This window comes from Streptomyces sp. NPDC085900, from assembly GCF_044540925.1.
Classification (GTDB): Bacteria; Actinomycetota; Actinomycetes; order Streptomycetales; family Streptomycetaceae; genus Streptomyces; species Streptomyces gilvifuscus.
Map to the genome: position 1 here is coordinate 281,901 of NZ_JBITSP010000002.1, position 228,709 is coordinate 510,609.

The 228,709-nt window shown below is 72.3% G+C and carries 198 protein-coding genes, 2 pseudogenes and 1 riboswitch (2 of these 201 only partly in view); of the genes and pseudogenes, 102 read left to right on the plus strand and 98 right to left on the minus strand.

Annotated elements, in window-relative coordinates:
* Positions 1-845, minus strand: partial view of an EamA family transporter gene (locus ACIGDI_RS06040; protein WP_399891115.1) — the 5' portion only. The gene continues 91 nt to the left of window position 1, outside the view; only the first 845 of its 936 coding nucleotides appear in the window; the start codon lies at positions 843-845; the stop codon falls past the left edge of the window.
* Positions 846-913: 68 nt separating this feature from the next.
* Between ACIGDI_RS06040 and ACIGDI_RS06045 the strand changes: the two genes are divergently transcribed.
* Positions 914-1,771 (plus strand): LysR family transcriptional regulator, encoded by an 858-nt coding sequence (locus ACIGDI_RS06045; RefSeq protein ID WP_399891118.1) that lies wholly within the window; start codon positions 914-916, stop codon positions 1,769-1,771.
* A gap of 57 nt (positions 1,772-1,828) precedes the next feature.
* On the opposite strand, the gene ACIGDI_RS06050 is transcribed toward ACIGDI_RS06045, so the two are convergent.
* The 6 genes from ACIGDI_RS06050 to ACIGDI_RS06075 all read right to left on the minus strand — a co-directional run bounded on the left by ACIGDI_RS06050 (position 1,829) and on the right by ACIGDI_RS06075 (position 10,027).
* On the minus strand, positions 1,829-2,545 hold the full coding sequence (locus ACIGDI_RS06050; protein ID WP_399891121.1) for an alpha/beta fold hydrolase: 717 nt from the start codon (positions 2,543-2,545) through the stop codon (positions 1,829-1,831).
* A 17-nt stretch (positions 2,546-2,562) separates the two neighbouring features.
* Positions 2,563-3,537: an alpha/beta hydrolase gene (locus ACIGDI_RS06055; RefSeq protein ID WP_399891124.1), complete on the minus strand. Its 975-nt coding sequence runs from the start codon at positions 3,535-3,537 to the stop codon at positions 2,563-2,565.
* Between the two features lie 108 nt (positions 3,538-3,645).
* Positions 3,646-4,533, minus strand: a complete 888-nt coding sequence (locus ACIGDI_RS06060; protein ID WP_399891127.1) for a helix-turn-helix domain-containing protein — start codon at positions 4,531-4,533, stop codon at positions 3,646-3,648.
* 140 nt (positions 4,534-4,673) lie between these two features.
* Complete coding sequence (locus tag ACIGDI_RS06065) at positions 4,674-6,473, minus strand: BTAD domain-containing putative transcriptional regulator (protein WP_399891130.1); 1,800 nt, start codon at positions 6,471-6,473, stop codon at positions 4,674-4,676.
* A 40-nt stretch (positions 6,474-6,513) separates the two neighbouring features.
* A complete protein-coding gene (locus tag ACIGDI_RS06070) occupies positions 6,514-9,303 on the minus strand; it encodes a BTAD domain-containing putative transcriptional regulator (RefSeq protein ID WP_399891133.1) in 2,790 nt (929 codons plus the stop codon).
* Positions 9,304-9,379: 76 nt separating this feature from the next.
* A complete protein-coding gene (locus ACIGDI_RS06075; protein WP_399891136.1) occupies positions 9,380-10,027 on the minus strand; it encodes a TetR family transcriptional regulator in 648 nt (215 codons plus the stop codon).
* A gap of 58 nt (positions 10,028-10,085) precedes the next feature.
* On the opposite strand from ACIGDI_RS06075, the gene ACIGDI_RS06080 reads away from it, so the two are divergent.
* The 6 genes from ACIGDI_RS06080 (at position 10,086) to ACIGDI_RS06105 (ending at position 16,096) form a co-directional block, all read left to right on the plus strand.
* Entirely contained in the window at positions 10,086-10,772 is a 687-nt protein-coding gene (locus tag ACIGDI_RS06080) for a class II aldolase/adducin family protein (RefSeq protein WP_399891139.1), read from the plus strand.
* Positions 10,769-11,707, plus strand: a complete 939-nt coding sequence (locus ACIGDI_RS06085; protein ID WP_399891142.1) for a carbohydrate kinase family protein — start codon at positions 10,769-10,771, stop codon at positions 11,705-11,707. The genes ACIGDI_RS06080 and ACIGDI_RS06085 overlap by 4 nt, the downstream gene beginning before the upstream one ends.
* An 89-nt stretch (positions 11,708-11,796) precedes the next feature.
* Complete coding sequence (locus ACIGDI_RS06090) at positions 11,797-13,350, plus strand: MFS transporter (RefSeq protein WP_399891145.1); 1,554 nt, start codon at positions 11,797-11,799, stop codon at positions 13,348-13,350.
* Positions 13,351-13,381: 31 nt separating this feature from the next.
* Positions 13,382-14,122 (plus strand): VOC family protein, encoded by a 741-nt coding sequence (locus ACIGDI_RS06095; RefSeq protein ID WP_399891148.1) that lies wholly within the window; start codon positions 13,382-13,384, stop codon positions 14,120-14,122.
* 100 nt (positions 14,123-14,222) lie between these two features.
* Positions 14,223-15,164, plus strand: coding sequence for an NAD-dependent epimerase/dehydratase family protein (locus tag ACIGDI_RS06100; protein WP_399891151.1), 942 nt, complete (start codon positions 14,223-14,225; stop codon positions 15,162-15,164).
* Positions 15,161-16,096, plus strand: a complete 936-nt coding sequence (locus ACIGDI_RS06105; protein WP_399891154.1) for an RNA polymerase sigma-70 factor — start codon at positions 15,161-15,163, stop codon at positions 16,094-16,096. Before ACIGDI_RS06100 ends, ACIGDI_RS06105 begins: the two co-directional genes overlap by 4 nt.
* Positions 16,097-16,105: 9 nt before the next feature.
* On the opposite strand, the gene ACIGDI_RS06110 is transcribed toward ACIGDI_RS06105, so the two are convergent.
* The 4 genes from ACIGDI_RS06110 to ACIGDI_RS06125 all read right to left on the minus strand — a co-directional run bounded on the left by ACIGDI_RS06110 (position 16,106) and on the right by ACIGDI_RS06125 (position 20,576).
* Positions 16,106-16,531 (minus strand): VOC family protein, encoded by a 426-nt coding sequence (locus ACIGDI_RS06110; RefSeq protein WP_399891157.1) that lies wholly within the window; start codon positions 16,529-16,531, stop codon positions 16,106-16,108.
* A gap of 28 nt (positions 16,532-16,559) precedes the next feature.
* Positions 16,560-17,312, minus strand: coding sequence for a LuxR C-terminal-related transcriptional regulator (locus ACIGDI_RS06115; RefSeq protein ID WP_399892951.1), 753 nt, complete (start codon positions 17,310-17,312; stop codon positions 16,560-16,562).
* A gap of 468 nt (positions 17,313-17,780) precedes the next feature.
* Positions 17,781-19,781 (minus strand): NlpC/P60 family protein, encoded by a 2,001-nt coding sequence (locus tag ACIGDI_RS06120; RefSeq protein ID WP_399891160.1) that lies wholly within the window; start codon positions 19,779-19,781, stop codon positions 17,781-17,783.
* 8 nt (positions 19,782-19,789) lie between these two features.
* Positions 19,790-19,964, minus strand: a riboswitch (cyclic di-AMP (ydaO/yuaA leader).
* Between the two features lie 204 nt (positions 19,965-20,168).
* Positions 20,169-20,576 (minus strand): DUF5997 family protein, encoded by a 408-nt coding sequence (locus ACIGDI_RS06125; protein WP_200705511.1) that lies wholly within the window; start codon positions 20,574-20,576, stop codon positions 20,169-20,171.
* A 58-nt stretch (positions 20,577-20,634) separates the two neighbouring features.
* Here ACIGDI_RS06125 and ACIGDI_RS06130 point away from each other — a divergent pair, with 58 nt between their 5' ends.
* The 3 genes from ACIGDI_RS06130 (at position 20,635) to ACIGDI_RS06140 (ending at position 25,621) form a co-directional block, all read left to right on the plus strand.
* Complete coding sequence (locus ACIGDI_RS06130; protein ID WP_399891165.1) at positions 20,635-21,381, plus strand: LysR family substrate-binding domain-containing protein; 747 nt, start codon at positions 20,635-20,637, stop codon at positions 21,379-21,381.
* 144 nt (positions 21,382-21,525) lie between these two features.
* Entirely contained in the window at positions 21,526-24,126 is a 2,601-nt protein-coding gene (locus tag ACIGDI_RS06135; RefSeq protein WP_399891168.1) for an ATP-binding protein, read from the plus strand.
* Between the two features lie 106 nt (positions 24,127-24,232).
* Positions 24,233-25,621 carry an FAD-binding oxidoreductase gene (locus ACIGDI_RS06140; protein ID WP_399891171.1) on the plus strand — a complete coding sequence of 463 codons (1,389 nt, stop codon included), beginning with the start codon at positions 24,233-24,235 and terminating at the stop codon, positions 25,619-25,621.
* Between the two features lie 80 nt (positions 25,622-25,701).
* Here ACIGDI_RS06140 and ACIGDI_RS06145 read toward each other — a convergent pair whose 3' ends face one another.
* Both ACIGDI_RS06145 and ACIGDI_RS06150 read right to left on the minus strand, forming a co-directional pair.
* Positions 25,702-28,803 (minus strand): carboxyl transferase domain-containing protein, encoded by a 3,102-nt coding sequence (locus tag ACIGDI_RS06145; RefSeq protein WP_399891174.1) that lies wholly within the window; start codon positions 28,801-28,803, stop codon positions 25,702-25,704.
* An 83-nt stretch (positions 28,804-28,886) separates the two neighbouring features.
* A complete protein-coding gene (locus ACIGDI_RS06150) occupies positions 28,887-29,363 on the minus strand; it encodes an Lrp/AsnC family transcriptional regulator (RefSeq protein WP_399891177.1) in 477 nt (158 codons plus the stop codon).
* Positions 29,364-29,556: 193 nt separating this feature from the next.
* Here ACIGDI_RS06150 and ACIGDI_RS06155 point away from each other — a divergent pair, with 193 nt between their 5' ends.
* Both ACIGDI_RS06155 and ACIGDI_RS06160 read left to right on the plus strand, forming a co-directional pair.
* On the plus strand, positions 29,557-31,053 hold the full coding sequence (locus tag ACIGDI_RS06155; RefSeq protein WP_399891180.1) for an FUSC family protein: 1,497 nt from the start codon (positions 29,557-29,559) through the stop codon (positions 31,051-31,053).
* 109 nt (positions 31,054-31,162) lie between these two features.
* A complete protein-coding gene (locus ACIGDI_RS06160; protein WP_399891183.1) occupies positions 31,163-32,194 on the plus strand; it encodes a lactonase family protein in 1,032 nt (343 codons plus the stop codon).
* A gap of 88 nt (positions 32,195-32,282) precedes the next feature.
* On the opposite strand, the gene ACIGDI_RS06165 is transcribed toward ACIGDI_RS06160, so the two are convergent.
* The 4 genes from ACIGDI_RS06165 to ACIGDI_RS06180 all read right to left on the minus strand — a co-directional run bounded on the left by ACIGDI_RS06165 (position 32,283) and on the right by ACIGDI_RS06180 (position 36,223).
* Entirely contained in the window at positions 32,283-33,206 is a 924-nt protein-coding gene (locus ACIGDI_RS06165; RefSeq protein WP_200700996.1) for a sirohydrochlorin chelatase, read from the minus strand.
* 161 nt (positions 33,207-33,367) lie between these two features.
* Positions 33,368-34,390: an N-acetylglucosamine kinase gene (locus ACIGDI_RS06170; RefSeq protein ID WP_399891187.1), complete on the minus strand. Its 1,023-nt coding sequence runs from the start codon at positions 34,388-34,390 to the stop codon at positions 33,368-33,370.
* Positions 34,387-35,064: a uracil-DNA glycosylase gene (locus ACIGDI_RS06175; RefSeq protein WP_200700998.1), complete on the minus strand. Its 678-nt coding sequence runs from the start codon at positions 35,062-35,064 to the stop codon at positions 34,387-34,389. The genes ACIGDI_RS06170 and ACIGDI_RS06175 overlap by 4 nt, the downstream gene beginning before the upstream one ends.
* 76 nt (positions 35,065-35,140) lie before the next feature.
* Entirely contained in the window at positions 35,141-36,223 is a 1,083-nt protein-coding gene (locus ACIGDI_RS06180) for a WD40/YVTN/BNR-like repeat-containing protein (protein ID WP_399891190.1), read from the minus strand.
* 270 nt (positions 36,224-36,493) lie between these two features.
* Here ACIGDI_RS06180 and ACIGDI_RS06185 point away from each other — a divergent pair, with 270 nt between their 5' ends.
* A complete protein-coding gene (locus tag ACIGDI_RS06185) occupies positions 36,494-37,078 on the plus strand; it encodes a hypothetical protein (RefSeq protein ID WP_399891193.1) in 585 nt (194 codons plus the stop codon).
* 82 nt (positions 37,079-37,160) lie between these two features.
* Here ACIGDI_RS06185 and ACIGDI_RS06190 read toward each other — a convergent pair whose 3' ends face one another.
* Both ACIGDI_RS06190 and ACIGDI_RS06195 read right to left on the minus strand, forming a co-directional pair.
* Entirely contained in the window at positions 37,161-39,173 is a 2,013-nt protein-coding gene (locus tag ACIGDI_RS06190) for a HEAT repeat domain-containing protein (RefSeq protein WP_399891196.1), read from the minus strand.
* 96 nt (positions 39,174-39,269) lie between these two features.
* Complete coding sequence (locus tag ACIGDI_RS06195) at positions 39,270-40,949, minus strand: DNA alkylation response protein (RefSeq protein ID WP_399891200.1); 1,680 nt, start codon at positions 40,947-40,949, stop codon at positions 39,270-39,272.
* 71 nt (positions 40,950-41,020) lie between these two features.
* Between ACIGDI_RS06195 and ACIGDI_RS06200 the strand changes: the two genes are divergently transcribed.
* Complete coding sequence (locus ACIGDI_RS06200; protein ID WP_399891203.1) at positions 41,021-41,767, plus strand: PaaX family transcriptional regulator C-terminal domain-containing protein; 747 nt, start codon at positions 41,021-41,023, stop codon at positions 41,765-41,767.
* A 66-nt stretch (positions 41,768-41,833) separates the two neighbouring features.
* Here the strand turns inward: ACIGDI_RS06200 and ACIGDI_RS06205 are convergent, their stop codons facing one another.
* Together ACIGDI_RS06205 and ACIGDI_RS06210 are read right to left on the minus strand one after the other, a co-directional pair.
* A complete protein-coding gene (locus ACIGDI_RS06205) occupies positions 41,834-42,637 on the minus strand; it encodes a pectate lyase (protein ID WP_399891206.1) in 804 nt (267 codons plus the stop codon).
* A 36-nt stretch (positions 42,638-42,673) separates the two neighbouring features.
* On the minus strand, positions 42,674-43,651 hold the full coding sequence (locus ACIGDI_RS06210; RefSeq protein WP_399891209.1) for a polysaccharide lyase family 1 protein: 978 nt from the start codon (positions 43,649-43,651) through the stop codon (positions 42,674-42,676).
* Between the two features lie 506 nt (positions 43,652-44,157).
* On the opposite strand from ACIGDI_RS06210, the gene ACIGDI_RS06215 reads away from it, so the two are divergent.
* From ACIGDI_RS06215 to ACIGDI_RS06230, 4 genes are all read left to right on the plus strand, one after another.
* Positions 44,158-45,414, plus strand: a complete 1,257-nt coding sequence (locus ACIGDI_RS06215) for a PHB depolymerase family esterase (protein WP_399892954.1) — start codon at positions 44,158-44,160, stop codon at positions 45,412-45,414.
* A 181-nt stretch (positions 45,415-45,595) separates the two neighbouring features.
* A complete protein-coding gene (locus tag ACIGDI_RS06220) occupies positions 45,596-46,870 on the plus strand; it encodes a hypothetical protein (protein ID WP_399891212.1) in 1,275 nt (424 codons plus the stop codon).
* Entirely contained in the window at positions 46,870-51,162 is a 4,293-nt protein-coding gene (locus ACIGDI_RS06225; RefSeq protein WP_399891215.1) for an HAD-IC family P-type ATPase, read from the plus strand. Before ACIGDI_RS06220 ends, ACIGDI_RS06225 begins: the two co-directional genes overlap by 1 nt.
* A 112-nt stretch (positions 51,163-51,274) precedes the next feature.
* Positions 51,275-51,448: a hypothetical protein gene (locus ACIGDI_RS06230; protein WP_399891218.1), complete on the plus strand. Its 174-nt coding sequence runs from the start codon at positions 51,275-51,277 to the stop codon at positions 51,446-51,448.
* A 1-nt stretch (position 51,449) separates the two neighbouring features.
* On the opposite strand, the gene ACIGDI_RS06235 is transcribed toward ACIGDI_RS06230, so the two are convergent.
* Positions 51,450-52,529 (minus strand): NADH:flavin oxidoreductase/NADH oxidase, encoded by a 1,080-nt coding sequence (locus tag ACIGDI_RS06235; protein ID WP_399891221.1) that lies wholly within the window; start codon positions 52,527-52,529, stop codon positions 51,450-51,452.
* 99 nt (positions 52,530-52,628) lie between these two features.
* Here ACIGDI_RS06235 and ACIGDI_RS06240 point away from each other — a divergent pair, with 99 nt between their 5' ends.
* A complete protein-coding gene (locus ACIGDI_RS06240; protein WP_399891224.1) occupies positions 52,629-52,982 on the plus strand; it encodes an ArsR/SmtB family transcription factor in 354 nt (117 codons plus the stop codon).
* Here the strand turns inward: ACIGDI_RS06240 and ACIGDI_RS06245 are convergent.
* The gene (locus tag ACIGDI_RS06245; protein WP_399891227.1) at positions 52,905-54,290 is read right to left on the minus strand and encodes a nucleobase:cation symporter-2 family protein; all 1,386 of its coding nucleotides are present in this window, start codon (positions 54,288-54,290) and stop codon (positions 52,905-52,907) included. The genes ACIGDI_RS06240 and ACIGDI_RS06245 overlap by 78 nt on opposite strands.
* Before the next feature lie 120 nt (positions 54,291-54,410).
* Entirely contained in the window at positions 54,411-55,781 is a 1,371-nt protein-coding gene (locus tag ACIGDI_RS06250; RefSeq protein ID WP_399891230.1) for an FAD-dependent oxidoreductase, read from the minus strand.
* Between the two features lie 190 nt (positions 55,782-55,971).
* On the opposite strand from ACIGDI_RS06250, the gene ACIGDI_RS06255 reads away from it, so the two are divergent.
* On the plus strand, positions 55,972-56,439 hold the full coding sequence (locus tag ACIGDI_RS06255) for a DUF6214 family protein (RefSeq protein WP_399891233.1): 468 nt from the start codon (positions 55,972-55,974) through the stop codon (positions 56,437-56,439).
* 34 nt (positions 56,440-56,473) lie between these two features.
* Here ACIGDI_RS06255 and ACIGDI_RS06260 read toward each other — a convergent pair whose 3' ends face one another.
* Positions 56,474-57,169 (minus strand): TetR/AcrR family transcriptional regulator, encoded by a 696-nt coding sequence (locus ACIGDI_RS06260; RefSeq protein ID WP_399891236.1) that lies wholly within the window; start codon positions 57,167-57,169, stop codon positions 56,474-56,476.
* A gap of 267 nt (positions 57,170-57,436) precedes the next feature.
* Between ACIGDI_RS06260 and ACIGDI_RS06265 the strand changes: the two genes are divergently transcribed.
* Positions 57,437-57,685, plus strand: a complete 249-nt coding sequence (locus ACIGDI_RS06265; RefSeq protein WP_399891239.1) for a DUF2630 family protein — start codon at positions 57,437-57,439, stop codon at positions 57,683-57,685.
* Between the two features lie 16 nt (positions 57,686-57,701).
* Here ACIGDI_RS06265 and ACIGDI_RS06270 read toward each other — a convergent pair whose 3' ends face one another.
* From ACIGDI_RS06270 to ACIGDI_RS06280, 3 genes are all read right to left on the minus strand, one after another.
* On the minus strand, positions 57,702-58,391 hold the full coding sequence (locus ACIGDI_RS06270; RefSeq protein WP_399891242.1) for an HAD family hydrolase: 690 nt from the start codon (positions 58,389-58,391) through the stop codon (positions 57,702-57,704).
* 9 nt (positions 58,392-58,400) lie between these two features.
* Complete coding sequence (locus ACIGDI_RS06275) at positions 58,401-59,153, minus strand: phosphatase PAP2 family protein (RefSeq protein ID WP_399891245.1); 753 nt, start codon at positions 59,151-59,153, stop codon at positions 58,401-58,403.
* A 148-nt stretch (positions 59,154-59,301) separates the two neighbouring features.
* Positions 59,302-59,844 carry a DUF5134 domain-containing protein gene (locus tag ACIGDI_RS06280; protein WP_399891249.1) on the minus strand — a complete coding sequence of 181 codons (543 nt, stop codon included), beginning with the start codon at positions 59,842-59,844 and terminating at the stop codon, positions 59,302-59,304.
* A 164-nt stretch (positions 59,845-60,008) separates the two neighbouring features.
* On the opposite strand from ACIGDI_RS06280, the gene ACIGDI_RS06285 reads away from it, so the two are divergent.
* The 3 genes from ACIGDI_RS06285 (at position 60,009) to ACIGDI_RS06295 (ending at position 64,886) form a co-directional block, all read left to right on the plus strand.
* Positions 60,009-61,661, plus strand: coding sequence for an FUSC family protein (locus tag ACIGDI_RS06285; RefSeq protein ID WP_399891252.1), 1,653 nt, complete (start codon positions 60,009-60,011; stop codon positions 61,659-61,661).
* Complete coding sequence (locus ACIGDI_RS06290) at positions 61,658-62,197, plus strand: MarR family winged helix-turn-helix transcriptional regulator (protein WP_399891255.1); 540 nt, start codon at positions 61,658-61,660, stop codon at positions 62,195-62,197. Before ACIGDI_RS06285 ends, ACIGDI_RS06290 begins: the two co-directional genes overlap by 4 nt.
* A gap of 85 nt (positions 62,198-62,282) precedes the next feature.
* Positions 62,283-64,886 carry a cellulosome protein gene (locus tag ACIGDI_RS06295; RefSeq protein ID WP_399892957.1) on the plus strand — a complete coding sequence of 868 codons (2,604 nt, stop codon included), beginning with the start codon at positions 62,283-62,285 and terminating at the stop codon, positions 64,884-64,886.
* A 10-nt stretch (positions 64,887-64,896) separates the two neighbouring features.
* Here ACIGDI_RS06295 and ACIGDI_RS06300 read toward each other — a convergent pair whose 3' ends face one another.
* A complete protein-coding gene (locus ACIGDI_RS06300) occupies positions 64,897-65,661 on the minus strand; it encodes a VOC family protein (RefSeq protein ID WP_399891258.1) in 765 nt (254 codons plus the stop codon).
* A 93-nt stretch (positions 65,662-65,754) separates the two neighbouring features.
* A complete protein-coding gene (locus tag ACIGDI_RS06305; protein ID WP_399891261.1) occupies positions 65,755-66,147 on the minus strand; it encodes a VOC family protein in 393 nt (130 codons plus the stop codon).
* Positions 66,148-66,217: 70 nt separating this feature from the next.
* Between ACIGDI_RS06305 and ACIGDI_RS06310 the strand changes: the two genes are divergently transcribed.
* Entirely contained in the window at positions 66,218-66,754 is a 537-nt protein-coding gene (locus tag ACIGDI_RS06310; protein ID WP_399891264.1) for a GNAT family N-acetyltransferase, read from the plus strand.
* A 3-nt stretch (positions 66,755-66,757) separates the two neighbouring features.
* Here the strand turns inward: ACIGDI_RS06310 and ACIGDI_RS06315 are convergent, their stop codons facing one another.
* Positions 66,758-67,441 carry a glycerophosphodiester phosphodiesterase family protein gene (locus tag ACIGDI_RS06315; RefSeq protein WP_351576787.1) on the minus strand — a complete coding sequence of 228 codons (684 nt, stop codon included), beginning with the start codon at positions 67,439-67,441 and terminating at the stop codon, positions 66,758-66,760.
* A gap of 386 nt (positions 67,442-67,827) precedes the next feature.
* Here ACIGDI_RS06315 and ACIGDI_RS06320 point away from each other — a divergent pair, with 386 nt between their 5' ends.
* The 5 genes from ACIGDI_RS06320 (at position 67,828) to ACIGDI_RS06340 (ending at position 72,458) form a co-directional block, all read left to right on the plus strand.
* Positions 67,828-69,225: a DUF6421 family protein gene (locus ACIGDI_RS06320; RefSeq protein ID WP_399891268.1), complete on the plus strand. Its 1,398-nt coding sequence runs from the start codon at positions 67,828-67,830 to the stop codon at positions 69,223-69,225.
* 50 nt (positions 69,226-69,275) lie between these two features.
* Positions 69,276-70,025 carry an SDR family NAD(P)-dependent oxidoreductase gene (locus ACIGDI_RS06325; protein ID WP_399891270.1) on the plus strand — a complete coding sequence of 250 codons (750 nt, stop codon included), beginning with the start codon at positions 69,276-69,278 and terminating at the stop codon, positions 70,023-70,025.
* Positions 70,022-71,095, plus strand: a complete 1,074-nt coding sequence (locus ACIGDI_RS06330; RefSeq protein ID WP_200701027.1) for a low specificity L-threonine aldolase — start codon at positions 70,022-70,024, stop codon at positions 71,093-71,095. The genes ACIGDI_RS06325 and ACIGDI_RS06330 overlap by 4 nt, the downstream gene beginning before the upstream one ends.
* 80 nt (positions 71,096-71,175) lie before the next feature.
* Positions 71,176-71,748, plus strand: coding sequence for a transglutaminase domain-containing protein (locus tag ACIGDI_RS06335; RefSeq protein WP_399891275.1), 573 nt, complete (start codon positions 71,176-71,178; stop codon positions 71,746-71,748).
* A gap of 8 nt (positions 71,749-71,756) precedes the next feature.
* Positions 71,757-72,458 (plus strand): B3/4 domain-containing protein, encoded by a 702-nt coding sequence (locus ACIGDI_RS06340; RefSeq protein ID WP_399891278.1) that lies wholly within the window; start codon positions 71,757-71,759, stop codon positions 72,456-72,458.
* Between the two features lie 11 nt (positions 72,459-72,469).
* On the opposite strand, the gene ACIGDI_RS06345 is transcribed toward ACIGDI_RS06340, so the two are convergent.
* From ACIGDI_RS06345 to ACIGDI_RS06355, 3 genes are all read right to left on the minus strand, one after another.
* A complete protein-coding gene (locus ACIGDI_RS06345) occupies positions 72,470-73,198 on the minus strand; it encodes a class I SAM-dependent methyltransferase (protein WP_399891281.1) in 729 nt (242 codons plus the stop codon).
* Between the two features lie 242 nt (positions 73,199-73,440).
* Positions 73,441-74,169 carry a 1-acyl-sn-glycerol-3-phosphate acyltransferase gene (locus ACIGDI_RS06350; RefSeq protein WP_200701031.1) on the minus strand — a complete coding sequence of 243 codons (729 nt, stop codon included), beginning with the start codon at positions 74,167-74,169 and terminating at the stop codon, positions 73,441-73,443.
* A gap of 191 nt (positions 74,170-74,360) precedes the next feature.
* Entirely contained in the window at positions 74,361-74,768 is a 408-nt protein-coding gene (locus ACIGDI_RS06355; protein ID WP_399891285.1) for a DUF4395 domain-containing protein, read from the minus strand.
* A 75-nt stretch (positions 74,769-74,843) separates the two neighbouring features.
* On the opposite strand from ACIGDI_RS06355, the gene ACIGDI_RS06360 reads away from it, so the two are divergent.
* The 4 genes from ACIGDI_RS06360 to ACIGDI_RS06375 all read left to right on the plus strand — a co-directional run bounded on the left by ACIGDI_RS06360 (position 74,844) and on the right by ACIGDI_RS06375 (position 78,028).
* Positions 74,844-75,257, plus strand: a complete 414-nt coding sequence (locus tag ACIGDI_RS06360) for a TlpA family protein disulfide reductase (protein ID WP_399891288.1) — start codon at positions 74,844-74,846, stop codon at positions 75,255-75,257.
* A 207-nt stretch (positions 75,258-75,464) separates the two neighbouring features.
* Positions 75,465-75,980: a flavin reductase family protein gene (locus ACIGDI_RS06365; protein WP_399891291.1), complete on the plus strand. Its 516-nt coding sequence runs from the start codon at positions 75,465-75,467 to the stop codon at positions 75,978-75,980.
* 221 nt (positions 75,981-76,201) lie between these two features.
* Positions 76,202-76,990 (plus strand): electron transfer flavoprotein subunit beta/FixA family protein, encoded by a 789-nt coding sequence (locus tag ACIGDI_RS06370; protein ID WP_399891294.1) that lies wholly within the window; start codon positions 76,202-76,204, stop codon positions 76,988-76,990.
* 75 nt (positions 76,991-77,065) lie between these two features.
* On the plus strand, positions 77,066-78,028 hold the full coding sequence (locus tag ACIGDI_RS06375; RefSeq protein ID WP_200701035.1) for an electron transfer flavoprotein subunit alpha/FixB family protein: 963 nt from the start codon (positions 77,066-77,068) through the stop codon (positions 78,026-78,028).
* Between the two features lie 59 nt (positions 78,029-78,087).
* Here the strand turns inward: ACIGDI_RS06375 and ACIGDI_RS06380 are convergent, their stop codons facing one another.
* Positions 78,088-79,032 (minus strand): endonuclease/exonuclease/phosphatase family protein, encoded by a 945-nt coding sequence (locus tag ACIGDI_RS06380; RefSeq protein ID WP_399891297.1) that lies wholly within the window; start codon positions 79,030-79,032, stop codon positions 78,088-78,090.
* 212 nt (positions 79,033-79,244) lie between these two features.
* Here ACIGDI_RS06380 and ACIGDI_RS06385 point away from each other — a divergent pair, with 212 nt between their 5' ends.
* Both ACIGDI_RS06385 and ACIGDI_RS06390 read left to right on the plus strand, forming a co-directional pair.
* On the plus strand, positions 79,245-80,549 hold the full coding sequence (locus ACIGDI_RS06385; protein ID WP_399891300.1) for a DUF6986 family protein: 1,305 nt from the start codon (positions 79,245-79,247) through the stop codon (positions 80,547-80,549).
* Between the two features lie 96 nt (positions 80,550-80,645).
* Positions 80,646-82,583, plus strand: a complete 1,938-nt coding sequence (locus ACIGDI_RS06390) for a protein kinase (RefSeq protein ID WP_399891303.1) — start codon at positions 80,646-80,648, stop codon at positions 82,581-82,583.
* On the opposite strand, the gene ACIGDI_RS06395 is transcribed toward ACIGDI_RS06390, so the two are convergent.
* Together ACIGDI_RS06395 and ACIGDI_RS06400 are read right to left on the minus strand one after the other, a co-directional pair.
* The gene (locus ACIGDI_RS06395; protein ID WP_399891306.1) at positions 82,529-83,266 is read right to left on the minus strand and encodes a hypothetical protein; all 738 of its coding nucleotides are present in this window, start codon (positions 83,264-83,266) and stop codon (positions 82,529-82,531) included. The genes ACIGDI_RS06390 and ACIGDI_RS06395 overlap by 55 nt on opposite strands.
* Before the next feature lie 157 nt (positions 83,267-83,423).
* Positions 83,424-84,533: a LacI family DNA-binding transcriptional regulator gene (locus ACIGDI_RS06400; RefSeq protein ID WP_399891309.1), complete on the minus strand. Its 1,110-nt coding sequence runs from the start codon at positions 84,531-84,533 to the stop codon at positions 83,424-83,426.
* Between the two features lie 187 nt (positions 84,534-84,720).
* Here ACIGDI_RS06400 and ACIGDI_RS06405 point away from each other — a divergent pair, with 187 nt between their 5' ends.
* Positions 84,721-85,668 (plus strand): ROK family protein, encoded by a 948-nt coding sequence (locus tag ACIGDI_RS06405; RefSeq protein WP_399891312.1) that lies wholly within the window; start codon positions 84,721-84,723, stop codon positions 85,666-85,668.
* Between the two features lie 90 nt (positions 85,669-85,758).
* Here the strand turns inward: ACIGDI_RS06405 and ACIGDI_RS06410 are convergent, their stop codons facing one another.
* The gene (locus ACIGDI_RS06410) at positions 85,759-87,795 is read right to left on the minus strand and encodes an NPCBM/NEW2 domain-containing protein (protein WP_399891315.1); all 2,037 of its coding nucleotides are present in this window, start codon (positions 87,793-87,795) and stop codon (positions 85,759-85,761) included.
* 216 nt (positions 87,796-88,011) lie between these two features.
* Here ACIGDI_RS06410 and ACIGDI_RS06415 point away from each other — a divergent pair, with 216 nt between their 5' ends.
* Both ACIGDI_RS06415 and ACIGDI_RS06420 read left to right on the plus strand, forming a co-directional pair.
* Positions 88,012-88,215, plus strand: a complete 204-nt coding sequence (locus tag ACIGDI_RS06415; protein ID WP_399891318.1) for a hypothetical protein — start codon at positions 88,012-88,014, stop codon at positions 88,213-88,215.
* 135 nt (positions 88,216-88,350) lie between these two features.
* Complete coding sequence (locus ACIGDI_RS06420; RefSeq protein ID WP_399891321.1) at positions 88,351-89,394, plus strand: NUDIX domain-containing protein; 1,044 nt, start codon at positions 88,351-88,353, stop codon at positions 89,392-89,394.
* A gap of 53 nt (positions 89,395-89,447) precedes the next feature.
* On the opposite strand, the gene ACIGDI_RS06425 is transcribed toward ACIGDI_RS06420, so the two are convergent.
* The 3 genes from ACIGDI_RS06425 to ACIGDI_RS06435 all read right to left on the minus strand — a co-directional run bounded on the left by ACIGDI_RS06425 (position 89,448) and on the right by ACIGDI_RS06435 (position 92,637).
* On the minus strand, positions 89,448-90,503 hold the full coding sequence (locus ACIGDI_RS06425; protein ID WP_399891324.1) for a protein kinase family protein: 1,056 nt from the start codon (positions 90,501-90,503) through the stop codon (positions 89,448-89,450).
* Between the two features lie 11 nt (positions 90,504-90,514).
* Positions 90,515-91,219, minus strand: a complete 705-nt coding sequence (locus ACIGDI_RS06430) for an MBL fold metallo-hydrolase (protein WP_399891327.1) — start codon at positions 91,217-91,219, stop codon at positions 90,515-90,517.
* Between the two features lie 62 nt (positions 91,220-91,281).
* Positions 91,282-92,637, minus strand: coding sequence for a dipeptidase (locus ACIGDI_RS06435; protein WP_399891330.1), 1,356 nt, complete (start codon positions 92,635-92,637; stop codon positions 91,282-91,284).
* A 132-nt stretch (positions 92,638-92,769) separates the two neighbouring features.
* On the opposite strand from ACIGDI_RS06435, the gene ACIGDI_RS06440 reads away from it, so the two are divergent.
* Positions 92,770-94,035 (plus strand): geranylgeranyl reductase family protein, encoded by a 1,266-nt coding sequence (locus ACIGDI_RS06440; RefSeq protein ID WP_399891333.1) that lies wholly within the window; start codon positions 92,770-92,772, stop codon positions 94,033-94,035.
* Here ACIGDI_RS06440 and ACIGDI_RS06445 read toward each other — a convergent pair.
* Positions 94,025-94,474: a nitroreductase family deazaflavin-dependent oxidoreductase gene (locus ACIGDI_RS06445; RefSeq protein ID WP_200700560.1), complete on the minus strand. Its 450-nt coding sequence runs from the start codon at positions 94,472-94,474 to the stop codon at positions 94,025-94,027. The two genes, ACIGDI_RS06440 and ACIGDI_RS06445, sit on opposite strands and share 11 nt — an antisense overlap.
* Positions 94,475-94,650: 176 nt before the next feature.
* On the opposite strand from ACIGDI_RS06445, the gene ACIGDI_RS06450 reads away from it, so the two are divergent.
* The 3 genes from ACIGDI_RS06450 to ACIGDI_RS06460 all read left to right on the plus strand — a co-directional run bounded on the left by ACIGDI_RS06450 (position 94,651) and on the right by ACIGDI_RS06460 (position 97,466).
* A complete protein-coding gene (locus ACIGDI_RS06450; protein WP_399891337.1) occupies positions 94,651-95,358 on the plus strand; it encodes a TetR/AcrR family transcriptional regulator in 708 nt (235 codons plus the stop codon).
* Between the two features lie 207 nt (positions 95,359-95,565).
* Positions 95,566-96,804, plus strand: coding sequence for a sensor histidine kinase (locus ACIGDI_RS06455; protein WP_399891340.1), 1,239 nt, complete (start codon positions 95,566-95,568; stop codon positions 96,802-96,804).
* A complete protein-coding gene (locus ACIGDI_RS06460) occupies positions 96,801-97,466 on the plus strand; it encodes a response regulator (protein ID WP_399891343.1) in 666 nt (221 codons plus the stop codon). The genes ACIGDI_RS06455 and ACIGDI_RS06460 overlap by 4 nt, the downstream gene beginning before the upstream one ends.
* On the opposite strand, the gene ACIGDI_RS06465 is transcribed toward ACIGDI_RS06460, so the two are convergent.
* Positions 97,427-97,711, minus strand: a complete 285-nt coding sequence (locus ACIGDI_RS06465) for a DUF6332 family protein (protein ID WP_399891346.1) — start codon at positions 97,709-97,711, stop codon at positions 97,427-97,429. The genes ACIGDI_RS06460 and ACIGDI_RS06465 overlap by 40 nt on opposite strands.
* Positions 97,712-97,781: 70 nt before the next feature.
* Entirely contained in the window at positions 97,782-99,266 is a 1,485-nt protein-coding gene (locus tag ACIGDI_RS06470) for an MFS transporter (RefSeq protein WP_399891349.1), read from the minus strand.
* An 86-nt stretch (positions 99,267-99,352) separates the two neighbouring features.
* Between ACIGDI_RS06470 and ACIGDI_RS06475 the strand changes: the two genes are divergently transcribed.
* Positions 99,353-99,730, plus strand: coding sequence for a MarR family winged helix-turn-helix transcriptional regulator (locus ACIGDI_RS06475; protein WP_399891352.1), 378 nt, complete (start codon positions 99,353-99,355; stop codon positions 99,728-99,730).
* Between the two features lie 12 nt (positions 99,731-99,742).
* Here ACIGDI_RS06475 and ACIGDI_RS06480 read toward each other — a convergent pair whose 3' ends face one another.
* A complete protein-coding gene (locus ACIGDI_RS06480; RefSeq protein ID WP_399891355.1) occupies positions 99,743-100,474 on the minus strand; it encodes a maleylpyruvate isomerase family mycothiol-dependent enzyme in 732 nt (243 codons plus the stop codon).
* 45 nt (positions 100,475-100,519) lie between these two features.
* The gene (locus ACIGDI_RS06485) at positions 100,520-101,053 is read right to left on the minus strand and encodes a VOC family protein (protein WP_399891357.1); all 534 of its coding nucleotides are present in this window, start codon (positions 101,051-101,053) and stop codon (positions 100,520-100,522) included.
* A gap of 122 nt (positions 101,054-101,175) precedes the next feature.
* On the opposite strand from ACIGDI_RS06485, the gene ACIGDI_RS06490 reads away from it, so the two are divergent.
* Positions 101,176-101,637: a GNAT family N-acetyltransferase gene (locus tag ACIGDI_RS06490; RefSeq protein ID WP_399891360.1), complete on the plus strand. Its 462-nt coding sequence runs from the start codon at positions 101,176-101,178 to the stop codon at positions 101,635-101,637.
* A gap of 60 nt (positions 101,638-101,697) precedes the next feature.
* On the opposite strand, the gene pepN is transcribed toward ACIGDI_RS06490, so the two are convergent.
* Entirely contained in the window at positions 101,698-104,142 is a 2,445-nt protein-coding gene (gene pepN, locus ACIGDI_RS06495) for an aminopeptidase N (protein WP_399891364.1), read from the minus strand.
* A 153-nt stretch (positions 104,143-104,295) separates the two neighbouring features.
* Positions 104,296-105,756, minus strand: a complete 1,461-nt coding sequence (locus tag ACIGDI_RS06500) for a phenylacetate--CoA ligase family protein (RefSeq protein ID WP_399891367.1) — start codon at positions 105,754-105,756, stop codon at positions 104,296-104,298.
* A 157-nt stretch (positions 105,757-105,913) separates the two neighbouring features.
* Here ACIGDI_RS06500 and ACIGDI_RS06505 point away from each other — a divergent pair, with 157 nt between their 5' ends.
* Positions 105,914-106,678: a hypothetical protein gene (locus ACIGDI_RS06505; RefSeq protein ID WP_399891370.1), complete on the plus strand. Its 765-nt coding sequence runs from the start codon at positions 105,914-105,916 to the stop codon at positions 106,676-106,678.
* 25 nt (positions 106,679-106,703) lie between these two features.
* Here the strand turns inward: ACIGDI_RS06505 and ACIGDI_RS06510 are convergent, their stop codons facing one another.
* Positions 106,704-107,876, minus strand: a complete 1,173-nt coding sequence (locus ACIGDI_RS06510) for an MFS transporter (RefSeq protein WP_399891373.1) — start codon at positions 107,874-107,876, stop codon at positions 106,704-106,706.
* 185 nt (positions 107,877-108,061) lie between these two features.
* Between ACIGDI_RS06510 and ACIGDI_RS06515 the strand changes: the two genes are divergently transcribed.
* The 3 genes from ACIGDI_RS06515 to ACIGDI_RS06525 all read left to right on the plus strand — a co-directional run bounded on the left by ACIGDI_RS06515 (position 108,062) and on the right by ACIGDI_RS06525 (position 111,305).
* On the plus strand, positions 108,062-108,601 hold the full coding sequence (locus tag ACIGDI_RS06515; RefSeq protein WP_399891376.1) for a hypothetical protein: 540 nt from the start codon (positions 108,062-108,064) through the stop codon (positions 108,599-108,601).
* Between the two features lie 102 nt (positions 108,602-108,703).
* Complete coding sequence (locus ACIGDI_RS06520) at positions 108,704-110,245, plus strand: CHAD domain-containing protein (protein ID WP_399891380.1); 1,542 nt, start codon at positions 108,704-108,706, stop codon at positions 110,243-110,245.
* A 70-nt stretch (positions 110,246-110,315) separates the two neighbouring features.
* Positions 110,316-111,305 (plus strand): zinc-binding dehydrogenase, encoded by a 990-nt coding sequence (locus ACIGDI_RS06525; RefSeq protein ID WP_399891383.1) that lies wholly within the window; start codon positions 110,316-110,318, stop codon positions 111,303-111,305.
* 59 nt (positions 111,306-111,364) lie between these two features.
* Here ACIGDI_RS06525 and ACIGDI_RS06530 read toward each other — a convergent pair whose 3' ends face one another.
* The 3 genes from ACIGDI_RS06530 to ACIGDI_RS06540 all read right to left on the minus strand — a co-directional run bounded on the left by ACIGDI_RS06530 (position 111,365) and on the right by ACIGDI_RS06540 (position 114,532).
* Positions 111,365-112,375, minus strand: coding sequence for a zinc-binding dehydrogenase (locus ACIGDI_RS06530; RefSeq protein ID WP_399891386.1), 1,011 nt, complete (start codon positions 112,373-112,375; stop codon positions 111,365-111,367).
* A 240-nt stretch (positions 112,376-112,615) separates the two neighbouring features.
* Positions 112,616-113,770: a S1 family peptidase gene (locus ACIGDI_RS06535; RefSeq protein WP_399891389.1), complete on the minus strand. Its 1,155-nt coding sequence runs from the start codon at positions 113,768-113,770 to the stop codon at positions 112,616-112,618.
* Positions 113,771-113,932: 162 nt separating this feature from the next.
* Positions 113,933-114,532 (minus strand): gamma carbonic anhydrase family protein, encoded by a 600-nt coding sequence (locus ACIGDI_RS06540; protein ID WP_399891391.1) that lies wholly within the window; start codon positions 114,530-114,532, stop codon positions 113,933-113,935.
* Positions 114,533-114,686: 154 nt separating this feature from the next.
* On the opposite strand from ACIGDI_RS06540, the gene ACIGDI_RS06545 reads away from it, so the two are divergent.
* The 3 genes from ACIGDI_RS06545 to ACIGDI_RS06555 are packed head-to-tail and all read left to right on the plus strand — an operon-like array spanning position 114,687 to position 117,118.
* Positions 114,687-116,033: a sensor histidine kinase gene (locus ACIGDI_RS06545; protein ID WP_399891394.1), complete on the plus strand. Its 1,347-nt coding sequence runs from the start codon at positions 114,687-114,689 to the stop codon at positions 116,031-116,033.
* A 15-nt stretch (positions 116,034-116,048) separates the two neighbouring features.
* Complete coding sequence (locus ACIGDI_RS06550) at positions 116,049-116,486, plus strand: glutaredoxin domain-containing protein (RefSeq protein WP_399891396.1); 438 nt, start codon at positions 116,049-116,051, stop codon at positions 116,484-116,486.
* A complete protein-coding gene (locus ACIGDI_RS06555; RefSeq protein WP_399891399.1) occupies positions 116,483-117,118 on the plus strand; it encodes a hypothetical protein in 636 nt (211 codons plus the stop codon). Before ACIGDI_RS06550 ends, ACIGDI_RS06555 begins: the two co-directional genes overlap by 4 nt.
* 7 nt (positions 117,119-117,125) lie before the next feature.
* Here ACIGDI_RS06555 and ACIGDI_RS06560 read toward each other — a convergent pair whose 3' ends face one another.
* A complete protein-coding gene (locus ACIGDI_RS06560) occupies positions 117,126-118,346 on the minus strand; it encodes a GNAT family N-acetyltransferase (protein ID WP_399891402.1) in 1,221 nt (406 codons plus the stop codon).
* Between the two features lie 107 nt (positions 118,347-118,453).
* Here ACIGDI_RS06560 and ACIGDI_RS06565 point away from each other — a divergent pair, with 107 nt between their 5' ends.
* On the plus strand, positions 118,454-119,098 hold the full coding sequence (locus ACIGDI_RS06565; RefSeq protein ID WP_399891405.1) for a response regulator: 645 nt from the start codon (positions 118,454-118,456) through the stop codon (positions 119,096-119,098).
* Between the two features lie 51 nt (positions 119,099-119,149).
* Here the strand turns inward: ACIGDI_RS06565 and acs are convergent, their stop codons facing one another.
* The gene (acs, locus tag ACIGDI_RS06570) at positions 119,150-121,129 is read right to left on the minus strand and encodes an acetate--CoA ligase (protein ID WP_399891409.1); all 1,980 of its coding nucleotides are present in this window, start codon (positions 121,127-121,129) and stop codon (positions 119,150-119,152) included.
* Positions 121,126-121,770, minus strand: a complete 645-nt coding sequence (locus ACIGDI_RS06575) for an acetate uptake transporter (RefSeq protein ID WP_399891412.1) — start codon at positions 121,768-121,770, stop codon at positions 121,126-121,128. Before ACIGDI_RS06575 ends, acs begins: the two co-directional genes overlap by 4 nt.
* Positions 121,771-122,038: 268 nt before the next feature.
* Here ACIGDI_RS06575 and ACIGDI_RS06580 point away from each other — a divergent pair.
* From ACIGDI_RS06580 to ACIGDI_RS06595, 4 genes and pseudogenes are all read left to right on the plus strand, one after another.
* A pseudogene (locus ACIGDI_RS06580) lies at positions 122,039-122,493 on the plus strand (DUF6098 family protein).
* Positions 122,494-122,610: 117 nt separating this feature from the next.
* On the plus strand, positions 122,611-123,069 hold the full coding sequence (locus tag ACIGDI_RS06585; RefSeq protein ID WP_399891415.1) for an SRPBCC family protein: 459 nt from the start codon (positions 122,611-122,613) through the stop codon (positions 123,067-123,069).
* Positions 123,066-123,293 (plus strand): hypothetical protein, encoded by a 228-nt coding sequence (locus ACIGDI_RS06590; RefSeq protein ID WP_399891419.1) that lies wholly within the window; start codon positions 123,066-123,068, stop codon positions 123,291-123,293. The genes ACIGDI_RS06585 and ACIGDI_RS06590 overlap by 4 nt, the downstream gene beginning before the upstream one ends.
* Before the next feature lie 54 nt (positions 123,294-123,347).
* Positions 123,348-124,886 (plus strand): FAD-dependent oxidoreductase, encoded by a 1,539-nt coding sequence (locus tag ACIGDI_RS06595; RefSeq protein ID WP_399891422.1) that lies wholly within the window; start codon positions 123,348-123,350, stop codon positions 124,884-124,886.
* Between the two features lie 219 nt (positions 124,887-125,105).
* Here the strand turns inward: ACIGDI_RS06595 and ACIGDI_RS06600 are convergent, their stop codons facing one another.
* Together ACIGDI_RS06600 and ACIGDI_RS06605 are read right to left on the minus strand one after the other, a co-directional pair.
* Positions 125,106-126,572, minus strand: a complete 1,467-nt coding sequence (locus tag ACIGDI_RS06600) for an arabinose isomerase (RefSeq protein ID WP_399891425.1) — start codon at positions 126,570-126,572, stop codon at positions 125,106-125,108.
* A 51-nt stretch (positions 126,573-126,623) separates the two neighbouring features.
* Positions 126,624-127,925: an MFS transporter gene (locus ACIGDI_RS06605; RefSeq protein WP_399891428.1), complete on the minus strand. Its 1,302-nt coding sequence runs from the start codon at positions 127,923-127,925 to the stop codon at positions 126,624-126,626.
* A gap of 271 nt (positions 127,926-128,196) precedes the next feature.
* Here ACIGDI_RS06605 and ACIGDI_RS06610 point away from each other — a divergent pair, with 271 nt between their 5' ends.
* Positions 128,197-132,147, plus strand: a complete 3,951-nt coding sequence (locus ACIGDI_RS06610) for a glycosyl hydrolase (RefSeq protein ID WP_399891431.1) — start codon at positions 128,197-128,199, stop codon at positions 132,145-132,147.
* On the opposite strand, the gene ACIGDI_RS06615 is transcribed toward ACIGDI_RS06610, so the two are convergent.
* Positions 132,130-133,149 (minus strand): LacI family DNA-binding transcriptional regulator, encoded by a 1,020-nt coding sequence (locus ACIGDI_RS06615; RefSeq protein ID WP_399891434.1) that lies wholly within the window; start codon positions 133,147-133,149, stop codon positions 132,130-132,132. The two genes, ACIGDI_RS06610 and ACIGDI_RS06615, sit on opposite strands and share 18 nt — an antisense overlap.
* A 114-nt stretch (positions 133,150-133,263) precedes the next feature.
* Positions 133,264-135,558 carry an FdhF/YdeP family oxidoreductase gene (locus ACIGDI_RS06620; RefSeq protein ID WP_399891438.1) on the minus strand — a complete coding sequence of 765 codons (2,295 nt, stop codon included), beginning with the start codon at positions 135,556-135,558 and terminating at the stop codon, positions 133,264-133,266.
* Between the two features lie 161 nt (positions 135,559-135,719).
* On the opposite strand from ACIGDI_RS06620, the gene ACIGDI_RS06625 reads away from it, so the two are divergent.
* Positions 135,720-136,634, plus strand: a complete 915-nt coding sequence (locus ACIGDI_RS06625; protein WP_399891441.1) for a LysR family transcriptional regulator — start codon at positions 135,720-135,722, stop codon at positions 136,632-136,634.
* Between the two features lie 68 nt (positions 136,635-136,702).
* Here ACIGDI_RS06625 and ACIGDI_RS06630 read toward each other — a convergent pair whose 3' ends face one another.
* A complete protein-coding gene (locus ACIGDI_RS06630) occupies positions 136,703-137,467 on the minus strand; it encodes an alpha/beta hydrolase (protein ID WP_399891444.1) in 765 nt (254 codons plus the stop codon).
* Positions 137,468-137,660: 193 nt separating this feature from the next.
* A complete protein-coding gene (locus ACIGDI_RS06635) occupies positions 137,661-138,506 on the minus strand; it encodes an SDR family oxidoreductase (protein WP_399891447.1) in 846 nt (281 codons plus the stop codon).
* 80 nt (positions 138,507-138,586) lie between these two features.
* On the opposite strand from ACIGDI_RS06635, the gene ACIGDI_RS06640 reads away from it, so the two are divergent.
* The 6 genes from ACIGDI_RS06640 to ACIGDI_RS06665 all read left to right on the plus strand — a co-directional run bounded on the left by ACIGDI_RS06640 (position 138,587) and on the right by ACIGDI_RS06665 (position 144,053).
* Positions 138,587-139,192 carry a TetR/AcrR family transcriptional regulator gene (locus tag ACIGDI_RS06640; protein WP_399891450.1) on the plus strand — a complete coding sequence of 202 codons (606 nt, stop codon included), beginning with the start codon at positions 138,587-138,589 and terminating at the stop codon, positions 139,190-139,192.
* Between the two features lie 100 nt (positions 139,193-139,292).
* The gene (locus ACIGDI_RS06645; RefSeq protein ID WP_399891453.1) at positions 139,293-140,378 is read left to right on the plus strand and encodes an S-(hydroxymethyl)mycothiol dehydrogenase; all 1,086 of its coding nucleotides are present in this window, start codon (positions 139,293-139,295) and stop codon (positions 140,376-140,378) included.
* The gene (locus ACIGDI_RS06650; protein WP_399891456.1) at positions 140,378-141,007 is read left to right on the plus strand and encodes an MBL fold metallo-hydrolase; all 630 of its coding nucleotides are present in this window, start codon (positions 140,378-140,380) and stop codon (positions 141,005-141,007) included. Before ACIGDI_RS06645 ends, ACIGDI_RS06650 begins: the two co-directional genes overlap by 1 nt.
* Before the next feature lie 226 nt (positions 141,008-141,233).
* A complete protein-coding gene (locus ACIGDI_RS06655) occupies positions 141,234-141,596 on the plus strand; it encodes a bifunctional 3-phenylpropionate/cinnamic acid dioxygenase ferredoxin subunit (protein WP_142149591.1) in 363 nt (120 codons plus the stop codon).
* A complete protein-coding gene (locus tag ACIGDI_RS06660) occupies positions 141,593-142,753 on the plus strand; it encodes an NAD(P)/FAD-dependent oxidoreductase (RefSeq protein WP_399891460.1) in 1,161 nt (386 codons plus the stop codon). Before ACIGDI_RS06655 ends, ACIGDI_RS06660 begins: the two co-directional genes overlap by 4 nt.
* A 160-nt stretch (positions 142,754-142,913) precedes the next feature.
* Positions 142,914-144,053 (plus strand): aromatic ring-hydroxylating dioxygenase subunit alpha, encoded by a 1,140-nt coding sequence (locus tag ACIGDI_RS06665; protein ID WP_399891463.1) that lies wholly within the window; start codon positions 142,914-142,916, stop codon positions 144,051-144,053.
* On the opposite strand, the gene ACIGDI_RS06670 is transcribed toward ACIGDI_RS06665, so the two are convergent.
* Positions 144,041-144,787: an IclR family transcriptional regulator gene (locus tag ACIGDI_RS06670; protein WP_399891466.1), complete on the minus strand. Its 747-nt coding sequence runs from the start codon at positions 144,785-144,787 to the stop codon at positions 144,041-144,043. The genes ACIGDI_RS06665 and ACIGDI_RS06670 overlap by 13 nt on opposite strands.
* Positions 144,788-145,019: 232 nt before the next feature.
* Between ACIGDI_RS06670 and ACIGDI_RS06675 the strand changes: the two genes are divergently transcribed.
* Positions 145,020-145,472 (plus strand): Lrp/AsnC family transcriptional regulator, encoded by a 453-nt coding sequence (locus ACIGDI_RS06675; protein WP_399891469.1) that lies wholly within the window; start codon positions 145,020-145,022, stop codon positions 145,470-145,472.
* Positions 145,473-145,489: 17 nt separating this feature from the next.
* Here the strand turns inward: ACIGDI_RS06675 and ACIGDI_RS06680 are convergent, their stop codons facing one another.
* Complete coding sequence (locus tag ACIGDI_RS06680; RefSeq protein ID WP_399891474.1) at positions 145,490-146,467, minus strand: zinc-binding alcohol dehydrogenase family protein; 978 nt, start codon at positions 146,465-146,467, stop codon at positions 145,490-145,492.
* 135 nt (positions 146,468-146,602) lie between these two features.
* Here ACIGDI_RS06680 and ACIGDI_RS06685 point away from each other — a divergent pair, with 135 nt between their 5' ends.
* The 5 genes from ACIGDI_RS06685 (at position 146,603) to ACIGDI_RS06705 (ending at position 150,854) form a co-directional block, all read left to right on the plus strand.
* On the plus strand, positions 146,603-146,944 hold the full coding sequence (locus ACIGDI_RS06685) for an ArsR/SmtB family transcription factor (protein ID WP_399891477.1): 342 nt from the start codon (positions 146,603-146,605) through the stop codon (positions 146,942-146,944).
* A 146-nt stretch (positions 146,945-147,090) separates the two neighbouring features.
* Positions 147,091-148,029 (plus strand): ATP-binding cassette domain-containing protein, encoded by a 939-nt coding sequence (locus ACIGDI_RS06690; protein ID WP_399891480.1) that lies wholly within the window; start codon positions 147,091-147,093, stop codon positions 148,027-148,029.
* Positions 148,026-148,874 carry an ABC transporter permease gene (locus ACIGDI_RS06695; RefSeq protein ID WP_399891483.1) on the plus strand — a complete coding sequence of 283 codons (849 nt, stop codon included), beginning with the start codon at positions 148,026-148,028 and terminating at the stop codon, positions 148,872-148,874. Before ACIGDI_RS06690 ends, ACIGDI_RS06695 begins: the two co-directional genes overlap by 4 nt.
* Positions 148,875-148,893: 19 nt before the next feature.
* Positions 148,894-150,189 (plus strand): sensor histidine kinase, encoded by a 1,296-nt coding sequence (locus tag ACIGDI_RS06700; RefSeq protein ID WP_399891486.1) that lies wholly within the window; start codon positions 148,894-148,896, stop codon positions 150,187-150,189.
* Positions 150,186-150,854: a response regulator gene (locus ACIGDI_RS06705; protein WP_399891490.1), complete on the plus strand. Its 669-nt coding sequence runs from the start codon at positions 150,186-150,188 to the stop codon at positions 150,852-150,854. The genes ACIGDI_RS06700 and ACIGDI_RS06705 overlap by 4 nt, the downstream gene beginning before the upstream one ends.
* 7 nt (positions 150,855-150,861) lie before the next feature.
* Here the strand turns inward: ACIGDI_RS06705 and ACIGDI_RS06710 are convergent, their stop codons facing one another.
* Together ACIGDI_RS06710 and ACIGDI_RS06715 are read right to left on the minus strand one after the other, a co-directional pair.
* Entirely contained in the window at positions 150,862-151,569 is a 708-nt protein-coding gene (locus ACIGDI_RS06710) for a YoaK family protein (protein WP_399891493.1), read from the minus strand.
* A 22-nt stretch (positions 151,570-151,591) separates the two neighbouring features.
* Positions 151,592-153,295, minus strand: coding sequence for an NAD-dependent malic enzyme (locus ACIGDI_RS06715; RefSeq protein WP_399891496.1), 1,704 nt, complete (start codon positions 153,293-153,295; stop codon positions 151,592-151,594).
* Positions 153,296-153,421: 126 nt separating this feature from the next.
* Here ACIGDI_RS06715 and ACIGDI_RS06720 point away from each other — a divergent pair, with 126 nt between their 5' ends.
* Together ACIGDI_RS06720 and ACIGDI_RS06725 are read left to right on the plus strand one after the other, a co-directional pair.
* Positions 153,422-154,339 (plus strand): LysR substrate-binding domain-containing protein, encoded by a 918-nt coding sequence (locus ACIGDI_RS06720; protein WP_399891499.1) that lies wholly within the window; start codon positions 153,422-153,424, stop codon positions 154,337-154,339.
* A 49-nt stretch (positions 154,340-154,388) separates the two neighbouring features.
* A complete protein-coding gene (locus tag ACIGDI_RS06725) occupies positions 154,389-155,453 on the plus strand; it encodes a sodium:calcium antiporter (protein WP_399891502.1) in 1,065 nt (354 codons plus the stop codon).
* A 2-nt stretch (positions 155,454-155,455) separates the two neighbouring features.
* On the opposite strand, the gene ACIGDI_RS06730 is transcribed toward ACIGDI_RS06725, so the two are convergent.
* Positions 155,456-156,664, minus strand: a complete 1,209-nt coding sequence (locus ACIGDI_RS06730) for an erythromycin esterase family protein (RefSeq protein WP_399891506.1) — start codon at positions 156,662-156,664, stop codon at positions 155,456-155,458.
* A gap of 58 nt (positions 156,665-156,722) precedes the next feature.
* Here ACIGDI_RS06730 and ACIGDI_RS06735 point away from each other — a divergent pair, with 58 nt between their 5' ends.
* Positions 156,723-157,478 carry a TioE family transcriptional regulator gene (locus tag ACIGDI_RS06735; protein WP_399891509.1) on the plus strand — a complete coding sequence of 252 codons (756 nt, stop codon included), beginning with the start codon at positions 156,723-156,725 and terminating at the stop codon, positions 157,476-157,478.
* Between the two features lie 60 nt (positions 157,479-157,538).
* Positions 157,539-158,660, plus strand: a complete 1,122-nt coding sequence (locus ACIGDI_RS06740; RefSeq protein ID WP_399891512.1) for a diaminopropionate ammonia-lyase — start codon at positions 157,539-157,541, stop codon at positions 158,658-158,660.
* A gap of 56 nt (positions 158,661-158,716) precedes the next feature.
* On the opposite strand, the gene ACIGDI_RS06745 is transcribed toward ACIGDI_RS06740, so the two are convergent.
* The 6 genes and pseudogenes from ACIGDI_RS06745 to ACIGDI_RS06770 all read right to left on the minus strand — a co-directional run bounded on the left by ACIGDI_RS06745 (position 158,717) and on the right by ACIGDI_RS06770 (position 164,060).
* Positions 158,717-159,391 (minus strand): carbonic anhydrase, encoded by a 675-nt coding sequence (locus ACIGDI_RS06745; RefSeq protein ID WP_399891515.1) that lies wholly within the window; start codon positions 159,389-159,391, stop codon positions 158,717-158,719.
* Between the two features lie 97 nt (positions 159,392-159,488).
* On the minus strand, positions 159,489-160,214 hold the full coding sequence (locus ACIGDI_RS06750; protein ID WP_399891518.1) for a DUF6348 family protein: 726 nt from the start codon (positions 160,212-160,214) through the stop codon (positions 159,489-159,491).
* A gap of 10 nt (positions 160,215-160,224) precedes the next feature.
* Positions 160,225-161,010, minus strand: coding sequence for an arsenite methyltransferase (arsM, locus tag ACIGDI_RS06755; RefSeq protein WP_399891521.1), 786 nt, complete (start codon positions 161,008-161,010; stop codon positions 160,225-160,227).
* Between the two features lie 106 nt (positions 161,011-161,116).
* Positions 161,117-161,773, minus strand: a complete 657-nt coding sequence (locus ACIGDI_RS06760) for a lytic transglycosylase domain-containing protein (protein ID WP_272175066.1) — start codon at positions 161,771-161,773, stop codon at positions 161,117-161,119.
* A 203-nt stretch (positions 161,774-161,976) separates the two neighbouring features.
* Positions 161,977-163,041, minus strand: a pseudogene (locus ACIGDI_RS06765) (arabinofuranosidase catalytic domain-containing protein); the annotation flags it as partial.
* A gap of 296 nt (positions 163,042-163,337) precedes the next feature.
* Positions 163,338-164,060: a TetR/AcrR family transcriptional regulator gene (locus ACIGDI_RS06770; protein ID WP_399891525.1), complete on the minus strand. Its 723-nt coding sequence runs from the start codon at positions 164,058-164,060 to the stop codon at positions 163,338-163,340.
* A 50-nt stretch (positions 164,061-164,110) separates the two neighbouring features.
* Here ACIGDI_RS06770 and ACIGDI_RS06775 point away from each other — a divergent pair, with 50 nt between their 5' ends.
* Positions 164,111-165,670: an FAD-dependent monooxygenase gene (locus tag ACIGDI_RS06775; protein ID WP_399891529.1), complete on the plus strand. Its 1,560-nt coding sequence runs from the start codon at positions 164,111-164,113 to the stop codon at positions 165,668-165,670.
* Here the strand turns inward: ACIGDI_RS06775 and ACIGDI_RS06780 are convergent, their stop codons facing one another.
* The 7 genes from ACIGDI_RS06780 to ACIGDI_RS06810 form a co-directional block, all read right to left on the minus strand.
* Entirely contained in the window at positions 165,671-166,672 is a 1,002-nt protein-coding gene (locus ACIGDI_RS06780; protein WP_399891532.1) for a phosphotransferase enzyme family protein, read from the minus strand. It lies immediately after the preceding gene.
* A gap of 90 nt (positions 166,673-166,762) precedes the next feature.
* The gene (locus ACIGDI_RS06785; protein ID WP_399891535.1) at positions 166,763-169,630 is read right to left on the minus strand and encodes a glycoside hydrolase family 2 TIM barrel-domain containing protein; all 2,868 of its coding nucleotides are present in this window, start codon (positions 169,628-169,630) and stop codon (positions 166,763-166,765) included.
* 27 nt (positions 169,631-169,657) lie between these two features.
* Positions 169,658-170,527 carry a carbohydrate ABC transporter permease gene (locus ACIGDI_RS06790; RefSeq protein WP_200700505.1) on the minus strand — a complete coding sequence of 290 codons (870 nt, stop codon included), beginning with the start codon at positions 170,525-170,527 and terminating at the stop codon, positions 169,658-169,660.
* Entirely contained in the window at positions 170,524-171,492 is a 969-nt protein-coding gene (locus ACIGDI_RS06795; protein ID WP_200700504.1) for a carbohydrate ABC transporter permease, read from the minus strand. The genes ACIGDI_RS06790 and ACIGDI_RS06795 overlap by 4 nt, the downstream gene beginning before the upstream one ends.
* A gap of 20 nt (positions 171,493-171,512) precedes the next feature.
* Positions 171,513-172,778 (minus strand): ABC transporter substrate-binding protein, encoded by a 1,266-nt coding sequence (locus tag ACIGDI_RS06800; protein ID WP_399891540.1) that lies wholly within the window; start codon positions 172,776-172,778, stop codon positions 171,513-171,515.
* A gap of 245 nt (positions 172,779-173,023) precedes the next feature.
* Positions 173,024-174,868 carry a glycoside hydrolase gene (locus ACIGDI_RS06805; RefSeq protein WP_399891543.1) on the minus strand — a complete coding sequence of 615 codons (1,845 nt, stop codon included), beginning with the start codon at positions 174,866-174,868 and terminating at the stop codon, positions 173,024-173,026.
* Between the two features lie 11 nt (positions 174,869-174,879).
* Entirely contained in the window at positions 174,880-176,124 is a 1,245-nt protein-coding gene (locus tag ACIGDI_RS06810; protein ID WP_399892960.1) for an ROK family transcriptional regulator, read from the minus strand.
* 318 nt (positions 176,125-176,442) lie between these two features.
* Between ACIGDI_RS06810 and betA the strand changes: the two genes are divergently transcribed.
* The gene (gene betA / locus ACIGDI_RS06815) at positions 176,443-178,113 is read left to right on the plus strand and encodes a choline dehydrogenase (RefSeq protein WP_399891546.1); all 1,671 of its coding nucleotides are present in this window, start codon (positions 176,443-176,445) and stop codon (positions 178,111-178,113) included.
* 3 nt (positions 178,114-178,116) lie between these two features.
* Positions 178,117-178,953: a 5,10-methylenetetrahydrofolate reductase gene (locus ACIGDI_RS06820; protein ID WP_399891549.1), complete on the plus strand. Its 837-nt coding sequence runs from the start codon at positions 178,117-178,119 to the stop codon at positions 178,951-178,953.
* A gap of 84 nt (positions 178,954-179,037) precedes the next feature.
* Here ACIGDI_RS06820 and purU read toward each other — a convergent pair whose 3' ends face one another.
* Positions 179,038-179,919, minus strand: coding sequence for a formyltetrahydrofolate deformylase (gene purU / locus ACIGDI_RS06825; protein ID WP_200700398.1), 882 nt, complete (start codon positions 179,917-179,919; stop codon positions 179,038-179,040).
* 217 nt (positions 179,920-180,136) lie between these two features.
* On the opposite strand from purU, the gene ACIGDI_RS06830 reads away from it, so the two are divergent.
* The 10 genes from ACIGDI_RS06830 (at position 180,137) to ACIGDI_RS06875 (ending at position 195,620) form a co-directional block, all read left to right on the plus strand.
* Entirely contained in the window at positions 180,137-181,606 is a 1,470-nt protein-coding gene (locus ACIGDI_RS06830) for an aldehyde dehydrogenase family protein (protein ID WP_399891554.1), read from the plus strand.
* 20 nt (positions 181,607-181,626) lie between these two features.
* Complete coding sequence (locus tag ACIGDI_RS06835; protein ID WP_399891557.1) at positions 181,627-182,715, plus strand: glycine betaine/L-proline ABC transporter ATP-binding protein; 1,089 nt, start codon at positions 181,627-181,629, stop codon at positions 182,713-182,715.
* Positions 182,715-184,727 (plus strand): ABC transporter permease, encoded by a 2,013-nt coding sequence (locus ACIGDI_RS06840; protein ID WP_399892963.1) that lies wholly within the window; start codon positions 182,715-182,717, stop codon positions 184,725-184,727. The genes ACIGDI_RS06835 and ACIGDI_RS06840 overlap by 1 nt, the downstream gene beginning before the upstream one ends.
* Positions 184,728-184,741: 14 nt before the next feature.
* Entirely contained in the window at positions 184,742-185,710 is a 969-nt protein-coding gene (locus ACIGDI_RS06845; protein ID WP_399891560.1) for an ABC transporter substrate-binding protein, read from the plus strand.
* Positions 185,711-185,924: 214 nt separating this feature from the next.
* Complete coding sequence (locus tag ACIGDI_RS06850; RefSeq protein WP_399891563.1) at positions 185,925-188,363, plus strand: FAD-dependent oxidoreductase; 2,439 nt, start codon at positions 185,925-185,927, stop codon at positions 188,361-188,363.
* 117 nt (positions 188,364-188,480) lie between these two features.
* Positions 188,481-189,341, plus strand: coding sequence for a bifunctional methylenetetrahydrofolate dehydrogenase/methenyltetrahydrofolate cyclohydrolase (locus ACIGDI_RS06855; protein WP_399891566.1), 861 nt, complete (start codon positions 188,481-188,483; stop codon positions 189,339-189,341).
* Positions 189,338-190,624, plus strand: a complete 1,287-nt coding sequence (gene glyA / locus ACIGDI_RS06860; protein ID WP_399891569.1) for a serine hydroxymethyltransferase — start codon at positions 189,338-189,340, stop codon at positions 190,622-190,624. Before ACIGDI_RS06855 ends, glyA begins: the two co-directional genes overlap by 4 nt.
* Positions 190,621-191,853 (plus strand): sarcosine oxidase subunit beta family protein, encoded by a 1,233-nt coding sequence (locus ACIGDI_RS06865; protein WP_399891572.1) that lies wholly within the window; start codon positions 190,621-190,623, stop codon positions 191,851-191,853. Before glyA ends, ACIGDI_RS06865 begins: the two co-directional genes overlap by 4 nt.
* Before the next feature lie 19 nt (positions 191,854-191,872).
* A complete protein-coding gene (locus ACIGDI_RS06870; RefSeq protein ID WP_399891575.1) occupies positions 191,873-195,025 on the plus strand; it encodes a sarcosine oxidase subunit delta family protein in 3,153 nt (1,050 codons plus the stop codon).
* Positions 195,018-195,620, plus strand: a complete 603-nt coding sequence (locus ACIGDI_RS06875; protein WP_399891578.1) for a sarcosine oxidase subunit gamma — start codon at positions 195,018-195,020, stop codon at positions 195,618-195,620. The genes ACIGDI_RS06870 and ACIGDI_RS06875 overlap by 8 nt, the downstream gene beginning before the upstream one ends.
* Before the next feature lie 27 nt (positions 195,621-195,647).
* On the opposite strand, the gene ACIGDI_RS06880 is transcribed toward ACIGDI_RS06875, so the two are convergent.
* Positions 195,648-196,499 carry a methyltransferase domain-containing protein gene (locus ACIGDI_RS06880; RefSeq protein ID WP_399891581.1) on the minus strand — a complete coding sequence of 284 codons (852 nt, stop codon included), beginning with the start codon at positions 196,497-196,499 and terminating at the stop codon, positions 195,648-195,650.
* 74 nt (positions 196,500-196,573) lie between these two features.
* On the opposite strand from ACIGDI_RS06880, the gene ACIGDI_RS06885 reads away from it, so the two are divergent.
* Positions 196,574-197,041 (plus strand): helix-turn-helix domain-containing protein, encoded by a 468-nt coding sequence (locus ACIGDI_RS06885; protein ID WP_399891584.1) that lies wholly within the window; start codon positions 196,574-196,576, stop codon positions 197,039-197,041.
* Positions 197,042-197,149: 108 nt separating this feature from the next.
* A complete protein-coding gene (locus tag ACIGDI_RS06890) occupies positions 197,150-198,628 on the plus strand; it encodes a glutamate-cysteine ligase family protein (RefSeq protein WP_200700410.1) in 1,479 nt (492 codons plus the stop codon).
* A gap of 170 nt (positions 198,629-198,798) precedes the next feature.
* On the opposite strand, the gene ACIGDI_RS06895 is transcribed toward ACIGDI_RS06890, so the two are convergent.
* Positions 198,799-199,698 carry an aminoglycoside phosphotransferase family protein gene (locus ACIGDI_RS06895; RefSeq protein WP_399891588.1) on the minus strand — a complete coding sequence of 300 codons (900 nt, stop codon included), beginning with the start codon at positions 199,696-199,698 and terminating at the stop codon, positions 198,799-198,801.
* A 142-nt stretch (positions 199,699-199,840) separates the two neighbouring features.
* On the opposite strand from ACIGDI_RS06895, the gene ACIGDI_RS06900 reads away from it, so the two are divergent.
* The 5 genes from ACIGDI_RS06900 to ACIGDI_RS06920 all read left to right on the plus strand — a co-directional run bounded on the left by ACIGDI_RS06900 (position 199,841) and on the right by ACIGDI_RS06920 (position 206,238).
* Positions 199,841-201,064 (plus strand): aminotransferase class V-fold PLP-dependent enzyme, encoded by a 1,224-nt coding sequence (locus ACIGDI_RS06900; RefSeq protein WP_399891591.1) that lies wholly within the window; start codon positions 199,841-199,843, stop codon positions 201,062-201,064.
* Positions 201,065-201,305: 241 nt separating this feature from the next.
* On the plus strand, positions 201,306-203,318 hold the full coding sequence (locus tag ACIGDI_RS06905; protein WP_399891594.1) for a discoidin domain-containing protein: 2,013 nt from the start codon (positions 201,306-201,308) through the stop codon (positions 203,316-203,318).
* 27 nt (positions 203,319-203,345) lie between these two features.
* The gene (locus ACIGDI_RS06910; RefSeq protein WP_399891597.1) at positions 203,346-203,936 is read left to right on the plus strand and encodes a TetR/AcrR family transcriptional regulator; all 591 of its coding nucleotides are present in this window, start codon (positions 203,346-203,348) and stop codon (positions 203,934-203,936) included.
* Positions 203,937-204,119: 183 nt separating this feature from the next.
* Positions 204,120-205,733, plus strand: a complete 1,614-nt coding sequence (locus tag ACIGDI_RS06915) for a cellulase family glycosylhydrolase (RefSeq protein ID WP_399892966.1) — start codon at positions 204,120-204,122, stop codon at positions 205,731-205,733.
* A 130-nt stretch (positions 205,734-205,863) separates the two neighbouring features.
* Positions 205,864-206,238, plus strand: a complete 375-nt coding sequence (locus tag ACIGDI_RS06920; protein ID WP_399891600.1) for a PadR family transcriptional regulator — start codon at positions 205,864-205,866, stop codon at positions 206,236-206,238.
* Here ACIGDI_RS06920 and ACIGDI_RS06925 read toward each other — a convergent pair.
* Complete coding sequence (locus tag ACIGDI_RS06925; RefSeq protein ID WP_399891603.1) at positions 206,224-207,270, minus strand: LacI family DNA-binding transcriptional regulator; 1,047 nt, start codon at positions 207,268-207,270, stop codon at positions 206,224-206,226. The two genes, ACIGDI_RS06920 and ACIGDI_RS06925, sit on opposite strands and share 15 nt — an antisense overlap.
* A gap of 197 nt (positions 207,271-207,467) precedes the next feature.
* Here ACIGDI_RS06925 and ACIGDI_RS06930 point away from each other — a divergent pair, with 197 nt between their 5' ends.
* The gene (locus ACIGDI_RS06930) at positions 207,468-208,532 is read left to right on the plus strand and encodes a glycoside hydrolase family 5 protein (protein ID WP_399891606.1); all 1,065 of its coding nucleotides are present in this window, start codon (positions 207,468-207,470) and stop codon (positions 208,530-208,532) included.
* Between the two features lie 81 nt (positions 208,533-208,613).
* On the opposite strand, the gene ACIGDI_RS06935 is transcribed toward ACIGDI_RS06930, so the two are convergent.
* The 7 genes from ACIGDI_RS06935 to ACIGDI_RS06965 form a co-directional block, all read right to left on the minus strand.
* On the minus strand, positions 208,614-209,288 hold the full coding sequence (locus ACIGDI_RS06935; protein ID WP_399891609.1) for a LuxR C-terminal-related transcriptional regulator: 675 nt from the start codon (positions 209,286-209,288) through the stop codon (positions 208,614-208,616).
* Positions 209,289-209,392: 104 nt separating this feature from the next.
* Complete coding sequence (locus ACIGDI_RS06940; RefSeq protein WP_399891612.1) at positions 209,393-211,240, minus strand: protein kinase; 1,848 nt, start codon at positions 211,238-211,240, stop codon at positions 209,393-209,395.
* A gap of 119 nt (positions 211,241-211,359) precedes the next feature.
* Positions 211,360-212,931, minus strand: a complete 1,572-nt coding sequence (locus tag ACIGDI_RS06945) for an oleate hydratase (RefSeq protein ID WP_399891615.1) — start codon at positions 212,929-212,931, stop codon at positions 211,360-211,362.
* Between the two features lie 128 nt (positions 212,932-213,059).
* Positions 213,060-214,274 (minus strand): globin domain-containing protein, encoded by a 1,215-nt coding sequence (locus ACIGDI_RS06950; protein WP_399891619.1) that lies wholly within the window; start codon positions 214,272-214,274, stop codon positions 213,060-213,062.
* Between the two features lie 213 nt (positions 214,275-214,487).
* The gene (locus ACIGDI_RS06955; RefSeq protein ID WP_399891622.1) at positions 214,488-215,294 is read right to left on the minus strand and encodes an SAM-dependent methyltransferase; all 807 of its coding nucleotides are present in this window, start codon (positions 215,292-215,294) and stop codon (positions 214,488-214,490) included.
* Between the two features lie 84 nt (positions 215,295-215,378).
* Positions 215,379-215,630: a DUF397 domain-containing protein gene (locus tag ACIGDI_RS06960; protein WP_058926992.1), complete on the minus strand. Its 252-nt coding sequence runs from the start codon at positions 215,628-215,630 to the stop codon at positions 215,379-215,381.
* Complete coding sequence (locus tag ACIGDI_RS06965) at positions 215,627-216,502, minus strand: helix-turn-helix domain-containing protein (protein ID WP_384811254.1); 876 nt, start codon at positions 216,500-216,502, stop codon at positions 215,627-215,629. The genes ACIGDI_RS06960 and ACIGDI_RS06965 overlap by 4 nt, the downstream gene beginning before the upstream one ends.
* Positions 216,503-216,766: 264 nt before the next feature.
* Here ACIGDI_RS06965 and ACIGDI_RS06970 point away from each other — a divergent pair, with 264 nt between their 5' ends.
* Positions 216,767-217,207, plus strand: a complete 441-nt coding sequence (locus ACIGDI_RS06970; protein WP_399891626.1) for an ATP-binding protein — start codon at positions 216,767-216,769, stop codon at positions 217,205-217,207.
* Positions 217,208-217,222: 15 nt separating this feature from the next.
* On the opposite strand, the gene ACIGDI_RS06975 is transcribed toward ACIGDI_RS06970, so the two are convergent.
* Complete coding sequence (locus tag ACIGDI_RS06975; RefSeq protein ID WP_399892970.1) at positions 217,223-218,482, minus strand: PP2C family protein-serine/threonine phosphatase; 1,260 nt, start codon at positions 218,480-218,482, stop codon at positions 217,223-217,225.
* Positions 218,483-218,703: 221 nt separating this feature from the next.
* Here ACIGDI_RS06975 and ACIGDI_RS06980 point away from each other — a divergent pair, with 221 nt between their 5' ends.
* A complete protein-coding gene (locus ACIGDI_RS06980; protein ID WP_399891629.1) occupies positions 218,704-219,516 on the plus strand; it encodes an SAM-dependent methyltransferase in 813 nt (270 codons plus the stop codon).
* Positions 219,517-220,194: 678 nt separating this feature from the next.
* On the opposite strand, the gene ACIGDI_RS06985 is transcribed toward ACIGDI_RS06980, so the two are convergent.
* From ACIGDI_RS06985 to ACIGDI_RS06995, 3 genes are read right to left on the minus strand one after another with little or no spacing between them, the layout of a single operon-like run.
* On the minus strand, positions 220,195-220,656 hold the full coding sequence (locus ACIGDI_RS06985; RefSeq protein ID WP_399891632.1) for a hypothetical protein: 462 nt from the start codon (positions 220,654-220,656) through the stop codon (positions 220,195-220,197).
* Positions 220,653-221,123, minus strand: coding sequence for a nitroreductase family deazaflavin-dependent oxidoreductase (locus ACIGDI_RS06990; RefSeq protein WP_399891635.1), 471 nt, complete (start codon positions 221,121-221,123; stop codon positions 220,653-220,655). Before ACIGDI_RS06990 ends, ACIGDI_RS06985 begins: the two co-directional genes overlap by 4 nt.
* Positions 221,120-221,569, minus strand: coding sequence for an OsmC family protein (locus ACIGDI_RS06995; protein ID WP_399891638.1), 450 nt, complete (start codon positions 221,567-221,569; stop codon positions 221,120-221,122). Before ACIGDI_RS06995 ends, ACIGDI_RS06990 begins: the two co-directional genes overlap by 4 nt.
* Positions 221,570-221,815: 246 nt before the next feature.
* Here ACIGDI_RS06995 and ACIGDI_RS07000 point away from each other — a divergent pair, with 246 nt between their 5' ends.
* Genes ACIGDI_RS07000 through ACIGDI_RS07010 form a run of 3 tightly spaced genes read left to right on the plus strand, consistent with a single transcriptional unit; the run spans position 221,816 to position 223,906 of the window.
* Positions 221,816-223,057 (plus strand): NAD(P)/FAD-dependent oxidoreductase, encoded by a 1,242-nt coding sequence (locus ACIGDI_RS07000; RefSeq protein WP_399891642.1) that lies wholly within the window; start codon positions 221,816-221,818, stop codon positions 223,055-223,057.
* A 17-nt stretch (positions 223,058-223,074) separates the two neighbouring features.
* The gene (locus tag ACIGDI_RS07005; RefSeq protein WP_399891645.1) at positions 223,075-223,392 is read left to right on the plus strand and encodes a TusE/DsrC/DsvC family sulfur relay protein; all 318 of its coding nucleotides are present in this window, start codon (positions 223,075-223,077) and stop codon (positions 223,390-223,392) included.
* A 40-nt stretch (positions 223,393-223,432) separates the two neighbouring features.
* Positions 223,433-223,906 carry a DsrE/DsrF/DrsH-like family protein gene (locus ACIGDI_RS07010; RefSeq protein ID WP_399891648.1) on the plus strand — a complete coding sequence of 158 codons (474 nt, stop codon included), beginning with the start codon at positions 223,433-223,435 and terminating at the stop codon, positions 223,904-223,906.
* Here ACIGDI_RS07010 and ACIGDI_RS07015 read toward each other — a convergent pair.
* Entirely contained in the window at positions 223,899-224,174 is a 276-nt protein-coding gene (locus ACIGDI_RS07015; RefSeq protein WP_200701657.1) for a hypothetical protein, read from the minus strand. The two genes, ACIGDI_RS07010 and ACIGDI_RS07015, sit on opposite strands and share 8 nt — an antisense overlap.
* A gap of 164 nt (positions 224,175-224,338) precedes the next feature.
* On the opposite strand from ACIGDI_RS07015, the gene ACIGDI_RS07020 reads away from it, so the two are divergent.
* Positions 224,339-224,833, plus strand: a complete 495-nt coding sequence (locus tag ACIGDI_RS07020) for a hypothetical protein (protein WP_399891651.1) — start codon at positions 224,339-224,341, stop codon at positions 224,831-224,833.
* 27 nt (positions 224,834-224,860) lie between these two features.
* Here ACIGDI_RS07020 and ACIGDI_RS07025 read toward each other — a convergent pair whose 3' ends face one another.
* The 3 genes from ACIGDI_RS07025 to ACIGDI_RS07035 form a co-directional block, all read right to left on the minus strand.
* Entirely contained in the window at positions 224,861-226,033 is a 1,173-nt protein-coding gene (locus ACIGDI_RS07025) for an acyl-CoA dehydrogenase family protein (RefSeq protein ID WP_399891655.1), read from the minus strand.
* Positions 226,034-226,140: 107 nt separating this feature from the next.
* On the minus strand, positions 226,141-227,694 hold the full coding sequence (locus ACIGDI_RS07030) for an acetolactate synthase large subunit (RefSeq protein WP_399891658.1): 1,554 nt from the start codon (positions 227,692-227,694) through the stop codon (positions 226,141-226,143).
* A gap of 22 nt (positions 227,695-227,716) precedes the next feature.
* Positions 227,717-228,709 carry the 3' portion of an FAD-binding oxidoreductase gene (locus ACIGDI_RS07035; protein WP_399891661.1) on the minus strand. The gene runs 381 nt beyond the window's last position, so 993 of the gene's 1,374 nt are visible here — the last part of the coding sequence; the start codon falls outside the window, past its right edge — the gene reads right to left on this strand; the stop codon is at positions 227,717-227,719.

Sequence of the window (228,709 nt, forward strand, 5' to 3'; positions counted from 1 at the left end):
TCGGCCAAGCCCAGGCGCTGGCCGAGCCCCACCCGGCCGACGGCCGCCGCGAGGACCGGATTGACGCTCATGAACAGGCCGAACGCGGGCGCGGGGACCCTGCGCAGGGTGAAAAGGTCGGCGAGGTAGGGCACCGCCGAGGACAGCACGCCGGCCGCCGTGGCGCAGGCCAGCGCGGTGGCGGTCGGCGGATGCCGGAGCACTACGGCCACGCCGACCGGCAGGAACAGCAGGGCCGAGACACCGGCCGCGGCGGCCGAGCCCTGGGCGCCGGGCAGCCGTCGGCCCACGGTGCGGTTGAGGAGGATGTACGAGGCCCAGCAGGCGGCCGCCAGCATCCCCAGGCCCATGCCGACGTAGTCCGTGGACGGCCGCGGCCGCATCAGCGTGACGACACCCGCGGCGGCGATCACCGCGCAGCAGGCGTCCGCCCGGCGCCGGGCGGCGGCCAGGGCGATGCCGAGAGGGCCGAGGAACTCCAGGGTCACCGCGAGGCCGAGGCCGATACGGTCGACGGCGCTGTACAGGGACAGGTTCATCGTGCCGAGGACCACGGCCAGTGACAGCACGGGCCACCACTGCCGCCAGGTGAACGTCCGCAGCCGTGGCCGGCCGACCGCCAGCAGCACGATCGCGGCGACGTACTGGCGGACCGCCACGACCCCGACGGGCCCGAGCACGGGAAAGGCGAGGGAACCGATCGCGGCGCCGGTCTGGTTGGACAGGCCACTGCCGACCATCGCGATCACCCCGGCCGGCCGCGGCCGGGCGGGCCGCGCGGCCGGGGCAGCCGGCGCGGAGACCGGGGGCACGGGTGCGGGTGCGGGCGTACGGACGAGACGCATGCCGCGATCGTCGGACCCTGCCGACCATGCGCAAAATGCGCCCGGCCGCCGATCTATACGCTGGAGTCATGGATGTGGAGATACGACAGCTGCGCTGCCTCGTGGCCATCGTCGACGAGGGCACCTTCACGGACGCGGCCATCGCCCTCGGCGTCTCCCAGGCGGCCGTGTCCCGGACCCTGGCCTCGCTCGAACGAGCCCTGGGCGTACGGCTGTTGAGGCGGACTTCCCGAACGGTCACGCCGACCGCGGCCGGGCAGCGCGTGCTCCGGCACGCCCGGCGGGTCCTCGGAGAGGTGTCGGACCTGGTCCTCGCGGCGACCTCGGACCGTGCCGAACTGCGCGTCGGCTACGCCTGGTCGGCACTCGGCCGGCACACTCCCGCCTTCCAACGGCAGTGGGCCCGGGCCCACACGGAGACCGACCTGCACCTGATCCGCGTCAACTCCGCCACCGCCGGTCTCGCGGAGGGCGTCTGCGACCTCGCGGTGGTGCGCAGGCCGCTGGGGGAGGACCGCCGCTTCGACAGTGCCATCGTCGGCCTGGAACGCCGCCTGTGCGCCCTGTCCTCCGACGACCCGCTGGCCAGGCGCCGCTCGGTGCGCCTCGCGGACCTCGCCGACCGCACCCTCCTCGTCGACCGGCGCACCGGTACCACGACCACCGACCTGTGGCCGCCCGACGCCCGCCCGGCCACCGAGGAGACCCACGACGTCGACGACTGGCTCAACGTCATCGCCGGCGGCCGCCGCATCGGCATGACGGCGGAGTCGACCGCCCACCAGTACCCACGGCCCGGCGTGGTCTACCGGCCCGTCCGCGACGCCGAGCCCGTCGCCGTGCGCCTCGCCTGGTGGCGCGACGACCCGCACCCCGCCACCCCCGCGGCGATCGAACTCCTCACCACCCTGTATCGCGAGCCCTGACAAGCCCGGGTCGGGCCGCTTCGGATCCGCCGCGGGGGCCTCGACGCCCGGCGGGCGTCAGCTCGTCGCGCGGACCGCGTCGCGGATCAGGTCGGCGACCTCCTTGGGCCGGGAGACGGCGACGGCGTGCGAGGCGCCCTCCAGCTCCACGGTCGTCGCGCCCGCCCGCTTCGCGCCGAAGCGCTCCACCTCCGGGTTGATCGCCTCGTCCGCCCCGGCGACGAGCGCCCACGACGGTTTGGTCTGCCACGCGGCGGCCGCCGCCGTCTCGTCGAACACCGAGGTGGTCAGCGGCCGTTGGGACACCGCCAGGGCCTTGGTCACCGGGGCGGGCACGTCGGCGGCGAAGATGCCCGGGAACGCCTCGGCCTGGATGGTGACCTCGACGGCCGTCTGCCCGCCCTCGACCGGGTACGTCCACTCCTTGAGGTTGCTCACCAGTGGCGAGAGCGGGAAGCGGCCCTGCAACTCGCCGAGGCTCTCGCCCTCTTCGGGAACGTAGGCCGCGATGTAGACCAGGCCGACGACGTTCTCGGCGGTACCGGCCACGGTGATGACCGCGCCGCCGTAGGAGTGCCCGACGAGGACGACGGGGCCGTCGATCTGCGCGGCGAGGGAGGCGATGTACGCGGCGTCGGAGGCCAGCCCGCGCAGCGGGTTCGGCGGCGCGATCACGGGGATGCCGTGGTTCTGCAGCTCCGCGACGACACCGGCCCAGCTGCCGGCGTCGGCGAAGGCGCCGTGCACGAGAAGGGCGGTGGGGGTGGTGGTCATGTCCGCTGTCTCCGGGGTCAGTTGGTGTGGAGGGCCGCGCTCAGGGTGGCGACGGCCTGGTTGATGGCGGCTTCGGCGGCGTGCGTCTCGCGCAGGGCGTTGAGCATGACGAAGTCGTGGATGATGCCCTGGTAGCGCACGGCGGTGACGGGGACGCCGGCCTCGCGCAGCTTGTTGGCGTAGGCCTCGCCCTCGTCGCGCAGCACGTCGGCCTCGCCGGTGATGACCAGGGCCGGGGGCAGTCCGGCCAGCTGCTCGGTGGAGGCGCGCAGCGGGGAGGCGGTGATCTGCGCCCGTTCCGCCTCGTCGGTCGTGTACTGGTCCCAGAACCACTGCATTGCGTCGCGGCGCAGGAAGTAGCCGGTGGCGAACTGGTGGTAGGAGGCGGTGTCGAAGCTCGCGTCGGTCACCGGGTAGAACAGCACCTGCTGCACCAGCGGGACGTCCCCGCGCTCCTTGGCCATCAGCGTCAGCGCGGCGGTCATGTTGCCGCCGACCGAGTCACCGGCCACCGCGATGCGGCCTGCGTCCAGGTCCTTGGACGCGCCCTGCTCGACGACCCACTGCGCGACGGTGTAGTTCTGCTCGATGGCGACGGGGTAGCGCACCTCGGGCGAGAGGTCGTACTCGGGGAAGACCACCGCGGCGTTCGCTCCGACGGCGAGTTCGCGGACCAGGCGGTCGTGGGTGTGGGCGTTGCCGAACACCCAGCCGGCGCCGTGGATGTAGAGGATCACCGGAAGGGTGCCGGAGGTCCCGGCGGGCCTGACGACGCGGGCGCGGACGCTGCCCGTCGGGCCGCCGGAGACGGTGATCCACTCCTCGTCGACGGCGGGCTTGGCGATCTCGCCGGACTGCACCTCGTCGACCGCCTTGCGGCCCTCGGCGGGCGGCAGGTCGAACAGGTACGGCGGGTTGGCGGTGGCCTCGACGAAGGCCTGGGCGGCGGGTTCCAGAACCGGCTTCACCGGCTCCGGGGCGGTCTCGGACATGCGTCTCTCCTGAGGTGTCGCGGTGTTACGACCGGCACGCTAGAACCGCCGGAGCGGGCCGGGTTGCCTGCGGGCGCACGGCCGCTGGTCCCTCAGCGCACGGCCGTCCTACGAAAGCGCACGGCCGTCGTACGAAAGCGCACGGCCGCCCTGCGACCCGGAGCCGACGCCCGCCGAGTCCCGCCACTGACTCGGGGACATGCCGTACGCGGCCCGGAAGACGCGGCTGAAGTGCGGGGCGCTGAGGAAACCCCAGCGGCCGGCGACCGCGGCGATGGTCCGGCGGCCGCGGACGCGGTGCAGCAGGTCACGCCGGCACTCCTCCAGACGGCGGCGCTGGATCCACCGTCCCACGGTCGTCCCCTGCTCCTGCTGGAACAGCTTGTGCAGGTAGCGCACCGAGATGTGGTGGGCGCCGGCGATCATCTCGGGAGAGAGGTCCGGATCGGCCAGGTGCTCGTCGACGAACCGCAACAGCCTGGACAGCAGGGGTGATCGCTCGTCCCCCGGTGCGTCTGGACCGTCCTCGCCCGATTGCTCGGCCGCGACCGTGGCGAGCAGGTTGACGGCGTTCCAGGCCAGCATCTCGCCGGTCGCGGCCGGGGCGGACAGGACGGTGTCGGCGAGTTCGGACAGGAACGGCGACACCAGCCGGCCCAGCCGCGAGGACCGGCCGACGGGCGCCGGCAGAATCCGCCGCAGCGCACGGTCGTCCAGCCCGAGCGTCTCGCGCGGCACCCGGAACACCTTCAGCCGGGCGGCCGCCGGAACGTCCAGGGACGGCGGGCGGTCCACGTCGTAGAAGCAGATGTCGCCGGGGTCGAGCCGGACGGTCCGGGTCTCTTCCAGGGCGCCGGTGCCGCCCCGGATGCCGACGAAGAGGTACTCGCCGGGGCTCCCGGCGACGAGACGCAGTGCCCGGGGCCCGGGGTGGCGGTCGGCGGGCAGCCGCGCGGGCCCGGTGCCGGTGACGAGGATGTCGAGAGCCAGGGGCATCCGGCACACCGTGTTGATGTCAGATGTCAACTGTCGCCGCCTCCGAACACGACCGGACAGAACCTTTCACTGCTCGGAGCCTAGGGACGACGTGTGCAAAAAAAGTGACAGAGAAGTGAGGGCGGCTCTCCGGCCTGCGGTCATGCCTCGGCCGGGTCGACGGCGAACGTGCGGAGCAGGGGGCTCCGGGTGAAGCGGCCGGGGGCGGTCTCGGTGACGAGATGGACGTCGGCGAGTTCGTCGAGCAGTGCCCGGGCCCGACGCACGGTCGCCCCGGCGAGCTCACCGGCGGCCTCCGCGGTGACCGCCGGGCGGGGGTGACGGCCGAGCAGACGCAGCAGCCGGGCCGCGTCGGCCGACAGGTGCCGCCGGGAGGCGGCGAAAGCGGCGCGCACTCCGGCGAGGGCGTCGAAGTCGCCTTGCGGCAGGCGGAGTTCGGCGGCAAGGACGGTCAGCGGGAGGCCGGGGCGATCGGCGGCGCGGGCGGCCACGGCGGCCAGGGCCAGCGGCAGCCGCCCGCAGAGTCCGACGATCTCCTCGGCCGCCGCGGGCTCGGCCGCCAGGCGGTCCCGGCCGACATGTCCCGCCAGCAGTTCGAGCGCGTCGGCGGCGGACGGCACGTCCACCCGCAGCGGACGGGCGCCCGCGGTGACCAGGCCGGACAGCCCGCGCCGGGTGGTGACCAGCGTCAGGCAGCCGGGGGAGGCCGGGAGCAGCGGACGTACCTGCTCGGTGTCGAAGGCGTCGTCGAGCAGGACGAGCGCCCGCCGCCCCGACAGCGTGCTCCGGTACAGGCCGGCCAGACCGTCCAGTCCGCTCGGCAGGCGCCGTTGGGGCACCCCCAGCGCGCGGAGCATGCCCCGCAGGGCCACCGCCGGAGGCAGGGGCTCGGCGGAGGGATCGAACCCCCGCAGATCCACGTGGAGTTGACCGTCGGGGTACCGTTCGGCGATCTCGTGCCCCCAGCGGACGGCGAGAGCGGTCTTGCCGACGCCCGCCGTTCCCGTGAGGAGGACGGCAGCCGCTCCACCGTCGGTCTCCATGAGCGCCCGCAGGTCGCGAAGTTCCGCCTGTCGTCCCGTGAACGACGTGAGATCGGGCGGGAGTTGGGCGGGCCGCACGAGCGGCCCACTCGGGCTCTCGGGGCGGGGCGCCGCATCCGCCGGGCGTATGTCCTGGCGGAGCACCCGCGTGTGCGCCGCGGACAGTTCGGCGCCGGGAGTGACGCCCAGCTCCCGGGCCAGCGTCAGGCGTACCGACTCGTGGGCGGCCAGCGCCTCGGCCTGCCGGCCGGCGGCGGCCAGGGACAGGACGAGCCTGGCGTGCAGGGACTCGTTCAGGGGATCGAGCCCGAGTGCGCGCCGCAGGTGCGGCAGCACCTGTCGGGTGCGGCCGCACAGCAGTGCCGTGTCGGCGGCCATCACCGTCGTACGGACCAGTTCGCGCTCCACCTCGGTGAACACGGCGTGCTCCCGGACGGCCGGGGGAATCCCGGCGGCCACCGGGCCCCGCCACTCGCCCAGCGCGCCGAGGAAGTGCCGCAGGGCGACCTCCGGTCGTCCCGTGGCGGCCGCCCGCTTGGCCCGCCGGGCCAGGCCGCGGAACCTCAGCAGGTCGACCTCGTCCTCGTCGGCGGCCAGCAGATAGCCGTCGGCGCCGCGCACGATCCGGCGGCCCGTGGCCCGGGGCGGCAGACCCGGTTCCAGCAGCCGGCGCAGCGAACCCGCGTAACGGCGCACCACGTTCGGCGCGCTGGCGGGCGGCCGGCCGGGCCACAGCACGGCGATGATCTCGTCCGCCGGCACCGGCCGGCCGGCCCGCACCAGCAACAGGGCCAGCAGCGCGCGTTGTTGGGGGAAGCCGAGCTCGGGCTCCGCCTCTCCCAGCAGCACCCGTAGCGGCCCGAGCACCTCGAACCCGGTCGGCTCTCCGCGACCCATGACGCCCGACGCTCCGCGATGCATGTCCCGTCGGCCCTCCTCAGGCGAGATCGCGTGCGCCGGCGTTGCCGGACAGCCGTTCGCGGACCTCGTCGGCGTCCGGGTGGCCGAGGCCGGTGAAGAGCGCGAGGGCCTCGCGCCAGGCCTCCTCCGCCTCGTCCGGGGCGCCCGTCGCCAGGTGGGTGTCGCCGATCCGGACCAGGGTGCTCGCCTCCAGGTAGGGCACCCCCAACTCCCGGTACAGCGTGAGGGCGTTGTGATAGCCGAGCAGGGCGTGCGGATGGCGGCCAAGGCCGTGCTGCGCGTAGGCGATGCTGTCCCACGTGGACGCCTGGCCGTAGCGGTCGCCCAGGTCCTGGAGCAGGGTCAGTGCCTCGAAGCAGTGGGACAGCGCCTGCCGGTACTGGCCGAGCAGCGCGTGGTACCAGCCGACCGAGTTCAGCACGCTGGCCTGCGCGGCGGGCCGGTCCTGGGCGCGGAACAGCTCCAGTGCCAGCTGATTGTGTCTCAGGGCGCCCCGCAGATCGCCCTGTTGATCGCATTCCCAGCCGAGGCTGCGGTGGGTCTGGGCCTGTCCGGCGCCGTCGCCCAGAGCGGTGAACAGCTCGAGAGCCCTGCGCAGCCGGGGCAGGGAGTGGTCGTGCAGGCCGAGCCGCCCCTCGGCGCGGGCCAGCCCGAGCAGGCCGCGCGCCTCCCACCCGGGATCGGACAGCCGTACGGCCGACGCGAGCGCGGTGCGCTGGGCGGCCATCCCGTCGTGCCAGTGGCCCCGCCGGTCGAAGAACGGCTCCAGGGACCAGGCCAGCAGGCACACCAGACGGTCGCGACCCGAGCGGGCGGCCCCGTCGAGCACGGCGAGCAGCACGGGATACTCGGCGGTCAGCCAGGCCAGGGCCTCCCGGTCGTCGGCGAGAGGTTCGGCGGCGACCCCGGCCGGCGGCGGCCCCGGCGGCGGGGGGTCGGCGTGCGGGGCGAGGATGCGGTCGGCGGCGTGGGCGGTGTGCAGGAAGTACGCGTACAGCCGGTCCACGGCCGCCTCGCGCTCGTCCTCCGGCCGCTCGGCCTCGACCAGTTCGGCGGCGTGGGCGCGCAGCAGGTCGTGCAGGGAGTACCGGCCGGGAGCGTGCTCGCTCGCGAGATGTACGCCCGCCAGCTCGGCCAGCAGCCGACGCGCCTCCCGCACCGGCAGTCCCGCCAGAGCCGCCGCGGCCGGCGCGGAGACGTCCGGGCCGGGATGCAGGCCGAGCAGCCGGTACAGGCGGGCCGCGCCGGGCGACACGGCGGCCAGCGACCAGGAGAACACCGCGCCGACGTTCGCCGCGGTGTCGGTCCGGCTGAACGCGTCGAGGCTGCCGTGCGCCGCCCGCAGCTCGGCCGCCACGGCGGACAGCGGGAAGTGCGGGTGGGCCGCGGCGCGGGCGGCGACACACGCCAGGGCGAGCGGCAGACCGGCGCAGAGCTCGGTGATCTCGTCTATGGCCCGGTCCTCGCCCACGAGCCGCGCGGCACCCAGCCGGCGGGCCAGGAAAGCCCTGGCCCGGCCGGCGTCCAGCGGGCGCAGGGTCAGCGTCCGCGCCCCGTGCGCGGCGACCAGCGAGGGCAGCCGGCGGCGGCTGGTGACGATGGCCAGACAGCCGGGCGTGCCCGGCAGCAGGGGCCGTATCTGATCGGTGTCGCGGGCGTTGTCCAGCAGGACCAGCAGCCGCCGCCCGGACAGCGTGCTGCGGTACAGGGCCGCCTGCGCCTGCGTCCCGTGCGGCACCCGCTCGGGCGGTACGCCGAGTGCGTCCAGGAACAGCCGCACCGCCTCGCCCGCGCTCATCGCCGTGCCGGACGGATCGAAGCCCCGGAGGTCGACGTAGAGCTGCCCGTCGGGAAACCGGCCGGCGATCCGGTGCGCCCAGTGCACGGCGAGGGTGGTCTTGCCGATGCCGGCCATGCCGTCGATGGCGGTGATGAGCAGCGTCCCGGAGAGGTCGTCCTCCAAGGGGCCGAGCACCTCGCCCAGTTCGGCCTCGCGGCCGGTGAACGTGGGCAGGTCGTGCGGCAGTTGGGCGGGCACGGGCGGCACGGACACGGCGTCGAGGAGGACGGCGCGGTGGGCGTCGCGCAGTTCGGCGCCGGGGTCCATGCCCAGTTCGTCGGCGAGCCGGGCGGAGACCGCGCGGTATACGTCGACGGCCTCGGACCGGTGTCCCGCGGCCGCCAGCACGCGGACCAGCCGGGCCAGCAGCGGCTCGTCCAGCGGATGGGCGGCCGCGGCCCGACGGAGCCGGGGCAGTACGGCGTCCGGCACGCCCGCGTCGAGCGCGGCGTCGGCGGCCTCCCGCACCGCGGACAGGCGTTCACGGTCGACCGCGTCGAAGCCGGCCCGTTCCCGGACCTCCGCGGGAAGCCCGTCCGCCACCGGCCCCCGCCACAGATCCAGGGCCGCCGTGAGGAGTCCGACGGCCCGCGAGGGCGCGGCCCGTCCGGCCTCCTCGCGCAGCCGACGGAAGCGCAGCAGGTCCAGTGAGCCGGCGTCGGCCGCCCATCGGTACCCGCCCGCGTCCCGCGCCAGCCAGCGCCCGGCCGCCCGGGCGGGAAGACCCGGCTCCACGAGACGACGCAGCGAACCGACATGACGGCGGACCACGTTCACGGCGCTGTCCGGCGCCCGCGGGCCCCACAGCACCTCGACGATCTCGCTCACGGGCACCGGCTGTCCGGCCCGCACCAGCAGCAGTGCCAGCAGCGCCCGTTCCTGCGGCCCGCCGAGGACGGCCTCCGCCCCCGACCGCAGCACCCGGACCGGCCCCAGAACCGAGAACTCCACAGGCTCCAGCCCCACCCGGCCCGACCCCCTTGCCGCCACTCCCGTCCCGCCCGACTTTACGTGATCTTTCGGGCCGCCCGGAGCGGGACTCCTACGCGCGGTAGCGGGCCGTGACCGCGGCGAGGTAGCCGCGCAGCATCACCTTGGACTCCTCCAGCAGCGCCGCGTCCCCGAGCGGCTCGCGGCGGAAGGCCTCCTGGGCGAGGGCGTCGGCCGCCAGGACCGCGGAATGGCAGGCGCGAGCCAGGGCCTCGTCGTCCCGGGCGAGGCCGAGGGCCAGCAGGACACGGCGGATCCCGTCGGCCATCCGGCGCTTGTGGTCGCGGTCGGCGGCCCGGGTCCGCTCGGTCAGACCGCTGCCGAACCACAGCGCCCTGAAACCGTGTTCGCTGCGGTAGATCCCGGCGAAGGTGTCGACGAGCATGCCGACCGGATCCTCCCAGGGCTCGGCCGCCGCGGCCTCGACGAGACCGTCCATGGCGGTCTCCAGCTTGGCGAAGTAGCCGGCCGCGAGCGCGTCGATGATCGCGTCGCGATCGGGCAGGTACTGGTACAGCGAGCCGACCGAGACCCGCGCCGCCGCGGCCACCCGGGTCGTCGTCAGGGCCTCCACCCCGTCCCTGATCAGGATCTGCTCGGCGGTCTCCAGTACTCGCGCCAACCGGGCCCTGCTGCGCGCCTGTTGAGGGGTGCGCCGCAGGGGAGCGGCCCCGCCCGGACGCGTGGTCGGCTCACCCACGGAACAACCTCCGAACCTGAACGTGACTTTGTTTCACGTTTAGGCTACGGTCGCGCCCATGACCGACTCAAGCTCGGCACTTCAGCCGGAGCGGAGCGCCGTCGCGGACGCCTGCCGCCGCCTGGGCGCCGAGGGGCTGCTCATCGGCACCGCCGGGAACGTCAGCGTGCGCGTGGAGGACCGGGTCGCCATCACCGCGACCGGAGCCGTGCTCGCCGAACTCACCCCGGACCAGGTCACCGTGGTCGACCTCGACGGCAAGGTCGTGGCCGGCACCCTCCGGCCGACCTCCGAACTGGACCTGCACCTCGGCGTCTACGGGCGCTACGGCACCGGAGCGGTCGTCCACACCCACGCGCCCATGGCCACCGCGCTCTCCCTCGTCCTCGACGAACTGCCTTGCGTTCACTACCAGTTGCTCGCCCTCGGCGGCACCGTACGCGTCGCACCGTACGCCACCTTCGGCACCCCGGAACTCGCCGAGTCGGTCCTCGCCGCACTGGAGGGCCGCAGCGCCGCCCTCATGGCCAACCACGGCGCGCTCACCCACGCGCCCACCCTCGACAAGGCCGTCGAGCACGCCCTGCTGCTGGAGTGGGCGTGCGGCGTCTACCAGCGCGCCGCCGCCCTCGGCACCCCGCGCGTCCTCGACGAACAGCGGCAACTCGCGGTCATCGAGGCCGCGATCGCCCGCGACTACGGCACCACCCACCCCGTACCACCCGCGCAGGAGGGAACCCGATGAAGGCACAGCAGGTCGTCACGATGGGCGTGCACGTGCTGGACGTGCTGGTACGGCCGGTGGAGGAGATACCCGAGGGCCAGGGTGCCACCCTCGTCGACGACATCCGGATGACCGCCGCCGGTACGGCCGCCGGCACCGCGCTCACCCTCGCCAAGCTCGGCGCCGAGGTCCGCACCACCGGAGCGATCGGCACCGACCCGACCGGCGACATGCTCGTCCAGCTGCTGAACAAGGCGGGAATCGACACGGAGTTGCTGGTCCGCCGTATCGACACCTCCACCTCCGCCAGCGTCCTGCCGATCCGCCCCAACGGCGACAGGCCCTCCCTCCACCTGCTCGGCGCCAACATCACCTACGGCCTCGACGACGTCCCCTGGGAGGCCGTCGCCGAAGCCACCCATCTGCACCTGGGCGGCCCCGAACTGATCGGCGCCGACGTCGCGGCGCGCATCCTGCACTTCGCGCGGGAACACGACGTGGTCACCTCCGTCGACCTCCTGGCCCCCGGCGAACTGGGCACCTACGACCAGATCGAACCCCTCCTGCAGTACGTCGACTACCTGCTCCCCAACGACGACCAGGTCCTCGGCTTCAGCGAGGAGGAGGACCTGGTGACCGGCGCGAAGAAGTTCCTGTCCGCCGGGGCCGGGCTCGTCGCCGTCACCCGCGGCGGCGACGGCGCGCTCCTGGTCACTGCCGACGGCGCCGAATCGGTCCCCGCCTTCGAGGTGGACGTCGTCGACACCACCGGCTGCGGCGACGCGTTCTCGGCCGGGTTCCTGCGCGGGATCGGCCTGGGCCGCACCCCCCGCGAGGCCGCCGTGCTCGGCAGCGCCGCGGCGGCACTGGTCGCCCAGGGGCTCGGCAGCGACCACGGGGACTTCGACCTCCCCGAGGCCGACGAGTTCGCCATGACCCGCACACCACGCAACTGACGGCCGGCCCGCGAACCGAGTGGTGAGGCGTACGGCGGGGGCGTACGGTCGGACAGTGAACGCCGTCGTTCACCGAGAGCAAGCGCACTATGAGCAGCAGCCCGCAGCCGACCTCCGCAGCACAGGCCACCACCCGGGAACCGGGCGGTGGCGGAAACGGCATGGCGCTGCTGGTCATCGCGTCCTGCCAGCTGATGGTGGTGCTCGACATCACCATCGTGAACATCGCGCTGCCGCACATCCAGAGCGCCCTGGGCTTCTCCACCACCAGCCTGTCCTGGGTGGTCAACGCCTACACGCTCACCTTCGGCGGGCTGCTGCTGCTCGGCGGGCGCACCGGCGACATCCTCGGCAGGCGCCGCATGTTCATCTTCGGGGTGCTGCTGTTCGCGCTCGCCTCCCTGCTCGGCGGCCTCGCCCAGAGCTCCGGTGAACTCCTCGCCGCACGCGCCCTGCAGGGCGTCGGCGGGGCCATCGCCTCCCCGACCGCGCTCGCACTGATCAGCACCACCTTCCGGGAGGGCCCGGAGCGCAACCGCGCCTTCGGCGTCTTCGCCGCGGTCTCCTCCGGCGGCGGCGCGATCGGGCTGCTGGCGGGCGGAATGATCGTCGAGTGGCTCAACTGGCGGTGGGTGTTCTTTGTCAACGTCCCCATCGGGGTGCTGATCGCCCTCGCCGCACCCCGCTGGATCAAGGAGTCCGAACGCCATCCGGGTCACTTCGACGTCGCCGGCGCACTGACCTCCACGGTGGGCATGGTGCTGCTGGTGTACGGATTCATCAGGGCCGCGCAGGAAGGCTGGCGGGACCCCTTCACGCTGGCCTCGTTCGGAGCCGCAGTGGTCGTCCTGGTCGCCTTCGTCCTGATCGAGCGGCGCTCCGAGCAGCCGATCACCCCGCTGCACATGTTCGCCGACCGCAACCGCGCGGGCACCTACGGCATCATGCTGAGCCTCGCGGCCGCGATCTTCGGCATGTTCTTCTTCCTGACGCTCTTCGTCCAGGACGTGCTGGGCTTCAGCCCGTTGCAGGCCGGGCTCGCCTTCCTGCCGGTCAGCGCGGTGATCGCGGTCGGTGCGGCGCTCGCCTCGCGGTTCCTGCCGAGGTTCGGCCCCAAGCCGTTCATGGTGGTGGGGGCCGTGCTCGCGGCGGCCGGTCTGGCCTGGCTGACCCTGACCGACGTCGACTCGACGTACCTCGGCAGCATCCTCGGTCCGATCTGCGTCTTCGGTCTGGGCATGGGCATGGAGTTCGTCTCGCTCACCCTCATGGCGCTCTCCGACGTCTCCGTCCGGGAGACCGGTGCGGCGTCCGGCCTGCTCAACGCCACCCAGCAGGTGGGCGGTTCGCTCGGCCTGTCCATCCTGGTCACCATGTTCGGCACGGCCAGCACCAACGAGGCCCACAAGCAGGTCTCCCGCTTCCTGGCGCAGGCCACCCCCGCCGAGCGCCTGCGCTTCCGGCACACCGGCAAACTCCCGCCGCCCTGGTCCGACGAGGTCCTCACGGCCGGCATCTCCGCCGCCTTCGTCACGGCGGCGATCTTCACCGTCGTCGCCGCCCTGGTCGCCGTTCTCGCCATCCAGGTCCGCCCGTCCGACCTGGAACGCCTCAAGGGCGGCATGGGTCCCGGAGCGGTCTGAGTCCACGTGACCGGTGCATAGGATCACCGGCATGGCAGTACGACCGGTTCAGGTGAACATCAAGGCCCTCGACCCCGTGGCCGTCGGCCGGTTCTGGGCGCAGGCGCTCGGCTGGAACGCGTACCACCCCGGTGTGACCACCTACGTCGGGCCCGCCGGCGGGCTGGTCTGGCCGGACCCGGCCTTCGTGGGCATCGACGTCGTTCCCGTCCCCGAACCCGGGACGACGACGAAGAACCGGGTGCACCTCGATCTCGCCACCACCTCCGAGGCCCACCGGACGGAGCTGGTCGAGCGCGTGCGAGCCCTGGGTGCGACGCCCGTCGACGTGGGCCAGGGCAGCGTGCCGTGGACGGTCCTCGCCGACGTCGAGGGCAACGAGTTCTGTGTGCTGGAGCCCCGGGACGTCTACCGGGACACCGGCCCGATCGCCGCCATCGTGGTCGACTGCGCCGATCCCCGGGCCATGGCCCGCTTCTGGGGCGAGGCCTTGGACTGGACCCTGCACGAGGTGGCCGACGACCGCGCGGTCTGGCGCTCCGCCGAGGGCACCGGCCCGTACCTCGAGTTCCTTCGCACCCCGGGCGCGAAGACCGTGCCGGACCGCGTCCATCTCGACCTGCTGCCCCGCCCCGGTGACGACAAGGAGGCCGAGGTGGCCCGGCTGCGGGCCCTCGGCGCCACCGACCTCGACCTCGGCCAGGGCGACGTCCCCTGGACCTGCCTGGCCGATCCGGAGGACCACGAGTTCTGCGTGCTCGCCCCGTCCTGACGCACGTGCGCGGCCCGTGGTCCCGGAGACCGCCCTCCCATGTCACAGACACGGGTGGCTGTCTCGTCCTGACGGTGAGAACTGATTCGGGACCGGGAAGGTGATCATCGTGCGGGTGTTCGTGGCGGGCGGATCCGGGGTGCTCGGGCGGCGGCTGGTGCCGCAGCTCGTGGCCAGAGGACATCAGGTGACGGCTACGACGACCGGCGCGGCCAAGCTGGGGCTGCTGCAGCGGCTGGGCGCGCAGGGTGTCGTGATGGACGGCCTGGACGCGGCCTCGGTCGGCGAGGCGGTCGCACAGGCGCGGCCGGACGTGATCGTGCACCAGATGACCGCGATCTCCATGGCGCACGCCGGCAAACCGGATCTGAAGCACCCGGACCGCTGGTTCGCCAAGACCAACCGGCTGCGCACCGAGGGCACGGACCACCTGCTGGCCGCGGCTCAGGCGACCGGCGTCCATCACCTCGTCGCGCAGGGCTACGCCAGCTGGAACGGCGTCCGGCAAGGCGGCTGGGTGAAGACCGAGGAGGACCCCCTCGACCTCCTGGAGGGCACCGCCGCGCAGGCGGGCATGGAGGCGATGCGGCACGCCGAGGAGGCGGTCCTCGCGTACGGCGGCGCGGTGCTGCGCTACGGCGCCTTCTACGGGCCCGGTGCCATCGACGACCAGGTCGTGCTGGTGCGCAAGCGGCAGTACCCGCTGGTCGGCAGTGCCGCGGGGTACAGCTCCTGGATCCACCTCGACGACGCCGCGAGCGCCACCGTGCTGGCCGTGGAGCAGAAAGCGGCCGGCGTGTTCAACATCGTCGACGACGAACCGGCCCCGGCCAACGACTGGCTGCCCCACCTCGCCGAGTGCGCCGGAGCCAAGCCGCCGCGCCGGGTGCCCGTATGGCTGGCCCGGCTGCTGGCCGGCGACCAGGCGGTGATCATGATGACGCAGGGGCGCGGCTTCTCCAATGCCAAGGCCAAACGGGAGCTGGGCTGGCAGCTGCGCCACCCGTCCTGGCGCCAGGGCTTCAAGGAGGAGCTGGCGTGACCCGCACCGAGGAGTTCGAGGAGCTGCGGCCGCTGCTGTTCGCGATCGCCTACCGCATGCTCGGCAGCGTGAGCGAGGCCGAGGACGCGCTCCAGGAGGCCTGGCTGCGCTGGCAGGCCGCCCCGACCCGGCCCACCTCCACCAAGGCCTACCTCTCGGCGGTGGTCACCCGGATCTGCGTCGACGTCCTGCGCTCGGCCCGGGTACGGCGGGAGGAGTACGCCGGCCCATGGTTCCCCGAGCCGCTGCTCGCCGACCCCTACGAGGACCCGGAGCGCTCCGCCGAACTGTCCGACTCGCTGTCCATGGCCGCCCTGTTGCTGCTGGAACGGCTGACCCCGCTGGAGCGGGCGGTCTTCGTGCTGCGGGAGGTCTTCGGGTTCGGCTTCCCGGACATCGCCTCGGCCGTGGGCCGCTCGCAGGCGGCCTGCCGCCAGCTCGCCGTACGGGCCCGCCGGCACATGGACGCCGGCCTGCCTCGGTTCGAGGCCGGCCGCAAGGAGCGCGAGGAACTCGCCGGGCGGTTCTTCGACGCCTTCCGGGAGGGCGACGTCGACGCGCTGCGCGAACTCCTCGCCGCCGACGTGCACATGGCGGGCGACGGCGGCGGCAAGGCGCCGCAGCTGGCCAACGCGGTCATCGGCGCCGAGCACGTGGCCCGCGTGCTCGCCGAGTTCGCGCCGCAGATCGGCAGCGTCGGCGTCGTGGTGGAACCGCGGCAGGTCAACGGCCGACCCGGCGCGCTCTTCCGCGACCGGGACGGCAGGATCGTCAGCGTCATGGCTCTCGACGTCCTCGACGGACGGGTCCGGACGATCCGCTCGGTGATCAACCCCGACAAGCTGGGGCACCTGGGGGCGGTGGCGGACGCCTGGGCGCTCAGGCGGGAGGCGGAGCGGGCGCGCCGCCTCGCGACCGGCCGGACCGGCTGAGCGCGCGGGTCAGCCGACCGACGTGCCGCCCCACTCCTCCGGAGCGACGTCCGCGAGCGTCTGCGAGAACGTCCACTGGTGACCGGCCGGGTCCTCGGCCGTGTACTGGCGCTCGCCGTACTCGAAGTCGGTCGGCTCCATGAGGATGCGCGCGCCGTGCTCCCGGGCCCGCTGGCAGTGGGCCCGGGCGTCCGCCACACGGACGGTGACCGAGTGGGTGACCTCGCCGGGGCGCGGCGGCCGGCGGTCCTTGCGGACGTCCCCGACGATCACCGCGCCGTCCCCGTAGGCGAGTTGGGCCCGGTGGTCCTCGCCGATGCGCACCCGCTCGGCGAAGCCGAAGGCCGCGCCCAGCCAGTCGACCGCCGCGCGCACGTCCGGGTAGATCAGCACGGGGATGACCGTCGCGGCGGGGATGGAACGGTTCGGCTTCATGACGGACTCCGGAGGTCTGGCGGCATCCCTACCGCCGTGCGGACGGTGCGGGCACCAGGCCGAGTCGCTGGGCGCGCAGGACCGTGCTGACGCGGTCTCGTGTGCCCAGTTTGCGGTAGATCTTCTCGATGTGCTTGTGGACCGTACGGTCCGAGATGCCGAGTCGGCGGCCTATCGCGGACGCGGTCAGCGCGTCCGTGAGCAGCAGCAGGACGCTCGTCTCGCGGGGCGTCAGCCGCGTGTCGGCCGCCCGGTGGGCGGGGCCGGCCGACCGCCGCAGGCGCTCCAGCAGTTGCCGCTGCCGATCGACCGCGGCCAGCAGCGGCTGCAACTCACTCGCCACCCGGACGTGGTCGTCGGTGAAGTCCCGGCCCGAGCGGTAGACCATGCAGCCGGTGACCGGGCCGGCCGCCTTCGGCAGCGGGATCGCCAGCACGTGGTGCGCGTCCATGAGGCCGCCGATCAGCCGCGCCGTCGGGCTCGTGGACCAGGCGCGGCCGGCCGCCCGGCGGGCGGTGAGCGGCGTGCGGTCCCGGCCCGCCGTGTACAGGGGTGCGAAGGGATAACCCTCCCGCAGCAGGCTCACGGACTCCTCGCCGAGCCGGGCGAACCCGTCGGCGACGGCGGCGGGCATGCCGACCGTGCCCGAGGACGCGTTCCACTCGTCCAGCTTGTAGATCAGCGTCTCGCCGCCGCACAGGGCCGGCAGCGCCTCGGCCAGCAGCGGCCACAGCCGCTCCGGCTCGGGCTCGTTGAGGGCCGCCACGGCCACCGACAGCATGCGTTCATGGGCCCCGCCCAGCGCCTGTGCCACGTTCCGACTCCGCGTACGCAGTTGTACCCATACCGAACGGCGTCCACGGTGCCCGAGACTGCACACGGGCGCCGGTGACGCTCCCGGAAACACTCCAGCACATCGTCGCTCCGGCGGCCGCGGCGGGGGAGACCCGGCGGTTCACGTGGGGGACGGCCGGTTCAACCTGGCCCCGGATTCCGGGCGGGCCGCCGGAACGGGGGACCGGCGGCCCGCACCCGGCTCACCAGCGGGGCAACCCGAGCCGCAGGCGGTCGTTGCGAACGCGAGCCCCGCGGCGACGAGGGCGGCGGCCGGACGGCGACTTCGTCGACGATCACCCATGTCGACGGTGCACCGGAACGGGATGTCATGACGAAGGGCCCCGCGCAGCCTTGGCAGCGCGGGGCCCGGAAACGTTCTTCGGTTATGGAGATTCGATGGCGTGACGAACCGTCAGGCCGGTCGCACGGCGATGCGGATCGCCGCCTCCCCGGCGTTGTGGATCGACTCCTCACGGATGACCGAGCCCGGGCCGGGGGCGTGGATCATCAGACCGTTGCCCGTGTAGAGGCCCACATGGCTGAAGTTGTCGTGGAAGAAGATGAGGTCACCGGGGCGGCTCTCGGCGAGGGGGATCACCGTGCCGGCGCTCGACTGCTCGCTCGTACTGCGCGGCAGCGCGACCCCGGCGGCCTTCCAGGCGGCCTGGGTCAGCCCCGCGTTGTCGTACGACTCCGGGCCGACGGCACCCCACAGGCACGGCCTGCCGATCTGCGCGCGGGCGAACTCCACGGCCCGGTCGGCCTTCGTGCCGGTGGACGTCTCGACGGCCGGGACGCCCGTCTCCAGGACGGTCGGCTGCGGCGCCGGCCGCTCCTCGACCACCGGCACGCCGGTGTCCAGAACCGACGGCTCCCGCAACCGCCGAGCCACGTCGGCGGCCCGCCGGGCCTGCTCCTGCGCCACGGGGTCCCGCCAGTCGGCCTGCGGCGCCGCCGCCGCGATGATCTGCTGGGCGCCGGTGTCCCAGCCGGGCTGTGCGGGGGCGGACGGGGCCATGGTCTGGGCGACGAGCTGCTGTGCGCCGGTGTCCCAGCCGGGCTGTGCGGGGGCGGACGGGGCCATGGTCTGGGCGACAAGCTGCTGTGCGCCGGTGTCCCAGCCGGGTTGTGCGGGGGCGGACGGGGCCATGGTCTGGGCGACGAGCTGGTGGGCGCCCGTGTCCCAGCCCGGCTGCGCCGGCGCGGCTGTGGTGCTCGCGCGGTTGGTGGCTGTCTGCTGGGCGGGTATCGCCCAGCTCGGCTGCGCCGGTGCGGAGGGGGACATCGTCTGCGCGACGAGCTGTTGTGCGCCGGTGTCCCAACCGGGTTGTGCCGGGGCCGATGGGGCCATGGTCTGCGCGACGAGCTGTTGGGCGCCGGTGTCCCAGCCGGGCTGTGCGGGGGCGGACGGCGTCATCGACTGGGCGACGAGCTGCTGAGCGCCCGTGTCCCAGCCCGGCTGCGCCGGCGTGGCCGCCATGCTCGTGCCTGCGGTGGCGGCCTGCTGGGGTCGGGACGTCCAGTCGGGCTGGGCCGGTGCGGAGTCGTTCATCGTGCGGGCCGCGGCCGCCTGCTGGACCTGGGCCGCCCAGCTGGGCTGCGCCGGTGTGGCCTCGATCGCCGCGGGGGCCGCGCTCTGCGGGGCCGGGGCCGCCTGCCAGGTGCTCCGGTCCGGCTGCGGGGCGACGGCGGGACGCGGGGCGGAGGTCTGCCGGGCGACGTGCCGGTACAGCAGGTCGCTGGCCGCGGCGACCTTGCGCTGGTTCTCCTGCTTGGATCTGCGCAGCGAGGTCTGCCGCGACTCCGCGGGGGCCGGGGCGGCCGGGAGTGCAGCGGCCGCTTCCTGGCGGGGCTGGGGCACCGCGGGAAGCGCAGCCGTGGGGGCGGCGGGCAGCTCGGCCATCGGGCGACGGGGCCCGGCGGCGGGCAGCTCGGGTACGGCCCGGGCGGGGGCCTCCAGCTCACGAGCCGCACGAGCCTCCACCGCGCGAGCTTCCACCGGACGGGGGGGCCGGGTGGCGGCGGGACGCCTGGCCGGGGTGCGGTCGGACGGGAGGATCGCCGGGACGGTCGGTCCGATGGACGCCCGGGCCATGTCGAACCACTGCCGGGAGACGTTGTCCAGGTCGGGGTCCGAGCCCCCGCGCGGCTGACCGCCACGCTCGCCGGTGCCGCGCGCCTTCTGCACGCGGGTCAGGTTGAACTGCCCGGTGTCCTCCTCGGCACGGTCGTACAGGCTGCTCACACGCTGCCGGACGTCCTCCCGGCTGGGTGCTTCGTCGCCCGGCTGGGGCGAGGCGTCGGCCGTCTGCGAGAACAGGGCCACCGAGGTGAGGGCGGCCGTCGCGAGGGCGGAGTTGCGCATACCGGGGAGGCCGAAGCCTCCGGCACGCGACGATCGTTCCGGCGCCATGGGGGCCGTACTCCTTCCGTACTCCGCCTACCGAGTTAGCTGTCGGGTTCGGGCGGTCAATTCCGGAAGGCATGCCCTACGGCCCTTGCGCCGAAGCGCAGTCGGGCCGATTCACCCCATGAATCGGTTGGGTCCCCGGTTCCGGCCGCCGCGAAGGCGCACCGGATTCGGCGGAGGCCGCTCTTCCCGACGGGGTTCGCCGGAGTGACACGAGCGGCCTGAGGCCAAGCTAGCCAACTTGTGCGCCTCGTGTGAAGGTTGACGGCCGGAATGTCCGATACGCTTTTGTGACCTTCGTCGTGACGCACCGTCAGATCCCTTTTCGGTGGACGGAGGGCGTGCAGGTGGTGACGGAGAGTCACCGAACGCCTCTCCGGCCACGTGGCGTCAGGAACGCGGAGCCTGATCCTCGCCCGCCGCCCGCTCGGCGTTGCGCTTCTTGATCCGCGCGCCCTCCTTGCGGACCTCCGCCTGCGTCGCGCGCTCCTTGACCAGCCACTCGGGCTGCTCCTGCTTCAGGGTCTCGATCTCCTCGGTGGTGAGGGCCTCGGTGACCCCGCCGCGCGCGAGACCCGAGATGGAGACGCCCAGCTTCGCCGCGACCACCGGACGGGGGTGCGGGCCGTTGGCCCGCAGCTCGCGCAGCCACTCGGGCGGATTCGCCTGGAGCTCGTCGAGCTGGGCGCGCGAGACGACACCCTCACGGAACTCTGCGGGGGTGGCCTCGAGGTACACACCCAGCTTCTTCGCCGCGGTGGCGGGCTTCATCGTCTGGGCGGTCTGGTGCGACTTCATGGGGTCAAGGGTATCGAGCGCGTACGACGCCTCCGACCACGGCCGGTAACCTGGCGGGGTGACAGGCTCGGAAGCATCCCAGACGTTCCGGCTTGCGTACGTCCCGGGGACGACGCCCGCCAAGTGGGTGCGGATCTGGAACGAGCGCCTGCCCGACATCCCGCTGACCCTTCAGCCCGTAGCGGCCGCCGAGGCCCCCGACGTACTGCGGGCCGGCGAGGCCGACGCGGGGCTGGTGCGGCTCCCGGTGGACCGTGCGTACTTCAGCGCCATCCCCCTCTACACCGAGACGACCGTGGCCGTCGTACCCAAGGACCACGTGATCACGGCCGCGGAGGAGATCACCCTCGCCGACCTGGCCGACGAGGTGCTCTTCCACCCCCTCGACGACGTCCTCGACTGGGACGCCCCGCCCGGCGAGCCCGCCTTCGAGCGCCCGGCGACGACCGAGGACGCCGTGGAGCTCGTCGCGGCGGGCGTCGGCCTCCTGGTGGTGCCCCAGTCCCTGGCCCGCCTCCACCACCGCAAGGACCTCACCTACCGCCCGGTGACCGACGCGCCCCGGTCGAGCGTGGCCCTGTCCTGGCCGGAGGACGCCACCACCGACCTGGTGGAGGACTTCATCGGCATCGTCCGCGGCCGTACGGTCAACAGCTCCCGCGGCCGCAAGCCGCAGCCGGCGGAGAAGACCGCGGACAAGCCGGCGCCCCGCCGCAAGCCCGCGGCGGCGAAGACGCCCGCCCGCAGCCCCAGGACGGGCACGTCGAAGACCCCGAAGCGAGGAAAGCCCCGCCGCCGCTCCTAAGCCCCGTGGACCCGGCGTTTCGCACGGGCACTTCGCAGGGATGCGGGCACTTCGCAGGGATTCGGACGGTGGCCGTCCAGTACCTGCCCGGCCCCCGAACCGGACCGCGAAGACTTCACCCCGCCCCGGTGACACAATCGGTGAGTGGACCGGGGGATCCTCGAGCGTGAGCCCGAGCTGGAGCTGCTGGCCTCGGCCGCACAACAGGCGGCGGACGGCGCCGGTGCGGTGGCACTTGTCTTCGGCGAGGCGGGAATCGGCAAGTCGAGCCTGGTCGGAGCCCTGCCCGAGCGGTTGCCCGGGCAGGCGCGGGTGCTGGTCGGCCAGTGTGACGACCTCACCACCCGGCGCCCCCTCGGACCCTTCCGCGACCTCGTCGGCAGCGTCGGCGCCGACCTCGCCCGAGCCGTCACGGAGGGCGCCGATCGGCACCGCGTCTACGAGTCCCTGCACGCCGAGCTCGCCGTGACTCCGCATCCTGCGGTACTCGTCGTCGAGGACGTGCACTGGGCCGACGAGGCATCCCTGGACGCCCTGCGCTTCCTCGTCCGGCGCATGGACCGGCTGCCCGCCCTGCTCGTCCTCACCTACCGCGACGACGAACTGCACCGCGGCCACCCCCTGCGTCACCTCCTCGGCCAGGTCTCCCGCGCCCCCCGCGTGCACCGCCTGCCGCTGGCCCGGCTCTCCCTCGACGCGGTACGCGAGCTCAGCGCGGCCGGCCGGCTCGACCCGGCGCAGGTGTACCAGGTGACCTCCGGCAACCCCTTCTTCGTCACCGAGGTCCTGGCGGCCGGCGGCACCGGGGGAGTGCCGCCCACGGTCGTCGACGCCGTGCTCGCCCGGCTGCGCGGGCTGCGGCCGGACACCGTGGACGCCCTGGAACAGCTCGCCGTCGTTCCCTCGGCCGTCGAACGCCGACTGGTCGACGCGCTGCTCACCGACGGCGTGGCGGTCCTCGCCGAGGCCGAACAGCGCGGGCTGCTCACCGTCACCCCCGAGCGGATCGCCTTCCGGCACGAGCTGATCCGGCGGGCCGTCGCCGACTCCGTGCCCGCCGCCCGGCGCATCGAACTCGACCGCCACGTCCTCGCTGCGCTCGCCGCCCTGCCCGGCGCCGACGCCGCCCGCATCGTCCACCACGCCGCGCGGGCCGGCGACCTGGACGCCATCGCCCGCTACGGCCCGGACGCCGCCCGGGACGCCGCCGACGCCGGCGCCCACCGCGAGGCCGCGGCCCAGCTCAGGCTCGTCCTGCGCCAGCGCCACCGCTACGGCCCGGCCGAACTCGCCGAGCTGCTCGAACGTCACGCCGTGGAGAGCTACACCATCGCCGACACGGCCGCCGCCGTCACCGCCGAGCGCGAGGCGGTCGCCCTGCGCCGGTCGCTCGGCGACATCCTCGCGCTCGGCTCCGACCTGCGCTGGCTCTCCCGCATCCACTGGTGGGCCGGTGACGCCGACCAGGCCCAGGCCGCCGCCCGCGAGGCCGTCGCCGTCCTGGAACACGCGGGCGACGACCGGCTGCTCGCCCTGGCCGTCAGCAACATCGCCCAGCTGCGCATGCTGTCCGACCGCTACTCCGAGGCCGTCGAACACGCCGAGCGCGCCATCGTCCTGGCCCGCAAGGCCGACGACTCGGCGATCCTCTCGCACGCCCTCAACAACCTCGGCACGGCCCGCTGGCGGGGCGGCGACCCCGACGGGCGCAAGCAGCTGGAGGAGAGCCTGGAGGTCGCCCTCGGCGCCGGCGAGGTCGAGCACGCCTGCCGCTCCTACGCCAACCTGATCTGGAACCTCCTGGACAACCTGCAGTACGCCGACGCCGACCGCTTCCTGCCGCCGGCCCTCGACCTGGCCGACCGCGCCGAGCACCTCGGCTTCCTCACCTACCTCCACGTCGAACTGGCCCTGCGCCGCCTGGCCGCCGCCGACTGGGAGGACGCCGAACGGCACGCCGAGTTCGGCATCCACGACTTCCCGCCGGCCCGCTGCCCCGCCCTGACCGTGCTGGCGCGGGTGCGCGTCCGGTCCGGCAGGCCCGGGGCCGGCGAGCTCCTCGCCGAGGCCCGGGAGATCGCCGTACGGACCAGGGAGCTCCAGCGCACCGGCCCGGTGGCGGCCGCGCAGGCGGAGGCGGCCTGGCTGCGCGGCGACGCGGACGCCGTGGTGGCGGCCGCGGCCCCGGTCCACGCCCAGGCCCGCCATCTGTCCGGGATCCCCTACGGCGCCGAACTCGGCTACTGGCTCACCAAGGCCGGGCATCCGGTGCCGACGGACGACTCCGACCACCCCTACGCCCTGCAGGCGCGCGGCCACTGGCGGGAGGCCGCGGCCGTCTGGAAGGCCGCCGGCTGCCCCTACGAACACGCCGCCGCCTTCGCGGAGAGCCCGCACCCCGCCGACAAGCTCGAGGCCCTCGCCGAACTCGACGTCCTGGGCGCCGAACCGCTGGCCCGCCGAGTCCGCGCCGAACTGCGCCGCCTCGGGGTGCGGCACATCCCCCGCGGCCCGCTCGCCGCCACCCGCGGCAACCCCGGCCGGCTCACCGAACGCCAGCTCCAGGTGATGCGGCTGCTCGCCCAGGGCCTGACCAACGCGGAGATCGCCGCGCGCCTCGTCGTGTCCGTCCGTACCGTCGACAACCACGTCCGCGCCGTCCTCGGCAAACTGGACGCACCCACCCGTCGGCACGTCGCCGTCCGCGCCACGGAGCTCGGGTTGCTGCCGGAGCGCGAAACGTAGGTATCGCGGGCGGCCGAGGTAGGTGATGCCCACCGATGCCCGCACCCGCGCAACCCGAGTAGAACGTGCGTATCGACCCGACTCACGAAGAAACGGGGGATATCGCATGACCACCACAGAGGCCCAGGCGGCGCGACAGGAACTCGCGGACTTCACGGGGGAGCTCATCGGCCCCGAGGACTCCGGCTACGAGCAGGCCCGCGCCGTCTACAACGCGATGATCGACCGGCGCCCCGCCCTCGTCGCGCGCTGCGCCGACGCGGACGCCGTCGCCCGGGTGATCGGCTTCGCCCGCGCCCACGACCTGCCCCTCGCGGTCCGCGGCGGCGGCCACCACGGTGCCGGGATGGGCACCGTCGACGGGGGAGTGGTCGCCGACCTGTCCCCCATGAAGGAGATCCACGTCGACCCCGAGGCCCGCACGGTCCGCGTCGGCGGCGGCTGCGTGTGGGGCGAGGTGGACCGCGCCACCCACGCCCACGGCCTCGCCACCCCCAGCGGCATCGTCTCCACCACCGGCGTGGGCGGCCTCGCCACCGGCGGCGGCCTGGGGCACCTCACCCGCAGGTGCGGCCTGACCATCGACAACATCCTCTCCGCCGACGTCGTCCTGGCCGACGGCCGGCAGGTGCGCGCGAGCGCCGACGAGAACAGCGACCTGTTCTGGGCGCTGCGCGGAGGCGGCGGCAACTTCGGCGTCGTCACCTCCTTCTTGCTGCGGCTGCACGAGATCGACACCGTGGTGGCCGGACCCACCTTCTGGCCCGTCGAGATCAGCGCCGACGTCCTCACCGCCTACCGGGACTTCCTCCCGAACGCGCCCCGCGACCTCAACGCCTTCTTCCTCTACGGCACCGTGCCACCGGCCCCGCCGTTCCCCGAGGAGATCCAGCTCCGCAAGACCGCCGGCGTCGTCTGGTGCCACACCGGCGGCGACCCCGAGACCGCCGCGCGCGAGATGGCACCGCTGCTCGACGCCCTGCCGGAGCCGATGCTGCACGCCGTCGGACCGATGCCCCACCCCGACCTGCAGGGCATGTTCGACGGGCTCTACCCGCCCGGCCACCAGTGGTACTGGCGCGCCGACTTCGTCGAGGAGATCCCGGACGAGGCCGTCCAACTGCACGCCAAGTTCGGTGCCGAGGTGCCGACCGTCCAGTCGACGATGCACCTCTACCCGATCGACGGCGCCGCTCACGACGTCGGCCCCGACGAGACACCGTGGAGCTACCGGAGCGCTCGGTGGTCCACCGTCTACGCGGGCGTCGACCCCGATCCGGCCAACGCCGAACTGATCAAGCGCTGGGCGGTCGACTACTCCGACGCCCTGCACCCGTACTCGGCGGGCGGCGCCTACGTGAACATGATGATGGACGAGGGCCAGGACCGGGTCCGCGCCAGTTACGGCGGCAACTACGAACGGCTGGCCCGTATCAAGGCCGACCTCGACCCGGACAACGTCTTCCGCCTCAACCAGAACATCCGGCCCACCTGACCGCATCGGCCGACCGGACGGTGCCCCGGGCGGGGGACGGGGCACCGCCGGTCACCCGGGGGCGCATCTCCGCGCCCCGCTCACCACGTGTCCACGAACGGACGGTGACCGGGCTGCGGGACGGGGCACCTGTCCAGCGCCGCCAGGATCCACTCCCGCGACCCGGCCGGGTCGATGACCGCGTCGACCTCCAGCGCGGCCGCCGCGTTGACCGCCTTCCCGCGTTCGTACAGCTCGGCGACGCGCTCCTCGAAGGCGCGGGCCCGCTCGGCCGGGTCGGCGATCGCCGCCAGCTCCTTGCGGTAGCCGAGGCGGACCGCGCCTTCGAGGCCCATCCCGCCGAACTCCCCGCTCGGCCACGCCGCCGTCGCCAGCGGCGCCCGGGTGGAGCCGCCCATCATGGCCATCGCCCCGAGTCCGTACGCCTTGCGCAGCACCAGACTCACCAGCGGCACCCGCAGATTGGCCCCCGTCACGAACAGCCGGGCGAAGTGCCGTACGGTCGCGGTGCGTTCGGCGTCCGGGCCGACCATGAACCCCGGGGTGTCGCACAGCGAGACCACCGGCAGCCCGAACGCGTCGCACAACTGCAGGAAGCGCGCCGCCTTGTCGGCCGCGTCCCGGTCGATCGCCCCGCCCAGATGCGCCGGATTGCTGGCGATCATCCCCAGCGGCCGCCCCTCGATCCGCACCAGACAGGTCAGCACCCCGACCCCGAACCCCGCCCGCAGCTCCAGCACCGAGTCCCTGTCCGCGAGGCCCGCGACCGCCGTCCGCATGTCGTACGCCCGCCGCCGGTTCTCCGGCACGACGTGGCGCAGCAGCCGCCGGTCCGGCGCCTCCCAACTCGCCCGCGCGCCTTGGAAGTACGACAGATACCGGCGCGCGACCCGCACGGCCTCCGCCTCGTCGGCGACCGCGACGTCCACCACTCCGTTGGGCACCTGCACCGACAGCGGGCCCACCTCCTCCGGCCGGTACACGCCGAGCCCGCCGCCCTCGATCATCGCGGGCCCGCCCATCCCTATGGTCGCGTCGGGCGTGGCGATGACGACGTCGCAGCAGCCCAGCAGCGCCGCGTTGCCCGCGAAGCACCGGCCCGAGACGACGCCGACCAGCGGAACCGTCCCGCTCAGCCGCCCCATCCGCCCGAAGGTGGTCACGTCAAGTCCGGCGACGGCGGTGGTGTCCGTGTCCCCGGGCCGTCCCCCGCCGCCCTCCGCGAACAGCACCACGGGCAGCCGCCGTTGCTCGGCGAGCTCCAGCATCCGGTCGGTCTTGCGGTGGTTCTGCAGCCCCTGGGTACCGGCCAGGACCGTGTAGTCGTACGACATCACGACGCACGGCCGGCCGTCGACGCTCCCCGTGCCGGTCACCATGCCGTCGGCCGGCGTCGAGCGGATCAGGTCGTCCAGGGAACGGCGCCGCCGCTGGGCGGCGATCGCCAGCGCCCCGAACTCGGTGAAGGTGCCCGGGTCGCACAGGTCGGCGATGTTCTCGCGGGCGGTGCGGCGCCCGAGGGAGTGCCGCCCGGCCACCGCCTCGGGACGGTTCTCGTCCAGGCCGAAGGAGTGCCGGTGGACGACCTCGGCGAGGTCCGGTCGGATCGCGTCGGGGTCGGCTCGTTCGGCGGTGTCGGTGCCCTCGTGCGCGCCGGTGATCTCGTCGAGGGTGGCCAACAGGGCTCCCTCGCCGACCGTTTCGCCCACGCGCGCGTGCAGCAGCCGTACCGCGCCGGAGCCGGGCGCCCGTACCACGTGCTCCATCTTCATGGCCTCCAGCACCAGCAGCTGCTGTCCGGAGCGCACCCGTTCGCCCGGGGCGACGTCGACGGAGACGACGGTGCCGCCGAGCGGCGCGAGGACCGCGCCGTCCACGGCCTGCGTCTCCGGGTCGGCGAAGGTCTCCGCGAGCTCGGCCACCATGCCCGTGTGCGCCCAGAAGCGCGGCTCCGCGAGCACCTCCCGCAGCAGCGGAATCCCGGTCCGCACCCCCTCCACCCCGAACTCGCCCAGCGCCCGCCGCGCCCGCGCACAGGCCGCCTCCACCCCGCCGGACGGAACGTGCGCGACGACCTTCGCCAGCAGGGGGTCGTACCGCGTGCCGACCTCGGCCCCCGCCCGGACGGCCGTGTCCACCCGGATGCCCGGCCCGGCCGGCAGGTCGAAACGCGAGATCCGCCCGGCCTCCTCGGCGGCGACGCGCGCCTGCACGGCGAACCCGCGCGGCGCGGTCGGCGGCCCCGAGAGCCCCAGCTCCTCGAGCGTCGCCCCGCCGGCGATCCGCAGCTGCAGGGCGACCAGGTCGAGACCGGTCACCTCCTCGGTGACCGTGTGCTCCACCTGGAGGCGGGGATTGGCCTCGATGAAGGAGAACTCCTCGTCGCGCACCAGGAACTCGAAGGTCACCAGGCTGGAGCAGCGGGTGGCACGGGCCAGCCGCAGGGCCGCGCCGAGGATGTTCTCCCTTACGTCGTCGCGGAGTTCGGGAGCGGGCGCGATCTCGATCAGCTTCTGGTGGCGTCGCTGGGCGCTGCAGTCCCGGTCCCACAGGTGCGTGACGGCGCCGGTCGCGTCACCGACGATCTGCACCTCGATGTGCCGGGCGCCCTCCAGCAGCCGCTCCGCGTACAACTCGCCCCGCCCGAAGCCCTGTTCCGCCTCCGAACGGCACCTCTCCCACGCCTCCTCAAGCTCCTCGGCCCGGCGCACGACCCGCATCCCGCGCCCGCCGCCCCCGCCGGCCGCCTTCACCATCACGGGCCCGTCCGCCAGCAACTCCCGCGCCCCGTCGGGCCCGTCGGCCCCGGCGAGCACCGGAACCCCCAACCCGGCGGCGAGCTCCCGGGCCCGTCGCTTGTCCCCGAAGACGTCCAGGACCTCGGGCGAGGGCCCGACGAAGACGATCCCGGCCTCCCCGCAGCGGCGCGCGAACCCGGCGTCCTCGCTCAGGAAGCCGTAGCCGGGGTGGAGGAAGTCGCACCCGGTGGCGCGGGCGGCGGCGAGCAGCGCGGCACCGTCCAGGTAACCGGGCAACGGCACCGCCTCGTCGGCCGGCCGCGTGTGCGCGGCGTCGCCCTCCTCGTACACCGCGACCGTACGCAGCCCGGCTTCCGCCGCGGCGCGCAGGACGCGTACGGCGATCTCCCCGCGGTTGGCGACGAGCACGGCGGCAGCACCCATGGGAGCCCTCCTGGACACGGACCTCATCGACCGGCCCGGTCATGATCTCAGGCGCACCGGCCGAGCGGTCCTCGGGTGCGAGGTCATTTCCGTGCCGCGCGGCCGATCGACTCGACCAGCGGCAGCAGCCGCTGCGGGACCCGTTCCCGCAGGGCCACCTCGGTGCGGGTGCGGACCACGCCGGGCATGCTGATCAGCTTCTGGATCACGTCCTCAAGGTGGGCGTTGTCGCGCGCCACGACCCGGGTCAGCAGATCGCCGCCGCCCGTGATGGAGAAGGCCTCCACGATCTCCGGCACGGCCGCCAGCGCGTCGCCCACGTCGTCGAGGTGTCCCTGGGTGACCTCGATGTGCACGAACGCGAGGACGGGGTGGCCGAGCGCGGCGGGGGAGAGCGTGGGGCCCGTGCCCGTGATCACGCCGTCCCGCTCCAGCCGGTCGAGACGGGCCTGCAGGGTGCCGCGGGCGACCCCCAGGACGCGGGCGTACTCGCGCACGCTCGTACGGGGCTGCTCCAGCAGCAGCCGCAGGATGCGGGTGTCGAGCTCGTCGACCGCCATGTGCGGGTTCTCCTCGTGCATGGTCCGTTGGCCCGCCCGTGGCCGCCCTCGGACCCGTGGTGCTGTACCAATGGCCCAGCATAATCGGCGCCGCTTGAGCCAGCAGGACGAAGGATGCTGCAATGAGGATGTCGATGGCGCTGCGGACCCCGCGGCGCCTTTTTCGTGCCGGTGTCCAAGGGGGCGGGTAAGCGTGCTGAAGAGGGTGTTCGTGGCTCCGGATCCGGGGCGGCTGCGGCTGAGGTTCGCCGCGCGCGCCGTCGTCGGGATCGGGGCGGCCGTGGTCCTGTGCGCTCTGGCCGGACTCTCCCTCCCCGGTACGGTCACCGGCGGCCTGGCCGCGCTGCTGGCCCTGTTCACCGTCACCGACGACACCGTCCGCGGGCAGGCGGTCACCACCGCCCTGCTGCCGGCCGTCGGCCTGCCGGTGCTGACCGCCGCGGCCGAGCTGCACACCCACCCGGTGGCCCGCGACCTCGTCTTCCTGGCCGTCGTCGGCGCCGGCGTGTACGCCCGCCGCTTCGGCCCGCGCGGACACAGCCTCGGCGTGTTCGCGTTCATGACCTTCTTCATGGCGCAGTTCCTGCACGCGACGACCGGTCAGCTCCCCGAGTTGTACGTCGCCGTCGTCCTGTCCGTGCTCACCGCCGCGGCCGTCCGCTTCGGCCTGTGGTGCTACGAGGCCCAGCTGCCCCCGGCCCCCGCCCCCGCCCCGCCGCCGGGCACCGGCTTGGCCTGCGTGACCACCCGCCAGGCCGTCCAGGCCACCGCCGGCGCGGGCTTCGCGCTCCTCGTGGGCCACCTGGTGTCCGGACAGCGCTGGTACTGGGCCGTCGGCGCCACCTGGTGGGTCTTCGTCAACACCACCTCGCGCGGCGAGACCCTGGTCCGCGGCTTCCGCCGGGTCCTGGGCACCGTGATCGGCATCGGCCTGGGCGTCCTGATCGCCGTCCCGGTGGACGGAGCGGCCCTCCCCACCGCCGTACTCCTCGCCGCCTGCGTCTTCGGGATCTTCTACTCGGCCGCGGTCTCGTACACCTGGATGATGCTCTGCGTGACCCTCCTCGCCGAGCTCCTCTACGGGCTGCTGGGCGTGCTCACCCCCGGCCTGCTCGCCCTGCGTCTGGCCGAGACCGCCGTCGGCGCGCTGGGCGCCGCGCTGGCCGTGCTCCTCGTCCTCCCGGTCACCACCCACACCACCACCGACGCCTGGATCCAGCGCGCCCTGCGCTGCGTGCACACCTGCACCGCGGAGGCCGCCGCACGGCTGGCGGGCGTCCCCGACGCCGACCCGGCGCCGAAGGTGGCCGAACTGGAACAGCTGCTGGGCCGCGTACGGCTGTCCGTGGCGCCCCTCGTGCACCCGCTCAATCCGATGCTGGGCCGCAAGCGGCGCGCCCGCCGGGTGCTGGACCTGCTCGACGACTGCGCCCGCGAGATCCGCGGCCTGGTCACGGTCGCCGCCGACCCGGAGGCCTCCCACGACGCGCGGCTCGCCGCCGCCTGCTGGCGGGTCGAGGCCGCCGTCGAGGCCCTGACCGGCGACGGCCGAGGGCAGCCCGCCGCCCTCGTCGGCGAGCCCCCCGTGGCCGAACCCGCCCTGACCCATCTGCACGGGCTGGAGCGGGCCCTCGCGGAACTCGCGACACCGCTTCGGACGCCCTCGGGGTCCCGCCTGGTGGGCGCGTGACGCCCGTGGTGGGCGCGTGACTCCCCAACTTTCCACCCCTTTGGTCTAGACCTCGGTTGATCGACTGCTACGGTCGCCTCCGACGGCACAGAACCGAGAGGGGACTGCGGTGACAGACGGCGGCGGGCGGCGACGGCGGGCGTTCATCGGGTCGTTCACGGCGGCGGGAGGCCCCGGCATCGTGACGGCGGCCGTGGCGGAGGGCGGCGGCCTGAACCTGCTCGGCAGCGTCGACGGCCTGCCCGACCCGTCCTATCTGGCCCTGGCGCCCGACGCGGGCACCCTGTACGCGGTCAGCGAGACGGCCGAGGGAGCGGTGGCCGCGTACCGGGTCCGGGGGGACCGGCTGGAACGGGCCGGCGCTCCCGTGCCGGTCGGCGGCCAGGAGCCGACCCACCTGAGTGTCCTCGACGGACACGTCCTGACCGCCAACTACGGCTCCGGCAGCGTCTCCGCCGTACCCGTTCGCCCGGACGGCACCCTCTCCGACACCGTCTCCGGCGTCCTCCAGCACACCGGATCGGGCCCCCACGCCCGCCGCCAGCAGGGCCCGCACGCCCACCAGGTGCAGCCCGACCCCAGTGGCCGCTGGGCCGTCAGCGTGGACCTCGGCACGGACTCGGTCCGCGTGTGCGCCCTCGACGGCGGCACTCTGGACCTGCACCGGGAGTGCCCCCTGCGCCCCGGATCGGGCCCGCGCCACCTCGCCTTCCACCCGGACGGCACACGCGCGTACGTGGTCAACGAGCTCACCCCGACCGTCACCGTCTGCCACTGGGACGCGGACGCGGGCACGCTCAAGCCGCTCACCGAGGTGCAGGTGCTGCCTGGCGCCCCGGCGGGCGACGCCTATCCCTCGGGGGTCGTCGTCTCGCCCGACGGCCGTTTCGTGTGGACGGCCACCCGGGGTGAGGATGTCCTGTCCACCTTCGTCGTGGAGGGCGACGAACTGCGTCTGGTCGGCACGGTCCCGTGCGGCGGCGACTGGCCGCGGGCCCTCACCGAGTCCCACGGCTTCCTCTACGCCGCGAACGAGCGCTCCGGCGAGGTGACCTGGTTCGCCGTCGACCCGGCCACGGGACTGCCCCGCTACGAGGGCTCGGTCCAGGTCCCCGCCGCCTCGTGCGTCGTCTTCGCCTGAGCCCGGCACGGCACAACGCCGCAGGGCCCGCTTCCGACGTCCGGAGCGGGCCCTGCGGCTTTCCTACGGCGATGCCGTGCGCGTCGCGTCAGCGGACCGGCGCACCCTGCGGCTGCTGCGGGGCGATGCCCAGCGCCGTCGTGTACTTGGCGAGCGCGAGCTTGCCGATCGCCGGGTAGGGGCCGAGCGCCTCGGCGGCGGAGCAGCCCGCCTCCCTGGCCGCCTCCTCGATCAGACCCGGGTCGATCTCCGGCCCTATCAGGTACGGCGCCAGCGCCAGCTGCTGCGAGCCCGAGGAACGCAGCTGCTCGGCCACGGACGCGATCGCGCCCTCCTGGTCCAGGGCCGCCGCCATCACCGGCACGGCCAGGCGCGCGGCGAGCAGCATGCCGGTGATCCCCGCCGCCTGCACCGCCTCGTCACCGCCGACCGAGGCCAGGATGATGCCGTCCGCGGCGGTCGCCACGGTGAACAGGCGGGCCCGGTCGGCGCGGGCCAGACCGGCCTCCGACAGCCGCACGTGCAGCGCCTCGGCGAGCAGCGGGTGCGGGCCCAGCACATCGGTCAGGTCGGCCGCGACCCGGCTGTCCATGACGGCCTGGCGGATGACACGCAGCAGCGCGCTGTCCGGGCCGGCCAGCAGCGGCACGACGACGGCCACGGGGCCGTCCGGCTCCTTGACGTCGAGACCGGCGGCCTTGGCCTGCTCATAGCGGGCCGTGCGCTCCTCGGCGGCATGCGCGAGCACGGACTGGAGCGTGGGGAACTCCGCGTCGTCCCCGTCCAGGTAGCCGATCCGCGCGTCGAGGCCGGGGAGCTCGGAGCGGGCGATGCTCACGACCTCCTCGGCGAGACTGCGCGTGGGAGCGGCGGGAGTGCCCGGCACCGCGAGGACGAGCGCGGGCGCGCCCTCGGGAGCCGCCAGCGGCTCGGGTCGGCGGTGCCGCCCGGGCTGGCGAGGTCGCGGCATTCGTACTGGCAGGCCGGACGCGGGTCCAGTGGGGGAGCTCATGGCGACGCATGTTACTGGCTTCCTGGGCTCCCCTGTTCGGGGAGGGTGCAGGTGAGCGGTATCCGTCCGGTTTTGTCTGATGAGTAACGTACGGATCAGAAGTGATCGGAGTGCGAACCGGGCGCATCACCAAGCATGGGGAGAAGCCCGGGGTTGGTCGCTTATGTGGTCACCACGGACAACATCGCCGCGTCACCCGGCAGAGTGAGGCCGTCGGCCGCAAGATCGGCGGCGATGCGCGAAGCGCCGGTGAGCGGATCGCCGGCGGCCATCTCCCGCCGCGCCCACGGCAGCTTTTCGGCCAGTTCCTCCTCCAGCGGTACGAGGAGGGGCTCGCCCATCTTGAACAGACCGCCCGTGAAGGCGACCACGGGCTCGCCCCCGGCCGGGCACACCGCGGCGGCGGACTCGGCCATGTGCCGCGCGGCCGCGCGCAGGATGTCCGCCGCCACGGGATCACCCTCGGCACAGGCGGCGACCTCCGGGGCGAAGGAGGCCAGGACGGCGGGACGGTCCGGGCGGGGGTAGAGCCGGCCCGGCAGCCCCGGCAGGGGCCCGAACAGCCCCTCGGCGCGCGTCCGCAGGGCCGCGGACCCACCGGCCCGCCCGTCGTACGCGCGCAGCGCGGCCTCCAGTCCGGCCCGCCCGATCCAGGCGCCGCCGCCGCAGTCACCGAGGAGATGGCCCCAGCCGTCCGCACGGCGCCAGCCGGTCAGGTCGGTGCCGATGGCGATCAGCCCCGTGCCGGCCGCGATGACGGCACCGGCGCGCGGACCGAGCGCACCGACGTACGCGGTGACCGCGTCGGCCGCCAGGGCGACTCGACGCACCCCGAACTCCCGGCTCAGCGCGCCCGGAAGCTCGGCTCTCAGCCCGTCCCCCAGGGTGGCGAGCCCGGCGGCCCCGACTGCCGCCGCCCGCAGCCGGGTCACACCGCTCTCGGCGAGCAACGCCCGAACCATGGGCACCAGTTGCTCCATCAGATGCCCGGGGTCGATCCCCTGCGGCCCCGTCCGCACCGGCAGCGGCGACGACGCCTCGGCGAGTGTGGTCCGCCGCAGGCTCGCGACGGCGGCACGCAGCCCGGAGCCCCCGGAGTCGACGGCGAGGACGCCGACGGCACCCCCGCCCCGCCCGGAGTGGTCCGCGTCCGGCTCCGGTCCGTCCGGGCCCGGGCCGCTCACGGCAGACGCCAGTCCACCGGCTGCCCGCCCTGTCCGATCAGCAGGTCGTTGGCGCGGCTGAAGGGGCGGGAACCGAAGAAGCCGCGGTCGGCCGACATGGGGGAGGGATGGGCGGACTCGACGGAGGGGAGGCTGCCGAGAAGGGGCCGCAGATTGCGGGCGTCGCGGCCCCACAGGATGGACACCAGCGGTTTCCCGCGGGCGGCCAGGGCGCGTATCGCCTGCTCGGTGACCTCCTCCCAGCCCTTGCCGCGGTGCGCGCCGGGCTTGCGCGGGGAGGTGGTCAGCGCCCTGTTGAGCAACAGCACGCCCTGCCGGGTCCACGGCGTCAGATCGCCGTTGGACGGCTGGGGCAGCCCCAGGTCGGTGTTGAGCTCCCGGAAGATGTTGATGAGACTGCCCGGCAGCGGCCGCACCTCCGGTGCCACCGAGAAGGACAGTCCCACCGCGTGCCCCGGGGTCGGATACGGGTCCTGCCCGACGATCAGGACGCGTACCTCGTCGAAGGGCTGCTGGAAGGCGCGCAGGACGTTCGCTCCGGCCGGAAGGTAGGTGCGCCCCGCGGCGATCTCCGCACGCAGGAAGTCCCCCATCTCGGCGATCCGTCCGGCGACGGGTTCCAGGGCCTTCGCCCAGCCCGCTTCGACGATTTCATGCAACGGTCGTGGTGCCACGGGCGTCACCCTACTGCCGTACGGGCAGCGGAGATCAACCGGTGGCCAAGGCCGTACGATCCCCCCGCTCGACTCATCAGACCACCGCGGCCCGCACGCACAGCACGTCCGGCAGGTGCGACGCCAACTGCCGCCAGCTGTCGCCGTCGTCGGCCGACGCGAACACCTCGCCGTTGCGGTTGCCGAAGTACACGCCCGCCGGGTCGGCGTCGTCCGTGCACAGGGCGTCCCGCAGCACCGTTCCGTAGTGGTCCTCCGAGGGCAGGCCCGCCGACAGCGGCTCCCAGCTCTTGCCGGCGTCCGATGTGCGGAACACCCGGCAGCGGTGGTCGGCCGGCACCCGGTCGGCGTCGGCGTTGATCGGAAACACGTAGGCCGTGTCGCCGCGGTGGGGGTGGGCCGCCACCGCGAAGCCGAAGGTGGACGGCAGGCCTTCGCCGATGTCGGTCCAGTGCGCGCCCGCGTCGTCGCTCCGGTACACACCCCAGTGGTTCTGCAGGTACAGCCGGTCCGGGTCGGCCGCGTCCCGGGCGACCTTGTGCACGCACTGGCCGAACTCCGGGTTGGGGTCCGGCAGGAACACCGCGGAGACACCGGAGTTGGAGGGCGTCCAGCTCGCGCCGCCGTCCGTGGTCCTGAACACTCCGGCCGTCGACACGGCGACCGTCACGGCCTGTGGGTCGCGTTTGTCGGTGAGCACGGTGTGCAGCCCCTCACCGCCGCCGCCCGGCACCCACTTGGAACGGGTCGGGTGCTCCCACAGCGGGCGGACGAGTTCGAAGGTCTCGCCGCGGTCCTCCGAGCGGTACAGCGCGGCCGGCTCCGTGCCCGCGTACACCACGTCGTCCTCCGCGGCCGCCGGGTGCAGCTGCCACACACGCTCCAGCGACGCCCCCGTGTCCTTGGGGAACTTGACGGCCGGCCGGGCCGGTTCGGTCCAGCTGCGGCCCAGGTCGTCGGAGTGGAACACGGACGGGCCCCAGTGGGCGCTGTCACCGCCCGCAAGCAGCCGGGGACGCCCGCCCCGGGTGTCGATCGCGACCGAGTACACGGCCTGCGCGTTGAAGTACGGACTCTCGTCGAACTCCCATGTGCCACCCCGCCGACGCCCGATGAACAGGCCTTTGCGCGTGCCCACGGCCAGCAGTACCTCGGTCATGCCGATCACCTCCGCGACGTCTTTGTCCCAGACATCGGCCAGTCTGCACCCAGCCACTGACAGTCACCTCTGGAGACGGCATCGCCGCAGCTCAGCGCGGCCCTGGCGGCTCGGAACGGCGACCTTTCGGACTCTTTCGCGAAGTGGCCCGCGCGATTCGGGTGGCCGTGCGACCGTCGAGTCGGGGTACCCGCCTGAGCATCCGGGGATCTCGGCCCGTAAGGGAGGGAGATCGGGGATGGTCATGTGCTCATGAGGAGGCTGCCTTCTATGGCGTTCCGTGGTCCGAGGGTGTGGCTGTGGCGCTGGCGACGCAACCCGTTGAAGCGCCGCACCGACGCGGTGGAGGCCTGGATCGTGCTCGGCGCCTGGGTGATCACCGTGATCACCGGGGTGCTGGCCGGTCTGGCGGCCACCCAGTCCGTGGAGAACGGGTTGGCCCGCGAGCGGGCCGAATGGCACCGCGTCGACGCGCGGCTGACCGCGAAGGCTCCGGGAAAGGTCACCGCCAACTCCCAGACGGCGAGCGGCGACCAGGTGTGGGGGAACGTGAGCTGGACCGCGCCGGACGGCAGCCGGCACACCGGCCAGGTCCGGGTGGGTCCGGGCAGCCCGGCCGGCACCACGGTCCCGATCTGGTCGGACCGGCAGGGCCACCTGGTCACCCGGCCCGCGGGCGTTGCCCAGGCCCATGTACGGGCCTCCCTCATCGGTGTCCTGGTCGGTCTCAGCGCCGCGGCGGTCCCCTTGGTCTGCGGCCGGGTCCTGTGCGGTCGTCTGGAGCGCCGGCGCCTGGACATGTGGGACACCGAGTGGGCCCGGTTCGGACCCCTGTGGGGACGCAAGACGAGGTGACACCGACCCGGCCCGGCCGGCCGGGCGGCGGCACGCCGTGCCGCCGCCCGAGCCGTGCGCGGTCACCCGGTGCGGGAGTTCCCTAACCGGCGCTCAGCCCTTCCCGGCACAGCCGTAGCAGTCGCAGGTCGTCGGCGATGTCGTGGCTGCCGTAGCCGCCGAGGGACGCCTGATGGCGCCGTGGGGAGGCGAGTTCGGCGCGCAGCAGATCGTGGAGGGGCTCGGCGACGGGGCCCAGTGCGGCGACGCACTCGGCGACGGTGGGACGGGTGTGCGGGTTCGCCGTCCAGGCCGCCCGCAGGACGGGAGCGGCGATGTCCGTCTCCCCGTCCCCGCCGATCCGCCACAGGGCGCACGCCGCCGACGTCCGCTGCCACAGGTCGTCTGCCGCTGCCATCCGGCGCAGGTCGGCCAGTGCGGGACGGCCCGCGGGACCCAGCCGCCCCAGCGCGTCGGCCGCCGCCGACCGTCCGCGCCGCTCGCCCCTCAACTCCCCCAGCAGCACCGGCAGTACCGCGGCCGCGTCCTCCTCCACCGCCCACAGCGCCGCCGCGGCGGCGACCGCCGCCCCGGAGTCCAGCAGGCCCCGCAGCACGGGTGCCGCCTCACCGGCCGCCGGCCCGAACGCCCCCAGAGCGCGGACCGCCGACTCCACCACCGTCTCCCGGGACCGCAGCCCGTCCGGCATGCCCAGCAGCAGGCGCAGCACCTGCGGTACCGACTCGACGTCCCGGAGGGCGCCCAGGGCCCACAGCAGCGGTGCCGCCCGGTCGTAGGTGTCGGGGGAGTCGAGCGGGACCTCGCCGAGCCTTTGTCGCAGGGCCGGTGCCAAGGGGCGGGCCGCGGGCCCCAGATGGACGACCACGCGCCCCAGCTCGTTCGGTACGACCGGTCCGGCCAGCACCTCGGCCAGCACGGGCGTCGCCCGCGGATCCCCGCACAGGGCCAGGGCCTTGAGTCCGGTGCCCAGGGTAGGCGCCCCGTGCTCCCAGTGCCGGACCCACAGCTCCGGGCGGGAGGCGACCAGCGTGTGGAGGTGGTCAGCGGCCGGGGCGGCCAGGTCGAGGAGGCCTTCCAGGACGGCCAGGGCCGCGTCGCGCAACCGGTCCTCCTCCGCGCCCAGTTGGGCGCCGATCAGCGCGACCGGTTCGCCGTAGTCGGCGCGCCACTCGCGGAACAGCCCCATGGACATCCACACCGCGTTGCACCGGTCGGTCGCCTCCGGGCTGCTCAACTGCCCCACCAGCAGCGCGATCCGCTCCTCCACCCGGCCGTCGAGCGCGCTGTGCAGGGTCCGCATCAGCTGCGAGCCCTCCTCGTCCGAGGGGCGCAGCCGCCGCAGCCGGCCGATGAGCGTGTCCGTCTCCGGCCGGTCCGGTTCCCCGGCCCGGCACGGCCGCAGCGTCGAGCGCTCCCTGAGCAGCCGTACGACGGTGGGCACCAGGTCCTCGGGGAGCCGGTCGGGGGCGCAGCCCGCGAGTTGTCCGAGCGCCGCCAGCCGCAGTCCGGGCCCGAACGGCGGCGCGCTCTGGGCCGCCAGCAGCTCCACCGCCTCGGCCGCCTGCCCGGGGTGTCGGCGCGCGAACACCCCGAGGGCCTCGGCGAGGGCGAGCAGGACCCGGTCGTCCCGCTCCACGGTGAGCCGCTCCCGCACCAGGTCCAGTACGCGCGCCGGTGCGTCGAGGAACCTCACCAGCGCGCCCGCCGCCGCCCGCCGCACCTCGGGGTCGGGATCCCGGGTCAGCCGTACGAAGACCTCGGCGCCCGCGCGGACCGCCGCGCGGGCCATGGCGCGGGTGTCGTCGCCGACCCGCTCCTCCCCCTCCTGCCCGATGCTCACCAGCAGTTCCACGATGCCGCCCCGCTCGGGCACCGCCTCGCTCGCCACCAGGGCGAGCAGGAACGGCAGGCAGGCCAGCGTCGAGTCGTACACGTCTCCCTGGTGGTGCACCGCTCCGTACATGCCGTCGAGCGCGGTCTCCCGCTCGGCCGGGTCCGCGGAGGCCAGGCCCCTCAGCAGTCCGGGCACGTCCTCCGCGCTTCCGTACGCGTGCCTCAGCGAGGCCCAGTCGACCTCGTCGATCCCCGTGAACACGTTGTCCTCCCCAGGCGAAGCGCCAACTGACCGTGAGTCTGCACCACGCCACTGACAACGGTGAGAGAGCGGGAGGTCACTGTGCGCAAAACACGCCTATGGCCGGACCGGCCCGCCGTCCGGCAGGGACCGCTCCAGGATCGCGTCCAGGTCCGCGCCTTCGGGCAGCGTGCCGAAGGCATGTCCCCAGTCGCCGCTCAGCCGGGTCGCGCAGAAGGCGTCGGCCACTGCGGGCGGGGCGTGCCGGACCAGGAGGGACGCCTGCAGGACCAGCGCCATCAGCTCCACCAGGCGGCGCGCGCCGGCCTCGGAGCCGGTGGCCAGCAGCCCCTCCAGGCGGACCACGGCGGCATCCAGCCGGGCGTCCGCGCCCCGCGCCAGGGCCAGTTCGTCGAAGAGGGCCTGCGCGGTCGCGGGCTCCCGGTGGAGCGCCCGCAGCACGTCCAGGGCGTTGACGTTCCCCGAGCCCTCCCAGATCGACAGCAGCGGGGCCTCGCGGTAGTGGCGGGGCATGCCCGACTCCTCGACGTAGCCGTTGCCGCCCAGGCACTCCAGGGCCTCGGCGGTGAAGGCCGGACCCCGCTTGGTCACCCAGTACTTGCCCACGGCCGTGGCGATCCGCCGGAAGGCCGTCTCCCCGGCGTCCCCGCGGACCGCCCGGTCGGCCGCCCCGGCCAGCCGCAGCGTGAGCGTGGTGGCGGCCTCCGACTCCAGCGCGAGATCGGCCAGAACGTTGCGCATCAGCGGCTGGTCGACCAGCCGCGCCCCGAAGGCGCTGCGGTGGCGTGTGTGGTGGCCCGCCTCGACCAGCGTCTTGCGCATCAGCGTGGCCGACATCATCACGCAGTCCAGACGCGTGCAGTTGACCATCTCGATGATCGTCTTCACGCCCCGGCCCTCGGGCCCGACCAGCCAGGCGACCGTCCCGTCGAACTCGGGCTCGGAGGAGGCGTTGGAGCGGTTGCCCAGCTTGTCCTTGAGGCGCTGGATGCGGAAGGTGTTGCGGGTCCCGTCGGGCAGGATCCGCGGCACCAGGAAGCAGGAGAGCCCCTCCGGGGCCTGGGCCAGGACGAGGAACACGTCGCACATCGGCGCCGACGTGAACCACTTGTGCCCGCGCAACTGGTAGACGCCGGGCTCGGCGGTCGGCCAGGCCGTGGTCGTGTTCGTACGGACGTCGGAGCCGCCCTGCTTCTCGGTCATCCCCATGCCCGCGAGCAGTCCGGGCTTCTCGGTCAGCACCCTCAGCGTGGGGTCGTACTCGCGGCCGGTCAGCAGGGGTTCGTAGACCTTGGCCAGGTCCGGCTGCGCGCGCAGCGCGGGGACGGCCGCGTAGGTCATCGACGTCGGGCAGCCGTGTCCCGCGTCGGTGTGTCCCCACACCAGCCCGCCCGCGGTCCGGGCGACGTGCGCGCCGGGCCGCGCGTCCGCCCACGGCGCCCCCGCCAGTCCCTCGGCGACCGCGGCCCGCATCAGGTGGTGCCAGGCGGGGTGGAAGTCGACCTCGTCGATCCGGTTGCCGTACCGGTCGTGCGTCCGCAGCACCGGCTCGTGGACATTGGCCAGTTCCGCCCACTCCTGCGCCTCGGCGCTGCCGGCCCGCAGCCCCAGCCGCCGGACGCCCTCCTCGGCCCATCCGGCGCCCTCGCGCCGCAGACCTTCCAGCAGGGCGGTGTCCTCGGATGCGTCGTACGGGGTCAGGGGAGGCGGTTGGTTGGTGACGTCGTGCGTGGCGTACTGCGGCTGCGGCCGCGCGGGAACGGGTGTCGAGACCATGCCGACATGTTGCATCTTTTCTGCGCTCGCAGCAATGATGCAACAACGAGGCGCCCGTAAAGTACGTGCTCATGCGCATGAACGTCCCGGAGCGGTCCGTCGAGGTCGACCTGCGGCCGCTGTCCGCGAGATCGGTCGTGCTGAGCCTGCTGCTGGGCACGCACCCGCCGGAGCTCGCGGTGAAGGACCTCGTCCGGGCGATGGAGCCCTTCGGTGTCGGCGGCTCCACGCTGCGTGCCGCGCTCAGTCGCATGGTCGCCGCCGGCGACCTGCGGCGCTCGGACGACTCCGTCTACCGGCTCAGCGACCGTCTGCTGGCCCGCCAGCGCCGACAGGACGAGGCGGTGGAGGCACGCACGCGCGCGTGGAGCGGCGACTGGGAGATGGTGGTGGTCACGGCGACGGGCCGCGGCCCCGCCGAACGCGCCGAGCTGCGCGCCCGCCTCACCGCCCTGCGGCTGGCCGAACTGCGCGAGGGGGTCTGGCTGCGTCCCGCCAACCTCAGCCGCCCCCTGCCGGACGACCTGGCGGCGGTGGCCGAGACCTGCACCGCCCGCCCCGACCGCCCGGCGCGCGAACTGGCCGAACGGCTGTGGCCGTTGGACGCGTGGGCCGCCACCGCCCGTGCTCTGCTGGCCCACGTCGAGCGGGCGGACCGGCCCGCGGACGTCTTCGCCGCCTTCGCCGCGGTCGTACGCCATCTGCTGACGGACCCCGTGCTGCCCGCCGAGCTCCTCCCCGCCGACTGGCCGGGAGCGGCGCTACGCGCCGCGTACGCGGACTACCAGCGGCAGATCACCCGGGACATGGGCACATGACACGGCGGCCGTACGAAGCACCGTGCGGGTGTGCTTCGTACGGCCTGATCCACCGTGGGGGGAGGGCTACTTGTAGGTGATGTCGGAACTCGCGTACTTGCAGTACGTCCCGTCCGGGCCCGAGCCGTTCGTGGTCGGCTCCGCGCCCGTGTTGTTGCCGATGTACTTCTGGCAGGGCACGATCTTCTTGCCGCTGTCACCGATGATGGTGATCTTCTTCAGGGTCGCGCTGTCGCCGTAGTTGGTGTTGATGCCGACGAGCGCGCTGCCCTTGTAGGTCGCCTCGATGGTGTTGAGGTTGATGGTCCGCTTGTACTGCGTCTTGCAGTTGCCGCAACTGCGCACCAGCTTGCCGAAGTTCTGCACGGCGAAGTTCGAGATGTTGAGCGTGCCGGCGCCGTTGAACTGGAACACCTTGTCGCCGGCCTCCTTCGCGCCGCCGCCGGAGACGGTGTACACGTTGGACGACGAGGAGCCCCGGAACGTCGCCGCGTCCTCGCCGACGTCCTCCCACCACACGTTCTGCAGCGTGCAGCTGCCCTCGCAGTGGATGCCGTCCGCGGCGGGCGCGCCGATGATGACGTTCTTCAGGACGGCGCCGGCCGCCAGGTCCAGGATCGGGTCCTGGTCCTCGTTCTGCCCGCCGGTGCCGAGGTCGCCGCTGCCGTAGAGGCGCTTCATCCCGTAGTCCTTGGTGCCGGAGATCGAGATGGTGGCGGTGACGGCCTGGCTGCCGTTGGCGGTGGGCCAGGTGGCGGCGCTCGCCGGGGCGACCCCGTCCGTCATGATCATGACAGACGTGAGACCGAGCGCGGCCAGGGCGCCGGTCAGCGCGCGCCTGCGGGCGCGTAAGGAAGCTGGTGAAGTCATGTCCCGATGCCTTCTTCCGGATGGGGGGGGGTGGGGTCAGAGCTTTCCGGCGCCCGCGCCGCCGGTCACCGAGGCGACGACGGAGGAGGCCGGCTCGGCCGTGTAGCTGTACGGCGGGCTGGTGAAGGTCCCGACCTGGGAGATCTCGGTCGTGGCGCCGCCCAGGTCGTTGCCCTTGAGGTTGGCGTGGCCGTCCACGTCGCTGTCGCGGTTGGTCGTGACGGCGACCTGGGTGGAGCGGAACACGTTGTTCTCGACGAGCATCTGCGCGCCCATGCGGGAGTGCACGGCGGTCTCGGCGCCGACGACGTAGTTGTCGTAGAAGTGCCCGGTGCCGAAACGCAGGCTGGGGATGCGGGAGTTGACGTTGTCGAACCAGTTGTGGTGGTACGTCACCCGCAGATGCCCGGTGTCCTCGCTCGCGTTGTTGTCGCTGTGGCCGACCAGGGAGCCCTTGTAGTGGTCCTTGAAGGTGTTCCAGGAGACGGTCACGAAGTCGGACGCGTGGGTGATGTCGACCAGGCCGTCGTAGTAGTCCTTGCCGTGGTCGCGGTCGGAGGAGAGGGAGTTGTGGTCGATCCAGACCTTGGTCGACTTCTGGACCGTGATGGCGTCCGTGCCGACCGCCTTGCTGATGTTCAGGTTGCGGATGATCACGTTGGTGGCGTTCTTCAGCCGCAGTCCGCCGCCGGTGAACCCGGAGGACGAACCGACGCCGAGGACCGTGGTGTTGGAGCCGACGTCCACCTGGCCGCTCAGTGGGATCAGGCCACTGACCCTGACGACCTTCGCGGTGCTTCCGGTGACGGCCGACTTGAACGCCGACAGCGTCGAGACGGTCGTCGTCGTGGCGCTGCCGCCACCGGTGGTGCCGGCACCGAACCCGACCGGGGAGGACTCCGCCGCCGAGGCGGACTGGGGGAGGGCGAGGACGGTGACGGCGGCGAGGGCGGCCGCCGCGGCCGTCACCGCTGTGGATCTTTGCGCGTGTGTACGTGGGGGGCGAGTACGCATGCGGGTGCGTCCCTTCGACAGCGTGCCTGATCGTGTATGTGAACGATGTTCGCCATGTTGAGCACTGCGCGGGAGCTTCGTGGCCGTTTGGCTCCCTGGGGGCGCACATGGGTCACGTCGCTGAACGGACCGTAGGGGGTAAGCGCTTTCTGGTCAACGCTTCGCGCAAAACGACTTCGTCCGGTCGGAGGGGTGTCGGCGGGGTGCAAGGGCTTGTCCGGAACTGGAGTGGGGAAGTGGCGTGGGAGCGCTTCCATGGCGGTTGTGTCCATGTCACCATGCGGGACGCACGCCTCCCTTTTCCGGGAGATTCCCGAGAGGTTCCGAGACATTTCCGAAAGGGGCGGCTCGATATCCGGGGCGCCCAGGAGGGAGCACACGACGTGTCCAACCGCACCCGCACTCACGCCGGCACCCGAACCCGCGCCCACGTCCCCATCCGCGCCTGGACCCGCGCCCGCACCCGCGCGATCGTGAGAGGGCCGCTGCGGACGGTGCTGTCGGCGCTGGTCGCCGTACTGCTGCCGTTACTGGCCGCGGTGAGCCTCACCGCACCCCCGGCCGTCGCCGCCACGCGCGCCGCCGTCCCCACCGCCACCCTCACCGAGGTCACGAACTTCGGCGCCAACCCCAGCAACCTGCAGATGTACCTCTACGTGCCCGCCGGCGTCACCGCGCACCCCGCGGTCGTCGTGGCCGTGCACTACTGCACCGGCTCCGGGCCGGCCATGTACAACGGCACCGAGTGGGCGCAACTCGCAGACACCTACGGCTTCGTCGTGATCTACCCTTCGGTCACCCGGGCCAGCAGGTGCTTCGACGTCTCCTCGCCCCAGGCCCTCAAACGCGGCGGTGGCAGCGACCCCGTCGGCATCAAGTCCATGATCGACTGGGTCACCCGGACCTACAGCGCGGACACCGGCAAGATCTTCGCCACCGGCATCTCCTCCGGCGCGATGATGACGAACGTCCTGCTCGGCGACTATCCGGACGTGTTCGCGGCCGGCGCCGCCTTCTCCGGTGTGCCCTTCGGCTGCTTCGCCACCACCGACGGCTCCGAGTGGAACAGCGCCTGCGCGAACGGCACCGTCACCCACACCCCGCGGGAATGGGGCGACCTGGTGCGCGGCGCGTATCCCGGCTACACCGGGCGCCGACCGCGCATGCAGCTGTGGCACGGCACCGACGACGCGACGCTGCGCTACCCCAACTTCGGGGAGGAGATCAAGCAGTGGACCGACGTCCTCGGTGTCGGACAGACCCCGGCCGCCACGGACACCCCCGCCTCCGGCTGGACCCGCACCCGCTACGGCTCCACCGGTGACCAGGCGCCCGTCGAGGCGATCAGCCTCCAGGGCGTCGGTCACAACCTCTACACCTACGGCATGGCCTCCCGGGCGCTGACCTTCTTCGGCCTCGGCGCCTCGGGCCCCGTGCCCCAGCCGGGCGCTTGCAGGGTGACCGCCACCACCAGCGCCTGGAGCACGGGCCTGACCGCCTCGGTGACCGTCACCAACACCGGCACCACGACGATCAACGGCTGGCAGCTCGGCTTCACCCTGCCCGCCGGGCAGACCATCACCAACGGCTGGGGCGCCACGTACGCGCCGAGCAGCGGTGGGGTGACGGCCACCGACGCCTCGTACGACGGGACGATCGCCCCGAACGCGAGCGTGAGCATCGGCTATCAGGCGAACCACACCGGCAACAGCGCGGCGCCCGCCGCCTTCACGCTCAACGGGACCGCCTGTACGGCGAGTTGAATCCTTCCGAGTGCTGCGGTGGCCGGAGGTCGGGTGATCTCCGGCCACCGCAGCCTTCGCACCGCTCCCGGGCGTCGCTCCCTCGCGGCGGCGCTCTCTCTCCTTCGTGTCCGGATGACGTGGCGCTGAGCGGGAACCCGGCAAATCCGGCAAAGCGAACTCATACGGATCGAGGAGAGAGATGGCTCGGCAGGAGCAAAGGTCGTCGTCGACGACCCTTCCGGAGCCGCTGCGGACCGCGGCCTCGGTGCTGCGGCACGTGCCCGGCGCCGGGATGGTGAGCAGGGTGGCCGGGGGAGCGCTGGACAAGGTCGGAGCCGTGTCACCGCGGGGGCGGCGCCTGGCGGTGTACACGGGGGCGGGGGTGCTCGGTGTCGCGGGCGTCGTGGAGTGGCCCGTCGCCCTCACGGGCGCTGCGGTGGCCTGGCTGACACAGCCGCGGCCGGAGGAGCGGGAGCGTTCCGGGGACTCGGAGGAGCCCCTGGGCTCGGGGGCGTCCGGGGGCGCCGTGCCCGCGGGGGAGACCGGGGTGATCCCGCTGGACGAGGAGCCCGAGACGCCCGCGGACGAGATGGGGGAGATGCGCGCGGGCGACGTGCGTGAGACGCCGTCGGGACAGGGTTCTGCGACGTCCTCGGGGCAGAGGGCTGCGATGTCCTCGGGCCAGTGGGCCGAGACGTCCTTCGGTGAGGAGATCGAGACTTCGAGCCAGGACTCCGAGACGTCTTCGGGTCAGGGAGCTGATACCTCCTCGAGCCAGGTGTTCGACGAGCCCTCGGGTGATGTGGGAACGACGCCCGGCGCCGGTATGGGCGGAGCGCCCGGCGGCCTCCCGTTCGACGCGCAGCCGGTGATCACCGGCGACACCCAGCTGCCCACAGGTCCCAAGGCCCCGGCCCCCGGCGAGGCCGGGGCGATGACCGATGACGCGGAACGGCTCCTCGGCCCACAGGCGCCGGTCCTCGGCGCGATGGAGCCGGTGACCGGTGATGCGCGGCAGCCGTCCGGTGCGCAGGCGCCGAGCCCCGGCTCGACCGGCGAGGCGGAGGAGCTGCCTGGCCCGGAGGCTCCGGAGCCCGGTGCGATGGAGCCGATGTCCGGTGACGCGCGGCAGGTGTTCGGTGCTGAGGCGCCGGGTCCCGTGGTCGCCCGTGATGTGGAGGAGCTGCCTGGTCCGGAGGTGCCGGAGCCGGTGCCCGGTGATGCGCGGCAGATGTCCGGTACGGGGGCGCCGGGTCCCGTGGTCGCCCGTGATGTGGAGGAGCTGCCTGGTCCGGAGGCGCCGGAGCCGGTGCCCGGTGATGCGCGGCAGATGTCCGGTACGGGGGCGCCGGGTCCCGTGGCCGCCCGTGATGTGGAGGAGCTGCCCGGTCCCGAGGCGCCGGAGCCCGGGGCTGCCGAGGACGGGTCGGACGACGAGGGCGTCGGTGGGCGTGCTTCGGGTCGGGGGGTGTGATGGTTCTGGGACTGCTGACACGGCCCGCGGCCACCGCGGGCCGGCTCGCCGTGGCCGGGCCGCGGCTGCTGGTCCGCGGGACGGTTCCCGCGGTGGGTACGGCGGCCGGGGCGGTGGCGGGGGCGGCCCGGGCTGGGGTGCGTGGCGCGGACGGCGTCGCGCACGTCACGCGCGTCGCCCGGGCGGCGCTGCCGGGCCGCCGGGGACCCTGGCGGGCCGGCACCCGGGCGCATCTCGCGCTGCGCCCCGAGGAGCCGGACCGGGTGAGCCGGGAGGGCGGGAAGGAGCATCTGGCGCGGCGGGTCGCGGAGACGCTGGCCGAGCGGCCGGACGTGGCGTACGCGTACTGGGACGGCGGACTGCGCAGGCTGGTGGTGGTCGCCGCCGAGGAGGCGCTCGGCGACCGGGTCGTGGAGGCGGCGACCGAGGCCGCCGAACGGCACGGCCTGGTGCCGACCGACGAGGCGGTGGAGGAGTTCGCCCACCCCGCCGACCCGGCCGGGGTACGGGCCGCCGCGACGGCCCTCGCGGCCGACGGGCTGGGAGTCGTGTTCGCACTGGCCGGCTACGGCCTGCGTCTGCCGCCGACGCCCCGCCAGGTGACCGCGCTGGTGACGCTGCTGCGAGAGAACCCCAGGGTCCGCGGTTGGCTGCGGGACCGTCTCGGCCGTACCCGGATGGATCTGCTGCTGGCCGGCGTCAACGCGGCCGTGCACGGGGCCGGCCGGACCCCGACGGCCCTGGTGCTCGACGGGGCGCTGCGCTCCTGCCAACTGGTCGAGACGGTAGCCCGGGTGGCCGCCTTCGAGACGGCGCACGACGAGGTGTGCACCCCCGACCGGTGCGGCGTACCCGCGGATCATTCGCCGCGCCCGCCGCTGCGGACGTCCCCGGCGCAGGAGTACGCCGAGCACGCCTCCGTCGGCAGTCTGCTCGGTGCCGTGGCCGCCCTGCTGGTCAAGCGCGACACCACCGAGGCCGCCGAGGCGGTCCTCGCGGGCTCCCCAAAGGCGGCGCGCTACGGCCCCGCGGCCTTCCACGCCGTGCTGAGCACCGCGCTGTCCCGGACCGGCGTGCTGGTCCGCGACACCGAACGCCTGCGTGAGCTGGAGATGGCCGACACCGTCGTGCTGCACCCGAGTGCCCTGCGCACACCGGGCGAGGGAGCGGACAGGTGGGCGGAGCCGGTCCTGGACGCGGCTCGGCGGGCCGGGCTGCGCGTCGTGCTGGGGGACGATCCGGCACTCGCCGACTTCACCGGTCTCGCCGACACCGTGCTGCCCGCCGACGAGTCGCTGAGCGAGGCGGTACGCCGGCTGCGCGAGGAGGGCGCCACGGTGGTCACCGTCGCCCGGCCCCGGTCGGCGGACGACACGGACGTACTGGCAGGCCTGCACGCCGGTGACGTGGCGGTCGCGCTGACCGACCACGACGGTGCCGTCGTGTGGGGCGCGGACGTGCTGGCCCCGCACGGTCTCACCGACGCGTGGCGGCTGCTGGCGACCATCCCGGCGGCGCGTGCGGTGGGTCGCAGGTCGCAGACGCTCGCCCGCTCCGGGGCCACGCTGTCCGGGATCCTCGTGGCGGTCGGCGAGGCCCGCGGCCGGGGCCGGAGCCGCCCGCCGTGGCCCGGCCTGCGCCACACTCCGGTCGACGTGAGCGCGGCCGTGGCCCTGTTCTCCGGCGCCCGCGCGGCCCTGCGCGCGGCGGCGGCCCCCGCCCCGCACCCGCGCCCCCGGGTGGCCTGGCACGAACTGGACCCCAAGGGCGTACGAACGCACCTGAACCGTCTGGCCGAGGCGGAACCGGGCAAGGAACGGCGCGTGACGGCCCAGGCGGGCCGGGTCGTCCGCCGTGTGGGCCGGCACCCGGTGCTCGCCCCGGCGCGCTGGTCGGTGCAGCTGGGTCGGGCCGTGCGCGGGGAGCTGGACGACCCCCTCACCCCGGTGCTGGCGGTCGGCTCGGCCGCCGAGGCGATCCTCGGCTCCGTCGTGGACGCCCTGCTGGTCCTGGGCGCGCTCGACCTGAACGCGCTGGTCGGCGGGTTCCAGCGGCTGCGGGCCGAACGGGCCCTGTCCGGGCTGCTGGACGAGCACAAGCAGATGGCCCGCGTCGCGCCCCCGGACGCGGCCGAGCAGGGCGGCACACGCACCGTCGACGCCGCCCGGCTGCGGCCCGGCGACGTGATCGAACTCGGCGCCGACGACGTGGTCCCCGCGGACGCGCGGCTGCTGTGGCAGGACGGGCTGGAGGTCGACGAGTCCGCGCTGACCGGGGAGTCCCTGCCGGTGGAGAAGCAGACCGACCCGACACCGCACGCCGCGGTCGCCGAGCGCAGCTGCATGGTCTTCGAGCACACCACCGTCGTCGCAGGGCAGGCCCGTGCCGTCGTGGTGGACACCGGGGAGCGCACCGAGGCCGCCCGCGCCGTCCACCTCGCCTCCCGCACGTCCCCGGCCGCCGGAGTGCAGGGCAGGCTGCAGGAACTGACCGCGAAGGCGCTGCCGTTGACCCTGGCCGGGGGAGCGGCGGTGACCGGGCTCGCCCTGCTGCGCCGTACGCCCATCCGCGAGGCGGTCGCCGGTGGGGTGGCCGTCGCGGTGGCCGCCGTGCCCGAAGGGCTGCCGCTGGTGGCCACGGTGGCCCAGCTCGCCGCCGCCCGGCGGCTCAGCCGCCGCGGTGTCCTGGTCCGCACCCCGCGCACGCTCGAGGCGCTGGGCCGGATGGACATCATCTGCTTCGACAAGACCGGCACCCTCACCGAGAACGCGCTGCGCCTGACCCGGGTCTCGGACGCCGACGGCCGTGTCCACGCCGTCGACGACGACGCGGCCGCGCCCACGCTGCGGGCCGCGGCGCGCGCCTGCCCCCAGAACGGCGACACCGACCGGATCGCGCACGCCACCGACGAGGCGGTGCTCGACGCGGCCGGCCCCGACCCGGACTGGAGCCAGCTCGAAGGGCTGCCGTTCGAGGCCGCCCGCGGTTACGCCGCCGCCGTCGGCCGGGGCGCGGACGGCACGCGTGTGCTGGTGGTCAAGGGGGCGCCGGAGAACGTCCTGCCCGCCTGCGCCGGCCTGCCCTCGCACGTCTCCGACGCGGCGTCCGCGCTGGCCACCGACGGGCTGCGCGTGCTGGCCGTGGCCGAACGCCGGCCGGCGGACGGCGAGAGCGACGCGGACATACTCCAACCGCCCCTGCGAGAGCTGGAGTTCGTCGGTCTGCTGGCGCTGTCGGACCCCCCGCGGGAGACCTCCCCGGCTCTTCTGCGGGGCCTGAGCGAGGCGGGCGTGCGGCCGGTCATGCTCACCGGCGATCATCCGCAGACCGCGCGGTCCATCGCCACCGACCTCGGATGGCCCGAGGACACGGCCGTGGTCACCGGCGACGAGCTGACGGCCGCGGACCGCGCGGCCAGGGAGCGGATGCTGGAGCACGTGGGTGTGGTGGCCCGGGTCGCGCCCGAGCAGAAGCTGCAGGTCGTCGAGGCGCTGCGGGACGCGGGCCGGGTCGTCGCCATGGTCGGCGACGGCGCCAACGACGCCGCCGCGATCCGGGCCGCCGACGTCGGCGTCGGCATCAACGCCCGGGGTTCGGCGGCCGCCCGCAACGCCGCCGACCTGGTCCTCACCGAGGACGACCTGTCGGTCCTGATCGAGGCGATCCACGAGGGCCGTGCCCTGTGGCACAGCGTCGCAGACGCCATCGCGATCCTGATCGGCGGCAACGCCGGCGAGGTCGGCTTCGGCATCCTCGGCACGCTCCTGTCGGGGCGGGCGCCGCTGTCCACCCGGCAAATGCTGCTCGTGAACCTGTTCACCGACCTGTTCCCGGCGATGGCGGTGGCGGTGACGCCGGACGAGAAGGCGCAGGCGGCGGCGGCCGGATCGCCGGAGGACACCTCCGACGTGCTGGGCGCGCCGCTGATCCGGCAGATCCGGCACCGTGCCCTGACGACCAGCCTGGGGGCGACCGCGGCATGGCTGTTCGGCCGTTTCACGCCGGGCACCGCCCGCCGTTCCGGCACGATGGCCCTGTGCGGGGTGGTCGGCACCCAGCTGGCGCAGACCCTGCTGGACCGCCGCGACAGCCGGTTGGTGCGGATCACGTCGATCGGCTCCGCGGTGGCGCTGGTCCTCCTGATCCAGACCCCCGGCGTCAGTGGGCTGTTCGGCTGCACCCCGCTGGGGCCGGTCGCCTGGGCGGGCGTCGCCGTCGCCATCGCGCTGGCGCTGTCGGGGCAGCGGGCCGTGCCCCGGCTGGAGGAGGCGGTCCGGCGACTGGCTCGGTGACACAGGATGTTCGCACCATAGGCACAGAAAGCGTCCGTCTTCTCCGCGCTTAAGACCACCTGGCTCTGTTTTATTTGCTGGTCGGCCGTACCGCACCGAGAAGGATCAAGCCGTGACATCGAACGCGACGCACAACGATCACCTACCCGTCTACGAAAGCCTCGTCCGGGAACGCGGTGACGTCGTGGCGGAGACCCGCGAGGTGGCCGAGCTGGCCCAGCACCAGGCATGGCAGGGCCTGCACGGCCACGTCGTCGCGGCCAGCTCCGACTTCGACCCGCAGTGAGCTACACGGACCGGTGGTACTGGTCCGGCACGCGCACGTCCCCGCCCAGCTCCCGCGCCGCGTGCCGCGCCCAGGAGGGGTTACGCAGCAGCTCGCGGCCCAGCAGTACGGCGTCGGCCTCGTCGTTGGCCAGGATCTTCTCGGCCTGTTCGGCGTCGGTGATGAGGCCGACGGCGGCCACGGGCAGGGAGGTCTCGGCCTTCACCCGGGCCGCGAACGGCACCTGGTAGCCGGGCCGGACCGGGATGCGCACACCGGAGGCGTTGCCGCCGGTGGAGACGTCCAGCAGGTCGATGCCGTGGGCCTGGAGGTCCGCGGCGAACCGGACGGTGTCGTCGGCCGTCCAGCCGTCCTCCTCCAGCCAGTCGGTCGCCGAGATCCGGAAGAACAGCGGCTTGTCCTCGGGCCACACCCGCCGTACGGCGTCCACGACCTCGAGGGCGAAACGGGTGCGGTTCTCGTAGGAGCCGCCGTAGGCGTCGGTGCGGTGGTTGGAGTGCGGCGAGAGGAACTCGTTGATCAGGTAGCCGTGGGCGCCGTGGATCTCGGCGACCTCGAAACCGGCGGCGAGGGCGCGGCGGGCCGCGTCGGCGAACTGACCGACGATCTCCTTGATCTGATCCACCGTCAGCTCGGTCGGCACCGTGTGCCGCTCGTCGAAGGCGACCGCGCTCGGCGCGAGCGGCTGCCAGCCGTACGCCTCCGGCCCCACCGGTCCGCCACCCTTCCAGGTCCGGTCGGTCGAGGCCTTGCGGCCGGCGTGGGCGAGCTGGATGCCCGGCACCGTGCCCTGGGAGGCGAGGAAGCGGGTGATCCGCCGGAACGCCTCGACCTGCGCGTCGTTCCAGATGCCCAGGTCGTAGGGGGAGATCCGCCCCTCGGGCGACACGGCCGTGGCCTCGGTGAGGATCAGGCCCGTGCCCCCGGCCGCGCGGGCCGCGAGGTGCGTGAAGTGCCAGTCGTTCGGCGCGCCGGTCCCCGGGCCCTCGGGGTCGGCCGAGTACTGGCACATCGGGGCCATCCAGACCCGGTTCGGAATGGTCACGTCACGCAGGGTGAAGGGCTGGAAGAGGGCGCTCATGACGAGCTGCTCCGTTCTCGCGGGACCGAATGACGATCGTACGATAACCATCGTAGTACGCCGGGTGTCAAACTACGATGCCTCTCGTACAATGATCCCGTGAGTACCGCCCCCGCCACCAGCAACCGCGACCTGCCGCACCCCGCGAGCGAGGACATCCGGCTGGAAGCCGTGCTGCACGCGCTCTCCGACCCGATGCGGCTGCAGATCGTGCGTGAGCTCGCCGCCGACGACGACGAGCTCACGTGTTCGCAGTTCGCGCTGCCGGTGACCAAGTCCACGTCCACGCACCACTTCCGGGTGCTGCGCGAGGCCGGGGTGATCCGGCAGTGCTACCGGGGCACGGCCAAGATGAACGGCCTGCGCCGGGACGACCTAGACGACCTCTTCCCGGGACTGCTCGACGCCCTGCTCGCCGCCGCCGGCCGGCAGGCCGCCCGCCTCGGGGGCTGAAGCCGCCTTCGTGGGGAGGTGGTTGAACAGCAGGTTGAGCACGATCGCCGTCAGGCAGCCCGCGCTGATGCCGCTGTTCATCACGGTCTGGAACCAGTCGGGGAACTTCTCGTAGACCGTCGGCACGCCGACCGGGAGCATCCCCACGGCCACCGACACGGCCACGACCGTGAGGTTGTGGTTGTCCTTGAAGTCCACCTGGGCGAGGGTGCGCAGGCCGCTCGCGGCCACCGTCCCGAACATCACCAGCCCCGCGCCGCCCAGGACCGGCGCCGGTATCGCCGCGACCACCGCGCCCAGCTTGGGCAGCAGGCCGAGCAGGACGAGGATGCCGCCCGCGGCGGCCACCACCCAGCGGCTGCGCACCCGGGTCATGCCGACGAGGCCCACGTTCTGCGCGTACGCCGTGTACGGGAAGGTGTTGAAGACGCCGCCCAGCACGGTCGACAGGCCGTCGGCGCGCAGCCCGTCCGCCAGCGAGCGCGGCTCGACCCCGCGTCCGGTCAGCTCGCCGACGGCGATCAGGTCACCGGTCGTCTCGGTCATCGTCACCAGCGCCACCACCAGCATCGAGATGACCGCCGAGGCGTGGAAGGCGGGCGCGCCGAAGTGGAACGGCGTGCTGATGCCCACCCAGTCCGCGTCGCCGACTCCGCCGAAGTCCGTGAAGCCGAACGGGATCGCCACCGCCAGACCCACCGCGATGCCGATCAGCACCGCGATCCGGCTCAGGAACGCGGGCGCGAACCGCTGGACGCCGAGCACGACCAGCAGCACGAAGAGGGCCAGGCCCAGGTTCTTCGGCTCGCCGAAGTCCTTCGAACCGGCGCCGCCCGCGGCCCAGTTGCCCGCGACCGGCAGCAGCGACACCCCGATGATCAGGATCACCGTGCCGGTCACCAGCGGCGGGAAGAAACGCAGCAGCCTGCCGAACACCGGCGCGAGCAGCATGATCGCGAATCCCGCGACGATCACCGACCCGTAGATCGCGGGCAGACCGCCGCCGGTCGTCCCGATGAGCACCATCGGCGACACCGCGGCGAAGGTGCAGCCCTGCATGATCGGCAGCCGGACGCCGAACCGCCAGAACCCCACGCACTGGATGAGCGTGGCGATGCCGCACACCAGCAGGTCGGCGGTGATCAGATACGCCAGGTCCGCGGGCGACAGCTTCATCGCCCCGCCGACGATCAGCGGGACGGCCACCGCGCCCGCGTACATCGCGAGCACGTGCTGCAGCCCGAAGGCGGCCAACTGCCGTACGGGCGGGACCTCGTCGACGGGGTGGACGGGGGCGGGTGCGGTCATGGGGACTCCAGAGCGGCGGGGGCATCCGAACAGCACGAGACCGTACGAGGCTTGAACAGTTTGTTGATTTCTGCCGTGTTGCCGTTCTGTGTACTGCCCACCCACAAGCGCCGGACTCCGCTACGGGGCCGCCGTCCGTGCCGCCGCCAGCAGCGACTCCCAGTCGGCGAGCTTGACCACGCTCCGCCCCAGCGAGGCCCCGAGCGCCGCCTCGGCACGCTCGATCGCCTGCCAGCCGGTCCACGTCACCGGCTCGACACCGGCCGCGCGCAGCGCCGCGAGCGGGTCGCCGGGCACGTCCCTGCGCAGCAGCACGGGGGCGTCCTCCAGCAGGGAGGTCGCCGTTTCCTTGGCGTCCGGCCGGTTGGTGCCGATCACTCCGGTCGGGCCGCGCTTGATCCAGCCGGCCACGTACTCGCCGGGCCCGACTGCACCCTCGCGCAGCACGCGCCCGGCGAGATGCGGCACGGTGCCGCGCGCCGCGTCGAACGGCAGCCCCTCCAGCGGCAGCCCCCGATAGCCCACCGAGCGCAGCACCAACTGCGCCTCGATCTCCTCGTACCGCCCCGTGCCCGTGACGCCGCCGTCCCCGTCGCACACGGTGCGCTCGAAGCGCACCGCGCCCACCCGCCCTTTGTCGGCGAGCAGTTCGACGGGACGCAGGAAGAACCGCAGGGCGATGCTGCGGGACGCGGGCCGGGCGACCGAGCCGGCACCGGGGTGGGCGGACGCCTCGGCCGCCCACCCCCGCAGCACCTCCACGTTGCGGCGCCGTGCCGTCGGCAGCGCGGACGGATCGGCGTACGCCGGATCCAGCGCCAACTCCGCCGGATCGACGGTGACTTCGGTGTCCGGCAGACCGCTCAGCTCGCGCAGCTCCTTGGTCGTGAAACGGGCCTGCGAGGGTCCGCGTCGCCCCACCATGTGGATGTCGGTGATCCGGCTGGCGGCCAGCGCGCCGAGCGCCGCCTGCGGAATGTCGGTCGTGCTCAGCTCGGCCGCGCCCCGGGCGAGCATCCGGGTGACGTCCACCGCCACGTTGCCGACACCGATGACCACGGCGGAGCGGGCGTCGCGCACGAACCCGTCGTCGGCGGCGTCCGGGTGGGCGCTGTACCAGGCCACGAACTGCGTCGCCGACCAGCTGCCCGGCAGGTCCTCGCCCGGAATGCCCAGGTGCCGGTCGGTGGAAGCGCCCACGCAGTACACCACCGCGTGGTACAGCTCCCGCAGCCGCGAGGCCGGAACCCCGCCCGGGCCGACCCGGACGCCGCCGAGGAACCGCACCCGCTCGTGCTCCAGGACGGAACGGAGGTTGTTCTGCAGGGACTTGATCTTCTCGTGGTCCGGCGCCACCCCGTACCGCACCAGCCCGTACGGGCACGGCAGCCGGTCCAGGACGTCGACGAGGACCTCCGGGTCCGCCTGGACCAGGCTCTGGGCGGTGTAGCAACCGCTCGGCCCGGAGCCGATCACGGCGACATGCAGCACGGCGGAACTCCTCACGGCGGGAGATCGCGGACGGCTCAAGGATGGCACCACCGGTGCTCCGCTGACAGGGTGTCGGCGAGCCACCGGCGTGCGTGTCCGTTCTTATGGAAAGTGATCATGCGGTTACGTTGCGTGTGTGCTAGAAGCATCCTTTCTTAATCTTTCTGATCGTTGTCCGACGGATGGCGCCGTGTCCGTATGGCCCGCGTGGGAAGTGCGGGAGGGCGGGGACAGTACGGCGTGGTTCCAGGTCCGGCTGGCGTTCACCGACGGCGCCCGGGTCGACGCGCTCGCCGTGGTCGGCGGGGGGTGTGTCTCCCTGGAGGACGTCCGGGCCCAGCCCGCGCTGTCACTGGACGACCTCGCGGTGCTCGCCGAGTGGATCGAGGAGCCGCTCTTCGAGGCGTGCGGCGCCTCCGGGGAGCCGGGCGCGGAGGGCGAGGAGTCCGGGAGCGGGCGGCGGGCCCGGCCGTCCTGGCCGCGCGGGATCGAGGGGCGGTGGCTGGTGGCGCAGGAGTACCGCGCGGCCCAGGAGGAGGGCGTCGACCCGGTCCTCGCGGTGATGTGCGCGACCGGGCACAGCCGCCGCAAGTCGCTGCGGATGATCTCGCAGGCGCGGGACGCGGGCTTCCTGACACCCCGTCACGCCCGGCGCTGACCGGCCGGGTCGTCCCGCTCCCGGCGGTGCCGGGCTACTTCGACCCGACCGGCACCTCCGATCCCTCGTCCGGACCCTCGCCCGTGGCGAAGAACCGTGACAGGTCGGACTGTTGAGTCCCGCCGGACGCTTCCCCGGTGTCCGGCGGGACGCCCATCTCCCAGTCGAGCCGGTAACGCGCGAACAGCTCGGCCCGCAGGGTGGTCAGTTGCATCGGGACGTTCGGCAGCACCATCGCGTAGACGGCGCCCATCAACAGGGAGCGCAACATGGGGTAGTCGGCGGCCGCGTCCCGCGAACCGTGCCGGGCGACGGTGTCCCGCAGCAGTTCGGCGAGCCGCTGCTGCTCCGGGCACTGCATGAAGCCCTCGGCCTGCAGCAGCCCCGCCATGTGCTGGCGCATCAACACCGGCCGGTCCCGGGCCAGACCGAGGATCGCGTCGATGGCCCGCGCCATCCGCTCCCGCCCGTCCTCGGTGCGCGGCTCGCGCTCCAGCGCCTCCTCCAGCGTGCGGTGCATCAGCCGGTGCACCGCCGACTGCACCAACTGCCGCTTCCCGGGGAAGTAGTACGACACCAGACCGCGCGCCGAGCCGGCCCGGTCCGCGATGTCACCCAGCGTCGTCGCCTCGTAGCCGTGCTCGCCGACCATCTCGACAGCCGCCTGCAGGAGCCGCTCCCGAGAACGTCTCCGCAACTCTTCATTGACCGAGGCGCTGCGCGGGGACATGCTGTAACTCCTGCGTTGACTGGCTGCCAGCCAACTATACTCAACGCATCCGGGCCGCCACCTTCAAAGGGCGTGGTCAGGGCTGCCGTCCGTCTGGGGCGACGCGGGGGATCGTCTCAGGCGGGCGGTCATACCGCCCCGAAGGTGTCCTGAGGCTACTGTTTCGGCTCTCTCACGGCCTGACCTCCGGTTCTCCCGCTCCCGTCGCACAGCGGCCCCCGCGTCCCTACAGTGGTCATCGGTGTCGAGCCGAGGAGGCGTACGGGCATGGAACAGGACGAGCGGATCCTGGCCAGGATCTCGGAGATGGTCGAGGACGAGCGCAGGCTCCGCACATCCCTCGCCTCCGGGGAGATCGACGGCGAGACGGAACAGCAGAAGCTCGGCCGGCTGGAGCGTGAACTCGACCAGTGCTGGGACCTGTTGCGGCAGCGGCGCGCCAAGAAGGAGTTCGGGGAGAACCCGGACGAGGCGAGCGTGCGCCCCTCCTCGCAGGTGGAGGGATATCTGGAGTAGGGGGCGCGGAGCCGGCTCAGTCGACCAGGTCCAGCACCGGACGCAGGGCGTCCGGCCGCTGCGCGACGGGCAGATGGTCCACGAAGTGCACCCGGCATCCCAGAGCCGCCGCGCCGCCGTCCGCCTCCCGGCTGTCGCCGACCATCAACGCCTCGTGGGGTTCGACCTCCAGGGCCTCGCAGGCGAGGGCGAACAGCCGCGGGTCGGGCTTCTGGATGCCGTGCTCGTACGACAGCACGTACGTGTCCACGAACCGGTCCAGGCCGTGCGCCTCGAAGACGGGCCGCGGATCCCAGCCGATGTTGCTGACCACGCCGATGCCGAGCCCTCGCTCGCACAGCGCGTACAGGACCTCCGCGGCGTCGGGATACGGCGCCCACGCGGCCGGGGACATGTGCCGGTCGTACAGCGCGTCGTGCAGGGCCGGGTCGGGCAGCCGCACCTGGCGGGAGAGGCCGGTGTAGGCGGCCCGGTGCAGCTCGGCGCTCGCGTCCCGCACCCGCCACAGCTCGGCGAGGTCCGCGGGCACCTGCAGCGGAAACGCCCCGCCCGGCAGTGCGCCCGCCGCCTCCAGGGCCTTCGCCGCCTGCAGCAACTCCTGCTCCGCAAGCGCCGTCCCGGCTTCCTTCAGTACGGCGCGCAGCCAGGACTCGGTGGACTCGATGCGGAACAGGGTGCCGGAGAAGTCGAAGAGGACGGCGAGCATGGGTGGATCCTACGATGCGAGGTTCCGCCGGGCGGGAGGGCGTCCGCCGCGGCCGACACGGTCGGATTCCGCTCCGGCGCGCTCGGGGCCCCACCGCTGATGGACCCCGACGGCGACCGCGACCATCGCCGCCCCCAGCAGCCAGCCCCCCAGCACGTCCGAGGGCCAGTGCACGCCCAGCCACACACGGGTCAGGCCGACACCGGTCACCGAGACCACCGCCACCCACAGTGCCGTCCGCCGCAGGGCGGGGCCCACGCCGTAGTGGTGGGCCAGCCACAGCAGCAGCCCGCAGACGATCGTGGCGGTCATCGCGTGTCCCGAGGGGAAGGCCGCGTAGCGCGCCGAGTCCACGGGGTCGGGCCAGACGGGCCGCGGACGGCCGACCGCGGCCTTCAAGCCCTGCTGGACCACCGAGCCCAGCGTGACCGTGGCCACCAGCCAGTACGCGGTCCACCGCGCCGAGCGCCGCCGCACCAGCCACACCACGGTGAGCACGGTCGCCAGGCGCATCGTCCAGGGGTCCCAGACCCAGTCGGTCAGGATGCGGCAGACGTGGGTGAGGCCGGGGTCGTCCACGGCCCAGCGATGGGCGGTGCGGGCGACGTCGCCGTCGAGGGCCGTCAGCGGGTGCCACCCGGCCACGACCAGGGCGAGCAGGAGGGCCGAGCACACCGCCAGGACACCCGCGGCCCCCGCGGCGCGCGCCGCGAGGCGGTGGTCCGGCGGGCGGGGCGGGGAGACGACGGGCGGGTTGTGCATGGAGTGATCCTCGCCGACGCGGGAGGCCCGCCGCCAATACGCGGACGGTTGTGTCCTCCGCGGGTTCCCGCGCGGGCCTTCTCCACCCCGGCGCCGCGCACGAGGTGACGGCGGCGGCCACGCGGGGGGCCGGCCGCCACGGCGGCGCTCAGAGCGTGATCAGCATCGCCACCATCGCGATGCCCATCGACAGCCGGCACGCCCTCGCCAGCTCCGGCCGGTCGCCCCACCCCACGGCCCCGCCGCCCGCGGCAACGGGTATCAGCCGCACGCCGGACAGCAGGACGTAGCCCGTGAAGTAGAGCAGCAGCACACCGGTGAGCAGTGGCACCCCGGCCGGCCCGCCGTGCCCGGCGTGGTGGCCCGGAGCGGCGGCCATCACGACCGCCATGTAGACCATCGCCGAGGCGCCGACCAGGTGGTGCAGATGGTGCGGGTCCCGGCGCGCGGCCCACAGCGCGCGCAGCGCGGCCGACCCGAACAGGACCGCGTAACCGGGCCAGGCCCACGACGGCTGGCTGACCACCGCCGCCGGTACGGCCATCGCGGCCATCCCGAAGCCCATCAGCGCCTCGCCGCCCGCGGAGCGGCGCTGTTCCTCGACGGTGCTGCGCATCCGCAGCAGACAGTAGGCCCCGGTCGCCGTACACAGCGCGACCAGCAGCCAGCCGGGCGAAGCCGGTCCGTGCACGCGCACCTCCCCGCTCGACGGTCTCGACAGTGCGTCGATGCCCGGGCCGTCCGGTGCGCACGCGAGCGCAAGGATGTACACGGGGAGCATTCGAGGGAGCACGGCAGGTGAGCAGACCCGCACAGAAATGATTTACGAGTAAAACACCTGATAAGCTTGTGTCCATGAGCCGTGCGACCCCCGTCCCCACCACCCCCCGCGCCCGCCGACTCCCGCTGGCCGGCGCCCTGCGCCTCGGTCGCCCCTCGGCCATCTGGTTCAAGCCCGCGCTGAGCGTGGTCGCCTCGGTCGCCCCGCCCAACCTCCTCCTGCTGGCCCTCGGCCGGCTCGACCTGGCCATGTACACGATGGCCGGATCGCTGTGCGCCCTCTACGCCCACAACCGCCCCTACGCCGCCCGGGCCCGCGTCCTGGCCTGGGTCGTCCTGGGCATGGTCGGCGGCCTCGCCGTCGCCCTGACCACGGCCTCGCTCACCTCCAGCGCCGTCGTCCTGGTCACCGTGGGCGCGGTGCTCGCGGCGGTGCAGAAGGTGCTGTGCGACGCCACCCGGGTCGGCCCGCCCGGCAACGTCGTGCTCACCTTCATCAGCTCCGCCTCCCTCTTCGTCCCACAGACCCTCGCCCAGGTTCCCGGCCACCTCGCCCTGGCCCTCGCGACGGGCGCCTGGGCATGGCTGATCGGCATGGCGCCCGGCCTGCTGCGTCCGCACGGCCCGGAACGCCAGGCCACCGCCCAGGCCCTCGACGCGGCCGCCGCCTACGCCGCCACCCACGGCGCCGACGACGGACACCCCCGATCCCGCGCCGCCGCGGCCGCCGCGATCCAGGCCGCCTGGCAGGCGCTCCTGGCCTCCGGCGACCCTGCCGCCCGGCGTGCCCTGGAACACCTCGTGGTGCGCGCCGAGGTCGCCCTCGCCGCCCCCGCCGACACCGACCCCGAACTGCTGCGCACCTGGTCACGCGACCTGTGCGGCAGCGGCCCGATCCCCGAGTTCCACGAACCGCGGGACGCCGACGAACTCCTCGGCGTCGACGCCGAACTCGCCGTCCCGGCACGGCCGTTGTGGACCACGCTCGGCCCGCTCGCCCCCCACGCCATCCGCACCGCCCTGGGCTGCGCACTGGCCGGCTACGCCTCCCTCGCCCTCGGCGTCGGCCGCCCCTACTGGGCCCTGGTCACCGCGGCCTCCCTCTACCAGGCCAACCTCACCCTCACCTGGAGCCGGGGAGTCCAGCGTGTCGTCGGCAACATCCTCGGCGTGTTGCTCTTCGCCGCCGTCGCCCCGCTCGCCCATCTCGGGCAGCCGGCCCTGGTCCTGTGCTGCCTCGCCTTCAACTTCGGCGCCGAGGCCCTGATCGGCCGCAACTACTGGCTCGGCACCGTCTGCGTGACCCCGATGGCCCTGCTCATCACCGAGTTCAACCGCTACCAGGCGCCTGGGCGGCTGATCACCGAGCGAGTGGTCGACACCCTCGTCGGCGCCCTGGTCGGCTTCCTCGTCGCGGTGGCCGTCACCGACCGCCGCTCCGCGGACCGCGTCGAGCACGCGCTGGCCGCCGTCGAGCGCGCCCGCGAACGCACCGCCCGCCTGCTGGCCGGGCCCGCCGCCCCCGCCGCTCTGGAGCAAGCCCGGCGCGCGCTCGCCGCGGCCCTGGCCGACCTGCGCGCCACCGTGGACGCCGCGTCCGGGGAATGGTGGCAGCGCGCCCTGCCCCAGGAGCGGGTCGTGCGCGCCGAGCAGGCCGGACACCGTACGCTCGCGGCGACGGTACGGCAGCTGGGGCTGCGCGGCGCGAGGGAGGACGTACGGCCATGACGGCAGCGAACGGGCGGCGGCAGGGCGAGACCGGGGGCGACACCGTCTCCGCCGTCGTCCGGCAGTGGCAGGCCGTCCACCCCGGCCTCGACACCGGCCCCATGGAGATCATCGGCCGGATCAACCGCTGCGCCGCGCTGCTGCAGCAGGCCGAGGACGCCCCCTTGCGCCGGGCGGCCCTGAGCCGCCCCGAGTTCGACCTGCTCGGCGCGCTGCGGCGCACCGGCCACGAACTCACCCCCAGCGAACTGGCGCGCGAGACCTTCTCCTCCGGCGCCGCCGTCACCAAGCGACTGAAGGCGCTCACCGAGCGCGGTCTGGTGGAGCGACGCGGTGACACCCGTGACCGACGGGTCGCCCACGTCCGCCTCACCGACTCCGGCCAGGACCTCGTCGACTCGATCCTGCCGGAGCAACTCGCCTACGAGACCACCGTCCTCTCCGCCCTCGACCCGCGAGGGCAGGGCGAACTCGCCGACCTGCTGGGTGAGTTGCTCGGCCGGCTGGAGGGCACCCCGGGCATGCTGCGGGCCTGAGCGGCGGCCTTCGGAAGTTTTCGGAGACCGGACCCCCGTTGACGCGATCCCCGAGCGGTCCCTAGGTTCGACCACGCCGGTTCGGATCTTCGGCTGGCGTACGGGATCTCGAACGAAAGAGGGCGCCGTGACGGCCGAGACGCTCACTGTCGACCTGGGCACCGAGACTGGCCCCTTCCACGGCGGCGCGAGCGGCACGCTCTACGGCCTCTACGGCGACGGCGTGCCCAGCCGCGCGGTCGTCGAGGGCATGTACGTCCGCACGGTCACCACCAAGGCCCAGGACGGCGTCCAGCACCCCGGCGCCGACGCCCTGGAGATCCTGCCCTCCTTCGTCGCCTCGGGCGGCAAGGACGTCTACGTGTACACGACCGACTTCCACCGCGGCTTCCCCTACGAGTGGCCGGGCGCCACCGGCGAGGAGCGGCTCGCCGGCCACCTGGAGATCGTCCGCCGGCAGGTGCGGCAGGCGCGGACGCTCGGCGCGCTCACGTCCCACCTCGTGTGGGTGCCGTTCAACGAGCCCGAGGGCAACATGTTCGGCACGGGGGAGTGGAGTCACGACGGGGTCTCCTGGCGGACCGAGCCCGGTCCCTTCTTCTCGGCCTGGACGCGCGCCTACCGCCTCATCAAGGAGATCGACCCCGGCGCGCGTGTCGCCGGCCCCAACACGAGCATCCTCTACCCCGAGGTGCGGGGCTTCCTGGAGTTCGCGCGCGACCACGACGTACTGCCGGACGTGGTGACCTGGCACGAGCTGTCGTCCCCGGACGAGGTCCGCACGAAGGTCGCCGAGTACCGAGCCATGGAGAAGGAGCTGGGGATCGGCCCGCTCCCCGTCAACCTCAACGAGTACGCGCACAACTACCACCTCTCCGTCCCCGGCCAGATGATCCAGTGGATCGCCGCCGTCGAGGAGTCGAAGGTCGACGCCGACATGGCGTACTGGAATATCGCCGGCAACCTCAACGACTCGGCGGTGGAGACGAACAAGGCCAACGGGCAGTGGTGGCTGTTCAACGCCTACGGCCAGATGTCCGGCACCACCGTGCGCGTCACCGCGCCGCACCCCAACGTGCAGTACACGCTGCAGGGCGTCGCCACGCTCGACCGGGACAAACGCCAGGCGCGGGTGCTGTTCGGCGGGGCGGGCGGGGCGGCGGACCTGGTCGTCGAGGGCGTCGACGCGGAGGTCTTCGGCACCCGGGTGCACCTGCGGCTGCAGGAGATCCCCTGGACCGGCCAAGTCGGAGCTTCCGCCCAGCCGTTGCGGCTGCGCGACCTCGAACTGCCGGTCACGGCGGGCAGGGTGACGCTTGCGCTGACCGGCCTCGACGAGATGTCCGCCTACCAGGTGATCCTCTCCCCGGGCGGCAACGGCGCCGTACCGCTCGCGCCGTCGACCGGCTGGCGCGGGACGTACGAGGCGGAGGACGCGCTCTACACGGGCGGAGGCTACTCGAGGAACGGCCCCGAGGGGTCACCCTCCGCCGTCGACAGGTTCGCCACCTCCGGCGGCTACCACGTGGGCGGCCTGCGCACCGGCTCCGACGGCGTCCTCGCCTTCGACGTCGAGGTCCCCCAGGACGGGACGTACGACATCCGGGTCTTCGCCAACTCCTACAACCGGGCCGACCTGGTGCGCGAGTCGGGCCCCACCAACGTCTTCCTGCGCGTCGACGGCGAGGACCCGCGCGAACTGCTGCTGCCGCTCGGCTACAAGTGGGCCGTGTGGGGCCACGCCGACATCCGGGCCGAGCTGACCCGCGGCCCGCACCGCATCACCCTCGCCGCCCAGGACCCCGACCTCGGCGAGACCGAGGGCGACGCCGTCATCGACAGACTGGACCTCGCCCTGCGCGACGAACACCAAGTGGACCTCTACGAGGCCGAGTTCGCGGCGCTCGGCGCGGGAGCGCGAGTCGACTGCGCGTGTCGCGGGGCCTCTGGTCCCGGAGCCGTGGTCCTCCCGCGCGGCGGCACCGTCACCTTCTGGGTGCACGCCGCGGACGACGGCGAGGCGACGGTCACCGTCGACCTGCTCGGCCCCGGGGAGGGCCTGCTCACCGTCAACGGCGAGGAGATCGGGCCGGCGGCGCGCGGACCCGTCCCCCTCTTCCTGGCGGGGGGCGTCAACAAGGTGACGCTGACGGGGACTTCGGAGCGCCTGGTCGTGGACCGGCTGACCGTCGGCCCGTCGCGCGGTCTGCTGCCCACGACCGCGTACGCGGCACAGGAGGGCACCCTGACCGGTGCCGCCAAGGTGACCGCGTACTCCCGTGCCACCGGTGGCAAGGCGGTCGACGGCATCGGCGCCGGTCCCGCCAACGCGCTCACCCTCACGGTGACGGCGGCGCACGCCGGCCGGCACGCGCTGACCATCCGCTACTCCAACGGCGAACAGGCCGCCGCCACGCACTACAACCCCGACCCCATCTGCCGTCACGCGGACATCTCCGTCAACGGGGCGGCCCCGCACCGGGCGCTGTTCCCGACCACCTTCCACTTCAACGACTTCCGGCAGCTCACCGTCCCCGTCACCTTGGACGAGGGCACCAACACCGTCACCCTCACCGCCGACGAACTCCCCGACTTCGACGGCGACACACGGAACCCCCACGGCCAGCGCTCGCCCTACGCCCCGGTGATCGACCGGATCACGGTGACCCCTCTCGCGGCGCGCCCCTGATCCGGGGCGCTCAGCTCTCCCGTCCGGCCTCGTACACCCCGAACACCGCCGCCTGCGGATCGCGCAGCACCGCGATCCGCGGGCCGTCGGGCACGGTGGTGGGCTCCATCAGAACCGTGCCGCCCGCCGCGGTCGCCTCCGCCGCGGTCGCGTCCACGTCCGCCACGGCGAAGTACGGCAGCCAGTGCGGGGGCACCTCGTGCGGGAACTTGTCGTCCATGCGCACCATCCCGCCGAAGTCGGCGCCGTCCAGGCCCCACTGTGTGTAGTGCGCCGAGGCCTCGACGGTCCAGCCGAACACGGTCGTGTAGAAGTCCACGGCCCGCTCGGGGGCGCGGGTGAGCAGTTCGACCCAGCCCAGGGCGCCGGGCACGTTGAAGAGCCCGGCGCCCGGGAAGGACCGCGCCTGCCACAGCTGGAAGACGGCACCGGCCGGGTCGAACACCACGGTGAAACGGCCCGTGTCGAACACGTCCACCGGCCCGAGCAGCACCGTCCCACCGGCCTCGGTCACCTCTCGTGCCGCCCGGTCGGCGTCGGCGACCGCGAAGGACACGTTCCACGCCACGGGCTGCGTCGGCTGGTACAGCGGCGACAGCGCGGCCACCGCCGCGTCGCCCAGGTGCGCGACCGTGTACCCGCCCGCCGGCTGACGCGGATCCGTCTCGGCACGCCAGCCGAACAGCCGCCCGTAGAAGCGCTTGGCGCCGTCCAGGTCGTCGGTCCCCAGCTCGGTCCAGCAGGGCCCGCCGGTCACCGGTGTGTCGAGATCCATGGCGTTCCTTCCGCGGGATGTCCGGCCCGGACCCCCTTCAGCACGCTAAGCCCGCCCGGGGAGCCCGGCCATCCGGCGGCCGCCGCGGGCGGTTCAGATCCCGGGCCGGTACCGGAGGGGATGGTCCGCCGGCACCTCCACCAGCACGATCCGCGTCCCGTCCGGGTCTTCGATCCACATCTCGATCAGCCCCCAGGGCTCGCGCACCGGGGGCCGCACGATCCGGACCCCCTTGGCGCGCAGCTCCTCGTGCGCCGCGTCGGCGTCCTCGACCTGCAGCCACAGCCGTACGGCGGGGGAGGGCGGGGCCTCGGAGCGCCCCGACACCTCCAGGAAGCCACCGCCGAGGAAGTAGACGGTGCCGCGGTCCGGCCCGGTGCCGAACTCGCGGTGGACGGCGAGGCCCAGCTGCTCGCCGTAGAAGCGGCGGGAGCGCTCAGGGTCCGCGGGCCGGAGCAGGGTACGACTGCTGAGAACGTGCACCATGCACCCGAAGCCTAGTGGCGGCGTTACCCTCATCGATGCCCTGCCGTGTCAGAGATCGGAGAGCCGCACCATGGAAACCGCCGCCGGACTGACCTTCCGCGATGCCACCGACGCCGACGTCGACGCCCTGGTCGCGCTGATCGAGTCGGCGTACCGCGGAGACTCCAGCAGGGCCGGATGGACCACCGAGGCGGACATCCTGGAGGGACAGCGCACCGACCAGGAGGGCGTGCTCGCGGTCATCAAGTCACCCGACAGCCGTCTGCTCACGGTCGAGCGCGACGGCGTGGTCATCGCCTGCTGCCAGCTCGAACACCGCGGCGCCCACGCCTACTTCGGGATGTTCGCGGTCAGCCCGCGACTCCAGGGCGGCGGTCTGGGCAAGGTGATCATCGCGGAGGCGGAGCGCGCGGCGCGCGAGACCTGGGGCGTCCGCGAGATGCACATGACCGTGATCTCCGTACGCGACGACCTCATCGCCTGGTACGAGCGCCGCGGCTACCGCCGTACGGGAAGGATGACCCCCTTCCCGTACGGTGACGAGCGCTTCGGCATCCCGCAGCGCGACGACCTGCAGTTCGAGCTGCTGGTCAAGGAGCTCGGCTGAGCGTCACGCCGTGAAGCGGGCGGTGCGCTTGATCTCCGGGTAGTCGGTGGTCGCGCCGTCCAGCTGCAGTGCCCTCACGAGACGCAGATGGTCCTGGGTGTTGACCACCCAGCCGATGATCCGCAGGTCCGCCTTGCGGGCCCGCTCCACGATCTCCAGCGTCAGCCGGCGGATGTTGAGGCAGACGGTCGCCGCGCCGGCCTCGACGGCACGGTCGACGATGTCGGTGCCGAAGCGGCTGCCGATGAGCGCGGTGCGCACCCCGGGCACGAGGCGGGCGATCTCGGCGACCGCCTCGTCGTGGAAGGAGGACACTTCCACCCGGGCGACCAGGTCCCGCTTGAGCATCACCTCGGCCAGCGCCCGGGCGGCCTGCACGTCCTTGATCTCGGCCTGCAGCGGCGTGCGTACCGCCTCCAGGACCTCCTCGAAGACCGGCACGTGCTCGCCGCGGCCCGCGTCCAGGGCGCGCAGCTCGGCGAGGGTCTTCTCGGCGATGGGGCCGGTGCCGTCGGTCGTGCGGTCCACGTCGGTGTCGTGCATGACGACGAGCGCGCCGTCCTTGCTCAGATGCAGATCGAGTTCGATGACGTCGAGGCCGGCCTGCTGGGCGGCGACGAAGGAACGGAGGGTGTTCTCGGGCTCGACACCCATGACTCCGCGGTGACCGATGGTAAGGAAGTTCAAAGTTCAACTCGCTTCCGTCGACGGGCGGCTCGGACCGCGCGCGGACCGGAGCGGACGGCCGCGCGGGCAGAGCCGCAGCCTAACGGCCCGGCCGCGCGATGAACCCGTGCGTACACGAGGGATCGGCGTGGCGTACGGGGCCTGTCCGGCCCTTGCGGCCGCTGCCGCTCACCCGGGCGTGGGCGAGTCCCGCGGGCATTGACCGGTTGGCTGATACCCGTGCGGTGCCGTCGTATACCCGGCAGAGCCGCATTCACTGCGTCGGGCAGGAAAAAGTTCCGTGACGATGCGGTTGCGCAGGATAATTTCCGGAGGGCGCACTTGCTGGGAGAAAGCCCGTATGTATACGGTCTCCTTACGCAAGCTTCTCCCGTGGAGGATGGGACATGACGGAAATTCTTGTGCAGGCGGCTTCGGGGGAGCAGGTTCCTCCCGCGACCAGGGTGGTCGAGCACCCGGCGTGGCCGGTGCTCAAGGATGCCGTGGAGCGGATCCGGCCATGGCAGTCCAAGGACGGGTCGATCGACTTCGAGGCCGAGGGCGCACCCGACCGCGCCGACGCCGAGGCCGCCGTACGGCGTGTCGCGGAGGCCGTCGAGGAGCTCTCCCCGATGCTCCCGCACGACACCGCCTACCACGAGGCCCTGGTCAAGGACCTGGAGCGGTGGTCCGTCGACGGCTTCCAGGTGCCCGACTTCCTGGACTCGCTGCTGGCCTTCCAGCCCGCCGCCAACCGTGCGGACGGCCTGCAGCACCTGGTCGTCTTCCCGATGTACACCCAGAACGGCAACCCCGACCGCAACCTCGAGGCGGTCGTGCTGCGCATGGTCTGGCCCGACTGGCTGGCCGAGTTGGAGCGCACCCGCTACGACAACCCGCTGTTCTGCGGCATCAAGTTCGAGGACTTCACCGCCGGGTACGACACCAACTCCGCCGTCCTCTTCCCCGAGACCATCGCCGTCCGCGAGGCGCCGGAACGTTTCTCCTGGGGTGGCATCTTCTGCGACCGCGAGGCCGCCCGCTTCCGCCGGGTCACCGACGCCGCCGTCGACATCCTGGGCCTGGAACTGCCCGAGGACATCGCCGCGATGGTCCACGACCAGAAGCGCTGCGAGGAGGCCTTCGTCCTGTGGGACATGGTCCACGACCGCACCCACAGCCACGGCGACCTGCCCTTCGACCCGTTCATGATCAAGCAGCGCCAGCCGTTCTGGATGTACGGCCTGGAGGAGCTGCGCTGCGACCTCACCGCCTTCAAGGAGGCCGTCAAACTCCAGGCCGACGGCGTCCCGCAGGCCCGTGACGTGCAGTACGCGGTCCTCTTCGACCGCATGTTCCGCTTCCCGGTCACCGGCGAGCGGGTGCGCAACTACGACGGCCTCGGCGGCCAGCTGCTCTTCGCCTACCTGCACAAGCACGATGTCGTCCGCTGGACCGACAACAAGCTGCACATCGACTGGCAGCGCGCCCCGCAGGTCACCAACGAGCTGTGCGCCGAGATCGAGAAGCTCTACCGCGACGGCATCGACCGCCCCAAGCTCGTCCACTGGTTCGCCGGGTACGAGCTGGTCTCCACCTACCTCGCCCCGCACCCGGGCTCCAAGTGGGCCAAGGGCCCCGACGCCCTCGACCTGAGCCAGCCGCCCCGGAAACTCGTCGATGACGTGCTTCCGGACGAGTTTCCGCTGAGCATGTTCTATGAGGCCCTCTCCAAGAAGCTCAAGAACGTGATCGCCTCGACCCGGGGCATCACGGCGCAGAGCGCCGAGCGGGCCGCCGCGTGAGCGTGCGCGGCACCGGGAACACTGCTCAGCAAGCTCAGGAGGCGAAGAACATGGCGGGGAACGGAGCTCTCAGCGGTGCGGTGATCGCGGTGGCCGGCGCGGGCGGACCCGCCGGGCGGGCCGCGCTGCTGCGGCTGGCCGAGGCCGGGGCGACCGTCGTCGGCGCCGACAACGATCCCGAGCGGCTCGCGGAGGCGGTGGACGCGGCCCGGTACGCCTCGGGCGGCGCCACGGTCACCGGTGAATCCGTCGACCTGCTGGACCTCGAGTCCACCCGCGACTGGGCCATGCACATCGAGAAGGACTTCGGCCGCGTCGACGGCGTGGTCCACCTCGTCGGCGGCTGGCGCGGCAGCGAGACCTTCATCAAGACCAGCCTCGACGACTGGGACTTCCTGGAGCTGCTGCTCATCCGCACCGTGCAGCACACCTCGCTCGCCTTCTCCGAGGCGCTCCAGCGCAGTGACCGCGGCCGCTACGTCCTGATCAGCGCCGCCGGCGCCTCCAAGCCCACCGCCGGGAACGCGGCGTACGCCGCCGCCAAGGCCGCCGCCGAGGCGTGGACGCTGGCCATGGCCGACTACTTCCGCAAGGCCGGGGGTCCCGAGGGGCCGACGTCGGCGGCTGCGATCCTGGTGGTGAAGGCGTTGGTGCACGATGCCATGCGCGCCGAGCGCCCCAACGCGAAGTTCGCGGGCTTCACGGACGTCAAGGACCTCGCGGAGGCCATCGCCGACGTCTGGAGCAAGCCCGCCGCCGAAGTGAACGGAAAGCGTCTGTGGCTGACCGACAAGCCGTGAACCCCCCGAAGACCGACGCCCGTCGCCATCACGACCCGGACGTCCGCGGCTTCGCCAGCGACAACTACGCCGGGGCCCACCCGGAGGTGCTCGCCGCCCTGGCCCTGGCCAACGACGGGCACCAGGTCGCCTACGGCGAGGACGAGTACACCGAGAACCTGCAGCGGATCATCCGCAGCCACTTCGGGGCCACCGCGGAGGCCTTCCCGGTCTTCAACGGCACCGGCGCCAACGTCGTCGCGCTCCAGGCGGTCACCGACCGCTGGGGCGCGGTGATCTGCGCCGAGAGCGCCCACATCAACGTCGACGAGGGCGGCGCTCCGGAGCGCATGGGCGGCCTGAAGCTGCTCACCGTCCCGACGCCGGACGGCAAGCTGACCCCCGAGCTGATCGACAAGCAGGCCTGGGGCTGGGAGGACGAGCACCGCGCGATGCCGCAGGTCGTCTCGATCACCCAGAGCACGGAGCTCGGCACGCTCTACACGCCCGAGGAGATCCGCGCGATCTGCGAGCACGCCCACGCGCACGGCATGAAGGTGCACCTGGACGGCTCCCGCATAGCCAACGCGGCCGCGTCCCTGAACGTCCCGATGCGGACGTTCACCAACGCGGTCGGCGTCGACATCCTCTCCCTCGGCGGGACGAAGAACGGCGCGCTGTTCGGCGAGGCGGTCGTGGTGATCGACCAGGACGCCGTGAGCCACATGAAGCACCTGCGCAAGCTGTCCATGCAGCTCGCCTCCAAGATGCGCTTCGTGTCGGTGCAGCTGGAGGCCCTGCTCGCCAAGGACCTGTGGCTGCGCAACGCCCGCCACTCCAACGAGATGGCCCAGCGCCTGGCCGAGGGCGTGCGTGCCGTGCACGGCGTGGAGATCCTCTACCCGGTGCAGGCCAACGGCGTCTTCGCCAGGCTCCCGCACGACGTGAGCGAGCGGCTGCAGAAGCGCTTCCGGTTCTACTTCTGGGACGAGGCGGCCGGCGTCGTGCGCTGGATGTGCGCGTTCGACACGACCGAGGACGACGTGGACTCGTTCGTGGCGGCGCTGAAGGAGGAGATGGCGCGCCAGTAGACCCTCGGGCCATGCATAGATATGCGGTCACTCGTAAAGTCATTGACGGTCGAGTGATCGCGTTTCTATGCTCTGCGGGCATGGAGCTGATCCAGAAAACCCCCGACCTGTCCGCGTATCTGGCCGCCGACGAGGTCATCGACCATCACCATCCGCTCGTCAGGCGGACGGCTGCCCGGCTCGCGCGGGATGCCGAGGACTCCTATGCCTATGCGCGGCTGGCGTTCGAGTTCGTCCGCGACACCATCCCGCATTCCCAGGACTCCGGGGACCCGCGTGTCACCTGGCGGGCCTCCGACGTCCTGGAGCAGGGCACCGGCATCTGCTACGCGAAGTCCCACGCGCTGGCGGCCCTGCTGCGGGCGGAGGACATCCCGACCGCGCTCTGCTACCAGAAGTTCGACGTGGTCCACGGTCTGGTCGCCGTCCGCTTCAACGGCGCCTGGCACCGGCAGGACCCGCGCGGCAACAAACCCGGCGTGGACGCCCAGTTCTCCCTCGACGGGGAACGCCTGGCCTTCGCGCCGGACCCGGAGTTCAATGAGCTGGACTATCCGGTCCTGTATGCTGAACCGCATCCGGCCGTCCTCGACGCACTCAAGGCCGCCCCCGACCGGGCGTACCTGTGGAAGACGCTCCCCACCGCACTCTGAGGCAGACGATGACCCTCCCGCTGACCGTGTCCGACGAGGTGCGCGCCCTCGCGCCCGGCTTCACCCACCTGGCGATCGAGGCGCACGGCCTGGTCAACGGGCCCAGCACCGAAGGGAGTTCGGCCCTGCTGGACGACGCGGCCCGCCGTCTCGCCGCACGCCTGGACGGCCGCGCCCCGCACGAGGACCCGCACATGGCCGCCTGGCGCGAGGTGTACACCGCGTTCGGCTCCAAGCCCTCCCGCACCCGCAACTCGGCCGAGGCGCTGGCGAAGAGGGCCCTGTCGGACGCCGGCCTGCCCCGCGTCAACCTCCTGGTCGATCTCTACAACGCCGTCAGCGTCGCCCACCTGATCCCGGTCGGCGGAGAGGACATCGACCGCATCCGGGGCGGTATGCGGCTCGTACGGGCCGCGGGCGACGAGGACTTCGTGACGGTGGCCGGGGGCGAGGAGACCGTCGAACACCCCGGCGCGGGTGAGGTGGTGTGGCGCGACGACGCCGGTGTGACCTGCCGTCGCTGGAACTGGCGCCAGGGCCCGCGCACCCGGCTCACCGAGGAGACCGTCTCCGGCATCTTCCTGCTGGAGGGCATGGCCCCCCTGCCGGTCGCCGAGTTGGAGGCGGCGGGGGCCGAACTCGCCGAACTGCTGCAGAAGTTCAGCCCGGGCGCGCGGATCGACGTTCGTGAGGCGGAGACCGCCGACTGAGCGGGCGGGGCTCAGGAACTGCGGAACAGGCCCGTCCACAGGAAGGGTTCGCCGAAGCGGGCGGACCCGGGCGGCTCGTCCCGCATCCGCCGTATCTCGATCTCCGTCAGACCGGAGAAGATCCGGCGCAGGGACTCGGGGGTGTAGGCGAGACCGCCCTCCAGGCGACCGCGCCGGTAGAACTCCGCGTCCGGCAGCTCGGACCCCATGGCGCCGACGGCGAAGCACGTGAGCCCGAACAGCCCGCCGGGCGCGAGACATCGGTCGAGCAGCGCCAGGTAGCTGATGCGGCGGTGCGGCGGCAGGTGGTGGAGGCAGCCGGAGTCGTAGACCAGGTCGTAGTGGCCGTGAATCTCGTCGTCGAGCAGTGCGAAGGCGTCGCCGCACAGGAACCGGACCTCGGCGCCCGTCTCGCGGGCGCGTTCCCGCGCCCAGTCGACCGCCACCGGCGACAGATCCACGGCGTCGACCTCGAAGCCCAGCGAGGCGAGGTACAGCGCGTTGCGGCCGGGACCGCAGCCCAGGTCGAGGGCGCGGCCCGGGGCGACCAGGCCGCGGTCGACGTAGGAGACCAGGTTCTCGTCGGGCTTCGCGGCGAAGAACGGGACGGGTCTGGAACGGTCCGCGTAGAACTCGTCCCACCAGGAACCCGCGTTCCCGGTCCAGCGGTCGGCTCCCGAGGCGAACAGCCCGTCCAGAAGCCGTAGGACGTCCTCCACCGTGCGTATGTCCCGGTCCATCAGATCCCCTTCCGACCTCCGGGATCCTAGGCCTGAGCAGGACGGATGCCGAGTTCGGGCGGTCGACGCGGAAGCCGTGGCCGACGCCTGGAGGGGCTGAGGAGGCGACGGACGGGGGCTGTCATCAGGGGCGGGGCGAACCACCCTCACCGTCGGCGCGACGGGTCGTCAGGAGGCCGTTTACGGGGAAGCGCCGGTGACTTTTTCGCGTCGCCGGTCCGCGGACGGCCTCCGACGCCGTCTCAGCGTGCCTCGGACTCCCGTACCTGCTCCGGCGTGGGCGCCGTACCGCCCAGATGGGCCGGCATCCACCAGGTGTCCTCGGCGTCCTTGGGGCGGACGGGGTAGGCGCGCTGGGCGGCCTCGAGCAGTTCCTGCACCCGCTCGCGCAACTGACGGGTGATCGCGCCGGCGTACTTGTCCTTGGACGCCTCGATCGCCTCGCCGACCCGGATGGTGATCGGGGTGTGGCTGCGCTTGAAGTTGCGCGGATGGCCCTTGGTCCACAGTCGCTGCGTCCCCCACACCGCCATCGGGATCAGCGGGACGCCCGCCTCCTGGGCCAGGCGCGCGGCACCGGACTTGAAGGACTTCAGCGTGAAGGACTGGGAGATGGTCGCCTCGGGGAACACCCCGACGATCTCACCGGACTTCAGCGAGTCCAGCGCGTGCGCGTACGCCGCCTCGCCCTGCTCGCGGTCCACGGGGATGTGCTTCATGCCGCGCATCAGCGGGCCGGAGATCTTGTGCCGGAAGACCGACTCCTTCGCCATGAAGCGAACGAGCCGTTTCTGCGGCAGCGCCGCGAGGCCGTCGAAGATGAAGTCCAGATAGCTGATGTGGTTGCTCACCAGCACGGCACCGCCCGAGCGTGGGATGTTCTCCGACCCCTTGCAGTCGATCTTCAGGTCCCACGCCTTGAACAACGTGAGTGCGAGACCGATGACGGGGCGGTAGACAAGCTCTGCCATGGGACGGGGTGGACCCTTCCTTCTCAGCCTGGGAAGGAGCTCCCGGCGGGAAAGTTACGCAGCCGTAGGTTTTACGGCTCGTCGCAGATCGTGCCCCAAGAACGGCCCGGGAGCCAGCCCAAGTTCCGGTCGACGGCGGAGATCCTCGTCACGTCGGCCCCGGTGATCCACCTCGCCCTTTTAACCCTCCTTTACTCGGTGCGCGGTGTCACCCTCCGCACCAGCAGATACAACTCGCAGCCCAGGCAGTATCCGAACGCGGCGTTCAGGAAGGCGGCCGCCAGCGCGAGCCCCGTCGCGGCCATCCCCAGCCACGCGGGCCCGAGCCAGTACCCGAAGAGACCGAGAACGGCGAAAACAAGTCCCACCGCCTGGGCGAACCGCGGCGGCTGCGGCGACTCGAACTCGGTCGGCGGCCCGATCCGGGGCCGTACGACCCTGCGGAACAGCCAGCCGTAGGGCGAGCGTCCCGCCGCGCCCAGGGCGAAGACCAGCGTCTGCCAGGCCAGCAGCCAGGCGCTCCCGGTGACGAGCACGAGGACCAGCACCACGGTCGTCACGACCGCGCCGAAGCGCGGGCCCCTCACATCGATGTCCATGAATCAAGCATTCCGCATGGAAAATGATTCAGGGGCTCGGGAATCTTTGCAGTCTCGTGAACGCTGGAGCAGTCGATGACCGGAGTGGTGGTGTGCGTGGCGGTGCTCGCTGTGGCGGGCGCCTTCGGGGTGCTGCACCGACAGCGGAACGGGAGGGTGCGCGTGCGCGGGCGCGACGACGGAAAGCGGCTCGACGCGGCCGAACTGGGCGGGGAACTCGGCGAGCGCGCCACCCTCGTGCAGTTCTCCAGCGCCTTCTGCGCCCCCTGCCGGGCCACCCGCAGGATCCTCGGCGAGGTGGCCGGCATGGTGCCCGGCGTGACCCACGTCGAGATTGACGCCGAGGACCGCCTGGAGCTGGTCCGCGAACTGGAGATCCTCAAGACCCCGACCGTGCTGGTCCTCGACGCCGACGGCCGGGTCGTGCGGCGCGCGACCGGCCAGCCGCGCAAGGCCGACGTGATCGCCGCCCTCGGGGAGGCGGTCTGAGCCCGTGACGTGGACGGTGAGGCATCTCCCAGATGCCGGAACGTACTTGACTGTGTGCGCCACGTATCGTCAGCCTGACTGCATGCCCACGGAACTCCTTCTCCACGGGCGGGCCCACATCGACCTGGCCCGCACCGCGAGCGCGCGCTGTCCCGGCTGTTGAGCAGCCACGACTCCGCTCGCCCCTCCTCGCAGAAGGACATCGCCGTGCCGGCCACTCCCGACCTCGACACCCACACCGTTCGACTCGCCTCTCCCGACCTGCTGCGCTCCGTCTTCCGGCGGCACGCGGCGGGCGTCGCCGTGATCACCGCGCTGGGCGAGTCCGGCCCGGTCGGCTTCACCGCCACCTCCCTCAGCTCCGTCTCCGCCGAACCCCCGATGCTCTCCTTCGGCATCGGCACCGGCGCCTCCAGCTGGCCCGCCATATCGGGGACGGACCACGTCGGCGTCCACATACTCGGCGAGCACCAGCAGGAGCTGGCCGCCACCTTCGCCAGGAGCGGCGCCGACCGCTTCGGGGCGCCCACCGCCTGGCGCGAGGGGCCCGAGGGCGTCCCCGTCCTCGACGACGTCCTCGCCTGGCTCGTGTGCCGCGTCGTCGCCCGCGTGCCGGCCGGGGACCATCGCATCGTGCTGGCCGAGGTCGTCCTCGGTGATCCCGCCGGCCCCGGCCGTCCCCTGCTGTACCACCAGGGCCGGTTCAACGGTCTGCGCGACTGATCGTCGCCGGCTTCGCCCTGCGAGACGGTCGAGTTCCGATTACGCTGCGTTGCGAAGGTCACAGTTCAAAGCGCTTGCTTAGCGGGAACCAACTGGGTGTACTGACGAGTAATATTTCGCTCGGAGCGCGGGGTCGCCCCGATCGGGATCGGCCGCTAGAGGCGCCTATGCTGCCTGAAGGTAGGCAGCACCGAAATGACGATTGCAGTAGGAGAGCCGGCGTGAGCTTGAGGATCGTTGTCACTGTGAAGTACGTGCCCGACGCCACTGGCGACCGGCACTTCGCCGATGACCTGACCGTCGACCGGGACGACGTGGACGGTCTGCTCTCCGAGCTCGACGAGTACGCCGTCGAGCAGGCGCTGCAGATCTCGGAGAACTCCGACGACGACGTCGAGGTCACCGTCCTGACGGTGGGCCCGGAGGACGCCAAGGACGCCCTGCGCAAGGCGCTGTCGATGGGTGCGGACAAGGCGATCCACGTCGAGGACGACGACCTGCACGGCACCGACGCCATCGGCACCTCGCTGGTGCTGGCGAAGGCGATCGAGAAGGCCGGCTTCGACCTGGTCGTCTCCGGTATGGCCTCCACCGACGGCACCATGGGCGTGGTCCCGGCGCTGCTGGCCGAGCGGCTGGGTGTGCCGCAGGTGACGCTGCTGTCGGAGGTCTCGGTCGAGGACGGCACGGTCAAGGGGCGCCGCGACGGCGACACGGCGTCGGAGCAGCTTCAGGCCTCGCTGCCGGCGGTGGTGTCGGTGACCGACCAGTCGGGTGAGGCGCGTTACCCGTCCTTCAAGGGCATCATGGCGGCGAAGAAGAAGCCGGTGGAGTCCTGGGACCTGTCCGACCTGGAGATCGACGCCGAAGAGGTCGGTCTCGCGGGTGCCTGGACGAAGGTCGAGGCGGCGGCCCAGCGTCCGGCGCGGACCGCGGGCACGATCGTCAAGGACGAGGGCGAGGGCGGCAAGCAGCTCGCCGAGTTCCTCGCGAGCCAGAAGTTCATCTAAGGGCTCCGGCCCTCTTGAGGCTCAACTCCCTTCCCGCCCCTCAGACTTCGCACATCCGCAAGGAGTTTCGTTCCCATGGCTGAAGTTCTCGTCTACGTCGATCACGTGGACGGTGCCGTCCGCAAGCCCACCCTGGAGCTGCTGACCCTCGCGCGCCGCATCGGCGAGCCGGTCGCCGTCGCGCTGGGCGCGGGCGCCGCCGGCACCGCCGCCGCGCTGGCCGAGCACGGCGCCGTCAAGGTCCTCACCCACGAGGCGTCCGAGTACGCCGACTACCTGGTCGTGCCGAAGGTCGACGCGCTGCAGGCCGCCGTCGCCGCCGTCTCCCCGGCCGCCGTGCTGGTGCCGTCCTCCGCGGAGGGCAAGGAGATCGCCGCGCGTCTGGCGCTGCGTCTGGGCTCCGGCGTCATCACCGACGCCGTCGACCTGGAGGCCGGCGACGAGGGCCCGGTGGCCACGCAGTCGGTGTTCGCCGCCTCCTTCACCACCAAGTCCCGCGTCTCCAAGGGCACGCCGGTCATCACGGTCAAGCCCAACTCCGCCGCGGTGGAGGCCGCCCCGGCCGCCGGCGCGGTCGAGGCCCTGGAGGTGTCCTTCTCCGAGCAGGCCACCGGCACGAAGGTGACCGCCCGTACGCCGCGTGAGTCGACGGGCCGCCCCGAGCTGACCGAGGCCGCGATCGTGGTCTCCGGCGGCCGCGGTGTCAACGGCGCCGAGAACTTCTCGATCATCGAGGCCCTCGCCGACTCCCTGGGTGCCGCGGTGGGCGCCTCGCGTGCCGCCGTCGACGCGGGCTGGTACCCGCACACCAACCAGGTCGGCCAGACCGGCAAGTCCGTCTCGCCGCAGCTGTACATCGCCAACGGCATCTCCGGCGCCATCCAGCACCGGGCCGGCATGCAGACCTCCAAGACCATCGTGGCGGTCAACAAGGACGCCGAGGCCCCGATCTTCGACCTCGTCGACTACGGCGTGGTGGGCGACCTCTTCGACGTCGTCCCCGCCCTCACCGAGGAGATCAAGGCCCGCAAGGGCTGATCGCCGCACCCGCAGGCCGAGGCCCCCGCGACCGCACGAACGGTCGCGGGGGCCTCGTCTCATGCCAGGCTCAGCCAGGCCCGCACCGGAAGGTGGTCGCTGGGGTACTGGCCGTGCGCGGAGAAGGTGTCGATCACCGCGCGGTGCACGGTCACCCCGGCCGTGGTGAGGATCCAGTCGATCCGGTCGCCGTCCGGTTTCAGCCCCTGGTAGCCGTGAAAGGTCGCGTACGGCGCGCCGCGCTCGGCCGCCGTGTCCCAGGCGTCGACCAGACCCGTGGACAGCATCCTGTCGTAGACGGTGTTCTTGTGCGCGGCGACGTTGAAGTCGCCGGTCACCACGACCGGCAGCGGGTACCGGAGCGCGGCGATCCGCTGGGTCATCAGATCGGCGCTGCGTTCGCGGGCGTACTGGCTCGCGTGGTCGAAGTGGGTGTTGCAGACGTAGAACTCCCGTCCGCCGTCCGCGAGATCGCGGAATCTGATCCAGGTGACGACGCGGGGGAAGGCGGCGCCCCAGGTGTTGGAGGCGATGGTCTCCGGCGTGTCCGAGAGCCAGTAGGTGTAGTGCTCGACGGGTGCCAGCCGCCGGTTGTCGTAGTAGATCGCCGTGGACTCGTCGCGGCTGCCGCCCTCACGGCCGGTGCCGATCCAGTCGTAGTGAGCGCCCAGGTCGGACTCGATGTCCCGCAACTGCTGGTACAGGCCCTCCTGGGTGCCGACGACATGGGGACGCGCGCGCCGGAGCAGGTCGCGCATCACGGGTCTGCGGTCGCTCCAGCTGTCGGGCTCCTTGGTGCTCGCGAAGCGCAGGTTGAAGGTCATCACCTGCAGTCGAGGACCCCGACGCCCGCGTATCGGGGCGCTGCGGACCCGTGCTCGCACCGGTAACGAGGAGGCGGACGAGGTGGAGATCGCGGCGGCTCCGGAGAGGGGCGCGGTGAGGGCCGCGGCGAACAAGGCCCGCAGGCCCAGACGGCGGGTGACTCGGCGCTGGTCGGGCACGGGGGCTCCTTCGGTCGCACGGGCCGGACGAGTCTCGCGTGGGGGGAGTTGTGCGTCGAGCGGTGTGATACCCGGGAGGCGGTGGGGAGTGAACATGCCGAGGTCATGGCGTGGTCGGCACGTGGACACGGTGTTGACCGGGCCGACCGGGCACGGATACCTTCGTTCTACGGATTGTTGATTCCGTAGAGCGGAAAACTGGAGGGTGTGGGATGGGTCAGGGCCAGCAGGAGACGGTGGCGACGAGCCTCGCGGGCGCCGTCAGCGAGGAGATCAGCGCCTCCCTCGCCCCGGTCGACGCCGAACTGGAGCGCCGCTACCCCGGCGACCCCGGCACCCGTCAGCCCGTCCACACCGTCTACGTCCCCGGAGACGTCTTCGCCGCCGACACCATCCGCTCCTGGGGCGACCAGGCCCTCGCCGCCCTCGACGAACACGCCCCGGACGCCGCCTCCTTCGCCGCCGTCCTCGGCCTCGCCGACGACCTCGCCGAGCCCGTCTACACGCGCGTGCGCGCCAAGCTGGAGCACGAGCCCGTCGAGGACCTGCGTGTCGACTTCGAGGACGGCTACGGCCCGCGCCCGGACGCCGAGGAGGACGAGACGGCGGCCCGCGCGGCCCGGCTGATCGCCCAGGCGTACGAGAACGGCACGGCGGCCCCGTACATGGGCATCCGCATGAAGTGCATGGAAGCGCCGGTGCGCGACCGGGGCATCCGCACCCTGGACGTCTTCCTCACCGGCCTGATGCGGGCCGGCGGCCTGCCCGACGGGCTGGTGCTGACCCTGCCGAAGGTGACGTACGCCGAGCAGGTGAGCGCCTTCGTCCGGCTCCTGGAGGCCTTCGAGAAGGCGCACGGTCTGGACGCCGGCCGGATCGGCTTCGAGATCCAGATCGAGACCAGCCAGTCCATCCTCGCCACCGACGGCACCGCCACCGTCGCCCGCATGATCCAGGCCGCCGAGGGGCGGGCCACCGGACTGCACTACGGCACCTTCGACTACAGCGCCTGCCTCGGCGTCTCCGCCGCCTACCAGGCCAGCGACCACCCGGCCGCCGACCACGCCAAGGCGATCATGCAGGTCGCGGCGGCGGGGACGGGGGTACGGGTGTCCGACGGCTCGACCAACGTGCTGCCGGTGGGGCCGACTCAGAAGGTGCACGACGCCTGGCGGCTGCACTACGGACTGACCCGGCGGGCGCTCGCCCGCGCCTACTACCAGGGCTGGGACATGCACCCCGGGCACATCCCCACCCGCTACGCCGCCGTCTTCGCCTTCTACCGCGAGGGCTTCGAACAGGCCGCCGCCCGGCTCGCCCGCTACGCCAACCGGGCCGGCGGCGACGTCATGGACGAGCCCGCCACCGCCAAGGCCCTCGGCGGATACCTGCTGCGCGGCCTGGACTGCGGTGCCCTCGACATCGCCGAGGTGGCCCGCCTCACCGGCCTCACCCGGGCCGACCTCGAGGGCTTCGCGGCGCCCCGGCGCGGCGACCTGACCGCGTCCGCCAAGTAGCGGGCCGGTCACGGCAGTCACCGTCGGCCGACGCCGTCACCTCCGCCCCGTAGGCTGTACGCCACGCGTTGACGGGTGACAGGAACGGGGCGTGCGGTGTCTTCGGGGGAGACCTCAGGCGGGAACAGCCGGGCCGACGGGACGGGACGACTGCTGGCGGGGCGCTATCGCGTCCTGGCGCAGCTCGGCCGAGGCGGCATGGGCGTCGTCTGGAGGGCCGTCGACGAGGTGCTGGGCCGTGAGGTCGCCGTCAAGGAGCTGCGCACCTACACCGACGCCGACGGGCCCGAACTCGCCGATCTACGGGTGCGGATGCAGCGCGAGGCCCGCGCGGCGGCCCGGGTGCGGCATCCCGGCGTCGTCGCCGTGCACGACGTGGCCGAGGTCGACGGCCGTCCGCTGATCGTCATGGAGCTCGTCGACGGGCCCTCCCTGGAGCAGGTGCTGCGCGAGCGCGGCTCCCTCGGCCCCGTCGAGGCCGCCGGCATCGGCGCCCAGGTGATGGACGCGCTCGCGGCGGCCCACCGGGCCGGCGTCCTGCACCGGGACGTGAAGCCCGGCAACATCCTTCTCGAACGGTCCGGACGCGTCGTCCTGACGGACTTCGGCATCGCGGCCATGGACGACCCGGGCGACGGCGCCGCCACCCACCTGACCCGCAGCGGCGCCCTCGTCGGCTCCCTGGACTACCTGGCGCCCGAGCGCGCCCAGGGCGCCGACGCGAGCGCCGCCTCCGACGTCTGGGCCCTGGGCGCCACGCTCTACGCGGCCGTCGAGGGCTCCTCGCCCTTCCGCCGTACGTCGACGTTCTCCACGCTCACCGCGATCGTCACCGAACCGCTCCCCGAGCCCGAGCGCGCCGGCCCGCTCACCGCCGTCCTGCGCCAACTCCTCGACAAGCGGCCCGACACCCGCCCGGAGGCCGAGCAGGCCCGCGCGCTGCTGCAGGCCGTGGCGGACGCGGGCGGCACGGACACACCGACGACTACCCTGCGCGGCGACCAGGCGCCCAGGACGGGGACGGAACCCGGCGTTGCGCCGCTGCCCACGGCATTCGTCATGCCGGGAGCGGCGGCCGCGCGTCCGCACGGCTCCGGGCCCACCGACCCGCCCGGGCGGACGGCTCCCGCCGCCGCCGCAGCCGCCGCTGGCGCTGCCGGCCGACACGACACCTCCGACGACACGGCGGGTCCCCGCGACACCGCCGCCGACGCCGCCGGCCGACACGACACCGTCGCCCCCGCGACGCCCGGCTTCGGTCCGCCCGTGCCGTACGCACCGGTACCGGACCCGGCGTTGGCCCCCACCGGCCCCATCGCGTCTTCCGACGCCCCGCGCCGCAGGGGTCGTGTGCTGCTCGCCGCCGTAGCCGTCGCCCTCGTCCTCGCGGCGGCCGGCGGCACCGTCGCCCTGGTGAACTCGGGGGGCGAGAAGGCGCACAAGGGGGCCTCCGCGTCCGGTGCGGGTGCCTCGGCCTCGGCGTCCGCCTCCGACCGCACCGACGCCGACCCTTCGACCGGCGCCAAGTCCACCGAACAGGGCGACAAGAAGTCCCCGAAGCCGACGCCGACCGGCGGCGAGAAGGGCGGGACCAAGCCCACGGGCCGTGCCTCGGCCTCCGCCACCGCGAACTCCCCTGGCGGCGGCACCACGGACGGGGGCACCACGGGCGGCGCCAAGGGCGGCACCTCGGGCGCCGGGACCACCGGGGGTGGCGGCACGACCGGCGGAGGGACCGCGACCAGCCCCGCCCCGGCCTGCACCCCCGCCGGCGGCGGCAAGTACGACTGCACCGTCTGGCGCACCGCCAAGTCCTACACCGCCTCCGGCACCGAGGCCGGGGTCCTGAACGCGGGCGTCAACTACTTCTACTGCCAGCAGAATCTGGGGCGCCGCGAGACGTACGGGCAGTGGACCAACGTCTGGTGGGCGAGGACGGACGACGACAGCGGCAACACGAACGTCTACGTCAGCGACGTCTACATCAAGGGCGGGGACAACAACGAGCCCGTCCCCGGACTGCCGGTCTGCTGATCACCTAGGAACTTCTCCAGACCGGACGCCGTCACCATCTTCTCCTCGGCGAACACCCGGGCGCCCCGCTCGCGCAGCGACGCGTCGCCGCGGGCCCGTGCGCAGAACTCCTCGGGCGTCACGCCGAACAACTCCCTCAACCGGGCCGATCCGACGAGGAGTTCGGTGATCAGCCGCCGCTGGCCGGGGTGCCGTCGCGGGGTGTCGGTGCCGTTGCGCAGCACTCCGCGCCGATTGACGTAGATGTGGGCGCCGGGCAGCCGGGTTCCGTCCTCCAGCTCGATCCGCACCTCGGGCGCGGGCAGCCAGGCGCGACGGTAGTTGCCGTGCGGCAGCGGTACGCCCTCGCTGGCGTCGATCACCGCGAGCTGCTCGGCGTCGAACCAGGTCACGAACAACTCGCATACGGCATCCGGCGCTTGGAACGGCGACGCAGAGACGTATCCGGCACGGCTCACATGCGCGGAGACGCCGACGTCGATGCCGGTGACCCGGGCCCGGACCATCGGGATGGGCGAGGTGATGCCCGACTCGGCCATCTTGTAGCGCAGTTGGCCGGGGCAGGCGTTGGAGCCGACCGCCAGCACGGCGACGCGGTCCTCGTGCACCAGGCGGTCCAGCGGCAGCAGCCGGTCCCCCTCGAGCAGCCCCGACTCGGCGGGCCAGGCCCCGGGATAGAGCAACGGCTCCTGCCACGGAACACAGTCCAGCCCGAGCCCCGCCAACGACCGGTCCGACCACTCCGGCCCTTGCGGGGCCCACCGCCCCCGAGGCAGCCCGTCCTGCGGTGCCCGGTCCTCCGGGCTCCGTTCCTTCCGGCTCGCCTCGTCCATCGGCCGCTCAGTCCGCCGGAGGCAGTTCGCCCGATCCGCGGGTGATCAGGCGGGTGGGCAGTTCGATGCGTTCCGGTGCGATCAGCTCGCCGTCCAGTTGGCGGAAGAGCCGCTCGGCGGCGGTCCGGCCGAGCGCCGCCGCGTCCTGAGCCACCACCGTCACCCCGGGCTGGAGCAGATCCGCGAGCTCGATGTCGTCGAAGCCGACGAAGGCCACCCGGCGGCTCTGCTCCGCGAGGACGCGGACCACGGTGACCGTCACCCGGTTGTTGCCCGCGAAGATCGCGGTGACGGGGTCGGGGCCGGTCAGCATGGACTCGGCGGCCCGGCGCACCCGCTCCGGGTCCGTGACGCCGAGGGACATCCAGGAGTCCTCGACCGGTATGCCGGCGTCCTCCATGGCCGCCCGGTAGCCGCGCAGACGCTCGGCGGCCGTGTGGATGCGGGGCATGTCGCCGATGAAGCCGATCCTGCGGTGGCCGTGGGCGATCAGGTGGGCGACCCCGCTGCGGGCACCGCCGAAGTTGTCCGAGAGGACCACGTCCGCGTCGATCCTGCCGGCCGGACGGTCCACGAACACCGTGGCCACGCCCGCCTTGATCTCGGGCTCCAGATAGCGGTGGTCGTCACCGGCCGGGATGATCACCAGCCCGTCCACCCGCCGGGCGCACAGCGCCAGCGCCAGTTCCTGCTCGCGGTCCGGGTCCTCCGCGCTGGAGCCGTTGATCAGCAGGGCGCCGTGCGCGCGGGCCACCTCCTCGACCGCGCGGCTGAGGGGGCCGTAGAACGGGTCGGCCAGGTCCTCGAGGACCAGGCCGATGCTGGCGGTGCGGCCCTTGCGCAGGACGCGCGCGCTGTCGTTGCGGCGGAAGCCCAGCGCTTCGATGGCCTCCTGGACGCGGCGTTCGGTCTCGGGGGTGACCCCCGGTTCGCCGTTGACCACGCGGGAGACGGTCTTCAGCCCGACCCCGGCCCGCGCGGCCACGTCCTTCATGGTCGGACGGTTGCCGTAGCGGCTGCCGGAAAATCGGTCGGTGCGGCGGGCGGTCTCGGGCACGATGCGCTGTCCTGTCCTGTCTCGTCGACGGGTCTTGTCCACGGGGATGCGTCGGACCATGAGTTTGTATGAGGATGTGGCGTCGAGCATAGAGCCTGGACAACGTTGTCATATGCGCGAGAGACTGTCCACCACAATCTCCGGCCTGCGCCCCCACCGCGAGACCGGCCCGCTCATCTCCGTGGTCGAAGGGGTAAGTTCCCCTGGTCCACCGGGATCCGATGGTTTGACGGGGAGTCCGACTCTGATGCACACCGACCTCGTGGCCGCGCTCGACATCGGCGGCACCAAGATCGCCGGGGCGTTGGTGGACGGCCACGGCCAGATCCTGGTCCGCGCGCAGCGCGCGACGCCCGCGCAGGAGAACGGCGACACCGTGATGGGCGCCGTGGAGGAGGTCGTCGGTGAACTGACCGCCTCGCCCCTGTGGGGACGCGCCACGGCCTTCGGTATCGGCAGCGCCGGCCCGGTGGACGCCTCCGCCGGTACCGTCAGCCCGGTGAACGTGCCGGGCTGGCGCGACTACCCGCTCGTGCGCAGGGTCCAGGAGGCGGCCGGCGGGCTGCCCGTCGAACTGATCGGCGACGGTGTGGCCATCACGGCCGCCGAGCACTGGCAGGGCGCCGCCCGCGGCCACGACAACGCGCTGTGCATGGTGGTCTCCACCGGCGTCGGCGGCGGCCTGGTCCTGAACGGCCAGCTGCACCCGGGACCCACCGGCAACGCCGGTCACATCGGCCACATCAGCGTGGATCTCGACGGTGATCTGTGCCCGTGCGGCTCGCGGGGCTGTGTGGAGCGTATCGCCAGTGGGCCCAACATCGCCCGCCGGGCGATCGAGAACGGATGGCGGCCGGGTCCCGACGGAGACGCCTCCGCGGCCGCGGTGGCCGCCGCCGCGCGAGCCGGCGACCCGGTCGCGGTGGCGTCGTTCGAGCGGGCCGCGCAGGCGCTGGCCGCCGGGATCGCGGCCACCGCGACCCTCGTGGAGATCGACATCGCGGTGATCGGCGGGGGAGTGGGCAAGGCCGGCGACGTCCTGTTCACCCCGCTGCGCAAGGCGCTGGGCGACTACGCGACGCTGTCCTTCGTGCAGCGCCTGGAGATCACCCCGGCCCAGATGGGCACGGACGCCGGGCTGGTGGGAGCGGCCGCGGCCGCGCTCGCCAGGCGGGCGGACGCGGCCGCGGTCTGAGGCACGCTCGGGCGTCGACGGCAGGAACGTTTCAGGCGGGCTGCCGGCACCCCTCTTCCGGGTGTCAGCAGCTCACCTGCTCTTGCTGTGTCAGCAGCTCACCTGCGCGTTCGCCCAGTCGGCGTGGTCCGAGTCGATGCCGTCCCCGCCGTCGGTGACGACGAGCCGGACCACCTGGGCGCCGGTGACGTCCGCGGTGAGCGGCTGGGCGGGCATCGCGTTGGTCAGGACGCCGGTCGAGGCGACCTTCGTGCCGTCGGCCCAGATCTCGAAGGCGACGGTGCCGTTGGCCCCCTTCTCGTCGTCGACCCCGACGTCCGCGGTGACCTTCTCGCAGGCCTTGCCGGTGTAGTACTCGACCTCGCTGTTCGCGTGGACGCCGAGGCCCTTGCCGTACACCACCCCGCCGATGGTGATCGGATGCCCGTCACCGGCGGCGCTCTCCCCGTTGCTGGTGTTGCGCTCGACGGGCCCGTAGCCGTTGGTGGCCGACAGCCACGGCAGGTCGCCGAGCCCGGAGGTCCCGGAGGGCGGCGGAACGACGACGGACATGGCCAGCGGCAGGACCTCTTCGGCGCGCAGACCGGTCGGCGAGCGGTAACTCGCCCTGAGCGTCAGGTCGTACGAGCCCGTCGGCGTGCCCTGTGGAGCGGTGACCGACCACCTGGTGCTCAGGGAGCGGCCGGTGGGCAGCAGGGCCGCGGTCGGCCGTGAGGCCGCCCGGACCGCCCATCCGGCGGGCCCGGTCAGCGAGACCGAGACCCGTGCGGCCGGTGTGCGGCCCCAGTCGGTGACGACGGAGGTGAGCGGGGCAGGTGTGCCCGCCTCGACCAACGGGCTGCCGTTCAGGCCCAGTTCGACGGCCGGCGGGTGGGTGGCCCAGGCGCGGTCGGCCGAGACGCGCAGCAGCACCGTGCCGTGCGCCGGGACGGTCGCCGAGATCGTGCCCGCGGTGTTGTAGCTGCTGTGCCGCCACAGGTCGCGCAGGGTGTAGGCGCGGGCGCCGGGCAGGCCGACGGCCTGTGCGGTGGTGGAGATGTGCTGGGCGGTGCCGTTCTCGTTGAAGAGGGCCACCGCGCGGCTGCCGTCCTTCATCTCCTTGGCCACGACCCAGCGGCCGCCCGCCGAGGAGACGACCGTCCCCTGCTTGCCCAGCGGGTCCTGGTCGACGGCGATGACCTCCTTGTTGTCGAGGATGTCGAAGGTCGCCGGAGTGGCCTTGCGCAGGTCCGAGCCGATGAGCAGCGGGGCGGCCATGATCGACCACATGGAGAAGTGGCTGCGGTATTCGGTGTCGGTCATGCCACCGTTGCCCACCTCCAGCATGTCGGGGTCGTTCCAGTGCCCTGGACCGGCGTGCGGGGCGAGCGGCAGATTCTGCTTCAGAATGCCCAGCATCGAGCCCCAGTTGTCACTGATGTCGCCCGTGGTGCGCCACAGGTGACCGACGTCGGCGGCCCATTCCCACGGCTTGTTCTCGCCCCATTCGCAGATGCTGTAGACGATCGACCGCCCGGTCGCCTTGAGGGCGTCGCGCATGGTGGTGTAGCGCAACTTGGCATCCACACCCTGGTTGTTGCAGTTGTCGTACTTGAGGTAGTCCACGCCCCAGTCGGCGAACTGCCGCGCGTCGCTGTACTCGTGGCCGAGCGCGCCCGGGAAGCCGGCGCTGTCGCACGTCTTGGTGCCGGCGCTGGTGTAGACGCCGAGCTTGAGGCCCTTGGAGTGCACGTAGTCGGCGACGGCCTTGATCCCGTTCGGGAACCGGGCCGGATCCGGGACGAGCCGGCCGTCCGCGTCCCGGTTCGGCAGGGCCCAGCAGTCGTCGAGGTTGACGTACTGGTAGCCCGCGGCCTTGAGGCCCTTCTCGACGAACAGGTCCGCGATCCCCTTGACCATGGACTCGTTGAACTCGGCACGGCAGTGCGTGGAGTTCCAGTTGTTGAATCCCATCGGAGGGGTGAGGGCGAGACCGTCGGCGAGGGCGGGTGCGGCGGAGTCGGCGGCGGGCGCCGGGGCGGGTGCGGCGACGGCGGCCGGTGCGGCGAGTCCGGCGGTGCACAGGAGGCCCGCGGTGAGCGCTCCGAGCACTCTTCGGCGGGATGTGCGGGTGTGCGGGTGACGCATCGTTACGTTCCTCCGAACACACAAAGGTGGGATGACGTCATGTCCCCGTCATCGGTGCGCGTTTACGGTAGAACGTGTCGGACCGTGTTGGAAGAGGAGCGGTAGTGTGGAGTTCCTTCATTGGTCCAGACCGATGAGTGGGTGATCGTCGGATGTCCCCACCCGCACGCCTCCCGGATGCGTGACCCCCGGCCGGGTCCGGCAGTTGATCGGGGCATGAAGAAGCGCAGCATGATGGCCATCGCCTCCCTCGCCGCCGGGTTCGTCGTCGCGGCGATCAGCCCCACGCACACCGGGGACCACCACGTCCTCGGCGATCATCCCGTGCTCAGCGACCTCGGCGTCGACGACACCGTGGGCACGGTCGCCGACACCGTCGGCCAGGACAGCCTCTCCGACGCGAACAAGACCCTCGGATAAGGCCCTGGCCCCACGGCGCCGGTGTCCCCGCTCCCGGGGCACCGGCGCCGCTCCATGTGCGCCCTCAACTGGGGCTGGTTTCCGTGGCAGGGTGGAGCGGGCAAGCCTCAGGGGGCCAACAGAAGAGGGGGACCTGTGACCGTCGTCTGGATCAACGGCGCGTTCGGTGCGGGAAAGACGACCACCGCACGGGAACTGATCGAACTGATCCCGAACAGCACGCTCTTCGACCCCGAGGTCGTCGGCGGAGCGCTGGCACACCTGCTCCCGGCCAAGCACCTCGCCGAGGTCGGCGACTACCAGGACCTGCCGATCTGGCGGCGCCTGGTGATCGACACGGCGGCCGCCATGCTCGCGGAGCTCGGCGGGACGCTCGTGGTCCCCATGACCCTGCTGCGCCAGGAGTACCGCGACGAGATCTTCGGCGGGCTCGCCGCCCGTCGCATCACGGTCCGGCATGTGCTCCTCGCCCCGGCCGAAACGATCCTGCGGGAGCGAATAGCCGCCCGGGAGGTCCCACCCGACCTCCCCGACGGCGAGATGCGGATACGGCAGTGGTCGTACGACCACATCGAGCCGTACCGCAGCGCCCTGGCCGGCTGGCTCACCGCCGACGCCCACCCCGTCGACACCAGCGCGCTCACCCCGTACGAGGCCGCGGTCCGCGTCGCGGAGGCCGTGGGCAGCGGGGAGGTACCGGTGTGCGACATAGTGCAGACGCCCGAGCCGACCGCCGAGACGCTCGCCGCCGGCGTCCTCCTCTTCGACGAACAGGACCGCGTCCTCCTCGTCGACCCCACCTACAAGGCCGGCTGGGAGTTCCCCGGCGGCGTCGTGGAACCCGGCGAGGCGCCTGCCCGCGCCGGCATGCGCGAGGTCGCCGAGGAGACCGGCATCCACCTGGACGACGTACCGCGGCTGCTGGTCGTCGACTGGGAGGCGCCCGCGCCGCCCGGCTTCGGCGGGCTGCGGCTCCTGTTCGACGGCGGCCGGCTCGACTCCGCCGAGGCGGAGCGGCTGCTGCTGCCGGGGCCCGAGCTGCGCGACTGGCGCTTCGTCAGCGAGCAGGAGGCCGCCGACCTGCTGCCGCCGGTGCGCTACGAGCGGCTGCGCTGGGCCCTGCGGGCGCGGGAACGCGGCGCGGCCCTCTACCTCGAGGCGGGTATTCCGCTCGGTTGATCCACCGATCCGCTGATCCGCACACCGCGTTCCGGTGCACCCGGCGTGTGCGACTACGCGGACAGCGTGGAGCTGTCGTGGGCGAGACGGAGTTCCTCGTACGGGTACGGCGTCCGCCTGCCCTCCTGGCGCAGACGGGCCAGGAAGCCGTTGAGGACGGCGGTGAGCGGCGCGTCCCGGGAGATGATCGCGGCGGCCGCCTTCGGGGCGCCGTCGGCGCGGGCCCCGACCGCGCAGGCGCGCACGAAGGCCTCCCGCTCCAGCCTGTCGTATCCGTACAGGGCGGTGACGAGCCAGTTCACCAGGTGGGCGCGGCCGTAGAAGAGGTCGTAGTCCCGGTGCCGGTCGAAGAAGGCGTGCTCCGGCCGGGAGAGGCGGAAGCGGGGGCCGAACGCCAGGCCGTGGTCGGTGAGGAAGAAGTCGGCGCCGTCGGTGAGGACGTTCTGGAAGTGGACGTCGCAGTGGAGGAGCCGATGGCCCCGGAGGAAGCCGGTCAGCGCACCGAGCCAGTCGTCCACCCGCGTGCAGACCCGATCCGAGTCCTCGGTGCGGACCTGCGTGTCGAGCCAGCCGTGGAGGGTGTGCGGGAAGTACTCCAGGAAGAGCGTCAGGCTCGCGGACGCCGTCCGCAGGGCCTCCAGACGCTCACGCACCTGCGGGGCGCCGCCCCAGTAGGCCACCGTGCCGTCCACATCGGCCAGTTCCTCGGGCAGGGGCCGTACCTCGTCCGGCAGCACCCGCCAGTGGTGCAGCAGCGCAAAGCCGGGGAATCCGTCGGACAGCACCCAGTTCGTCGTCATCGTGTGCGTGGCCAGCTCGCGCCAGGCGCCGAAGCCGGGGCTGCGTCCGGTGCCGTAGTGGCACGCGGCCGGCAGGTCGAAGACGTTCGCCGTGGAGCGGGAGTTCGACGGCAGCGACTCGACGTTCGTGAGCGGCACCCGCTTGACGAACACGGGGCTGCCCGCCACCTCGACCAGCACGCAGCGCCCGCCGATGCCGACGCCCGCGGGCGTCCCGCCCGCCAGCAGGTCGGTCAGCTCGCCGTCCCCCAACAGGGCCAGCTCGGTGGCCAGTTCGGTGTGGCGGGCGATGCGGGTGAAAGAGGACATGTCCTCCATGGTCAGGGTCGGAGCGGGTGCCTGTCCGCCGTTCGGCGAAGGACCGTGCCGGCGTGGCCGACGACCGGATCGCCGTGTCCGAAGCAGGCCACGTCGCAGTCCAGCGATGCCAGTCGGTGCAAGGAGGCGAGCAACCGGGGCCGGTCCAGGTTGAACACGCCCGGCATCACAGCGCCGTCGACCGGGGACGCCGCCACGGTGTCCCCCGTGAACAGCACCCGCCGGTGCGGCAGATGGACGGCGATGCTGCCGTGCGTGTGGCCGGGGGTGTGCAGGACGTGGGCGCCTTCGCCGAAGTCGAGGACGTCGCCGTCGTCGACTTCGGTGATCCGCGAGGGGTGGACGAAGGGGGTGTCGGGGAGGTGGCGGGCGGCTTCCGCGTGGATCGGCAGCTCCCAGTCCTCGAACACCGGCGGCGGGCCCGGGACTTCACCCCGGATCGCGGGGGCGTCCAGGTGGTGGGCCACCACCTCGGCGCCGGTCAGCGCGGCGAGCTCGCCCGCGCCGCCCACATGGTCCTCGTGGAAGTGGGTGAGCACGACACGGCGGACCGTGCCGAGCGGCTCGGCAACGGCCGCGATGGCGGCTCCGGAGCCTCCCGGACCCGCGTCGACGAGCGTCAACTCGTCGCCGTCGCACCACAGATAGGCCTGGCCCACGGGAAAACGCAGAAGATACAGCCGCGGCAGCAGCTCTACGACGTCCATGCGGACGACCGTAGGAGGGCCCCCGCCCGAAGGCGAGGGCCCTCGGCCGACAGCAGAGCGGCTCAGCTCGCGGCGTAGTTGCGCAGGAACAGGGCCTCGGCCACCGACAGCCGCTCCAGCTCCTCCGGCGAGACGCTCTCGTTGACCGCGTGGATCTGCGCCTCCGGCTCGCTCAGACCGATCAGCAGGATCTCCGCCTCCGGGTAGAGCGTGGCGAGCGTGTTGCACAGCGGGATGGAGCCGCCCTGGCCGGCGTACTGCATCTCCTGGCCGGGGTAGGCGACCGACATCGCCTGCGCCATCGCCGTGTACGCCGGGCTCGTGGTGTCGGCGCTGAACGGCTGGCCCTGGCCGATCTGCTCGACGGCCACCCGGGCGCCCCACGGGGTGTGCGCCTCCAGGTGGGCCTGCAGCAGCTTGGTCGCCTCGGCCGCGTCCACGCCCGGCGGCACCCGCAGGCTGACCAGCGCGCGGGCGCTCGCCTGCACGGACGGGGTGGCGCCGACGACCGGCGGGCAGTCGATGCCGAGGACGGTGACGGCCGGCCGCGCCCAGATGCGGTCGGCGACCGTGCCCGAGCCGATCAGCCGTACGCCGTCCAGCACCTTGGCGTCCTCGCGGAACTGCTCCTCGTCGTACTGCAGGCCCTCCCAGGGGCCGTCCGCGGTCAGCCCGTCGACCGTGGTCGAGCCGTCCTCCGCGCGCAGCGAGTCCAGTACGCGGATCAGTGCGGCCAGCGCGTCCGGGGCGGCGCCGCCGAACTGGCCCGAGTGCAGGTTGCCTTCGAGGGTGTCGATACGGATGCGGAGCATCGTCATGCCGCGCAGGGTGGCGGTGACCGTCGGCAGGCCGACGCGGAAGTTGCCCGTGTCGCCGATGACGATGGTGTCGGCGGCCAGCAGGTCGGGGTGCTCCTCGGCGTACCGCTCCAGACCGCCCGTGCCCTGCTCCTCCGAGCCCTCGGCGATGACCTTCACATGGACCGGGACGCCGCCGTTGGCCTTCAGGGCGCGCAGCGCGAGCAGGTGCATGATCAGGCCGCCCTTGCAGTCGGCGGCCCCGCGCCCGTACCAGCGGCCGTCGCGCTCGGTCAGCTCGAAGGGCGGGGTGGCCCAGCCGGCCTCGTCCAGCGGGGGCTGCACGTCGTAGTGGGCGTAGAGCAGGACGGTCTTGGCGCCCTCGGGTCCGGGCAGGTGGCCGTAGACGGACTGGGTGCCGTCCGGGGTGTCCAGCAGGGCCACGTCCTGGAAGCCCTCGGCGGTCAGCGCGTCGGCGACCCAGCGCGCGGCGCCCTCGCTCTCGCTTCTGGGGAACTGGTCGAAGTCCGCCACCGACCTGAAGGCCACCAGTTCGGCGAGCTCGTCCCGCGCTCGCGGCATGAGCGAGGCGACGGTCTCGGCGACCGGATTCGACGACATGGGCACGCTCCTCGTGGGTGCGACGTTGTACAGGTGGATATCGGGATCCTCCCACAGTGGCCTGCGACGACGTCCGCCGTAGGATGCGGTGGACAGGTGCGGCAGCGGCTTGATCGGGAGCAGTAGACCATCGTGAGCAGCGAGAACTCTTCGGCGGACGACGTGCAGCGGGTGTGGGACGTCGTCGTGGTGGGCGCGGGACCCGCGGGGGCCTCGGCCGCCTACGCGGCCGCGGTGGCGGGACGGCGTGTGCTGTTGCTGGAGAAGGCGGAGCTGCCGCGCTACAAGACGTGCGGCGGCGGCATCATCGGACCCTCGCGCGACAGTCTGCCGCCCGGCTTCGAGCTGCCGCTGCGGGACCGGGTGCACGCGGTCACCTTCTCCAACAACGGTCGGTTCACCCGTACCCGCCGCTCCCGGCAGATGCTCTTCGGGCTGATCAACCGGCCCGAGTTCGACCAGCAGCTCGTCGAGCACGCGCAGAAGGCGGGCGCCGAGCTGCGGACGGGCGTCACGGTGCAGCGCGTCGAGCAGCACGGCTCGGCGGTACCCGATCGGCGCACGGTCGCCGTGGTCCTGCAGGGCGGCGAGACGCTGCTCGCCCGGGCCGTGGTCGGCGCGGACGGCAGCGCGAGCCGGATAGGAGCGCACGTCGGGGTCAAGCTCGACCAGGTGGATCTCGGCCTGGAGGCGGAGATCCCGGTGCCCGAGACCGTCGCCGAGGACTGGAAGGGGCGCGTCCTCATCGACTGGGGGCCGATGCCCGGCAGCTACGGCTGGGTGTTCCCCAAGGGGGACACGCTCACCGTCGGTGTGATCTCGGCGCGCGGCGAAGGTGCGGCGACCAAGCGGTACTTGGAGGAGTTCATCGGCCGGCTCGGTCTCGCCGGGTTCGAGCCGAGCATCTCCTCCGGCCATCTGACCCGCTGCCGGGCCGACGACTCGCCGCTGTCGCGCGGCCGGGTGCTGGTGTGCGGGGACGCGGCCGGGCTGCTGGAGCCCTGGACCCGCGAGGGCATCTCCTTCGCGCTGCGCTCCGGGCGGCTCGCGGGGGAGTGGGCGGTGCGGATCGCCGAGGCGCACGACGCGGTGGACGCCCGGCGGCAGGCCCTGAACTACGCGTTCGCGATCAAGGCGGGGCTCGGCATCGAGATGAGCGTCGGCAAGCGGATGCTGACGGTGTTCGAACGCCGTCCCGGCCTGTTCCACGCGGTGCTGACGGGGTTCCGGCCCGCGTGGAACGCGTTCAAGGAGATCACCCAGGGTTCGACGACCCTCGGCGAACTCGTGCGCACCCACCCGATGGCGCATCGCGCCCTGATCGCGCTGGACCGGCGTCCTGCGAGCGACGCGACGGCCGGCCCGGTGGAGGATGAGGGCGCCGAGGTCACTTCGTGACGGTGATCCGGAAGACGGGGTGGTCCGGCGCGATGCGGCGCAGATCGGCGTCGGGGGAGTCCGGGCCCACGCCGTTGAAGAAGACCCCGACCTCGGCCTTCCAGCGCTTGAGGTAGGCCCGCAGCAGCGGGACCTTGTCGTCGTCGGCGACCTCGACGGCGGTGAACACGTCCACGTTCTTGCCCAGGCGCAGTTCACCGCCGCCGGCGGCGCGCATGTTGTGCGTCCACTGGACGTGACCGCGCGGGGCGAGAAGGTACTGCTGCCCGTCCACGGTCAGCAGGTTGACGGGGGTGGTGCGCCACTCGCCGCTCTTTCGGCCGCGGACCGCCAGGACCCGGGAGCCCCAGACGCTGAGGCCGCGGCGGGTCATCCAGGCGACCGCGCGGTTGAAGACGTTGACGGTGAACCAGCCGGGCTTCTGGACGTGCGCGGACATGATGTCCCCCAGGGGAGTGGGTGAGCGGCGCTCTCTTTTGTGAGCGGTGCTCTCGGTTTGCCGTACGAGGAGCAGTCTGCATCAGATCGCCGATCCAAAGCAAGAGCACTGCTCTCTTTTTTGTGCGGTGCTCTCGTTTGTGTGCACTGCTCTGTTTTCGTGGCACACTGCAACGCATGAGTACCCCCCACAGCGCCCGCGCCCGAGCCCGGATCGAAGTCACCGCCGCCATCAAGGACGAGGCCCGCAGGCAGCTCGCCTCGGAGGGTGCCACCAAGCTCTCGCTGCGCGCCGTCGCGCGCGAGCTCGGCATGGTCTCCTCCGCCCTCTACCGGTACTTCCCCAGCCGCGACGACCTGCTGACGGCGCTCATCATCGACGCCTACGACTCCCTGGGCGCCGCGGCCGAAGCGGCGGCCGAAGCCGTCGGTGACGCCAAGCCCACCCGGCGCTGGATCGCCGTCTGCGAAGCCGTACGCGCCTGGTCCCTCGCGCACCCCCACGAGTACGCCCTGATCTACGGCTCGCCGGTCCCCGGCTACACCGCTCCGGAGACCACCATCCCGGCCGCCTCCCGCGTGGGCCTGCTGCTGATCGGCATCGTGCGCGACGCGATCAAGGGCCCCGGCGTGACCTTCCCCCCGCTTGCCGCCGAACTGCGCCCCGAGGCCGAGCGGCTCGCCGCCGAGATCGCTCCCGACCTGCCGCCCGAGGTCGCGGCGGCTCTGGTCGCGGCCTGGGCGCAGCTGTTCGGGCTGGTGGGGTTCGAACTGTTCGGCCAGTTCAACCGGGTCATCGAGGACCGGGAAGCGTTCTTCCGGCACGCCGCGGGCCAACTGGCCCTGGGCGTCGGACTCTCGGACCGCCCGTCCGCGAGGCGCTGAGGCAGCCTCGCACGTGCGAGGAGTTGGCGTCGGCGCGAAGTCACCGACACCGGCGGGCGACCGGCGACAGCGTCGACCCGGGCAGGCGCAGGTCGATCCCGGTACGCGTGCTCACGGCGCCCCACCTGCCGTACTTCCCGGGGAGTACGTGTGATCACCTCGCCCGGCTGACGCCCACCGGGCGTGACGGCGTCTAGCGTGGCCGTCATGGACGAGCAGCAGGGCGTGCGCGGGGGCGGCCCGCCGTGGTGGGGTCGGCACGGGCCGCCGTGGCCGGCCCGCCGGGGCGAGGGGGAGCGGGCGTTCCGGTGGCCGTGGCGCTCCACCGTGCTGATCACGGTCTTCGTGCTGTTCGGCTCCCATTTCGCCGCCCATCGGCAGCACGGCGAACGGGCGGACCTGGACGTCTTCGCGTGGGCGCTGCTGCTGGTCGCGTCGGGGCTGCTGCTGTGGCGGCGCCGGTATCCGGTGGCGGTGGTGTTCGGCACGGCGGCCGCCGTGCTGGTCTATCTGGGTGCGGGCTACCCGTACGGGCCCGTGTTCCTCACCGTCGTCGTGGCCTGTTTCAGCGCCGTCGTCGCGGGGCATCGCAAGGCGGCCTGGGGCGCGGTCGGCATGCTGTGGGCGGGGCATGTGCTGGTGGCCCACTGGCTGTACCGATGGCTGCCGCCGGCCTGGGACCCGGCCGCCTCCTGGGCGCAGGAGGGCGTGATCGCCGCCTGGGTCGCGGCGGTCGTGGCGCTGGCGGAACTCGCCCGTGCCCGCCGTGAGCAGTGGGCCCGCGACCGGGCCGAACGGGCGCAGGCGGCGCGGCGCCGGGCCGACGAGGAGCGGCTGCGCATCGCCCGCGAACTCCACGACGTCCTCGCGCACAGCATCTCGGTGATCAACGTGCAGGCGGGCGTCGGCCTGGCTCTGCTCGACACCGACCCCGAGCAGGCGCGCGCGGCGCTCACGACCATCAAGGCCGCCAGCAAGGAGGCGCTCGGCGAGGTCCGCCAGGTCCTCGACACGCTCCGCACGCCCGGAGATGCGCCGCGCGCGCCCGCGCCGGGCCTGGACCGGCTGCCCGAGCTGGTGCAGCAGGCTGCGAGCGCAGGTCTGACCGTGGATGTGGAGGGGGCGCCGCCGCGGCTCACGCCCGGTACGGACCTCGCCGCGTTCCGCATCGTGCAGGAGGCGCTCACCAACGTCGTACGGCACTCCGGCTCACGGCACGCGCGCGTGCACGTCGGCCACGACAGCGCGGCGCTGCGGCTGCGGATCGACGACGACGGGCCCGCCACCGGCGCGGACGCCGGCGGCAGCGGCAACGGCCTGGCCGGAATGCGTGAGCGGGCCGCCGCCCTGGGTGGCACGATCGAGGCGGGCCCGCGCCCTGACGGGGGCTTCCGGGTGCTCGCCGTACTGCCGTTGAAGCCCGCGGTGAAGGAGGACGACCGGTGATCCGTGTAGTGCTGGCCGACGACCAGTCACTGGTGCGGGCGGGCTTTCGGGCGCTGCTCGACGCGCAGCCGGACATCGAGGTGGCCGGAGAGGCCGCCGACGGCGAGGAGGCGCTGCGCAAGGTGGGCGAACTGCGCCCCGACGTCGTCCTGATGGACATCCGCATGCCGGTGCTGGACGGTCTGGCCGCGACCCGCCGCATCACGGGGGACACCGCTCTGGGCGAGGTGAAGGTGGTCATGCTGACCACCTTCGAACTCGACGAGTACGTCTTCGAGGCGATCCGCTCGGGTGCCTCGGGCTTCCTGGTCAAGGACACCGAACCGGAGGAACTGCTGCGCGCGGTGCGGGCGGTGGTCGAGGGGGACGCCCTGCTCTCCCCGGGGGTGACGCGGCGGCTGATCGCCGAGTTCGCGGCCCGTTCGAAGGAGCCCGCCGCCGTGGACGTCCTCGGCGAACTCACCGAGCGGGAACGGGAGGTGATGGCGCTGGTCGGCATCGGCCTGTCCAACGAGGAGATCGCCCGCCGCCTGGTCGTCAGCCCGCTCACCGCGAAGACCCACGTCAGCCGTACGATGATCAAACTGGGCGCCCGCGACCGGGCCCAACTGGTGGTCCTCGCCTACGAGTCGGGACTGGTCCGGCCGGGCTGGCTGGGCTGAGCGTCACGCCGGAAATCCACCAGGACGCTCACGACCCGGACGACGAAGACGATCGGCGCGAGCGCCAGGCCCACCGTCGGCAGCAGTGCCGACAGCAGGCCGGGCAGGTCGAACAGGAACGCCGGACCGGCCACGGCCGCGAACACCACCCCAGCCAGGAAAGCCGCGCTGACCAGCGCGTATCCGACCTCGACGGTCAGTGCGTCCCGCTCGGCCTTATGCGGCCGTCCCCCCTGCCCGTCCATCCGTCCAGTCTCACAGCCGTGCGCCCGGCGGGCAACCAACTCCCGCCGGGCGCCTGCGTGGAGGCTCCCCCTAGTCGCGTACGGGCACGCGATCCGCCTCCAGGGAAGTGGACTTGGCGACGACCACCGAGCGGGCCGGGCGGCGGGTGCGCAGGCCGGTGAGCGTGATGAGCAGGCCGGCCACCGCGACCCCGGTGACGACCAGGAAGCCGGGCCGGTAGCTGTCCAGCACGTTCTGGGCGGTGGCGTGTTCCGGCGCGTGGGCGGTCACCACCGCGGTCACGACGGCCAGGAAGATGGCGCCGCCCACCTGCACCGAGGTGTTGAGCAGACCGGAGACCATGCCCTGCTCGTGGTCCTCGACACCGTTCGTGGCCTGGATGTTGAGCGAGGGGAAGACCAGTGCGCAGGCCGCGCCGATGAGCAGCATCGACGGCAGGATGACGGCGGCGTAGACGGGGTCGAGATCGACGCGCAGGAACAGCGCGTACCCGAGCACCATCAGGGCGAAGCCCGCCGCGATCAGCCGCTGGGTGCCGAACCGGTCGACGATCGAGCCCACCTTGGTGGAGGACACGGCGACCAGGGCGCCCGCGGGCAGGAAGGCCAGCGCGGTGTGCAGCGCCGACCAGCCCAGCAGCGACTGCATGTAGAGGGTGGTCAGGAACTGGAAGCCGACGTACGAACCGAAGAAGGCCACCGCGCCGAGCTGGGCGCGGACCTGGCTGCCGGAGCGCAGCACGCCGAGCCGGACCAGCGGGCCGGGGGAGCGGCGCTCGACCAGGACGAACACGGTCAGCAGGACGGCGACGGCCAGGAAGGACAGCAGGGTGCGGGCCGGGGCCCAGCCGGCCTGAGGTGCCTGCACGACGGTGAAGACCAGCAGCAGCATCGAGGCGGTGCCGAGAACGGCGCCGGGGATGTCGTAGCCGTTGTGGTCCTTCTCGCGTTCGCTGCGCGGCAGCAGCTTCCAGCCGGCCAGCAGCGCGATCAGGGCGATCGGCGCGGGCAGCAGCATGGTCAGGCGCCAACTGGCCTCCGTCAGCAGGCCGGAGAGGACCAGGCCCATGGAGAAGCCGGTGGCCGCGCAGGTGGTGTAGATCGACAGGGCGCGGTTGCGCAGCGGGCCCTCGGCGAAGGTCGTGGTGATGATGGACAGTCCCGCCGGTGCCGTGAAGGCGGCGCTGAGTCCCTTGACGAACCGGCTGGCGATCAGCAGCGGGCCGGAGTCGACGAGACCGCCCAGCAGTGAGGCGAGCGCGAAGACACCCAGGGCGACGAGGAAGACCTGGCGGCGGCCGAGCAGGTCGGCGGTGCGGCCGCCGAGCAGGAGCAGACCGCCGTAACCCAGGATGTAGCCGCTGACGATCCACTGCAGGGTCGAGGTGGACAGGTCGAGGTCGTGGCCGATGGAGGGCAGGGCGACGCCGACCATCGACACGTCCAGGGCGTCCAGGAACATCGCGGCGCACAGCACCAGCAGGGTGCCCCACAGCCGGGGAGTCCAGCGGACCGCCGACACCGGGGCCGCGGGGTTGGTGAGCGGAGAGGTCATGCCCACAGACACTACATGCACATGCATCGAATGCAAACGCATTTAATTCCGATGCAATGAATTCGTTTCTCTGCTACGGTGCGCCCATGGCGGCGAAGAAGGCCGAGCAGGCGCTCGTGGACCAGTGGCGGGACATCCTCGCGCTGCATGCCCGCACCCAGTGCGAACTCGACCGCGCACTGCACCGACACGGCCTGTGTGCCAGCGATTTCGAGGTGCTCGACGTGCTGTCCGGCGAGTCCTGTACCTACCGGGTGCAGGAGATCGCCGAGCGGGTCCATCTGAGCCAGAGCGCGTTGTCGCGCCTGATCGCCCGGCTGGAGAAGGACGGTCTCGTCGACCGCGCCATGTGCCCCGAGGACCGCAGGGGCGTACGGGTGGCGCTCACGGAGAAGGGACGCACGCTGTACGGCGAGGTGCTGCCGGTACAGCGCGCGGTCCTGACGAAGATGCTGGCGGGCTGAGGGCTCTCGGCCTCAGACGGCGGACTTCTCGCGCCACAGCGCGCCGACCGAGGCGTCCCCGGTCACGCCCGGAAACGGCCGCCGGTTCCACAGGGACAGGTACAACTGCGCGGCCGGCCCGGCCACTTCGCAGTCGGCGGCACCGGCGTCGCCCCGCACGGTCACCGGCGGCTCCGCGGTCAGGCGTACGGTCCACACCGCGCCGTCGACGTCCGTCGCCCGCACCCGAAGAACCCGGGGCCGCTCGCTGCGCACCTTGCTTCTGACGCGGGCGTGGAACCCCGTCAGCAGCTCGTCGACCCCGTCCGCGCCGAACTCCGGAGCGATCTCGTCGGGCGTCCCGCCGCGTGCCGCCTCGGCGTCGATCCGGTGCACGGTCGTCTCGTGTGCCTGCCGCCGGGTCCAGAAGGCGAGCGGTGACGGCGCGGGCAGGAAGTGCCAGCACTCCACGTCGGACGGGGCGGCGGCGAGGGTGTCGACGAGACGCCGATGCCCCGCACGGAACCAGGCGAGCAGCTCGGTGCCGTCGAGCTCGGGCGGCTCGCCCATGGGGCGGGGCGAGGCGTGCCCCTCCCCGACGAAGCCGGCCGCCCACCGGTGCACCACCCCCGTGTGCCGCAGCAGATCCCTCACCGTCCAGTCCGGACAGGTCGGCACCTTGGCGCCGGTGCCGGCCCGCTCGGCGGCCACGGCCAGCAGTCGGCCCTCCCGGTCCAGGGTCTCCAAGAATTCCGCTGTCTCCATGAGGGGAGTGTGCCGGACGGAGCTCGGTCGAAGGCAAGCGTCCGGTCAGCCTGTCGTCCGCACGGGCGCGCTGCTGCACCCCTGCCTCCGGCCGCTGAGCTCGGCGTCGAACGTCTCCTGGGCCACGCGCATGACCTCGGCGTATCGGGGCTCCCGCAGCCGCATCCACATCTCCTCCTCGGAGACGTCCTCGACGCGGGCGACCACCCACCAGATGTTGCCGAAGGGGTCCTTGACCCGCCCCCCGCGCTGACCGAAGGCGTCGTCCGCGAGGGGAGTGACGACCCGTGCGCCCGCCTCGACGGCCCGCGCGAACGCCTCGTCCGCGTCCGCGACGAACACCCGCAACAGGCTCGGCATGACCGGCCAGTCGGCGCTCCGGTCGAAGGCCAGCACCACCGTGTCGCCGACCCGGATCTCGCCATGACCGATCGCCCCGCTCTCGGTCGCCACCCGCGCCAGTTCCTCGCCCCCGAACGCGTGGGCGACGAAGTCGAGGAAGGCCCCCGTGTCGTCGGTGGTGACCCAGGGCGCGACGGTCGTATAGCCCTCCGGGGTGGGATTCCGCTGCTCGGACATGACGGCCCTGCCTTTCCGGATCGCTCGGAGGACACCGACGTTAGGCGGCCAGTAGGCCGGAATCCGTCCTGGATGGCGGACGTCTTCGTACGGGCCCCGGCCGTCCCGTTAGCGTGGTGATCATGGTGGACTGGGACATACGGCCGGCGACGCGGGCGGATCTCGAGCCCGTGGTGGAGTTGCGGGCCGTGGTGATGCGGCCCGATCTGGAGCGACTCGGGCGGTACGACGAGCACCGGGTGCGGCAGCGGCTGCGGGACAGGTTCGAACCGGCGCACACCTGGATCATCGAGGTCGACGGCGCGTTCGCCGGCTGCGTGGCCCTGCGGCCCGCCGAGGACGCGCACTGGCTGGAGCACTTCCTCCTCGACCCGCGTCTCCAGGGCCGCGGCATCGGCTCGGCGGTGCTGCGCGAACTGCTCGGGCGGTGCGACCGCGCCGGTGTCCCCGTCCGTCTGAACGTGCTGCAGGGCAGCCCGGCCCGACGCCTCTACGAGCGGTTCGGCTTCGAGCCGCAGAGCGAGGACCCGGTCGACGTCTTCATGCTGCGCGCTCCGGCCCCCGCCCCCGCGCGAAAACCCTGACGGGCGGCCGGGGCCTCCGAGGAGCCCCGGCCGCGCGGCAGGACAAGGGGGCCGGGTCCGTCAGGCGGTCCCGGCGCGGGCGCGGAGCATGCGGGCGATGGCGTCCGAGCGTTCCAGGAGGGTGGTGCGCACCACCGGGGGTGCCTCCACGGATGCCTCGCGGGCCTTGTCGAGGTAGTCGGCGTCGACGGCGTACGGGGACAGGAGGTGCCGGGTGTAACCCATCGCCGGGATCATCCCGCCGACGTGCAGCTGGGGGATCGCCTCCAGGTAGAGCCGGGTGTAAGGGGCCAGCAGGTCGTCCTGGTCCGGGCGCCAGAAGGCCGTCGCGATCTGGCCGACCGAGGAGACGGGGACCTCGCGCTCCACGGCCAGTCGCTGCCAGATCTCGGCCTTCGCGGCGGCGTCGGGCTGGGCGGCGCGTACGGCGAGGGCGCGGATCCGGGCGTCGGGGTCCGGGTCGCCTTCGAGCAGCAGCGCGGTCTCGGCGGCGACGTCCCCGCCCAGTTCCGCCTCGCGTACCAGCGCACGCCAGCGCAGGTCCACGTCGTCGCCCGCCTGCTCGCGCAGCCACGCCAGGTCCTCCGGGCCCGTCGCGGTGCGGGCCAGACCGCGCAGCGCCACCTGCCGGCGGCCGGGGTCCGCGGCCAGTTCGCGGCAGGCCGCGGCCACCGCCGCCGTCAGCTCCGCGCGTTCGGCGGGCGGTGCCCACAGTTCGGCGATGTTCGCCGCGAGGTCCAGATACGGCTCGATCACGGCGTCGGACGTCTCGGCCGACAGGACCGCGGTGACGCACCGTCCGGCCTCCGCCGCCGTGACCTCGCCGTTGATCAGCATGTCCCACACCGTGGACACGGCCACGCCACGGGAGATGGCCGTGGGCAGCTGTGCCGCCGTCCCGAAGAAGGCGTCCCTCGTCGTGGGGTCGGGGCGGGTCGTGGCGAAGGTGAGGTCGTCGTCGTTGACGAGCAGGAGGTCCGCGGTGGACGGCAGGCCGGTCACCGGGGTCCGGGACCCGGTCACCTCCACGCGTACCAGCGCGGTGCGCTCCAGCGCCTCGCCGTCGCCGCCCTTCCTCTGGTACGCGCCGACGGCCAGCACCTGCGGGCGAGGGGTGTCGCCGGCCACCAGCGTCACGCTCTCGCCGTCCCGCTCCAGGGAGAACCGGTCGGTGCCCGCCCTCTCCAGCCAGGCTGTGCGCCAGGCGTCCAGTTCGCGCCCGCTGGCCTCGGCCAAGGCGTCGACGAGGTCCTGGAGCGAGGTGTTGCCCCAGGCGTGGCGGGCGAAGTAGGCGGCCATGCCCGCCCGGAAGCGGTCCTCGCCGACGTACGTCATGAGCTGTTGCAGGACGGAGGCGCCCTTGGGGTAGGTGATGCTGTCGAAGATGGACGCGGCCTGGGCGACGTCGTGGATGGGCTGGTGGATCGGGTGGGTGGCGGGACCCTGGTCGGCCAGATACGCCCTGAGCTTGTCGCTCGCCAGATGACCCGCCCACGCGTCGGTGTAGCGGGTGGCGCCCTCGGCGGCCCAGTGGCAGGCGAACTCCGCGAACGCCTCGTTCAGCCACAGGTCGTCCCACCAGCGCATGGTGACGATGTTGCCGAACCACATGTGCGCCATCTCGTGCAGCAGCACGACGGCGAGCAACTCCCGCTCCGCGGGCGTCGGTTCGGCCCGCCGCAGGAAGGCGTCCGACCAGGTCACACAGCCGTAGTTCTCCATCGCGCCGCCGAACTCCGGCATGAACACCTGGTCGTAGCGGCGCTGCGGGAACGGCATGGCGAAGGCCTCGCCGTAGAAGGCGAGGCCCTGGCGGGTGAGGGTGAATATCTCGTCGGCGTCGCGGTCGAGGACCTCGGCGAGCGAACGGCGGGCGTACAGGCCCAGGTCGCGGCCGTCGGCCTCGCGGCGGATCTCGTGGAAGGGGCCCGCGTTGACGACGGTGTTGTACACCGACAGCGGCGGGGTGTCCGGGTAGGTCCAGCGGCGGGACCCGCCCAGGTCCTCGACGCGGGCGTCACCGGAGTTGCTGGTCACGGTCCATGCGGCCGGGGCCGTGACGGTGAAGGCGTGCGGGGCCTTGAGGTCGGGCTGGTCGAAGCACGCCCACACGAACCGGGCCTCGTCCGGCTCGAAGCTCATCCACACGTAGACCTCGCCGTCCGCGGGGTCGACGGCCCGGTGCACACCCGGGCCGGCCGCCGTGTCGGACTGGACGCTCTCCACGCGCAGCACGTTGTGCCCGGCCAGGGCGGGCAGCGGGATGCGGCCGTCGTCGCCGGGGGCGAGGGCGGCGCCGTTCAGCGTGGCGCCGCGCACCCGCGCCGCGCAGTCCACGAACGTCTCGGCGCCGGGCTCGTGGCAGGTGAAGGTGATCGTGGAGACGCAGCTGACCTCCGGCCCGGTGGGCAGAGCGGTGAGATCGATCTCCACGTCGTACCGCTCGACCGTGAGCAGCGCGGCCCGTCGCTCGGCTTCGCTACGGGTCAGGCTACGGATCCCCATGTGTTCTCCCTCGGCAGACAGCGGAGGTCAGAGTACGTCGGTCCGGGCCGGGGACCGCAGGCATTTTCGCCAGTCTCGCGAGGGCACCCGGCAGGAGCGCCCGACGGGTTCGGACGTGCGGTGTACGGCCCTCGTCGTCCCGGTCGTGCCGCCTCAGCCGCGCGTGTAGCGGTGTTTGACCCCCGGCGGGAAGTACTCGGGGTCGCCGAAGTCCCGCAGCCGGACCTCGGGCAACTGCCGTTCCTCGGGCACGTAGTTCGCGAACTCGCTGTTCAGACGGCGGAGTTGGTCGCGTACGGAACGGGCGACGAGCGCCGGGTCGCCGTCCTTGCCGGGGGCTCGCTCCACCGTGATCCGCAACTGCCGGTCGTGGGCGTCGTCCTCCACCGTCTCCAGCACGAAGCGGCCGGAGACCCAGTCGTGGACGCCGGGTTGTTCCAGGCCCACGGAGACGTTCTCCGGGTAGATGTTGGCGCCGAAGTACGACACCGTGAACAGCGACCGGCCGAAGACGTACACGAACGGCAGGCCGCGGGAGTCGGTGCCCGCCGTGGCCACCGGGTCGAAGCCGTGGTCCGCGCAGATCCGCAGCATCTCGTCGTGGGGGATCACCCCGCCCTCGTCGGCGATGTGGTACCGGATCAGCGGAACCCCGCTGTCACCGGTGAACACCAGTGTCCCCTCGTGCTCCTCGAAGTAGCGGCTGCCGGGGTCGTACTGGACGAGGGTGGGCAGCCGGGCGTCCCCGAACACCTCCCGCGCCGCGTCGGGGCGGGCGGCGAAGAAGCGCCGGACGGTGATGCTGAGCGGGGTCTCGTTGCCCAACACGCCCGCGTCCGCGGTGCCGTACAGCGAAGCGGTGTCGCGCACCGGGTCGGACAGTCCCACCCGCTCGCCGACGATGTCCCGCCACTCCTCGCTGAACACCTCGCCCGCGAGGACGAGTCTGACGGCATAGCGGCTCCAGTCCAGGCCGGCCGCGGCGCCCGTGTCGATGACGTCCTTGAGGAAGGGCGGGTAGCCGAGCAGCACCGTCTGGTCGAAGCCGGGGGCGAGTTCCGGCAGGACGCGCAGGATCTCCTCCGGTTTGTTGCCCGGCGCGACGACGGTGACCGGGTAGCCCTTGGCCGACAGCAGACGCACGCAGCCCGCCGTGAACAGACCGCCCACCCAGGTGCCCAGCGGGAAGCACACCACTGCCAGTGTGCTGCGCTCCGCGGCCCGGAAGGCGTCCGCGAAGATCTGCTCGAAACGGCGCGCGATGTGCAGTTCGTCGAGCACGGACCGGGGCCACAGGGTCGGCCGCCCGCTCGAACCGGAGGACACGGCCACGATGTCCAGATCCGCCGGGCGGCCGTCCCGGCACCGTTCGGCGAGCGGGTAGCGGTGGTGGTACGAGTCCTTGTCGGTCAGGGGCAGTTCACGGAAGGCGTCGAGGGTGCGGACGGCGCCCGGGTCGATGCCGCGCTCGGCGAGGAAGGCGCCGTAGGCCGGCACCGTGGCGGCCACCCGGCGGAACAGTCCCAGGACGTCCGGGGCGGACACGAGTGACGTGTCCGCGGCGAACTCCGCCAGGGCGGAGGCGATGCCGCGGGGGCGGTCGGGGTCCAGCACGGCGCCACCATCCACTCGGGTCGGGGATCGACTGCCGGTGGGCGACGTTACCGGCTGCGCCGCGAGCGGTGGGCCGAGGCGGTGGCAGGGGCGTGAAGCGGGCGCCATCGGGTAGGTGCCAGGACGCCAGGGAAGACACCGCCCCGCGGGAGATCCCATGAGCGTCACCCTCGTCCACCCCCGACCGAAGTTCCACCCGGCCCCGCTCACCGAGCCGCCGCCGTCGGGCTACCTCCACCTCGCCGCGACGCTCAGGCCGTCGGCGGCCGGGCCCGGCAGACCGGGCCACAACCGCGACCGCACGCTCCTGCTCGACATGCTGCGCGCCGAGGCCGAGGACCTGGCCAGCCTGGCCGAGGTCAAGCGGGCCAGCGTGTACCGGGCGGCCGCCACGGCACCGGCGATCGGCTGGAACCCACCGGACGGCCCGCCCCGCGCCCCCCACGACGTGGCCGTGCTCGTGGAGACCAGGACGCCGCAGGACATCCCGGCCGTGCAGCGCACCGTCGCCTACCGCGACCTGCGCAGACGCCTCGAACACCATGGCCGGGAGGTGCAGGTGCTCACCGCCCGCTGCGGCAAGTGCGTGGCCGACGTCGACCGCACCCGGCAGGGACTGTTCCTCTTCCACTACCTCGCCGGCGACGACCCGGGACGCGTCGCCGAACTCTGGGAGTACCTCACCGGCTGGTACTCCACCGAGACAGGCCTGGACAACGCCCTGCTGCTCGAACCCCTCGACGCCGACGCCTCGCCCTACACCCACGTCGCCCACGCCCGCTGGGACCTCAGCCTGCCCACCGCGGCGCTGCGCCAGTTCGGCAAGCCGAGCTTCTACCGCTTCCTGCGGCCCACGCTGCGGGAGAACCACACCACCGCGATGCCGGTGCTGTACCACCTCGTACGACTGCGGGACCGCTGACCGCGTCCGGTGCCGCCGGGCCGGATCAGGGGGTCGTCGCGCGCCGGGTCGCGAAACCGATGAGCGCGGCGACCGCGGCCAGGATCGCGACGCTGGTGAGCGCCGCGGGAAGCGAGAACCAGTCCGCCATGAAGCCGATGGCCGGCGGGCCCAGCAGCATGCCGCCGTAGCCGAGGGTGGAGGCGATCGCGACCCCGCTGGGGCCCGCGAGCGTTCCCGCGCGTTCCACGGCGACCGGGAAGAGGTTGGCGAGGCCGAGGCCGGTGACGGCGAAGCCCACCAGCGCCGCCCAGAGGGAGGGCGCCAGGGCGCCGGTCAGCATGCCGGCCGCGGCGGTGGTGCCGCCCATGACGACGGTACGGGTACGGCCGAGCCGTTCGAGCAGGGTCGTGCCGGTCAGCCGTCCTGCCGTCATGGCGAGCGCGAAGCAGGAGTACCCGAGGGCGGCGGCCCCGGGGGAGCCGCCGAGGTCCTGTTCGAGGTGCAGGGCGCCCCAGTCGGCCATGGCGCCCTCGCCGTACGCCGTGCACAGGGCGATGAGGCCGAAGACGACGACCAGCCCGCGGGTGCGGGCGTCCGGTCGGCGGGGGCCGTCGTGCGGGGCGCCGGTCCGCCGGTCGACGGGCCGGGGCGGCTCGATGCGCAACAAGGCGCGTCCGGCGACGGCGGTGACCAGCAGCCCGACGAGGGTCAGGCCGAAGAGATGCCACGCGGGGGAGAGATGCCCGGCGACCAGCCCGCCCAGACCGGCGCCCATCATGCCGCCCAGGCTGAACGCGGCGTGGAAACTGGGCATGATCGGCCGGCGCAGCGTGGTGACGAGGTCGACGGCCGCGCTGTTGAAGGCGACGTTGATGCCGCCGTAGGCGGCGCCGAAGAGGAGGAGGACGAGGCCAAGGGTGAGCGCGGAGTGGGTGTGCGGGGGCAGCGCGACGCTCAGTGCGAGCAGGACGCCGCAGACGACGGTCACGGGGTGGCTGCCGAAGCGTCGGCAGAGGCGGCCGGTGAGCATCATCGTGACGACCGCGCCGGCGGAGACGCCGAGCAGGGCCAGTCCGAGGGTGCCGGCGGAGGCGCCGGTCTGCTGTTTGATCGCGGGGATGCGGACGACCCAGCCGGCGAAGACGAAGCCGTCGAGGGCGAAGAAGACGGTGAGGACGACACGGAGCCGGGCGAGGTCGCTTCGGAGGCCCGGCACGGCGCTGTGCGATCGGGCTTTGTTTATTTGCGGCACAAACTCAGGCTAGGCGAGTCCCGGCGACGGGGACAAGGGGCGGGGTTCGCATCCCGGAAGGGCACGGAAGCGGTAGATCCGCCCGGCCGGCGGGCAGAACGGGACCATGGAGCACAACGGAGTCCCAACGAGTGCGCGGAGGTGGTGACTTGACCGTCATCGTCGGCCTGGTCCATCGACGGCGCGTCCACCTCGCGGGAGACTCCGCGGGCAGCAGCGGCTCGCAGCTCACCATCCGCCGCGACCCGAAGGTCTTCACCAACGGCCCCTACGTACTCGGCTTCACCACCTCGTTCCGCATGGGCCAGCTCCTGCACCACGCCTTCCAGGCCCCGCACCCCGAGGGCGACCTCGACCGTTTCATGGTCACGACCTTCGTCGACGCGGTCCGCACCTGCCTCAAGGAGGGCGGATGGGCCCGCAAGGACTCCGAACAGGAACAGGCCGGAGCCTTCCTCGTCGGCGTCCAGGGCCGTCTCTTCGAGATCCACGACGACTACCAGGTCGGCGAGCCCGTCGCGGGATATGCCGCCGTGGGCTGCGGCGACGACCTGGCACTGGGCGCCCTGCACGCCACGGCCGGTCTCGGCCTCAAGCCGCGCGAGCGCCTCACGGCCGCCCTGCGCGCGGCCGACCACCACAGCTCGTTCGTCTCCGCGCCGTACGTCTTCGCCAGAACACCCCGCTGAACCCGCCACCCGCCGGCCGGCCCCCTCCCGGGCGGCGCGGCCGAGTGTGTGAGGGAGGCCCGCAGGGTGTTTGAGCGGCCCGGATACGGCCACGCGACATATATGACCCAGTCCAAGCGTGAGACAGAGCGAAAGTACGCCGCTCCGTCGGCCGGCGACACGGCGTGGCTCCGCGAGCTCACCGGCGTGGACGGCGTGGTGTCGGTCGTGGAGCGGGGGTCCGAGGACCTGGACGCCGTGTACCACGACACCGAGGACCTGCGCCTGGCCGACGCGTCGGCCACGCTGCGGCGCAGGACGGGCGGACCCGACGCCGGCTGGCACCTGAAGCTGCCCCTGCCCGGAGACAGCCGGGAGGAGGTCCAGGCGCCGCTGTCCGAGACGGTCCCGGACGACCTGCGCGACCTCGCCCTCTCCCGGACCCGTGGAGCGCCGCTGACCCCCGCCGTCCGTGTCCGGTCCACCCGCAGCACGCGCGACCTCGTCGGTCCCGACGAGGCGGTGCTGGCCGAGGTGACCGTCGACAGCGTCCGTGCCGAGTCCCTGCGCGGCGGCATCACCACGCTGGCCGCCTGGACCGAGATGGAGGTCGAGCTCGCCGACGACACCGACCCCGCGGTCCTGGATCTCGTGGAGAAGGCACTGCGCAAAAGCGGCATCGAGCGGGCTGCCCATCCCTCCAAGCTGGCCCGGGCCCTGGAGGAGACGGGACTGGGCGCGCCGCGCCTGCCGGACGCCCGCGCCGAGAAGGTCGTACCCGGCACGGCGGGCGACGAGGTCCTCCGCTGGGTCGACGAGCAGGTGCGCACTCTCGTGGCCCTCGATCCCGCGGTACGGCGCGACCTGCCCGACGCGGTGCACAGGTTCCGCGTCGCCTGCCGCCGGCTGCGCAGCGTCCTGCGGTCGTACCGGTCCGTCCTGGACCGGGAGATCACCGATCCGATCCGCGAGGACCTGAAATGGCTGGGCGGCGAGCTGGCCGATGCCCGCGACCGCGAGGTCCTCGCGGAACGCCTCGACGCGCGCGTCGTCGCGGCACCCCGGGAGCTTGTCCTCGGACCCGTCGCCGCCCGGCTGCAGGCGTGGCACGTCGCCGGCACCGCCGAGGCGCGCCGACGCACCCTCGACGCCCTGAACTCGCCCCGCTACCTCGCCCTGCTGGACTCCCTCGCCACGCTGACGCGGCAGCCCCCGCTGCGGCCCAAGGCCGAACGCAAGCCGACCAAGGCGATGCCCAAGGCGATCCTCAAGGAGTACGACCGCCTGGCCGCGCGCATGGCGCACGCGCTGGACCTGCCGCCCGGGAAGGACCTCGACAAGGCCCTGCACGAGGCCCGCAAGGCCGCCAAGAAGACGCGCTACGCCACCGAACCGGCGCGCGCCTCGCTCGGCGCGCCGGCGAAGCGGCTCGGCAAACGAGTGAAAGCCGTACAGCGAGTCCTCGGCGATCACCAGGACAGCGTCGTGGCACGTGACACCCTGCGGAAGCTGGCCGTGGCCGCGCACGCCGCGGGAGAGCCCGGGTTCACCTGGGGGCTGCTCTACGGCCAGGAGCAGGCCGCGGCCGCCGACCGCGAGCGGCAGCTGCCGGCCGCGTGGGCGGACGCCTCCAAGCCACGCCTGCGCAAGCGGCTCGCCGGCTGAAACCCCGTGCCACCGCGAGCATGGTCACCTACGGTCTAAGCCGACGACGCTTCGACGAGGGGGAGTGGCAATGGCTGCGACGATGCGAGCGGCGGTCTGTGTCCGCGCTGGCGGCCCCGAGGTGCTGGAGGTCCGTGAGCTGCCGGTGCCGGAGGTGCGTGAGGGCTGGAGCCTGGTACGGGTCAAGGGCGCGGGCCTCAACCGCTCGGAGCTGAGGACCCGTCAGGGGCACTCCCCGAGCGTGAAGTTCCCGCGTGTGCTGGGCATCGAGTGCGTGGGAGTGGTGGCCGCCTCGACCGATCCGCGGCTGCCGGAGGGGACCACCGTCGCGGCCGTGATGGGCGAGATGGGCCGGGAGTTCGACGGCGGCTACGCGGAGTACGCGCTGCTGCCGAACCCGCTGTTGATGCCGCTCACCACCACCCTGCCCTGGGACGTCCTGGCCGCGCTGCCCGAGACCTGTCTGACCGCCCGGGGCTCACTGGACGCGCTGGGGATCGAACCGGGCGGCCGGGGGCGGTTGTTGATCCGCGGCGGCACCTCCTCGGTGGGGATGGCGGCCGCGTCCATCGCAGCGGGTCACGGGCTGGAGACCGCCGCCACGACCCGGCGGCCGGACAAGGCGGACGCGCTCACCGCGGCCGGTGTCGACCACGTACTCCTGGACGACGGGGAGCCGTTGGCGAAGCGGCTGCGCGAGATCTGGCCCGAGGGCCCCGACCATGTGCTGGACCTGGTCGGGGCGGACACGCTCGTGGAGTCACTGCGCCTGGTCCGCCGGGGCGGCACGGTGTGCATGTCGGGCTCGCTCAGCGGCTGGCTGATCCCGGACTTCGAGCCGATCGCGATGATCCCGTCCGGCACCCGGCTCACGGCCTTCCACAGCGACGACATCAAGGGCAGCGCCGGAGTGTCCGTGCTCCAGCGGGTCGTCCGGGAGGTCGAGGCCGGCACCTACCGGCCCAACGTGCACCGTGTGTTCGCCCTGGACGAGATCGTCACCGCCCACCGGTACATGGAGGAGGACCGGGCCACGGGGAAGCTCGTGATGCTGCCCTAGACGCGGTACGCACGCACAGGGCACTCCGCAGCGGTGCGCAACACGCTGTTCACCGCCGCCTAGCCGGGAGCCACCTGGATCTTCGGCCCCGCTCCGGCCCCGGCCGGTCGTTCTCCCGCCAGTATCGCGCCGACCTCCGTCAGTCCCACCGTCGCCGCCACCAGCGGCCGGGGATCGACCGCCCCCTCGGCGTACGCCCGGATGGTGGCGGCCAGGCCGGGGGAGGCGGACAGGATGCCGATCAGGGTCACGTCCTTCAGGACGAGCGCGCGGGTGTCGACCCGGCTGGGTTCGGCGGACAGTCCTATGCAGACCACGCGACCGGCCGGCTCCACCAACTCGACCGCCCTGGGCGGCAGATGGGCCGCGTTCGTGGCGTCGACGACCGCGTCGAAGGGAAGGTCGGGGACTGAGTCCTCCGTCCACACGTGCGGGAAACCCAGGTCCCGTGCGAACGACAGGGATGCATCGGTGAGACCGGCGACGTGCACCTCCGCGCCGGTGACGCGCAGGAACATAGCGGTGAGCAGCCCGATCGTCCCCGGACCCAGGACGAGCGCCCGGTCGCCCGGGCCCACGGCCGTGGCCCGAGCGGCGCGCAGCGCGTTGCCGCCCGGCTCCACGAGGGCTCCGAGCGTGGCGCCGACGGAGTCGGGCAGGGCATGCAACGAGGAGGCGGGCACAGCCAGTTGCTCCGCAAGCGCGCCGGGCCGGCCGCCGCGGATGCCGACCTCCTGCCGCTTCTCGCACACGTGCTGCATGCCCCGCAGGCAACGGCGGCAGCCGCCGCAGCCGAGCATCGTGTCACCCATGACCCGGCGGCCCAGCCACGCGGGGTCGACGCCGTCGCCGACCGCCGCGACCTGGCCCGCCCACTCGTGCCCCAGCCGCATCGGATACGCCGAGTGCCCCTGGTGGAGGTAGGCCATCGCACCGGTGAAGAACTCCATGTCCGTCCCGCAGACGCCAACCCGCTCCACGTCCACCACGACCTCACCGGGGCCGGCCACCGGCGCGGCGACCTCCAGGACCTCGTACGCCCCGGGCGCGGTCAGTACGAAAGCCCTCACCGGGGCGTGCCCGGCGGGCCCACAAGACGGCTTCCCCCGGCGGCGGTCGGTCCGTGCCCGCCGGGGGCTGTCGCGGTGTCGTACGTCTGCGTGTTCCTCATGGTGATCGAGAATGTAGACGGTCGCACCGATGGCCGGAAGGGCTCGGTGGTGACCCTCCGCGTGGTGGGCTTCAGCGGCTCCGGGGTGGGCCGGGAGTCGCGCCGAGCCCACCCGGGAGCCCGCGCCGCCGTGCGGGGATCAGGCGGTGTGCAGCGTCAGCCCGTACCGGTTGAGGATCTCGTTGACGGGCTGGTACCAGGTCTCGCCGCCGGAGCTGCAGTTGCCCCAGCCGCCGGAGGTGACGCCCTGTGCCTGGTCACCGCTGATGAAGGAGCCGCCGGAGTCACCCGGTTCGGCGCACACGCTCGTCTTCGTCATCTGGTAGACGGCGCCCTGGCTGTAGTTGACCGTCTCGTTCTTGGCGAGGACGGTGCCGCAGTGCCAGTGGCTGGTGGAGCCGGAGCGGCAGATCGAGGCGCCGACCGGGGCCTCGGCGGAGCCGCGGACCAGCTGGTCGGAGACGGTGCCCCAGCCGAGCACGACCGGGACGGTCCACCAGCCGCTGCCGACGTTCACCCAGGCGTAGTCGTTGTCCGGGAACGAGGAGCCCTGGAAGTTGCCTATGTAGGAGTGGTCCCAGCCGTACACCGCGCCCGTGTGCTGGTCACAGTGTCCGGCGGTGATGAAGCCGCCGTACACCGAGAAGCCGATGGAGCAGCGGACGTTGCCCGTGTAGTACGGGTCGCCGCCCACGGTTCCGGCGGCGAAGGTGCGCGGCGCCTCGGCGGTCTCCTCGACGGCGACGGGCCCGGCGCCGCGGGCGCGGGCCAGGAACGCGCGGACATCGTTGTCATCGCGGTGTGCGGTGACGACGTCCACGACCACCTTGTTCGCTTTGGGGTCGACGTACCAGCTGCCGACCCCGGCGGGCGCGGACAGGGCGTCGATGCGCGCCTTCGTCGCGTCCAGGCGGCGCGCGCTGTGCTCCACGATCCGCACGGTCGCGCCGGTCGCGCGGACGGCCTCGGTGTTCGCGCCGCGGGTGACGGCGACGGTGAGCCTGCCGGTGGCCGGGTCGAACCAGGAGCCGCCGTAGGAGGTTCCCGCGGCGCGCTCGGCCTTGCGTTCCACGGCCGTGGCGGTCTTCTCGGCGGCCAGCCGGGCCCTGGCCTGCTGGTCGGTGAGGCCGAGGTCGTGCCGCATCGCGGTGAGGAGGGAGGCGGAGGCGGGTGCCTCGGAGGGGGAGTGTGCGGGGGAGTCCGCGGCGGAGGCCGGAAGGCTGCTCGCGGTGGCCCAGGTGCCGAGCAGGAGGAGCGCGGACAGGCCGGTGCGCAGGGATGTGATGCGTCTCAAGGGGGTGCCCCTTCGTTGTTCCAGCAGGGTGGGGGTGGAACAGCAGAACGGTGAGAGCGCTCTCAGGGGGTGCGCCGCAGATCCTAGCCGGTGATCATGGTCAGGTCTATGCCAATCTCCCGCCGAAATCGGACGAGTTGGCGGCCGGGGGCTCGGTGCGCGTCACTCGTCGTCGAGCAGCCGGTCGTCCAGGTGGGCGCCGTAGAACGCGCTCTGACGGGTCATGATGTCGCGCATCGGCGTGCCCCGCGGCACCCCGTACACCGTCCCTGGGAAGTCCAACTCGCGTTGCACCTGCCACAGTTCCTCGTGCTGTTCCGGTGCGAAGAGCCGTGCCGGGTCGCCCGCCGCGATCCAGCCGATGGGGACCACGGTGCCGGGCGCGAGCCGGGAGCCCACGTGCAGCACGCTGTTGATGCGCAGTTCCGCTCCGGCGCCCGCCACCGAGCCCGGGAACAGCGAGGCACCCGTGGCGACGAAGACCTCGTCCTCGACGACGGCGCCGTTGACATGGGTGTGCGGGCCGATCAGGACGGCGTCGCCGATCACCGCCGGATGCCGGGCCCGTCCGCGCACGAGGGCGTGCTCCATGACCACCGTGTCCGCGCCGACGCGCACCTCGCCGTCCTCGGCCGTCAGCACCGCCCCGTGCAGCACCCGTGCTCCCTCACCCAGGACGACCGCCCCGCAGAGGGTCGCGCTGGGCGCCACGTACGCGGAATCGGGGACGAGCGGCCGCCGCCCGCGGTGTTGGATCAGCATGGGCGGTGAGCCCCCTTCCGTGCCGCGGGTGGTCCAATGCGCGCAGACTAACCCGCGCCACCGACAGCGGCGCGGCACGCTGAGGAAAACCCCCGGGTGAGACGGGGGACGGCCGTGTTCCGCCGGGAGGTTGTACGTCCGTAGCGTCGCGTCCGTGACCACAACCGTCCGGAACGCCCGCGGGCACGGCACACCGGGGGCGGCTGCCGTCCTGCGGCGCGTGCTCGGTGCTCCTCTCACCGCCCGCGCCCGGGCCGAGCTCGCCCACTGCCTGCTCGGATTCCCCCTCGCCCTGGCCGGCTTCCTCCCGGTGGCCGTGTTCCTGGCGCTCGGTGCCGGCCTCACCGTCTCCCTCGTCGGCGCCGTCCTCGGCCTGCTGCTGATCGTCACGGCGATCGGCCTGGCCCGTGCCCTGTCCGGCGTGCACCGCCGGCTCGCCGCCGGGCTGCTGGGGGAGCTGGTGTCCGCGCCGGCCCGGCCGCGGCCGGAGGGGCGGGCGTTCGCGCGACTGGACGCCCGGCTGCGCGACGCGGCGGGCTGGCGGTCGGTGGCCTACGTCCTGGTGAAGTTGCCCGTCGCCGCCTTCGGCCTGTACGCGGCCGGCTGGTGGCTCACCGGCCTGATCGACCTCTCCGCGCCCCTGCGCCGGCTGGCCCTCGGCCAGGAGGACATGCCGACGATCCTCCCGGTCCCGGTGGGCGGGGGAGCCCCATACAGCACCTCTTTCGCCGGCACCCTCGTCGCGGCGGCCATCGGCACGCTGACCCTGCTGACGGCGCCCTGGTTCACGCGGGGCGTGGTCGCCGTCGACCGCTGGCTGGTGCGGGCCCTGCTCGGTCCCGGCGAACTCGCCGAGCGGGTACGGAGCCTGGAGGAGACCCGCGCCCTCGCCGTCGACGACTCGGCGGCCCTGCTGCGCCGCCTGGAACGCGACCTGCACGACGGGGCGCAGGTCAGACTGGTCGCCCTGGCCCTGAGCCTGGACATGGCCAGGGAGCGTCTGGGCGCGGACGGTGAGCCGGTGGCCGACCCCTGCCGGGTACGGCACCTGGTCGAACTGGCGCACCGCAACGCCACCGAGGCCCTGACCGAGCTGCGCGACCTGGCCCGCGGCCTCCACCCGCCCGTCCTCGACGACGGTCTGCCCGACGCCCTGGCCACGCTCGCGGCGCGCAGCGGACTCCCCGTCGAGCTGGCGGTCGACGTGCCCGAGCGGCCCACCCCCGCCATCGAGACGATCGCCTACTTCTGTGCCGCCGAACTCCTCACCAACGTCATCAGACACAGCGGTGCCCGCCGCGCCGCACTCGGCGTCACCGGGCGGCACGGCGCGCTGCGGCTGTGCGTCACCGACGACGGGCGCGGCGGGGCACGAGTGGGGGCCGGCAGCGGTCTGACCGGGCTGACGCAGCGCGTCCGTACGGTCGACGGCACGCTGGATATCAGCAGTCCGGTGGGCGGGCCGACGACGGTGACGGTGGTGCTGCCGCTGCGTGCGTGAGTAGCCTGCGTCAGTATGACGCGCGTCTGGTTGCCGCCCCTGCTGTTCGTACTGTGCGGTTCGGCCTTGGCGACGGAGCTCGCCCTCGACGGCAGCCCCGTCGAGGCCACAGCACTGCTGCTGGTGTTCCTGGTCCTGGCGGCCGTCAACTCGCCCCTGATCTTCCCGAGGTCCCTCGACGCCCAGCTGGCACAGCGTCGCAGCGCCGCCGACGGACGCCCCGTCGTCTACTGGCGGCCGGGCTGCGCGTACTGCGTGCGCCTGCGCCTCCGGCTGGGCCGTCGGGCCCGGCGGCTGCACTGGGTCGACATCCGGCGCGACCCCGCCGGGGCGGCGGTGGTGCGGGCCGCCAACGGCGGCGACGAGACCGTGCCGACCGTCGTCGTGGCGGGCCGGCCGCACACCAACCCCGATCCCGAATGGGTGCGCCGACAGCTCTCCTCGGCCACGTGACCGGCCTCGCCGCACGGTTGCGGCACGTCTACTGGATCGGCGGCGGCAGCGGGGCCGGCAAGTCGACGGTCGCCCGGCGGCTCGCCGACCGCCACGGCTGGCGGCTGTACTCGACCGACGACGCGATGCCGGACCACGCCGCCCGGCCCACACCCGACGAAGCCCCTTTCCTGCACGAGTTCATGGCCATGGACATGGACGAGCGCTGGGTGAACCGGCCTCCGCGCGTCATGCTGGAGACCTTCCACTGGTTCCGCGGCGAGGGCTTCGGGCTGATCGTCGAGGACCTGCTGAGCCTGCCGCGGCAACCCCGCGTCGTCGTCGAGGGTTTCCGGTTGCTGCCGCACCTGGTGCAGCCGCTCCTCGCCGATCCCGACCACGCGGTCTGGCTCCTTCCCACCCCCGACTTCCGCCGGGCCGCCTTCCGCAGCCGCTCCGCTCCCGGTGAAGGGTTCCTGTGGAGGACCAGCGACCCGGCGCGGGCCGGCCGCAACCTCGCCGAGCGCGACGGCCTGTTCACGGAGCACCTGCGGGAGGAGACCGAGCGGCTGGGTCTGCGCGCGATCCCGGTCGACGGCACCCTGACGGAGGACGCCCTCACCGAGGAGGTGACCACGGCGTTCGGGCTCTGACCTCGGGTCAGAACCAGTGCAGGCAGTGCGGGGTGCGCTCGGCCGCGAAGAACGCGTCGGCGAGGGCGGCGGCCCCCGGACGGTGGGCCCGGACGTGTCCGGCCCGCACGAGCGTGCTCGGTGTGGTGCCGCCGAGGTAGACCGACCCCAGGTCGCTGATGTCCAGGGACAGGTCGGGTTCGCGGTCCGTCGGGACGCAGTCGGCCTTGCCGTCCTGGACGGACAGCAGATAGCGGTCCCGTTCGCCGAGGAAGGGGTCGTCGACGTCGAGGACGAGCTCGCCGTCCGTGAACCAGCCGCGCGCGGTGAGGGCGCGCGGGACGTCGAGCAGCCGTACCCAGAGCCAGTCGGTGTGGTCGCTCACCTGGCCGGCCCGGAAGTCCGCGAGCTGCCAGCGCAGCGGATGCCCGGGCGGGACGTGCTTGAACACGACCTGGGAGACCAGGTCGTGGCCGAGCACGAACCGGGCCAGGGCGGTGAAGACGGCGTCGTCGGCGGTGATGGTCTCGTCGACCGTCAGGGTGCCGGAGTCGACCGAGTAGCTGGCGTACCCGTCGGGGACGCCGTCGGCGTCACGGTGGACGGCGATGTAGCGCGCCGTCGGCGCGATCGGGGGCTGTCCCGCGCGCAGGGCCCACCAGCGGTGCGGCCGGGACAGCGCGCCGGGCTGGGCTCGTCGGTAGCGGTCGTAGACCGTTTCCAGGATCTCGCCGCACTCGGCGCGCCGCAGCACCTCGACCGAGCCGGTCGTGGGGGCGTCGGCCGTTCCGCCCGCCCGGGGGAGGGCGAGGGCGCCTCGGTGGCGCGGCACCGTCAGCCGGTGCGTGTACGTCGCCGGTCCGTAGCCGAACCTGCGGTAGATCAGGGCCTCGGAGGCCAGCAGCACGGAGAGGAACTCGCCGCCGGCCCGCAGTTCGGTGAGCTGATGCCGCATCATCGCGCTGAGCACGCCCTGGCGTCGGTGCGAGGGCAGGACGCCGACGGCGGTCACCCCGGGGGCCGGGACGAGGGTCTCACCGGGCAGGGTCAGTTCGAAGGAGTAGGACGCGGCGGTGCCGACGGGTCTGCCGTCCGCCGTGCGGGCGAGCAGGCCGCGGTCCATCTCCAGCGCCGACCACCAGACCCCGCCTCCGCCTTCGGCCGGCGTCTCCGGGAAGAGCCCGAACGCGGCGTGGAGCGTGGTCACGAAGACGTCGAGGTCCTCATCGGTGGTGGAACGTATCTCCATCGCTGCCGCCGCCTCCTGCGAAAACCGGCACCACGACGCGTGGTGTCCCGCCACCATGCGGTGTCACCCCGTGGCGGGGTCAAGCGAATTACGGGATCATGCCCGTCATGCGCGTGGTGATCGCCGAGGACGCAGCCGTGCTGCGGGAGTTGCTCGCCCTGATGCTCACCGAACGCGGCCACGAGGTGTGCGCGGCCGTGGGCGACGCCGACGCGCTGCGGGCGGCCGTGGCCGAACACCGGCCGGACGTCACCGTCGTGGACATCAGGATGCCGCCGACCCACACCGACGAGGGCCTGCGTGCCGCGATCGACATCCGGGAGCGGCGCCCGGGGACCCCGGTGCTGCTGTTCTCGCAGTACATCGAGACCAGGTACGCCACCCGGCTGCTCGCGGCCGGCTCCGCGGGCGTCGGCTATCTGCTCAAGGACCGGGTCGCCGACGTGGCTGAGTTCACCGACGCGTTGGGCCGGGTGGCGGCCGGCGGGACCGCCCTCGATCCCGAGGTGGTCACCCAACTCGCCGGTGCGGCGCGACGGGTCGACGGCATCGAGTCGCTCACGGCACGCGAGCACGAGGTGCTTCAGCTGATGGCGCAGGGCCGCTCCAACACCGCGATCGGCCGGCGGCTGGAGGTGTCGGCGGGCACGGTGGAGAAACATGTCGCCGCGATCTTCGGCAAGTTGGGGCTGCCGGTGTCGCACGACGCCAACCGGCGGGTGCTTGCGGTGCTGCGGTACCTGGGCGCATGAGCGGCGGGGCCGTGACGGTTCCACGACCCCGCGCGCCGCTCTGGACAGGGCCTAGGCCTCCTCGTCTCCGCTTCCCGCTCCCGGCAGCCGGGTGCGGATCTCGTCCATGACCGTCGAGTCGGTCAACGTGGTCACGTCACCGAGCTGGCGGTTCTCGGCGATGTCCCGCAGCAGCCGCCGCATGATCTTCCCGGAGCGGGTCTTCGGCAGCTCGGCGACGACCAGGATCTGCCGCGGCCGGGCGATCGGCCCGATCTCCTTGGTGACGTGGGCGCGCAACTCGGTGGACACGTCCTCCGGTCGGGGCGTGCCGGCGTCGCCGCGCAGGATGACGAAGGCCACCACACCCTGCCCGGTCGTCGGGTCGGTGGCGCCGACCACGGCCGCCTCGGCGACCCATGGATGGGAGACCAGGGCCGATTCGACCTCCGTGGTGGAGATGCGGTGGCCGGAGACGTTCATGACGTCGTCGACCCGGCCCAGCAGCCATATGTCGCCGTCCTCGTCCTTCTTCGCGCCGTCCCCGGCGAAGTACATGCCGGGGAAACGGGACCAGTAGGTGTCGAGGTAGCGCTGCTCGTCGCCCCAGATGGTGCGCAGCATCGCCGGCCACGGCTCGGTGAGCACCAGGTAGCCGCCGGAGCCGTCGGGCACCGGCTTTCCGGTGTCGTCGACGACGTCGGCACCGATGCCCGGCAGCGGACGCAGCGCCGAGCCGGGCTTGCAGACGCTCACTCCCGGCAGGGGGCTGATCATCTGGGCCCCCGTCTCGGTCTGCCACCAGGTGTCCACCACGGGACAGTGGTCCGAGCCGATGTGGTGCCGGTACCACATCCACGCCTCGGGGTTGATGGGTTCGCCGACCGAGCCCAGCAGCCGCAGCGAGGAGAGATCGAAGCGCTCGGGGTACTCCCCACCCCACTTCATGAAGGTGCGGATCGCGGTCGGCGCGCAGTAGAGGATCGACACCCGGTACTTCTCGACGATCTCCCACCAGCGCCCCTTGTGCGGGGTGTCCGGCGTCCCCTCGTACAGCACGGAGGTGACGCCGTTGGCGAGGGGCCCGTAGACGATGTACGAGTGGCCGGTGACCCAGCCGATGTCCGCGGCCGTCCAGAAGACGTCCCGCTCCGGCTTGACGTCGAACACCGCCCAGTGCGACCACGCCACCTGCGTCAGATAGCCGCCGGTGGTGTGCAGGATGCCCTTCGGGCGAGCCGTCGTACCGGAGGTGTACATGATGTACAGCGGGTGTTCGCTGTCGAACGCCTCGGCCTCGTGCTCGGCCGGCTGTGCGGCCACCAGGTCGTGCCACCACACGTCCCGGCCGTCACTCCAGTCCACGTCCTGTCCGGTGCGCCGCACCACCAGCACGCTGCGCACGTCCGGGCACTCGCGCACCGCCTCGTCGACGGCCGGTTTCAGCGCCGAGGGGCTGCCCCTGCGGTAGCCGCCGTCCGCGGTGATCACCACATGGGCGTCGCAGTCCAGGATCCGGCCGCGCAGCGCCTCGGCCGAGAAGCCGCCGAAGACCACGGTGTGCGGGGCGCCGATGCGGGCGCAGGCCAGCATCGCCACCACCGTCTCCGGGATCATCGGCATGTAGATGGCCACCCGGTCGCCGGTGCGGACGCCGAGGGAGACCAGGGCGTTGGCCGCCCGGCAGACCTCGTCCTTCAGATCGGCGTAGGTGAGGGTGCGGGTGTCGCCGGGCTCGCCCTCCCAGTGGAAGGCGACCCGGTCGCCGTTGCCCGCGGCCACATGCCGGTCCACGCAGTTGTGGGCCGCGTTCAGGCGGCCCCCGGTGAACCAGCGGGCGAAGGGTGCCCGGCTCCAGTCGAGCACCTCGTCCCAGGGCCGAGCCCAGTCCAACCGGGCCGCCTGGGCTGCCCAGAAGGACTGGCTGTCGGCGTCGGCCCGCTCGTAGTCCGCCGCGGTGGCGTTCGCCGTGGCGGCCAGCTCCGGTGGCGGCGGGAACCGCCGCTCCTCCCGCAGCAGGTTCGAGAGTGTCTCGCCACCGGTGTCGGTCATGCCCGAGCCCCGGCCACCGGTCCACCCCGCTGCAGGTGCAGGCGGGTGGCGACGTTCGGGAAGACCGGCACGACCGGACGTTCCGAGGTGGAGTTGGTGACGCCGGCGAAGGACGCGTACCAGGCGCACACGGCCGTCACCAGACCGAGCCAGCCGCCCGCCTTGACGGTGGTCTCGGACTGGGCGAAGTCGGCGACGCACAGCACGATGAAGGTCGCCGACAGGGTCACGAAGACCGCCAGGATCGCCCCCGTCGTACGGAGCGCGGCGACCGTCATGTACACCGTGAAGATCGCCCACACCAGCAGGAACAGCCCGCTCGCCTGGTGCGCGGTGGAGGCGGGCAGCCCCGGGGCCACGTACTTGGCGAAGGCGGCGTACGACAGCCAGAAGGCACCGTAGGAGCAGAACGCGGTCGCGCCGAAGGTGTTGCCCTTGCGGAACTCCCACATACCGGCCAGGAGTTGGGCCAGCCCGCCGTAGAAGAGGGCGAGGGGGAGCACGACGGCGACGAGCTTCTTGTCGGTGATCAGGTTGGCGTTGAAGGTGCTCAGGACGAAGGTCGTGGCCGCGAAGGCGGCAAGTCCGAGCGGACCGGGGTCGGCGATGTTGCCGGCCGGAGTGGATGTTGGCGTGCTCATGAGTGGCAGCCTCCTGTCTCCGAGGGCACAAAGGTGCAAATCAACCCTAGGCAACCCAGGTACCCGATCGAAACCGTGCCAGTCCAGGCGTCGGCGAACGGTGGCGGCGGTGCGACGAGCGGCCGGTCCGGCACGACGAACGGCCGCCGGTCCGGTACGACGAACGGCCGCCGGTCCGGCCGCGGGAGCGACGTGTCCCGGCAGGTCGGCGGGGTACCCGGTGCACCCCGAAACCGCCCCCGACCTGCAAGGACGGAATGACGACCCGATGAACGCCCGCCACGACCTGCCCGAGCTGCGGACCCTGCGCGAACTGGCGGAGGTGGTCCACTCCACGCCGAACCTCTATGTGCGCTGGTCACGAGGGCCCGAGGCCGACGAGGCGATCGCCGAGAGCCGGGACGGGCTGACCGGCATCGGCTGCCCGGACTGTCCGCCAACCCGCTCGACGTCGAGCCGTGGTGGGAGGACAGGTCGGCCGAGCTGTGGGTGGCGCGGCGGCTGTACGACTACTCCCACCTGCCCCGCGACAAGGGCGAGGGGGTGCGCCCCTGGGTGCTGCGCGGCCGGGTCGGAGGACGGGGCCCCGACAACGAGCCGCTGGTCCGGGACGTGAAACCGATCGGCTGGATCGGCGAGAGCGTCATCGAGGAGGCGCGGCGGGCCGTGGAGGAGCAGGAGCGGGCACGCGAGTGGGGGCCGATGCGGCGCCGGGCCCGCTGAGCCGTGTTCCGGGCACGGCGTCGCGGTCCCGGGTCGGTACCTGCGCGGTTCCGGGGTACCCGGCACACCGTTCACGAGCCCGACGACAACCGGCGTCGACGAAAGGGAGGCACAGTCATGAGCAGGGTCAAGGAAGCGGTCGAGGTCGCCGTCCCGGTCCACACCGCGTACAACCAGTGGACCCAGTTCCAGGAGTTCCCCAAGTTCATGGAGGGCGTCGAGGAGGTCACCCAGCTCGACGACACCCACAACCACTGGACCACCAAGATCGGCGGCGTGCGCCGGGAGTTCGACACCGAGATCGTGGACCAGCTGGCCGACGAGCGGATCGCCTGGCGTACGGTCGGCGGCGACACCAAGCAGATGGGCATGGTGCGCTTCCAGAGCCTCGACGACGGGCACACGCGCGTGGAGATCGTCATGGAGGTCGAGACGAGCGGGGCCGTGGAGAAGGCCGCCGACGCGCTCGGCATGGTGGACCGGCGGGTCAAGGGCGACATGAAGCGGTTCAAGGAGTACATCGAGGAGCACGGCGGTGAGACCGGTTCCTGGCGCGGCCGGGTCACCCCCGGATGAGAGCGGCACGCGACATGGAGCCCGTCGGCCGGGGCCGGAACCCCGCCGACGGGCTCCGCCACGACCGGAGGTCGGCGCACCGGGCTTTTATCGGCCTGGGGCCGCTGACCCTGATCCAGGGCTTCCGGCCGCCGTACCGCTGGACGGAAACCATGATCCAGGGCTTCCGGCCGCCGTACCGCTGGACGGAACCCGAACACCTGCCACCGCCCCCGCCGCGCTGACACCCGGGCCGACGGCGGGCGCTTCGGCAGGGCCGCCCAGGGAACCCGGCCGCCATGAACACGTACGCAGCCGAGCAGCGGTCGTACTGGATCGACACGGCACCCCAACGAGAGCCCCACCCCCCTCTGGAGCGGGACACCACCGTCGACGTCGCCGTGATAGGCGCGGGCATCGCGGGCCTCAGCACGGCCTGGGAACTGGCCCGCAGCGGCCGCAGCGTGGCGCTCCTGGAGGCCGACCGGATCGCCGCCGGGGTCACCGGCCACACCACCGCCAAGGTGAGCGTGCTGCACACCCTCGTCTACGAGCGGCTGCGCCGCACCCGGGGCGAGGAGGCTGCGAGCCTCTACGCGCAGTCCCAGACCGAAGCCGTCCGCCACGCCGCCGAGACGGCCCGCGAACTCGGCATCGACTGCGACTGGGAGGACACCGCGGCCTACACCTACACCGAGGACAAGGCGCGCGTCGGCGAACTCAAGGCCGAGGCGGAGGCCGCCCGGGCGGCCGGCCTGCCCGCCGACTTCGTCACCGAGACGGATCTGCCGTTCCCGGTCGCGGGCGCGGTCCGGGTGACCGGGCAGGCCCAGTTCCACCCCCGCAAATACCTCCTCGCCCTCGCCGAGGACCTGGGGCGGCAAGGTGTCTCGATCTACGAGGGGACCCGCGTCGTCGGTCTCAAGGAGGGCGAGCCCTGCCGTCTGACCACCGAGGCCGGGGTCACCCTGAGCGCCGACGACGTCGTGGTCGCCACGCACTACCCGATCTTCGACCGGGCCATGCTCTTCACCCGGCTCTCGCCGCGCCGCGAGCTCGTGTGGGCCGCGCCCATCCCCGCCGACCTGGACCCGCGCGGCATGTTCATCACCCCCGAGCAGGGCACCCGCTCGGTGCGCACGGCCCCGTACGCCGACGGGCAGCGGCTGCTCATTGTCACCGGTGAGCACTTCGCCCCCGGCACCGCCGACGTCGAGGAGCGCTTCGACCGGCTCGCCCGCTGGGCCGTGGAACGTTTCGGGAAACTCGACTTCACCCACCGCTGGGCCACGCAGGACAACGACTCCACCGACTCGGTGCCCCTCGTCGGACCGCTCCCCACGGCGGGCCGCCACACCTACGTGGCCACGGGCTTCGGCGGCTGGGGCATGAGCGGCGGCATCATGGCCGGCCGGCTGCTCAGCGACCTGATCACCGGCCGGAGTTCACCGTGGAGCGGGCTCTACGACCCCCGGCGGCTGGGCACCGTCGTCCGTGAGGCGCCCGCCTTCCTCCGTCACCAGGCCCATGTGGCCCGGCACTTCGTCGGCGACCGGCTGCCCTCGGTGTCGGGCGGCGGCTCGGTCGACGACATCGCCCCCGGAGACGGGGCGGTCGTCCTGGCCGGCGGACACCACTGCGCGGTCCACCGCGACGAGTCCGGCGAGCTCCACGCCGTCGCGGCCCGCTGCACGCACCTGGGCTGCCTGGTCGCCTTCAACCGCGCCGAACGCACCTGGGAGTGCCCCTGCCACGGCTCCCGCTTCGACCCCGACGGCAACGTCGTCCAGGGGCCCGCGACGAGGCCGCTGGAGCGGCGGGAGATGCGATCGTCATGATCGACGGCCGGCGGCCGCGCCCGTCCGGCGGTGATGGGCGTCCTACGACGAGACCGGCACGGTCGGCGCCCCCCGGCCCCGATGTGCCCACGGGACAAGGCCGGTGGGCGGCCCGGCCGTTGCCCTGAGCGCGGGGCGGCCGGGCGGCCGCGAGCGATGAGTCGGGGCCCGAAGGCGCCTGTCGGTTGGCGCCCACCGGCCGGCGCCTTCGGGTCGGCGTCACACGTGCCGGTGGTCGATATCGAGCAGGCTCGCCGCCGCGCGGAAGTCGGCGGCGTGATGGCCGACCGCCAGGGACCAGTGGTGGCCCACACCGGTGGCGCTCCACGCGTCGACCCACTCGCCCGGATCGCGGCCGAAGTCGACACGGCTGGTGGTGTTGCCGATCTCCAGCAGGGGGCCGGGGACGACCGTGCCCTCGGAGGTGACGAACGACAGGCCCCCGTCGGCGTCCTGGCCGAGGCCGAGCAGGGTCACCGGGCCGTGCTGGACGTCGAACTCCACGCTGACGCCCCAGCCGCGCTTGCCGTGGTAGACGCCGAGCCCGCGCAGCAGCGGCTCGCGTGCGCTGACGGCGAGGTGGGCGGGCCCGTCGTGCCCCATCTCCACCACGCCGTCCTCGAAGTTCAGCGCCTGGATCTCGGTGAAGGAGCCACCGGCTCCCACGCTCTGCGAAGCCAACTGCGCGACGCTGGTGCGCAGTTCGTACTCGCCCGCCGCCGGCACGCCCCGGGCGGTGAGCAGGGAGGCTCCCAGGATCATGCCGGCGCCGAGCCGCTCGTGCAGTTCGCCGTCGAGACCGCGGTGGTAGTAGGCGAGGGAGTCCAGGCCGAAGTCCTCGACCAGCCGGTCCAGCGCCACGGACACGGTCGCGCCCCATGCGAAGTCCTCGTCCACCACGCTGTCGTCGAGCGTGAACACCCGGCGGGCCAGCTCCACGCGCTCCCGGGTCTCCGCCTCGCTCACGCGCTCCACCCGATGGCGCAGGTCGTCGAACTCCAGCACCTCCACGTGCGAGCCGAACGTCGTGGGCAGCAGGGCCAGATCGGTCGACACGTCCAGCATGCCGGGATACAGGTGCCCCATCAGACCGTGCCGGGCGTGCCGGAGCGCGGCGCGGACGTGCGCGGCCCTGATCCACTGCTCGATGCGCCGCCAGGCGGACTCCTGACGCAGCCAGCCCGACACCGAACGGAAGGGGATGCGGGCACGGCGGAAGACGTTGCCGACCTCCGGTACCGAGCACTGGGCGCAGTACGCCAGCCAGGCACCCGTGTCGAAGCGGGCGTGGTCCATCCGCTCGGTCGGCTGGAGGTCGACGACCAGGACGGGAGTGTGGGAGCGGCGGGCGATCGGCAGCACCATCGACGACGTCAGATACGTCGTCAGGAACAGCACGATCAGATCGCAGTCCGTGCGCCGCAGCCGCTCGGCCGCCGCGGCGCCCTCCTCGGCGTCGGAGACGAAGCCGACGTCGGTCACCTCCGCGTCCATCCGCCTCAGCCGCTCGGCGACATAGCCGGCCGACTCCTTCAACTGCGGCAGCAGATCGGGGAACTGCGGCCAGTAGGTGCCGAGTCCGCCCGCCACCAGACCGATACGGGGGCGGCGGGCCGTCGGGGGGAGCAGATCGCGCAGTGCGGCGGCGCGGTCCTCGCTCGCGGTCGGGGTGTCGGTCGTTGCCATGGTCGGTGCTCCTTGTGAGGTCCGCGCCCCGGGTGGGGTCCGCTGCGGCGTTCAGGCCCCGGCTACGCCCAGATCCGCCGGTGCGGGCGCCGCCTGAGGGGTGCGGCGGATGAGGACACGGACGATGTACACGCCCGCGACCGCCGACGCCGCCATGCACAGGGTGATCGACCAGAGCAGCAGGGACGCGCTGTACTCCATGAGGGCCGGCGTGACGAAGGCGACGCCCGCGAAGACGCCCCGCGACAGGGCGTAGGTCAGGCCCTGGGTGGTGCCCCGGGTGTCCGGGGGCAGGGTGAGCTGCGACCACACCTTGTAACTCGCCTCGCCCGCGAAGGGGTTGGAGATCTGGTAGAGCACGAAGAAGACGAGCATGCCGGCGAGGGCGCCGGCCGTCAGCGAGGCGATGCAGAAGGCGAGGATCTGCACGAGCGTGAACACGTAGAACAGCCGGTCGCGCCAGGGGGTGTCGGCGAGGCGCACGAAGACGAAGGTCAGCACCAGCGCGATCGGCAGGAAGGCCAGGTTGATCCCGGTGGCCAGGCTCTGCGAGGCGCCGCTGACCGTGACCAGCAGATACGTGCCGAACTGGCCGAAGGTGTTGGCGCCGATGCCCCAGGTGACGTAGTAGAGGAAGGTCGCGGCCATCGGCAGCAGGGCGGCACGGTTCCACACGTTCTTCAGCGCGGTGCCGCGAGGTGCCTCCAACGCGGCGGCCTCCTGGGCCACTTCGGCGTCGGAGGGTTCGTCGGCCAGCTCCAGCCGGGAACGCAACTGCCAAGTGACCAGGGCGGCGACGGCCAGATGGCCGGTGATGCAGCGTGCCCCGGTCATGCCGGTGTCCGACAGCAGGTAGCCGAGGAAGATGACGACGACGATGCCGGCCACCCACATGACCTGTGTGAAGGACACCAGACGGGCCCGGCCGTCGGCGGGTGCGGCGTCCGAGACGACGGCGAGGGAGGTCGGCAGGTCCGCGCCGGCCGCCAGACCCGCGACGAGCACGCCGGTGAAGAGGACGATGTCGTTGGGTGCGAGGGTGATGACGACCGCGCCCAGGGCGAAGCAGAAGATGTCCCAGTTGTAGACGCGGCGGCGGCCGAACATGTCGGCGAGCCGTCCGCCGACGAGGGAGCCGACGGCGATGCAGCCGGTGACGATCGCGCTGATCGCGCCCGCCATCCACACGCCCATGTGGTAACTGTCGCGGTAGATGGCGAGGTTGACGGCGATGCTGACGATCAGGGCGGCATCGAGGTAGGAGGCCATGCCGGACAGGGCGGCGACCTTCCACAGGTGTTTGGGGATGGGTGGTTGTTCGGCGTGCGCGGGGGAGTTCGTGGCTGAGGCCATGATGCGACTCCGTCGTCTGGGGAATGGCCGAGCGGAGGGGAACGTCGCGACTCTGCGGCCGGGTGGGCCGGGGAGGCCGAGTCACAGTGACTGTAGGATCCGAAAAACGTTCCAACAAGACGTGGCGCACGTAATAGCTGCGAAAGAGGGAACCGAGCACCCACGGCGTCGTCACGCTGGTGGGTTTCCTGCCGGTGTTCTACCGTGAATCACGTATAAAACGTTTTTGATCCGTGAGAGCGTCCGAGCCGCAGCCGGAAGGACCGCATCCGTGATCTCGCCCGCCCTGCAGCAGCTGTTCGACGACCCGCCCCGGGACTTCGGTCCCACACCGCTGTGGTGGTGGTCGGGCGCGAAGGTCACGCGGGAGCGCCTCGCCTGGCAGATGCGCCGGTTCGCCGAGGGCGGCGTCCACAACCTCGTGGTCATCAACCTGGCCCCCGCCGGGCCCGGTTTCGGCGCCCCCGCCGACGACCCGCCGTGGTTCGGCGAGGAGTGGTGGGACCGCTTCACCGACGCCTGCGCCCTGGCCCGGGAGTCGGGCATGCGCCTGTGGTTCTACGACCAGATCGGCTTCTCCGGCGCCAACGTCCAGGGCGGGGTGACCCGTCTGCACCCCGAAGCGGCCGGCCTCGCGCTGCGCCGCCGACGGGCAACACTCGCCAACGGCACCGTGCCGCTGGGCGGTTCGGAGACCCTGGTGGGCGCCTACGCCGCCGACGGCCGGCGCCTGTCCGGCGACGGCGCCGGGAGGACCGCGGCCCCCAAGGGCAGCCGGGTCGAACTCGTCACCGCCGTCCCCACGGCCTTCGACTACCTCGCCCCGGACGCCGTGGCCCTGCTGATGGACGCCGTCCACCACGAGTTCGACCGCCGCGTACCCGAGTACCTGGGCAATGTCGTCGCGGGAAGCTTCCAGGACGAACTGCCCGGCACCAACTCCTGGAGCACCCGCTTCCCCAAGGAGTTCCTCGCCCGCCGAGGCTACGACCTCCTGGACCACCTCCCCGCGCTCTTCGACGCCGGCCCGCCCGGCGACCCGCGGTCCGCGAAGATCCGCGCCGACTACTACGCCGTCCGCGCCGAACTCACCGAGGAGGCCCTGTTCAGGCCGCTCGCCGCCTGGCACGAGGAGCGCGGCATGCTCCTGGGCTGCGACCAGAGCCACCCCGCCCGCTCCGGCTACCCGGCCCAGTCCACCCAGATCTACACCGACTACTTCCGCACCCACCGCTGGTTCAGCGCCGCCGGCAGCGACCACCACGGCGACTCCAAGGTGCACTCCTCCATGGCCCACCTCTACGGCCACGAACGGGTGTGGATCGAGGCGTTCCACTCCTCCGGCTGGGGCGGCACCCTGGAGGACACCTACGACTGGCTGCTGCCCTTCCTGCGCAGCGGCGCCAACCTGTACAACCCGCACGCCAGTTACTTCGGCACAGCGGGCGGCTGGTTCGAATGGGCGCCGCCCTCCACCGACTGGCGTCAGCCGTACTGGCGGCAGTACCCGGCCTTCTCCCGCGCCGTCGCCCGGATCTGCTCGATCATGTCCTGGGGCACCTACAGCGCCGACGTCGCCGTTCTGCACCCCACCGCCACGATGCAGGCCCTCATCCCCCTGGACGCACCCGTCAGGCACTTCGGCGACGGCCGCCTCGGCGAGGGCCACGCCGACGCCGACGAGACCCAGCGCCACTACCTGGAGCTGTGCGGCACGAACAACTGGCTCCGGCCCCGCACGGGCGCCCTCGACCGGCGCGGCATCTCCTTCGACGTCATCGACGACTCCTCGGTGCAGCGCGCCACCGCCGCCGAAGGTGCCCTGCGCTTGCGGGAGTTGGCGTACAGCGCGGTGCTGCTGCCCTCGGCGACGGTGCTGGAGGAGGGCACGGCACGACGGCTGACCGAACTGCTCACCGCCGGCGGCCGGGTGGTCGCCGTCGGCCGCCTCCCCGAGGCCGCTGCCGGAACGGCCGGCGACGACTCCGCCGTAGCGGCCCTGACCGCGCATCCGAGGCTCCTGCGGGCGCCGGACGCCGAGGCCGGCGCGGCGGCCGTCGCGGACGCCGCCGGTCACGCGACGGCCGACGTGCCGCTGCTCGTCCGGCGGCAGGGGGAGCAGGCGGTCGCCCTGGTGACGGCGGCCTTCCCCGACGCCCGGGCCCACCCGCCCAAGGGCGTGCACACCATCGACCCCGCGCGCTACGCCCGCACCAGGACCGTCACCGTCCGCGCCCCGGTCGCCGAGGCCGAGGTCTGGAACCCGGCGACCGGCACCCGGCACCCCGCCCGCGTCACCGTCACCGCGGACGCGTCGACCATCGAGGTGCCGCTGGACGGCGCCCCGGCCGCCCTCGTCGTGTGGCGCGAGGGCGACCCGGTGGCCCGCGGCACGGCACGACGGCGCGAGCCGGCCCGGACCGTCGACCTCTCGGCCGGCTGGCAGGGCAGTCTGGTCCCCACCCTGGACAACACCTGGGGCGACCTCGCCCTGCCCGCGGACTCCGCCGTCGACGAGCCGCAGATCTGGACCATGGATTGGACGGAGGACGACACCGGCTGGGGGCGGACGCGGGCGACCTACGGCAACCGGGTCCGCCACCTGCCCCCGGTACCCGCCGACCGGGCCCCCGACCCGCTGGATCGTGCCGCCGTCGCACGCGTACTGGCGGGAGAACTGCCGCTCGTGCCGCCTGCCGAGAAATGGGCTGTGTCGCTGTTCTCGTCGAGCCGCGGCATCCCCGATCCCGACGGTCTGCTCGGCAACAAGGGCATGGTGACGGAGGAGTTCGTGCGGGTCCCGGTGCCCGGCGCCGGAACCGTCGCTCGCGTCCGGACCGTCGTCGAGACCGGCCACCGCGGGCCCGCCGACCTCAACGTCGGCGCGGCGGCGGCCAAACGCGTCTGGTGGAACGGCGACCTGCTGGAGACCGGCAACGGCTATCTGGCCACCGCCCGCGTGCACGTCGACCAACAGCGCAACGTCCTCGAGTACGAGCTGTCCGACGCCGAGGATCGCCCGTCCCAGATCTCCGCCAAAGCCCATGCGCCGCTCGGCAGTTACTTCTGCCTCTCCCACCCGGACCGGTTCGGGCCGCGCCCTGAGTTCATGTGCCTGCCCGAGGGCGTACGGCCGGACGGCTCCGTGACCTACCGGGGGCGGTTGTCCGTCGACGGCGACGAGACGCGGGCGGTGCTGGTGGTCGGGGCCGCGGCGGGCGTCACCGTGCTGCTCGACGGGGTCGTCGTGGCCCGGCAGGAGAAGGCCGAGTACTACGAGTCCGACTGGGGCGCGGTGCCGATGTTCTTCCGGCACGAACTGACCCCGGGGGCCGGCGAGCACGTGCTGGAGGTCGTGGCGGACGGCACCCGTACCCGGGACGCGGTGTTCGTCGACCTGGTGGCCGGCGCGGCCTCACTGGTGAGCGGCGCCGGGTGGGAGGCCCGGACGGGGTCGTGGCGCGGTCGTACCGTGGAACACGGGGGCCGGTTCGGGGAGTTGCAGCACTGCCACGCGGCGGTACGGCCGCACCCGCTGCCCGACGCCGAGTGGCTCAACGGCACCCCCGTCCTCGGGTCCGCCGTTCTGCCCCTGCGCTGCACCGACGACGTCCGTGAGGCGGCACAGCGTTTCCGCTTCACCGTGCCGCCCGGCACCGTCGCGCTCGACCTGCCGCTGGCGCTGCCCGCCCGGATGAAGGTCGACGGAGGGCACGAACAGACGCTCACAGCGGGCGGGTTGACGCTGGGCCGGCCCTTGGCCGGGGCCGTCGACGTCGAGGTCGTCACCGCACCCACGGCCGTGCTGCGCGGTGGCGGCGCATGGCACGGGCCGGTACGCGTGCGTACCGTGCCCGCACCGCTGCCTCTGGGGGACTGGAGGTCGCTGGGCCTCGGCGGTTGGAGCGGCGGCATGACCTACACCCGTGACCTACAGGCACCCGCCGGAGCGGACCCGGTGCTGGATCTGGGACGGGTGCGGGGCAGCGTCGAGGTCACGGTCGACGGCGAACCCGTCGGGGAGGCGTTCTGCCCGCCGTACCGCTTCGAGCTGCGCGGCGCCGCCGGGCGCACGGTCCGGATCGAGGTGACGGTGCGCAACACCCTGGCCCCCTACCTAGCCGAAGCCACCCCGACGGCCTGGGCGTTCCCCTCCCAGCTGGCGTCGGGGCTGCTGGGGCCGGTGACGCTGACGATCCCCGGATCAGTCCCCGGACAGTGAGAGGGTGGAGTCCCGCAGGACCAGCTCCGGCGCGAACACCCTTGCCTCATGGGCGTGTTCGGCCCCCGCCTCCACCTCGTCCAGCAGCATCTCCACGGCCGCCCTGCCGAGTTCCTCCACCGGCTGGCGCACCGTGGTCAGGGTCGTCCCCACGAAACTCGCGATGTCGAGGTCGCCGTACCCGACCACTTGCACGTCCTCGGGAACCTTCACCCCCCGCTCGGCCAGCCCGCGGCACAGCCCGGCGGCGAGGAAGTCGTTGGTGCAGAACACCGCGTCGGGCAGGTCGTCCAGGCCACGGGCGATCTCCAGGCCGTACCCGACGGTCATCTCCTCGGCCACCAGCTGCCCCAGCCGTGCCTCGCGCCGGCTGCGCACGGCCTGACGGGCGCCCTGATAGCGGTCGGCGCACTGGCGTATCGACCGCTCCCCGTTGACCACGAGGACATCGCGCGCCCCGCACTCCAGCAGATGCCGGACGGCGATACGGCCACCGGCGATGTCGTCGACGGAGACGGAACAGCCGTCCTGGGCGGGCATCGCCCGGTCCGCCAGCACCAGCGGGATGCCCCGCTCGCGCAGCCGCGTCAGCCGGGTGGGATCGGCGCTGAGCGGCACCACCACGACGCCGACGGCCCGCTGCTGGGCGAGCATGGTGAAGTAGCCCTGCTCCCGCTCCGGGGCGTCCCCGCTGTGGCAGAGCACCAGGGAGTAGCCGTGGTCGTAGGCGGCGTCCGCGGCTCCCCTCGCGATGCGCGCGTAGAAGGAGTTGGTGACGTCCGGCAGGACCAGGCCGATCGAGGACGAGTGGCCCGTGCGCAGGCCGGCCGCGCCGGGGTGGGGGACGTAGTCGAGCGCCGCGACAGCGTCGCGGACCCGCTCCGCGGTGCGGGCGTTGACGCGCTCGGGGCGGTTGAGGACGTTCGACACCGTCGACACCGAGACCCCGGCGGCGGCCGCGACGTCCTGGATACGGGCGGGGCGAACCGGAATGGCGTCCACCCCCTCGCTGTGACAGCCGCGCGAGCAGGCACGACGTGGTCCTTGTAGGCGACGCAATTCTACCCCGGACGGGGTTGCAACGTTTTGAGCGAGACAGCGAGACCCGAGGAGGTCCTAGCCGGCCGTGCCCGCCCGCTCCAGCCGTACGATCACGCTCTTCGAGGTCGGGGTGTTGCTGATGTCGGCGACGCTGTCGAGCGGCACCAGGACGTTGGTCTCCGGATAGTAGGCGGCGGCCGAGCCCGGGGGAGTGGGGTAGGCGACGACGCGGAAGGCGTCGGCGCGGCGTTCCGAGCCGTCGGTCCAGACGCCGACCAGGTCGACGAGGTCGCCGTCCGCGAGGCCGAGACCGGTGAGGTCGGCCTCGTTGACGAGGACGACGCGTCGGCCGCCCTTGATGCCGCGGTAGCGGTCGTCCATGGCGTAGGGGACGGTGTTCCACTGGTCGTGCGAGCGCAGGGTCTGCAGCACGAGGTGGCCCTCGGGGGCCCGGAGCATGGTGAAGTCGTTGGCGGTGAACACGGCCCTGCCGCCGGGGGTGCGGAAGACACGGGAGTTGACGGGGTTGGGCAGGCGGAAGCCGCCGGGGCGCCGTACCCGCTCGTTGAAGTCCTCGAAGCCGTCGACGACCCGCGCGATGCGGTCCCGGACCAGGTCGTAGTCGGCCTCGAAGTCCGCCCAGGGGATGGCCGGTTCGGCGCCGAGGACCTTGCGGGCGAGGCGGGTGATGATGGAGACCTCGCTGAGCAGGTGCGGGGAGGCGGGGGCGAGGCGGCCGCGGGTGGCGTGGACCTCGCTCATGGAGTCCTCGACCGTCATGAACTGCTCGCCGCCCGCCTGGACGTCGCGGTCGCTGCGGCCGAGCGTCGGCAGGATCAGCGCGGTGCGCCCGAACACCGCGTGGGAGCGGTTGAGCTTGGTCGAGATGTGCGCCGTCAGACGGCAGTTGCGCAGAGCGCGCTCGGTGACGTCGCTGTCGGGCGTGGCCCGGACGAAGTTGCCCGCGACACCGACGAAGACCTTGGCCCGTCCGTCACGCATGGCCCGGATGGAATTGACGGAGTCCAGTCCGTGCGCGGTCGGCGGCGTGAAGGCGAACTCGCGTCCCAGCCGGTCCAGGAACGGCCGCGGCATCCGCTCCCAGATGCCCATCGTGCGGTCGCCCTGCACGTTGCTGTGCCCGCGCACCGGGCACACGCCCGCGCCGGGGCGGCCGATGTTGCCGCGCAGCAGAAGGAAGTTGACGATCTCCCGGATGGTGGGCACGCCGTGCTTGTGCTGGGTCAGGCCCATCGCCCAGCAGACGATGACACCGCGGCTGGCCAGGACCTGTTCGTGCACCTGCTCGATCTCGTCGCGGGTGAGCCCGGTGGCGTCGAGGACCGCGTCCCAGGACGTGCGCCGGATGTGCTCGGCGAAGGCGTCGTAGCCCGTGGTGTGCGCCTCGATGAACTCCCGGTCCAGGACGGTGCCCGGTTCCTTGTCCTCCGCCTCCAGCAGCAGCAGGTTCAGCGCCTGGAACAGGGCCAGGTCGCCGCCGGGCCGTATCTGCAGGAACTGGTCGGCGATCTGGGTGCCGCGGCCGAGGACGCCGCGGGCCTTCTGCGGGTGCTTGAAGCGCAGCAGCCCGGCCTCGGGCAGCGGGTTGACGGCCACGACCCGGCCGCCGCGGCGCTTGGTCTCCTCCAGCGCGGAGAGCATGCGGGGGTGGTTGGTGCCGGGGTTCTGGCCGACGACGAAGACGAGGTCGGCGTCGTAGAGGTCGTCGAGGCTCACGCTGCCCTTGCCGATGCCGAGGGTCTCGCCGAGGGCCGAGCCGCTGGACTCGTGGCACATGTTGGAGCAGTCCGGCAGGTTGTTGGTGCCGAAGGCGCGCGCGAACAGCTGCAGCAGGAAGGCGGGTTCGTTGGCCAGCCGCCCGGAGGTGTAGAACAGCGCCTCGTCGGGATGGTCCAGGGCGCGCAGTTCACCGGCGAGGAGGTCCAACGCCTCGTCCCAGCCGATGGGTTGGTAGTGGGTTTCGCCCTCGCGCAGCACCATCGGCTCGGTCAGCCGGCCCTGCTGGTTGAGCCAGTGGTCGGACCTGCGGCTCAGCTCGTCGACCGAGTGCTCGCGGAAGAACTCCGGGGTCACCCGCCGGGTGGTGGCCTCGTCGCTGATGTGCTTGGCGCCGTTCTCGCAGTACTCGTTGCGGTGCCGCTGCCCGGGGGCGGGCTCGGGCCAGGCGCAGCCCGGGCAGTCGAAGCCCTTGGTCTGGTTGATGTGGAGCAGTGTCAGGGCGGTGCGCCTGGGGGAGGTCTGGCCCAGGGCGTACTTCAGGGCGTGGGCGACCGCGGGGGCGCCGGTGGCCCAGGTCTTGGGAGCCGTGACGGACAGCCCGTCCCCGTCCGGTTCGTCGAAGTCCCGCATCGGGCCGCACGCCCCTCTCTGCCGATGTGCGTCCCCACTGTTCGGGCAGGCGTCGGGCCAGGTCAAAGCGGAAGTTCCGATCGTCTGAGAGGCCACGCCGATCACCGCTGCGTGTGCCCACGACCGGTGCCGGCGGGCCGGATGCGGGGGATCATGGGAGGGTGCTGCTGCGTCAACTCGAGTACCTCGTCGCCCTCGCCCGTGCCCGCCACTTCGCGAAGGCGGCGCAGGCCTGCTTCGTCTCCCAGCCGACCCTGTCCGAGGGCATCCGCAAACTGGAGGACGAGCTCGGCATCCCGCTGGTCCGGCGGGGGCGCAGGTTCGACGGGTTCACGCCGGAGGGCGAGCGGGTCGTGGTGTGGGCGCGGCGCATCCTCGCCGACCGGGACGCGATGCAGGACGAGATCCAGGCGCTGCGCGCGGGCCTGACCGGCAGGCTGCGCATCGGTACCGTTCCTACGGCGGCCACGGCGGTGGCGCTGCTGACCCAGCCGTTCTGCGCCGCCAATCCGCTGGCGACCGTGCAGGTCTTCGCCGACCTGCAGTCCGTGGACATCGTGAGCAGGCTCGGCACGTACGAGCTCGACGCCGCCGTGACCTACCACAGCACCGTCGCCGAACACGGCTTCAAGTTCGTCCCGCTGTACCGGGAGCGCTACGTCCTCCTCATCCGGCGCACCGCCCCCGACACGGGCCCGGCGGAGATCTCCTGGCAGGACGCGGCCCAGTACCCCCTGTGTCTGCTCCACCCCGGCATGCAGGGCCGCCAGGTGCTGGAGGCGGCCTTCGAGGCGGTCGGCGTCTCGGTGACCCCCCGGGTGGAGACCGACTCGATCGCCTCCCTCTTCGCGCAGGTCAGGGCGGGCCAGTGGGCGAGCATCGTGCCGCATGCCTGGCTGCACGTCTTCGGCGTCCCCCCGGGCATGCACGCCGTACCGCTGGTCCGCCCGGTCCGTACGGAACGCATCGGCCTGGTCCTCCCCGCACGCGAGCCGGTCTCCGTGATGGGCCAGGCCCTGATCGACGTCGCGGAGCGAGCGGGAATCGCCACGGTGCTGGAACAACTGCCCGACTAGAGCCGGCGACGGACGTCGGCGAGGGATGCCGGTGCCCGACCGGTGGCCGGGCGCCGGCATCCGCCGGGTCAGGCCGGGACCGTCACCGTCCGGACCAGGTGGCGGGCGAAGAAGCGGACCGCGCTGTCGGCCTCGAACCTGGGCAGGTCCTTGTGGCGGCCCGCGTTGACGTGCAGCGACTTCTCCTTGGAGGCGAAGGCGTCGAACAGGGCGAGAGCGGCCTCCCGCGGGATGTGCTCGTCGTCCCACTGCATGGCGAACTCGACCGGGATCGTGATCCGCTTCGCCACCTCGGCCAGTGCGTCGGGCCAGTGGAGGCCGAAGACGGCGGCGGTGATCCTGGGCTCGGCCGCCGTCAGAGGCACCCCGATCGCTGTGCCCATGTTCAGGCCGTAGTAGCCCACCGGTCCCGCGGTCCCGATCTCGGGGAGTTCCTGGAGGGCGTCCAGAGTCGCCCGCCATTCCGGTACGGCGCGCTCGGCCAGGTCGGCGTTGTAGCGGACGACGATCGGGCCGACGGGCTCGCCCGCGGCCATCGCCCGGTGCATGACGGCGATCTCCTGCTCGTCGTAAGCCGTCCGCGGCCGGTCGCCGTGACCGGGCGCGTCGATGCAGGCGACGTGGAGACCGGCGCCGGACACGAGTCGGTGCGCCCGGCCCGTCATCGCGGGCCACCTCTTGTGGGTGCCACCGCCGTGGCCCATCAGTACGAGGGGCGCGCGGTCGGCGCCGGACGTGGGCGACCAGAGGACACCGGGGACGTCGCCCACGGTGAAGTCGCGTTCGAGGACGCCCTCGGACGTCTTCTCGGCAGTGAAGAAGGAAGAGTTCATGGCGTGCGCCTTTCGGGAGTGCCTGGTGATCGCGGCGCTCCCGGCGACGGCTACGTCAGTCGCCCGACCGTGACGGGAGGGGGAGCACCCACATGAATACAGCGTTCACGGGTCTCACCTCCTCGCTCGGTCTCACGGCTGTCGCACGCTATCAAGCGCACGCCGTCACCCCAACTCCTTTTCCGCTCGGGTCCTATCGGAAGGCCGCCAGGTTGCGGGCGATCCAGGCGGCGAACGGCCTCGCCGGACGGCGCAGCACATGCCGCACATCGGCGGCGACCGTCTGCTCGGCCGGCAGCGGCAGGCCGAGGATGTCCAGGGTGCCGTCGACGACCTCCTCGGGCATGAACCGCGCGAGGTGCGCATGTGCCTCCTCACGGGACAGCTCCACGAAGGCGATGTCCTCGGCCAGTGCCTCGGCGATCACCGCGGCCTGCCGACGCGGACTGATCGCCTCCGGTCCGGTGAGTTCGTACGTCCGTCCCGCGTGCCCGTCCTCCCGCAGCACCGCCGCCGCGACCTCCGCGATGTCGGCCGGGTCGACGACGGGCAGAGCCACCTCGCCGAACGGTGCGAACACCGTCCGCCGGGCCCGCACCGACTCCGCCCAGGCGAAGGCGTTGGAGGCGAAGCCGGCCGGGCGCAGAACCGTGAAGTCCGCTCCGCAGGCGCGTACGGCGTCCTCGAACTCGCGCAGGCGCGTGTGCGAAGGAGCGTGCGGGCGGGTCGAGTTGATCTGCGAGGACAGCAGGACGACCCGCTTGACACCGGCGGCCACGACCTCGTCCAGCAGGCTCCCCGGGCTCTCGCCGCGGCTGTTGAGCTCCCCGCCGAGCACGACGAAGAGCGCGTCGGCGCCGTCGAGGACCGGCCGCAGGCTCGCGGCGTCCGCCAGGTCGGCCCGAGCGTGCCGGACGCCGGCCGGGAGGTCCGCGGGCCGCGGCCGCCGCGAGACGGCCACGACTTCCTCGTCCGCTCCGGCCAGCAACGGCACCAGCTCTCGTCCCACGTTGCCGGTCGCACCTGTCACCACGATCATCGACTTCCCCCTTGTTAGTTAGTTGACTGACTTGGAACGACCTTAGCAGCGGAACACGGCCGCTGCCTATAGTTGGTTGGGTGACTGACTCAGTGGCGCCCCGGGTGGCGCGCGCGGCCGACAAGCGGCGTCGTCTGAAGGCCGCGGCGGCCGAGGTGCTGCATGAGCGGGGCGTCGAGCGGACCACGCTGGCCGACATCGCGCGCGTGGCCGGCGTACCGGTCGGGAACGTCTACTACTACTTCAAGACCAAGGACGAGCTGGTCCAGGCCGCGCTGTCCGAACACCGCTCCCGGCTGGACGAACTCACCGCGGCCCTGGAGGAGTCGGCCGACCCGCTCGACCGGCTCAAGGGCCTGATCGCGGCCTGGGTCGACGGGCGTGACACCGCCGCCCGCCGCGGATGCCCCACCGGAACGCTGGCCGTCGAGCTCGACAAACGCGAGGAGGGCACCCTCGACGCGGAGGCGGCCGCGGTCATACGGCGACTCCTCGACTGGGCCTCCGAGCAGTTCCGTGCCGCGGGGGTCCCCGACCCCGACGGTCATGCCCTCACCCTCGTCTCCGCCTACCAGGGCATGTCGCTGCTGGCCAACGCCCTGCGCGACCCCGAGGTCATGAGCCGCGAGGGCGCCCGCCTCCTCGGCTGGATCGACTCCCTCAAGGCCGACCGGCCGACTCCTTGACCCTCGCGCACCACTGCGGTGATGCTGTGTTGCGACACGTGAGATGCGTGCCGTAATGAGCAACATCGGGATCAGGTCTCGTACCAGCCGAGGAGTGGCCATGACTCATCAGGTCCGTGCTGTCGTCGCGCGCGCGAAGGGCGCCCCCGTCAGCCTGGAAACGATCCTCGTGCCCGATCCCGGTCCGGGTGAGGCGCTGGTCAAGATCGAGGCCTGCGGGGTCTGCCACACCGACCTGCACTACCGCGAGGGCGGCATCAGCGACGACTTCCCCTTCCTGCTGGGGCACGAGGCGGCCGGTGTCGTGGAGTCGGTGGGGGAGGGTGTCACCGACGTCGCGCCCGGTGACTTCGTGATCCTCAACTGGCGTGCCGTGTGCGGCCAGTGCCGGGCCTGCCTGCGCGGGCGCCCCTGGTACTGCTTCAACACCCACAACGCGAAGCAGAAGATGACGCTGACCGACGGCACCGAGCTGTCCCCGGCGCTGGGCATCGGGGCGTTCGCGGAGAAGACGCTGGTCGCCGCCGGGCAGTGCACCAAGGTCGACCGGGAGGCGTCGGCGGCGGCCGCGGGCCTGCTGGGCTGCGGCGTGATGGCCGGCATCGGTGCGGCGATCAACACCGGCAACGTCGGCCGTGGTGACACCGTCGCCGTCATCGGCTGCGGCGGCGTCGGCGACGCGGCCGTCGTCGGTTCCCGGCTGGCCGGCGCGGCGAGGATCATCGCCGTGGACATCGACGACCGGAAGCTGGAGACCGCCAAGAGGCTGGGCGCCACCCACACGGTCAACTCCAAGGAGAACGACGCCGTCGAGGCGATCCGTGAGCTGACCGGCGGCTTCGGGGCCGACGTCGTCATCGAGGCGGTCGGCCGCCCGGAGACGTACAAGCAGGCCTTCTACGCCCGTGACCTCGCCGGAACCGTCGTCCTGGTCGGCGTACCCACCCCGGAGATGAAGCTGGAGCTGCCGCTGCTGGACGTCTTCGGCCGCGGCGGGGCGCTGAAGTCCAGCTGGTACGGCGACTGCCTGCCCTCCCGTGACTTCCCCATGCTCATCGACCTCTACCGGCAGGGCAGGCTCGACCTGGATGCCTTCGTCACCGAGACGATCGCCCTGGACGAGGTGGAGAAGGCGTTCGAGCGGATGCACGGCGGTGACGTGCTGCGCTCGGTGGTGGTGCTGTGATGGCCGCCCGCATCGAACATCTCGTCACCTCGGGGACGTTCTCGCTGGACGGCGGTACCTGGGAGGTCGACAACAACGTGTGGCTCGTCGGTGACGATCACGAGGTCGTCGTCATCGACGCAGCGCACGACGCCGACGCCATCGCCGCGGCGGTGGGCGGGCGGCGGGTGCGGGCGATCGTGTGCACCCACGCCCACAACGACCACATCGACGCCGCGCCCGAACTCGCCGACCGCACCGGCGCCCCCGTCCTCCTCCACCCGGACGACCTGCCGCTGTGGAAGCAGACGCACCCCGACCGCGCGCCCGACGCCGAACTCGCCGACGGGCAGGTGCTGGCGGTCGCGGGCGTCGAGATGACGGTGCTGCACACGCCCGGACACGCTCCCGGCGCGGTCTGTCTCCATGTACCCGCCCTGTCGGCGCTCTTCAGCGGTGACACCCTCTTCGCCGGCGGGCCCGGCGCCACGGGGCGCTCGTACTCCCACTTCCCGACCATCGTGGAGTCCATCCGCGAGCGGCTGCTGACGCTGCCCGCCGACACGGTCGTCCACACCGGGCACGGGGAGACGACCACCATCGGCGCCGAGGCGCCCCATCTCCGGGAGTGGATCGACCGCGGCTTCTGACCGCCGTCCCCTCCGCCTCGCCCACGCCCGCCGTTCCGTCCGGCCCACGCCGGACGGAACGGCGGGCTGCCGCTTTTCGCGTCTCGTATCGCGCGCAGTGTTGCAGATGAAGCAACCCGGAGTTACGGGTTGTCGCGGCGTCGGAACTCCTTGACAAGCATTCTGGGCGACCTCAGACTGATGTTGCGCTTACCGCAATCCGTTTCGCTATACGCACCGAGGTGTCATGATGATTCCCGCGTGCCGTCTCGCGGATCTCCCGCGAGGCGAGGCCTTCCGGCTCGACATCGACCCGCCCGTCTCGGTGTTCCACACCGACGACGGCGAGGTCTTCGCCATCGACGACACCTGCACCCACCAGGACGCCTCGCTCGCCGACGGCTGGCTGGAGGGCTGCGAGGTCGAATGCCCGCTGCACGCCTCGAAGTTCGACCTGCGCACCGGTGCCGTCGACGCGCCCCCGGCCAGGCTGCCGGTCCGCACGCACGAGGTCGTCGTCGAGGACGGCATGGTCTACGTGCGGGTGTCCACCGACGCCCCCAACCTGCCGCCGTGCGTGGCCTCCCGGCTCGCCGGAGGTCCCGCGTGAGGACCGTCGCCGTGGTGGGCGCGTCGCTGGCGGGTCTGTCGGCGGCGCGCTCACTGCGCAGGCAGGGTTACGACGGACGGCTCGTCGTCATCGGTGACGAGACCCACCGCCCGTACGACAGGCCGCCGCTGTCCAAGGAGTTCCTGGCCGGCACTCTCGGCGAGGCGGACCTGGGGCTGGAGGCCGAAGGCGAGGACCTGGCCGCCGAGTGGCTGCTCGGCACCCGCGCCACCGGGCTGGACCGTACGTCCCGTGCCCTGCGTCTCGCCGACGGGCGGGAGGTGCGCGCCGACGGCGTCGTCATCGCCACCGGCGCCGCCGCCCGCACCCTGCCGGGCTCCGCGGGTCTGGCGGGCGTGCACACCTTGCGCACGCTCGACGACGCCCGCGCCCTGCGGGACGAACTGGCCCGCGGTGGACGCCTGGTGGTGATCGGTGGCGGGTTCGTCGGCGCCGAGGTCGCCTCCACCGCGTACGTCCTCGGCCTGGACGTCACGGTAGTCGAGGCGGCCCCCACCCCCCTCGCCGGACCCCTCGGCGAGACCATGGGCGCCGTCGTCTCCGGCCTCCACGCCGACCACGGTGTACGGCTGCTGTGCGGCGTGGGCGTCAAGGGCCTGAGCGGCGAAGAACGCGTCGACGCCGTGCTGTTGGAAGACGGCCGCAGCGTGCCGGCCGACATCGTCGTCGTGGGCGTGGGTGCCCGTCCGTGCGTCGAGTGGCTGGAGGGCTCCGGCGTCGCTCTCGACAACGGCGTGAAGTGCGGCGCGGACGGGCGCACCAGCCTCGCCGGCGTGGTCGCGGTCGGCGACTGCGCCAACTGGTACGACCCGCGCGCGGGCGCCCATCGCCGCGTCGAGCACTGGACCGGCGCGCGAGAACGCCCCGACGCCGCCGTGGCCGCGCTGCTGGCGGGCGGCGCCGTGGAACCGGGCGTGCCCAGGCCGCCGTACTTCTGGTCCGACCAGTACGGCGTGAAGATCCAGTTCGCCGGTCACGCGGCCGGCGCCGACAGTGTGACCGTCGAGGCGGGCGCCGTGGACGATCGCGACGTCCTAGCCGTCTACCGGCGTGCCGGAGAGCCGGTCGCCGTGCTCGGAATGAACCAGCCCCGGCTGTTCACGCGGTGGCGCAAGCAGCTCGCCGCCATGTCTTGACACCGCCGCCGCGGCATCCCATGCTGCGGACTCAGCGGTTGCGTACAGCACGCGCAGTTGCGTAATGAACAACAGAAGCGCGTATCGCCCCAACGCCGTCCGGAGTCGCTCTTCCCGGCGCGTGAATGACCCCTCCACGACGTTCCCCGAGGAGTGCACCGTGACCTCGACCAGCCTGCCGGACAGCCTGATCGCCACCCTGCCCGGCTCCTCCTACACGGATCCGGCGGTCTTCGCCCAGGAGCAGGAGCGCATATTCGAGACGATGTGGTTCTGCGTGGCGCGCGCCTCCGAACTGGCCGCGCCCGGCGCCTTCCGCACCGTCGACGTGGGCCGCGAGTCCATCCTCGTCACCCGCGCCCGGGACCACTCGATCCGCGCCTACTTCAACGTCTGCCGGCACCGCGGGGCCAAGCTGTGCACCGAGGAGTCCGGCGAGGTCAAGCGCGCCTTCCAGTGCCCCTACCACGCCTGGACGTACGGCCTGGACGGCAAGCTCGTCGCCGCGCCCAACCTCACCAAGATGCCCGACGTCGGCCGGACCGAGTACGGCCTGGCGAGCGTCGCCGTGCGCGAGTGGCTGGGCTACGTCTGGGTCTGCCTCGCGGAGAACCCGCCCTCCTTCGAGGAGGACGTCATCGGTGCGGTCGTCGAGCGGCTGGGCGACGTCGAGTCGATCGAGCACTACGACATCGACAACCTCTCCGTCGGCAAGCGCATCACCTACGACGTGAAGGCCAACTGGAAGCTCATCATCGAGAACTTCATGGAGTGCTACCACTGCGCCACCATCCACCCCGAACTCACCGAGGTGCTCCCGGAGTTCGCGGACGGCTACGCCGCGCAGTACTACGTCGGCCACGGTGCCGAGTTCGGCGAGGAGGTCCGGGGTTTCACCGTCGACGGCAGCGAGGGCCTCGACCGCATCCCGGGCGTCGGCGACGAGCAGGACCGCCGCTACTACGCGATCACCGTCAAGCCGCAGGTGTTCATCAACCTCGTCCCCGACCACGTGATCTTCCACCGCATGTACCCGGTGTCGGTCGACCGCACGATCGTCGAGTGCGACTGGCTCTATCTGCCGCACGTCGTCGATAGCGGCAAGGACGTCACCCGGTCCGTGGAGCTCTTCCACCGCGTCAACCAGCAGGACTTCGACGCCTGCGAGCGCACACAGCCCGGAATGAGCTCGCGGATGTACGCCAAGGGCGGCGTACTGGTGCCCAGCGAGCACCACATCGGCGCCTTCCACGACTGGGTGAACGAACGGCTCAGCGGCGGGCTTCCTCAGCCCAGGTAGCCCATCCGGTGGCTGATCTCCTCCGCGCCCTTGATCAGCACCGGGGCCAGCTCGCGCATGCGCTCCTCGGTGAAGCGGTACGAGGGCCCGGAGGCGGTGACCGCCGCGATGACCTTCCCGTCCCGGTCGAGGACCGGGGCGGCCATGGCGTGCAGACCGATCTCCAACTCCTCCAGGGTCCAGGCGTATCCGGCCTCCCGCGCCTCGGCGAGGTGCTTCTCCAGCTTCGCCTTCGAGGTGATGGTGTGCGGGGTGACCTTCTTCAGGCCCCCCTCGGCCAGCAGCGTGGCGCGCTCCTTGGCGGGCAGGTGCGCCAGCAGGATCTTGCCGCTCGACGTGGCGTGCAACGGCGTGAGCTGGCCGACCCAGTTGTGCGCGGTGACCGCCGCGGGGCCGCGCACCTGGTAGAGGTTGATGGCGTAATGCTCCTGCAGCACCGCGATGTTGACGGTCTCGCCGATCTCCTCGGCGAGACGCTCGCAGACCGGGCGGCCCTGCTGGGTGATGTCGATGCGGCCGGTGACCGCGCCCGCCAGCCGTACGATGCCGAAGCCGAGCCGGTACTTCCCCCGCTCACCCGCCTGTTCCACCAGACCGCGTGCCTCCAGGGCGCCGAGGAGGCGGAACGCGGTGGACTTGTGAACATCGATCTCGGCGGCCACTTCACTGACGCCGGCCTCGCCGCGTTGGGCCAGGATCTCCAGGACGCTGATGGCACGGTCGACCGACTGCACTCCGCCGGCCTGTGAATTTGACGTTTCGGTGTCTGTGCTGTGGTTGCTCACAGCGAAACTATACGCGTAGTACGGCACAAGTTGTTACCTGTCGGTACCGTCGGTTCCGCTGCGGATCAGGGTCTGCCGGCCGTTCTCCTCACCGCCGGTGCCGCTGTCGAGCGGGACGGGCGCGGCCCTCGGTCGCACATGTTTTCCCTCGAAGCCCCGGTGACCGGCGAGAATCTTCTCCATGGATGCCCTGGACCGGAAAATTCTCACCGAGCTGCAGATGGACGGCCGCCTCACCGTCACCGACCTCGCGGCGCGCGTGCGGCTGAGCGTCTCGCCCTGCCACCGCCGCCTGCGCGATCTGGAACGTGAGGGCGCGATCCGCGGCTACCGCGCGGTCGTCGACCCGGCCGCGGTCGGGCTCACCTTCGAGGCGCTCGTCTTCGTCACGCTGCGCTGGGAGGACCAGGGAACCGTCACCGCCTTCGAAGAAGCGGTGACCGCCATCCCTCATGTCCTGCAGGCCCAGCGCCTCTTCGGTGAACCCGACTACCTCCTGCGGGTCGCGACCACCGACCTCACCGCCTATCAGCGGCTCTACGACGAGCGGCTCGTCCGCCTGCCGGGCGTCCAGCGCCTGACGTCCACCCTCGTCATGAAGCATGTCGTCGACGACCGCCCGCTGCCCGAGTAGCGGGCCGGGGCGCGCCCTCAGTCCCGCGCTCGCAGCAGCAGCTTGCCCGTGGAGGTGCGCCCGCCCATCAGCCGGTGCGCCTCGGCCGCTTCCGTCAGCGGGAACTCCGCGGTGACCGGAAGGCTCACGGTGCCGTCGGTCGCCTTGCGGAGGGCGCGCTCGGTCAGCGAGCGCAGCGCTTCGGGTGCCGTCTGAGCGAGGCCCAGGATGGAGAAGCCCGCGACGGCACGGCCGTAGGGGTACAGCTCGGGCTGTCCCACCTGCCACGGCTCGGCCCCGCTCGCGTTGCCGAAGGACACCAGGCGTCCGAAGACGGCGAGCGCGTCCAGACCCCGGCGCAGGGTGTCGCCGCCCACGGGGTCGAGCACCAGGTCGACGCCCCTGCCGCCGGTGGCGCGGCGGACGTCCTCGGCGAAGGTGTCGGCGAGGAACACCTCGTCGTAGCCGTGCTTGAGGGCGTGGTCGGCCTTGCCCGGCGAGGAGACCACGCCGTAGACCGCGCCGGCGCCGGCCGCCCGCGCCAGCTGTCCGGTCGCCGTGCCGACACCGCCGGCCGCGCCGTGCACCAGCACGCTCTCCCCGGCGCGCAGCCGCCCCACCTCGTGCAGCAGGGCGTGCGCCGTCGGCAGCACGGTGGGCAGCGTCGCCGCGGTCCGCGGGTCCAGACCCTCGGGGAGCGGGAAGACGGTGGCGGCCTCGGCGAGCACGACCTCCGCGTACGCGCCGCTGTCGACGAGGGCGACGACGTCCTGACCGGCACGCAGTCCCTCGACGTCCGCACCCACGGCCCGGACCCGTCCGGAGACCTCCAGGCCCGGGCGGAAGGGCAGCGACTGCACGCGGTAGCCCTCGGCGCGTGCCTTCAGGTCCGCGAAGTTGACGCCGACGAACGCGGTGTCGATGGTCACCTGCCCCGCCCGCGGCTCGGGGGCGTCGGCCTCGACGACCCTCAGCACCTCGGGGCCGCCGTACTCCTGGAACTCCACTGCGCGCATGGGCCGTACCCGCCTCTCCGGGAAGTGTTCAATGGAAAGCGAACACTGGGACTGTAAGATACGGATCGAACACTCGGCAAGCGGCGGCGCGCGCCTCGGGGCGAACCGGCGAGGGCGCGGGACGGGAAGAGGGGCATGTCGAAGCAGGCTGCGGGCGGCAGTCACCGGGCAGCGCCCGTGCACACGGATCCCGCGGACGTGTCCGTGCTGACCGCGCTGTCCGCGGTGGCCGACCCCGTGCGGCTGCAGATCGTCCGCGACCTCGCGGGCTCCGCGGAATGGACCCGAAGCTGCGGAAGCTTCGACGTTCCCGTCGGCAAGGCGGCACTCAGCCACCACTTCTCCGTCCTGCGCGGCGCCGGCCTGGTCGAACAGCGCGACGAAGGGCCGCGGCGGGTCAACCGGCTGCGCCGCGAGGAGTTCGACGCGCGCTTCCCCGGACTGCTCGACCTCGTGCTGCGCGCCGACACGGACTGATCCGGCCCCCGCCCCGGCTCCGTGTAGTACCCGGGTACCACGCCACGACCGCAGATCGACCCGCGGTACCACCGAAACGGACCGATCGCTTCCTAGCGTGGGTGGTGCGGCGTCCGACGGCGCCGCGGACCGAGGGAGAGGCGCGGATGATCGAGGCACAGCAGCTCACCAAACGCTACGGGGAGAAGACGGCCGTCGACGGCCTGGACTTCGTCGTGAAACCGGGCACCGTCACCGGCTTCCTGGGGCCCAACGGCGCCGGCAAGTCCACCACCATGCGCATGATCGTCGGTCTCGACGCCCCGACCGCCGGGTCCGTGACGGTCAACGGCCGCCCCTACGCCCGGCACCGCGCACCGCTGCAGGAGGTGGGGGCGCTGCTGGAGGCCAAGTCGATCCACCCGGGGCGCTCGGCCTACAACCACCTCAGGTCGCTCGCGCTCACCCACGACATCCCGCGCCGCCGCGTCGACGAGGTCATCGACCTCGCCGGCCTCGGCAGCGTGGCCCGCAAGCGGGCCGGCGCCTTCTCCCTCGGCATGGGACAGCGGCTCGGCATCGCGGCCGCGCTCCTCGGCGACCCGCAGACGGTGATGCTGGACGAACCCGTCAACGGCCTGGACCCCGAAGGCGTGCTCTGGATCCGCAACCTGCTGACCACCCTCGCCGAGGAGGGCCGCACGGTCTTCGTCTCCTCACACCTGATGAGCGAGATGGCACTCGTCGCCGACCACCTGATCGTCGTCGGCCGGGGGCGGCTGCTGGCCGACACCACCGTGCGGGACCTGGTCCGCCAGGCCGGTGGCGACACCGTGACGGTCAAGACCCAGGACCCGGCACGGCTGCGCGAGGCGCTGGCCGGACCCGGCGTCGACATCACCGGACACGTCGGCTCCGAAGAACTCCAGATCACCGGGATCACCGCCCGCGAGATCGGCCTGAAGGCGGCCGAGCACGGCATCGCCCTGTTCGAACTCAGCCCCCGCACGATGTCGCTGGAGCAGGCCTTCATGGACCTGACCAGGGACGCGGTGGAGTACCACGGCACCACGACCACCGCAGAGACCCCCGGGAGGGCGGCATGAGCACCGTCACCGCGACCACCGACACCACCGGAACACCGCCCGCCACCACCTCCCGGCCCGCCTACCGGGTCACCACCAGGGGAGTGCTGCGCTCGGAGTGGGCCAAACTGTGGTCCCTGCGCTCGACCTGGATCACGCTCGGCCTCGGCCTGCTCTTCCTGGTCGCGTTCGGGCTCATCGCCGCCACCCGCTACAAGTCGGGCTACGCGTCCGGCACCCTGAACAGGGACTTCGCCAGCTCCACGGGCCTGGAACTGTCCCTGTTCGGCACGAACTTCGCCCAACTGGCCCTGGGCGTCCTCGGCGTGCTGATCACCGCCGGCGAGTACTCCACCGGCATGATCCGCTCGACCCTGGCAGCCGTGCCGCGCCGCCTGCCCGTCCTGTGGTCCAAGGCGGCCCTGTACGGCGTGGTCGTGCTCGTCGTCGGCACCGCCGGCGCGTTCGTCGCCTTCCAGATCGGCAGCGGCATCCTCTCCGGCACACCGGCCGCCATGAGCCTGTCGCACGCCGGAGTCGTCCGCAGCCTCTTCGGCGCCGGGCTCTACCTCGGCCTGGTCGGAGTGATCGGCGCGGCCCTCGGCATGCTGCTGCGCTCGGTCGCCGGCGGGATCTCCGTACTGGTCGCCACCCTCATGCTGATCCCCGGCCTGGTGACGCTGCTGCCCAGCTCCTGGCAGAACGACATCAGCCCCTACCTGCCCGGCAACGCGGGTCAGGCGATGTACGCCCTCACGCACGACTCCACCACCCTCTCGCCCGGCGCCGGACTGTGGGTCTTCCTCGGCTGGACGGCCCTCGCGCTGGTGGGCGCGGCGTACCGGCTGGTGCGCACCGACGTCTGACCACCTGCACCATGGACGGGTGACATCCGTGACCTTCGACGACGCCGGCGGACTGGGGCCGCTGGTCGCCCGCCTCGCACGGGCCGGCCAGCGGCTGCGGCAGGCCGACCGCGCCCGCCCCTGGGCGCTGGACACCGCGGTCGTGGTCCTGGTCTTCGCGCTGTTCTGCGTGCCGGACCTGCTGCGCGCCACAGGCGCGGTCACCGGCGGCGACGGACCGCACCGGCTGCGCCTCGCCCTCACCGACCTGCCGCTGCCGGCGACGCCGGCGCTGCAGGCCGGACTGGTACTGCCCCTGCTGTGGCGGCGCCGACGGCCACTGGCGACGTTCGGCGTCATCACGGCAGTGTTCCTGCTCCAGTGGTCCCTGGACGCCGGGCTGCGCGCGGACATCGCCCTGTTCATCGCCCTCTACAGCCTGGCCCTGCACGGGCGGCTGCGGCAACTGCCGTGGGCCTGCGCGGTGATGGCGGGTGCCATGACCGTGGTCGCGCTGCGCGTGGCCCACGCGGTGTCCGTCTGGGACGCCCTGTTCTTCCTGCTGAGCACGGCGACCGCGGCGCTCGCGCTCGGCCTGACGGTGCGCATCCGCCGGGCCCAGCTCGCCGTGCTGCGCGAGCGGGCCGCCCGGCTGGAGATCGAGCGCGACCAGCGCGGCAGACTCGCGGTCGCCACCGAACGGGCCCGCGTGGCCCGCGAGATGCACGACATCGTCGGCCACAACCTGTCCGTCATCATCACCCTCGCCGACGCCGGCCGATACGCCACCGACCTCGCCCCCGAACGCGGCAAGGAGGCCCTGCGGCTCATCGGTGACACCGGCCGGCAGGCGCTGGGCGAACTACGGCGCGTCCTCGGCGTGCTCCGCGAGACCTCGGACACGTCCCCCGCCGGGCCGGCGCTGAGCCCGCAACCCGGCCTCGCGGACATCGACGCCCTGTGCGCCGGCGTGCGCGCCGCGGGCCTGGAGGTCGTCTACCGGACCGCCGGAGACGTCGACGCCCTGGACAGCGGCGTGCAGTTGACGGTGTACCGGATAGTGCAGGAAGCCCTCACCAACACCCTCAAGCACGCCGGCCCCGACACCCGGGTGCACCTGGCCGTCCTCGTGGAGGACGCCTCCTTGACCATCCGGGTCCGCGACAGCGGCCCCGCCCTGCTGCCCGGACCGCCGGGCGAGGAAGGACACGGGCTGGTGGGCCTGCGCGAACGAGCGGCACTCTACGGCGGAACCGTCAGCGCCGGCCCGGTGCCCGGCGGCGGCTGGAGCGTGCAGGCCACGCTCGACCTCACCCCCCAGGGGGGCGTCCGGTGACCACCGTGCTCATCGTCGACGACCAGCACCTGCAGCGCTACGGCTTCCGCATCCTGCTGGAATCGGTCCCGGAGACCGACGTGGTCGGCGAGGCCGCGCACGGCGCCGAGGCCGTCCGCAAGGCTGCCGAACTGCGCCCCGACGTGGTGCTGATGGACGTACGGATGCCCGGCATGGACGGCATCGAGGCCACCCGCCGCATCGTCGCCTCCGGCGACCGCTCCCGCATTCTGGTGCTGACCACGTTCGACCTCGACGAGTACGTCCACGCCGCCCTGCGCGCCGGAGCCAGCGGCTTCCTCCTCAAGGACGCACGTCCCGAGGAACTCCTCGCCGGCATCCGCGCCGTGGCCGCCGGCGACGCCGTCATCGCCCCCGCCCTGACCCGCCGCATCCTCGACGAGTACGCCCGGCACCGGCGCGTCCTCCCGGGCGACCCCGCCGAGGACCCGAGACTGAGCACGCTCACCGACCGGGAACGCGAGATCCTCGAGGCCGTCGGCAAGGGCTGGACCAACGGCGAGATCGCCGCGCACTTCGTGCTGTCCGAGTCCACCGTCAAGACCCACGTCGGCCGCGTCCTGGCGAAGATCGGCGCCCGCGACCGCATCCAGGCCGTGATCTTCGCCTACGACATCGGACTCGCCCGCCCCAACGAGGGATGAGCGCGGATCATCCCCCCGGTCCGGGCGGCCCGACCACCGACACGGTGACCGCCACCGCGACCGCGAGCACGGCCACCGCCGTCAACGTCCACGGCGTGCCCGCCCATCGCACCGCCACCGCGCCCGCCCCGGCTCCGGCGACCAGTGTGAGCACACTGAGCGCCTGCCGACGGGAGGTCGACGCGGTGCGCCGCTCGGCCCGGTCGGCGACCAGGCCGGTCAGGGTGCTCGTCATGACGGTGGTCGTCAGGCCCGCCAGGCCGAGCCGCCTGACCGCCGCGTTCTGCATGCCCAGCGCCACCGCGCACAGCAGGATCGGCAGCACCCCGCCGTCGTACGACGCCAGGGCCGCCACGACGAACAGCGCCGCCTCCAGCGCCGCGCAGACGCCGAGCAGCGCCCGGTGGCCGGCACGGCGTGGCGCCACCGCGCGCACCAGCAGGGCGCCCACGACGAACCCACCGAGAGCCACCACCGGACCCGCCGCCCAGGAACCGGGCGCGCCCGTGAGCGACAGCCCCACGAGGACGAGGTTGCCGGTCATGTTCGCCACGAACACATGCCCGAGACCGAGCAGACTGACCGCGTCGATCACACCACTGAGCAGGGTCAGCATCAGCAACGGCGGGACGAGCCGGTCGCCCTGGTCCAGGACCGCCTTCGTCGCCGCCGACAGCCTTCCGCCGCGCCTCCGCCCGATCGTCCCGCTGCTCATCGTGGCCCCTGCCGCTCGCCGCTCAGACCGCCACCACCGGCCGGTACACCGGCTCCCACATGGCCCGGTGGACCCGGTCCTCGATGGTGTCGTCCACCGTCTCCCGGGCCACACCGTCCTCGGCCGCAGCCCGCGCCACGGCGACCGCGACCGCGGCGGAGGTGCGCCGCAGTTGCCGGGTGTGGGGGAGGAGGGAGGCGCCCCGGGCGGTGGAGTCCACCTGTTCGGCGACCGCGTGGGCCGCGGCGGAGAGCATCGAGTCGGTGACCCGCGTGGCGCGGGCGACGACGGCACCGAGGCCGAGACCGGGGAAGATCAGCGCGTTGTTGGCCTGGCCGATCTCGTAGGTGACCCCGCCGCTGGTCACCGGCTCGAAGGGGCTGCCCGTGGCGATGAGCGCACGGCCGTCCGTCCAGTCCAGCAGCTCGGAGGGCACGGCCTCGGCGAGCCGGGTGGGGTTGGACATCGGCAGCACGATGGGGCGTTCGGTGTGCGCGGCCATCTCCCGGACGATGCTCTCGGTGAAGGCGGCGCCCTGGCCGGAGGTGCCGATCAGCACGGTGGGCCGGACCCGGCGCACCACCTCCTCCAGCGAGATGCCCCCGACCTTCGCGTCCCGCCCCCACTCGGCGACCTCGTCGGCCGACCGGGCGTAGGGGGCCTGGAAGTCGCGCAGCCCCTCCTGGTCACGGGTGAGCAGCCCGTAGCGGTCCACGGCCCAGAAACGCGCGGTGGCCGCCTCCCGGTCAAGGCCCTCCGCGGCCATGGCGTCCCGCAACTGGTCGGCGACGCCGATTCCCGCCGTGCCGGCGCCGAACACCACCACCCGATGGTCCGGCAACGGCATCCCGCTGGCCCGCACCCCGGACAGGACGGCGGCCAGGTTCACCGCGCCCGTGCCCTGGATGTCGTCGTTGAAGACGAAGTGCTCGCCGCGGTAACGGTCCAGGATGCGGCGCGCGTTGGCGGTTCCGAAGTCCTCGAAGTGCAGCAGCGCGTCGGGGAAGAGGCGTTCCGCGGTGGTGACGTAGCGCTCGATGAAGGCGTCGTACGTCTCCGTGTCCACCCGGGGGTGACGGTTGCCCAAGTAGAGCGGGTCCTCGAGGAGTTGTTCGCGGTTGGTGCCGACGTCGAGGACGACGGCGAGGGTGCGGGCCGGGTCGATGCCGGCCGCGGCCGTGTACACGGCGAGCTTGCCCACCGAGATGTCGATGCCGCCCACACCCCAGTCGCCGATGCCCAGGATGGCCTCGCCGTCGGTCGCCACGACCAGGTCGACGTCGTCGGCGCCCAACCCGGAGGCGCGCAGGGCGCGTTCCATGTCCTCGGGGGCGTCGACCGACAGGTAGATGCCGCGCGGGCGCCGGTACTCGGTGCTGTAGCGCTCGATGGCCGTGCCGACCGTCGGTGTGTAGACGATGGGCAGCATCTCCGAGAGGTGATCGCTCAGCAGGCGGTAGAACAGCACCTCGTTGCGGTCGTGCAGAGCGGTCAGGTTGACGTGCTTGGCCAGGTCGGTGGGCTGGGCCGCGTACTGGCCGTACGCCCGGTCGGCCTGCTGGTCCAGGGTGAGCACGCTGGGCGGGATCAGGCCGTCCAGGCCCAGGTCCCGCCGCTCCTGTCCGGTGAAGGCCGTACCGCGGTTGAGACGGGGGTCGGCCAGGACGGCACGGCCCCGTGCCGAGGTCTCGAAACGGTTGTCGTCGGCATTCCACTGGGTACTCATCGTCGCTCCGTGACGTGTCCGGGGTGCGACCGTCGGTCGCCCTGTCCCTGTCCAGGGTGGCCCGGAAGATTCCATGCGTCCAATGCCTGAATACACGCAGACCCATGCGCCGATAGCATCAATCGTATGGATGTGCAGGTACTGCGCTGTTTCGTCGCCGTGGCCGACGGGGTCACCGTGACCCAGGCCGCCGCTGAGGCCCGCCTGACGCAGCCGGCCCTCTCCCGGGCGCTCAGACGCCTGGAACAGGAGGTGGGCGCCCAGCTGTTCCAGCAGGTGGGGCGGGTGCTGCGGCTGACACCGGCCGGGCGGGCCTTCCGGGACCACGCGGACGCCGCGCTGCGGCGGCTGGACCGGGGACTGCGCGCGGTCCACGAGACCGTCTCCCCCGAATCGGGCCTGATTCCCCTGGCCTTCCTGCACTCGCTCGGCACCTGGCTGCTGCCGCCTCTCATCACCGGGTTCCGGGAACGCTTCCCGCTCTCCCGGTTCGAACTGCGCCAGGGGAGTGAGGCCGTCCTCGTGGAGAGCCTGCTGGGCGGAACCGCCGACCTGCTCCTCACCGCCGGGGACCCCGGCCATCCCCTGATCACCTGGGAGCGCCTGCTGACCGAGCCGCTCTGGCTGGCCGTGCCGCCCGGGCACCGGCTCGCCCGGCGCCGCCGGGCCCGGCTGGCCGAGGTCGCCGAGGAGCCGTTCATCCTGCTGCGCCACGAACAGGGCCTGCGCTCGGTGACCGAGGCGCTGTGCCGTGCCGTCGGCTTCACCCCGCGGGCCGGCTTCGAGGGGGACGAGGTGGCGACCCTGCGCGGCCTGGTCGGCGCGGGACTGGGCGTCGCGCTCGTCCCCCGCCCGCACTCGGCCGCTCCGGCGCGCGGACCGTCGTACCTGCAGGTCACGGATGTGGAGGCGGCCAGGGACATCGGCATCGCCCGGCTGACCTCCCGTACCCTGCCGCCGAACTCCGAACGGTTCCTCGGGCATGTCCGGCAACACGCCGTCTCGGTCGCGGCGCAGGAGCACTCGGCGGCGGAGGAGAGCTGAGGCGTGAGCGTCGTACACGTGTAGACGATCGGTGGGTACTCACCCGCGCATGGGATCTCTGAGCTCTCCGGTTCTGCTGTTGTCGTTCGTCGTGAGCGCGGCCGTCATCTGGTACGCGGGCATCAAACTGTCCGACACCACCGACGTCCTCGCCGAGCGTCTTCACCTGGGCGGTGCGCTGGGCGGGCTGATCCTCCTCGCCGTGGCGACCAACCTGCCCGAGATCGCCATCACCGTATCGGCGGCCCTGGCGGGCCAGTTGGACGTCGCCGTCGGCAACATCCTCGGCGGCATCGCCATCCAGACCGTCGTCCTGGCCGTCCTCGACGCCGCGGGAACCCGTCCGCGCGCCCCGCTGACCCGCGTCGCCGCCAGCCTCCAACTGGTCCTGGAAGGTGCCCTCGTGGTGGTGGTCCTCGCCGTGGTCGTCATGGGCACCCAGCTCTCGCCGAGCCTGCACGTCGGCCGGCTGGCTCCGGCCTCCGTGGCGATCGCCGCCCTGTGGGTGGTCGGCCTCGTACTGCTGAACCGGGCCGGTCACGGGCTGCCGTGGCGGGAGGGCGGCGACGCCCCGGACAGCCAGCCCGAACCGCGCGGCCACTCCCGGGGGAAGAAGGAGAAGGCCGCCACCGACAAGGGCGTGCACACCGGCCGCGCCGGGCTGATCTTCGCCACGGCGGCCCTCGCCACGCTGGTCGCCGGTGTGGTCATCGAACGCAGCGGCGAGGACTTCTTCGCCCGCCAGGGGCTGAGCGGTGTGCTGTTCGGCGCGACCGTCCTGGCCGCGGCCACCTCCCTGCCCGAGGTCAGCACCGGCCTGACCTCCACCAAGCTCGGCGATCACCAGCTCGCCATCAGCGACATCTTCGGCGGCAACGCCTTCCTTCCCGTGCTGTTCCTCCTGGCCACGGTCATCTCCGGCAAGCCCGTCCTGCCCGCCGCGCACGACACGGACATCTACCTCACGGCCCTCGGCATCATCCTCACCGTCACCTACATGGCGGGACTCGTCTTCCGTCCCCGCCGGCAGTACGCGCGGATGGGCATCGACAGCGTCACGGCGGTCGTCATCTACCTGGTGGGAATCGCCGGCCTGGCCACCATCGCCACCTGAAGTCAACGGGCGTCGTGCGAAGCGTCCTTGACGAACACGACGCCGGCGGTATCCGTCAGGTGGGCCGGGTCGAGCGGGGCGTAGCCGAACCATGGGGACACTCGGGGCGCCGGCGGTGTGTCGCCGAGGGCCGCGGCGAGCCGCGGGGCGTCGACGACACAGCGGTCCTCCGGGAGCGCGTACAGCAGACCCTCGACGGTGTCCGGCGCGGGCGTGTCCACTCCCCGGTGGCCGATCGTGCCCAGGGCCGTGGTGAGGAAGGCGTACTCCGCGCCGAGCCGGGCGCCTACCAGGGCGCCGGCGCTCCACCACTCCACCGGCCCCTCCCACATCCGCATCGTGCTCTTCGCCCGCTGCAGATGGGAGTTGTGGGCGTGCAGCAGCACCGGGCCGCGTTCGACGAGGGCCAGCAGGTTGTGGGCCATCATCAGATCGCGCAGCGCGCACAGCCGGGTCATGCGGGCCGGTGAGGTGTCGGCCATCGCGTGGTGGTAGCGCAGCAGTCCGACGGCGGTACGGCCGTACAGTCGCGCCCGGTCCCGGTCCTCCCGCGAGACCGCGCCGACCAGATGGGGCGTCTGCGTGTCGAGCAGCGCCACCAAGTCGTCGGCGAGCAGCCGGAGTCGGTCCGCCTCGGCCGACCGCCCCACCGAGCGGGACGGGTCGGTCATCGCGGCCGGATCCGTCCACCGGTCGTCGGGGCCGAGCAGACGGTCGAGTGTCTTCGCGGTGCAGGGCAGCAGGTTCGCGTCCACATGGTCCGCGAGGAGGTCGTGCAGGGCGGTGAGCGCCCGGCGGGGGCTCGCGGCTTCGGTGATCTCCAGAGGGCCGTCGACACCGGCGAAGCGGACCTGCTCGGAGGCGGGCCGGCGCTCGTTGTGGGCCCGCATCCAGCGCACGAGTTCGCGGTTGCCCGCGTAGGCGCCCCAGCCGTGGCTGAACCCGCGCTCCATGACGTCGTCGAGCGTGCCCGTCCCCGAGGTGACGTAGTCGTCCACGACCAGGCCCCGCACGCAGTCGCTCTCGATCGCGACGGTTCGGTAGCCCTCCTGCTCGACGAGTTGCCGGAAGAGTTCGTTGCGCAGGTCGAGCAGGGCGTCCTCGCCGTGGGTGGGCTCGCCCAGCCCGAGCAGTCGGGGCCGGCCCGGCAGCAGCCTCATGACGGAGGCGGCTTCGGCGGCGGCGGTGATGTCCTTGATGTCAGCGGCCATGCCCTCAACGGTATCGTTGAACTCTCGGTTGAGACTTTTGAGCGATATGGGCAGGAGCATGGCGCCAAACCCTCAAAACGAAGGACGGCTCAGGCCCGTCGACCTGGCCCGGGCCCACGGTCTGTCCACGCAGGCGGTCAGGAACTACGAGGAGGCCGGCATCCTCCCTCCGGCCGGTCGCACTCCGTCCGGTTACCGCACCTACACCTCCCGGCACGCGGCGGCTCTGCGCGCGTTCCTCGCCCTGCTGCCCGGGCATGGCCATCAGGCGGCCGCGTCGGTCATGCGGGCGGTGAACCGGGGCGCCACCGACGAGGCGTTCCGCCTCATCGACGAGAGCCACGTCCAGCTCCTCGAAGACCGGCGGACCTTGCACGCCGTGGAGAACGCCCTCCGCGACCTGGCCCCCGCCCCGGCACCCGAGGCCGGCGGCACCTTCATCGGGCCCCTCGCGGACCGACTCGACGTCCGGCCCGCGACCCTGCGCAAGTGGGAGCGCGCCGGACTGGTACGCCCGCACCGCGACCCGCACACCGGCTACCGCGTCTACGACGACGCCGCCGTACGGGACGCCCGCCTGGTCCATCAGCTCAGGCGCGGCGGCTACCTGCTCGAACAGATCGCCCCGCTCATCACCCAGGTCCACGCGGCCGGCGGACTGGAACCCCTGGAGGCGGCGCTGACCGACTGGCGCCGTCGGCTGTCCGACCGCGGCAGGGCGATGCTCAGCGGTGCGGCCGAACTGGAGGCGTATCTCCGGGAGCGCATGCCGACAGCCGCGGACCGTGTCGACGCCGCCCCGGCGGACCGCTGACGCTCGCATACCCGAAACGTGCGCTGGACCGATCGGAAGGACTCACCGGACCCTGGACGCGTGTCCGACAACTCCTTTCCTCCCCGTGCGCCCTCCTGGTACGCGCGACCCGATGCCCGCGCCTGGCGGTGCGAACCCGCACCCGCCGACGTACGGGCCTTCCACCGCTCGCTGCCCGACCACGCACCCACCCCGCTGACCGAACTCCCCGCGCTGGCAGCGGAGTTCGGAGCCAGACGGGTCTTCGTCAAGGACGAGTCGTGCCGGCTGGGGCTGCCCGCGTTCAAGGCGCTGGGTGCGTCCTGGGCGGTCCACCGCGCCCTCGCCGAGCGGGCCGCGAAGGGCGCGGAACCCGGCCCGGTGACCCTGGTGGCGGCCACCGACGGCAACCACGGTCGCGCCGTGGCCCGCATGGCACACCGCCACGGCCATGGCGCCCACGTCTTCGTCCCCCGGGGCGTGCATCCGCAGGCCATCGCCGCCATCGCCGCCGAAGGGGCGCGGGTCACCGAGGTCGCCGGGCCGTACGACGAGGCCGTCCGCCTGGCGGCGGAGGCGGCCACCGCGCCAGGCACTCTCCTGATCCAGGACACCGGCCTGCCGGGCTACGAGCGGATCCCGCGCTGGATCGTCGAGGGCTACTCCACCCTCTGCGCCGAGATCGACGAGCAGCTGACCGCCGCGGGGGCCGCCGAGGGCCCCGACCTCGTCGCGGTACCCGTGGGCGTGGGGTCCCTGGCCCAGGCCGTGGTCACCCACTACCGCAGCCGCCCCTCCGGTCGCGCCCCGGCGCTGCTGTCGGTGGAGCCGGAGGCCGCGGCCTGCGTCCTGCGCAGCCTCACCCTGGGCAGGCCCGTCACCGTGACCACGGGCGAGACCGTGATGGCCGGCCTCAACTGCGGCACACCGTCCGGCATCGCCTGGCCCCACCTGCTCGCCGGGCTGGACGCCGCGATCGCCGTCACGGACGCCGACTGCGCCCGCGCCGCCGCCGACCTCGCCGCTTCGGGTGTCTTCTCGGGGCCCTGCGGTGCCGCGGCTCTCGCCGGTCTGCGCGCGGCGCTCACCGGCACGGGTGCCGCGGAGCGCCGTACCGCACTGGGGCTAGGGCCGGCCTCGGTCGTCGTACTGCTGAGCACCGAGGGCACGGCCGCCAACCCGGGAAGGCCGGCGGCCGGCTGAACCGTCTCGTGGCGGCCACCGGTGTCTTGGGGCTGCCGACCGCCGTGCCCGGCCAGTCAGGCGACCTCGGCCCGCCGGGTGGTGCCGGGGTGGTCGGACGGGTCGGTCGGGAGGTCCAGGCCGCGGGCGGTGACCGGGTGGGCGCTGCCGTCGGCCAGCCGGTAGGTCAGGCCCACCACGGCGGTGCGTCCTCGGGCGACCTGGTCGGCCAGTTCCCGCGAGCGGTCCATGACGAAGTCGACGGTGTGCCGCACGTGAGTGGCGATGAACTCCTCGTCCTCGCTCGCACCGGCGGCGTGAGCGGCCAGCACGCTGGGCGTCACCCGCTCTATCACGTCCCGCAGGTACCCGGGCGCCGCCCTGCCGTCCGTCACGGCGTCCCTGGTCGCGGCGACGGCCCCGCAGGCGTCGTGGCCGAGGACCACGACCAGCGGGCAGTCCAGCACGCTCACCCCGTACTCGATGCTGCCGAGCACCTCGGGACCCGCGGCGTGTCCGGCGGTGCGGACGACGAACAGGTCTCCCAGGCCCTGGTCGAAGATGATCTCGGCGGCCAGCCGGGAGTCGGAGCAGCCGAGGAGTACGGCGAACGGGCGCTGGGCGGAGGTCAGGTCGGCGCGGCGGGCGGCGTCCTGGTTGGGGTGCAGGGGCGTGCCGGCGGCGAAGCGGCGGTTGCCCGCCAGGAGCAGGTCGTAGGCCTCGCGCGGGCTGGAAGGAATGGCATCGCTCATGATGTCGCAGATTACGGCCGAACCCGGTCCGCGGGCGCGTCGGGGTCGTCCGGATGCCGCACACGGCAGGGTGACGCCCCCGCGCCGGCCCCGGCCGTCAGTCGGCGGCCGGGAGCAGCAGCGCGTAATGGCGGACCGTGGTGAAGGCCTTCGGCTCGGGCAGTCCCAGTTCCGTCATGGCGGCCGAGGCGGGTTCGTGCCGCTCCCCGTTGACCCGGATCTCGGCGTGCATCGCGCCGGGCCGGCCGCCGTAGAAGACCTTGACCCCGTCGAAGAACGGCGACTCCAGGTCCTCGACGAAGGTGTGCGCGACACGGTGCAGCACGTTCGCCTCGATCAGGGCGGTCTGCAGGCGCCGGTTCTCCGCGGGGTCGACGCCGAGGCCGACCGCGCCGGAGGCGATCGTGTGCCGGCCGGGGACGCCCCGCTCGTCGTCGGGGTCCGTGTGGTCGGCGAAGCGCCCGCGCGGGTCGAGGAGTTCGAGCATGCACGCACCCGCGGTCTGCACCCACGTGTCGGCCGCTCGGCCCGGATCGCCGGACATCGCCACGACACAGTCCATGAAACAGGGAACGTCCGGCTGGATGCTCACGTCCGGCAGTGCCACGAGGTCGTAGTGGCGCCCGCCGCCGTGGTGGGGCGGTGCCACGCCCACCGCCCATCCCTGCGGGCTGCTCAGCGAGTTGCCCTGGAGCCTGGAGCCCTGCGTCACCCCGGGCGCGTACTCCTCGAGGCTCGCCTGCACGAGGGCGAGGAACTCCAGGTCGGGCAGGCGCTCCTCAGCGGGCCGCGCGCCGCGCGCACGCCGTCGTGTCCAGGGCATGCGGTGGATCTTACAGAAGCCGTCCGGACCCGTTCCCGCCTCCGGCCCCGGCGGGCTTGACGGCGCGGACGACGGCGGAGTGCATGCCGTCGGCGACCGGGTGGGTCGGGGTGATCTCGATGTCGGTGAACCCGGCGGCTTCGAGGCCCGCGCGGTATTCGGCGAACGACAGGGCGCCGGCGATGCAGCCGACGTAGTCGCCGCGCTCGCCGCGCTGCTCGACGGTGAGGTTGTCGTCCGAGACGATGTCGGAGACGCCGATCCGGCCGCCGGGCCGCAGCACGCGGAAGGTCTCGGCGAACACGGCGGCCTTGTCCGTGGACAGGTTGATCACGCAGTTGGAGATCACCACGTCGACGGTGTTCGCGGGCAGCGGGATCTCCTCGATGGTGCCTTTGAGGAACTCCACGTTCGTCGCGCCCGCCTTCGCCGCGTTGGCCACGGCGAGTTCGAGCATCTCGTCGGTCATGTCCAGGCCGTACGCCTTGCCGGTCGGGCCGACGCGGCGGGCGGACAGCAGGACGTCGATGCCGCCGCCGGAGCCGAGGTCCAGGACGCGTTCGCCGGCGCGCAGTTCGGCGACGGCGGTGGGGTTGCCGCAGCCGAGGGAGGCGGCGACGGCCTCCGCGGGCAGGGCGTCGCGCTCGTCCGCGGGGTACCGCGTGGAGCCGAAGTCGTCGTCGACCTCGACCGGCTCGGGCCCGCAACAGGCGGCCGCGCCCTCGGTGACCTTGACGGCCGCCGCCGCGTACCGGCGACGTACCGCTTCGCGCAGATCGGTGGACTGCTCGTTCATGACTCACCCCCAGGGTTCCTTGATGCAAGCCTGCGCCTTGCATCGACGGACGTCAACATAGAAGCCCGTCGAATTAGGGGGTGAAGGGGGAGGGCGGCGATCGGCCTCAGTACGCGTGGTGGACCTGCCAAAAGGCCCAGGCGTCGCAGGGGCTGCCGTAGGCGGCGTTCATGTAGTTGAGCCCCCACTTGATCTGGGTGGCGGGGTTCGTCTGCCAGTCGGCGCCGACCGTGGCGTACTTGGAGGCCGGCAGGGCCTGGACGAGGCCGTAGGCGCCGGAGGAAGCGTTGAGGGCGTGCATGTTCCAGCTGGACTCGCGCTCCACGATGTTGCTGAAGCACTGGTACTGCCCGCTGGGCACGATCTGCCGGGCGATCGCCTGGAGCTCGGCGACGGTGTACGTCCGCTGGAGGGACAGGCCGGCGCCGCGACTGGCGGCGCTCTTGGTCTCGGCGCGCTTGGCGGCTTCCTTCTTCGCCGTGGCCGTCCTGGCGGCGGCCTTACGGGCGGCCTCCTCGGCCTCCTTCCTGGCGCCGGCGTCCGCCTGCACGGCCTGTGCGTCGGCCTGCATCGTCAGGGACGCGGTCTGCACCTGGGCCTGCTGGCCCGCGGGTATGTCCGCGAGCAGGGTGGCGTCGGCCGCGCCGGCCTCGGCGCCGTTGGTCTGCGCGGCGGTGCCCGAGGCGACGCCGACGACGCTTCCGACGGCGGTGACCGCGGAGGCCGAGGCCACCGCGAATCCGCGGACCGAGATCGGGCTCACTGGTCTTCCTTCCTGGCCGTCCGTGGTGCCTTGCCGTGGGAGTGCGGGCAACTCGCCCCACGCGTCCCGCAGTTGGAACACTCTGCCGTGCCGTGACAGGGGGCGCAATGGTGAAGGAGGTGTGGATGCTCACATCTGGGGCGACGCCACGAGCCCCTTCCGCGCCGGGGCGGGGAAGGGGCCGTACCGGACCTCTACCTGCCGTAGCCGGCCGCGGTGATGTTGGCCTGTACGGCGTTCTCGGTGGCGTCCGAGGGATAACCCGAGGTCATGACGCCCTCGTAGAAGGTGCCCGCGGCGCCGTGGCTGTTGTCGCCGCCGATGCCGAGGATGATGGCCCCCTCCTTCTTCATCGGGTTGTATCCGGCGACGTTGGGGCGGACCCCGTTGTAGAAGGTGGACAGGGAGCCGGACTGGGCGTTGCCGCCGCGGATGGCCCAGTGGTTGGGGCCGCCCTTGACGACCGCGGTGAGATAGCGGTGGCTGATGGAGGGGTCGCCCGCGTTGTAGTGCTGGTTGACCCCGGAGAACAGGCCGTTCTCCAGGTCGGCCATGATCCAGGGGCCGTTGCCGCTGCCGTAGCCCCAGACCTTGATGTTGCCGAAGTAGATGGCCTCCATGGTGCCGTTGCCGTTGTCGCGGCTGTTGGTCTCGGCGTTGCCGTAGTCGAAGCAGCAGCCGCCGTTGTAGTGCGTGCCGTCGAGGACGGCGTACATGCCCTCCGCCTGGTCGCCCTTGGCGACACCGTTGGTGGCGTTGTTGCGGTACCCGGTGCCGGGGGCCACGAAGACGCCGTACGCCTTGCGGCCGCCGAGCGTGATCGGGGCGGCGGTGGCGTTGGCGAGGTTGTCGTATCCGCCGGTGGCCGGGCCGGAGAAGCCGCCGGGGGGTGCCTGGGTGAGGCGGTTGTTGCGGCCGGACTGGTCGTAGATGACGGTGATGAGGCAGGTGGTGCCGGAGCAGAAGGAGTCCTGGGCGGCGGCGTTGGCGACCCCGCCCGCGCTGACGACGCCGATGTCCCGGGTGGCGTTGTCCGAGGCCCGGCGCACCTGGTACAGCGGGCCGTTGTAGGAGCCGTACAGGGCGCGGGTGGTGCTGTGCGCGGCCACGCAGGGGGTGCCGCCCGACGCGTAGATGTCGCAGGGGCCGGACGTGGCGGCCGGTGCGGCCGGCGCGGCGGCGGTCAGCAGGCCGACGCCGAGCGCGGCGGTCGCCGCGGTGGCGAGCAGGGCGTGCCGCAGGGGCCGTGGCCTCAGGCGCAGGGACATGGGTGAACTCCTTCGGTGGTGGGGGGTCGTGCCTGCCGTCGTGAGTGCGGGTACGGCGCGGTCGCAGGCATGCCGAACTCCAGGGGCAGAGCTGTGCCGGGACGGTGCGGTGAGGTGTGCCGTCGCGTGTGCGCTGCGGTGCGGGAGCCGAACGGATGGCGCAGAGGTGCGATCCCGAGCCTGGTCACGTTAGTTCGAAATATCGAACGTTGCTCGGAACTTCGGACTCTCAGGATGATAGGAATCCTGTGACGGACGTCAATGCCTGACGCGTGATTCGCCGGAGCCGGATGGTGCTAGGCGTGTGCCAGGCCGTCGATCATCAGGCGAAGGGTGAAGTCGAACCGGTCGTGGCCCTCGCCCGCCGTGAGTTCGGCGGCGTGGCGGGTGGTGTGGGGGAAGGCCTCGGCGGGCAGGGTCGCGAACCGCCGCAGCAGCTCGGCGCGGTCGACGACCCAGACGGCGTCGTCGTCGGCCGAGCGCCGCCGGGCGATCGAGGTCTCCAGGCAGTAGGCGGCCACGTACAGCAGGAGTGCGTCGATGGCCCAGGCGGCGGCCTGCGGAGCGACGCCGCCGGCGAGCAGGATCGCCAGCAGCCCTTCGCTGACGCGCATGGTCTCGAGGTCGGTGGGGGCCATGGCGAGCGCGGCGCGGGAGATGCCCGGGTACTTCAGGTACTGGTCGCGGATCTGGGCGCACACGCCGTGGACCTGGTCCCGCCAGGACGCCGGATCGGGCACGGGCAGGACCAGCTCGGCGCACAGCCGGCCGATGAGCAGCTCGTCGAGGTCGGCCTTGTTGACGACGTGGGCGTAGAGCGATGCGGGACCGGTGTCGAGGGCGCTGGCCAGTCGCCGCATGGTCAGGGCGTCGTAGCCCTCCGCGGCGATCATGCCCAGTGCGGTGTCGACGACCTGCTCGACGGTGATCGGGTCCTTGCGGCGCCGGGGCCTGGGGCCCGCTTCGGCCGCGGTCTTCGGCGGCAGGTGGCGTGCCGCGCGTCGCTCTCTGGGGTTCACCCGAACACTATAACTTGACGCGAACAGTGTTCGTGGATAGAACACCGTTCGTGACAGTGAACGGGAAGTACGACGTGGACGTGACCGTGGTGGGCGCGGGGCCGGTGGGTCTCCTGCTCGCCGGAGAACTCGCGCTCGCCGGGGCCTCGGTGCAGATAATCGAAAGGCTCGCCGAGCCCGACAAAGCGATGAAGGCCGGAGCGATCAACGTGCCGACGGCCGAAGCGCTCGACCGCCGGGGACTGCTGCCCGAGGCCGAGAAAGTGCAGCGAGAGATCTTCGCGCGGGTCGGCTCGTTCGCCGGGACGACCGCCGGCCGGGCGGCGCGCGACCCCCGGTTCACCGGGCATTTCGCGGGGATCGTCCTGGACCCCGGCCTCGTGGACTGGTCCGATCCCGATCTCGCCGCGCACACCGCGGTCGACGGAGCGCGCATGGTGCCGCAGCCCGAACTGGAGGCGCTGCTGGCCCGCCATGTGGCGCGCCTCGGCGTACCCGTGCACCGCGGGATCGAGGTCACCGCGCTCCAGGACACCGGCGACGAGGTGCTCCTCGGCACCACCGCCGGCCCGATGCGCACCGGCTGGCTGGTGGGATGCGACGGCGGACGCAGCACCGTGCGCCGCCTCGCGGGCATCGACTTCCCCGGCACCGACCCCGAACTCACGGGACACCTCGCGGTCGCCGACATCGCCGACCCGGAGAAGCTCGCGAACGGATGGGCGTGGTCGCCCCAGGGCGCGTACCGCCACGGGCCGCAGCCCGGACGGGTGGTCACCGTCGAGTTCGACGGTGCCGTCGCGGACCGGAGGGCGCCGGTCACCCTCGACGAGGTGCAGGCCAGTCTGCGCCGGGTCTCGGGGACCGATGTCACGCTGACCGCGCTGCGCGGCACCGCGACCCGTTGGAGCGACAACGCCCGCCAGGCCGCGGCCTACCGGTCGGGCCGGGTGCTGCTGGCCGGCGACGCCGCGCACGTGCACTCGCCGTTCGGCGGCCAGGGCCTCAACCTCGGGGCCGGCGACGCGATGAACCTCGGCTGGAAGCTCGGTGGCGTGGTCGCCGGATGGGCACCCGAGGGGCTCCTCGACACCTACGACGACGAGCGCCGGCCCCTCGGCGCCTGGGTGCTGGACTGGACGCGGGCCCAGATCGGCGTGCTGCGCGGGGACGCCAAGTCCGCCGCGCTGCGGGAGGTGGTCGCCGATCTGCTGAGCACCGGGGCCGGAGCGACCTACGCGGTCAAGAAGATCTCCGGTGTCACGCAGCGCGTCGACCTGCCCGGCGCCCATCCGCTCACCGGCCGGTACGCCCCCGACCTGTCGCTGGCGGACGGCTCCCGGCTGGTCGACCACGGACACGGCGGCGGGTTCCTGCTGCTCGACCGCACGGCGGACGCCAGGTTCGCCCGTCGGGCCGCCGCCTGGGGCGACCGGGTGAACAGCGTGACCGACGCCCACGGCACACCGGCCGGACTGCTGGTACGCCCCGACGGCGTGGTCGCCTGGGCCGTCGACGCCGACGGCGACTCTGGTTGCGACTCCGATTTCGGCTCCGCGGCTGTCACCGGTCTGGAGGCCGCCCTGCACCGATGGGCGGGCACCCCGTAACTACGCGCCCCGCCGCCCGCGTCCCCACTCGCTCTCGAGCTCTTCGATCAAACCGGAGAGCGCGGTCGGGTCCGGGACGGTGTCCAGGGAGTCGCGGACCTGTCGGTCCGCGAACGCCCGCTGTTCGGCGGTCTGCCCGGGGTCCACCGCCGCTTCCGCCTGCACCTGGACGTGGTTGAGGCGGGTCGCGAAGAGCATCGAGAACGCTTCCAGGCTCCTGATCGTCCCCGGGCCGCCGGCGTCCACGTAGGCGCGGACCAGCCGGCGCGCGAAGTCCGCGTTCACGGCGTTCCCGCCGGACCACGCGTACACGACCGAGGCCAGCTCGCGCTCCGGTGACACGGGCCCCGCGTTGTCCCAGTCGATCAGGACCGGTCCGACCGGTCCGACCAGCACGTTCTGCGGCTGGACGTCCAGGTGCGAGGTCGCCATGCCGGTGCGTTCGGCCGGTGTGACGAACCGCGCCAGCTCCGCCGCCCGGCTGTGGGCGAGTTCCTCCAGCCGGTCCGACCACGGCAGCCCGGATCCGCGGATCTTCCGGTGCAGAGCCTCCCAGTCGGAGGCGTCGGGGCACCGCTCGTACCAGGAAACCGGTGTCTCGCTCGCCCCCGCTCCGGCGACGTGCAGCAGCGCGAGGGTACGCCCGACCCAGGTGAGGATCTCCGGGCGGGTGGGGTCGGCGAAGCTTCCCTCCACCCAGTCGTAGACCTTCACACAGGAGCCGCCCACCTGGGCCGGAAGCGTCGAGACGTGGCTGCCGTCCCGGTTGGCGAGCAGCCTGGGCGAGGCGATGCCCAGGTTCTCCCCGGCGTCCCTCAGGGCGGCCTCGCGACGCACCTGTTCCTCGTCGCAGCCGAACAACAGCTCCTTGACCGCCCATCGGCGTCCGTCCCCGGCGAGTTTCCAGATCTGTCCCAGTGCGCCGCGAGCGACCGGTGTGATCGTCCACGGTCCGGGGCCGAGTCCGTAGGCCTCGACGACGTGGTCGACGGCGTGGTGCACAGGGACCTCCTCGTTCTTCACGGCGGCACGGCGTGGCCGCCCCGTCGGCGAGGACGGGACGGCCACGGTCCGGGGGGCACTCGGGATATGTCACTCGGTGGCCGAGAACACGAAGGAGAACTCGGCCGGTTCGGCCCGCAGCCAGTACGGGGGCAGCACACCGGGCCCGCAGGAACCGCTTCCGATGCCGTGCAGGCCGTGGTCCAGGTTGACCCACACCGTCTCACCGGGCGTCAGGTCGGTGAGGTGGGTGGCCGCGTCCAGCTGCTCGGTCGTCCAGCGCCGGGCGGTGAGGAAGAACTCCGGGTCGCCCTCGACCCGCAGCCCGCCGATCTCCGCCCACCGGACGTCGGCACGCGCGCCGTTCTCCTGCGGACGCAGGTACGGCGTCTGCATCCCGTCCACCGTCGACTCCCAACGAGCCACCCGGGAGGCGGCCTTGGTGTCCGGGTAGCCCTCGCCGGGGCCGCCGCCGTACCACCTCACCGCGTCGGCCCGCTGGAGCCCGAACCGCACACCGAGCCGGGGCAGCGGCACCGGCCACTCGCCCTCCGGTCCCACCGACACCGTCAGCTTCAGACGGTCTCCGTCCGAGGTCCACCGGTACACCGCGGCGAGGCCGAACTCCCAGGCGGCGGGCGCCACCCGGGTGCGTACGGTCAGCGCGTCACCGTCGAGCTCGACGGAGTCCAGCCGGTGCCGCATGCGGTGCAGGCCGTACTTGCGCCACTGCTCCGCGTCGCGGGTGCCGGTCTGCCACTCCGCGCCCTCGTCGTTGTCGGTGGTCGCCCGCCACACGTCCAGCCGCAGGCCGCTGACCTCGACGCCGCCGATGGTCTTCGGCGCCCCGCTGCGGGCGTCGAACACGGCCGGGCCGAGCGTGATCACGCCGGCGTCGGCCACCGGCCCGGCACTCGCGGACACCACCGGCAACGGCCGTGCGGTCAGCGTCACTTGGCCCCAGGCCACCTCGTGGCCCTTCGGCCCCCAGGCGGTGTCGGCCGCCAGCGTCGCCCGTACCGTCCACAGTGTCTCGCCGCCCGTGTGCCCGGGCGGCGGTTCGGGCAGCTTGACCTCCGACGACTCGCCCGGGGCGAGTGCGGGCACGGCCAGGGAGCCGGACTCGACCGTCTCGCCGTCCACTTGGTAGGACCACTCGAAGGCGAAGGCCGAAAGGTCGGCGAAGTCCTGCTTGTTCGTCACCCGCACGATGCCGTCGGACGGCTCGAGGGAGACGGGCTCGATGACCTTCTTGAACTCCAGCAGGCCGGGGGAGGGCCGCCGGTCCGGGAAGATCAGGCCGTCGCAGACGAAGTTGCCGTCGTGCAGTTCCTCGCCGAAGTCGCCGCCGTAGGCGTAGCCCAGCTCGGCGTGCTTGACGCCGTGGTCGATCCACTCCCAGATGAAGCCGCCCTGGAGGCGGTCGTGGGCCTCGAACAGCCGCTGGTAGTCGGCGATGCCGCCGGGGCCGTTGCCCATGGCGTGCCCGTACTCGCAGAGGATGAAGGGCAGTTCACGGCGTTTGTGCGTACCGCCGTCCAGGTCCTTGCCGATGGTCTCGACCTCGGCGTGAGAGGCGTACATCCGCGAATAGACGTCCGTGTCACGGCAGTTCCAATCGCCCTCGTAGTGCACGAGGCGGGAGGAGTCCCGGCCGTGGATCCACTCGGCCATCGCAGTCAGGCCGCGCCCGGTGCCGGCCTCGTTGCCCAGCGACCACATCACCACCGACGGGTGGTTCTTGTCCCGCTCCACCATGCGCGCGGCGCGGTCGAGCAGGGCCGGGGTCCAGCGGTCGTCGTCGACGGGGTTGTCGCGCCAGGCCTGCTCGGTGAAGCCGTGGGTCTCCAGGTCGCACTCGTCGATGACCCACAGGCCGTACTCGTCGCACAGGTCGAGGAAGGCGGGGTGCGGCGGGTAGTGGGAGGTGCGCACGGCGTTGAGGTTGTGCCGCTTCATCAGCAGCACGTCCTCGCGCATCGTCTCCAGGTCCAGGGCGCGGCCCTTCTCCGGGTGCCACTCGTGGCGGTTGACGCCCTTGAAGAGCACCGGCCGGCCGTTGACCTTGATCAGGCCGTCGGCCAGCTCCACGGTACGGAACCCGATGCGCAGCGGGACCCGCTCGCCCTCGGTGACCAGTTCGCCGTCGTACAGCTTCGGCAGCTCGGCCGACCACGGCTGGACCGGCACCGTGACCGTCGTGCCCGTCTCGACATCGATGTCCAGGGCGGGCACGGACACCCGCCCGTCGACGTCGGAGTCGACGCGCAGGGTGCCCTCGCCCGTGCCGTGGTCGTAGGAGGCGTGCACGAAGAAGTCGAGCGCGCTGCCCGCCGGGCGGTGCAGCAGCGTCACGTCACGGAAGATGCCGGGCAGCCACCACTGGTCCTGGTCCTCCAGGTAGGAGCCGGCCGACCACTGGTGGACGCGGACGGCGAGCACGTTGCCGGTCGGCTCGAGCAGGTGCCCGACCGCGAACTCGTGCGGCAGCCGGGAGCCCTTGAACTCGCCGATCTCCGTGCCGTTCAGCCAGACGCGGGCGCAGGACTCCACGCCGTCGAAGCGGATCACCGCCCCGCCCTCGGACGGCCAGTCCGCGGGCAGGTCGAAGACGCGCACGTGGTCGCCGGTCGGGTTCTCCGTCGGGACGTGCGGCGGGTCGACCGGGAAGGGGTAGAGGTGGTTGGTGTAGATCGGCAGGCCGAAGGCACCGTCGCCCTGGAGCACCCAGTGGCCCGGGACCGTGACCTCGTCCCAGCCCCCGGCGTCGAAGCCGGGCTCGGCGAACGAGTCGTCCTCGGCGTCGGCGGTCGGCGACACACGCAGGCGCCAGCTGCCGTTGAGCGAGAGTGACGTGGCGTCGGAGGACGCGTACCAGGCACGGGGCGGAAGGGCCCCGCTGCCGGGTGAGACGTCCTCGACGTAGTCGACGGCCGATGGGGAGGTACGGAAAGACATCGGTCTCCAGGTCGTGAGTGGAGGGCGTCAGCCCTTGATACCGGTCTGCGCGATCCCCTGCACCAGCCAGCGCTGGAGGAAGAGGAACACGAAGACCAGGGGCAGGATGGAGATGGCGGTGGCCATGAAGATCAGATGGAAGTTCACGGTCTGATTGGTCATGAAGGAGGACAGCGCGATCTGGACGGTCCAGGAACCGGGGTCCTGCCCGATGACCAGGGGCCACAGGAAGGAGTTCCAGGCGCTGATGAACGTGATCGTGGCGATCGCCGCGAAGAAGTTCAGCGAGTTGGGTACGACGATCCGCCAGTACGCGCCCCAGTACCCGAGCCCGTCCACGCGTGCCGCCTCCTCCAGCTCCTTGGGAAATCCCAGGAAGTACTGCCGGAAAAGAAAGCAGGTGAAACCACTGAACAGCCCCGGGATGATCAGGCCGCGGTAGGTGTCCACCCATCCGAGCGACGAGACCAGCACGAAGCTGGGCACGAAGGTCACGGCCGTGGGGACCATCAGGGTCGCGAGGACCGCGTAGAAGACCTTGTTGGCGTGTTTGTACGGGATGCGGGCCAGGCCGTAGCCGGCCAGGGAGCAGACCAGGAGCGTGCCGAGAGTCGTCGACACGGCGACGACGAGCGAGTTCACCATGGAGCGGCCGAACTCGACCGTGGGATCGTCGAACAGTTCGGAGATGTTGCTCCACTGGAAGGAGGGCAGCAGCTTCCAGTTCTCGCCCGTGATCTCCGGGTCCGTGGAGAGGGCGTTGCGGACGATCAGGTAGAACGGGACCAGGAAGAGCAGCGCCGCGATGCCGACGGAGACGTACAGTCCCGTGTTGCCGAGGACGCCCCGGGCCCCCTTGCGCTGCTTGCCGACCTGATGAGGTGCGGTGGTGGTCACTTGGACTCATCCCCCCTTCCGAAGCCCATGAACTTGCCCTGGACCAGGGTGACGAGGCAGATGAGCAACGACAGGACGACCGCGCCCGCGCTGCCGGCGCCGTAGTCCTGGTTGGTGCCGAGGGCTGCCTTGTAGAGCTCCATGAGCGGTGTCTGCGCCCAGGTCGCCTTGGTGCCGATGATGTTGAAGAACTCGTCGAACGCCTGGTACGCGGCGATGAGCAGCAGCAGGATCACCGCGGTCGAGGTGGCCCGCAGCTGGGGCAGCGTGATGTACCGGAAGGTCTGCCAGCCCTTCTTGGCGCCGTCGATGGCGGCGGCCTCGTACAGCTCGGCAGGGATGTTCTGCAGCGCCGCCAGGAAGAGGATCATGTAGAACCCGGACTGGATCCACAGGCGCAGGGTCACGATGACCAGCCAGTACCAGGGCGGCGTCGGGTCCGCCAGATAGGCGATGTTGTCGACGCCGAACCACCCGAGGACGGTGTTCATCAGACCGAAGCGGACGCCGCTGAAGATGGACATCTTCCAGATCAGCGCGGCGGCGACGTAGGACACGGCGGTCGGCAGGAAGAACACCGAGCGGAAGAAGGCCCGCATGAACCGCAGCTGGTTCACCAGCAGCGCCAGCCCCAGCGACAGCGCCCAGGTCGTCGGCACGATGAAGGCGGCGAACACGCTGAACGTCAGCAACGAGTCGGGGAAGTTGCTGTTGGTGAGGATCTGCTTGTAGTTGTCGAGGCCGATGAAGTTGCTCGGCGTGACGGTGTACCGCGCGTCGAAGAAGCTGAGCCAGATGCTCCAGACGATCGGCACGAAGACGAAGATCACCAGGCCGATGAGGAAGGGCCCGGTGAAGAGCCAGAAGTTGACGGTCGGGTTGCCCCGCAGGCCCCGCCGCGGCCGGGCCTGGGAGGCCTTGGCCGGGGCGGGCTGGGCGACCCCGCGTGTGGTGGTGGTCGACATGTCGTGGTCCGCCCGGCGGCCTATCCGAACAGCTTCTTGAGTTCGACGTTGACCTTCTTGTCGCAGGTGTCGAGCGCCGCCTCCGGGTTGCCGTTCTTGCGGACGGAGGACGCGATCACGTCGTTGAACGCGGTGATCATCACCTGGTCGAAGCCGATGTTGTCGAAGTGGCCGTAGTCGGTGAAGAGCTTGACCGCCTCGGCGGGCAGGCCCGACTTGAGCTTGGTGGCCGAGTTGGCTATCGAGGTGCGCGGCGGGATGTGGAAGCCGTAGGACAGCGCCCAGTCCTCCTGGTACTTCTTCTGGTCGATCCACAGCCACTTGACGTATTCCTTGGCCGCTTCGACGTTCTTGCCCTTGGCGTTGACGAAGATCGACCAGCCGCCGTTGTAGACCGACAGCTTGCCGGCGCTGCCGATCTTCGGGAACGGGAAGATGCCCAGGTCGTCGCCGAGCGCCTTCTGCATGGCGGGCATGGACCACATGCCGCCCCACTGGATCGCGCACAGGCCCTGGTTGAGCGCGGACGGGTCCCAGAAGTCGGTCGGGGCGTCGAGCAGCACGTGACCGCTGGTGAACAGGGTCCGGAGCTTCTTCAGGCCCTCGACGACGCCGTCCGTGTGGTAGCCGATCTTGTTGTTCGCGTCGAGGGTCTCGGCGCCGGCCGAGAAGATCAGGTTGTTCTGGATCGCGGTGAAGTCGTTGCCGAGGAAGACGCCCTTGACCTTGTCGGTGGTGAGCTTGGCGGCGGCGTCGAGCAGCTCGTCCAGCGTGGTCGGGACGTCGACCTTGGCCTTCTCCAGCATCGACTTGCGGTAGTAGAAGAACTGCGGGTCGTCGATCATCCGGATGCCGTAGATCTTGCCGTCGACCGTGTGCGACTTGATGTCGTTGGGGTTGAAGTCGTCCTTGACCGGGTCGATGAGGTCGCTGAGGTCGGCCACCTGGCCGCTCTTGACCATCTGCAGCTGCGGGTGGAACTCGAAGACGTCCGGGGCCTGCTTGGTGAGCAGCGCAGAGAAGAGCTTCGCCTCGAAGTTGTTGCCGGTGATCCAGTTGGTGCTGACGCCGGCCTTCTTGTACGCCGCCGCGTACCGCTTGATGGCCTGCTCGGTGCCCGCCTCGCCGTAGGCGTGGAAGTACTGCACGAGCTGGGTGCCGGACCCGCCGCTCCCGCCCCGGCCGTTGTTGCTGCCGCACGCGGCGAGGGTGCCGGCGGCGGCCATGCCCGCGGCGGCCCGGAAGAGGGACCGGCGGGAGAAGTTGTCGTTGCTCAATGCCGACATGCTGACGTCCTTGTCTCGAGTGCGGCTGCGGCTCTGCGGCTCAGCGCCCGGTGGCTCGAACTGATTGCAGGGCCGGACGCTAAACTTTCGAGCAGGGCTTAGGCAAGGGGTTGGACGAAGTCTGCGCGAAACGTTGTCTGCGGTTCGGCATGCCGAACGCGGGCACTTTCCATGGGAGTTGAGATAAGGGAGGGCCGCCGGGCCATGGGTGGCCGGCGGCCCTCGAAACAGCGAGCGCTACCGGCTCACTGCCTGGACCACGCCTCGTTGCCGCCGCCGTTGCAGCTGTAGAGGATCACCTTGCTGCCGTCGGCGGTCGCCTGCCCGCTGACGTCCAGGCACTTGCCGGACGCCTCGCTGAGGATCTGGCCGTTGGCGTTGAGCAGCCAGCGCTGGGACGCGTCACCGGTGAAGTCGGAGGTCGTCGTCAGTCCCGAACTCCCCGCCGTGAGATAGCCGTTCACGCCCTTCAGGGCGCCCTGGCCGTCGTACGACCACGACTGCTCCGCGTCGCCGGTGCAGGTGCTGATGGCGGCTCCCGTGGCGCCCGCGGTCAGGCACTTGCCGGACTGCCTGCCCTGCCAGGCGCCGGTGACGGCCGTACTGCCGTGGCTCCGTCGGTCGAGGACGTACGTCGTGACGGAACGCGCCGCGAGGTTCGCCGAGACCGTGCCGCCGCTGACCGACGGCTTCTCCACCTTGGCCCAGTCCTCGGTCGCCGAGGTCCGTACGGCCTGCGTGGCCCGCACCGGCGCCTTGCTGTTGAAGTGCAGACTCAGCGGTGTGTCGGTGGTGTTGTGGTTGTTGACCACGACGACCCACGTGCCGTTCCGGTCGTACGTCGAGACCTCGACCCCGTCCGGCGCTCCGGTCACGTCGTGCGCGACCGAGCCCGGCCGGACGAACTTGCTGTACTGGCCGAGCGCGTAGTACCGCTTGGTGAAGTACAGGCTCTGGTTGCCGTTCGTGGCGTAGTCGGGGTCGTAGTAGACCAGGCCGTCGTTCCAGCCGGTGTCGTTCTTCGTGTACGGGTCGCTGCCGTAGCCGCTCGCCAGGGCCACCCACCACTGGAAGGCCGAGTCGTGGGCGCTCGCGAAGTCCTTGTAGATGATCCGCGACATCAGCAGGGCGTTGTCGATGGACGGGTCGTACTCCTGGTTCCAGCCCGTCGAGCCCTTGCCGAAGCAGCAGATCTCGGTGGCCCAGGACTTCTGGCCGACGCTCCTCGACGTCTCGTAGACGTTGGCGAGCTGACCGTCGTCGGGGTTGTTGTACGTGTGGTGGGCCAGTGCGGAGACGTACTGGGCCGTGCCCGGCTGTGAGATCCACTGCGGCAGTTCGGAGACGAACTGGGTGGTCTGGCTGGACTCGTCGGCGATGATCGACGTCTTCTGCTTGCGGGCCCGCTGCTCGGCGCCCAACGCCCGCACGATGTCGTCGCGTTGGTCGACCGTGACCTTCATGCCCTCCTGGCCGCACGAACCGAAGTCGTTGTCGGGCTCGTTGAAGGGGCTGATGTAGTCCAGCTTCACGCCCTGGCGGGCGAAGTGGTCGGTGACTTCGGCGACGTACTTGGCGTAGTCGCCCTCGTTCTCGGCCTTCAACTGGCCGCCGCAGCTCTGCCCGTCGGTCGTCCATGCGGCGGGCGCGCTGTTGACGAACCCGATCAGGTCCTTGACGCCGTATGCCGAGGCGTACTTGAGGAAGGTCCGGCCGCCCTTGTCCCTGCTCCAGTCGTAGGAGCCGTCGGGGTTCAGGAAGTCCTCGGCGGCGCGGGCCGGGGTGGTGACCGCGACTCCGCCGCCGCCGATGTTGTAGCGGTAGGAGGACAGGGCCAGGCCCTGCTTCGAGAACAGCAGCTTCGCCACCCGGGCCTGCACCTCGGGCCTGAAGTGCTGCAGGTCGTTCACCCACCAGGCGCCCGACGCACCGATGTCGTCGATGGTCTGAGCGGCGTGGGGGGAGACCTCGGCCGCCGTGGGGGTGGCGGCCGAGGCGGTCGGGGCGGATATCAGGGGGCCGGTGACGGCGAGCGCGGCCGCGGCCGTCAGCAGGAGGGATCTCCTGCGGTGGGGGTGAGTCACGTGCATCCCTTCCGTCGTCATGAAGGTGGTGCGGTACGGCTCCTTGCGGGGGTGGTTCGTCTGCTCGTCCTCTGGCTGACCGACTGCAGGGCCCCTTCGAGCGCGAACGTGGCGGCGCCCAGGCACACCGGGTCGGTGGGGATGGGGGAGAGGACGATCTCGGTGGCGGCCATCGGCCGCTTCAGCGCGTGCCGCCCCACGGCGGCGCGCACCTCGTCCAGCAGCGGCTCGGCCAGCTTCTTGGCGACCCAGCTGCTCAGGACGACCACTTCGGGGTTGAACAGGTTGACCAGGTCGGCGATGCCCGCGCCGAGGTAACGGGCCGTGTCCCGGACCACCTTGACGGCCTCCGGGTCGGCCACGGCGACCGCGGCGGCGAGCGCGTCGATGGTGGCCGTCTGGTCCTCGGGGTGCAACAGCGTGCTGCGCGGGCTGAGTTCACGCAGGTTCAGCATGATTCCGGGGGCCCCGACATACGTCTCCACGCAGCCGTGGTTGCCGCAGTGGCACAGCCTGCCGTCCAGGACGATCGTGTTGTGCCCCCATTCGCCCGCGCTGTTGCTCACCCCCCGGTGCAGCGCGCCGTCCAGGATGAGGCCGGCGCCCACGCCGGTGCCGAGGTTGACCACCACGGCGTCCCGGCGCCCGCGCGCGGCCCCGAACCACAGCTCGGCCACCGCACAGGCGCGCAGCGGGTTGTCCAGGTAGAGGGGATAGGCGATGACCTCGGAGAGCAGGTCGAGCAGCGGTACGTCGTGCCAGTCCCAGTTGGGCGCGTACTCCGAGATGCCCGTGGCGCGGTCCACCTGCCCGGGCACGCTCACCCCGACGCCCAGCACCCGGGCGCCCTCCACACCGGCCTGGGTGACCACGGCGCCGACGGCCGCGGCGACATGGCCGACGACCTGCTCGGGCCGGTTCTCGCCGGGCCGCATCTCCTCCATGGCGCGGGCCAGGACGTTCAGTCCGAGGTCGAAGAGCTCGACGCGGACGTACGTCTCGGCGATGTCGACGCCGATCAGCGCGCCCCCCGACGCGTTGACGGCCACCAGGCCGCGGGGGCGGCCGCCGGCCGAGTCCTCGAAGCCGACCTCGGTGATCATCCGCAGGTCGAGGAGTTCGCCGACGAGCGTGGCGACCGTGGCCAGGCTCAGGCCGGTGGCGGCCGCGAGTTCCTGCCGGGAGGTGGGAGACTCGGCGATGATCTGGCGCAGCACCTCGTAGCGGTTCGCGGTACGGATGTCACGCGAGGTGCGCTTCACTGGAGTCTTCACTGACGTTCGTCCCCATCCCTTCCCAGGCCGGTCCCGGCCGGGTCGGCAGTGAACACCAGCACCGGCGCGGCGCAAGGCTATGGCCTGCGGGGGACTTTCGACAAGGGATTGGGAAAGGGTTGAAAAACCCGGACCTGCCGTCTTGGCTCCTGTGGCCGTAAGCATAAGCCCCCGGTGGGCTGTGTCGGCGCGGGTCGGCGTGCCGGCACCGGAGCCCGTTAAGTTGCGTGCCTCGCAACCTAGTGCGTATAGCGATACCGGTATTAGCATGCCTCGCGTATCTACGGCGCGAGGAGACGAGGCACCATGGCTCCCCTGCAATACGACTTCGTCATCGTCGGCGGCGGTTCGGCCGGCAGTGCACTGGCCAACCGGCTCTCCGCGGACCCGGCGAACAAGGTGCTGGTCCTGGAGGCGGGCCGGTCCGACTACCCGTGGGACGTCTTCATCCACATGCCCGCGGCACTGACGTATCCCATCGGCAGCCGTTTCTACGACTGGAAGTACGAGTCGGAGCCCGAGCCCCACATGGGCGGCCGCCGCATCTACCACGCCCGCGGCAAGGTGCTGGGCGGCTCCAGCAGCATCAACGGCATGATCTTCCAGCGCGGCAACCCCATGGACTACGAGCGCTGGGCCGCCGACCCCGGGATGGAGACGTGGGACTACGCCCACTGTCTGCCCTACTTCCGGCGCATGGAGAACTGTCTCGCCGCCGACCCGGACGACGAGTTCCGCGGCCACGACGGCCCCCTCGTCCTGGAGCGCGGCCCCGCCACCAACCCGCTGTTCACCGCCTTCCAGAAGGCCACCGAGGAAGCCGGTTACGCGCCCACGGACGACGTCAACGGCTACCGGCAGGAGGGCTTCGCCAAGTTCGACCGCAACGTCCACCGCGGTCGCCGCCTCTCGGCCTCCAAGGCCTACCTCAAGCCCGTCATGAAGCGGCCCAACCTCACCGTCACCACCCGCGCCCTGGTCACCCGCGTCCTGTTCGAGGGCAAGCGGGCCGTCGGCGTCGAGTACCGGCGCGGCAAGGGCTCCCCCCAGCAGGTCCGCGCCAAAGAGGTCATCCTGTGCGGCGGCGCCATCAACTCCCCCCAGCTGCTGCAGCTCTCCGGCGTCGGCAACGCCGAGGAACTGAGCGCGCTCGGCATCGACGTCGTCCACGACCTGCCGGGCGTCGGCGAGAACATGCAGGACCACCTGGAGGTGTACGTCCAGTACGCCTGCAAGCAGCCGGTCTCCATGCAGCCGTACATGGCGAAGTGGCGCGCGCCCTTCATCGGCCTGCAGTGGCTGTTCAGGAAGGGGCCCGCCGCCACCAACCACTTCGAGGCCGGCGGCTTCGCCCGCAGCAACGACGAGGTCGACTACCCCAACCTGATGTTCCACTTCCTGCCCGTCGCCGTCCGCTACGACGGCTCCTCGCCCTCCGGCGGCCACGGGTACCAGGTGCACGTGGGCCCCATGTACTCCGACGCCATCGGCTCGGTGAAGATCAAGAGCCGGGACCCGCGCGAGCACCCGGCGCTGCGCTTCAACTACCTCTCCACCGAGCAGGACCGCCGCGAGTGGGTGGAGGCGATCCGGGTCGCCCGCAGGATCCTCAACCAGCCCGCGATGGCCCCCTACAACGACGGGGAGCTCTCACCCGGGCCGAAGGTGGAGACCGACGAGGAGATCCTCGCCTGGGTCGCCAAGGAGGGCGAGACCGCCCTGCACCCGTCCTGCACGTGCAAGATGGGCACGGACGAGATGGCCGTGGTCGACCCGACCAGCATGCGCGTGCACGGGGTGGAGGGCCTGCGCGTCGTCGACGCCTCCGTCATGCCGTACGTCACCAACGGGAACATCTACGCCCCGGTGATGATGGTCGCCGAGAAGGCCGCCGACCTGATCCTCGGCAATGAGCCGCTGCCCGCCTCGAAGGCCGCCTACTACCGCCACCGCGACGCCCAGAAGCAGGCCGGGTAGACCTTGGCCGGCGAAGCGCTGCGCGCGCTGCTGGAGCACGTCCGCTACGAGGTGCTGCCCGCGGCGGCGACGGAGGAGAAGGTGCTCGCGCACGTCCCGCGCGACGTCGTGGTCACGGTCACGGCGTCGCCGGTCAGGGGACTCGAGCCGACCCTGGAGCTGACCGGGCGGCTCGCCGCGCACGGCTACCGCGTCGTCCCGCACGTGCCGGCACGGCTGCTGCGGGACGACGTCCACCTCAAGGAGGTCGTCGCGCGCCTGCGCGAGGCGGGCGTGGACGACGTCTTCGTACCGGCGGGCGACGCCGATCCGCCGGCGGGGGCCTACGACGGCGCCCTGCCGGTGCTGGTGAGGCTCGGCGAGCTGGGCGCGCCCTTCGCCCGGGTCGGCATCACGGGCTACCCCGAGAGCCATCCCCTCATCCATGACGACCTCACCGTCCAGTCGATGTGGGACAAGCGCGCGCACGCCACGTACATCGTCAGCAACCTGTGCTTCGACGCGCGGGTGCTGGGGGAGTGGATCGCGCGCGTACGGCGCCGGGGAGTGACGCTGCCGCTGTACGTGGGCGTCGCCGGGCCCGTGCAGCGGGCCAAGCTGCTGGCCATGGCGACGAAGATCGGCGTGGGGGAGTCGACGCGGTTCCTGACCAGGCACCCGTCGTGGTTCCTGCGGTTCGCCGCTCCCACCGGTCACGCGCCGGAGCGCCTGCTGGAGCGCGCCGAGCAGGCCCTGACCGCACCGTCGTCCGGTGTGGCGGGCCTGCACCTGTTCACCTTCAACCAGATCGCCGAGACCGAACGCTGGCGCCGGGCCTGGCTGGAGCGGCTGGGCGGCTGACCCCGTGGTCGGTCGATGTCCTTCCCGCCGCCCGGCCGCCCCGGGCCGTGCGGGCGCCGTATACAGAGGACGGGCCCCAAGGCCTCAGCGGAAGACCACCGTGCGGTTGCCGTCGACCATCACGCGGCTCTCGCTGTGCCACTTCACCGCGTGCGCCAGCACCTGCGCCTCCACGTCGCGGCCGACCGTCACCAGTTCGCCGGGGTCGAGGGAGTGGTCGACGCGGACCACGTCCTGCTCGATGATCTGGCCCTCGTCCAGGTCCGGCGTCACGTAGTGCGCCGTCGCGCCGACGAGCTTCACCCCGCGGGCGTAGGCCTGCTCGTAGGGGCGGGCGCCCTTGAAGCTCGGGAGGAAGGAGTGGTGGATGTTGATGGCGCGGCCCTCGAGCTGCTTGCACAGGTCGTCGGAGAGGATCTGCATGTAGCGGGCCAGCACGACCAGGTCGACGTCCAGCTCGCGCACCAGCTCCAGGAGGCGGGCCTCGGCCTCGGGCTTGGTGTCCCTGGTGACGGGGACGTGGTGGAAGGGGATGCCGTACGTCTCGGCCAGCCCCTCGAAGTCCCGGTGGTTGGAGACGATCGCCGGGATCTCGATGTTCAGGGACCCGGTGCGCCGGCGGAAGAGCAGGTCGTTGAGGCAGTGCCCGAACCTGGACACCATGATCAGCGTCCGGGTCGGGGTGGCGGCGTCCCGCATGGTCCAGGAGATGCGGTGGGCCTCCGCGACCGGGCCGAACCGGTAACGCAGGGTTTCCAGATCCGCGATTGGATCGGAAACATCGAAGTGGACCCTCATGAAGAAGCGGCCCTTGAGCCGGTCGTCGAACTGCTGGCTCTCCAGGATGTTGCCGGAGTTCCTGACGAGGAAGCCGCTCACGGCATGGACCAGTCCCGCGCTGTCGGGACAGGAGAGGGTGAGGACGTACTCGCGGCCTGACTGCGGACGAGGGAACTTAGGGGACACGGCGGCCTCCGTCGGTGCGCATTGCACAACTCAGTGAGCGATACGCAACATAGTCCGGGCTCGCGGGACTCTCGGTCAAGAGAGAAGGGGCCTTTGGACCCTTGCCGAATCGTCATCGGCGGACCCCTTGACGTATGTCCTCACATTCGCCAGGGTGTTCCACCACAAGCAATTGGGTGCACGATGCGCAACGCATTTCGGTTGAAGGGCTGGGCGCGTGGCAGACCTGTATGTGGACGGTGAATGGCGGGAGTCGGTGGCCGGTGGCCGCCGCGAGATCCGCTGCCCCGCTGACGGCACGCTCGCCGCGACCGTCTCCGAGGCGACACGCGCCGACACCGAGGCGGCGATCGCCGCGGCCCGCCGCGCCTTCGACGAAGGCCCCTGGCCGCGCACCCCCGAGCGCGAGCGCGGCGCCCTGCTGCTGCGCACCGCCGACATCCTGGAGCGGGACGCCAAGGAGTTCGCCCGCGCCGAGTCGCTGGACACCGGCAAGCGGCTGGTGGAGAGCGAGTACGACATCGCCGACGTCGTCTCCTGCTTCCGCCACTACGGCGGCCTCGCCGGCACCGACGCCGGACGCGTCATCGACACCGGACGCGACGACGCCGTCAGCCGGGTCGAGTACGAGCCGGTCGGGGTGTGCGGACTGATCACACCGTGGAACTACCCTCTGCTGCAGGCGAGTTGGAAGGTCGCCCCGGCCCTCGTCGCCGGCAACACCTTCGTCCTCAAGCCCAGCGAGCTCACCCCCTCCACCTCCGTCCTGCTGATGCGGGCCCTGGAGGAGGCGGGACTGCCCGCGGGCGCCGGAAACCTCGTCCTGGGCGCCGGACCCGAGGCGGGTGCCCCGCTCGCCGAACACCCCGCGGTCGACATGGTCTCCTTCACCGGTGGTCTGGAGACCGGCAAGCGAATCATGGCCACCGCCGCCGCGACCGTGAAGAAGGTCGCCCTCGAACTCGGCGGCAAGAACCCCAACGTCGTCTTCGCCGACGCCGACTTCGACGCGGCCGTCGACTTCGCCCTCACCGCCGTCTTCCTGCACTCCGGGCAGGTCTGCTCGGCCGGCGCCCGGCTGATCGTCGAGGACGCCCTGCACGACCGGTTCGTCGACGAGGTCGTGCGCCGCGCCCGGCAAATCCGGCTCGGTGGCCCCTTCGACCCGGACGCCGAGACCGGCGCGCTGATCTCCGCCCAGCACCTGGCGAAGGTCGAGGCCTACGTCGCCACCGGGCTCGCGGAGGGCGCCGTACTGCGCTGCGGCGGCGAGCGGCCCGACGACCCCGCCCTCGCGGGCGGCTTCTACTACCCGCCGACCGTCCTCGACGAGTGCCGGCAGGACATGCGGGTCGTGCACGAGGAGTCCTTCGGACCCGTGCTGACCGTGGAGCGTTTCAACGGCGAGGACGACGCCGTCCGCATCGCCAACGACACCGAGTACGGGCTCGCCGGAGCCGTCTGGACGCAGGACGCGGGCAGGGCCCAGCGGGTCGCCCGGCGGCTGCGCCACGGCACGGTGTGGATCAACGACTACCACCCCTATGTGCCGCAGGCGGAATGGGGTGGCTTCGGGCACTCGGGCACGGGCCGGGAGCTGGGACCGACCGGCCTCAACGAATACCGCGAGCCCAAACACATCTGGCAGAACATCCAACCTCGGCCGCAGCACTGGTTCCGCGGCTGAACGCCGAAATGAGGTCGAACGTGACCACCACACAGACCGAGGTGCCGCAGCGGCGCGGCGGGCCCCAGGACTCGGCCGGCACGCCGGTGATCTCCGTGCGCAGGCTGTGGAAGGTGTTCGGGCCGAAGGCCGAGAAGGTGCCGGAGTCCGAGGAGCTGTGCGGCCTCAGCCGCCGCGAGCTCATGGACCGTACCGGCTGCACGGCCGCCGTCCGGGACGTCGGCTTCGACGTCGCCCCCGGCGAGGTCTTCGTCGTCATGGGCCTGTCCGGCTCCGGCAAGTCCACGCTCGTACGATGTCTGACCCGGCTGATCGAACCCACCTCCGGCGAGATCGTCTTCGAGGGCGAGGACATCCGGGGCGCCGACGCGGCCCGGCTGCGGGAACTGCGCCGCCGCAAGTTCTCCATGGTCTTCCAGCACTTCGGGCTGCTGCCCCACCGCCGGGTCGTCGACAACGTGGCCTTCGGCCTGGAGATCCGCGGCATGAGCAGGGCCGAGCGCACCCGACGCGCCATGGAGGTCGTGGAACTGGTCGGGCTCGCCGGATACGAGCACTCCTACCCCGACCAGCTCTCCGGCGGCATGCAGCAACGCGTCGGCCTGGCAAGGGCGTTGGCCGGCGAGCCGGACGTCCTGTTCTTCGACGAGCCGTTCTCCGCGCTCGACCCGCTGATCCGCCGCGACATGCAGAACGAGGTCATCCGGCTGCACCACGAGGTCGGAAAGACCATGGTGTTCATCACCCACGACCTCTCCGAGGCGCTCAAGCTGGGCGACCGCATCCTGATCATGCGCGACGGCAAGACGGTCCAGTGCGGCACCGGCGACGAACTCGTCGGCGCCCCGGCCGACGACTACGTCCGCGAGTTCGTCAAGGACGTACCGCGCGGTGAGGTCCTCACCCTGCGGTGGATCATGCGCCCGCCGGCCGACGGCGACGAACTGGACGGCCCCGAACTCGGCCCGGACGTCGTCGTACGGGAGGCCACCCGGACGGTGCTGGCCGCCCACAAGCCGGTCAAGGTCGTCGAGAACGGCAAGCTGCTCGGCATCGTCGGCGACGAGGAGATCCTCTCCGTGGTCGCCGGGCAGGAAGGCGGCGCATGATGGCCGTCACCATCGAGAAGCCCGACGAGAAACCCGGCACGGCGGAGAAGGCGGTCCCCGCCGCCCCCGTCGAGAAGACCCGCAAGGTCAGCCGGGCCATGATGGTCGGCGCCGTCCTGGTCGTCTGGCTGGTGCTGTTCGCCGTACTGCGCGGCAGGCAGACCCTGTCCCTGGCGGCGGCCGACCTCACCGGTCTGCACAAGTGGCTGAACGACCTCAACGACTCCATCGGCGCCAACCGCAACTCCAACCCGCTCTTCCTGTACTTCTTCAACGAGATCCGGCTGGTCATCGACAACCTGGTGACCTTCGTCCAGCACCTGATCTCCCAGCCCTCCGGCGGCCGCCCGGTCCCGCAGATCGGCTGGCTCGGCGTGGTGGGCCTGGCCGGCTACGTCTCCTGGGCCGTCGGCAACTGGCGTGTGGCGCTGCTGGCGGTGGCGGGCTTCACCTTCTTCGGGCTGCAGGGCCTGTGGCAGGCGAGCATGGACACCCTCGCGCTCACCCTCTCCGCGGTGTTCGTGGCCCTGCTCTTCGCGATCCCGCTCGGCGTGTGCGCCGGTCTGTCCGACCGGTTCAACCGCGTGGTCACGCCCTTCCTCGACTTCATGCAGACGATGCCGACCTTCGTCTACCTGGCGCCGCTGACCCTGTTCTTCCTCATCGGCGGCGCCTCCGCCACCATCGCCACCGTCATCTACGCGGCCCCGCCGACCATCCGCATCACCGCGCACGGCATCCGCAACGTGTCGAGGACGACCGTCGAGGCGGCCGACTCGCTCGGCGCCACCCGCCGCCAGTCGCTGCTGAAGGTCCTGCTGCCGATGTCCAAGCGGACCGTGGTGATGGGCGTCAACCAGACCATCATGGCCGCCCTGGCCATGGTGACCATCGCGGCCCTCATCAACGCGCCCGGCCTCGGCGCGAACGTCATCCAGGCCCTGCAGTCGCTCGACGTGGGCACGGCCTTCAACGCGGGCCTCGCCATCGTCGTCATGGCGATCGTGCTGGACCGGGTCACCACCGCGGCCAGCGCCCGCGAGGAGACCGCGCGCAACTCCAGGGACCGCTTCGCGACGTGGCGCCGGCCGCTGCTGGGCGCCGGCGCGGTCCTCACGCTGGTCCTGGTCTACCTGTCCCACACCTATGTGTGGGCGGCCGACTTCCCCGGCGACGGCACCGTCGGCACCCACATCGCCGACGCCGCCGACACCGCGACCAACTGGGCGCAGGACAACCTGTCGGGCCTGACCAACGCCGTCCGCGACGCCATCACCAACGGCCTGCTCAACCCGTTCCAGACCCTGCTCACCGACTCCCCGTGGTGGCTGGTGGGTGCGGTGCTGGTCGTGCTGGGCGTGGTGCTCGGCGGCTGGAAGGCCGGCGTCACGGCGGCCGTGTGCGTGGGCCTGCTGGTCGGCACCGGGGTGTGGTCGGACGCCATGACCACGCTGGCCTCGACGCTGGTGGCGACCGTGCTGGTGATGGTCCTCGGCATCGTCTTCGGGGTGTGGATGGGCCGCAGCGCGGTCGTGGACCGCGTCATCCGGCCCAGCCTCGACGCGGCCCAGGTCATGCCGCCGTTCGTCTATCTGGTGCCGTTCCTCGCGCTGTTCGGCGCCACCCGCTTCACGGCCATCGTCGCCGCCGTCGTCTACGGGGCGCCGGTCGCGATGAAGATCATCGCGGACGGGATCCGGGCCGTGCCGGAGACCACCGTGGAGGCGGCCACCTCCGCCGGGTGCAACACCTGGCAGATCATCACCAAGGTTCAACTGCCGATGTCACGCAGTGCCCTGACGCTCGCGACCAACCAGGGCCTGATCTACGTGCTGTCGATGGTTGTTGTGGGCGGCCTGGTAGGAGCGGGCGCCCTCGGCTACGACGTCGTGGCCGGATTCTCGCAGGGTGAGCTGTACGGCAAGGGGCTGGCGGCGGGACTCGCCATCGTACTGCTCGGAGTCATGTTCGACCGGATCACTCAGGCAGCGGCGCGACGCGCGAGCGCTTAAAGGAGCAGGACACCATGGCAAGACACTGGCGTGCCGGCGCGGCCGGCCTGGCCGTCCTCGGCCTCACCCTCACCGCCTGCGGCGGCGCGAAGGTCGGCGACACCTCCTCGGGTTCGAACAACGCGGGCAGCTCCGGCAAGTGCGGCAACTTCAACCTCGCGGTCAACCCCTGGGTGGGCTACGAGGCCGACGCGGCGGTCGTCGCCTACGTCGCCCAGCACAACCTCGGCTGCACCGTGAACAAGAAGAACCTCAAGGAGGAGATCGCCTGGCAGGGCTTCGGCACCGGCGAGGTCGACACCGTCCTGGAGAACTGGGGTCACGACGACCTGAAGAAGAAGTACATCACCGGGCAGAAGACCGCCCAGGAGGCCGGCCAGACCGGCAACAAGGGCATCATCGGCTGGTACGTGCCGCCGTGGCTGGCCAAGGCGCACCCCGACATCCTCGACTGGAAGAACCTCAACAAGTACGCCGCGAACTTCAAGACCTCGGAGTCGGGCGGCAAGGGCCAGCTCCTGGACGGCGACCCGTCCTACGTCACCAACGACGCGGCCCTGGTGAAGAACCTCAAGCTGAACTTCAAGGTGGTGTACGCGGGCAGCGAGACCGCGCTCATCCAGTCCTTCCGGGACGCCGAGAAGAACAAGAAGTGGGTCATCGGCTACTTCTACGAGCCGCAGTGGTTCCTGTCCGAGGTCCCGCTGAAGAAGGTGTCGCTGCCGAAGTACACCACCGGCTGCGACGCCGTGGCGGAGAAGATCGCCTGCGACTACCCCGTCTACGACCTGGACAAGATCGTCAGCACGAAGTTCGCCAAGTCGGGCAGCCCCGCCTACAAGCTGGTGAAGAACTTCAACTGGACGAACGAGGACCAGAACACCGTCGCCAAGTACATCGCGCAGGACAAGATGACCGACGACGCGGCGGCGAAGAAGTGGGTCGACGCCAACAAGGACAAGGTGGACGCCTGGCTCAAGTAGGCCCGGCCCGGGGCCGGTCGAACACGCCCGGCGGGCGGTGCGCACCTGTGCGTACCGCCCGCCGGGCATTGCCGTGTTCAGGGCGTGTTTCACGCCGTTTTCCGACGTCACGGACCTCTTGACACCCCCATTCCCGGAAGGCACGCTGAGTTGCGCAACCTGAATCACGTTGCGCAGAAAGCAACTGAACGGTTCTGATTCCGGAGGTGCGGCGATGGCGGGACCCCGAGTGGTGATCATCGGAGCGGGCGTCGTGGGAGCGGCTCTCGCGGACGAGATCTCCGCGCGAGGCTGGACCGAAGTGACCGTGGTCGACCAGGGCCCCCTCCCCGCCACCGGAGGATCCTCGTCGCACGCCCCCGGTCTGGTCTTCCAGACGAACTCGTCGAAGACCATGACCGAACTGGCCCGCTACACCGTCGAGAAGTTCTGCTCCCTCGACGTCGACGGCAAGCCCTGCTTCCTGCAGGTCGGCGGCCTGGAAGTGGCCACCACCCCCGAGCGGCTGGCGGAACTGCACCGCCGCCACGGCTGGATCAGCGCCTGGGGCATCGAGTCCCGGCTGCTGACCCCCGACGAGTGCGTCGCACAGCACCCCCTGGTCGACGGCGCCAAGGTCCTCGGCGGCCTGCTGGTCCCCACCGACGGCCTGGCCAAGGCCGTCCTCGCGGTCGAGGCCCAGATCCGCCGGGCCACCGAGCGCGGCGTCACCTTCCTCGCCCGCCACGAGGTCACGGACGTGCTCCGGGCCGACGGCGAGGTCACCGGCGTCCGCACCGACCAGGGAGACCTGGAAGCCGACATCGTCGTGTGCTGCGCCGGCATCTGGGGCCCCAAGATCGCCCGCATGGTGGGCATGAACCTCCCGCTCACCCCGCTCGCCCACCAACTCGCCTGGACCGGCCCGATCCCCGCCCTCGCCGGCCAGACCGAGGAGGCGGTCCGCCCGATCCTGCGCCACCAGGACGCCGACCTCTACTACCGTGACCGCTTCGACGGCATCGGCATCGGCTACTACGGCCACCGCCCCATGCCCATCACCGCCGACGAGATCCTCTCCGTCGACGAGGCCGACCGGATGCCCTCGGTCCTGAAGTTCACCGAGGAGGACTTCGCGCCCGCCTGGAGCGAGACCCAGGACCTGCTCCCCGCCACCCGCGAGGCCAAGGTCGAGGAGGGCATCAACGGCCTGTTCTCCTTCACCACCGACAACTTCCCGCTCCTCGGCGAGTCCCCGGACGTCAAGGGCTTCTGGGTCGCCGAGGCCGTCTGGGTCACCCACTCCGCGGGCGTCGGCCGCGCGATGGCCGAGTGGCTGGTGGACGGCCACTGCTCGTCGTTCGACCTGCACGAGTGCGACGTCAACCGCTTCGAGCCGCACCAGCTGACCCCCGAGTACGTCCTGGCGCGCGACTGCCAGAACTTCGTCGAGGTCTACGACATCCTCCACCCCCTCCAGCCGAGCGGTGAGCCGCGCCCGATCCGCAAGAGCCCCTTCCACGCTCGTCAGCAGGAGCACGGAGCCTTCTTCCTGGAGGCCAACGGCTGGGAGCGGCCGCAGTGGTACGAGGCCAACGCGGGCCTGGTGGAAGGCCGTTCCATCCCCACCCCGAACGACTGGGCCGCGCGGTACTGGTCGCCCATCGTCGGCGCCGAGGCCCAGGTCACCCGCGAGACGGTCGCCCTGTTCGACATGACCGCCCTCAAGCGCCTGGAGGTCAGCGGCCCGGGCGCCGCCGACTTCCTGGAGCGCCTGGTCACCGGCAAGGTCGCCAAGTCCGTCGGCTCGGTCACCTACACCCTGCTGCTCGACCACGACGGCGGCATCCGCAGCGACATCACGGTGGCGAGGCCGGCCCGCGACCTCTTCCAGGTCGGCGCCAACGGCAACCTCGACCTCGACTGGTTCACCCGCCACCTGCCCGCCGACGGCACCGTCCAGGTCCGCGACATCACGCCCGGCACCTGCTGCATCGGCCTGTGGGGGCCACTGGCCCGCAAGGTCCTGCAGCCGCTGACCGACGAGGACTTCTCCAACGACGGCCTGAAGTACTTCCGTGCCAAACGCGCCCACATCGGCAGCGTCCCGGTGACCGCCATGCGGCTGTCGTACGTCGGCGAACTCGGCTGGGAGCTGTACACCACCGCCGACCTCGGCGAGAAGCTCTGGGACACGCTGTGGGCCGCGGCCCGGCCGCTCGGCGGTATCATCGCCGGCCGCGGCGCCTTCAACAGCCTGCGCCTGGAGAAGGGTTACCGCTCCTTCGGCACCGACATGACCTACGAGCACGACCCCTACGAGGCCGGCGTCGGCTTCGCGGTCAAGCCCGACAAGGAGGACTTCGTCGGCAAGGCCGCCCTGGAACGCCGTAAGGCCGACGTACGACGGAAGCTGACCTGCCTGACCATCGCGGACCCGCGGTCGGTCGTCCTGGGCAAGGAGCCCGTGTACGACGGGGAGCGCGCCGTCGGCTACGTCACCAGCGCGGCGTACGGCTACACGATCGGCAAGGGGATCGCGTACGCGTGGCTGCCGACGGAGGTGGCCGCGCCGGGGACGGTGCTGCACATCGGGTATTTCGATCAGCGGATCGAGGCGGTCGTCGCCGAGGAGCCGTTGTTCGACCCGACGATGTCCCGGCTGCGTGGGTGAGTTCGAAGGGGGTGCCGCGGTGGGTCGTGGCTCGGCTGCGGGTTGGTTGTGGCTGGTCGCGCAGTTCCCCGCGCCCCTTTACGGCATCCAGTCCTCGTCAGGAAAGGAGCACCGTCGGTGACAGCACAGGTACTCGACGGCAAGGCCACCGCCGGCCACATCCGGCGCGAACTGGCCGATCGTGTCGCCAAGTTGACCGCCGACGGTGGTCGCCCGCCCGGTCTCGGCACGGTTCTCGTCGGTGACGACCCCGGCAGCCGGGCCTACGTGGCCGGCAAGCACCGGGACTGCGCGCAGGTCGGCATCGCCTCCATCCGCCGGGACCTGCCCGCCGACGCCACCCAGCGGCAGGTCGAGGACGTCGTCGACGAGCTCAACGCCGACCCCGCCTGCACCGGCTACATCGTGCAACTCCCGCTCCCCGCGCACCTGGACGCGGGCGCCGTACTGGCCCGCATGGACCCGGCCAAGGACGCCGACGGACTGCACCCCGTCAACCTCGGCCGGCTCGTCCTGGGCACCGAGGCGCCGCTGCCCTGCACCCCGCGCGGCATCGTCGAACTGCTGCGCCGCCACGAGGTGCCCCTCGCCGGGGCGCGGGTCTGCGTGATCGGACGCGGCATCACCGTCGGACGCCCCATCGGCCTGCTCCTGACCCGCCGCTCCGAGAACGCGACCGTCACCCTCTGCCACACCGGCACCAAGGGCCTGGCCTGGCACGTCCGCGAGGCGGACATCGTCGTCGCGGCAGCCGGGTCGCCCGGACTGATCACGAAGGACATGCTGCGCCCCGGCGCGGCCGTCCTGGACGTCGGTATCACCCGCACCGAAAACGGGCTGGTCGGCGACGTGCACCCGGAGGCCGCCACGGTCGCCGGATGGGTCGCGCCGATGCCCGGAGGTGTGGGCCCCATGACCCGCGCGATGTTGCTCGCCAACGTCGTCGAGGCCGCCGAGAGGAACGCGAACGCCGTATGAACGCGCTCAACACCCCGCTGTCGGAGCTGGACCCCGAGGTCCACGCGGCCCTCGCCGCCGAGCTGCACCGCCAGCAGTCCACGCTGGAGATGATCGCCTCCGAGAACTTCGCCCCGACCGCCGTGATGGAGGCCCAGGGCTCGGTCGCCACCAACAAGTACGCCGAGGGCTACCCCGGCCGCCGCTACTACGGCGGCTGCGAACACGTCGACGTCACAGAGCGGTTGGCGATCGAGCGGGTCAAGTCCCTGTTCGGCGCCGGCTTCGCCAACGTCCAGCCGCACTCCGGCGCCCAGGCCAACACGGCCGTGTTCTTCGCCCTGTTGCAGCCCGGCGACACCATCCTGGGTCTGGACCTCGCGCACGGCGGCCACCTCACCCACGGCATGCGCATCAACTACAGCGGCAAGATGCTGAACGTCGTGCCCTACCACGTCTCCGAGGCCGACAACCTGGTCGACCTGGACGAGGTCGAGCGCCTCGCCAAGGAACACCGCCCCAAGATGATCATCGCGGGCTGGTCGGCGTACCCCAGGCAGCTGGACTTCGCGGCCTTCCGGCGGATCGCCGACGAGGTGGGCGCGCTGCTGATGGTCGACATGGCGCACTTCGCGGGGCTCGTGGCAGCCGGGCTGCACCCGAACCCCGTACCGCATGCCCATGTCACCACCACGACCACCCACAAGACGCTCGGCGGTCCGCGTGGCGGAGTCATCCTCACCGACGAGGCCGACCTCGCCAAGAAGATCAACTCGGCGGTGTTCCCCGGCATGCAGGGCGGCCCGCTGGAGCACGTCATCGCCGCGAAGGCGGTCTCCTTCAAGGTCGCCGCGTCACCCGAGTTCGCCGAGCGCCAGGCCCGTACCCTCGCGGGCGCCCGCATCCTCGCCGAACGCCTCACGCGGCCGGACACGGCGGAGGCCGGGGTGAAGGTCCTGACCGGCGGCACGGACGTCCACCTGGTCCTCGTCGACCTCCGGGAGTCCCCGCTCGACGGCCGCCAGGCCGAGGACCTCCTCCACGACATCGGCATCACGGTCAACCGCAACGCGGTCCCCTTCGACCCGCGCCCGCCCATGGTCACCTCAGGCCTGCGCATCGGCACCCCGGCCCTGGCCACCCGCGGCTTCACCGAGGACGACTTCGCCGAGGTCGCCGACGTCATCGCCCTCGCCCTCCAGCCGGAGCCGGACACCGCGGCCCTGCGCGCCCGCACGGCGGCGCTGGCCGCCCGGCACCCGCTCTACCCGCACCTTTCCGGACCCGCAGGAGTCGCCCGATGAGCCCCACCACCCCCGGCGCCGACCTCCCCGACCACCCGGAGTTCCTCTGGCGCACACCCGAGCCGAAGCGGTCGTACGACGTGGTCGTCGTGGGCGGCGGCGGGCACGGACTCGCGACCGCCCACTACCTCGCGAAGAACCACGGCATCACCAACGTGGCCGTGCTGGAGAAGGGCTGGCTGGCGGGCGGCAACATGGCCCGCAACACCACGATCATCCGCTCCAACTACCTCTGGGACGAGAGCGCGGGCATCTACGAACACGCGCTGAAACTGTGGGAGGGGCTGGAGGAGGAGCTGGACTACCCCATCCTCTTCTCCCAGCGCGGGGTGCTGAACCTCGCCCACAGCCCGCAGGACGTCCGGGACAGCGTGCGCCGCGTCGAGGCGAACCGCCTCAACGGCGTCGACGCCGAATGGCTGGACGCCGAGCAGGTCGCGGAGGTCTGCCCGATCGTCAACATCTCGCCCGACGTGCGCTACCCGGTCCTCGGCGGTACCTACCAGCCCCGCGCCGGCATCGCCAAGCACGACTACGTCGCCTGGGGCTTCGCCCGCTCCGCCGACGCCGCGGGCATCGACATCATCCAGAACTGCGAGGTCACCGGCCTGGACGTGGTCGGCGGCCGGGTGGTGGGAGTCCGCACCAACCAGGGGCCGATCGCGGCGGGCAAGGTAGCCCTGTGCTCGGCCGGGCACACCTCGGTCCTCGCCGCCATGGCGGGCATCGAACTTCCGCTGCAGAGCCACCCGTTGCAGGCGCTGGTGTCGGAACTGCTGGAGCCGGTGCACCCGACGGTGGTCATGTCGAACGCCGTCCACGTGTACGTCAGCCAGGCGCACAAGGGCGAGCTGGTGATGGGCGCGGGCATCGACGCCTACAACTCCTACACCCAGCGCGGCGCGTTCCACATCATCGAGGACCAGATGTCCGCGGCCCTGGAACTGTTCCCCGTCTTCGCCCGCGCGCACGTCCTGCGCACCTGGGGCGGCATCGTCGACGTCACCCCCGACGCCTCGCCGATCGTCGGCCTCAGCCCCGTCGACAACCTCTACCTCAACTGCGGCTGGGGCACCGGCGGTTTCAAGGCCACGCCGGGCGTCGGCTGGGTGTACGCCCACACCATCGCCCACGACACCCCGCACGCCCTCAACGCCCCCTTCTCGCTCGACCGTTTCACCACCGGCGCGCTCGTCGACGAGCACGGCGCGGCCGCGGTCGCCCACTAGGACCACTGGGAGCCGACCCATGCTGCTCATTTCCTGCCCCTGGTGCGGGCCCCGCGACGAGTCCGAGTTCCACTACGGCGGCCAGGCCCACGTCCCCTACCCCCAGGACCCTTCGGCTCTGTCCGACGAGGAGTGGGCCAGATACCTGTTCTTCCGCGCCAACCCCAAGGGCCCCTTCGCCGAGCGCTGGAGCCACGCGACCGGCTGCCGCCGCTGGTTCAACGCGGTACGCGACACCGCCACGAACGAGGTCCTCGCGGTGTACCGCTCGGGGGAGGAGCGCCCCAAGACGCCCGAACCCCGGCGGCCCCAACCAGCCCGTCCGGCGTTTGAGGACAAGGCCCTTTCGGGGCCGATCGGGGGTCCGGGGGCAGAGCCCCCGGTCCGCACCGGCAAGCGCACCCTCACCTTCACCTTCGACGGCACCGAATACCAGGGCGTAGAAGGAGACACCCTCGCCTCCGCCCTCCTCGCCAACGGCATCATCGCGGCAGCGACCAGCATCAAACGGGGCCGCCCCCGAGGCATCTTCTCCGCCGGCGTGGAGGAACCCAACGCCGTGGTCCAGATCGAGGAGCCCTTCCCCGAGCCCATGCTGCCCGCGACGACCGTCGAGCTCTACGACGGCCTGGTCGCGACCAGCCTCTCCGGCCAGGGCCGCCTCGCCACCAGCCCCGACCCGGCCCGCTACGACGCCGTACACGACCACTGCGACCTGCTGATCGTCGGCGGCGGACCGGCCGGCCTCGCGGCGGCGGCCGCCGCGGCCCGTAGCGGTGCCCGCGTCATCCTCGCCGACGACCGTCCCGAACTCGGCGGCAGCCTCCGCGGCACCGGCGAACTCCTCGACTGGGTCGACGAGACGGGCGCCCACCTCGACACCGCGCCCGAGGTCAAGGTGCTGCGCCGCGCCACGGTCTTCGGCTACTACGACGACAACCACCTCCTGGCCGTCGAGCGCCGCACCAACCACCTCGGCGCCGCCGCCCCGCCACACGTCGCCCGCGAACGCGTCCACCGCATCCGTGCCCGCCGCGTCGTCCTCGCCACCGGCGCCCACGAACGCTCGCTCGCCTTCGCGGACAACGACCGCCCCGGCGTGATGCTGGCCGCCTCGGCCCGCACCTACCTCAACCGGCACGGCGTGCTGCCCGGCCGCCACGCGGTCGTCTTCACCACCAACGACAGCGCGTACGCGGCGGCGCTGGACCTGCACAGGGCCGGCGCAGGGATCACCGCGATCGTCGACACCCGTACCGACGTGGGCGAGTGGGCGGAGCGCGCCCGCGCGGCCGGCATCGAGGTGCTGCCCGGGCACGCCGTCGTCGGCACGGACGGCGAGGCGCGGCTGACCGCGGTCACCGTCGCCCCGTACGGACGGACCACGGGAGAGCGGGAGTTCGCCGCCGACCTGCTGCTGGTCTCCGGCGGCTGGAACCCGGTGGCGCACCTGTTCAGCCAGGCGGGCGGCAGACTCCGCTACGACGACGAACTCGGCACCTTCGTCCCCGACACCTGCCGGCAGGCCGTCGAGGTCGCGGGCAGCGCAAGCGGCGTCCTCGACCTGGCCGGAGTCCTCGCGCAGGGCGCGGCGGCCGGCGCCCGCGCGGTCGAGGCCGAGGGCTACACGCCCGAACGGCCTCACCTCCCGCGGCCGCCCGCGCAGCCGCGGCCGACGCCCCCCATGCGGGTCTTCACGGTCCCCGGCCGTGAAGGCGCCCCCCGCTTCGTCGACCTGCAACGCGACGTGACCGTCGACGACCTGTCCCGCGCCACCGGCGCCGGCCTGCGCTCGGTGGAGCACACCAAGCGCTACACCACGGCCGGCACCGCCAACGACCAGGGCAAGACCTCCGGCGTCCTGGCGAGCGGAGTCGTCGCCGAACTGCTCGGCGTGGACGTCTCGGAGCTCGGCACGACCACCTTCCGCCCGCCCTACACCCCGGTCTCCTTCGCCGCCCTCGCGGGCCGCGACCGCGGGGTGCTGAGCGACCCGGTGCGCACCACCGCCCTGCACGAGTGGCACGTCGGACACGGCGCCCTGTTCGAGAACGTCGGCCAGTGGAAGCGGCCCTGGTACTACCCGCGGGACGGCGAGGACATGGAGAGCGCGGTCCTGCGCGAATGCGCCGCCGCCCGGGAGGGCGTCGCCTTCATGGACGCCTCCACCCTCGGCAAGATCGACGTCCAGGGCCCCGATGCCGGCGTCCTCCTGGACCGGCTCTACACGAACATGATGAGCACCCTGAAGGTCGGCATGATCCGCTACGGCGTGATGTGCCGCCCGGACGGCATGGTCTTCGACGACGGCACGGTCATCCGCCTCGCCCCCGACCGCTTCCTGGTCACCACGACCACGGGCAACGCCGCGGCCGTACTGGACTGGATGGAGGAGTGGCTGCAGACGGAGTGGCCCGAACTGCGGGTGCACTGCACGTCCGTGACCGAGCAGTGGGGCACCGTCGCCCTGGTGGGCCCGAAGTCCCGCGCGGTCCTCGGCTCCCTGGCACCCCAACTGGCGGTCGCCAACGAGGACTTCCCGTTCATGGCCTGGCGGGAGACGACCGTCGCCGGAATCGAGGCACGCGTCTGCCGCATCAGCTTCTCCGGTGAACTCGCCTACGAGATCAACGTCTCGCCCTGGGAGGCCCTCGCCCTGTGGGAGGCGCTGTACGAGGCCGGCGCCCCGTACGGCATCACCCCGTACGGCACCGAGACCATGCACGTCCTGCGCGCCGAGAAGGGCTACCCGATCGTCGGCCAGGACACCGACGGCACGGTCACCCCGCAGGACCTCGGCATGAGCTGGGTGGTGTCGAAGAAGAAGCCGGACTTCCTCGGCAAGCGCTCCTACGCCCGCGCCGACGCCGTCCGCCCCGACCGCAAGCACCTGGTCGGTCTGCTCCCCGAGGACCCGGCCGCCTTCCTGCCCGAGGGCACGCACCTGGTGGCCGACAGCGTGCTGCCCGCCCCGCCCGTGCCGATGCTCGGCCACGTCACCTCCAGCTACCGCAGCGCCGCCCTGGGCCGGACCTTCGCCCTGGCCCTGGTCAAGGGCGGCCGGGACCGCATCGGCGAGCGGCTGTACGCCCCCGTCGGCGACCGGCTGGTCCCGGTGACGGTCGCAAGCCCCGTCCTCTACGACCCCGAGGGAGCCCGCCGCGATGGCTGACACCGCGCTCACCGCCCCGCCCCGCAGCCCCCTGGCGCAGGCCGCCGGCCGTCTGGCGGCCGCGACGCGCGCCTCCGGCGGCGCCGTCCGGCTGGCCGAACTGCCCTTCCTGGCCCAGGTGAACGTCCGTCTCGACGCCAAGGGGCCCGCGGCGGACGCCGTGGCGCTCACCCTGGGCCTGCAACTGCCGCTGGAACCCGACACCGTGGTGCGGGCGGGGGAGCTGACCGCACTGTGGCTCGGCCCGGACGAGTGGCTGCTGGTCGGCCCGCCCGGCACCCAGCACGACCTGGAGGGCCGTATCAGGGAAGCGGCCGGAGAGGAACCGGTGTCCGTCACCGACGTCTCCGCCCAGCGCACCACGCTCCTGGTCGCCGGCCCCCGCGCCCGCGACCTGCTGGCCCACGGCTGCGCCCTCGACCTGCACCCGCGGGTCTTCGGCCCCGGCCGCTGTGCCCAGACCGCCCTGGGCCGCACCCAGGTCGTCCTGGTCGCCCGCGACGAGGCCCGGGCCGGCTTCTGGGTGCTGGTCCGCTCCTCCTTCGCCGGCTACCTCACCGACTGGCTGCTGGACGCGGCGACGGAGTACGTGTAGCGCGAGCCGCGGGGATGCCGCGGCTCGCTACGACGCGCGGGCGTCGACCAGCCAGGCGCCCGCCGTGAAACGGACCTCCGGACCGTGCACGAAGGGTTCGAAGGCGGCGCGGACGGTCTCGACCACCTTCGTCCGGGTCGCCTCGTCCACCTCCCGCAGGGCCTGCCCGACCGGCCCCATCCGCGAGAAGTAGCCGACCAACTGCCCCTCGGGAAAGGTGCATTCGGCGTCGAACGGCCGGACGTCGACATCGGCCCAGCCACTTTCCGCCAGAATGCTCCGGACCCGGTCGGGGTCGGCGAAGGCGAACTGGCCCGGCTCGTCGGGCCGGCGTGCCGGAAGGCCGGGCAGGTACGGGGCCGCGGCGCGCTCGGCCGTCGTCATGAACGGGTTGTCCGCCGGGCCGCGCCAGGCGATGAACCGCAGCCCGGCCCCCTCCCGCGCCGCCCGCCGCAGATTGGCGAAGGCCCGGACGGGGTCGGCGAAGAACATGACGCCGAAGCGGGACACCACGGCGTCGAAGGCGCCCGGCTCGAAGGCGTGGTCCGCCGCGTCGGCGCGGACGAAGGACGCGGCGGTGCCCTCACGCTCGGCGCGCTCCCGGGCGGCGGCGATCATCGGCTCGGAGATGTCGACGCCCACGCAGCGGGCCGCCGGACCGAGCCGCCGCGCGGCCGCCAGGGTCGTGCCGCCGGTTCCGCAGCCCACGTCCAGCACCCGGCCCGCCGGCCCGGCGGACGCCTCCACCGCGTCGAGGAGCGGCGCCTCGAAGGGCCTGAGCAACCCGTCCAGCACTGACTGGGCCTCGACCCAGGCCTGTCCCGCGGCACCGTTCCAACGGGCCGCCTGTTCGTCTCCGGTGCTGCGCTCCACGTCCATGACCGTCTCCTGTGGTTGCCGTCGTCGGGCCAGGATGACACCGTGCTACTTCAAGCCGACTTGAGGTCAAGAGGATGACAGAGCTGGACATCGCCGAGGTGGTCCGGCGCGCCGGGGTGCCCGCCTCCACGCTGCGATACTACGAGGAGAAGGGCCTGATCACACCGGTCGGCCGACGGGGCCTGCGCCGCCAGTACGACCCCGCCGTGCTGCAGCGTCTCGCGCTGATCGCGCTGGCGCGCACCGCCGGGTTCCCGCTCGACGACATCGCGCGGGTGTTCGCACCGGACGGGACCGTCCGCATCGACCGGCAGGCCCTGGTGGACAAGGCCGGAGAACTGGACCGGCGGATCGCCGAACTGGTCGTCCTGCGCGACTCCCTGCGGCACGTCGCCGCCTGCCCCGCGCCCAGCCACATGGAGTGCCCCACCTTCCGCGGCATCCTCGCGGCCACCGCGGACGTTCCGGTCCGCCGCAAGCGGGCACCCGGACAACCGTGGGACGCCTCGATCCCGGGAAGCGCCGAAGGGCACGCTCCGTGACCACAGGGTCGCCGTACCGCCGGTACGCCCGGCTCCGACTGTCCGCGAGCCGCGCGAGGTGCGACGCTGGGACGACAGGCATCCGCCGAGGGGACTCGGGAGGGCCCGATGGGACGTGACGTGCCGGCCCTGGTGTTCACGCGGGAGGACCGCCGTCGGTACCGGGACAAGATGCACAGCTGCCTCGACGTACTCGCCCAGATGCTGCACGAGTCGGGTTTCGAGAGCGAGCGCCCCCGGGTCGGGCTGGAGATCGAGCTCAACCTGGTCGACGACGACGGGCTGCCGGCGATGCGCAACACCGAGGTGCTCAACGCCATCGCCGACCCCGCCTGGTCCAGCGAGCTGGGCCGCTTCAACCTGGAGATCAACATCCCGCCCCGGGAGCTGACGACCGGCGGGCCGGGCGCCTGGGAGGAGGCCATCCGCCAGGCCCTCAACCACGCCGACGAACGCGCCCGTGCCGTAGGCGCCCGCCTGATCATGGTCGGCATCCTGCCGACCCTGCGGGAGTCGGACGTGGGCGAGGCGGCCCTGTCCGGCGATCCGCGCTACAAGCTCCTCAACGAGCAGATCTTCGCGGCGCGGGGCGAGGACCTGCGCATCAGGGTGGACGGCGTGGAGCGCCTGTCGATGTACGCCGACGCCATCACGCCCGAGGCCGCCTGCACCAGCACCCAGTTCCATCTGCAGGTGGACCCCAAGGACTTCGCCGACTACTGGAACGCGGCGCAGGCGATCGCGGGCGTGCAGATCGCGCTGGCGGCCAACTCGCCCTTCCTCTTCGGCAAGGAGCTGTGGCGCGAGACCCGCGTACCGCTGTTCGAGCAGGCAACCGACACCCGGCCGCAGGAGATCAAGGCGCAGGGCGTGCGCCCGCGGGTGTGGTTCGGGGAGCGCTGGATCACCAGCGTCTTCGACCTGTTCGAGGAGAACGTGCGCTACTTCCCGGCGCTGCTGCCCATCTGCGACGAGGAGAACCCGCAGGAGGCGCTCGACGCCGGGCGCATTCCGGAGCTGGGCGAGCTGACCCTGCACAACGGCACCATCTACCGGTGGAACCGGCCCGTCTACGCCGTCACCGACAGCGGTCCGCACCTGCGCATCGAGAACCGCGTACTGCCCGCCGGCCCCACGGTCGCCGACATCATCGCCAACGGCGCCTTCTACTACGGCCTGACGCGCGCCCTGGTCGACGAGGACCGGCCGGTGTGGACGCGGATGTCGTTCGCGGTCGCCGAGGAGAACCTGCACGCCGCGGCCCGCGACGGCATCGACGCCCGCCTGTACTGGCCCGGCACCGGTGAAGTCCCGGTCACGGAGCTGGTGTTGCGCCGCCTGCTGCCACTGGCCCATCGGGGCCTGGAGCTGGCAGGCCTGGACGCGGCCTGGCGCGAACCCCTCCTGGGCATCATCGAACAGCGCTGCGTCACCGCCCGCAACGGCGCCCTGTGGCAGGCGGAGACGGTGCACCACCTGCAGAAGGCCGGAATCCCCGACCGCGGGGAGGCCCTGCGCCGAATGACCACGACCTACATGGACTACATGCACCTCAACGCCCCCGCCCACACCTGGCCCGTGGACTGACGGTCTGCGTCCCGACGGCCGACTCCGGCCACGGTGGCGCGGTAGCCGCGCGGTGTGCGACACAGGGTGGCGCGCGGCATCGCGGTGGTCGGCACGGCGGGCCGACTGGAGCTGGACGTCGAGGCGATGTACCGCACACACGGCACACCGACTCCGCCGGAGCAGCCGCCTCAGACCTCCTCCAGCACCGTCCGGATCACATGCCGGGCGTTGCGGGCCATCGCCGCGTTCGTCGTCCGGTAGTACGGCAGCGCGATCACCGCCTGCGACAGCGTTCGCGCCCGGCCACGCCGCCAGCTCGCGTCGTCCACGTCGAGCGCCTCCCGGAAGACCGCCCGCGCCCCGGCGGGCAGCAGGTTCCATGCCGGGAACAGGTCGCAGGCGGGGTCGCCCACCCCCATGCAGCCGAAGTCGATCACGGAGACCAGCCGGCCGTCCGCCACGAGCAGGTTGCCCGGCATCAGGTCGGCGTGCAGCCACACGTCGGGGCCGTCCCGGTCCGGGGCCCGCAGCGCGTCCTCCCACACGGCGGCCACGGCGTCGCAGTCGACACCCTCCTCGGGCAGCCCGCGCAGCGCCCCGATCGCCGCCCGCGTCTCGGCGTCGAGGGCGGTCAGCGGCCCGCCGCGGTGGGCCCGCGGGGCGTCCGGCAGGTCCAGGCCCCGCATCGCCGTGACGAAGGCCGCCAGGTCCCCCGCCAGCCCCACCGGGTCCTCGAGCGCCCCCTCCTCGGGGTTGCGCCCCGCCCGCCACCGGTACACCGACCACGGCCAGGGATATCCCTCGGCGGGCTCCCCGGCGCCGAGCACCTCGGGCACGGCCGTGGGCAGCAGCGGTGCGAGAGCGGGCAGCCAGCGCCGCTCCCGCGCGACGTCATCGGCCCCGCCCGCCACCAGCGGCAGCCGTACCACCATGTCCTCGCCCAGCCGGTACATGGCGTTGACCGTGCCGCCCGAGGGGAACCGGCGCACCGGCAGCCCCGCCCACCGCGGGAACCGCCCGGCGACGAGCCGCCGTACGAGGCCCTCGTCGACGGGGTGCGCGCCGGGATGCATCTGCCCTGTGGTCATGGGGAGTCATCCGACCGCCGGGTGCCGATCTTCGTCAAACGTTTTTGCGGAGCGCAACCGGCCCGCCGGACCGGGCGTTCGGGCGGCCCGCGTGCCGTGTCAGGATGCGGGTGATCGTACGTCCTCCGGAAAGCTGCCCGACGTGAGCGAAACCGAGCCGGCCACCGCGCCGCACCCCCTGCTGCTGGCCGACGGCCGGCCCGCCGCCGCCGCGTGGTCGCTGGACCCCGCCCTCAGGCACCTCAACCACGGCTCCTTCGGCGCCGTCCCGCTGGCGGCGCAGGAGCGGCAGCAGGAGTTGCGCGCCGAGATGGAACGCTCGCCCGTGGTGTGGTTCCCGACGCTGCCCCCGCGTCTCGCCGCGGCCCGCCGGGAACTCGCCGCGCTCCTGCGGGTGGACGCCGGCGACCTCGCCCTGGTGCCGAACGCCAGCGCCGGCGCGAGCGTCGTCTACGCAGCCCTCGCCCCGCGCCAGGGCGGCGAGATCGTCGTCACCGACCACGGTTACGGGGCCGTGACCATGGGCGCCGAGCGGCTGGCCCGGCGCTGGGGCGGCCGGGTGCGCACCGCGCGGGTGCCGCTGGACGCCGACGCCGAGCAGGCGTACGAGGCCGTGGTCGCCGAACTCGGCGAGGCCACCGGTCTGGTCGTCGTCGACCAGATCACCTCGGCGACCGCGCGCAGGTTGCCGGTGGAGGCGATCGGCGAGGAGGCGCGGCGACGCGGCATCCTGATGCTCGTCGACGGCGCGCACGCGCCCGGGCTGCTCGCCACGCCGCTCGCCGACGCCCCGTACGACTTCTGGACCGGCAACCTGCACAAGTGGGGCTGCGCCCCGCGCGGCACCGCGGCGCTCGTCGCGCGCGGCCCGCAGCGCGACCGGCTGTACCCGCTCATCGACTCGTGGGGCGCCCTGGACCCGTACCCCGACCGCTTCGACCAGCAGGGCACCATCGACGCCACCTCCTACCTGGCGGCGCCGACCGCCCTGGCACTCGTCGAGCACACCTGGGGCTGGGACGCCGCCCGCCGCTACATGGACGACCTCGCCGACTACGGCGCCCAGGTCGTCGGCGCCGCCTTCGCGGAACTCACCGGCGAGGACAGCCGGGTCGACGTCGGCATGCCCGTGCCCGGCATGCGTCTGGTCCGCCTCCCCGACGGCCTGGGCCGCACCCGCGTCGAGGCCGACGCCCTGCGCGACCGCGTCGCCCGCGAACTGGACGTGGAGGCGGCCTTCACCAGCTTCGGCGGCGTCGGCTACTGGCGTCTGTCCGCGCACGTGTACAACACCGCTGCCGACTATGAGTACTTCGCGGAGAAGTGCGTACCCGTGCTCGGCGAATGGGCCCGGTTCGCGGGCTGAACGCCCCTCGGTGCCATCGGGGGCGGCGAACGTCCCCCGGCGTCATCAGGTCAAGCGTCCCGGACCCTTGACTCGCCGGGCCGCCACCCCGATCCTCGTCCCAGATATTGCGCTGGCCATGACAACCCCATCGTCTCCTCGACGCCATGGGGCCGGCCGACCGCGCCATCGCGCCGACGGAGGGACGTGGGCAGTGACGCCGAACCGACGCTCGAACCGCAGACGCAGGAACGTCACCCTGATGTCGCTGCTCCTCCTGGTGTTCGCCGTGATCCTCGGCCCCACGCCGAGCTCGGCGGCGGGCTCCGACTGGTGGATCCCGACCGCGGCACCCACGCCGGACGTGCAGATCAACGTCACCGGCGAGCCGTTCACCGGCACCGACTCGGCCGGAAAGGTGCGCGGGTTCGTCGACGCCCACAACCACCTCTTCGGCAACGAGGCCTTCGGCGGGCGGCTGATCTGCGGCAAGGTGTTCTCCACGAACGGCGTCGCCGACGCGCTCAAGGACTGCCCCGAGCACTACCCCGACGGCACCCTCGCGGTCTTCGACTACATCACCCACGGCGGCGACGGCAGGCACGACCCGGTCGGCTGGCCGACCTTCAAGGACTGGCCGGCCTACGACTCGATGACCCACCAGGCCGACTACTACGCCTGGGTGGAGCGGGCCTGGCGAGGCGGGCAGCGAGTGCTGGTCAACGACCTCGTCACCAACGGCATGATCTGCTCCATCTACCCCTTCAAGGACCGCAGTTGCGACGAGATGACCTCGATCAGACTGCAGGCGAGGATGACGTACCAGCTCCAGGACTACGTCGACGCCATGTACGGCGGCCCCGGCAAGGGCTGGTTCCGGATCGTCACCGACAGCGCGCAGGCGCGTGAGGTCATCGAACAGGGCAAGCTGGCCGTCATCCTCGGCGTCGAGACCTCCGAGCCGTTCGGCTGCAAGCAGATCCTGGACATCCCGCAGTGCAGCAAGGCCGACATCGACAAGGGGCTCGACGAGCTGTACGGGCTCGGCGTGCGCTCGATGTTCCTGTGCCACAAGTTCGACAACGCGCTGTGCGGCGTCCGGTTCGACTCCGGCGGCCTCGGAACGGCCATCAACGTCGGCCAGTTCCTGTCTACCGGCACCTTCTGGCAGACCGAGAAGTGCACCGGCCCGCAGCATGACAACCCCATCGGCAACGCCGCCTCGGCGGCCGAGTCCGACCTGCCGTCGGGCGTGACGGTGCCCTCGTACGACTCCGGCGCCCAGTGCAACAAACGCGGGCTCACCGACCTCGGCGAGTACGCCGTGCGCGGGATGATGAAGCGCAAGATGATGCTGGAGATCGACCACATGAGCGTCAAGGCCGTCGGCCAGGCGCTGGACATCCTGGAGTCGGCCTCCTACCCCGGAGTGCTCTCCTCGCACAGCTGGATGGACCTGAACTGGACCGAACGGGTCTACGCCCTCGGCGGTTTCGTCGCCCAGTACATGCACGGCTCCGAGGGCTTCGTCGCCGAGGCGGCCCGCACCAAGGCGCTGCGCGACAAGTACGGCGTCGGCTACGGCTTCGGAACCGACTTCAACGGCGTCGGCGACCACCCGGCCCCACGCGGCGCGAACACCTCGAACCCGGTGACGTACCCCTTCAAGAGCGTCGACGGCGGCTCGGTCATCGACAGACAGACCTCCGGCGAGCGCACCTTCGACATCAACACCGACGGCGCCGCGCACGTCGGGATGATCCCGGACTGGATCGAGGACATCAGGAAGGTCGGCGGACAGACCGTGGTCGACGACCTGTTCCGGGGTGCGCAGTCCTACCTCGACACCTGGGGTGCGACGGAGCGGCACCAGGCGTCGGTCGATCTCGCCAAGGGGCAGCCGGCGACGGCCAGTTCGTCCGAGTGGAACCCGTTCACCAGCTACCAGCCGGGGCGGGCGGTCGACGGCGACGGGGGCACGCGCTGGGCCAGTGACTGGAGCGACGACCAGTGGTGGCAGGTCGACCTGGGCTCCACCCACCTGGTCTCCGGGGTCACCCTCGACTGGGAGCGGGCGTACGGGAAGTCGTACCGCATCGAGCTGTCCACCGACGGCACCACCTGGCAGACCGCCTGGTCCACCACCTCCGGCGACGGCGGGCTGGACACGGCCAGATTCGCCGGCACACCGGCCCGTTACGTCCGCGTCCACGGTCTCGCCCGCGGCACCTCCTGTGGATACTCGCTCTACGACGTCGGCGTCCACAGCGCCTGACATCCCGCACGACACCCGAGGACACGCATGGCACGCAGACCGTCGGCCGAACGACGCAGACAGCTGACGGAAGCGGCGATCCGGGCGATGGCCCGGGACGGCGTCCCCAGGACGACGACCCGGTCCATCGCCGCCGAGGCCGGCGTGTCCCTGAGCGTCTTCCACTACTGCTTCGACTCCAAGCAGGCCCTGATCGAGTCGGTCATCACGACGCTCACCGACCACTCCGTGGCCGTGGTGAAGGAAGCGCTGCGCCCGAAGGCGACGCTGGAGGAGACCGTCCGGGCCGGCTTCCAGGCGTACTGGGACCATGTGCGCGCCCACCCCGACGAGCACATGCTCACCTACGAACTGACCCAGTACGCGCTGCGCGAGCCGGGATTCGAGCACCTGGCCCGGCGCCAGCACGAGCTGTACGGCAGCGCCTTCGCGGAGCTCATCGAGCGGCTGCGACTGGACAGGGATCTCGAACTCAGCGTTCCCGTGCCCGTGTTGGCCCGTTACCTGGCCGCCGTCACCGACGGGCTGACCCTCAACTTCCTGGTGCTGGGGGACGAGTCGGCCTGGTCGGAGATCCTCGACACGGTCGTCGCGCACATCGCGGGGCTCGTGGTCTGAGCGGCCCGGGGGACCGGGTCACGCCTCACTGCTTGACGTGTACTGGACGATGTGGATTCATGGGAGCGCTCCCATGACTCTGCTCGTGCCTTTTCCACGCCTGGGTCTCCCGGCGCTCACCCCCATGGAGCCGCAGTGAGAAGAACAAGCAGCACGACACGACAGCACCCCTTGACGGGCCTGATGGCCCTGCTGGCGAGCCTCGTCGGACTCGTCCTCGTCGGCGCGCTCTTCCCCGCCGTCGCCCACGCCCAGTCACCCGGCGTCCAGGCCACCGGCCTGCACATCAGCAACGGCCGGCTGGTCGAGGGCAACGGCAACGACTTCGTCATGCGGGGCGTCAACGCCGCCCACACCTGGTACCCGGGCAAGACCAAGCAGTCGCTGGCCGACATCAAGGCACTCGGCGCCAACTCCGTCCGGGTCGTCCTGGCCGACGGTCACCGCTGGGCCGCCGACAGCGCCTCGGACGTCGCCGACGTCATCGCCCAGTGCAAGGCCAACCGGCTCATCTGCGTCCTGGAGGTGCACGACACCACCGGCTACGGCGAGGACAGCGCGGCCGGCACGCTCGACCAGGCGGCCGACTACTGGATCGGCCTCAAGGACGTGCTGGCCGGCCAGGAGAACTACATCGTCATCAACATCGGCAACGAGCCCTGGGGCAACACCAATCCGGACGGCTGGACCGCCCCCACCATCGCCGCCGTCAAGAAGCTGCGCGGCGCCGGACTCCAGCACACGATCATGGTCGACGCACCCAACTGGGGCCAGGACTGGCAGGGCGTGATGCGCGCCAACGCCAAGTCGGTCTACGACGCCGACACCACCGGCAACCTCATCTTCTCCATCCACATGTACAGCGTGTTCGACACCGCGCAGGAGATCACCGACTACCTCAACGCCTACGTCGGTGCCGAACTGCCCATCCTCATAGGCGAGTTCGGCGGACCCGCCGACCAGTACGGCGACCCCGACGAGGACACCATGATGGCCACCGCCCAGCAGCTGAAGCTGGGCTATCTGGCCTGGTCGTGGAGCGGCAACACCGACCCGATCCTGGACCTGGCGGTCAACTTCGATCCCAAGCAGCTCAGTTCGTGGGGGCAGCGGGTCTTCAACGGCGCCAACGGCATCGCCCGGACCGCCAAGGAGGCCACGGTCTTCGGCGGCGGCTCCGGCGACACCCAGGCGCCCACGACCCCCGGCACGCCCACCGCCTCGGCCGTGACGGCCACGTCCGTCACCCTCACCTGGCCCGCCGCCACCGACGACGTCGGGGTCACCGGCTACGACGTCGTCCGCGTCGGCAGCGGCGACGAGACCCGGGTCGCCACGTCCACCACCAACACCGCCACCGTGTCGGGACTGACCGCCGCGACGGCGTACACCTTCGCCGTCTACGCCCATGACGCGGCCGGCAACCGCTCGACCCGCTCGGCCACCGTGAACGTCACCACCGACAAGGCCCCCACCACCGCCTGCTCGGTCGGTTACCGCGTCGTGGGGGAGTGGCCCGGAGGTTTCCAGGGCGAGATCAAGATCGGCAATCCCGGCACCGCCGCCATCAACGGCTGGAAGCTCGGCTTCACCTTCGCCGACGGCCAGACCGTCTCCAACATGTGGGGCGGCACGGCCGCACAGTCCGGCGGCACCGTGACCGTCACCCCGGCCTCCTACACCACCACCATCCCCGCCGGCGGCTCGGTCACGGTCGGCTTCATCGCGAGCAAGGGCTCCACCAACACGGCCCCGACCGCGTTCACCCTGAACGGCAGCACCTGCACGGCCGGTTGAGCCACGGATCGGCGGGGGCACCCGTCCCCGCCGATCACCTCCGCGGCGGTCGATGTACGCCGTGCCAACAGGAGTTGAGAGCTGCGCCGTCACTCTATACACCCATATACAGGCTATGTAGAGTACGAGTATGGGTACGCTCCGTATGACCCTGCAGACCCAACTGGTGCTGCGGGCTTTGCTGGAGGATCCCGCCAAGGAGCGCTACGGCCTGGAGCTGTGCGAGCTGGCGGGACTGCCGTCGGGCACGATCTATCCGATCCTCGCCCGTCTGGAACAGGTCGGCTGGCTGGACAGCACCTGGGAGGACCCGGCCGTCCACGAGGAAGCGGGCCGCCCGCGCCGCCGCTTCTACCGGATCACCGAAGACGGCGCCGAACAGGCCCGCCTCGCCCTGGCCCACACCTACCGCGCCCGCAAACAGCCCCTGCCGGGCTGGGCGGCCACGCGTCCGGTCGGTGAGGGGGAACGCCGTGAAAACCCGGCCCCGTCACCTCCGCGGTGACCCCGTGCTCTCCCGCACCACCAGCGACGTCGGCACCAGATCCGTGCCCGCGCGTACCCCGCCACCCCCGCGGATCTGCTGCAGGGCCTTCTCCACGCATCGCCGCCCCACCTCCGCGAAGTCCTGGTGCACCGTGGTCAGCGGGGGCACGAAGTACGCGGCGTCGGGGATGTCGTCGAAGCCGACCACGCTGACGTCCTCGGGGACGGCGACACCGCGTTCGTGGAAGGCGCGCAGGACGCCCAGGGCCATCTGGTCGTTGGCCGTGAACACGGCGGTGCAGTCGGGGCGTCCGGCGAGCGTGAGGCCGGCCGCGTAGCCGGACTCGGCCGACCAGTCGCCGTGCAGCGGAGGCGGCACCGGGCGCCCCGCCTCCTGGAGTACCGCACGCCAAGCCTGAGTTCGGCGCTGTCCGGCGTAGGAGCTTTCGGGCCCGGTGACGTGCCACACCGTCTCGTGACCCAGATCGAGCAGATGGCGTACGGCCATGCGGGCGCCGTCGGCCTGGTCGGTGTCGACGACGCAGTAGCGGTCGCCGGCGTCGGAGTCGACGACCACGACATGGACGCCGGGCGGCAGTTGGACCGTCCCGGTGTCCAGGAGGTGGACCTCCATGATGACGACGACCGCGTCGACGGCCAGCTCGCCCATACGCGTGAAGGCACCCAGGACGTTGTCCTGGGTCGGCACGTCGATCGGGATCAGGGTGATCGCGTAGCCCTCGGCCGCCGCATGCGTGGCGATGGCCTCCACGGTGCGGCTGTTGCCGGTCGAGGACAGGCTGAAGAGGATCACGCCGATGGTGTTGAACTGGCCGTAACGCAGGGCGCGCGCCGCGCTGTTGGGCCGGTAGCCCAGCTCCCGCATCGCCGCCAGCACCTGCTCCCGGGTGGATGCGATCACCCCGGGATGGCCGTTGGAGACCCGCGAGACCGTCTGCGAGGAGACGCCCGCGAGTTTGGCGACGTCGGCCATCGACACCCGCTGCTTGCGGCGCCCGCCGGGCACACCGGAACCACCCCGCTCCACCACTGGAGCCTCCTTCGACCCGACCCCGCACCCGTTGCGGAGCCCACCGGATGTTACGCGTGAGACACCTTGACTGCCGCCGGGGCGGATGCCACGATTCCGGCGCCGCCGAGTTTACGTAAACATCCCGCACGACGGCAGTCGATGTTTACGTAAACATCGCGGAGCGCCGAGCCGCCACCTCTCGAAAGGGCACGTCGATGCGCAAGACCCCCGCCAGAAACCGCCTCAGCTCCCGGCTGCGCGCCACCTGCGTGGCGGTGGCGATCGCCGCGGTCAGCGGCGCGACACTGGCCGGCAGCCCCGCCTCCGCCTCCGCCGCCGCTCCGAGCGGCGGCACGAGCCAGTTCCGGGGCGTCAACTGGGCCGACCCGCGCGACAACTTCGCCGACGACTACCTCCAGCTGTCGGGCCTGTCGACCTCCGACAACTACGCCCGGACGTACGCGAAGGCGAGCCGGATCATCACGGCGTTCCGCGCGAACCTGGGCGCCAACACGGTCCGGCTGCCCATCAACCCGTACACGGTCAACGGCGCGTACTGGAAGTCCTACCGCGCGGTCATCGACGCGGCCTCGGCCCACGGCTTCAAGGTCATCGTGTCCTACTGGGAGGGCACCGGCGACAAGCGGGACGGCTACATCGACGACGAGGCCACCTTCTGGCCCATGTGGGACACCGTCGTGAAGACCTACAAGCACGACCCGCGTGTCTACTTCGAGCCGATGAACGAACCGCACGGCTACACCGACGCCCAGTGGGCCGACATCGCCGCCAAGTGGCTCGCGACCTATCCGTCCGTCCCGCGCGACCGCGTCTTCGTCAGCGGTGCCGGCTACAACGACCACGTCACCTCGGTCTGCGCCGACCCGCGCCTGAAGGGCACCTACCTCTCACTGCACCACTACGGCTTCTGGAAGTCGTACGCCACCTACGACCAGTGGGTGTCCGACCTCAAGGAGCGCATCGGCGACTGCGCGAACCGCACGGTCATCGACGAGTTCGGCGCCCCGATGACGACGGGCCTCGACTACGACAAGCCCGCGCCCGACGACAACTACGTCAACTTCATCCAGGCCGAGACGGACACCGCCCGCGAGCTCGGTATGGGTTCCGTGTACTGGCCCGGACTGCGCACCGACGACATCTACTCGATGCAGAAGCTGGTCGGCGACCCCTCCCGCCCCTGGCTGGCCACCACCAACCAGTCCGGTGCCGACCGGCTGGCCTGGGCCTGGGGCCGCGGCCGGCCCGTCCAGGGCTGACCGACTCCTCGCCGCAACGGTCGAACTGCGCCCGGCCGTTGCGGCGAGGCCTTCGAGGCGGTGCGCCGCGGCAGGGCGGGGTCAGGCGGCGGCCGGTCGGACCAGGCCCGTCTCGTAGGCGAAGATCACGGCCTGCACCCGGGCCCGCGCACCGATCTTCGCGAGGATGTGGCTGACGTGGGACTTCACGGTCGTCGGCGCGATCGACAGCCGCTCGCCGATCTCGGCGTTGGACCAGCCGGAGGCCACGGCGGTGAGGATGTCGCGCTCGCGATCGGTGAGCGTGGCGAGTCCGGCCCGGCGGGCGGTACGGGGGGCCGGCTGCTCCTGGCGGACGGTCTCGATGAGCGCGCGCGTCAGGGCGGGGGTGATGACGGCGTCCCCGGCGGCCACGACGCGGACCGCGGCGGTGAGCTCCTCCGGGGTGGCGTGCTGGGCGAGGAAGCCGCCGGCCCCGGCGCGCAGTGCGGCGGAGGCGTACGCCTCGCTGCTGGTCGGCGTCAGCACCAGTACGCGCGGGCGGCGCTCGCCCGGAGCGACGGGGCGGGTGATGCGGCGGATGGCCTGGATGCCGTCCGCGTCGGACGCGCCGCTGCCCATGACGACCACGTCGGGGCGGAGTTCCTCGCACCGGTCGGCGGCGTCGGAGGCGTTCGCCGCTTCGCCGATGACGGTCAGGTCGGGTTCGGCCGCGAGGAGCATACGGAGGCCGAGGCGCTGCAGGGACTGGTCGTGGACGACGAGCACGGAGGTCATGGCGAGCTTCTCCCCTGAACGAAACCGTTTCGTTCACGTGGGGATCAGCGTAGTCCCGTCCCTATCGAAACGGCACCGTCTCGATTGTGGTATCGGTCACGCGCTCAGTCGGTTTCGCGCAGCGCGGTCCACGTGTCGTGGCTCACGACGCCGTCGGCGTCGAGCCCCTTGGCGTTCTGGAAGCTCTCCACGGCGGCCGTCGTGCCCGGGCCGAACTCGCCGTCCACGCCCGAACCGCCCACGCCGTAGCCGCGTTTGGTGAGCATGCACTGCACCTGCAGGACCCGCTTGCCGCTGTCGCCCTCGCGGGTGCGGCCGTTGCCGGCGTAGTAGGTGCAGTCGGAGATCCAGGGCGGGGTCGCGGGGTCCTCAGGCGTGTCGGTCGCCGGCGTCGTCCCGGTCGGATCGTCGCTCGCGCTAGGCCCCGGGACCGTGGGAGAGGCGGAGGTGCCGTGCCGCCCGGGCCGGACCGAGCCGGAGGCGGCGGACGCGGAGGGGGATTCCGCGGTCCGCGCCCCGCCGTCGACGCTCTTGCCGGAGGCGGACGTGTACGCCGCGGAACCCGACGCCGACGGCCTGGCGCCGTCGGAGAGGGTGCCGCCGCTGCTCGTACGGGAGCCGGGGGAGGCACCCGAGGCGGGCGGGACCGGACGGTCGATCGCGAGGATGCCGGCCGCCGTCGCACAGAGCACGACACCGACGGCGACGACCAGCAGAGGCTTCCTGCGGCTGCCGGCGGTGCGGGGCTCGTCGGCGCGTAAGCGCTCGGGCGGGTCCGCCGCGACCACGGGGGCTTCGCTCCCAACCCCGGTGGGTCGGGCCTGGCCTCCGGTGGGTCGGGCCTGGTCTCCGGTATGCCGATCATCGCCCCCGGTGGGCCGCGCCTCGCCTCCGGCAGGCTGCACCGCGTGCCCGGCCGGAGCGGGGGCCGGCGCCATCGGGGCGTCGGAGGACCGCAGGCGCGTCGTCCCGTCACCGGGCAGCCCGTCGAGGACCTCGTAGGCCCGCTGCCGCTCCAGCACCCGGCCGGCCAGCGGCTCGGGCCAGTCGGCCGCCTCGGCGCGGGCCGAGGCCGCGTCGACCAGGTCCTGCGGGCTGGGCCGGCCCTCGGGCTCCTTCGCCAGACAGGCGGCCAGCAGGGCGGCGAGGTCCGCGTCCGCCGCTGCGACCTGGCCCAGCAGCTCCCCGTTGGGCTCCTCGAAGGCCACCCGGTGCATCACGTCGACGCCAGTGCCGTCGCCGAACGGAGCATGCCCGGTCGCCGCGTAGACCAGCGTCGCGCCCAGCGAGAACACGTCCGAGGACGGTTCGCAGGTGCCCGTGCGCAGATGCTCCGGCGACATGTAGGCAGGGGTCCCCACCCGGTTGCCGGTGCCGGTCAGCGCGCTCGCGTCGACGGCCTTCGACAGGCCGAAGTCGATGACGTGGGCGCCGTGGACGGACAGCAGCACGTTCGACGGCTTCAGGTCGCGGTGCACGATCCCGGCGGCGGCCAGGTCGGCCAGGGCCCGCCCCAGCTCGGCCACCAGCCGCCACACCGCGGCGGTCGCCAGGGCGCCGTCCTCGCGCACGGCGTCCGCCAGATCGAGGCCCGCCAGGTACTCGGTGGCCATCCACAGCAGCCGGTCCTCGAAGCCCGTGCCGCACAGCCGGGGCGTACGGGTGGTGCGGACCAGGTCGTGCACCGACGCCTCGCGTTCGAACCGGCGCCGGAAACCCGCGTCGTCCGCGTACTCGGGCCTGATCACTTTCACCGCGACCAGGCCGGGCCCGCCGCCCGCCGGACGGCCGAGATACACCCGCCCCATGCCGCCGCTGCCGAGCAGCGCCAGCGGCACGTAGGGGCCGATGCGGCGCGGATCCCCCGAGTGCAGGGGCGCGGCGCCGGTCTGCCGCAGCGCCGCGGCCTCGTCCGGTGCCGAGCCCGACGGCACCGAGCGGTGTTCTGACACGGATCCCCCGAAGTGATGTTCGTCGTATGCCAGTTCGCCCAAGAGGGGAAGACGAGGCTAACGCAGCAGCGGCGCGTCGACAGCGGTTTCGATCAGTATTCGGCCTGCCCTGCGGTGGGTCACCGGCGGTGCATGGTCTCCAGTGCGGCGGCCAGCACGTGCGGGTCGTGGTGGCCCTTGTAGACCGCCGGCGGCTGGCGGTCCAGGTGCAGCAGCCGGGACACGGCCGTCCAGGCGGTGCGCACCGAGTACTCGACGGTGAAGACGACGTCGTCCGGCACCTCGGCGAACTGCCCTATGAAGGCGAGGTTCACGGATCCCTCCGGCACCACGTGGGGCCGGTCCTCGCGCCGCCGGACCAGGAACTGGCTGGTGATGTACGGCATCACACACGGCACGACCGTGGAGGTGGCCAGGACACGCTCCGCGAGCTCCCCTTCGATGCGCAGGTGGTGCAGGACCTCCTCCAGGATCTCCCGGCCGGAGCACATCGTCATCGGCTTGGGCGTGTGGTTGCCCGCGCGGCCCGGGAAGAGACCGTAGCCCCACCACACCGAGACGCCCTCGGGCTGGTCGCGGTAGACGGGCTGGCGGTTGGCGACGACGGTCAGCAGCCAGTTGGAGTCGGTGAAGGTCATCAGACCGCCCCGGCCGGTCTCGCGCCGGTCGAACTCGGCGAGCGCGTCGAGGAAGGCGGGATCCTTCGCGGTGACCGTGAACGACTCCCAGCGCGACTCCTTGACGTGCTTGTCGAAGGCCGCCGGGTTGCCGAACTCCTCGCGCCCCCGGGCCAGTCGGTGCCACAGCAGCCAGGAGCCGGAGCGGCCCGGCGCGGGCGGCGGCGCCGAGGTGTGGGTGCCGAGGGTGGAGGCGTCGGTCATGGAGCCGTTGGTGACGAACACGAGGTCCTCGGGCGTCACGGCGATCTTCTCCTCGACGCCGCCCTCGGTGACGTAGAGCGTCTCGACCGTGCCGCTGTGCCGCCCGGGGGTGAACGCCAGGTCGGTGACCCGGGCGCCGGCGTGCACGACGACACCGCGCTCGCGCAGCCAGGCCGCCAGGGGCAGCACGATCGAGTCGTACTGGTTGTAACGGGTGCGGTGGATCCCCGACATGGAGGCGAACTCGGGGAAGAGGTGGATGAACCGGCGCAGGTAGCGGCGGAACTCGATGGCGCTGTGCCAGGGCTGGAAGGCGAACGTGGTGCACCACATGAACCAGAAGTTGGTGGTGAAGAAGTGCTCGCCGAAGCAGTCCGTGATCCGCTTGCCGTCCAGCCGGCTCTCGGCGGTCGCCAGGCAGCGCACCAGCTCCAGCCGGTCGCGCTCGGAGAAGCCCATCGTGGACGTGTCGACGATCCGCCCCTCGCCGTCGACCAGCCGCGCGACGTCGTCCCAGCCGAACTCCTCGTGCCCGGAAAGGATCTCCTGCGTCACCGACACCGAGGGGTCGTCCAGGGTGGGGATGCCGGACAGCAGGTCGTAGGTGCAGCGGAACTCCGCCTCGAACATCCGGCCGCCGCGCATGCTGTAGCCGGCGTCCGGCGTGCCACCGGCGTCCAGGCTGCCGCCGAGCTGCCGCTGTTCCTCGAAGAGGTGGATGTCCGCCCCCTCGAATCCGCCGTCACGGATCAGGAAAGCGGCCGCCGCGAGCGCCGCGATCCCACCGCCCACCAGGTATGCCTTCGCCATCGCCCGACTCCTCGTCTCCCCACGGCCGTTCAGCGACCGCGAACCTCACTCTTCCCTGGTGCACCACCGCCGTCAGTGGGCCGTCCGGCACCCGGAGGGACCGGACGGCCCGTGCGGGTGCGGCCCGTTCAGTCACTCTTGCCGGGCAGCCACAGGTCGGGGCCGAACACCTCGTAGCGGATACGGCGGGCCGGGATGCCGGCGCCCAGCAGCTGGGTGCGGACGGCGCGCATGAAGGGCAGCGGGCCGCACAGGAACACCGTTGCGTCGGCGGGCAGTTCGATGCCGGTGAGGTCCATCAGGCCGGTGCGGGCGGTGGGTTCCTCCGCGCCGGGCCGCTCGTACCAGAACTCCGTGCGGGCGCCCGGCAGTCGGCCGGCCAGCTCGCGCGTCTCGGCGCGCAGCGCGTGCTCGGCGGGGGAGCGGTCGGCGTGCAGGACGGTGACCGGGCGGGTCGAACCGAGGGCCGCGAGGTGGGCCAGGATGCCGGTCATCGGGGTGCCGCCGATGCCGGCCGAGACCAGCACGACGGGGGTGGTGGCGTCGGCCGGGTCGTCGAGGAACACGTCGCCGAACGGTGCGGACAGGGTCAGTTCGTCGCCCTCCCGCACCTCGGCGTGCAGCAGGTTGGAGACCTCGCCGTCCGGTGCGCCGGCCTCGCCCACCACCCGCCGGACGGTGATGCGCCGCTGGTCGCCGCCGGGTGCCGAGGACAGGCTGTACTGGCGCAGCTGGTGCACCCCGTCGGGCATGCGCACCCGCACGCTGACGTACTGGCCCGCGCGCGCCCGCGGCGCCGCCTCGCCGTCGGCGGGACGCAGCAGGAAGGACACCACGTCCGGCGTCTCGGTACGACGCTCGACGACCGTCCACCGCCGCCAGATCCGGCCCGGCTGGACGCCGGCCTGCTGGTACAGCCGCGCCTCCTGGCCGATCAGCGCGCCGGCCATCAGCCAGTACACCTCGTCCCAGGCGGCCGCGACCTCGGGGGTGACCGCGTCGCCCAGCACCTCGGCTATCGCGCCGAAGAGGTACTTGTGCACGATCGTGTACTGGTCGTCGGTGACCCCGACCGCCGCGTGCTTGTGGGCGATGCGGTCCAGCAGGGTGTCGGGCCGGACGTCGGGGTGGTCGAGGAGCATGGTGGCGAACCCGGCGATCGAACCCGCCAGTGCTCGCCGCTGGGCGCCGCTGGCCTGGTTGCCGCGGTTGAACATCCCGTCGAGCAGTTCCGGGCGGTCGTGGAACATCGCGCCGTAGAAGCGCGTCGTGATCTCGTCGAGTGCTCCCGCGACGGCGGGCAGCGTGGCACGGACCACGGCGGCGGACTCTGCGGACAGCATGGGACCTCCCGGACGGGAACGGTTGGCAGGAAGAGTGCCGCTCCGTCGGCGGGCGGCGGCCTCAGGTGTAGCAGGCAACCACCGGGGTTTCCGGGCCGTTTCGGGGCGTGGAGGGCAAGAGGGGCCGGTCGGCCCCGGGACCGGGGACCACCGGCCCCAAGGGCCCGCCCGGTTCCGGAGCCGACCGGCCCCGCCACCCTCTCCCGTGCGGCCCTACGGCTTGATCCCCACGGCCGTCCACAGGCTGACCTCGGCGTCCGTCGCGTCGCTCTCGCCCTCCGGGCGCCAGCGGTGCCCCACGCTGACACCGGGCTCCAGCAGCTCGAACCCCTCGAAGAAGCGGGCGAACTCGTCCTTGGACCGCACCTGCACCTGCGTCCCGGAGCTGATGTAGATGTCCACCAGCTTCCGCCAGGTCTCCGGGTCGAAGTCCGGCGTGCAGTGGCTGATGGCCAGCGCGCTGCCCGACGGCAGGGCGTCCATGAGCCGGGCGACGATGTCGTACGGGCCCCACGCGTCCGGGATGAAGTGCAGCAGCGCGTTGAGGGACAGCGCCACCGGCTGCGTCAGGTCCAGCGCCTCGCCCAGCTCCGGCGCGTTCAGGATGGTCTCGGGCTCGGTGAAGTCGGCGTGGATGTAGGTGGTGCGGCCCTCGCTCGTGCTGCGCATGAGGCGTTCGGCGTACTTGAGGACCAGCGGGTCGTTGTCCGCGTACACCACCCGGGCGTCGGGGACCACCGACTGGGCGACCTGGTGCAGGTTCGGCTCGGTCGGGATACCGGTGCCGATGTCCAGCCACTGCCGGATGCCGTGCTCCCGGGCCAGGACCCGGGTGGCGCGGTGCATGAACGCCCGGTTCTCGCGGGCGCACACGTAGATCGCCGGGAAGACGCCGGCGACCTGCTCACCGGCCCGCTCGTCGACCTCGAAGTGGTCCTTGCCGCCGAGGTAGTAGTCGTACATCCGGGCGGAGTGAGGCCTGCTGGTGTCGATGTCCCGCGCGGCGTGGGAGTTGGTCATCCTGTCCCTTTCGGTGGTGATCGTGGGGGTGTCGGGCAGGTCGCGGCCAGGGCCGGCACGGGTCCTTCCCGCTGGGAATCTCGGTCAGCCGGTGGCCAGATGGTCGGCCAGGCCCCGCTTGACGCCGGCGACGAACGCGGCGATCTCCTCCGGGGTGTAGATGAGGGCGGGCCCGGCCGGGTCGGTCGACTGGCGCAGGGCCACGCGGCCGTCGGCCAGCTGCTTCGTCTGCACGCACTGCCCGCCGTTGGGGCCGCTCCACGGCGACTCCCAGCCCTGTTCGCCGAGGTCCGAGGCGGGCATGCCGTTGTACACGTGACAGTCGATGAAGCTCATGAGTACTCCTTGCGCATGCGGTTCAGGAGTGCCCTGCTGTCGGCGTCCGAGGTCAGCAGGGACATGCGGTTGTGCGCCTCGAGATGCGCCACGACGTCGGAGCGCTGGTCCAGGTACATCGCGCCCGAGAGGACCTCGGTGTAGACGATGTCCGGCAGCTCCGGGGCCTCGAAGCGGAAGTAGGTGAACGGCGCGCACGCCCCGACATGGGCGCCCGCGGTGAACGGCACGACGTCGACGCTGACGTGCGCCAGCTCCGAGACCTCGAGCAACCGCTCGATCTGCTCCCGCATCACCTCGGGGCCGCCCACCACCCGGTGCAGCACGGCCTCCTCCATCACCACCCACAGCGTGGGCGCGTCGGCTCTCTCCAGCAGGCTCTGCCGGCGCAGCCGCAGGTCCACACGCCGGTCGAGGTCCTCGTCGCTGTCGTTCGGGAAACCGCCGCCGAGCACCCCGCGCGCGTACGCGGGCGTCTGCAGCAGTCCGGTGACGTAGTGCGGCTCGTAGGTGCGCAGCGTCCTGGCCCCCGTCTCCAGGCTCACATAGGCGCTGAACCAACTGGGCAGCACATCGCGGTAGGTGTGCCACCAGCCGGGCTCGTTGGCCCGCTCGGCGAGGACGACGAACTCGTCGATCTCCTGCCGGTCGGCCCCGTACGTCTGCAGCAGCAGTTCCACGTACAGGGGGCGCAGCCCCACCTCCGCCTTCTCCAGGCGGCGGATGGTGAGGGGCGTGACGCGCAGCGCCTTGGCGGCCGCCTCCAGCGAGACCCCCGCACCCTGCCGACGCTCCTGCAGCCGACGGCCGAGGATCATGCGCAGCACGGTGGGGGCACTGTTGCCACCCGTGCCCTGACGGCCTTCGCTCACGCCCTTACCTCCTGAGGGTCTGTCACCCGATCGAGTCTGACAGTGACTTGATGAACCTCACCAGACCGATACCGGCCCGCTGAAATTATCAGCAGGTCTGTTGCAGGTTGAACTTGGGTGCGATCATAGTGACTTGTGTGAACCGTGCCGCCGAACGCGAGCGCGGTCCGTCAACCGTGCCCACCCCAAGCCGAGTTGATGTGCTCTGACGTTCGAGGCGTCCCCCGCGCCTGGCTGCCGCCCGCCCCACGGAAGGCCAACACCGTGTCCCCCCACCTGACATCGTCACCGCAGCTGTTAGACGTGGCCGACCCCGACCGCACGCACTGGCTGGAGCTGCCCGCCCACCGCTCCAGCGTGAGAGTGGCCCGCCGTTCCATGGGCGCCCGGCTCACCGCCTGGCGGCTGCCGGCCGCGCTGTGCGAGGACGCGGTGCTGCTGCTGTCCGAACTGGCCACCAACGCCGTACGCCACACGCTCAGCGCGCGGATCCTGTGCGGCATCGGCTTCCTCAGCGACGCGTGCCTGCGCCTGGAGGTGCACGACCACGACTACTCCGGCAGCGAACTGCCCTGCCGTGAGGCGGGCCCCGAGGACGAGGGCGGACGCGGGCTGCTCCTGGTCGAACAGCTCGCCGACGCCTGGGGGGTGGACCGCTCCAGACTCACCGGTGGCAACGCCGTGTGGGCGAACCTGACGGCCTGAGGGCGCGGGGTGGTGTCAGTCCTTCGCGGGCGTCAGCTCGGCGAGCAGCAGAGTGCGGTCGTCGCCGCCGCCCGGGCCGACGCGGGCGTGCAGCAACTGCCGGCACACGGCGGACAGTACGTCGTCGACGGCACCCGGCGGCGCGAGCGCGGCCTCGTCCACGGCGCCGGCCAGCCGGGCGATCCCGTGGTCGATGTCGTCGTCGCGGGACTCCACCAGGCCGTCGCTGTAGAGGACCAACACGCTCGGCTCCGCCACCTCCAGCACGGTCGGCTCGTAGCTGCCCGCGCCCAGGCCGAGGGGCAGTCCGGCGCCGACGAGCGGCACCGGCGCGGTCCGGCCGTCCGCGCCGCGCAACAGTGGGGGAGGGTGCCCGGCGCCCACCAGGGTGCAGGTGCGCAGACGTGCGTCCCACTCGGCGTAGATGCAGGTCGCGAAGGAGGCGCCCGGGGTCTCGCTGGCCAGGGCGTCCAGTCGCCGTATGAGCTCCGCGGCGGGGATGTCCAGGCCCGCCAGGGTGCGTACCGCGGTGCGCAGTTGGATCATCGCGACCGCGGACTCCGGGCCGTGCCCCATCGCGTCCCCGACGATCAGGCTGACCCGCTCGCCCGGCCGCCGCAGCACGTCGGACCAGTCGCCGCCGATGACCGTGCCCTGCCCGGCCGGCAGCGAGCCGTGGGCGATGCGGCAGCCCTCGACCTCCTGGACCGCGCCGGGCAGCAGACTGTTGCGGATGGCCAGGGCGGTGCGACGCTCGCGCTCGTAGCGCCGCGCGTTGTCCAGGGCGACGGCGGCGCGCGCGGCCAGCGACTCCACGGCCGCCATGTCCGCGGTCGTGAACGGCCCCCGGTCCGGTCCGCGCGTGCAGGCCACGAACCCGATCGCGTCGTTGCGCAGCCGCAGCGGCACCACCAGGAAGGACCCCACCTGCAGCAGCCGGTCGATGCGTTCGTCGCCGTCCGCCGAGGCCTTCAGCCGCTCGGACGTGTGCGCGTCGACGGTGTCCAGCAGCTGCGCGTGCCCGTCGGTCAGGGCACGGGCGTACGGCGTCCCCCGCGGGAAGACGATCACCTCGCCGACCGGCAGCACGCCCTCCCAGGTCTCGGGCGCGTCCGTGCCCACGCGCACCGCCAGCCGACGGGCCTCCCGCTGGGGCGGGTCGGCGACGGCGTACGCGCTCTCCTCGCGCCGCCAGCGCTCCAGCAGGTACACGGACGCGGCGTCGCAGAATCCGGGGGTGAGGGCGTGCACGACATGGCTGCCCGTCAAGCGCAGATCGAGCTCGGAGCCGATGGCGTCGGCCGCAGGGGAGAACGCCGACCGGCGGGGCGACGGCAGGACGGCGGGGGTGTCGTCGGCGGAGCTGCGCGGTTCGTTCCGCAGGGTCGTGCCTTTCCGGGTGGGGGGGGCCGGCCGCGCGGCTGTGACAACGGATCACCGCGCGTCGACGGCAACTATATGATGAGGCGTCAAGAGCCCTGATCCGAGAGGATGTTGTGGTGTCCGACAGTGCAGGACCACCGGTGACCGATTCCGACAGGGCCAGTGTTGCGCGTATGTACGACGCGATGCTGGGCGGGGAGCACAATTTCGCCATAGACCGGGAGGCGGTCGCGGCCGTCACGGCCATCGACCCCCAGGTGCGCATGCTGGCCCGCGCCAACCGCGCCTTCCTCGGCCGGGCCGTGCGCCACCTCGTCGGAGAAGGGGTACGGCAGTTCATCGACCTCGGCTCGGGCATCCCGACCCAGGGCAACGTGCACGAGGTGGCCCAGGCGGCCAGCCCCGGGGCGCGTGTGGTCTACGTCGACAAGGACCCGGTGGCCGTCGCCCACAGCGCGTCACTGCTGGCGGACAACCCGGACGCCGACATCGTCGACGCCGACATCCGCCGACCGGCCGACGTCCTGTCCGCGCCCCAGCTGCGCAAGCTGATCGACTTCGAACAGCCGGTCGCGGTGCTGATGGTCGCGATCCTGCACTTCGTCACGCCCGAGGAGGACCCGGCCGGCATCGTCGCCGCCTACCGGGACGCCCTGCCCGAGGGCGGCTGGCTGGCCCTGTCCCACGCCACGAACCAGGACCGCCCGCGAACGGCCGCCGCGGTGACGCAGCTGTACAACTCCAGGGCCACGTCGCAGGTCGCCACCCGCTCCCACGACGAGATCCTCGGCTTCTTCGACGGCTTCGACCTGACCGAACCGGGCCTCGTCCACGTCCCGCTGTGGCGGCCGGCCCCGGGGGATCAGATCCCGGACAACCCCTCCGAGTACTGGGTGTACGCGGGAGTCGGCCGCAAGAACGGATGACGGGGCGCGCCCTGGGGAGACTCACGGTCCCCGCCCACGGGTGCACCCCCGACGGGGAACGGACCGCCCGGCCGGAGACCCGGTGGACGACCCACTCGCGACCGAGGTCCGGCGAGCGCCCGTCCCCCTGGCACGGACGCCGTCCCCGAGGGGACGGGGGAGCCCCTTGCAGTACCGGGTCCGGCGTCCGCGCCTACCCCAATGATCATGGCTGCACCCCCGAACAAAGGAGGGGCGAGCGGCCCAGAGGCAGGGCCGGTCGGGACCTTGACGGGGGGCGAGGTGCGGTGTTGCCGGGGGCGCGACGCCGAGGGGCTGTGTTGTGGCTGGTCGCACTGTCGCCGCGCTGCCGAGGCGGGGTATGACGCCGCAAGGCTGAGTCTCGGCCGGGGCGCGATGTCGCTGGGCTGTGTCTCGGCAGGGTGCGACGCCGCGACCTGTAGTGCCGCAGACTGCGGTGCCGCGACGGTGTGCCGTGGTGTGTGCGCGGCGCCGGTCGCGGCCCACGCCGACCGACCCGACAGCTTCCCGCTCCGCCGTCAGCCGTAGGGCCTCTGCTCCGCCGCCCACCAGCTCTCCGCGAGCATGCCTCCGGATCGGTGACGTCGGCGTCGAGAATTTGCGGGCACCACCCCCCTTGATCGGGCGCCTCCAGACCGGGTTCCGTGCGTCGCCGTATCAGTGTCCGTCCCGGCCGTCAGCGTGCGGATGCCTCCATGCCGGCGCTCGCCGCCGTTCCGCGCGCGGATGCCACCCGACCCTCGCCCATGGCCCTTCCGTGTCCGGATGCGGCCACACCAGCGCCCGCCGCCCCTCCGCGAGTGCGCGCCGCCACAGCCGCGTCCATGCCCCCTCCGTGAGCGCGTACCGCCACGCCCCCGCCCTCCTCCCCTCCGCGAGCGCGTGCATCGCCTCTCGGTAGGCGACCGCGTCGATCCGGCCGTGCAGCCGTCGCTCGACGAGCCGTCGCTCGGCGGTCTCCAGCGCCGCGCGCGCCCGACGGTGCCGGGCGGCGCGGTGGGGAACGGCGCCCGCGCGACGCCGTCCGTAGGGATCCGCGCCCGGTCCCAGCAGGCGGGCCGTGTCGTACAAGGCCCCCGCGAGGATGAGGAGTTGGAGGAGGGCGGCGACGGCGATCATGGCGGCGGCCCCGATCCCTCGCCGAGCACGGGCAGTTCTACGCACTCCTTCGTCCGCACCACGTACCGCAGTGCGGCGCCGAACAGCCACGGCATGCCCCGTACGCCCTCCGTGACGGGCACGATCCGCGGAGCCCCCAGCTCCAGCCATTCCCCGCCCAGCCGTATCCGGCCACCGCCGGCGGCCCGGATGTTGCGCAACCAGTCCGATTCACGGCCGAAGTTGATGCCGACGACGACCGTGTCCCCCGTACGGAAGGCGCGCAGCGGTGTGTGGCGCACGGTGCCGGTACGGCGGCCGACGTGTTCGAGGTCGGCGAAGGCGAGGTGACCGGCGAGGTGCAGGGTCGTCCGGTTGACGCTGCCGCGCAGGCGGCGGCTCAGGAGCCGGGGAAAGGGCACGGCGAGCTCACCTCCTCGGGGTGCGGGACCCGGCGCGACCGGCCGGTACTCGGCGGACGCGCTCACGGCACCACCTCGATGGCGATCTCGGGCGGCTGCCGCAGGGTGTTGTGGACGGTGCAGTGCGAGACGACGGCCGACAGCGCGGGCAGCCGGTCCGGGGGCAGCCCCGGCGGCGGGAACACGACGATGCGTACGGCGTCGACCCGGGCCGGCCGGTCGGGCGCCATCGTGAACTCGGCCCGCACCCGCAGCCCGGTCTGCGCCACTCCGTGCCGGTGCAGGAAGCGCCCCGCGTAGAAGGCGACGCAGGTGGCCAGGGACGCGGCGAACAGTTCGGTCGGGGTCGGCGCGGTGTCGGTCCCGCCCGCGTCCAGGGGCTGGTCCACCAGCAGACGGTGGTCGCGGACGTCGACGGCGTAGGCGTCTCCCTCGACATGGGTGACGTCGATGACGTGTCCGAAGTCCCGCACGGGAACTGTCGTGGACGTCTCCGGCGCGGTTCCTGCCATGACCTGCCTCCTCGGTGCGGTGCCCCGCTGTCCTCATTCAGTGCAACGCGCGGACGCGGCGAGGTCAGCGGGCCGACCGGGCGCCGAGGGGGCCGTTCGGCCCTGGCGGAGCGGCCGAGGCGCGGTCACCCGTCCCGCCGCCGTCGAACGGCCCGGTCGCGACGGCCGCACGTATACCCCGGTGGGTACCCGTGGGGGGACCAACGGCCCCTGCCCCGGCCCGATCTCCCGGACGACCGTGGAGGCATGGGCAAACACATCGTGATTCTCGGAAGCGGCACCGCGGGCACCATGACCGCCAACCGGCTGCGCCGCGCGTACGCCGAGAGCGAGCTGCGGATCACGGTCGTCGACCAGGACGACAGCCACGTCTACCAGCCGGGACTGCTGTTCGTGCCGTTCGGGCTCGCCCAGCCGCACGCCCTGGTCCGCTCCCGGCCGCACCAGCTGCACGACGGCATCGACTACCGGCGGGCCCGCATCGACCGGGTCGACCTCGACGCGCGGACGGTGTACTTCGCGGTCGGCGGCTGGGTCGCCTACGACGTCCTGGTGGTCGCCACCGGCGCCCGGCTGCTCCCGGAGGAGACCGAGGGGCTGACCGGCCCCGGCTGGGGCGAGAACGTCTTCACCTTCTACGACCTGCCGGGCGCCGTCGACCTGCACCACGCGCTGGAGCGCTTCGAGGGCGGCCGTGTCGTCGTCGACGTGGCCGACATGCCGGTCAAGTGCCCGGTCGCACCGCTGGAGTTCGCCTTCCTCGCCGACTGGTACTTCCAGCGCCGCGGCATCAGGGACCGGGTCCAGCTGACGTACGCCACCCCGCTGGACGGGGCGTTCACCAAGCCGGTCGCCGCGAAGACGCTCAGCGGGCTGCTCGAGCGCAAGGGCATCGAGCTGGTCACCGAGTTCACGCTCGGCGAGGTCGACGGCAAGGGCGGCCGGCTGGTGTCGTACGACGAGCGGGAGGTGCCCTTCGACCTGGCGGTCGTCGTGCCGTTGCACGGCGGTGCCGAGTACGTCGAGCGCTCTCCGGGCCTGGGCGACGAGCTGGGCTTCGTGCCGGTCGACCCGCACACCCTGCAACTCTCCGACCGGCCCGAGGTGTTCGCCGTCGGTGACGCGGCCGGGCTGTCGGCCTCCAAGGCCGGTTCGGTGGCCCATTTCGAGGGCGAGGTGCTGGTGCGCAACATCGGCCGCTTCCTCGCCGGAGAACCCCTGGACGGCTCCTTCGACGGGCACGCCAACTGCTTCGTCGAGACCGGCTTCCACAAGGCCCTGCTGATCGACTTCAACTACGACACCGAGCCGCTGCCCGGCCACTTCCCGGGCCCTGTGGGTCTGCCGCTGATGAAGGAGTCGCACGCCGCCCACCTCGGCAAGCTCGCCTTCGAGTGGCTGTACTGGCACAGCCTGCTGCCCGGCCGGGAGCTGCCCGGCATCGGCTCGGCGATGCCCGAGCGCGGCAAGATCCACTTCCCTGCCTGAACGAGAAGGAGGCAGTCATGCCCACCGCAACCTATGACGGCACCCTCGTGCCGGTCGACGACGAGGGCTTCTTCACCGAGCCCGAGCGGTGGACCGAGCCCATGGGCGAGCAGATCGCCAAGGAACTCGGCATCGACACCCTGACCGACCGCCACTGGACGGTCATCCGCTTCATGCGCGAGCAGTACGCCGCCAAGGGCACCGGCCCCACCGTGCGGGTGCTCGGCAAGACCTCCGGTGTCGGCGTAAAGGAGCTCTACCAGCTCTTCCCCAAGGGGCCGGCGAAGACCGCCGCGAAGATCGCCGGTATCCCCAAGCCCCGCGGCTGCATCTGACATCCCCGCAGTCGTCTCTGCCATCGAGGAGTGCGCCGTCATGGCCGACACCGCCACGATCGAGAAGGTCTCGATCATCGTCTCCAAGGGGTCCCTGGAGGGGATCTACCCGGCCCTGATCATGGCCAACGGCGCCCGCGCCGAGGGCATCGAGGCCGATCTGTTCTTCACGTTCTTCGGGCTGGACGCGATCACCAAGAAGCGCTGGGAGCACATCAAGCTGGCCACCGTCGGCAACCCCGGTCTGCACCTGCCGACTCTGCTCGGCGGCATGCCCGGCGTACCCGGCCTGGTCACCCACTACATGGAACGCAAGATGGACAAGCTCGACATCCCGCCGATCCCCGAGTTCATCGAGATGATCTCCGACACCGGCGCGGGCATCTACGCCTGCAAGGCGTCCGTCGACCTCTTCGAACTCGACAAGGACGACCTGGTCGAGCAGGTCCAGGGCGTCATCACCGTCGGCGAGTTCTACGACCACGCCGCCGGCGGCCAGATCATCTTCACCTGACCGCGCCGCGCGGCCCGTCGGCGCCGCGCTCCGCCATGGCGGCCTGGGCCAGCAGCAGTTGGGCCAGGCCGCGTGCCTCGTCCGCGGTCAGCGCCGCCCAGGCGCCCGGCACGCCGCCCCGGTCCCGGCCCACGTCCAGCGCGATCCGGGTGATGGGCCGCTCCGCCGTCGTCAGACGCAGACACTTCACCGCGATACGGCGGCCGCAACCGGTGACCAGATCAGAGTCGGCGATCTCGTGGAACCGCTCTCCTCCCGTGCCCGTCATCGGACTCACGCCCTTCCTTCTCGCTCGCATTCGTACCGTCGGTGGTATCCCAGTCAGCGCCCGCGGCCGGCGGATTGTTCCCGGCCACCGCCACCTGAACGACCGGCTCCGCTGATCCGTACCCCCCGCTGGAACAGCCCGGATCAGCGGAGACGGAGAGCCACGTGCCAGTGCAGCCACCCCACCGACGCTCAGGTCCCCTTCCGCCCGTCGCCCGGCTGCTGCGCGGCGCGACCGTGGGGGGCACCCTCGCCCTGCTGCCGATGACCGCCGCCTGCACGGCGGGGGAGGACGACACCGAGAGGAGCAGGACGAGCCGGACGGCGGTCACGGCCGCACCCGAGGCCGGTGTCGTGGCGCCCGCGAAGGTCGAGGTGATCGCCGGGCTGATCGGCTGCAGGCCGAGGATCCGCGTGGAGGCGGAGGAGTTGCGGCAGGGGGTGTGCCACACGACGGAGCGGGACCGGGTCATCACCACGTTCCCCGAGGAGACCTACAAACTGGCCTGGCTCGACGCGGCCGCCGGATACGGCGGGACGTACCTGGTCGGCTCCCGCTGGGTGGTGGCCGCCGAACCGGAGGCGCTGGAGGGCCTGCGCCGCCGACTCGGCGGGGAGATCCGGCAGCTCAGTGGCTACGGCCCCAGCGCCGCCCCGTAACACGCGACCGCCGGCACGGCTCGCGTCTCACAGGAACGGCGTGCCCGCGTCGAGCCCCGCCAGCACCCGGCCGTACAGCTCCAGATTGGTCGCCGGATTGACGAACGAGTGCAGGTTCAGGGCCTGCACATCGCGCACCGCTCGCTGGATCGGCACCTCCCGGTGCAGGGACGACGCCCCGGAGGCGGAGGCGACCAGGTCCACCGCCTCCTTGCACAGCCGTGCCACGTAGCCCGTCTGCGCCCGGATCCTGGCCCGGTCCCGCTGCGGGTACGGCCCGCCCGCCTCGACGCGGGCGACGAGGTCCCGCGCCAGCAGCTCGGCGCAGGAGATCTTCATCGCCGCCTCGGCGGCCTGCAGATGGGTCACGCCGGCCTCGTGCTGCCGCGTGTGGAAGGTGTACGTGATGCCCCGGCGGTGGATCCGCTCGGTGAACTCCGCCAGCGCGCCCCGCGCCAGGCCGAGCGCGTGCGGCGCGGTCCACACGCAGAACATCAGCAGGACGGGCACCCCGTAGAACGGGTCGTCGGCGTTGGTCTTCGAGGGGAACTCCCCGCCGAGCAGCGGGCCGACGGGCAGCACCCGGTGTGCCGGCACGAAGACGTCCCGGGCGACGACGCTGTTGCTGCCGCTGCCGGCCAGTCCGGAGACGTACCAGTCGTCGAGGATCTCCAGCTCGGACATCGGTACGGCGGTCCACAGCATCTCCGGCGGCCCGTCTGCGGACTCCACCCGGACGGTCAGCAGGTGCCAGTCGGCGTGCCGGCAGCCGGTGGCGAAGGCCGAGGTGCCGTCGACCACGTAACCCCCGTCCGTGGCGACGGCGGTGGCGTCCGGGACGAGGGTGCCGCCGACCCGTACGTCGGGACCGGTGAAGATCTCGTCCTGCGCCTCGTCGGGGAAGAGCGCCGCGATGAACGCGCAGCCCGCCTGGATCAGCGTGGCGAACGCGGTCGAGCCGCAGGCGGCGGCGATCTCGGCCAGCGCCTCGACCTGGGTGTGCGGCGCCGTCTGGTAACCGCCGTACCGCCGGGGCACGTTCATCCGGTACACCCCGGCCTCGGTCAGCGCCGCGACCACCTCGTCCGGCACCCGCCGCTCCTGCTCGGCGCGCAGGGCGTGCTCGCGGACGAAGGGGGCGAGGTCCCGCAGGCGTGCCACGAGGCCGGTGTCGGACGAGGATGCTGGCGGCGGAGCCATGGCGGACCTCCGGGCGGGCCGACGGGACAATCACCGTTTCGCGGATCGGCCCGAGTGTCAACGCCGCTTTTCCGCAAGGGAGTTGACCTCCCGGGGTGGCCGGTGTCTCAGAACAGCGGGGGGACGTCCGCCTCGATGAGATGCGGACCGGGCTCGGCGAGAGCCGTGCGCAACTGGGCGGTGAAGTCCTCGGCGGTCGTCGCCCGGGTGGCGGGCACGCCCATCCCCCGGGCCAGGGCGACGAAGTCCAGGCGGGGACGGGACAGGTCGAGCAGGTCGCGGCGGGCCGGCCCGTCGGCGCTCGTGCCCAGCCGCTGGGACTCCATCCTGAGGATCGCGTACGCGCTGTTGGAGAAGATCACCGTGGTGATGTCCAGGCTCTCGCGGGCATGGGTCCACAGCGCGGAGAGGGTGTACATCGCGCTGCCGTCGGCCTCCAGACACAGCACCGGGCGGTCCGGGCAGGCGAGCGCGGCGCCCGCGGCGAGCGGCAGGCCCTGGCCGATGGCGCCACCGGTGAGGGTCAGCCAGTCGTGCCGGGGTGCGCCGGCGGTGGCGCCGGGCAGCCAGAGGCCGGAGGTGTTGGCCTCGTCGACCACGATCGCGCCCTCCGGCAGCAGGGCGCCGACGGCGGCCGCCGCGCTCTCGGCGGTCAGGGCACCGGAGGGCGCCTCGGGCCGCTCGGCGGCCTGGAGCACCGGCACCGCGCCCGCGGCCACGGTGTCGGCCAGCCGGCCGAGGGCCGCCGCCGAGTCGTCGGCGGCCGTCGCCAGCGTGTGGATCCGGCAGCCGTCGGGCGCGAGCGGACCCGGCAGACCGGGATGGGCGAAGAACGACACCGGCGCCCGGGCACCGGCCAGCACCAGGTGCCGCACGTCCCGGAGTTGCGCCATCGCGCCTTCGGCGAGATAGCCGAGCCGCTCCACGGCCGGCAGACCCGCGCCGCGCTCCAGGCGGGCCGGGAACGTCTCGCACAGCAGCCGGGCGCCGGTGGCGGCGGCGATCCGGGCCGCCGCCCGCAACGCCGGTTCGCGCGTGGCGGGTCCCCCGAGGAGGATCGCGGCCGGCTCACCGCCGCCCAGCACCTCCGCCACGTCCGCGACGGTCTGCCCGGGCACGGTGGCGGGCGGCCGGACGGCCACGGGCGGCGCGGGCCGGGCACCCTCCGACCAGGAGACGTCGGCGGGCAGGATCACCGTGGCCACCTGCCCGGGAGCGCCGGTCGCGGCGGCCACCGCCTCGGCCACGTCACTGCCGGCCGTGGCGGCGTCCTCGCAGCGGCGCACCCAGCCGGACACCGTCCCGGCCAGGGCGTCGACGTCCGACTCCAGCGGGGCGTCGTACTTCTTGTGGAAGACGGCGTGGTCGCCGACCAGGTTGACCAACGGGGTATGCGCGCGGCGGGCGTTGTGCAGATTGGCCAGGCCGTTGCCCAGGCCGGGCCCCAGGTGCAGCAGGGTGGCCGCCGGCCGGCCCGTCATCCGGCCCCAGCCGTCGGCGGCGCCGGTGGCCACCCCCTCGAACAGACAGGGCACGGCCCGCAGGGCGGCTTCGTCGTCCAGGGCGGCCACGAAGTGCAGTTCGGAGGTGCCGGGGTTGGCGAAGCAGATCTCGACACCGCACTCCAGGAGGGTGCGGGCCACGGCATGGGCACCGTTCACGGTGATTCGGCCTTTCGCGCGGTCAGTCGAAGAGGATCCCCGGGTTGAGGATCCCGTCGGGGTCGAAGGCGTGCTTGATGCGGCGCATCAGCTCCACCTTGGCGGGGTCCTCCAGTTCGAGGAAGTACCTCTTCTTCGTCGTCCCGATCCCGTGCTCGCCGGAGATCGCGCCGCCCAGTTCCGTACCGGCCCGGAACAGCCCGCGCAGCACCGCCTCACGCCGCTCCGGGTCCGGCTGGAAGACCGCCAGGTGCACGTTGCCGTCGCCGGCGTGCCCGCAGCCGGTGATGACGGACGCGCTGTCCCGGGCGATGACGTCCGCCTCGGCGAACAGCCTCGGCAGCGCGGCCCGGGGGACGACGATGTCCACGACCTCGTCCGCGCCGGCCGCCTTCGATGCCCAGAACGCCCGCTCACGGGCCTCCATCAGATCCCGGGCGGCGGCCGTGGGCAGCACGTAGACGTCGTCCGCGCCCAGGCCGAGCAACTGCTCGCCCAGCCGCTCCACATCGGCCTCCAGCCGCTCGGCGAAACGCTCTTCCAGGACGACGACGAGATAGCCCAGGGCGGTACGGCGGACATGCTCGGGAATGCCCAGGGCCAGATCCTGCCGTTCGGTCATGGCCGCCATCGTGAGCATGTCGACGTACTCCAGGGCCAGCGGATGCACGCCCCCGGCCAGCAGGCGCGGCACCGCGCGCGAGACCTCCTCGGCGAAGCCGAACGGCGCCAGCACCGTCGCGCGGTGCTCCGCCCGGGGACGCAGCCGCAGGACCGCCTCGGTCACCAGGGCCAGGGTGCCCTCCGAACCCACGAGCAGCTGGGTCAGGTCGTAGCCGGTACTGGTCTTCACGTACCTGCCGCCGCTGCGCACGATCTCGCCGGACGCGAGGACGGCCTCGACGCCGAGGACGTGGTGGCGGGTCACACCGTGCCGGACGGCGTGCATGCCACCGGCGTTGGTGTTGACGGTCCCGCCCACCGACGCGCCCTGCTCGCCGGGGCGCACGGGGTA

Excerpts from the sequence above, each read along its gene's own strand:
- ACIGDI_RS06045 (WP_399891118.1), top strand. The coding sequence starts at position 914 with ATGGATGTGGAGATACGACAGCTGCGCTGCCTCGTGGCCATCGTCGAC.
- ACIGDI_RS06050 (WP_399891121.1), bottom strand. The coding sequence starts at position 2,545 with ATGACCACCACCCCCACCGCCCTTCTCGTGCACGGCGCCTTCGCCGAC.
- ACIGDI_RS06055 (WP_399891124.1), bottom strand. The coding sequence starts at position 3,537 with ATGTCCGAGACCGCCCCGGAGCCGGTGAAGCCGGTTCTGGAACCCGCC.
- ACIGDI_RS06060 (WP_399891127.1), bottom strand. The coding sequence starts at position 4,533 with ATGCCCCTGGCTCTCGACATCCTCGTCACCGGCACCGGGCCCGCGCGG.
- ACIGDI_RS06065 (WP_399891130.1), bottom strand. The coding sequence starts at position 6,473 with ATGGGTCGCGGAGAGCCGACCGGGTTCGAGGTGCTCGGGCCGCTACGG.
- ACIGDI_RS06080 (WP_399891139.1), top strand. The coding sequence starts at position 10,086 with ATGACCGACTCAAGCTCGGCACTTCAGCCGGAGCGGAGCGCCGTCGCG.
- ACIGDI_RS06085 (WP_399891142.1), top strand. The coding sequence starts at position 10,769 with ATGAAGGCACAGCAGGTCGTCACGATGGGCGTGCACGTGCTGGACGTG.
- ACIGDI_RS06090 (WP_399891145.1), top strand. The coding sequence starts at position 11,797 with ATGAGCAGCAGCCCGCAGCCGACCTCCGCAGCACAGGCCACCACCCGG.
- ACIGDI_RS06095 (WP_399891148.1), top strand. The coding sequence starts at position 13,382 with ATGGCAGTACGACCGGTTCAGGTGAACATCAAGGCCCTCGACCCCGTG.
- ACIGDI_RS06110 (WP_399891157.1), bottom strand. The coding sequence starts at position 16,531 with ATGAAGCCGAACCGTTCCATCCCCGCCGCGACGGTCATCCCCGTGCTG.
- ACIGDI_RS06115 (WP_399892951.1), bottom strand. The coding sequence starts at position 17,312 with ATGCTGTCGGTGGCCGTGGCGGCCCTCAACGAGCCCGAGCCGGAGCGG.
- ACIGDI_RS06120 (WP_399891160.1), bottom strand. The coding sequence starts at position 19,781 with ATGGCGCCGGAACGATCGTCGCGTGCCGGAGGCTTCGGCCTCCCCGGT.
- ACIGDI_RS06125 (WP_200705511.1), bottom strand. The coding sequence starts at position 20,576 with ATGAAGTCGCACCAGACCGCCCAGACGATGAAGCCCGCCACCGCGGCG.
- ACIGDI_RS06140 (WP_399891171.1), top strand. The coding sequence starts at position 24,233 with ATGACCACCACAGAGGCCCAGGCGGCGCGACAGGAACTCGCGGACTTC.
- ACIGDI_RS06145 (WP_399891174.1), bottom strand. The coding sequence starts at position 28,803 with ATGGGTGCTGCCGCCGTGCTCGTCGCCAACCGCGGGGAGATCGCCGTA.
- ACIGDI_RS06150 (WP_399891177.1), bottom strand. The coding sequence starts at position 29,363 with ATGGCGGTCGACGAGCTCGACACCCGCATCCTGCGGCTGCTGCTGGAG.
- ACIGDI_RS06165 (WP_200700996.1), bottom strand. The coding sequence starts at position 33,206 with ATGAGCTCCCCCACTGGACCCGCGTCCGGCCTGCCAGTACGAATGCCG.
- ACIGDI_RS06180 (WP_399891190.1), bottom strand. The coding sequence starts at position 36,223 with ATGACCGAGGTACTGCTGGCCGTGGGCACGCGCAAAGGCCTGTTCATC.
- ACIGDI_RS06185 (WP_399891193.1), top strand. The coding sequence starts at position 36,494 with ATGGCGTTCCGTGGTCCGAGGGTGTGGCTGTGGCGCTGGCGACGCAAC.
- ACIGDI_RS06195 (WP_399891200.1), bottom strand. The coding sequence starts at position 40,949 with ATGGTCTCGACACCCGTTCCCGCGCGGCCGCAGCCGCAGTACGCCACG.
- ACIGDI_RS06200 (WP_399891203.1), top strand. The coding sequence starts at position 41,021 with ATGCGCATGAACGTCCCGGAGCGGTCCGTCGAGGTCGACCTGCGGCCG.
- ACIGDI_RS06205 (WP_399891206.1), bottom strand. The coding sequence starts at position 42,637 with ATGACTTCACCAGCTTCCTTACGCGCCCGCAGGCGCGCGCTGACCGGC.
- ACIGDI_RS06210 (WP_399891209.1), bottom strand. The coding sequence starts at position 43,651 with ATGCGTACTCGCCCCCCACGTACACACGCGCAAAGATCCACAGCGGTG.
- ACIGDI_RS06220 (WP_399891212.1), top strand. The coding sequence starts at position 45,596 with ATGGCTCGGCAGGAGCAAAGGTCGTCGTCGACGACCCTTCCGGAGCCG.
- ACIGDI_RS06225 (WP_399891215.1), top strand. The coding sequence starts at position 46,870 with ATGGTTCTGGGACTGCTGACACGGCCCGCGGCCACCGCGGGCCGGCTC.
- ACIGDI_RS06235 (WP_399891221.1), bottom strand. The coding sequence starts at position 52,529 with ATGAGCGCCCTCTTCCAGCCCTTCACCCTGCGTGACGTGACCATTCCG.
- ACIGDI_RS06245 (WP_399891227.1), bottom strand. The coding sequence starts at position 54,290 with ATGACCGCACCCGCCCCCGTCCACCCCGTCGACGAGGTCCCGCCCGTA.
- ACIGDI_RS06260 (WP_399891236.1), bottom strand. The coding sequence starts at position 57,169 with ATGTCCCCGCGCAGCGCCTCGGTCAATGAAGAGTTGCGGAGACGTTCT.
- ACIGDI_RS06265 (WP_399891239.1), top strand. The coding sequence starts at position 57,437 with ATGGAACAGGACGAGCGGATCCTGGCCAGGATCTCGGAGATGGTCGAG.
- ACIGDI_RS06270 (WP_399891242.1), bottom strand. The coding sequence starts at position 58,391 with ATGCTCGCCGTCCTCTTCGACTTCTCCGGCACCCTGTTCCGCATCGAG.
- ACIGDI_RS06275 (WP_399891245.1), bottom strand. The coding sequence starts at position 59,153 with ATGCACAACCCGCCCGTCGTCTCCCCGCCCCGCCCGCCGGACCACCGC.
- ACIGDI_RS06285 (WP_399891252.1), top strand. The coding sequence starts at position 60,009 with ATGAGCCGTGCGACCCCCGTCCCCACCACCCCCCGCGCCCGCCGACTC.
- ACIGDI_RS06290 (WP_399891255.1), top strand. The coding sequence starts at position 61,658 with ATGACGGCAGCGAACGGGCGGCGGCAGGGCGAGACCGGGGGCGACACC.
- ACIGDI_RS06300 (WP_399891258.1), bottom strand. The coding sequence starts at position 65,661 with ATGGATCTCGACACACCGGTGACCGGCGGGCCCTGCTGGACCGAGCTG.
- ACIGDI_RS06305 (WP_399891261.1), bottom strand. The coding sequence starts at position 66,147 with ATGGTGCACGTTCTCAGCAGTCGTACCCTGCTCCGGCCCGCGGACCCT.
- ACIGDI_RS06310 (WP_399891264.1), top strand. The coding sequence starts at position 66,218 with ATGGAAACCGCCGCCGGACTGACCTTCCGCGATGCCACCGACGCCGAC.
- ACIGDI_RS06320 (WP_399891268.1), top strand. The coding sequence starts at position 67,828 with ATGACGGAAATTCTTGTGCAGGCGGCTTCGGGGGAGCAGGTTCCTCCC.
- ACIGDI_RS06325 (WP_399891270.1), top strand. The coding sequence starts at position 69,276 with ATGGCGGGGAACGGAGCTCTCAGCGGTGCGGTGATCGCGGTGGCCGGC.
- ACIGDI_RS06335 (WP_399891275.1), top strand. The coding sequence starts at position 71,176 with ATGGAGCTGATCCAGAAAACCCCCGACCTGTCCGCGTATCTGGCCGCC.
- ACIGDI_RS06340 (WP_399891278.1), top strand. The coding sequence starts at position 71,757 with ATGACCCTCCCGCTGACCGTGTCCGACGAGGTGCGCGCCCTCGCGCCC.
- ACIGDI_RS06345 (WP_399891281.1), bottom strand. The coding sequence starts at position 73,198 with ATGGACCGGGACATACGCACGGTGGAGGACGTCCTACGGCTTCTGGAC.
- ACIGDI_RS06350 (WP_200701031.1), bottom strand. The coding sequence starts at position 74,169 with ATGGCAGAGCTTGTCTACCGCCCCGTCATCGGTCTCGCACTCACGTTG.
- ACIGDI_RS06355 (WP_399891285.1), bottom strand. The coding sequence starts at position 74,768 with ATGGACATCGATGTGAGGGGCCCGCGCTTCGGCGCGGTCGTGACGACC.
- ACIGDI_RS06360 (WP_399891288.1), top strand. The coding sequence starts at position 74,844 with ATGACCGGAGTGGTGGTGTGCGTGGCGGTGCTCGCTGTGGCGGGCGCC.
- ACIGDI_RS06375 (WP_200701035.1), top strand. The coding sequence starts at position 77,066 with ATGGCTGAAGTTCTCGTCTACGTCGATCACGTGGACGGTGCCGTCCGC.
- ACIGDI_RS06385 (WP_399891300.1), top strand. The coding sequence starts at position 79,245 with ATGGGTCAGGGCCAGCAGGAGACGGTGGCGACGAGCCTCGCGGGCGCC.
- ACIGDI_RS06400 (WP_399891309.1), bottom strand. The coding sequence starts at position 84,533 with ATGGTCCGACGCATCCCCGTGGACAAGACCCGTCGACGAGACAGGACA.
- ACIGDI_RS06405 (WP_399891312.1), top strand. The coding sequence starts at position 84,721 with ATGCACACCGACCTCGTGGCCGCGCTCGACATCGGCGGCACCAAGATC.
- ACIGDI_RS06410 (WP_399891315.1), bottom strand. The coding sequence starts at position 87,795 with ATGCGTCACCCGCACACCCGCACATCCCGCCGAAGAGTGCTCGGAGCG.
- ACIGDI_RS06415 (WP_399891318.1), top strand. The coding sequence starts at position 88,012 with ATGAAGAAGCGCAGCATGATGGCCATCGCCTCCCTCGCCGCCGGGTTC.
- ACIGDI_RS06425 (WP_399891324.1), bottom strand. The coding sequence starts at position 90,503 with ATGTCCTCTTTCACCCGCATCGCCCGCCACACCGAACTGGCCACCGAG.
- ACIGDI_RS06430 (WP_399891327.1), bottom strand. The coding sequence starts at position 91,219 with ATGGACGTCGTAGAGCTGCTGCCGCGGCTGTATCTTCTGCGTTTTCCC.
- ACIGDI_RS06435 (WP_399891330.1), bottom strand. The coding sequence starts at position 92,637 with ATGTCGTCGAATCCGGTCGCCGAGACCGTCGCCTCGCTCATGCCGCGA.
- ACIGDI_RS06445 (WP_200700560.1), bottom strand. The coding sequence starts at position 94,474 with ATGTCCGCGCACGTCCAGAAGCCCGGCTGGTTCACCGTCAACGTCTTC.
- ACIGDI_RS06450 (WP_399891337.1), top strand. The coding sequence starts at position 94,651 with ATGAGTACCCCCCACAGCGCCCGCGCCCGAGCCCGGATCGAAGTCACC.
- ACIGDI_RS06455 (WP_399891340.1), top strand. The coding sequence starts at position 95,566 with ATGGACGAGCAGCAGGGCGTGCGCGGGGGCGGCCCGCCGTGGTGGGGT.
- ACIGDI_RS06465 (WP_399891346.1), bottom strand. The coding sequence starts at position 97,711 with ATGGACGGGCAGGGGGGACGGCCGCATAAGGCCGAGCGGGACGCACTG.
- ACIGDI_RS06470 (WP_399891349.1), bottom strand. The coding sequence starts at position 99,266 with ATGACCTCTCCGCTCACCAACCCCGCGGCCCCGGTGTCGGCGGTCCGC.
- ACIGDI_RS06475 (WP_399891352.1), top strand. The coding sequence starts at position 99,353 with ATGGCGGCGAAGAAGGCCGAGCAGGCGCTCGTGGACCAGTGGCGGGAC.
- ACIGDI_RS06480 (WP_399891355.1), bottom strand. The coding sequence starts at position 100,474 with ATGGAGACAGCGGAATTCTTGGAGACCCTGGACCGGGAGGGCCGACTG.
- ACIGDI_RS06485 (WP_399891357.1), bottom strand. The coding sequence starts at position 101,053 with ATGTCCGAGCAGCGGAATCCCACCCCGGAGGGCTATACGACCGTCGCG.
- ACIGDI_RS06490 (WP_399891360.1), top strand. The coding sequence starts at position 101,176 with ATGGTGGACTGGGACATACGGCCGGCGACGCGGGCGGATCTCGAGCCC.
- pepN (WP_399891364.1), bottom strand. The coding sequence starts at position 104,142 with ATGGGGATCCGTAGCCTGACCCGTAGCGAAGCCGAGCGACGGGCCGCG.
- ACIGDI_RS06505 (WP_399891370.1), top strand. The coding sequence starts at position 105,914 with ATGAGCGTCACCCTCGTCCACCCCCGACCGAAGTTCCACCCGGCCCCG.
- ACIGDI_RS06520 (WP_399891380.1), top strand. The coding sequence starts at position 108,704 with ATGACCCAGTCCAAGCGTGAGACAGAGCGAAAGTACGCCGCTCCGTCG.
- ACIGDI_RS06525 (WP_399891383.1), top strand. The coding sequence starts at position 110,316 with ATGGCTGCGACGATGCGAGCGGCGGTCTGTGTCCGCGCTGGCGGCCCC.
- ACIGDI_RS06540 (WP_399891391.1), bottom strand. The coding sequence starts at position 114,532 with ATGCTGATCCAACACCGCGGGCGGCGGCCGCTCGTCCCCGATTCCGCG.
- ACIGDI_RS06550 (WP_399891396.1), top strand. The coding sequence starts at position 116,049 with ATGACGCGCGTCTGGTTGCCGCCCCTGCTGTTCGTACTGTGCGGTTCG.
- ACIGDI_RS06560 (WP_399891402.1), bottom strand. The coding sequence starts at position 118,346 with ATGGAGATACGTTCCACCACCGATGAGGACCTCGACGTCTTCGTGACC.
- ACIGDI_RS06565 (WP_399891405.1), top strand. The coding sequence starts at position 118,454 with ATGCGCGTGGTGATCGCCGAGGACGCAGCCGTGCTGCGGGAGTTGCTC.
- acs (WP_399891409.1), bottom strand. The coding sequence starts at position 121,129 with ATGACCGACACCGGTGGCGAGACACTCTCGAACCTGCTGCGGGAGGAG.
- ACIGDI_RS06575 (WP_399891412.1), bottom strand. The coding sequence starts at position 121,770 with ATGAGCACGCCAACATCCACTCCGGCCGGCAACATCGCCGACCCCGGT.
- ACIGDI_RS06585 (WP_399891415.1), top strand. The coding sequence starts at position 122,611 with ATGAGCAGGGTCAAGGAAGCGGTCGAGGTCGCCGTCCCGGTCCACACC.
- ACIGDI_RS06590 (WP_399891419.1), top strand. The coding sequence starts at position 123,066 with ATGAGAGCGGCACGCGACATGGAGCCCGTCGGCCGGGGCCGGAACCCC.
- ACIGDI_RS06595 (WP_399891422.1), top strand. The coding sequence starts at position 123,348 with ATGAACACGTACGCAGCCGAGCAGCGGTCGTACTGGATCGACACGGCA.
- ACIGDI_RS06600 (WP_399891425.1), bottom strand. The coding sequence starts at position 126,572 with ATGGCAACGACCGACACCCCGACCGCGAGCGAGGACCGCGCCGCCGCA.
- ACIGDI_RS06605 (WP_399891428.1), bottom strand. The coding sequence starts at position 127,925 with ATGGCCTCAGCCACGAACTCCCCCGCGCACGCCGAACAACCACCCATC.
- ACIGDI_RS06620 (WP_399891438.1), bottom strand. The coding sequence starts at position 135,558 with ATGCGGGACTTCGACGAACCGGACGGGGACGGGCTGTCCGTCACGGCT.
- ACIGDI_RS06630 (WP_399891444.1), bottom strand. The coding sequence starts at position 137,467 with ATGAACTCTTCCTTCTTCACTGCCGAGAAGACGTCCGAGGGCGTCCTC.
- ACIGDI_RS06635 (WP_399891447.1), bottom strand. The coding sequence starts at position 138,506 with ATGATCGTGGTGACAGGTGCGACCGGCAACGTGGGACGAGAGCTGGTG.
- ACIGDI_RS06645 (WP_399891453.1), top strand. The coding sequence starts at position 139,293 with ATGACTCATCAGGTCCGTGCTGTCGTCGCGCGCGCGAAGGGCGCCCCC.
- ACIGDI_RS06650 (WP_399891456.1), top strand. The coding sequence starts at position 140,378 with ATGGCCGCCCGCATCGAACATCTCGTCACCTCGGGGACGTTCTCGCTG.
- ACIGDI_RS06655 (WP_142149591.1), top strand. The coding sequence starts at position 141,234 with ATGATGATTCCCGCGTGCCGTCTCGCGGATCTCCCGCGAGGCGAGGCC.
- ACIGDI_RS06675 (WP_399891469.1), top strand. The coding sequence starts at position 145,020 with ATGGATGCCCTGGACCGGAAAATTCTCACCGAGCTGCAGATGGACGGC.
- ACIGDI_RS06680 (WP_399891474.1), bottom strand. The coding sequence starts at position 146,467 with ATGCGCGCAGTGGAGTTCCAGGAGTACGGCGGCCCCGAGGTGCTGAGG.
- ACIGDI_RS06685 (WP_399891477.1), top strand. The coding sequence starts at position 146,603 with ATGTCGAAGCAGGCTGCGGGCGGCAGTCACCGGGCAGCGCCCGTGCAC.
- ACIGDI_RS06690 (WP_399891480.1), top strand. The coding sequence starts at position 147,091 with ATGATCGAGGCACAGCAGCTCACCAAACGCTACGGGGAGAAGACGGCC.
- ACIGDI_RS06695 (WP_399891483.1), top strand. The coding sequence starts at position 148,026 with ATGAGCACCGTCACCGCGACCACCGACACCACCGGAACACCGCCCGCC.
- ACIGDI_RS06710 (WP_399891493.1), bottom strand. The coding sequence starts at position 151,569 with ATGAGCAGCGGGACGATCGGGCGGAGGCGCGGCGGAAGGCTGTCGGCG.
- ACIGDI_RS06715 (WP_399891496.1), bottom strand. The coding sequence starts at position 153,295 with ATGAGTACCCAGTGGAATGCCGACGACAACCGTTTCGAGACCTCGGCA.
- ACIGDI_RS06720 (WP_399891499.1), top strand. The coding sequence starts at position 153,422 with ATGGATGTGCAGGTACTGCGCTGTTTCGTCGCCGTGGCCGACGGGGTC.
- ACIGDI_RS06725 (WP_399891502.1), top strand. The coding sequence starts at position 154,389 with ATGGGATCTCTGAGCTCTCCGGTTCTGCTGTTGTCGTTCGTCGTGAGC.
- ACIGDI_RS06730 (WP_399891506.1), bottom strand. The coding sequence starts at position 156,664 with ATGGCCGCTGACATCAAGGACATCACCGCCGCCGCCGAAGCCGCCTCC.
- ACIGDI_RS06735 (WP_399891509.1), top strand. The coding sequence starts at position 156,723 with ATGGCGCCAAACCCTCAAAACGAAGGACGGCTCAGGCCCGTCGACCTG.
- ACIGDI_RS06745 (WP_399891515.1), bottom strand. The coding sequence starts at position 159,391 with ATGAGCGATGCCATTCCTTCCAGCCCGCGCGAGGCCTACGACCTGCTC.
- ACIGDI_RS06750 (WP_399891518.1), bottom strand. The coding sequence starts at position 160,214 with ATGCCCTGGACACGACGGCGTGCGCGCGGCGCGCGGCCCGCTGAGGAG.
- arsM (WP_399891521.1), bottom strand. The coding sequence starts at position 161,010 with ATGAACGAGCAGTCCACCGATCTGCGCGAAGCGGTACGTCGCCGGTAC.
- ACIGDI_RS06785 (WP_399891535.1), bottom strand. The coding sequence starts at position 169,630 with ATGTCTTTCCGTACCTCCCCATCGGCCGTCGACTACGTCGAGGACGTC.
- ACIGDI_RS06795 (WP_200700504.1), bottom strand. The coding sequence starts at position 171,492 with ATGTCGACCACCACCACACGCGGGGTCGCCCAGCCCGCCCCGGCCAAG.
- ACIGDI_RS06800 (WP_399891540.1), bottom strand. The coding sequence starts at position 172,778 with ATGTCGGCATTGAGCAACGACAACTTCTCCCGCCGGTCCCTCTTCCGG.
- ACIGDI_RS06805 (WP_399891543.1), bottom strand. The coding sequence starts at position 174,868 with ATGCACGTGACTCACCCCCACCGCAGGAGATCCCTCCTGCTGACGGCC.
- betA (WP_399891546.1), top strand. The coding sequence starts at position 176,443 with ATGGCTCCCCTGCAATACGACTTCGTCATCGTCGGCGGCGGTTCGGCC.
- ACIGDI_RS06840 (WP_399892963.1), top strand. The coding sequence starts at position 182,715 with ATGGCCGTCACCATCGAGAAGCCCGACGAGAAACCCGGCACGGCGGAG.
- ACIGDI_RS06845 (WP_399891560.1), top strand. The coding sequence starts at position 184,742 with ATGGCAAGACACTGGCGTGCCGGCGCGGCCGGCCTGGCCGTCCTCGGC.
- ACIGDI_RS06850 (WP_399891563.1), top strand. The coding sequence starts at position 185,925 with ATGGCGGGACCCCGAGTGGTGATCATCGGAGCGGGCGTCGTGGGAGCG.
- glyA (WP_399891569.1), top strand. The coding sequence starts at position 189,338 with ATGAACGCGCTCAACACCCCGCTGTCGGAGCTGGACCCCGAGGTCCAC.
- ACIGDI_RS06865 (WP_399891572.1), top strand. The coding sequence starts at position 190,621 with ATGAGCCCCACCACCCCCGGCGCCGACCTCCCCGACCACCCGGAGTTC.
- ACIGDI_RS06870 (WP_399891575.1), top strand. The coding sequence starts at position 191,873 with ATGCTGCTCATTTCCTGCCCCTGGTGCGGGCCCCGCGACGAGTCCGAG.
- ACIGDI_RS06875 (WP_399891578.1), top strand. The coding sequence starts at position 195,018 with ATGGCTGACACCGCGCTCACCGCCCCGCCCCGCAGCCCCCTGGCGCAG.
- ACIGDI_RS06880 (WP_399891581.1), bottom strand. The coding sequence starts at position 196,499 with ATGGACGTGGAGCGCAGCACCGGAGACGAACAGGCGGCCCGTTGGAAC.
- ACIGDI_RS06885 (WP_399891584.1), top strand. The coding sequence starts at position 196,574 with ATGACAGAGCTGGACATCGCCGAGGTGGTCCGGCGCGCCGGGGTGCCC.
- ACIGDI_RS06890 (WP_200700410.1), top strand. The coding sequence starts at position 197,150 with ATGGGACGTGACGTGCCGGCCCTGGTGTTCACGCGGGAGGACCGCCGT.
- ACIGDI_RS06895 (WP_399891588.1), bottom strand. The coding sequence starts at position 199,698 with ATGACCACAGGGCAGATGCATCCCGGCGCGCACCCCGTCGACGAGGGC.
- ACIGDI_RS06905 (WP_399891594.1), top strand. The coding sequence starts at position 201,306 with ATGTCGCTGCTCCTCCTGGTGTTCGCCGTGATCCTCGGCCCCACGCCG.
- ACIGDI_RS06910 (WP_399891597.1), top strand. The coding sequence starts at position 203,346 with ATGGCACGCAGACCGTCGGCCGAACGACGCAGACAGCTGACGGAAGCG.
- ACIGDI_RS06915 (WP_399892966.1), top strand. The coding sequence starts at position 204,120 with ATGGCCCTGCTGGCGAGCCTCGTCGGACTCGTCCTCGTCGGCGCGCTC.
- ACIGDI_RS06920 (WP_399891600.1), top strand. The coding sequence starts at position 205,864 with ATGGGTACGCTCCGTATGACCCTGCAGACCCAACTGGTGCTGCGGGCT.
- ACIGDI_RS06930 (WP_399891606.1), top strand. The coding sequence starts at position 207,468 with ATGCGCAAGACCCCCGCCAGAAACCGCCTCAGCTCCCGGCTGCGCGCC.
- ACIGDI_RS06935 (WP_399891609.1), bottom strand. The coding sequence starts at position 209,288 with ATGACCTCCGTGCTCGTCGTCCACGACCAGTCCCTGCAGCGCCTCGGC.
- ACIGDI_RS06945 (WP_399891615.1), bottom strand. The coding sequence starts at position 212,931 with ATGGCGAAGGCATACCTGGTGGGCGGTGGGATCGCGGCGCTCGCGGCG.
- ACIGDI_RS06950 (WP_399891619.1), bottom strand. The coding sequence starts at position 214,274 with ATGCTGTCCGCAGAGTCCGCCGCCGTGGTCCGTGCCACGCTGCCCGCC.
- ACIGDI_RS06955 (WP_399891622.1), bottom strand. The coding sequence starts at position 215,294 with ATGACCAACTCCCACGCCGCGCGGGACATCGACACCAGCAGGCCTCAC.
- ACIGDI_RS06960 (WP_058926992.1), bottom strand. The coding sequence starts at position 215,630 with ATGAGCTTCATCGACTGTCACGTGTACAACGGCATGCCCGCCTCGGAC.
- ACIGDI_RS06985 (WP_399891632.1), bottom strand. The coding sequence starts at position 220,656 with ATGATCGCCGTCGCCGCCCTCCTCCAACTCCTCATCCTCGCGGGGGCC.
- ACIGDI_RS06995 (WP_399891638.1), bottom strand. The coding sequence starts at position 221,569 with ATGGCAGGAACCGCGCCGGAGACGTCCACGACAGTTCCCGTGCGGGAC.
- ACIGDI_RS07000 (WP_399891642.1), top strand. The coding sequence starts at position 221,816 with ATGGGCAAACACATCGTGATTCTCGGAAGCGGCACCGCGGGCACCATG.
- ACIGDI_RS07005 (WP_399891645.1), top strand. The coding sequence starts at position 223,075 with ATGCCCACCGCAACCTATGACGGCACCCTCGTGCCGGTCGACGACGAG.
- ACIGDI_RS07010 (WP_399891648.1), top strand. The coding sequence starts at position 223,433 with ATGGCCGACACCGCCACGATCGAGAAGGTCTCGATCATCGTCTCCAAG.
- ACIGDI_RS07015 (WP_200701657.1), bottom strand. The coding sequence starts at position 224,174 with ATGACGGGCACGGGAGGAGAGCGGTTCCACGAGATCGCCGACTCTGAT.
- ACIGDI_RS07025 (WP_399891655.1), bottom strand. The coding sequence starts at position 226,033 with ATGGCTCCGCCGCCAGCATCCTCGTCCGACACCGGCCTCGTGGCACGC.